Source organism: Vibrio sp. R10-SG3-ISO10, assembly GCF_059834185.1.
The window spans coordinates 1-230686 of record NZ_JCBDHG010000012.1 but is presented as its reverse complement, the minus strand read 5'-3'; the positions used below and the strand labels follow the sequence as shown (position 1 = coordinate 230686).

The window sequence follows — 230686 nt, the reverse complement described above, 5'->3', positions numbered from 1 at the left end:
GCTTAATTCTTGTAGCGAGATTTTTAATAGGATGTTGCGATTTTGGTGTTTAAAACTTCACCAAAACCGGACACTAGTGTCGTGTCTAAAAGTTACGCAAACAAAGAATCTTTTTCCCGATAAAAGTAGTGCAAGTGCGTATGATTACAATAAAGAAGGGTTTGGACCTTCCTGTTGCAGGAACTCCTACCCAGGTGATTAATGATGGTAAGACCATCAAAAAAGTCGCCTTGCTTGGCGAAGAGTACGTCGGCATGCGTCCTACTATGCATGTCCGCGTAGGCGATGAAGTAAAGAAAGCTCAAGTTCTTTTTGAAGATAAGAAGAACCCAGGTGTGAAATTTACTTCACCAGCAGCTGGTAAAGTGATCGAGATTAACCGTGGTGCTAAGCGTGTACTTCAATCTGTAGTGATTGAAGTGGCAGGTGAAGAGCAGGTGACATTCGATAAGTTTGAAGCTGATAAACTAGCAGGTCTTGACCGTGAAGCGGTGAAAACTCAACTAGTTGAATCAGGCCTTTGGACCGCTTTACGTACTCGTCCGTTCAGCAAGGTTCCAGCAATCGAATCTTCTACTAAGGCTATTTTCGTTACTGCTATGGATACCAATCCATTGGCGGCTCAGCCTGAGTTGATCATCAATGAGCAACAAGAAGCGTTCGTTGCAGGTTTAGATCTGCTTTCAACTCTGACTGATGGCAAGGTTTACGTATGTAAATCTGGCACAAGTCTTCCTCGTTCTTCTCAATCAAATGTTGAAGAGCATGTATTTGATGGCCCTCACCCAGCAGGTCTTGCTGGCACCCACATGCATTTCCTATACCCAGTGAATGCAGAAAATGTGGCGTGGAGTATCAACTACCAAGACGTTATCGCCTTCGGTAAGTTGTTCCTAACTGGTGAACTTTACACTGACCGTGTTATTTCTCTGGCTGGCCCAGTAGTGAATAACCCTCGTCTAGTTCGTACATCTCTAGGTGCATGCCTTGATGACGTAACGGACAGCGAGCTAATGCCTGGTGAAGTTCGTGTGATTTCTGGTTCAGTACTAACTGGTACTCATGCAATTGGTCCTCACGCATACCTAGGTCGTTACCACGTACAGGTTTCTGTATTACGTGAAGGCCGTGAAAAAGAACTGTTTGGCTGGGCGATGCCTGGTAAGAACAAGTTCTCTGTGACTCGCTCATTCCTTGGTCATATCTTTAAAGGTCAGTTGTTCAACATGACAACTACCACTAACGGTAGTGATCGTTCAATGGTTCCAATCGGCAACTACGAACGTGTTATGCCATTAGATATGGAACCGACTCTGCTACTTCGTGATCTATGTGCAGGCGATACTGACAGTGCAGCAGCACTGGGTGCGCTAGAGCTAGACGAAGAAGACGTAGCACTGTGTACCTTTGTGTGTCCTGGTAAGTACGAGTACGGTGAACTCCTTCGTGAATGCCTAGATACCATCGAGAAGGAAGGGTAATTTTCATGGCTCTTAAAAAGTTTATTGAAGACATCGAGCATCATTTTGAGCCAGGTGGTAAACATGAGAAGTGGTTCGCTTTATATGAAGCAGCAGCAACACTTTTCTACACGCCAGGCTTAGTAACGAAAAAAAGCTCGCACGTTCGTGATAGCGTTGACCTAAAACGTATCATGATCATGGTTTGGTTCGCTGTATTCCCAGCAATGTTCTGGGGTATGTACAACGCGGGTGGCCAAGCTATCGCAGCACTTAATCACATGTATGCTGGTGATCAGCTAGCAGCTGTAGTTGCTGGCAACTGGCACTACTGGCTAACGGAAATGCTTGGGGGCACTTTAGCCGCCGATGCAGGCGTTGGCAGTAAGATGATCCTAGGTGCAACTTACTTCCTACCTATCTACGCAACGGTCTTTATCGTTGGTGGTTTCTGGGAAGTACTGTTCTGTATGGTGCGTAAGCACGAAGTTAACGAAGGCTTCTTTGTTACTTCTATCCTATTTGCACTTATCGTTCCACCAACACTTCCTCTATGGCAAGCGGCGCTAGGTATTACCTTCGGTGTTGTTGTTGCTAAAGAGATCTTTGGTGGTACGGGTCGTAACTTCCTTAACCCAGCACTTGCTGGCCGTGCATTCCTATTCTTCGCTTACCCTGCGCAAATCTCAGGTGATGTAGTTTGGACTGCAGCTGATGGCTTCTCTGGTGCAACGGCGCTTAGCCAATGGGCACAAGGTGGTAACGGTGCACTAGTGAATACAGTGACAGGCGCTCCAATCACTTGGATGGACGCTTTCATCGGTAACATTCCTGGTTCTATTGGTGAAGTTTCTACACTGGCTCTAATGATCGGTGCAGCAATGATCGTATACATGCGAATTGCATCATGGCGCATTATTGCAGGTGTGATGATCGGTATGATTGCAACAGCAACTCTGTTCAATGTGATCGGTTCTGACACTAACCCAATGTTCAACATGCCATGGCACTGGCACCTAGTTCTAGGTGGTTTTGCATTCGGTATGTTCTTTATGGCAACGGACCCAGTATCCGCTTCATTTACTAACAAAGGTAAATGGTGGTACGGCGCGCTAATCGGCGTGATGTGTGTACTAATCCGTGTAGTAAACCCAGCTTACCCAGAAGGTATGATGCTGGCGATTCTATTCGCGAACCTGTTTGCACCTCTGTTCGACCATGTAGTTATCGAGAAGAACATCAAGCGGAGACTAGCACGCTATGGCAAGTAATAACGACAGCATTAAAAAGACGCTGGGTGTTGTTATCGGGTTGAGCCTTGTTTGTTCAATCATCGTATCAACAGCAGCTGTAGGTCTACGTGACAAACAAAAAGCTAACGCTGTACTAGATAAGCAAACTAAGATCGTTGAAGTTGCAGGTATCGACGCTACAGGCAAGAAAGTACCAGAGCTATTCGCTGAGTACATCGAGCCTCGTCTAGTTGATTTCGATACCGGTGCTTTCGTTGAAGGTGACGCTGCGTCGTACGACCAACGTAAAGCTGCAAAAGATCCTGCTGAGTCTATCAAGCTAACCGCTGACCAAGACAAAGCGAAGATCCTACGTCGCGCAAACACGGGTGTTATTTACCTAGTGAAAGATGGCGACGCAGTATCTAAGATCATCCTACCTGTTCACGGTACAGGTCTATGGTCAATGATGTACGCTTTTGTTGCAGTAGAAACTGACGGTAACACTGTCTCTGCAATCACATACTACGAACAGGGTGAAACTCCTGGACTTGGTGGTGAAATTGAGAACCCTTCTTGGCGTGCTCAGTTTGAAGGCAAGAAACTGTTTGATGAGAACCACAAACCAGCAATCAAGATTGTTAAAGGTGGCGCTCCAGCAGGTTCTGAACACGGTGTTGATGGCCTATCAGGTGCGACACTAACAGGTAACGGTGTTCAAGGTACATTTGATTTCTGGTTAGGCGACATGGGCTTTGGTCCATTCCTAGCAAAAGTTCGTGACGGAGGTCTGAACTAATGTCTAGCGCACAAAACGTTAAGAAGAGCCTATTAGCGCCAGTATTGGATAACAACCCAATCGCGCTGCAGGTTCTTGGTGTTTGTTCTGCATTGGCAGTAACAACTAAACTAGAAACGGCTTTTGTAATGACACTAGCGGTTATCTTTGTAACTGCACTGTCTAACTTCTTCGTTTCAGTCATCCGTAACCACATTCCTAACAGTGTGCGTATCATCGTTCAAATGGCGATCATCGCATCTCTAGTAATCGTGGTAGACCAAGTGCTTAAAGCTTACCTATACGATATCTCTAAACAGCTATCGGTATTCGTAGGTCTAATCATCACGAACTGTATCGTTATGGGTCGTGCTGAAGCATTCGCAATGAAGTCTGAGCCTCTTCCATCACTTATTGATGGTATTGGTAACGGTCTTGGTTACGGTTTCGTTCTTATCACTGTTGGTTTCTTCCGTGAGCTATTTGGCTCAGGCAAATTATTTGGCATGGAAGTTCTACCTCTAGTGAGCAATGGTGGTTGGTACCAGCCAAACGGTCTGATGCTATTAGCACCATCTGCATTCTTCCTAATCGGTTTCCTTATCTGGGCAATCCGTATTCTGAAACCAGAGCAAGTAGAAGCGAAGGAGTAAGGACGTCATGGAACACTACATTAGCTTGCTAGTTAAATCGATTTTCATCGAAAACTTAGCACTATCGTTCTTCTTAGGTATGTGTACATTCCTTGCTGTATCTAAGAAAGTTAAGACCTCTTTCGGTCTTGGCGTTGCCGTTGTTTTCGTACTGACTGTTGCAGTACCTGTGAACAACCTACTTTACAACCTAGTTCTTAAAGAGAATGCGTTACTTGAAGGTGTGGATCTTAGCTTCCTAAACTTCATTACCTTTATCGGTGTAATCGCGGCTCTAGTACAGATTCTAGAAATGATCTTAGACCGTTTCTTCCCACCTCTGTACAACGCGCTAGGCATCTTCCTACCGTTGATCACAGTAAACTGTGCGATCTTCGGTGGTGTATCTTTCATGGTACAACGTGACTACAACTTCGCAGAGTCAGTAGTATACGGCTTCGGCTCAGGTGTGGGTTGGATGCTAGCTATCGTTGCTCTTGCAGGTATTCGTGAGAAGATGAAGTACTCTGATGTACCTCCAGGTCTACGTGGTCTTGGTATCACGTTCATCACAGTTGGTCTAATGGCGTTAGGCTTTATGTCTTTCTCTGGTGTTCAACTGTAAGTCGGGTAAACGGCAGCAATTAAAGGAATAGTCATGAATACTATTATTTTTGGTGTAGTGATGTTTACCCTGATTATCTTGGCGCTAGTTTTAGTGATTCTATTCGCTAAATCTAAACTAGTACCATCAGGTGACATTACAATCTCTGTGAATAACGACCCAAATCTGGCGATCGTTACACAACCAGGCAGTAAGCTTCTGGGTGCTCTAGCTGGTGCTGGTGTATTCGTATCTTCTGCTTGTGGTGGCGGTGGCTCATGTGGCCAGTGTCGCGTAAAAGTTAAATCAGGTGGTGGTGACATTCTACCAACCGAGCTTGACCACATTACTAAAGGTGAAGCGCGTGAAGGTGAGCGTCTAGCGTGTCAGGTTGCAATGAAAACTGACATGGACATCGAACTTCCTGAAGAGATCTTCGGCGTTAAGAAGTGGGAATGTTCAGTTATCTCTAACGATAACAAAGCAACATTCATCAAAGAGCTTAAGCTACAAATTCCAGATGGCGAATCAGTACCTTTCCGTGCTGGTGGTTACATCCAGATTGAAGCTCCTGCTCACCACGTGAAATACGCTGACTTCGATGTACCAGAAGAGTACCGCGAAGATTGGGACAAGTTTAACCTGTTCCGCTACGAGTCTAAGGTTAACGAAGAAACAATCCGCGCTTACTCTATGGCTAACTACCCAGAAGAAGAAGGTATTATTATGCTGAACGTGCGTATCGCTACGCCGCCGCCTAATAATCCTGAAGTACCGCCAGGTATCATGTCTTCGTTCATCTGGTCTCTTAAAGAAGGCGACAAGTGTACTATTTCTGGTCCATTTGGTGAGTTCTTCGCGAAAGACACAGACAACGAGATGGTCTTCGTTGGTGGTGGTGCTGGTATGGCTCCAATGCGTTCGCACATCTTCGATCAGCTTAAGCGTCTAAACTCTACTCGTAAGATGTCTTTCTGGTACGGTGCGCGTTCTAAGCGTGAAATGTTCTACGTAGAAGATTTCGACGGCCTACAAGCTGAAAACGAGAACTTCGTGTGGCACTGTGCACTGTCTGACCCTATGCCAGAAGATAACTGGGATGGTTACACAGGCTTCATCCACAACGTACTGTACGAAAACTATCTGAAGGATCATGAAGCGCCTGAAGATTGTGAGTACTACATGTGTGGTCCACCGATGATGAACGCAGCTGTTATCGGCATGCTGAAAGATCTCGGTGTTGAAGACGAAAATATCCTACTGGATGACTTCGGTGGTTAAATTTCGGTAAGTTGGGGCTGTAGTTTGATGAGTTAATCTTCCGAGCTACAACTCCAACTACTTGAAATTACGTCTCTAAGATGGCTGACTGCTTTAAGTCAGCCATTATTTTTTAAAGAGTGGTAATAGTCGATGCGTTCTATATAAAACGTATGTGCTATTCCCGTTTCGAATTTAAGGAGTCTAACAAGTGAAAAAATGGCTTGTTGCATTTGCTTCTCTACTCGTTTTAGCTGGCTGTGAAAAGCCCGCGGAGCAGGTTCATCTAAGTGGCCCAACAATGGGGACAACTTATAACATTAAATACATCTCAGCGGAGGGTATCCCTTCACCAGAGGTGCTTCAGCAAGAAGTCGATCGACTGCTTGAAGAGGTCAATGACCAGATGTCGACTTACCGCAAAGATTCAGAGTTGAGTCGTTTTAACCAATTGCAAACTTCGGAGTCGTTCGAAGTGTCTCCACAAACAGTCACTGTGGTGAAAGAAGCAATCCGTTTAAACGGTCTTACTCAAGGTGCATTAGATGTGACGGTAGGTCCATTGGTTAACCTGTGGGGCTTTGGTCCAGAAGCTCGACCTGAAGTCGTCCCTACCGATGATGAGCTGGCAGCGCGCAAAGCGATGACGGGTATTGAACACCTTTCTGTTGAAGGTAATACACTTAAAAAAGATATTCCTAACCTTTATGTCGACCTATCGACAATTGCAAAGGGGTGGGGTGTGGATGTGGTTGCGGACTACATTCAATCTCAAGGTGTTGAGAATTTCATGGTTGAAGTCGGCGGTGAAATGCGCCTGAAAGGATTAAATCGTGAAGGCGTGAAATGGCGTATCGCAATTGAAAAACCATCAACTGACGAACGTGCTATTCAGGAGATTATTGAGCCAGGTGATATGGCGGTGGCGACATCGGGTGATTACCGTATTTATTTCGAGCGAGATGGCGTACGATACTCACATATCATCAACCCACAAACGGGTAAGCCTATTCGCCATAAAGTGGTCTCAGTGACTGTATTGGATAAGTCATCCATGACGGCAGATGGCTTGGCGACTGGCCTTATGGTTCTTGGTGAAGAGCTAGGTATGCAGGTGGCCAACGAAAACAACATTCCTGCGTTTATGATTGTTAAAACCCAAGATGGCTTCAAAGAGTTAGCTTCTGAAGCTTACAAGCCATTTATGAATCAATAATAAAACTACGAGCATGTCATTATGAGTACATTTCTAATTACCTTTGGTGTGTTTATGGCTGTGATTGCTGCTATGTCAATCGGCTATATCATCCAAAAGAAAGTCGTAAAAGGCAGCTGTGGCGGTCTTGGTGCAGTTGGTATCGACAAAGTATGTAATTGCCCTGAACCATGTGATGCACGTAAAAAGCGTGAAGCGCGTGAAGCGGCTAGAGCTGAAAAGCTGGCAGCATGGGAAAAAGATCGTATCGCCTAATGTTAGCGCAATATTTCAAGTTAAACACCGACATAACGTCGGTGTTTTTGTTTCTACAAGAATGATCTTATGGTTAGCTGTAAACAGTACAATTCCTTCCCGCTGCTTTTGCTTCGTATAGTCTGTCATCTGCCAGCTTTATCTGGTCATTTAAACTTTCTCGGTTACTACAAACGCCAATACTGACAGAGACTTGTATGGTATTAGAGTTATGCTTAATCAAAGTTTTTTCTATCCGTAACCGTACGTTTTCAATCCGGGTAATAAAGTCATCAAAAGGGATGTGAGACTGAATACAAAACTCCTCGCCACCGAATCTCGCCACTACGTCATCAGGGAAATAGATTTTTAAGATATTGGCAATGACCTTTAGTGCAGCATCTCCCCCGTCATGGCCGTAGGTATCATTAACTGCCTTGAAGTGGTCAATATCGAGCATAGCGATACTACGAGCCGTACACGTGGAGCAAGCTTGTGCAAACAGAAAGCGTCGGTTCCATAACCCCGTAAGCGCGTCTTGGTTAGCGAGCTGATACAGCTCTTCAGTCGCTTCTTTCATGTTTAGCAGTTGATGTACCCGGCAATAAAACTCTTCTTGATTAAAAGGTTTAGTTAAAAAGTCATTGGCACCTGCTTTTAGAAACTGAGCTGTGAGGGTTTTAGAGTTGCTGCCCGATAAGCCTATGATGCCCAAACTATTGTTGTCATAAGATTGACGTATTTCTTGGATCATCTTGATGCCATCTTTTTCAGGCATATCATGATCTGTAATCACAAAGGTAATGGTAGGATCTTGCTTTAACCTTTCTAGTGCGATTTGGCCATTTTCCGCTTGAGTCGTTTTTATGTACTGGTGCTCTAATAGCTGGGTAACATGTGCACGAACGGTGGGAGAATCATCAACGATCAAAGCGTGATGCTTATCGTTGTTGAGTAGTCGTTTAGCGAGAGGAATTAGGTAAGCAACTGAAGCCATACTATTTTTCAGCAGGTAGTCGACAACGCCTTTTGCGAGAAAACGCTCTCTGGCATCTTCATTGAACGTAGCCGTAAGGACGATGGCTTTATGCTTGTGCTCCAGTACGAGGTCGATGACTTCTCCATCTTGAGCATCAGGTAAGCAATAGTCTAAAACGGCAAAGCGGAACTCTCGGTGTTGCTGCAGGATATGCTTGGCTTCAGCTAGGGTTTCGGCGCTATAAACCTGACAACCAATAGCGGTTAACTGCTGTGTCAGGTAGTTTTGGTACGCACGGCTATCTTCCACAACCAATACTTTATTGTTCAAAGTCGTGCCTCTTATTTGTCGCTATAGTTTTAATAATAAACCCATCTATCGATCTTGCACGGGTAATTGATCGACAATTTTCCCTATGAGAACTCAATAATATAAATTAAACTGTATCTATACACAGTTGTTTGTGAGTTTATTTGTCGGTGACGATGAGCGAAAAAGTGAGAAAAATCATCCATGTCGATATGGACTGTTTTTATGCTGCGGTAGAAATGAGGGACAACCCCTCTTATCGTGGACGACCACTTGCCGTAGGTGGTCATGAAAAACAGCGTGGTGTTCTAAGTACCTGCAACTATGAGGCAAGGAAATATGGTATTCGTAGCGCCATGCCAACCGCTCGCGCATTGCAATTATGCCCAAAGTTACTTGTCGTTCCTGGTAGGATGCCAGTCTACAAAGAGGTATCAAAACAGATCCGAGACATCTTTTCTCGTTACACGTTATTGATTGAACCTTTATCTCTGGATGAAGCCTACCTAGATGTTACAGACTGTACACAGTGCCAAGGCTCTGCCACTTTGATAGCCGAAGCAATACGTCGTGACATCTGGCATGAACTTTCGCTAACCGCGTCGGCTGGAATTGCTCCAGTTAAGTTTTTAGCTAAAGTTGCTTCTGATATGAACAAACCCAATGGACAATTTGTGATTCCGCCTGAGAGGGTTCAAGAGGTGGTTGATAAACTCCCTCTAGAGAAAATACCAGGCGTTGGCAAAGTAAGTTTGGAAAAATTGCACCAAGCGGGTTTCTATACAGGCGAAGACATAAAAAAGAGTAACTATCGCGATTTGCTGCTTAAGTTTGGTCGCTTGGGCGCTTCACTATGGAATAAGAGCCACGGTATCGACAACCGTGAAGTCGTGGTAGAGCGAGAGCGCAAATCGGTTGGCGTTGAGCGAACCTTTAGCCAAAACATTTCTACCTATCAGGAGTGCTGGCAGGTCATTGAAGAAAAGCTATTCCCTGAACTCGAAAAACGTTTAGAAAAAGCGTCTTCTGAAAAAGCTATCATTAAGCAAGGAATCAAGCTGAAGTTCGCTGATTTCCAATTAACCACTATTGAACATATTCACCCGCAGCTTGAACTGGAATATTTTAAACAGTTATTGAGTGATATTTTGAAGCGCCAACAGGGCAGAGAGATCCGCCTGTTGGGGTTAAATGTAATGCTTAAACCGGAAGAACAGGCGAAACAACTTAGCTTCTTTTAGTCTTAACTGTCTCTAGCTTTCTATGTGCATGATTTGCGCTAGAACATCAGCGAATGGCGTCGATTCCAGTTTGGCAAATCCAGGCAAAGAGCGAGCTTTGATCTTAGTGAACAGTGGCGTGGTGATACCGCAAAGAAACTTAGTTTGAAGGTGAGGTGAGAGTTTTCCTTTGGCTTTATCTTCGAGCGCCTTTAACCACGTTGATACCTGCTCAGGGTTGTACTCTTCTACGATAGGCTGAGGCAGAGTCGCGATGGCGCCACGACAAACACTACAATGACCGCATTCAGTAGGGGAGTTGTAGTCTGCGAAATAGTGCGCGAGCCCTGCACTTAAACATTGCTCAGATTGAAAGTAGCTAAGCAGATTGTGGATTCGTTCTACATCGCTACGTTCTTTATCTTTAAACAGTGACCACAAGCTTTGGCACAGCGTTTCTAGACTTTGCTCGGGTTTGTTTACTGTATAGACCTCGGTCATCAGCTTGCTTTCGAGCTCTATCCAACCTTTTTCATTAAAGTAATCGAGGGCGGCAACTGCGCGGTGTCGTTCACCTTGAAAGTTATTCCATAAAGCATCAAAGTCGACCTGGCACCAGATCTTTGCTTGGCTTGAGCAATCAAACAGAGCGGATACAAATTGCTGACGAGCTGGGTCAAACTGATTGATGATAAATTGCTTGTCTTTGATAAATTTGAATCGATAATCGGCAAAGTAACTAAACTTGGCTTGTATAACACCAGCCATCTCCATATAAACCAACAGCGTTTTTAATGGCAGTTGACGAATATTGGTTTCCGCAGACAATCTTGAAAGGACCACTTCCCACTGTGGACTGTTGCTTAATGCTTGTTCGAGTACAGAGTGAATATCGCCTAATTCAGGAGTATCGCCATAGACAAAGTTTTCTAACGTGCTGAGTCCGTTTTGATTGGCGAGCAAAATACACTGAGACTGCTTGCCATCTCGACCAGCTCGACCAATTTCTTGAGCATAGTTCTCGATGGATTTTGGCAGGTCAAAGTGGATGACACGGCGAATATCCGATTTATCAACGCCCATGCCAAATGCAATAGTGGCAACAATGCAATCAATCTCACCGCGCATAAATTGGTCTTGGATCGATTCACGGATATCGGGTTTCATCCCTGCGTGATACGCGTGAGCATTGACGCCGCCTTTGAGCAGCTGTTTAGCAACCGTTTCTGCGGTCTGTTGCAAAGTCACATAAACCACCGTTGGTGCGGTGGGTTCAGGGCCAATAAGGTTGAGCAACTGCTCTGCTTTGTCGTCCTCTTCACAAGGAACAACGCTAATATCTAAGTTTGCTCGGTAGAAGCCAGTCACAACCAGATCTTGCTCAGCGATCGAAAACTTATCGCGCATATCTTCAATAACCGACTGAGTCGCTGTTGCCGTTAACAGCAATGCTTGAGGAATTTGAAATTCTTTTAGGTACTGAGGTAGCTTTAGGTAGTCTGGACGAAAGTTATGTCCCCACTCTGAAATACAGTGTGCTTCATCGACAACCAACAGTGATATCGCCACTTGAGAGATAAACTGACGAAAACGTTCATTCTTCAGTCTCTCAACAGAGATCATTAGGATTTTAATCTCACCACGCCTAACTTGCTCCATCACTTGCAGCGTCTCTTCGCGGCTTTGGCTCGAATCGATTGAAGCGGCGGGTATTTGCTTGCTGTGTAAAAAAGCGAGTTGGTCTTTCATTAGCGCAAGAAGAGGGGAGACGACCAAAGTCAGGTTTGGCAGCAGGGTAGCAGGTAATTGATAGCACAAAGACTTGCCTGAACCGGTAGGAAAAATCGCTGCGCACGAGCGTCCGTCTAAAATGGTCTCAATCGCTTGTTGCTGTCCACCCCTTAGGCTATCGAAGCCAAATGTGTGTTTAAGCATATGTGCTATGGCTGTCTGGTGAGGTGAACTATCCATCAGGCGATTCCTACTATTCTCTTCTGCTTTGGTCACAGGTATTCTAAAGGCTATCAGAGCAATGGAACACGATTTTAGTATGAATAAATTAGAGCTGCGGCAAGTAATTCTCTCGCAACTGCAACGTAAATTGGAAGTTGCAGTGAGCTCTGCACAAAGAGCGATCGAGTCAGCCACTGATGAAGAGACGGTTCCAGAACACAAATATGATACGTTAGCTCTTGAAGCTTCTTATTTGGCTCATGGTCAAGCGATGCGGGTGCAGGAGTGTGAGCAGGAAATTCGGGCTATGACTAACTTGCTGCTACCTCAGGAGCCGAATACCGTTGGATTAGGCTGTTTGGTTTCATTGATTGATCTGGATGACTATCGTCACTGGTTCTTTCTCGCTCCATGTGCTGGTGGCATGAAAGTCCAATTTCAACAACATATGATAGTACTAGTTACGTTTGAATCTCCGCTTGGTCAGGCTTTAAAAGCGAAACAAGTGGAAGATGAGATCAGTTATAAGATTGGTGAAATTGAGCATTGCTATGAGATAGAAACTATCAGCTGACATACTTTGAGCCATTTTTGATAAGCTCGAAATTAATGAATTAAGTGGAATGACAATGAAGAAAGTAATACTAGCCTTACCGATACTGCTTTCAAGCCAAGTTTACGCTGCGCAGTGTAAAGTAGATTTAAAAAATGAAATTCACCTCAATGGTGAGCGGATTGAAATCGTGCAGACCGGTGGTGACAAAGCGGTAGTTGACGCTAACAATAACCTACTTATTCACGGTGAAAAGATAGAGCTAGACAATGAGCAGCAGCAAGCGATTGCTCAGTATCGTGAAAATCTCAATGATTACTTACCTCGAGCGAAAAAGATTGCCCAGGATGGATTAGCGCTAGCCAATGATATTGTTGATGACGTGGCGGTGAGCTTTGATGCACCAGAAGCGTTCGAAGGTGTTAAGCAATCCATGAAGCAGTTTTATGCTGATATTGAAGCGCGCTACTACAACAATGGTGATCTTGTTCTGCCAGCAGACAGTTTTGGCTCATTAAGTGAAACATGGGCTGAAGATTTTGAAAAAGCGAAAGCATTGTTTAACGAAGAATTTATTGCTAGCGCATTCAATGCGATGTCTGAAAAGATGAAAGCTGAGGGTGGTTTAAACTTAACCGAAATGGCGAACTCGATGAGTGAGCTAAAAGAGCGCATCGCTGAACGCTTAAAGCAACATGCGGTTGAGGTTGAGCAGCAAAGCGAAGAGTTTTGTGACTCGCTAGATCAGATGGCGGAACAAGAACAACAACTGCATAAGAAGATACCTGAGCTTAAGGATTATCAGATTTTCACAATCTAAGGTAACGATTGCTCGAGGTATGCGATCACATAACAGGGTGCCTATGGCACTCTTGTTATAGACAACTTGGTGAATAATGTGTTTAATTCGGGCTCTTGCTTTTAGGGTATGACGTTTAGATGCAGATATCCCATCTATCTCTCAAACATTTAACGATTATTGCTTCGCTGATGATGGCGAGTGTTTTTGTTTTTTGTTATCTCTCTTTCCGCTATATCTGGACCTATGATGAGGCGGTTGAGCGTTTTGAGTTTCTGCAATCCGAGGAAGTGAATCGAGTTAAAACTGTCATCGATCTACAGAAATCTGAACTTGCCCGTTCGTTAATCAACTATGCGGCATGGGAAAGTATCACTGACTTTATTCATTCGCCTAATCAAACGTTTACCGATCGCAGCATTAGCCCTCATACCTTTACCTCTCAGCAACTGAGTGGTGTATTCATTTTTGATCCCAATGTTAGTTTAATCTGGGGTCGTCATTACGACGTAAAGGCTCAGCAGGATCGTTCCTACGAAGAAATTCGCTATAAATTTGGTGCATTGTTAGCCGATAGTTTGAAATCCAGAACCGACAAGATCACTCCGTTTGTTAAGTTTCTTGTTTTTGATGATCAGCCCGCTCTCCTCGCAACGTCAAGGATCTGTGATAGTGATGGTGCGGACTGTGACCGTGGTTATATGATGTTTATAAAGCCGATTGGCGGTAGCTTTGTACGAATGCTAAAGCAAGCAACGGGCATCAATGTCGAAATTTACACCAAGCAACAAGCAGAAGCTGCGGAGGTTGCTAATCGAGAGAATATAACCATTCTCGAACGGTTGGATTATCAGAACAATTCAACGGTGTGTATTGTGATAAATCATAGTGTCACCATGCCTTCGTTTATCACATGGGGTGAGCTGTCAGCTGTGCTCGCTTTTGCTGTATTTATGTTTGGTTTTAATTTGTGTGTTGTGCATGTGATGATTAAACCGATCAAGCAAGCGAGATTTGCGTTGTGTAATCTCAATAAAGATAGCCAAACTATCACCGAAGAAGATCAGTTTATTTCCCATGAAATGCGTGATTTCGCTAGCCGTATTAATGAGGTTTTTGGTGAGTTAGAACAGAGTAGAAGTGAGCTGGAATGGTTATCGACTCATGATGCGTTAACTAAAGTAGGTAACCGACGCAAACTTCAAGCTTATTGGCAGCAACTCAAGTCATGTTCACAAAGTCAGCATGTGAGTGTTGTCTTGATCGATATCGACCACTTTAAATCTTTCAATGATAACTATGGTCACCTTGAAGGGGATTTTATTTTAAGTGAAGTGGCAACCCATTTATCTAACGTCAAATCGAGTTGTGACAAGTTTATTGCTAGGTACGGCGGAGAAGAATTTTGTATCCTCCTTTCCTCCGAGCAACCAATCAACAATAAGCGGGAAGCGGATGCGTTGCTCTCGGCGATAAATAGCCTCGCCATTACCCATGAACACTCGCCTACTGCGCAATATGTCACAATATCTGTGGGGGTTGCGGATTGTGCGAGTCAACCTCTCGACAATCAGCACGATATTTTCCTTGTGGCCGACAGTGCGCTCTATGAAGCTAAACACAGTGGAAGAAATAGAGCGAAGATCAAGCCTTACTTAGTAGAGTCAACGCGTAAACTGAACGTTACGAGTTAAATCGGCTATAACTTAACCTTATCTACCTAACGATTTGCTATTTTAATTGTGAATATTGGCGTTTTGTATTAATGTACTAGTCAGCTAGTTCATTGGTGCAATTTAAGTGGTATGGCACAAGTAGACAATTCTCAATCTCGCGAACATTTTGGTTCGCGTCTCGGATTTATTCTTGCCGCAGCAGGTGCCGCGGTTGGTTTAGGCAATATATGGGGTTTCCCAACTCAAGCAGCAAGCAACGGTGGCGGTGCCTTCTTACTGGTTTATCTAGTGATGATCCTAGTGGTCGCTTTTCCTATGTTGGTCGTTGAAATGGCGATTGGTCGTCATGGTCAGGCTAACCCTGTTGACAGTATGCGCTCTTTAACGGCGAATCCAGCAGGAAAAAGAGTAGGCGCAGCTGTTGGTTGGATTGGACTAAGTGTGCCAAGTGCCGTGCTTGCTTTTTATAGTATCGTCGGTGGTTGGTTGATTTGCTTCTTACTTGGTGCCATTACAGATGTTTTAGGTATGGAAGCTGCGACCGCTTGGTTTAAAGGCTTTAGTGTCGAGCGCAATCTTTTCGGTACGATTACTTTTTACGTTCTCACTGTGCTCATTGTTCAAGGTGGCGTTAAGCAGGGGATCGAAAAGTGGTCAACTCGACTGATGCCCGCGCTATTTGTTTTGTTTGCTCTGCTATTCATTTACATCATGACGCAAAACGGTGCGATGGAAGGCTTGAAGCACTACTTGATTCCAGATTTTGAAAAAGTGATGGATCGTAAACTGATCTTAGCGGCGATGGGGCAGGGCTTCTTCTCGCTAACTATCGGTGGTTGTTCGATGCTGATCTACGGTTCTTATCTGAGCAAAAAAGAGAACCTGCCTAAGATGGCAATGAACGTTACCTTAGTAGATACCGCAGTCGCCTTTATTGCTGGTCTTGTGGTTATGCCTGCTATGTTTGTTGCGATGCAAAAAGGGGTACAGATATACGCTGAAGATGGCTCATTGCTTAGCTCAGATACTCTAGTGTTTACCGTGTTACCACTCATGTTCGATAGCTTAGGCTTGCTCGGCCAGTTGTTTGCGATTGTATTTTTCTTACTACTAACCATTGCCGCACTAACATCATCCATCTCTATGCTGGAGTGTCCGGTTGCTTTAGTGAGTGAGCGTTTTAACACCAAGAGAACACCAACAAGCTGGGTGTTAGGTGGCTTGATTGCACTGTTCAGTGTGGTGATTGTCTACAACTTTGCGGCCATGTTTGGCTTGGTGGCGATGGTCGCAACCCAATACCTTCAGCCAGCAGCAGCGCTCTTGTTCTGCCTATTTGGCGGTTGGGTATGGAATCGTCACTCTAAGATTAAAGAGCTAGAGCAAGGCTGTCCTGAGTTTACTCAAGGTTGGTTTGGTAAGTTATGGCCTGCCTACGTGAAGTTTGTTTGTCCGATTCTAGTCGCGACGGTTATCTGGGCTTCATTTGGCTAACAGGAAAGCGATAGACAATAAAAAGCCCGCATAGTGATATGCGGGCTTTTTGTTTTTAACAGCTTCAGTTTACTGAGCAGGGGCGTTGATTTGGCCAGTTGTTAAAGGATCAACGTCAAGGTCAGTAACCTCTTCAATGAACTCTTCAACCACTTGTTCCACTTCTTCGTCATCTTGCTCAAAGTAAGCTAAGTGGAAGATTGCATCGCCTTCGTTGACCAAAGGTAGTGTCTGTTGACCGATAACAATACCGCCTTTGCGAGCGGTGAGCTCAATCTCACTGTGGCCTAATGGCGCACTGATGTAAGCCAGCACCTGACCTTTTTCTACTTTTTCGCCTAACGTCACTACAGTTCGTAGAATGCCGTCACTTTCAGCACGTAGCCAGCTAGTGGACTTGGCAATCACTGGTGTTGGCAGCTTTTTACGGCTTGAGCGCAGCATGCCAATCGCCTGCATCACACGTTGTACACCGATGAAACCCGCACTGATACAAATTGGCTCAAAGCGTAATGCTTCGCCCGCTTCGTAAGTCAGAACCGGAATGCTCAGGCGTTCAGCCTCGCTACGCAGAGAACCATCACGTAGTGGAGCATCAACGATCACTGGCGTAGCGAACGCCTGAGCAATACGAAGTGTTTCTGGATTACTTAAATCTGCGCGAATTTGTGGCAGGTTAGTGCGGTGAATCGCACCCGTGTGTAAGTCCAGAATGTAATCACAGCGCTTAGCGACCTGAGAGAAGAAAGTATTCGCCATACGTGACGCTAACGAGCCTTTCTCACTGCCCGGGAAGCAGCGGTTTAGATCGCGTCGATCCGGTAGATAACGCGATTTATGAATAAAGCCAAATACGTTGACAATTGGCACAGCAATCACGGTACCTTTGAGCTTGCTAGCATCAATGGTGTTGATCAACTGGCGTACAATCTCAACGCCGTTAAGCTCATCACCATGGATAGCTGCATTGACCATTAAGACTGGTCCTGCTTGCTTACCATTGATGATCTCAACAGGGATCGATAAAGGCGAATGGGTATAAAGCTTCGCAGCTTCTAACTCAACAACCTTACGCTCTCCCGGCGAGATAGACTCGCCGAGAAATTCAAATGCGCTATTCTTTTTAGCCTTTGCCACGAGTTTTAGTCCTTTTGCTTGCCGCATTTTTCTCAATAAATTCGACAATCATTCCAGCAATGTCTTTACCAGTTGCGGCCTCAATACCTTCAAGACCTGGAGATGAGTTTACTTCCATGACTAATGGACCACGGTCTGATCTTAGTAGATCCACCCCAGCCACATTTAGACCCATTATTTTCGCTGCCGCGACCGCAGTACGGCGCTCTTCTGGAGTAATCTTAATTAACGATGCGCTGCCACCACGGTGGAGGTTAGAGCGAAACTCGCCTTCTGCACCTTGACGCTTCATCGCAGCGATCACTTTGTCGCCAATCACAAAGCAACGAATATCAGCACCGCCCGCTTCTTTAATGTACTCTTGCACCATGATGTTTGCTTTTAGGCCCATGAATGCTTCAACCACGCTTTCTGCTGCTTTACGAGTTTCAGCCAGAACTACACCGATACCTTGAGTACCTTCTAGTAGCTTAATAACAACTGGCGCACCGCCAACCATTTCAAGCAGGTCTTTTACGTCATCAGGTTTGCTTGCAAAGCCAGTGATAGGCATGCCGATACCTTTACGTGACAGTAGCTGCATAGAGCGAAGCTTGTCGCGTGAGCGAGTAATAGCCACCGACTCGTTAACTGGGTAAACGCCCATCATTTCAAATTGACGCAGTACCGCTGTGCCATAGAAAGTGACAGAAGCGCCAATACGAGGAATGATGGCATCGAAACCAGATAGCTCTTCACCTTTAAAGTGAATTTCAGGTTTGTCTGAATTGATGTTCATGTAGCAACGAAGTGCATCGATGACTTTTACCTCATGGCCACGGTTTTTTGCCGCTTCAATCAAACGCTTGGTTGAGTACAAGCTAGCGTTACGAGATAAAATACCAATTTTCATTATTTGCTTTCCTCGAAAGGGACTAAAAACGATTCAACAGGGTCAACAACGATGCGGTTGTGCATTGCTGTACGGCCTAACAACATACGAAAAGCCATGTTTTCGCGATTAGTTAAGGTAATTTCAATTGGCCAAGTTTCGCCACCAATGCTCAAACTAGAGCTGATCACATAACGCGATTCTTCATGGCCACCTGAGTCGCGAACAATACGCTCATCAATGACTTCAGACTCACACATAATTTCTACGTCCGTATTATGCTGAATTGGGTGGATCCAGAAGCGAACCCATTGAGCTTCGTCCTTCTTAAAGCTCTCTACTTTGAATGCGTGTAAACACGAGGTCTTGGCTCCGGTATCGATTTTTGCATTAATTTTGTCAATACCAAGGCTCGGTAAGCTGAGGGTCTCTCGCCAACCAACAAGTAGTTTTTCTTTCATCGCAGTAATAATAATTTAGAGAGTATTTAAGATGCTCGATTGAAGTGAGCATCCCCAACTTAACACGGTCGTTTTATGCCGAGTGTAGTGCCTGAAGAGGGCAGAGAATTTACCCTTAGGTGCTTCAAGGAGGGCGACTGTAGCAACCATGATTCGTGCTGACTAACGAAAAGAAATCACCGTGACGACAAAAAATATTTATGGTTTAGTGAGGGACAGAAATAGAAAAGCCAGCTTATGCAAGCTGGCTTTTAGGATTAGATTTAGTAATGGAAATTACGCTTTTTCAGGAATCGCTTCCAATAGGGCAACCATTTGATCCCAGAATAGGGCAACAGTATCAATCTTCACTTTCTCATCTGGTGAGTGTGGGAACTTGATGGTTGGGCCAAATGATACCATGTCCATGTTCGGGTAAGGTTCTTTGAACAGGCCACACTCAAGACCAGCGTGAATAACCATGATGTTTGGCTTATGGCCGTAGATGCCTTCGTACATGTCACGGAAGATAGCCATGATCTCTGAGTCTGCGTCTGGTTTCCAACCTGGGTAAGCACCTGAGAACTCAATTTGAGCACCTGCCAGTTCAGCAACAGAAGTCAGCATGCCTTCTACTTGTTGACGGCCAGAGTCAATCAAAGAACGAACTAAGCACAACACTTGGATTTGGTTTGCTTCAGTGGTCACTACACCGACGTTTAAAGACGTTTCAACTACGCCTTCAATTTCATCGCTCATGCGAATCACGCCGTTAGGGCATGCATTTAATGCGTCGATGAAACGCTGCTGGTCGGCAACCGCTAGTACTTGTGTCTCTGTGTCGATCGCTTGGTTGAATGAAACGATGTCTGTTTCCACTTTACCTAGCTCTGTACGAAGTAGGTTAGTGTAGAACTCGAACAACTCAGCAAGCTTTGCTTCATTTTCCGCTGGTACTGCTACCGTTACGAACGCTTCACGAGGAATAGCGTTGCGCAGGCTACCACCACGGAACTCGACAAGACGAAGGTCAAGTTCTTGCGCGTGACCTGCTAGGAAGCGAGCAAGTAGTTTATTGGCATTGCCACGACCAGTATGAATGTCACAGCCTGAGTGACCACCTTTTAAACCTTTTAGAATCAGCTGGCGAGTTGTAAAGCCTGCTGGAAGCGCTTCGCGTTTGATATCGAAAGACATTTCACCATCAATACCGCCAGCACAGCCCATGTAGACTTCGCCTTCTTGCTCTGAATCGGTGTTAAGAAGAATATCACCTTCTAACCAACCGGCTTCAAGACCGAATGCGCCTGTCATGCCTGCTTCTTCGTCTACCGTTAGCAGCACTTCAATTGGACCGTGCTTGATTTCTGTTGAAGCCAGTACCGCAAGACAAGATGCCATACCCATACCATTGTCAGCGCCTAGTGTGGTTCCTTTCGCTGTTACCCACTCACCATCAATGTATGGTTGAATCGGATCTTTTGTGAAGTCATGATCTGTGTCTTCATTCTTCTGTGGCACCATATCGATGTGTGCTTGCAGTACGACACCTTTCTTATTTTCCATGCCCGCTGTAGCAGGCTTTTTAATGAAAACGTTGCCCGTAGGATCGCGGCGAACATCTAAGCCTTGCTCTTTAGCCCAATCAACGATGTATTGTGCTAGGGCTTCTTCGTGTTTTGAAGGGTGAGGGATAGAACAGATCTTATCGAAAAATTGCCAAAGTGGAGCAGGTGATAAGCTGCTGATTTCAGAATGGAATTCAGACACGGATGACTCCTTAAAAAGAATAATGCCAGATTATGTGTTTGATTTTTGCTATTCATCTGGCACAAAAACCTAAATCTGACCTATTGGGTAGAGGAGCACAGAATAGCACTCCCTGACTAAAGGGTGTAGTAAAAGCGGCAAGCAAATGTTTCGATGTAATCACAAATTGTAGATTCTAATTGACACGGGGTGTGTTAATGATGAGGTGACGTTTGTACTAAACCCAAACAATAAATTGATACATCTGTAATTAAATTACAAATTTCATTTGATCTAAGTCAGTTTTTGAACTTTTTGTGACTCTTATCACTTTTATGCTTGTAATTAAATTTCTTTGGGGTATATTTATAACCAACTTCGAAAGCGAAGAGAAAATGCTCAAAGGATGAGTCCGATTTGTCGCCTCCAAGGAACCGAGAAATCAATATTTGTAATCTGTTTTAATTGATTTAGAAGGTGATAGTTATGAAAGGTTTACCAAGTGCAGCATTCTGGCTAAACAACTCTGTTTACACAGGCAGCTTTACTTACCCAACAAGCTTCGGTTACTAAACCCTAGCTTGTGACTCTCGAACAGTTTGTTCACCCCTATTATTGGAATTTTTTTACAGCTTTTATCGCTGACATGATTCAACCGCCACTCAAATTGAGTGGCGTTTTTTTATCTAAGCAAAAGTGCGCTCAAAATTTGCCCACAAACTCTATGGTTTCCCACCGCTAATTCATATCTCTCTGTTTTATTCGCATAAACACATATTGTGATAAGCATAAATATCCTAAATGCCGTTGAAAGTTTATGACATGGTATAAAAAAACACCTTTTTGAAATTTAATTCATAAAGGAAATTAATGTATGAAATATAAAGTTTTTTCCTTTGTTTCATCACTTGTGTTTTGTTTGAAATCGGTAATGAACAGTACAAATATTGATTAGAGTCTTAATTCTATCTGGAATTTACTATTTGATGACTTTATAATTCGTGCCAATCGATTACGCAACCGTTTACTTTTTACCCTTTTAGGATTCGATTATGTTCGAAAAACTGTTCAAGCTCAGTGAAAACGGCACAAACGTTAAAACTGAGATCATTGCAGGTGTGACCACCTTCTTGACGATGGCTTACATCATCTTTGTCAACCCTGCGATGCTTGCAGACGCTGGTATGGATAAAGGCGCTGTATTTGTTGCAACCTGTCTTGCGGCGGCAATTGGCTGTTTCATCATGGGTTTCGTTGCCAACTACCCAATTGCACTTGCACCTGGTATGGGACTTAACGCCTTCTTTACCTATGGCGTTGTTCTCGGTATGGGCCACTCATGGCAAGTCGCTTTAGGTGCTGTTTTTGTTTCCGGTATCATCTTCATGGCTTTGAGTATTTTCAAGGTTCGTGAGTGGATCATTAACTCGATTCCTATGTCACTGCGTACGGGTATCTCAGCAGGTATCGGTTTGTTCCTTGCGTTTATTGGCCTACAAAACTCAGGTATTGTGGTTGATAACCCTGCCACATTAGTTGGTCTTGGTCATATCACAGGCCTGCAACCTGCATTAGCGGCATTAGGTTTCTTCCTAACTATTGGCTTGGTTTACCGTGGTGTACGTGGTGCGGTAATGATTGCGATTCTCGCGATTACGGCATTGGGTTTGATCGTCGGTGACGTTCAATGGGGCGGAATTATGTCAACGCCGCCAAGTGTTGCTCCGACCTTTATGCAAATGAACATTGCTGACGTCTTCGAAGTCGGAATGATCTCGGTTGTGTTCGCTTTCCTATTTGTCGATCTGTTTGATACTGCAGGTACTTTGGTGGGTGTTGCGACAAAAGCGAACCTGATTAAAGAAGATGGCAAACTTCCTCGTCTAAGCAAAGCGCTACTTGCTGACTCGACTGCGACATCTGTTGGCGCAATGATTGGTACGTCAAGCACCACTTCTTATGTTGAGTCCACGGCTGGTGTTGCAGCGGGTGGGCGTACAGGTCTGACTGCTGTTGTCGTTGGTGTACTATTCCTTCTGGCTCTGTTTTTCTCGCCACTTGCTGGAATGATTCCAGCGTACGCAACGGCAGGTGCACTTTTCTATGTTGCTATTCTGATGATGTCTGGGCTGGTTAGTGTTGATTGGCGCGACTTAACAGAAGCGGCACCTGTTGTCGTGACCTGTTTACTCATGCCGCTGACTTACTCAATTGCAGAAGGTATTGCGCTTGGCTTTATCTCTTACGCTGCAATCAAACTACTGAGTGGCCGTGGTCGCGAAGTGTCAATCAGTGTATGGGTACTATCAGCAGTATTCATCATTAAGTATTTAGTGGCTTAGTTTTCGCTTTAGCGATTTCGTTCGCTAAATGTCGGCAGTACACTATTTTTCGCCATAATGGAGTCTCTGTTATGGCGATTATTTTTGCCGTAGGGACAAATTCCCCATTGGTATTGTATAGCGCCTGCGTTAAAATAAACGTTTGCGTAGCTTTTCCCCAGACTTGCCTGTTGCAATCGTCCAAACTTCATTGACGTGTTGAGGGGATGCAGATTTTAAAACTATTAGGTTATTACAATGAGTAAAAAATTCATTATCACTTGGGACCAAATGCACACACTTTGTCGTGAGTTGGCGGAAAAACAAATGCCAGCAGAGCAATGGAAAGGAATTTGGGCGGTAAGCCGTGGTGGTCTAGTGCCGGGTGCAATCTTGGCTCGTGAGCTAGGTATTCGTCACGTAGATACTATCTGTATCTCAAGCTACGACCATGACCACCAACGTGATATGACTGTTGTAAAAGCACCAGAGGGTGACGGTGAAGGTTTCCTAATCGTTGAAGACCTAGTAGATAGCGGTGATACGGCGCGTAAACTGCGTGAAATGTACCCGAAAGCAAAATTGATCGCAGTATGTGCTAAGCCAGCTGGTGTTGAGTTACTTGACGACTACGTGGTTGATATTGCTCAAGACACATGGATCGAGCAGCCATGGGATATGTCAATTCAGTACATTGAGCCAATCAATCGCAAGCAAAAGTAACTGATTGAGCAACATAGCGACACTTTCTTGATAAATGACCCTTTCTTGGGTCATTTTTTTTATTACTATTTAATAAACGTAATTATTTAGGTCATCGCCCATGTCTGAGGAAGTCAGTAAGAACCTCTCGGAGTCTCTGTTTGCTAACCATAAACAAGCCAAAGAGACTTCGGCGCTCACGCAATATATGCCAACCAGTGAAACCTTCTTAGATCAAAAACGAGAAGAGGATGGCTTTAAGTGGTATCGCAACTTGCGTCGTATGCAATGGGCTTGGCAAGGCCTTGATCCGATCGAAATTGAAGCTGTGCTAGCTAAAATTGCCGCTTCCAAGCACTCTCGTACTCATGATGAGTGGCTCGATACCGTCATGGGCTACCACAGCGGTAATTGGACTTATGAGTGGATAAAACTGGGCATGCTACACCAGAAGCGATCTGCTCAACTAAAAGGCGAAGAGGCCGCTGATGAAATGTTTAATGCTTCTTTGTGCTTTAGCATTGCTGGTTACCCACACTTAAAAAATGATAACTTGGCGATTCAGGCTCAAGTGTTGGCGAGCAGCGCTTACACCGAAGCGACAAATAAAACCAAGTACATCGTTAAACGCATTGAAATCCCGTATCAGCGTAAAACCATCGTCGCTCACTTGCACTTGACCAGTACAGATAAGCCTCAGCCTGTCGTAATGGTCAGTGCGGGCTTAGATAGCTTGCAAACGGATCTTTGGAACCTGTTTAAAAACTATCTTTCTGAAAAGAATATCGCGATGTTGACTGTTGATATGCCGTCGATAGGTCATAACACTCATTGGAATATGACTGAAGACACCTCATGTCTTCATCAAGTGGTATTAAACGAGTTGTACAATATTCCATGGGTTGATCACCATCGTGTAGGTTTGATTGGCTTTCGCTTTGGTGGTAATGCCATGGTGCGCCTATCGTTTATCGAGCAAGACAAAATTAAAGCGTGTGTCTCGCTTGGCGCGCCTATTCATGACGTACTCTCTTCACCAGAAAAGCTCAAAAAAATGCCCAAGATGTATTTGGACATGTTGGCATCACGCATTGGTAAGAATGCGGTCGATATTCATAGCTTGGCCGGCCAGCTGATGGCTTGGTCACTTAAGGTGCAAGGTATTCTCGGCAGCCGTAAGACGCGGGTGCCTATCTTAGCGATGAGCCTAGAGCACGACCCTGTTTCGCCACACAGCGATAACCAAATGGTGGCGCTGTTTAGTGACTACGGTAAAGCAAAGAAAATTAGTGCCAAGACAATTACACAAGGATATGAGCAATCCCTCGATTTAGCGATCAAGTGGTTGGAGGAGGAGCTAATTAGATGACATTTCGACTAATTTAGACAACACTTAAGTATACGAGCTACCCAGACTTTCTAGTCCTGAGTCGCTCTGTATAAAAATAAGGAAATGAATATGGAGATTCATTATGTCTGAACAGACGAAAAGTCCGACCCATTACCGCTTATTGTCGACACTGAGAGCTATTGGTCCTTACTTACGAGAGTCACAGAGTAAGGAAGATGCGTATTTATTTGACTGCTTATCTGTATGCGTCAATGACAAGAAATCACCAGAGCAGCGTGAATTTTGGGGCTGGTGGTTAGAGCTGGAGCGCAATGGTGAAGCGTTTGAAGCGCGTTATCGCTCTGGCCTTTATGATACAACCGGTGACTGGCAAGAGAAGTCGCTGCCTAAGAAAGCCATTGAAGATGTGACTCGAACTCAGGAGGTGTTTCATCAGAAACTGGTTGATACACTAAACAGCGAGTTTGAAATCGCCGTCAATATGCACGAAGAATCTGTCGAATTCGTCTAAATTTCTTTGCTTATCATTCTTCTTGACCAAAAAGGCGCTTTTTAGCGCCTTTTCTGCTTGTGAATTTATCAGTAGATTGCTAAAACATCAGGTCTAATCAATCTTTCTCGCCAATGAATGCGATTCTTGATTGTGACGATTTTTATTTTTTTCATAGTAGAAAGGCAATGACTAAACAAAGCGGAAAAGCCTCTCAGTCTCAGACTGTGGTGGTTAAACTAGGTACTAGTGTTTTAACTGGTGGCACATTGGAGTTGGATCGCGCTCATATGGTTGAGTTGGTTCGTCAATGTGCTGAGCTGAAAAAACAAGGCCACTCAGTGGTTATGGTTTCGTCTGGTGCAATTGCAGCCGGACGTGAGCACCTAGGATACCCCGCACTGCCCAACTCTATGGCAAGCAAACAGTTGTTGGCGGCGGTTGGCCAGAGCCAGTTGATTCAAACTTGGGAATCACTGTTTGCTATTTATGGCCTAAAAATCGGCCAAATGTTGCTAACTCGCGCCGATCTTGAAGATCGTGAGCGCTTTTTGAATGCGCGCGATACGATCAATGCACTGGTAGAAAATGACATTATTCCAGTGGTTAATGAAAATGATGCGGTCGCCACCAGTGAAATCAAAGTAGGTGACAACGACAACCTTTCAGCATTGGTTGGCATCTTATGCGGCGCAGACAAGCTTTTGCTGTTAACTGACCAGAAAGGGTTATTCACCGCAGATCCACGCAAAGACCCAAATGCAGAGTTGATCAAGGAAGTCAAAACCATCGACGACACCTTACGCAAAATTGCTGGTGGCAGTGGTACTACGCTAGGTACGGGTGGTATGGCGACGAAACTGCAGGCGGCAGACATTGCGCGTCGTGCTGGGATTGAAGTGATTATCGCTGCGGGTAGTGCACCAAATGTGGTGTTTGACTCACTGGGTGACAATCCACAAGGCACGCGTTTCTTACCTTGTGCTGAAGCATTAGAAAACCGTAAACGCTGGATTCTTGCAGGCCCTGCGGCTTCAGGCGACATCGTGATTGATGATGGTGCGGTTAATGCTGTGGTGGGCAAAGGAAGTAGCTTACTTGCCAAAGGTCTAACCAAAGTCAGTGGACAGTTTGCTCGCGGTGATGTTGTACGCGTGACCGATAACAAAGGCACCTTGATCGCTCGCGGTATTGCAAGCTACTCAAGCCAAGATATGGCGAAGATAGTGGGTAAGCATAGTAAAGATATTATTGGAATTTTAGGCTACGACTACGGCAATGAAGTGCTTCACCGTGATGATATGGTCGTAATCCAAGAGTAAGGAAAGAGAAAGTGGAACTGATTTCAATGGGTAAAGCGGCTAAAGAAGCGGCTTTCCAACTAGCTACAGCGTCAACAGCGCAAAAGAACCAAGCTCTGGCAATTATTGCCGATGAACTAGAAGCGAATGCTGAGACTATCTTAGCCGCTAACGCAAAAGATATTGAGAAAGGCCGCGAAGCAGGGCTGACGGAAGCGCTACTTGATCGCTTATTGTTAAATACAGAGCGTTTAACAGGCATCGCGAATGATGTGCGCAATGTAATTAGCTTAAATGACCCTGTAGGCAGTGAACTAGACAGTAAAGTGCTTGAAAATGGCATGTCCTTGTCTCGCCGCCGCGTGCCACTTGGCGTGGTAGGTGTTATCTACGAAGCGCGCCCAAATGTCACAATTGATATCGCGGCTCTGTGTTTGAAAACCGGTAATGCCAGTATTCTTCGTGGCGGCAAAGAGACCTTCTTCTCCAACATGGAGTTGGTTAAGGTTATTCAATCTGCTTTGGCGAAAGCGGAATTGCCAGCGGCTTCGGTTCAGTACATCGAAAAACCAGACCGTGAATTGGTGTCTCAGCTACTAAAACTGGATGACTATGTGGATATGATTATTCCGCGTGGCGGAGCTGGCCTGCACAAGATGTGTAAGGAAAACAGCACGATTCCGGTGATTATTGGTGGTTTTGGTATTAGTCATATCTTCGTTGATGAAAGTGCTGATCTAGCTAAATCTTTAGAAGTGGTCGAGAACGCGAAAGTACAGCGTCCTTCAGCATGTAATGCACTCGATACCTTACTTGTTCACGAGCAAGTTGCGGCAGAGTTTTTACCTATGTTAGCGGCACGCTTAAATGACAAGGTGGCATTGGTCGCAGAGCCGAAAGCTAAGGCCCTACTTGGTGATGCTAAAGAGTTGCGTGATGTGGCTGAAGGTGATTTCGATACAGAATGGTTAAGTTTCACTTTGGGCGTGAAGGTTGTTTCTGGCGTTGAGGAAGCGATTGACCATATGCGTGTACACAATGCTAGCCACTCTGATGCGATCATGACTAACAGCTTAGAAAACTCAGAGCTGTTTATTAACTCGGTTGGCTCTGCTGCCGTTTATGTCAATGCATCAACGCGTTTTACTGATGGTGCTCAGTTCGGTTTAGGTGCCGAAGTGGCGGTCTCTACTCAGAAGCTTCATGCTCGTGGTCCTATGGGTTTAGAAGAGTTAACCAGCTACAAGTGGGTAGGCAAAGCGAACTACTTGCCGCGCAGTTAACAAATCTTGCTACACATTGGTTGAAAAAGGGGCTATCTAGCCCCTTTTGCTTTTGCTAGCTTTGTTTAATCCGGTAAACTGTCTATCACTTATATGGAGGTGATATGCATTGTCCTTTTTGTTCCGAGAATGATACTAAGGTGATCGATTCTCGTTTGGTGGCTGATGGCCATCAGGTTCGTCGTCGTCGTCAGTGCTTAGCGTGTAGTGAACGCTTTACGACTTTTGAAACGGCTGAATTAGTGATGCCAAGAGTGATCAAGTCTAATGGCAATCGCGAGCCATTTAACGAAGATAAAATGGTCGGTGGTTTGCAGCGTGCTTTGGAAAAACGCCCAGTGAGTGCTGATGCCGTAGATGTTGCTATTAGCCTGATTAAATCTCAGCTACGTGCAACAGGTGAGCGTGAAGTGCCGAGTGAAATGATTGGCAATCTAGTGATGGATCAGCTTAAAGAGCTCGATAAAGTTGCCTATATTCGTTTTGCATCGGTATATCGTAGCTTTGAAGATATCCGCGAATTTGGTGAAGAAATCGCTCGACTCGAAGATTAAAAACAGACTCCTATGGCACAATTTACTCCCCAAGATATTCAAATGATGTCGCGCGCTATTGACCTTGCGAAAGGCGGCATTTATACCACTGCACCTAACCCTAATGTGGGCTGTGTGATCGTCAATAATGATCAGATTGTCGGTGAGGGCTTCCACTTCCGAGCGGGTGAACCTCACGCTGAAGTCCATGCAATGCGAATGGCAGGTGACAAAACGGTCGGTGCGACTGCCTACGTGACTTTAGAGCCTTGTTCTCACTATGGACGCACTCCTCCATGTGCTGAAGGTTTGATTAAGGCGCAAGTAGCAAAAGTTATTTGTGCAATGCAAGACCCTAACCCTGTTGTGGCGGGGCGTGGGATCAAAATGTTGCGCGATGCCGGTATCGAGGTTGAGGTTGGGCTATTAGAGCAAGATGCACTGGCGCTTAACCCTGCTTTCATTAAGAAGATGAAAACAGGTATGCCATTTGTGCAGCTAAAAATGGCTGCCAGCTTAGATGGTCAAACGGCTTTACAAAATGGCCAAAGTCAGTGGATAACATCACCTCAAGCGCGTCAAGATGTGCAGAAATTTCGTGCTCAAAGTGGCGCTATCTTATCGACGAGTAAAACAGTGATTGAAGATAATGCTTCACTCAATGTTCGTTGGGACGATTTACCACCTTCTCTCCAGTCTCATTACGACCTAGCAAACCTACGTCAACCTGTTCGTGTTATCTTGGATCGACAGCAAACCCTGACTCCAGATCTTAAACTGTTTAAGGTGGATGGAGAGATCATCACAGTCGCACCAAATGGAGAGCTCACACCTGAGCTTGACGCGAATCAGCAGTTGGATTTGAGCGCGACGTTTAAAGCACTTTCTCAGCAGCATAATATCAACCACTTATGGGTTGAAGCTGGGGCAACACTAGCAAGCAGCTTGATTAAACAGAACCTTGTTGATGAGCTAGTCATTTATCTCGCGCCTAAAATAATGGGAAGTGATGGTCGTGGTCTATTTGGTGCTCTAGGCTTAGAATCTATGGCGCATGTCCTTGACCTAAATATTCAAGATGTAAGGCAGGTGGGGAAAGATATCCGCATCATTGCCACGTTAAACAACAAAGAATCGTAATCATGTTTACAGGTATTGTAGAAGCAGTAGGTACTCTTACTGCGATAACGCCAAAAGGCGAAGACATCAGTGTGACGGTTGAAGTCGGCAAACTAGATATGTCAGATGTAAAATTGGGTGACAGTATCGCAACCAACGGTGTTTGTTTGACGGTTGTTGACTTCACACAGACCAGTTACACCGCTGACTTGTCATTAGAGACACTCCAGAAGACAGGGTTTACCGATTATCAAGCCGGCGACAAAGTGAATCTTGAAAAAGCCATGTTGCCAACCACACGATTTGGTGGACACATTGTCTCTGGTCACGTTGATGGTGTTGGTGAAATTGTTGAACGTAATATGGTTGGCCGCGCGATTGAGTTTTGGGTTGCGATGCCAGCGGACATTGCTAAATACGTTGCCGAGAAGGGCTCAATCACTGTTGATGGTATCAGCCTGACGGTCAACGATTTACGTAAAAACGCATTTAAGCTGACCATTGTTCCACACACTGGCGAAGAGACAACTATTGCGGACTTCCATGTTGGGCGTAAAGTTAATCTAGAAGTAGATGTACTTGCACGCTATATGGAGCGCCTGCTAACAAGCCAACAAGAACAACCTGAGTCCCGTATTACCATGGACTTCTTACAACAGAACGGTTTTGCGTAACAAGTCATGTAAGCGTCGCCGACAATAAAACATATTCGCTCAAGCTATAACAATAGGAATACCAAAATGCCAATTAGTACGCCTCAAGAAATTATCGAAGATATCCGCTTAGGAAAAATGGTCATCCTAATGGATGATGAAGATCGTGAAAACGAAGGCGATCTGATCATGGCTGCCGAGCATGTTACCCCTGAAGCGATTAACTTCATGGCGACCTATGGTCGTGGTTTGATTTGTTTAACCATGACTAAAGAGCGTTGTGAGCGTTTGGGCTTGCCGCCAATGGTGCAAGACAACAATGCTCAGTACACAACCAACTTTACGGTATCTATTGAAGCAGCTGAAGGTGTTACTACGGGTATTTCTGCTGCCGATCGCGCGCGTACTGTGCAAGCGGCTGTCGCGAAAGATGCGAAGGCTTCCGATCTTGTACAGCCGGGACATATCTTCCCGCTAGCAGCGCAAGAAGGTGGCGTGCTAACTCGCGCAGGTCACACAGAAGCAGGCTGTGATCTGGCAAAACTTGCTGGTTTGGAGCCATCAGGGGTGATTGTTGAAATCCTAAATGATGACGGCACTATGGCGCGTCGCCCTGACTTAGAAATCTTTGCTGAAAAGCATGACATTAAGCTCGGCACAATTGCTGACCTTATCGAGTACCGCAACAATACTGAGACAACCATTGAACGCGTAGCAGAGTGTAAACTGCCAACGGAATATGGTGAGTTTGATCTTGTGACTTACCGTGACACTATTGATAACCAAGTTCACTATGCACTGCGCAAAGGTGATGTGGAAAATGAAACACCACTAGTCCGTGTGCACCTGCAAGACACCTTTACAGACTTACTACGTAGTGACCGTAATGCTGAGCGTAGCTGGACGCTAGATAAAGCGATGACTCGTATTGGCAAAGAGGGTGGGGTACTGGTCATTCTTGGTAATGAAGAGTCAACCGATCTACTGATTCATCGCGTTAAGATGTTTGAAGCTCAAGATAAAGGCGAAGCGCCAACACTGGCTAAGAAACAAGGCACGTCACGTCGTGTCGGTGTCGGCTCGCAGATTTTGCAAGACCTTGGTGTACACGATATGCGCTTACTTTCGTCAACCAATAAGAAGTATCACGCATTGGGTGGCTTTGGTCTCAACGTTGTTGAGTACGTTTGCGAATAACAATTTACTTAAGAGAGCTTCGCGGAATCAAAACTTTAGCCGAAGCTCTTATTTTGTTGCTTCATTGTCAGGCAATGAAGCGAAATTTAATCTCTCGCTTGGAATTATTCAGCAAACCCATTTGTGCTAATTTCTATTAGATATTGCTCACAGATTTGTGCTAGAATCCGGCGATTCTCACTTGATGAACATAGTTAAAGGAAGGCTTATGAAAGTGATCGAGGGTGGCTTCCCAGCGCCAAACGCAAAAATTGCTATCGTTATTTCTCGTTTCAACAGTTTTATTAACGAAAGTCTATTGTCTGGTGCAATCGATACTTTAAAACGTCATGGCCAAGTTAGCGAAGACAACATCACTGTTGTTCGCTGCCCAGGTGCAGTAGAACTTCCACTTGTTGCTCAACGCGTAGCTAAAACAGGCAAATTTGATGCAATCGTATCTCTTGGCACTGTTATTCGTGGCGGCACTCCACATTTCGACTATGTTTGTAGTGAATGTAACAAAGGTCTTGCGCAAGTTTCACTGGAATACTCTCTTCCAGTTGCTTTCGGCGTACTGACTGTTGATACAATTGACCAAGCAATTGAGCGCGCAGGAACCAAGGCTGGTAATAAAGGTGCAGAGGCTGCACTAAGCGCACTTGAGATGATTAACGTTCTTTCAGAAATCGATTCCTAATGGGGGCCAGTGTGAAACCAGCCGCACGTCGTAATGCACGTCGATTCGCTTTACAAGCGATCTACTCTTGGCAAATTACTAAAGAAAATGTTGCTACTATCGAGGAGCAATTTTTGTCAGGTGGTAAGTATGATGAAGAAGAACATCATGCTTCAGAGCCGGCACTTTCTACTCCAGACACAGACGTTGCATACTTCCGTGACCTGTTAACAGGTGTTGTGCTAAGTCACACAGAGCTAGATTGTAAGATTCGTCCATACACAGCGCGTCCAATGCAAGACTTGGACATGATGGAGCTAGCACTGCTTCGTCTTGCTATGTACGAAATGACTCGTCGTGAAGATGTACCTTACAAAGTGGTTATCAACGAAGCGATTGAACTTGCAAAAGTATTCGCTGCTGAAGAGAGCCATAAATTCGTCAATGGTGTGCTAGATAAAGCTGCACCACACGTACGTAAGAAATAGTCGATTCAGATTATGAAAAGGTCAGCATTTGCTGACCTTTTTTATATGTAAAACTAATTCAGAAAAAGAAAGATATGTCAGGTGAGTTTAATTTAATCGGCAAGTACTTTGTCGGCCGCCAGAGTCAGCGTAAAGATGTCTTGCTGGCCGCAGGTGATGACTGCGCTTTGGTTAAAGTGCCGCACAATCTTTCTGTCGCTATTAGTACCGATACTTTGGTGGCAGGAACTCATTTTCTTGCCAATGCTAACCCTGCATGGGTAGCGCACAAGGCACTGGCTTCGAATATTAGCGATTTGGCTGCGATGGGAGCAACTCCTGCTTGGGTTTCATTTGCCCTGACAATGCCTGAACCCGACGAAGCTTGGCTAGCACCATTTTGTGACGCCTTCTTTGCGTTGGCTGATTATTTCGGTATTCAGCTGATAGGCGGGGATACAACCAAAGGTCCATTGAGTTTAACTTTAACTGTACAAGGTTTGGTTGATGCTGATAAAGCACTGCGTCGGGATGGAGCGCAAGTTGGCGACTGGGTTTATGTAACAGGAGATTTAGGGGATAGCCAAGCTGGGCTAGATGTTATTCTGGATTCCGACCTGCGCAGCAAGCCCTTTGCGCAAGAGCTAGAACAGCGTCATTACCTGTCAGAGCCAAGAGTGCTCGTCGGTCAGGCTCTGCTTGATCTTGCAAGTTCGGCGATAGACATTTCTGACGGTGTTATCTCAGACATAAAACACATTTTGCAACGCTCTCAGGTTGGCGTTAGTCTTGACGTTTCAAGCTTGCCTATTTCTAATGAACTTGTTCAATTCTTAGGTTCGGACTCTCAAGCTCAGCAATATGCGCTGTCGAGCGGTGAAGAGTATGAGCTGTGTTTTACCGTACCAGAGCAGAACAAGGGTTCAATTGAGAGTGCTTTGGCCCACTGTGGCGCTAAGGTTACCTGTATTGGGCAAATTCGCCCACAAGGAACATTTGAACTCCATAACAGCGGCCAACCGATTGATTGGGATCTGAGTGGCTATGATCACTTCAAGTAAACAGTATTAACTATGACTAACCCTTTAACTCTTATTTCTCTAAAGAATCCGTGGCACTTATTGGCAACCGGATTTGGTAGCGGATTATCGCCTGTTGTTCCCGGCACGATGGGTACCTTAGCAGCTATCCCTTTTTATTTATTACTTGTTCAGCTACCACTGCCACTGTATGTGATTGCCGTCATCGCCTCGTGCTTTATTGGTATCAAGATTTGTCAAATTACCTCTGATGATATGGGCGTGCATGACCATGGCTCGATTGTCTGGGATGAATTCGCAGGTTTTTGGATTACTATGCTGGTGGTGCCACTGTTTAACCTTTCTGCGACAGATTGGAAGTGGTTACTGACAGGTTTTGTTCTATTTCGTTTCTTCGATATGGTAAAACCTTGGCCTATTGGCTGGTTAGACAAGCGAGTCCACGGCGGTTTAGGTATTATGCTTGATGATATCGTCGCAGGCGTGATGGCAGGTGTGGCCCTTTATCTGGTCGGTAAATACGCGGGGTGGTTGATGTAAGGGAACAGGCGTTGCCCTATGGAACACTTCGTTTCTGGAAAACGGGATCGGGCTTCGCCCTGCTGGAAACTAGAGTTGATTCCTTAACAACATCGGAGCAACTTTAGTTATCCAGTTATCCAGTTATCCAGTTATCCAGTTATCCATAGCGAAGCGTTCGCAAACAAAAAAGGTTGATGCTCTCACATCAACCCTCTGAAATAACTAGATTTCTCGAAGCGAAGCGCTCTCGAATCTCGGAGCGCAGCGTTCCTTTACTTCAGCTTATCTAAATCCGCTTCAATCTCTGCAATCTTACTTGAAACGACTTTCTCTAGATGACGTAGGTCAGACAGTATCTTCTCTTTAACATCAACTTCGACCGCTTTTTCAGGTTTCGTCAGTTTGTTTAGCTCATCGATAACGAGAGTGAGGTTACGGTTAATTTCCGTGACTTCTTTGTACTTGTGACTGCCGCTGTCGACAAGGACATTTTTCACCTGTCGCGGGTACTTGAACTTGACGCTTTTCGCAAACAGCTCACCTTTTTGCTTACGAAAATAGATTTTTAACACATCCTTGTGCGCTTCTTGACGAAGGGAATAGCGCTCAATTTGTTTAGGATCGTGAATACCTAAACCAGTGAGGTGTGGATACATAGGCTACCTCTATTGTGTTGCAGTAATTATCCCTACCCCAAAAATGAGCAGGGAATGAACAATTCACTATTAATGTAGCAGCCTATGATCGTGGTAGACAGCGCTTTTTGAAACAAGTTAGCAACTTGTGGTCGAGATCGCTTAAGGTGCTAGTTCTGCGACGTTTTTTATGAGCTTATCTCTAAGCTCTTGCTGTTGCTCTTCACTCAGCTTACCGCCACTTTCACTGGTGATGATGAATAAGTCTTCTGCGCGTTCACCTATGGTGGTGATTTTCGCGGCATGCAGATGAACACCCGAGTCGGCAAACGTCGCACCCACAGTGGCCAGTAAGCCCGGTGTATCTAGGGCAACAAACTCAAGTAAAGTACGTTTCTTACTTTTAGTCGGTAAGAAATCGACTTTAGTTTTGACCTTAAAGTGCTGTAGGTTTCGAGGGACACGACGCGTCTTGATTTTGGTTGGTCGACCATCTTCAAGCACATGAGCAAGATGTTTGATAACCGCTTTATGTCGGCTTTCCTCCACCACATCACCATTTTGGTCGAGTACCATGAAAGTATCGAGGACATAACCATCTTTACTGGTCATAACTTGCGCGTCATGAACGTTAAAGTTTCTCCGGTCAAGCTCGGCGACCACTGAGGCAAACAGCGCGTGCTGATCTTTGCTATAGACAAAAACTTCCGTACCGCCGCGCGTCGCTTTCTTTGAAATTAAGATCAGAGGTTGTGAGTGATCGTCGTGACGCAGCAGATGAGAACAGTGCCAAGCGATTTGCTTATGGGTATGGCGTAGGAAGTAGTCAGCCTTGAATCTTTGCCACAGCACTTCAATTTCGCGCGCATTAAAACCTTCTTTGCGTAATAGCGCTGAGGCTAAGTGTTGGTTGTGGCGAATACGCTCTCTAACATCAACAGGGTTTTCTAAGCCGCGGCGCAGCGCACGTTGGGTTGAATAGAAGAGCTCAGCAAGCAGGGTTCGCTTCCAACTGTTCCACAGTTCAGGGTTAGTTGCGCAGATATCGGCAACAGTTAGACAGACCAGATACTCTAAGTATTCTTCATCGCGAACTTTCTTAGCGAACTCAGTAATTACCTCAGGATCATAGATATCACGGCGTTGAGCGGTCACTGACATCAACAGGTGGTGCCTAACCAACCAAGCGACTAGCTTAGCTTCCGGTTTAGATAACCCATGCTCGATACAGAAATCGTAGGCTTCACCTTCACCTATCACCGAGTGATCGCCGCCGCGGCCTTTACCAATATCATGGAAAATCGCCGCGATGATTAGCAGTTCTTTTTTCTGTATGCGTGGGTAGACTTCGCAACAGATAGGGTGCTTACCATGATTGTTCGGGTCGCTAAAAGTATTGATGTGTTTGAGCAGTCGAACACTGTGTTCATCAACGGTGTACACGTGGAATAGGTCGAACTGCATTTGACCGACGATTTGGCTCCATTGGGGCAGATAAGCAGCTAGCACGCCTAGCTTGTGCATCAAGCTAAAGGCTTTATGCAGCGCATTAGGGTGACGACATAAGTCGAGAAATTTCTCTCTCGCTTCAGGAATGGTATGCAGGAACTTATTCAGTCTTCGCCTTGCAGTACGGAGCTGGCGCATAGTAGGAGGTGCGACCCCTTCTATGGTGGAATCGTTGGCAATATGTAGGAACATATCCAAAATTGTTTCCGGGCGAGCTTGGAATAAGGCAGGTTTGCGCGCTTCAATCAAATGGCCGCGGCGCTGAAAATCTTCGCTGAGAACTACTGGTTCAGCCTCGACGCCATTTTCTAAGATCGCTTGGTCAAACAGCTTGAGCAGCATTTTGTTGAGTTCTGCCACGCGGCGCAACGTGCGATAGAACTCTTTCATCATCATCTCAACGCCACGGTTGCCTTCGCCAGCAAAGCCTAAGCTTTCGGCGACTTGTGCTTGGTGAGCGAAGGTGAGGCGATTATCGTAACGTTTAAGCTCAATATGCAGTGCAAAGCGGACTCGCCATAGGAAGTCCTGACACTCAACGAGCTCACGATATTCTGCATCGGTGAGAAAGCCGTATTGGCTCATCTCAAGTAATGAAGTAGCCCCGAAATGGCGGCGTGCAACCCAGCTTAGCGTGTGGATATCGCGCAAACCTCCCGGGGTAGACTTGATGTCAGGTTCAAGGTTGTAGGTGGTGTCATGGTATCGTGCGTGACGGTCACGCTGCTCTTTGACCTTTGCTTTGTAAAACACCTCACTTGGCCAAAACGACTCTGAGTGAATAACCATCCTTAGCTGATGGAAGGTATCCTCGCAGCCACAGAGTAGGCGCGCTTCCTGTAAGTTAGTCGCTACGGTTAAGTCGTCTTTACCAATCTCGGCACACTCTTCAACGCTACGAACGGCGTGACCAACTTCTAGTCGTAAATCCCACAGCAAGGTGATGAACTCACTGACCTTGCCTTTTAGTGAGTCAGGAAGTGCTTTACGAGAGACGACAAGAATGTCGATGTCAGAAAGAGGGTGTAACTCACCTCGACCATAGCCACCTACAGCAACAAGACTGATATTCGGTAGGTTAGAAAAACCAAAGTGATCCCACAGGCGGTTGAGCAGTAAATCAATATATTCGGCCCGACCGAGTACTAAATTGGTCACAGGGTGGTGAGCGAGAAACTCTTGCTTCTGATAGTTGGCAAAGTTTTCGAGTTGGTTTTTTAGCTCACTAATTGAAATTTGTTGTTCTTCGAGTGTGAGCGGCGATTGAAAGGGCATACAGCGAATCCATGCAAAATAGTCCTAGTGAGAACTAATCTAACAAAATGGCATCAATAAAAAAATATCCCCGACGATGCGGGGATATTGAAAGGAGATTAGGCGTTGTTCATCATTCGTGGGATTGTGTCATCGCTACGCAGTGTTAGCACTTCACAACCTGTCTTAGTGACGAGAATGGTGTGCTCATACTGAGCCGATTTCTTTCCGTCTCCAGTGTAGACTGTCCAGTCATCTTCAGCATCTACGCTAACACCGAACTTACCTGCGTTAATCATTGGTTCAATGGTAAAACACATGCCCTCTTTTAGAACACGGCGGTCGTTGTTCTTGTAGTGAACGATTTGTGGCTCTTCATGGAATTCATTGCCAATGCCATGACCACAGAAGTCTTTAACAATAGAGAACTTATTACGTGGGTTCTTTTTGTTGTTTTCTTTGATGTACTTTTCAATCGCAGTGCCGATATCACCCACTGTTGCGCCAGGTTTTACTTTACGCATACCCACATACAGTGCTTCTTGAGTCACCATACATAGGCGTTTGTCTGCTGGAGAGACATCACCAACAAAGAACATCTTTGACGTGTCACCGTGGTAACCTTGTGGGCGAACGCTGAGGTCTGCGCCTTCTTCATTTGGAATGATAACCGTAATGTCGACGTTGATGATGTCGCCATTCTTAAGTACCGCAGGCTTTAGTTGACCGTTGCTCCCTACTTCGTCCGCAGAGGCAGGAATGCCATGGCAAACGATATGATTGATTGAAGTACAGATTGATTTTGGAAATCCGTGGTAATCAAGTGGGGCAGAGTAGGCACCTTTTTCAATCCCGTAATCGTGACAAATTTGGTTCAATTCATCTGTAGTCACACCCTCTTTGATATGAGGTTCGATCATCTCTAGGATCTCAGCGGCCAAAGCGCCCGCTACTCGCATACGTTCGATTTCTTCAGCTGTTTTAATCTTGATTGACATTGGCTTTCTCTACTTAATTTTATTGCACACTGGTGGCGCGAATGGGCGCATTCTAGCAGGAACACTTCATAATGAGAATGATTCTTCTAATACGTGCCATATTAGGAATAGTGCAGTCGTTGGGCGTGGAAAAGTTTTTTTACTAGCCAGCACGGGTGAAAATATGGTATAAAGCGCGCCGGAAATGTGGTCAGTTCTCTCTGTTAAGTTCATCTTAGTGGCGAAGCTGGTTACTTCCAACTAACTTATATCTTTAAATCACACACATTCCGTCACATATTCCGGGGTGCTGGGCAGAAGCCTAGTCGGAGTTATGGGGGATGTGGAGGCCTAACCCCATAGAGGATTTTAAAATGGCAACTGTATCAATGCGCGATATGCTAAAAGCTGGTGTTCACTTCGGTCACCAGACTCGTTACTGGAACCCAAAAATGAAGCCATTCATCTTTGGTGCTCGTAACAAGGTTCATATCATCAACCTAGAAAAAACTGTACCAATGTTCAACGACGCTCTAGCTGAACTAGCTAAAGTTGGCGAGAAGAAAGGTAAAGTTCTATTCGTTGGTACTAAGCGCGCTGCCTCTGAAGCTGTTAAAGAAGCTGCAATCGCAAGCAACCAGTTCTACGTAAACAACCGCTGGTTAGGCGGTATGCTTACAAACTACAAAACTGTTCGTCAGTCAATCAAGCGTCTAAAAGATCTTGAAGCTCAAGCTCAAGACGGTACTTTTGATAAGCTAACTAAGAAAGAAGCTCTAATGCGTACTCGTGAAATGGAGAAGCTAGAGAAGTCTCTTGGTGGTATCAAAGACATGGGCGGCCTACCAGACGCTCTATTCGTAATCGACGCTGATCACGAGCACATTGCGATTAAAGAAGCGAACAACCTAGGTATTCCAGTTTACGCTGTAGTAGATACTAACTCTAACCCAGACGGCGTTGACTACATCATCCCAGGTAACGACGATGCGATCCGTGCAGTTCAGCTTTACCTAAACGCTGCTGCAACTTCAGTAACTGAAGGTCGTAACAAAGACGTAGCTGTTGCTGCTGAAAAAGATGGTTTCGTAGAAGCTGAATAATAGCGGCTCCGAGTCACACTTAGATTATGTGCAACCCAGTTGTAGCATAAACTGAGTTATAGTTATCAGCAGGGGCCGAAAATGTAGGCCCCTGTTTTTTACCAAATACAGAATCAACTGAGGAATAGAGAATGGCTGTTACTGCTGCTCTAGTTAAAGAACTGCGCGAACGTACTGGCGCAGGCATGATGGAATGTAAGAAAGCGCTTGTTGAAGCAAACGCTGACATCGAACTAGCAATCGAAAACATGCGTAAATCAGGTGCTGCTAAAGCTGCTAAGAAAGCAGGTAACGTTGCTGCTGAAGGCGCAATCATCATCAAAGAAGAAAACGGTGTTGCTGTTCTTCTTGAAGTTAACTGCCAAACTGACTTCGTTGCTAAAGATGGTAACTTCACTGCATTTGCAGAGAAAGTTGCAGCTGACGCTCTAGCATCTAAAGCTTCTGTTGAAGAACTAGTAGCTAAATTCGAAGAAGAGCGTGTTGCTCTAGTTGCTAAGATCGGTGAAAACATCAACATCCGTCGCGTTCAATACGTAGAAGGTTCTGCTATCGCTTCTTACCGTCACGGCGAGAAGATCGGTGTAGTTGTTGCTGGTGAAGGCGACGCTGAAACTCTTAAGCACGTTGCAATGCACGTTGCTGCTTCTAAGCCAGAGTACGTTAACCCAGAAGACGTACCAGCTGACGTAGTTGCTAAAGAGAAAGAAGTTCAAGTTGAAATCGCTATGAACGAAGGCAAGCCTGCTGAGATCGCAGAGAAGATGGTTGTTGGCCGCATGAAGAAATTCACTGGCGAAATCTCTCTAACTGGTCAAGCGTTCATCATGGAGCCTAAGAAATCTGTTGGCGAAATGCTGAAAGAAAAAGGCGCTTCTGTTGCTACATTCGTTCGCCTAGAAGTAGGTGAAGGTATCGAGAAAGCAGAAGAAATGAGCTTCGCTGAAGAAGTAGCTGCTGCTCAAAAAGGTTAATCCTTAGAGATACGCACAAAGTTTAGACCGTAGCCAAGGCTGCGGTCTTTTTACGACTAAAGGCATAACCTTTAGCTGTGATGGATGCGGACTTTTGATAAGTCTTTATCCATGACTGTTAATCAACAACTCTCTTTTGGAAGGTAAACTCCATGACTACGAACCCTAAACCAGCATATCAACGTATTCTGTTAAAACTAAGTGGTGAAGCACTTCAAGGCGAAGAAGGTTTTGGCATCGATCCAGCAATCCTTGATCGTATGGCCCAAGAAGTAAAAGAGTTGGTTGAGCTTGGTGTTCAAGTTGGTGTCGTTATCGGTGGTGGTAACTTGTTCCGTGGTGCTGGTCTAGCTGAAGCGGGTATGAACCGTGTTGTTGGTGACCACATGGGTATGCTAGCGACGGTAATGAACGGTCTTGCGATGCGTGATGCGCTGCACCGTGCATACGTGAACGCTCGTGTAATGTCAGCAATCCCTCTAAAAGGTGTCTGTGACGACTACAACTGGGCAGATGCGATTCGTGAGCTACGTCAAGGCCGCGTTGTTATCTTCTCAGCAGGTACAGGCAACCCATTCTTTACCACAGATTCTGCTGCATGTTTGCGCGGAATCGAGATCGAAGCGGACGTAGTTCTAAAAGCGACAAAAGTCGATGGCGTATTTACTGCTGACCCAGTAGCAAACCCAGACGCAGAGCTGTATGATAAGCTTTCGTTCAATGCTGTTCTTGAAAAAGAACTGAAAGTAATGGATTTGGCAGCATTTACACTAGCACGTGACCACAAAATGCCAATCCGTGTATTCAATATGAATAAGCCAGGCGCACTACGTCGCGTGGTTATGGGTGAAGCAGAAGGCACGCTAATCAGCGACGCTGAGTAATTCTAATCGCCGCAGCATAAATCAATTGTGCTGCGGTATTGCCTTTTGAAGACTCCCTATTAAGCTTTCTTGAAGAAAGATTTACACATTAAGGTGATATTGTGATTAACGAAATCAAACAAGACGCTCAAGAGCGCATGGATAAGAGTGTTGAAGCTCTAAAAAACAACCTTTCTAAAGTTCGCACAGGCCGTGCACATCCAAGCCTACTTTCTGGCATTTCAGTAGAGTACTACGGTGCACCAACGCCTCTAAATCAGGTAGCAAACGTCGTTGCTGAAGATGCTCGTACGCTAGCAATCACAGTATTTGATAAAGAGCTAACGCCAAAAGTTGAAAAAGCGATCATGATGTCTGACCTAGGTCTAAACCCTATGTCTGCAGGTACTATCATTCGTGTTCCACTTCCACCGCTAACGGAAGAGCGTCGTAAAGACCTAGTTAAAATCGTTCGTGGCGAAGCTGAAGGTGGTCGTGTTGCTATCCGTAACATCCGTCGTGATGCTAACGGTGAACTGAAAGCGCTACTAAAAGACAAAGAAATTTCTGAAGACGAAGATCGTAAAGGTCAAGACGAAATCCAGAAAATCACTGACGCAGCTGTAAAACAAGTTGATGAAGTGTTAGCAGCAAAAGAAAAAGAGTTGATGGAAGTCTAATTCTCCATAATCTTTATCTATATAGAGCGCTGTGCTCGCTGCACAGCGCTTTTTTATGCTACTCTCTGTCCCCTGCTGATTAATAATCAACGTTTTATGCAAAACTCACAACTCTCTCCTGATTTACTCCCGAAACATATCGCAATCATCATGGATGGCAATGGCCGTTGGGCTAAAGCTCAAGGTAAGCCACGAGTCTTTGGTCACAAGAATGGTGTTGCTGCGGTACGTAAAGCGATTTCGACTTCTGCAAAACTTGGTATCAAAGCGATCACACTGTTTGCATTTAGTAGTGAAAACTGGAGACGACCAGAAGAGGAAGTGGGTGTCTTGATGGAGCTGTTTATTACAGTTCTCTCTACAGAAGTTAAAAAACTGCACAAGAACAACTTACGTTTACGCATTATTGGTGACACTTCGCGCTTTAACGAGCGCTTGCAAAAGAAGATTGCTCAAGCCGAGGCTTTGACCGAAGGCAATACAGGCATGGTGATCAATATTGCGGCCAACTATGGTGGTAAGTGGGATATTATGCAGGCGACGAAAGCAATTTCAGCTAAGGTTGCCGCTGGTGAGCTCAGTCAAGATGAGATTAGTGAAGAACTCATCACGCAGCACCTCACAATGGCAGATTTACCTGAAGTTGATTTAATGATTCGAACCAGTGGTGAATGCCGCATCAGTAATTTTATGCTGTGGCAGATGGCTTACGCGGAAATGTATTTTACACCGATTTACTGGCCAGAGTTCGATGAAAATAGCTTGATAGAAGCTGTGACTTGGTTTGTTAACCGTGAACGCCGTTTTGGCTGCACCGGTGAGCAAGTTAAAGCTCTAATGGAAGGCGAATAAAGGATCAAAGTTTGAAACAAAGAATTATAACGGCACTTATTCTGGCGCCATTGGTAATATTAGGGATATTCAAACTTTCTCTACCTCTATTTATGATTGCCATAGCGGCAGTGACTTTAATTGGATTTTGGGAATGGACTCAGTTTGTTGAAGCGCCTTCTCGAATGGCTGCACTGATACCTACCGTATTAGTGAGTGCTGCGACGGTTTGGTTAGTGCCATCTGATGCATTAAGCCTCAACCTCGTTACCCAACCTCATTACATCATCTTGGCCATCGGATGTATCTGGTGGTTGGCTGCCAGTGCGCTTGCCATCACTTATCCTAAATCGTCGAGCCTCTGGCAAAACTCCAACTTGTTTCGCTATAGCTTTGGCATTTTGACTTTACTCCCTTTCTTCTGGAGCGTACTCATGTTACGCGCAGAAGCAATAGAGGCTGATCCTTATCACGGTGCTAGACTGGTTTTATATGTCTGCTTTATTGTTTGGGCAGCGGACAGCGGTGCTTACTTTGCTGGTAAAAGCTTGGGCAAGAATAAGATGGCACCACATGTTAGTCCAAATAAAACCATTGAAGGGTTAATCGGCGGGATTATTACTGCAATTCTCGTTGGTTGGGGAACGGCTTATTGGTTTGATATTCAATTCGCCAATGCGTGGGTCATGGTCGGTATTACTCTTGTTACTGTCGTGATTTCAGTGCTTGGAGACTTGGTTGAGAGCATGTTCAAGCGAGTGGCTGGTATTAAAGATAGCAGCAACATTATCCCAGGACATGGTGGCGTCCTTGATCGTATAGACAGTTTAACCGCCGCTTTCCCTGTGTTTGCATTCCTCTACTTCACATTTTAAGGCAAGCTTCGGCTTGCCCTATTCATTAACGGTTTCTTGCTATGCGTAAGTTAACGATTTTAGGTGCGACAGGCTCAATTGGAGCAAGCACATTCAAAGTCATCGAGCAAAATCCTGAAAAGTTCTCTGTTGTAGCGCTTGCTGCTGGGCAGAATGTCGATAAAATGCGTCAGTTGTGTCAGAAGTGGCAACCTAAGTATGCAGTCATGGCTGATGAACAAGCTGCATTGAAACTGAAAACTCAACTAATCGAACTGAAAATTAGTACTGAAGTGAGATCGGGTATCGATGCCATGTGCGAGATTTCATCTTGTGATGAGGTTGATACTGTTATGGCAGCGATTGTTGGCGCGGCTGGTTTATTACCAACTATGGCGGCAGTCAAAGCGGGTAAACGCGTAATGCTTGCCAACAAAGAAGCACTCGTCATGTCTGGTCAACTGTTTATCGATGCGGTTGAAAAGCATGGCGCTGAGCTTCTCCCTGTAGATAGCGAACACAATGCTATTTTTCAGTGCTTACCTAGTGATATTCAAACCAATCTTGGCCGCTGTGATCTAAATGCACATGGTATCTCGCATATTTTGCTGACTGGCTCTGGTGGGCCATTCCGTTATAGCGATATTGATTCGCTAGCCAGTGTGACTCCAGAGCAGGCGATTGCTCACCCTAACTGGTCGATGGGGCCAAAGATCTCAGTGGATTCAGCGACCATGATGAACAAAGGTCTCGAGTATATTGAAGCCAAGTGGCTATTCAATACTGCTCGCGAGCAACTTAAAGTCTTAATTCACCCTCAATCAGTGATTCACTCTATGGTGCAGTATCGAGATGGCTCGGTACTCGCTCAAATGGGTGAGCCAGATATGGCGACACCTATTGCATTAACACTCTCATATCCAGAGCGTGTCAATGCGGGTGTAGCGCCGCTCGATTTCACTAAAGTCGGTGAACTGACCTTCCTTGAACCTGATTTTGCGCGTTATCCTTGCCTTAAACTTGCGATTGATGCTTGTTACGAAGGGCAACATGCGACCACACTGCTCAATGCGGCGAATGAGGTTTCTGTTGATGCCTTTTTAAAGCGTCGACTTAGATTTACTGATATTGCATTGGTTAACGAACAAGTGTTAGCCAAGCTGACCGCATCTGTTAGCTCGTCACATTGTCGTGACTTGGAAAGCATTGTGGAGCTAGATAGAATGGCAAGAGAGTTAGCGATCAATACCATAAGCGAGCGTAAGCAATGACGGGTATCATCTGGAATTTTGTTTCTTTTATCATTGCGCTTGGCATTTTAGTTGCCGTGCATGAGTTTGGTCACTTTTGGGTAGCACGCCGCTGCGGAGTCAAAGTCGAAAAGTTCTCGATTGGTTTTGGCAAATCTATCTGGAGCAAGGTCGGTAAAGATGGTACCGAGTATAGCGTTTCAGTTATTCCGCTTGGCGGCTATGTAAAAATGCTCGATGGTCGTGTGGATGAATTGGCTGAAGGTGAGCATGAGTTTGCGTTCGACCGCAAGCCACTTTGGAAACGTACGGCCATTGTCGCAGCAGGTCCCGTATTTAACTTCTTGTTTGCGATCTTTGCATACTGGTTAGTTTTCTTGATTGGTGTGCCTGCGGTTAAGCCGGTTGTGGGCCAAGTGACGCCTTACTCGATCGCAGCTGAAGCGGGTTTAGAGCCTGGGATGGAACTAAAAGCGGTTTCTGGCGTCAAAACTGCGGATTGGGAATCAGTCAATATGGGGCTGATTTCTCATATTGGTGATCAGCGGCTAACTATGACGGTTGCTCCAGCGGATGGTATTGGAGTCGAGCAGACTAAGGTTTTTGACTTAACCAATTGGAACTTTGACCCAGAGAAAGAGTCTGCTATGGCAGCGCTGGGTTTTGTGCCATTTACACCACCTGTAAAGGCTAAACTCACGAATGTTTCGCCTGGCGGTGCTGGTGAGCGGGCAGGTTTACAAACTGGCGACCTGCTGACCAAAATTGGGGATTTAAACATTACCCAATGGCAGCAAGTAGTAGAAAGTATTCACAACAGCCCAAACCAGCCTTTGCAGCTGGAAGTAGAGCGTGATGGGAAGCTTCTATCTTTAGTCATTACACCAGATCGCCGTGAGTTATCGAATGAGCGCGTGATTGGGTTTGCTGGAATCACCCCCGAGGTCGCAGAATGGCCAGAAAACTATCGCTTCGATCTTCAATTTGGTGTAATTGAATCAATCGGAAAGGCAGTTGAAAAAACGGGTCAGGTCATCGACTTAACCATAAGTATGCTGAAAAAGCTTATTGTTGGTGACGTTGGGCTGAATAATTTAAGTGGGCCTATTTCGATCGCGAAAGGAGCCGGAACAACAGCCGATTATGGCTTAGTTTACTTCCTAGGGTTCCTGGCATTAATCAGTGTGAACTTAGGGATTATTAACCTTGTACCGTTGCCAATGTTGGACGGCGGACATCTATTGTTTTTTGCTATTGAGGCTGTAATAAGACGTCCAGTTCCAGAAAAAATTCAGGAAATGGGTTACCGTGTAGGCGGTGCAATTATCTTCTCTCTTATGGCAGTGGCAATTTTCAATGATTTTGCCCGTCTGTAATCGGGTAAAGGTTGAAGAAAGGAATAACTAGAACAAAATGGCGATGAAAAATATTCTGTTTGCGACCCTGTTAGCGACAAGCGTGAGCGCAAACGGTGCCGAAAACTTTGTAATTCAAGATATTAAAATTGAAGGCTTACAGCGTGTAGCACTTGGTGCTGCGTTGTTGAAAATGCCAGTACGTATTGGTGATTCTGTTGATAGCCAAGATGTCTCAGAGGTGATTAGAGCCTTATATGCGACAGGTAACTTTGAAGATATAAAAGTACTGCGTGATAATGACGTGCTTGTTATACAAGTCAAAGAGCGTCCTACCATTGCCAGTATTTCTTTTTCGGGCAATAAAGCGATCAAAGAAGAGCAGTTACAACAGAACCTCGACGCTTCCGGTATTCGCGTTGGTGAAGCCCTCGACCGCACAACGCTGTCGACGATTGAAAAAGGCCTTGAAGATTTCTACTACAGCGTAGGTAAGTACAACGCGACCGTTAAAGCAGTTGTAACGCCACTGCCTCGTAACCGTAGTGACCTTAAGTTTGTCTTTACCGAAGGCGTATCAGCCAAAATTAAGCAAATAAACTTTATCGGCAATGAAAAATTTGCTGACGAAGAGCTGTTAAGTCGGTTTGAGCTGAACGTCGATGTGGCGTGGTGGAACTTCCTTGCAGACGATAAATACCAGAAGCAAGTCCTTGCGGGTGATATTGAAGCGCTGAAATCTTATTACCTAGATCGAGGCTATCTGAAGTTTCAAATTGACTCAACTCAGGTTGCAATCTCGCCTGACAAGAAAGGTGTTTATATCACTCTTGGCTTGAATGAAGGGCTACCTTATACCGTTAAGGACGTAAAATTCCGTGGTGAGTTACTGGGTAAAGAAGCTGAGTTTGAACAATTAGTGACCTTTGAACCCGGTGAGACCTATAACGGCTCAGCGGTGACTAGCCTAGAAGAGAACGTTAAGCGCCTACTGGGTGAAGCCGGTTACGCATACCCTCAAGTTCGTACTATTCCTGAGTTTGATGATGAAAATCAATCAGTATCTCTGGTCGTTAATGTTGAGGCGGGTAAACGTATTTATGTGCGTGATATTCGTTTTGTGGGTAACAATGCAACCAAAGATGAAGTTCTGCGCCGTGAAATGCGTCAGATGGAAGGCAGCTGGTTAAACTCGAAATCGATCGAAACCGGTAAAAACCGCCTTAATCGTCTAGGTTACTTCGAAACCGTAGACGTACAAACCGTTCGTGTTCCTGGTAGTGAAGACCAAGTTGATTTGGTTTACAACGTTAAAGAAGCCAACTCGGGTAGTATCAACTTTGGTATTGGTTATGGTACTGAATCAGGTATCAGCTTCCAAGTTGGCCTACAGCAAGATAACTTTGCCGGTAGTGGTAACCGCGTAGGTATTAACGCGATGATGAACGACTACCAGAAAAACATCAGCTTAGACTACCGTGACCCATACTGGAACCTAGATGGTGTCAGTCTTGGTGGTAAGGTTTTCTACAACCAGTTTGAAGCAAAAGAAGCAAACATTGTTGACTATACCAACGAAAGTTATGGTGCTAGCTTAACGTGGGGTTTCCCATTTGATGAGCTGAACCGCTTTGAATTTGGTGTGGGATTGACCCATAACAAGATCGGCAACGTGCCAACTTATGACCAAGCGCAGCTGTTTGCACAAAGCATCGGTCAACCGAATGGCGATATTATTACCAATGACTTCGATGTGAACGTCTCCTGGACGCGTAACAATCTAAACCGTGGCTACTTCCCGACAGCAGGTAACTACCAGCGTGCTTTCGCGAAAGCGACCGTACCTAGCTCAGATGCGCAGTACTTCAAACTGCAATATGATGTTAGACAATACGTGCCATTAACTAAGAAGCATGAGTTTACCTTACTGATGCGTGGTCGTTTAGGTTACGGAAACGGTTATGGTAAGACGGATGGCAACGATAACTTGTTCCCATTCTACGAAAACTACTACGCAGGTGGCTTTACTACGCTACGTGGTTTCCGCTCCAATAGTGCAGGCCCTAAAGCGGTGTACACGGTTAACGGTAACCCAAGTACTTGTAATACAGACTCTTGCTTGACCGCGACTGATGATTCAGTCGGTGGTAACGCGATTGCATTAGCGAGTATGGAACTGATTGTCCCAACGCCATTTGTTTCGGATGACTTTAGAAGTCAGATTCGTACCAGTATGTTCGTTGATGCAGCAAGTGTTTGGGATACTGAGTTTGTTTATGATCCTAAATACGCTGGCGATCGCTACTACAACGATTACTCAGATCCAATGAACTACCGCGCATCATATGGTGCTGCGTTGCAGTGGATGTCTCCAATGGGGCCGCTAGTCTTCTCGATTGCGAAACCAATTAAATCTTACGAAGGTGATGATGAAGAGTTCTTCACTTTCACCATCGGTAGAACCTTCTAAATTTAAAGGAAAATACAGTGAATAAAACAATTAAAGCGGCTGGTCTTGGCCTTCTAGTAATGACGTCTTCTTTCTTTGCTAATGCTGCTGAAGCTGCGCAGAAAATTGGTTATGTAAACACTGCTCAAGTATTCCAAGCGCTTCCACAACGTGAAGTGGTAGCACAAAAGCTTCAAGATGAGTTTAAAGACAAGTCAGCAGAGCTTCAGGCGATTCAAGCTAAAGGTAAAAGCAAAGTTGAAAAGCTAAAGCGTGATGGCGAACTAATGAGCCAAGATGATATCGACAAGCTACGTCTAGAAATTGGCCAACTAGAGAATGAACTTAAGCTAAAAGCACAGTCTTTCGAAAAGCTAAGACAGCGTCGCCAAGCAGAAGAAGAGCAAAAACTGTTTAAAACAATTCAAGATGCAATTAACAAGGTTGCTGAGAAAAAAGGCTTTGATATGGTTCTAGAGCAACAAGCAGTGCGCTTCTCTAAGCCAGAAAACGATATTTCTAAAGCTGTAATTGACTCACTAAAATAAACGATTTATGACGACTCTTTCTTTGGCCGAATTGGCTACGATTACTGGGGGCGAGCTACATGGTGACGCGACAGCCGTTGTCACTATGGTAGCGCCGATGGACGCTGCGCAGGAAGGTCATGTAACTTTCCTGTCCAATCCAAAATACGCCAAACATCTTGCTGAATGTAAAGCGACACTTGTGATGGTTAAAGAAGCACAACGTGAACTTTGTTCAGGTAATGTGCTTGTGGTTGATGACCCTTACGTTGCTTTTGCTAAAGTAGCGCAAGCTCTTGACACCACACCAGCGCCAGCCCAGGAAATTGCTCCTTCAGCGGTCATCGCTGCTGATGCTAAACTGGGTGACAATGTTTCAATCGGTGCCAATGCCGTTATTGAATCAGGTGTCGAGCTAGGTGATAACGTTGTTATTGGTGCGGGCTGCTTTATTGGCAAGAATGCTAAGGTAGGAAGTAACACCAAGCTGTGGTCAAACGTTTCTGTTTACCATGAAGTGTCACTTGGTTCAGACTGTCTGGTTCAAGCGAATACAGTAATTGGTGCGGACGGTTTTGGTTACGCCAATGAAAAAGGCGAGTGGGTTAAGATCCCTCAGCTTGGTTCTGTGCGTATTGGTAATCGCGTAGAAATTGGTTCATGTACGACGATAGATCGCGGTGCGTTAGACGATACCGTAATTGAAGATAACGTTATTCTTGATAACCAACTGCAAATCGCTCACAACGTACACATCGGATATGGTACAGCTATGGCGGGTGGTACGATTGTCGCGGGCAGTACTAAGATTGGTAAGTACTGTATTATTGGTGGTGGTACCGTGATTAATGGTCACATCGAAATTGCCGATGGCGTGACAATTACCGGTATGGGTATGGTGATGCGTGGCATTGAAGAGAAAGGTATGTACTCTTCCGGTATCCCACTACAGCCAAACAAAGAGTGGCGCAAAACGGCTGCACGTGTTCATCGTATTGATGACATGAATAAACGCCTTAAGGCGGTTGAAAAGCAGCTTGAGAGCGATAAAGACGCTTAAGCTCTAGGTTGGATCAAAAAGGCTCGCGTATTGCGGGTCTTTTTCATCTATAATGCCCGCCAGATACAAAATTAGCTTTCAATATAGGAATATGACTTTGACTACTGAAAACAAAACGATGAACATCACTGAAATTCAGGAATTGTTGCCGCATCGCTACCCATTCTTACTAATTGATCGCGTGATTGATTTCCAAGAAGAGAAATACCTAACGGCGATTAAGAATGTTTCAGTGAATGAGCCTCAGTTTACAGGTCATTTCCCTCAACTACCTGTATTCCCAGGTGTACTGATCCTTGAAGCAATGGCACAGGCAACTGGTCTATTGGCATTCAAATCATTCGGTGCCCCTTCAGACAACGAGCTATACTATTTCGCAAGTGTAGACGGTGCTAAATTCCGCAAGCCAGTGGTTCCTGGTGACCAGTTGGTAATTGAAGTAGAGTTCTTAAAAGAGCGCCGTGGCATTGCTGCATTCAAAGGCACAGCAAAAGTTGACGGCGAAGTAGTATGTTCTGCTGAACTAAAATGTGCTCGTCGAGAGTTTTAATATGATTCATGAAACGGCTCAAATTCACCCTTCTGCTGTCATTGAAGGTGATGTAAAAATCGCAGCGAATGTGACTGTAGGTCCATTCACCTATATCTCGGGAACGATCGAGATTGGTGAAGGTACTGAAGTGATGTCACATGTTGTGATCAAAGGTCATACAACCATCGGTAAAGAGAACCGTATTTTCCCCCATGCTGTGATTGGTGAAGAGAACCAGGACAAGAAGTATGGTGGAGAAGAGACAACGGTAGTGATCGGTGATCGCAACGTAATCCGCGAAGCGGTACAAATCCACCGTGGTACTACTCAAGATAAAGCAACCACCGTGATTGGTAATGATAACTTGCTGTGTGTTAACGCGCACATCGCCCATGACGTTATTGTTGGTAACCATACTCACGTTGGCAACAATGCTATCCTTGGTGGTCACGTTACCCTTGGTGACTATGCCGGTGTTATGGCTCTTTCAGCGATTCATCCATTCTGTAATATTGGTGCTTACTCATACACAGGCGGCTGCTCTGCTGTTGTTCAAGACGTACTTCCTTACGTACTTGCGCAAGGTAACCACGCAACACCGTTTGGCCTAAACCTAGTAGGCCTTAAGCGTAACGGTTTTGAGAAGCCAGAAATCCGTGCATTGCAGAAAGCGTACAAAGAAATTTACCGTTCGGGTAAAACGCTTGAAGACGCAAAAGCAAGCCTAGTTGAAATGGCAAAAGAGTTTGAATCAATCAAACCTATGCTAGAGATGCTAGAGATTTCTGAGCGCGGTATTATTCGTTAATAACACTTGTGAAGCTGCATAAAAGATCGCAATCTTACGGTTGCGGTCTTTTTTACTTTTTAAAGCAACAAATTAGGTAGGTCATTCAGCAATGGAAAAACCACTACGTATTGGCATTATCGCCGGCGAACTGTCAGGGGACACTTTGGGTGAAGGCTTTATCAAAGCGATCAAAGCCCAATATCCGGATGCAGAGTTTGTTGGCATTGGTGGTCCGAAGATGATCGCTCAAGGCTGTGAGTCTCTGTTCGATATGGAAGAGCTCGCGGTTATGGGCTTGGTTGAAGTGTTGGGACGACTACCAAGGTTGTTAAAAGTTAAAGCTCAGTTGGTAAAGTATTTTAGCGATAATCCACCGGATGTCTTTGTCGGTATTGATGCGCCAGATTTTAACTTACGCCTTGAGCTTGATCTGAAGAAAAAAGGCATTAAAACAGTACATTATGTCAGTCCTTCTGTCTGGGCGTGGCGTCCAAAGCGTATCTTCAAAATTGATGCGGCGACCGACCTTGTGCTGGCCTTTTTACCGTTTGAAAAAGCCTTCTACGATAAGTATCAAGTGGCTTGTGAGTTTGTTGGTCATACCTTAGCAGACGCTATCCCGCTTGTACCGGATCAACAACAAGCGAGAGCCTTGCTTGGCCTAGAGCAAAACAAGCAGTGGTTAGCGGTGCTACCTGGCAGTCGTGGCGGTGAAGTCGGGCTGATTGCGGAACCCTTCATTCAAACTTGTCGTGAAATCAAGCAAAAGCATCCGGATATTGGCTTTGTCGTGGCTGCAGTGAATGATAAACGTCGCCAGCAGTTTGAAGAGATATGGCGATCTGTGGCGCCAGAGCTCGATTTCGTCATCGTTCAAGATACGGCACGTAACGTTATCACTGCCTCAGATGCTGTATTACTCGCTTCAGGTACCGTGGCACTAGAATGTATGTTGCTCAAGCGACCGATGGTGGTGGGTTATAAAGTTAATCGACTTACAGGTTGGTTGGTACAGAAACTGGCTATTACCAAATACGTATCTTTGCCTAACATCTTGGCAGGAGAAGAGTTGGTGAAGGAATTTATTCTTGATGAATGTGATCCTGAATACTTAGTTCCTGCCGTCGATAAGATGCTAACTAGTGATAACCAAGAACTTATCGACCGCTTTACTGATATGCACAAACTGATTCGCAAAGATGCCGATGTGCAAGCCGCTAAAGCCGTACTTAAGCTCATCGGCCGAGATAAACAAGATGACTAAACAAAGCAAAGAATTACCGCCTTTTGAATATCCTGAGGGATACCTTCGTATCGCTGGTGTTGATGAAGTAGGGCGCGGTCCCTTGGTCGGTGATGTTGTGACCGCTGCGGTCATTCTAGATCCAAGTAATCCGATTGAAGGATTAAACGACTCGAAAAAACTGTCTGAGAAGAAACGTCTGGCGTTACTGCCTGAAATTAAGCAGAAAGCCTTAGCTTGGTCGGTAGGTCGTTGTTCTCCAGAGGAAATTGACGAACTGAACATTCTTCAAGCCACTATGGTCGCAATGCAAAGAGCTGTCGCAGGTTTAGAAGTTCAACCTGATTTCGTATTGATTGATGGCAACCGCTGTCCCCAATTACCTATGCAATCGCAAGCCGTGGTTAAGGGAGACTTGCGTGTTGCGGAGATCAGTGCTGCTTCGATTATTGCTAAAGTGGTTCGCGATCAAGAGATGGAGGAGCTGGATAAGCTTCACCCTGAGTTTGGTTTCGCTAAGCACAAAGGCTACCCAACTAAGGCGCACTTTGAAGCGATTGAGCAACACGGTGTCATTGAGCAGCATCGTAAGAGTTTCAAACCCGTTAAGCGTGCGCTTGGCATTGAGTAGCAATACTGTTTCAGGGGTATATAAGTCGAAGTTTTTCACTTAAAATACCCCAAATATCTCCATCAATTATAACCGTTCCGGACTCTATCCATGTCAGACCCTAAGTTTATCCACCTTCGAGTTCATAGTGACTTTTCCATGGTCGATGGCCTTTCAAAAGTGCCACCCTTGGTTAAGAAAGTGGCTGAGTTGGGCATGCCTGCGATGGCGCTGACTGACTTTACTAACTTATGTGGTCTAGTGAAGTTTTATGGCACGGCCCACGGTTGTGGTATCAAACCGATCATTGGTGCTGACTTCGTGATGCAGTCACCTGAGTTTGGTGATGAGCTGACTAAGCTGACCGTGATTGCTGCGGATAACGTCGGTTATAAGAACCTGACTTTACTGATCTCAAAAGCCTACCTACGAGGCCACGTTCAGCATCAACCTGTGATTGATAAAGCGTGGCTGGCTGAGCTCTCAGAAGGGGTAATTATACTTTCCGGAGCTAAGAGTGGTGAAATAGGCAAAGCGCTGTTGAAAGGCAACCAGAATGTTGTCGAGCAGTGCGTCGAGTTCTACCAAACCCATTTTCCAGACCGTTTCTATCTAGAACTGGTTCGTACTGGCAGAGCCGATGAAGAAACCTATCTTCACTTTGCGTTAGAGCTGGCAGAGCAACATGACCTGCCGGTTGTTGCTACTAATGATGTAGTGATTCTTGATGAGACACTGTTTGATGCGCACGAGATTCGTGTTGCGATTCATGATGGTTATACGCTGGAAGATCCACGTCGACCAAAAAACTACAGCGCTCAGCAATATCTTCGTACTGAAGAGGAGATGTGTGAGCTATTCTCAGACATCCCTGAAGCATTAGAAAATAGTGTAGAGATTGCTAAGCGTTGTAACGTGACAGTCCGCTTGGGTGAATACTTCCTGCCCGCGTTCCCAACCGAAGGGATGGAAGAAACCGAGTTTTTGGTTAAAAAATCTGAAGAAGGTCTGGAAGAACGACTGGAATTCTTATTCCCCGATCCGGCGGTGCGTGCAGAAAGACGACCTGAATACGATGATCGTCTTAAAATTGAACTGGAAGTAATCAATAACATGGGATTCCCAGGTTACTTCTTGATCGTAATGGAGTTCATCCAGTGGTCAAAAGATAACGCCATCCCTGTAGGTCCTGGCCGTGGTTCAGGTGCCGGTTCTTTGGTGGCATATGCGTTAAAAATCACCGATCTCGACCCGCTAGAATACGATCTTCTGTTTGAGCGATTCCTCAACCCAGAACGTGTTTCCATGCCCGATTTCGATGTCGATTTTTGTATGGATAAACGTGACCAAGTAATTGATCACGTTGCAGAAATGTATGGTCGTGATGCGGTATCGCAGATCATCACTTTCGGTACGATGGCAGCGAAGGCGGTAATTCGTGACGTAGGCCGTGTACTTGGTCATGGTTTCGGTTTTGTTGATCGCATTTCGAAACTGGTTCCGCCAGATCCGGGTATGACGCTAGAAAAAGCATTCAAAGCAGAACCTGCACTGCCTGAGCTGTACGAAAACGACGAAGAAATTAAAGAGCTGATCGATATGTGTCGCATCCTTGAAGGGTGTACACGTAACGCAGGTAAGCACGCTGGTGGTGTTGTAATATCGCCAACCACTATCACTGACTTTGCGCCGATTTATGCTGATGCGGAAGGTCACTTCCCGGTAACTCAGTTCGATAAAAACGACGTTGAAACCGCGGGTCTAGTTAAGTTTGACTTCTTGGGCTTACGTACGCTGACCATTATTGACTGGGCGTTGGGCTTGATTAACCCACGTTTAGAGAAGGAAGGCAAAGACCCAGTCGCCATTGAGTCTATCCCATTGGAAGACCAAGCTTCCTTCAATCTGCTGCAAAATTCAGAAACCACTGCGGTGTTCCAGCTTGAATCGCGTGGTATGAAAGAGCTAATAAAACGCCTTCAGCCAGACTGTTTTGAAGATATTATCGCACTGGTTGCTCTGTTCCGTCCGGGGCCGCTTCAGTCGGGCATGGTAGATAACTTCATCGACCGTAAACATGGACGCGAGGCGGTTTCTTACCCAGATGAGCAGTGGCAGCACGAGTCGCTAAAAGAGATTCTCGAGCCAACCTACGGCATTATCCTCTATCAGGAGCAGGTAATGCAGATCGCTCAGGTTCTTTCTGGCTATACGCTTGGTGGTGCAGATATGCTTCGTCGTGCGATGGGTAAGAAAAAGCCAGAAGAGATGGCCAAGCAGCGTGCGACGTTCGAAGAAGGCGCGGTCGCCAACGGCGTAGACGGCGAATTGGCGATGAAGATCTTCGACTTGGTAGAAAAGTTCGCAGGTTACGGCTTCAACAAATCGCACTCGGCTGCATATGCTCTGGTTTCTTACCAAACTCTGTGGCTCAAAACTCATTTCCCAGCGGAATTTATGGCTGCGGTAATGACCGCCGATATGGATAACACTGAGAAAGTCGTCGGTCTGGTCGATGAGTGTTTCCGCATGAAACTCAAAGTGCTGCCGCCAGATATCAACGCAGGTTTGTATCGCTTTAATGTCGATGACGATGGGGCGATTGTTTACGGCATCGGTGCTATCAAAGGGGTGGGTGAAGGTCCAATTGATGCCATTCTCGAAGCGCGTAACAAAGACGGCCACTTTAAAGACCTATTCGATTTCTGTGCTCGTATCGACCTGAAAAAGGTTAATAAGCGAGTCATTGAGAAACTCATTTGCGCCGGCGCATTGGATCGCCTTGGTCCGCACCGCGCAGCAATGATGGCTTCACTGAACGATGCTGTTAAAGCGGCGAGCCAACATCACCAAGCAGAAGCCTTTGGTCAAACCGATTTGTTTGGCGTGTTGACCGAAGCACCTGAAGAAGTGGAGCACAAATACACCAAAGTTGAACCTTGGCCGGAAAAAGTGTGGCTCGAAGGTGAACGCGATACTTTAGGCCTTTATTTGACCGGGCACCCAATAAATGCCTACATAAAGGAACTTGGTAAGTACACCAGTTGTCGACTAAAAGACGCAACACCAACCAGACGGGATCAAAGTGTCACTGTCGCGGGTCTGGTAATTGCGGCTCGTGTGATGACCACCAAGCGTGGAACACGTATTGGTATTATGACACTGGATGATCGAAGCGGACGTATGGAGGTGATGTTATTCTCCGATGCGTTAGATCGATATGCAGAATTGTTAGAAAAAGATAAAATTTTGGTTGTTTCTGGACAGGTCAGCTTTGATGATTTCAATGGTGGTCTTAAAATGTCCGCGCGCGAGGTTATGGATCTCGGGACTGCTCGTGAAAAATATGCACGGGGATTATCAGTTTCCATCGATCAATCGCAAATCAATGACCGATTTTTTGAGCGTTTTAGTCAAATACTAGAACCTCATCGGGCGGGGAGCGTTCCTGTCCATGTATACTACCAACGCTCTGATGCACGAGCGCGTTTGACGTTGGGTACAGAATGGCGAGTGACGCCAAGTGACGCATTATTAGATGATTTAAAACAACTACTTGGGAAAGGCCAGGTAGAACTCGAATTTAACTAAGTTCGGTAAAACGCCACCGAATCATAAAGGATCTATAGATGAGCCTGAATTTTTTAGAATTTGAAAAGCCAATCGCAGAGCTAGAAGCAAAAATTGAAGCACTTCGTGACGTATCTCGTCATGGCGGTGAGTCTGGTGTTGATCTTGAAAAAGAGATTGAACAGCTAGAGAAGAAAAGCCTAGAGCTTAAAAAGAAAACATTCAGCGATCTTGGTGCTTGGGAAACTGCCCAGCTTGCTCGTCACCCACAGCGTCCTTACACGCTTGATTACATTGAGCATGTGTTTACAGAGTTTGATGAGATGGCGGGTGACCGTCACTACGCAGATGACAAAGCGATTGTAGGTGGTATGGCACGTCTTAATGGCCGTCCAGTAATGATCATTGGTCACCAAAAAGGTCGTGAGACTAAAGAGAAAGTAAAACGTAACTTTGGCATGCCTAAGCCAGAAGGTTACCGCAAAGCGCTACGTTTGATGCAAACGGCAGAGCGTTTTAACATGCCAATCATTACTTTCATCGATACAGCGGGTGCCTACCCAGGTGTTGGTGCAGAAGAGCGTGGTCAATCAGAAGCTATCGCGACTAACCTAAAAGTGATGGCGGGTCTTAAAGTGCCAGTTATCTGTAACGTTGTCGGTGAAGGCGGTTCTGGTGGTGCACTTGCTATCGGTGTTGGTGACTACGTCAACATGCTGCAATACTCAACCTATTCTGTTATCTCTCCAGAAGGCTGTGCTTCAATCCTATGGCGTGATTCAGATAAAGCGCCACAGGCAGCAGAAGCGATGGGTCTGATTGCTCCACGTCTTAAAGAGCTAGAGCTGATTGATGAGATCATCGATGAGCCTCTAGGTGGTGCACACCGTGATCACCTGCAGATGGCGCAGAACATGAAAGCGACCCTAGTTCGTCAGCTTGAAGAGCTAGAAGCGTTTGATAACGACACCTTGCTAGAGCGTCGATACCAGCGTCTAATGAGCTACGGTTACTGTTAATCGGCACAAATGTTAGAAAAAGGCTGAACTTAGGTTCAGCCTTTTTTATTGCCAGTGATAAACTAGCGTTAATAACTCCAAATGTTACTCGCTATGAAGCTCGAATCTATTTTTCAACACACTCTCGACCAATACTATCAAACCGGTAGCCGAATCGTCCTTGCCCTAAGTGGTGGGCTTGATTCTCGGGTCATGCTTGAACTGATGGCAAGCTACTGTAAATCGCGCAAGCTCGAATGCCTGGCGGTCCATGTTCACCATGGTTTAAGCGAGAATGCAGACAGTTGGGCTGAGCAATGTAAACATTGGTGTCAGGAGCTTGGTATCCCATTTGTGTTAGAAAAGGTTCAACTGGCAACTCAAGGCCGAAGCATTGAAGAGAGTGCTCGTGAAGCCAGATATACAGCACTTAATAAGCATCTTCAGCAGAATGATTTACTACTCACCGGTCAGCATGCTGATGATCAGCTCGAAACCTTTTTCCTTGCTCTCAAGCGTGGTAGCGGCCCAAAAGGTTTGTCCTCAATGGCGCAGAGTATGTCATTAGGTCAGGCGAATTTGCTCCGTCCGTTGTTGGCTATCGCACGGCATGAAATTGAAGAGTTTGCTCACGCTCAGCAATTGACTTGGGTAGAAGACGAAAGCAATCAAGACCAAAGATTTGAGCGTAATTTTGTTCGTCACTCATTAACGCCATCTTTAGTGGAGCGTTGGCCTCATATTAGGCAAGCAGTGCAGCGTACAGCCGAACTCTGCTCTGAGCAGGAGCAACTGCTTGATGAACTGTTAGCTGAGAAATATCTGCAATGTTTATGTGAAGATGGCAGCCTGTCTATTGCGATGTTGGACAATGCGTCAACTCTGATTCGCAGCCGATTAATTCGCATGTGGCTTGAGCAAAATCACCTGCGTATGCCCACTCGTGAGCAATTGAGTAAGGTGTGGTTAGAGGTCGCGATGGCAAAAGCGGATGCCAATCCGCAGCTGCAGCTTCCTGAGGTGCAAGTACGCCGCTATTTAAACAAGCTCTACATCGTTAGAGATTGGCAATCACTTGCCGAGTGGCAGCAACCGCTCGGTATTGATAAGCCTTGTCCTTTGCCTGATGAATTAGGAAGCTTAGCGCTCGTCCCTTCGAGTGAGGGGAGATTGTCTCGACAGGCATTAGCCCTAAGTCCGTTGCGTGTCACTTTTAACCCAGAGGGATTAAGTGCACACCCAGCAGAGCGTGGGCATAGCCGCAAACTGAAAAAGCTGTTCCAAGAGTATGGTGTGCCAAGTTGGTTACGACGCAGAACCCCTATCTTGATGTGTGGTGATAGGGTCGTTGCCGTGGGGGATTTGTTTATTGATCGCCACTTTATAGGTCAGGATTGTGAACTTGTCTGGGACAAGGGATCACGCTTTATGTAAAATTGTATACATAAAAACGTACAACTATCATGGAATTATAAGGAAGAGCAATGAAGAAATTCGCTATAGGATTGGTACTTGGAATGGGCCTACTTAGTGGTAATGCGCTGGCTGCAGGTGATGTTGCGGCAGGTCAAGCAAAAGCGGCCATCTGCGCTGCTTGTCATGGTGCAGATGGTATTGCAGTGATCCCTGGCTATCCAAACCTTAAAGGTCAAAATGAGCAGTATCTTGTGACGTCTATAAACGCTTACAAAAACAAAGAGCGAAATGGTGGACTCGCAGCAGTCATGCAAGCGCAAGCAGCAATGCTAAGTGATGCTGATGTCGCTAACCTAGCGGCTTATTACGCTAGTTTGAAATAGTCGATAGGATAGATTGCGAGCCCGAGCTACAAAGCTCGGGCTTTTTATTAGCCATTGAACATGGGATAATGACGCTAGTTACAATAGTTTAAGGGAAGAACATGAAAAAGATTGAAGCCATCATTAAGCCGTTTAAGTTAGACGACGTGCGTGAAGCACTCGCTGAAGTGGGCATTACAGGTATGACAGTGTCTGAGGTTAAAGGCTTTGGTCGTCAGAAAGGTCATACTGAGCTATACCGTGGTGCAGAGTACATGGTTGATTTTCTACCTAAGGTTAAGCTTGAAATCGTAGTTACGGATGACGTGGCTGATCAATGTGTTGATACCATCATCGAAACGGCACAAACTGGAAAAATCGGTGACGGTAAGATCTTTATCACTGATGTGGAGCGTATTGTCCGAATTCGTACTGGCGAAGAAGACGAAGACGCCATCTAACCCATAAGTATTGTTTAAAAAGAGCCGTAAGGCTCTTTTTTGTTTAGGTAATGCAATGAAGAAAAGCGCTTACTTTATCATCTTGCCTCTGGTCTTATCCTTAGTGGTTGTTGTCGGCTATCAATCAATCTTTAGCTTTACTCAGCAAGCTCAGATCGCGTCTATTTCAGGCAATAATGTCGCATTATCTTTGCAATGCTATCGTAATGAACAAGCGCCTGTTTTGGATAATCGTGGTGAGGTCAAGCTACTGGTCTGGAACATCTACAAGCAAAATAGAGAAAACTGGCAGCAAAGCTTAACTGAACTGTCGGATGGAAAGCAGTTGGTCTTGTTGCAAGAAGCCAGTATGACACCTGAACTCATCGATTGGGTGGCGAAACAGGGGTGGTTTGGTAGTCAGGTAGATGCGTTTAAAGCGTTTGATACATCCGCAGGGGTATTGAATTTGTCTTTGAATACGCCAAGCAAAGCTTGTGCTTACACTGAACTAGAGCCATGGCTACGTTTGCCTAAATCGGCCCTATACGCGCTATACCCACTCTCTTCAGGGGAGCAGTTAGCTGTGGTAAATATTCATGCGGTTAACTTCACCTACGGTACCAAAGAGTACCATCGTCAGTTAACGGCGTTGACTAAAGAGCTGAGTCAGCATCACGGCCCGATAGTTGTTGCCGGAGACTTCAATAGTTGGAGCGAAGAGCGCTTTGCGGTGATGTCAAAAGCGCTAACGTCACTAGGGTTAGAAGAAGTCGATTATCAACCAGATAATCGCACTCAGTTTGTGACTGGCTTGCCACTCGATCATGTCTTTTATCGTGGCTTAACACTGGAAACAGCAGAGGCGCCAATCTCTGACGCCTCTGATCATAATCCAATTTTAGTTAGTTTTCGCTTAGCACTCTAGAATATCAGGATGTAAAGCGCCCAAATTAGGTAGTAAGCAAGCCAAGGCAGCGCGGAAATAACCAATGCTTGACCGCGTTCAAATTCAGTCCAAGTTCCTACCGCGGCGTAGCCTAAGGCAATGTACCAAGGCAGTAATAGTGGGAATGAGCTAGCAAACTGTGACCACTCGTTAGTTAGTGGTAGCTTTAACAGCCCGTTGAGGCTATTCAAATCGGCGGCATACACCATAACTTGGCCATGTTTTAGTAGCGCACTCACGTAGCTTGCCAAGTCACCGATAATCGCAGGGAAAGTGATCACCGCGCTGGCTGCGAACCATTTCCAGAAACCATGCTGATGCTGGCTTGGTTTTGTCGCGAGATTGAACCAGAAAGCAAGCATCAGAATGGTCAGCGTTCTACCAGCAATATCACTAATGATTTCACTCGCCATCAAGGTATTGGCGTCAAGTAGTTCTAGCTGTTTTGGGTTGGTTTCTGCCAGTTGCGCTGCAAGCCCTTGCCTTAGCCACTCGAAATCAACCATGTCGAAGTAAGCGCCCCAGAAAAGAAACGGGGAAAGTACCAAGAAAATGTACGGCTGCCAGCCCCAAGCACCACGTTGGTAGAGGGCTAAGAAACAGGCGCTAGGCGAACGGAAAATGTCGACTAGCATGATTAACGGGTTACTTGACGGGTTCATACACTTACCTTAGTTACGTCTACATACAGCTTAAGTTTCTGACCTGGCTTAAGGTACTTCTGTCTGCTGAGATCGTTCCATTTAACGATGTCGTTTGATTTGACTTTAAATTTGCTCGCAATACCACTGATGGTGTCACCTGTGCGGACGTTGTAGAACACAGTGCGGATGATCGCGCCGTCAGAGCTGTTTTTCCAAATCACCAGTTTTTGACCAACGCGCAAGGTGTCTCTTGGTCCCATGCCATTCCACTTCGCTAATGATTGGTGTGACACCTTGTTGGCGCGAGCAATCGACCATAAGCTATCGCCAGAGCGAACTGTGTGAGTGAGCTTAAATTGACCACGAGACTTAGCCTGTGTTTTCGCTAATCGGTTCGACGCGCTAAGAGCATAGGCTTTGTCGTCTCGTGTCGAAGTTGGGATCATCAAGTGTTGGCCGACTCGAATGTTGTTGCCACTGAGGTTATTCGCCGTGCGAATCACGTTGGCAGTGGTATTATACTTTTGCGCTAAGACACTCAGGCTATCCCCAGACTTCACCTTATAGCGAACGACTTTCATTCCTTTACCACGGTTTTCTGCTACCGCTTTATTGAACTTAGCGACGCTATCTTTTGGAAGAAGCAATTGGTGAGGCCCGTCCGGTGCTGTCGCCCATTGGTTGTATGCAGGGTTGAGGCCTTGTAGCTCTTTAACACTGATACCCGCGTAGTTAGCGGCTATGGCGAGGTCAAGTTGCTCTTTAGGGTCAACGAGTTCAACGACAGGCTTGTTAGCAATCGTTGGAATACTGATACCATACTTTTCTTGGTTAGCGACAACGTCTGCTAGAGCAAGCAGCTTTGGTACGTAACCACTGGTTTCTTTAGGCAAATCAAGCGAGAAGAAATCTGTAGGCTTGCCGAGTTTGGTGTTTTTGCGAATTGCACTAGATACTCGTCCGCCGCCACTGTTGTAGGCAGCAATGGCGTGAGTCCATTCGCCATCAAAACGTTTGTTGAGATAGGTAAGGTAATCTAGGGCGGCATCGGTTGAAGCGGCGACATCACGACGTCCGTCGTACCAAAAGTTTTGCTTAAGGCCTTGTTGCTTACCCGTTCCCGGAACGAATTGCCATAAACCCGCAGCACTACCATGAGAGTAGGCAAAAGCATCAAAAGAGCTCTCTACCACTGGTAATAGCGCTAACTCTAACGGCATATTGCGTTGCTCTATCTTCTCTGTAATTAGATACAAGAACGGCTCTGCACGTTGTGAGACAGTTTTTAGGTGGTTAGGGTGTTTTAGATACCATGTACGGTAGTAGTCAACGAGCTTGTGGTCAGGGATTGGCATCTCTAACTGCATAGCGATGCGCTTCCAGACATCTTGTTGTGTCTGTGGAGTCACCACTGGCTCGGATTTTACGATAGGTTTTGCTGGTTGAGCGCTTGGCTCAGTTTGCTTAACTGTTGGATTGTTTGTTTCTGGAGAGACGGCTTCTCCAGAATCAGTCGGCTGGGTAAGCTGACAACCTGATAATAATAGCGCTAATACCCAGCTGTGTTTAACTCGCATTGCACAGCCCTTTTTTTACTTGGCTGCTGATAATACTTGTCCCAATTAGTAGGTGACAAGCGGCAAAACGTTAAAATTCGTTCTTCCACTCACGTAATGCGCTAAAAATTGCGAGTGAGTCGCTTTGAGTAGTACGATTTGCGACAGAACGGATGACAGTTTGTTGATCGGTACGCAGAAAAGGGTTGATCCATTTCTCACGCCGAATCGTGGTCGGTAAGGTTGGCTTGTTCTGTGCTCTTAGTCGGTTAACCTCGTCACGATATTGCTGAAGCTGCTGGTTATCTGGCTCTACAGCAAGAGCGAAAGCGATATTACTTGCGGTATATTCGTGCGCGCAGTAGACCTCGGTTTCTTCTGGTAGCGCGGCAATTTTGGTGAGAGAAGTGTGCATCTGCTTCATCGTACCTTCAAAGACGCGTCCGCAACCCGCCGAAAACAGCACGTCACCACAGAAAAGTTTACCATCACCCACATAACCAATATGACCGCGAGTATGGCCTTCTAAGCCGAGCACAAAGAAGATTTCATCAAACAGTTCTATCTGATCACCAGCATCAACAGCATGCGTCAAGGTAGGCACTGGCTCATTGGTTGGGCCGACAACATCGACGTCTGGAAACTGTCTCACTAGTTCCGGGACGCCGCCGATATGGTCATTGTGATGGTGGGTAATGAGAATCGCTTCTAAACTCAAGTCATGCTCTTTGAGATACGCCAAAACTGGCGCAGAGTCACCTGGGTCGACAACGGCACAACGGCGATCGCTATTTTCGATCAGCCAGATGTAATTATCATTAAATGCAGGTATGCTTTTGATATTCAACATGGTTGTGTCTCCAGTATATCGGTCAACAGACGCTTGGGTGAAGCAGGTAACTATGAAGCCAGCACGTAGTAGTAAAAAGCTTGAAAAGCCTCATTCATGGTCTCAGCTAAAAAATGGTCAGTGGGTGAATGAATCCATTCAAACCCGCGTTGACGAATGGTGCCCTAAGCTGTTCGGTTATCATTTACTAAAGCTGGGAGGCCTGAGCTGCGAGTTAACCAGTTTCAATTGTAATATTCAACATCAAGTTCATCTAGATATCCAGAACCCGTTGCATAATGTCATTGCAGATGGCTACGATTTGCCCTTTTTAGAGAAAAGCTTCGATGCGGTATTGATGGCGCACCAGTTAGATTACTGTAATGATCCGCATCGTATGTTACGTGAAGTGGATAGGGTGATGATTGATGATGGCTATTTGATTATCACTGGATTCAACCCTATCAGCTTTACCGGATTGGCGAGCTTGATGCCGTGGAGAAAGAACAACCTTCCGTGGAGTGGTAGGATGTTTACACCAAATCGCATTAGAGATTGGCTAGGGTTACTCAATTATCAAGTGATTGAATGTGATAGCTACGCGCTGTTCCCGATGCAGAAATATCGTACTATGTGGACATGGCTTGAGAACAGTTTAGGTGAATGGGCTTCGCCGCTGGGCAGTTTGTATTTTATTGTTGCTCGTAAACGAACCTACCCACTTAAGCCGATTAAGCCACACTGGAAGTTAAAAAGAAAATTGACGCCAGTTGGCGTCAATTACAAAGTGTCGAATAAGCAAAGTCATTAGCTAGGCTTGTAGCCGCTGTCTTCTTCGGTCGGGTTTTCTGCAGCCGCTCGGGCTAGTTCGTCACACATTTCGTTTTCGCGATGGCCTGCGTGACCTTTAACCCAACGCCAGTCAACGCTGTGACGTTCAGTTTCTTTGTCGAGTGCTTGCCAAAGATCGGCGTTCTTAACTGGTTTTTTATCTGCGGTTTTCCAACCGCGTTTTTTCCAGTTGTGAATCCACTGGGTAATGCCTTGGCGTACATACTGGCTATCTGTGGTGAGAATTACATCACATGGCTCTTTAAGGGCTTGCAGTGCAACAATGGTCGCCAGCATCTCCATACGATTATTGGTTGTCAGTGTATAACCTTTGGCTAATGTCTTTTCGGTTTGTTTGTAGCGAAGAACCACACCGTAGCCACCAGGGCCAGGATTGCCTAAGCAGGAACCATCAGTGAAAATTTCCACCTGTTTCGTCATGATTTGATACTATTGGGTTAAGCACATTATTGGCATAGTCTGACACACATTTTGTTATGAATACCAGCAACAATTCTAAGCAACACCGTATCGTGGTACTCGATACCGAAACAACCGGTATGAACCGCGAAGGCGGGCCTCACTATCAAGGCCATCGCATTATCGAGATCGGTGCGGTCGAGATCATCAATCGTAAACTAACAGGGCGTCACTTCCACTGTTACATCAAGCCAGATCGAGAAATACAGCCTGATGCAGTCGAAGTCCACGGTATTACCGATGAATTCTTGGTTGATAAGCCAGAGTACCAAGATGTTCACGTAGAGTTTCTCGATTTCATCAAAGATGCTGAGCTGGTGGCGCACAACGCGCCCTTCGATACCGGCTTTATGGATTACGAGTTTTCTATGCTCGATCCGCAGATTGGTAAGACGAGCGATTTCTGTAAGGTGACCGATACGCTTGCGATGGCGAAGAAGATCTTCCCAGGCAAGCGAAACAACCTTGATGTGTTATGTGATCGATACGGAATCGATAACTCGCACCGTACGCTCCACGGGGCTTTGCTCGATGCGGAGATTCTGGCCGACGTATACCTGTTAATGACAGGTGGGCAGACTTCTTTGCAGTTTAATGCCGGAAATGGCAACGAAGAGGGCGGCGAAGCGATAAAACGTGCAGCAAGTGGACGAAAAGCGCTAAAGGTTTTGCGTGCAAGCGCCGATGAAATAGAAGCCCATCAAAGTAGATTAGATATCGTCGAGAAAAGCGGAAGCTGCCTCTGGCGTCAATAGGAGAAAGGATGTTGAGGATTTGGATTGCCATAGTTGCTATGTTGTTTAGCGCTTTCAGTTATAGCGCTGAAGAGTCCTCAATATCTTTATTGGACAACCGTTTTAGAGTTGACCCCTCCATCAAACAGATCACCTTTGTAATCTATCGTGCAAAACGTTCTCAGCCAGTGGTTCTTGTTAGACCTGATGGTAAAAAGTATTACGCGTGGCGTAGCCCAGACAATGTTCGTTGGTATCAAGAGTCCTCAATGGACATCGTGTCGATTGATAATCCAATGCCAGGGCCGTGGCAAGCTATCGGTCGAGTCACACCGAAGAATAAAATTAAGCTTATCTCTCACCTTGAACTGACAACCGACCAACTCCCGAATCGCCTTTTCCAAGGGGAGTCGATTAAGTTTAACGCCAGATTGACGTCGGATGACCAACCTTTGGTACTACGAGATTTTCTTGACCGGGTCAAACTCAAAGTCACTTTCACTAAATACATTGAAAATGAAGATGAGTTGATCAAAGAGGCCAAGCCAGTTCCAGAAGTGATAGGTGAGTTTTCCGATGATGGGCAAGGGCTTGATGAAGTGGCAGGGGATGGCATATTCACCGTCTCTCTACCCATTACTAGCGCACCGGGTAAGTATCGGGTAAGAATCACTTCGGGTAATGGTGTGTTCTTGCGTGCTCAAGAGCAAGAAGTGCTGGTTTACCCAACGCCTCTGCAAACGACCTTTATCCAGTCACGTGATGCAATGAGTCCAAATAAGGTTGTGATTGCGGGTGAGCAGGGAATGATCTTACCTGGGTCAATTGCAGGGCATATAGAACATACCTCTCCAAGCGGTGAGCTGACGTCAGTTCAAGGTTCGGCTGATGCCGAAAGCAATAAGCTTGAACTGGAGATTCCGTATAGTGAGGCGATTGGCCTTTACTCGTGGACCGGAGAGGCATTTGCTACTGAAATGGGCTCTCAGAGGCCACTAATCTTCTCAATGACAGATCATACTTACAGTGTTGTCGCGGAAGTCGACATGGCGGAGACTCGTCGATTGCAGGAAGAGGAGCGCCTAAAACAGCAGAAGCTGTTAGAGGAGATGGAGCTGATACAAATGCGCGAAGAAAAGCGTACTCGCACCATGATTGTTATCGGAGTTGGTAACGTTGTGGTGGTTATTCTCGGCTTGGTGGTCTGGTTTGTTAGGCGTAAGCTTAAGGCGAGCAAGCAAGCGATACCTGAGATGCAATTGGAAATGCCGAAGAAGTAATATTTTTCGCGTACGGATCGTCGTATTCAACGAATAAAAACGCTGATGATGTTAGTTGCAACTAATACTCGTAGTAGAAACTAACATTAGGGTTGATAATAAAAAGGGCTGCAAACGCAGCCCTTGTTGGTTTTGGTAAGTTCTATTCTAGATAAGGTTTACGCGACTTCATCCATTGCTGAAGAAAGCTGCGGTTGAGGCTTTGCTGCTAATTCCTCAGGACTGAAATCATCAACGTTTATCACGTAGAGTCGCTGCTCTTCAGCTTCACGCAACAGCTTCGCTTGGTTGGTGTCAATAATACCTTTCTCTAGTCCCATCGCCGCAACCTCGTCTAGGCGTAAGAATGGGCGGCGTTTACCTGTCTCTTTACAGATCTTATCAAAAATAGGCTCTGCCTTAAGGATGACTTCAAGCGCTTGCTCGATACGGCCAACGGCATTAAATTCACTGGCTTCAAAGTATTGGTAACGACCAATGCGTGAACGCGTTTCACTTGGCGTTTGTAGGATCTGAGCTACTTGGCTATCTAGCTTGTCGCTCGGCGCTTTGCGCACACGGCCAAATGGCATGATTAAAACGCGCAGTGCCTTGCCCAACCATTTGTTAGGGAAGTTAGCCAAAAATTCATCGACAGCCAGTTCAGTCTGCTTCAGGCTATCTTGTAGACCCCAATGTACGAGCGGAAGATCTTCGATAATGCGACCATCACTTTCATAACGCTTTAGCGTCGCTGAGCTTAAGTAAAGTTGGCTTAGAATGTCACCTAAGCGGGCAGACAGGCGCTCTTTACGTTTCAATGAACCGCCAAGAACAGCCATTGAAATATCAGATAGGAAAGCGATGTTAGCGCTATAGCGGTTCAATTGTTGGTAATAACGAGTGGTTGAGTCTTTCACTGGTGCATCAGAGAAACGACCATCCGTTAAACCTAACCATAGGCTGCGGACGAGATTACTCATCGTGAAGCTTACGTGGCCTGCTAGTGCGTTATCAAACTTGTCTAGAGCATCAGAGGAATCTGAGTAAGCGGCGTTCATTTCTTCTAGAACATATGGGTGGCAGCGAATCGCTCCCTGACCATAGATAATCATAGAGCGGGTTAAGATGTTCGCGCCTTCAACAGTGACGGCAATTGGCGCACCTTGGTAGCCACGAGCAAGGAAGTTTGATGGCCCCATACAGATACCTTTACCACCAACAATGTCCATAGCATCAATAACGCTACGCTGCATTCTGTGGGTACAGTGATATTTGACGATTGCTGAGATAACCGATGGTTTCTCGCCAAGGTCTATACCCGCCACGGTCAAGGCGCTGGCTGCATCCATAACGTAGGCATTACCACCTAAACGCGCTAATGGCTCTTCAACCCCTTCCATATGACCAATAGGTTGTTTGAACTGACGACGAATTCGTGCGTAAGCTCCTGTTGCTAATGCGGCTGTTTTAATACCACCGGTAGAGTTTGACGGTAACGTAATACCTCGACCTACTGACAGACACTCAACTAGCATACGCCAGCCTTGTCCGGCCATTTTCGGGCCACCAATGATAAAGTCGAGTGGCACAAATAGATCTTCACCGCGTGTTGGACCGTTTTGGAATGGAACATTAAGTGGGAAATGACGGTTGCCGATTTCTACACCTTTTAGGTGAGTCGGGATCAAAGCACAGGTGATACCAAGATCTTGTTGCTCACCCAGTAGACCTTCTGGATCGCGTAACTTAAAGGCTAGGCCTAGAACAGTCGCGACGGGCGCTAAGGTAATGTAACGCTTGTTCCAAGTCAGGCGCATACCCAATACTTCTTTGCCTTCCCATTGTCCTTTACACACAACGCCAAAATCAGGAATGGAGCCTGCGTCTGATCCAGCTTCAGGGCTAGTTAAAGCAAAACATGGAATCTCTTTACCCTCTGCAAGGCGGGGTAGGTAGTAATCTTTTTGTTCTGTTGTACCGTAGTGTTGCAGCAGTTCGCCAGGGCCTAATGAGTTAGGTACACCCACTGTCGAAGAAAGTACGCTAGAGACACCTGTTAGCTTTTGCAGTACCAGAGACTGGGCGTAAGCAGAAAACTCAAGGCCACCGTATTTCTTCTTAATGATCATGGCAAAGAACTTATTGTCTTTGAGGTATTGCCAAACTTCAGGTGGTAGGTCAGCTAGCTCGTGAGTCACTTTGTAGTCATTGACCATAGCGCAGACTTCGTTCACTGGCCCATCTAAGAAGGCTTGCTCTTCGGCGCTTAGCTGAGGCTTTTGAATGTCGTGCAGCTTTTTCCAGTCCGGCTTACCTTTGAACAGTTCCGCTTCCCACCAAACTGTACCGGCATCAAGCGCTTCTTTTTCTGTCTGCGACATGGCAGGAAGCACCTTTTTAAATAGAGCGAGCGCTTTTTTACTGATTAGCGATTGTCTGATTGATGGTACAGCGAGGGTCGCAATGGCAGCGATGAATAAGATCCAGCTAAGAGAGCCAGCACTACCAAAGATAGAGAGCACAACCATTGTGGCAGTTAATGCAGCGATGGAGAGCAGCAGTGAACTGCGGTGATACAAGCAGATCGCGAGAACTGCGGTAAAGCCAAGTAGAGAGAGCAAGATGTCCATATTTATGTTCCTTATTACGGCGGAATTTAATCTGTTTTATGCCGATAACATGTAAGAGGTCTAACCAGTTAAGTGTAATCAAAATATTAATAAAATGTAAAACCGGTATTTGCTTAAAAAGTGATCTAAGTAGAGTGAAAAGTCTAAAAATGATGGACTATGCGGTTTTTGTGAACCAAGATTTGCAACAAAGCGGGAATTGTTATCAGCAAGCTATCGACAGTGAGAATTGTTTGAGTAAACTCTGTAGGTAACGTTTTCTGTATTTCACGCAGAACTATTTATTACAAAAATTAGAGATAAACCTATGTACCAGGACTTAATTAAAAACGAGTTGACCGAAGCTGCTGACGTTCTGAATAAGTTTTTAAGCGATGAAAACAACATTGCGCAAATTGAAGCGGCAGCGAAGATGCTGGCTGATTCATTTAAGCAAGGTGGTAAAGTGCTTTCTTGCGGTAACGGTGGTTCACACTGTGATGCTATGCATTTTGCAGAAGAGCTAACGGGTCGCTATCGCGAAAACCGTCCGGGCTTACCTGGTATCGCTATTTCTGATCCTAGCCACCTATCGTGTGTAAGTAATGACTTTGGTTATGATTACGTTTTTTCTCGCTACGTTGAAGCTGTGGGTGCAAAAGGTGATGTGCTATTTGGTCTGTCAACCTCGGGTAACTCAGGTAACATCTTAAAAGCGATTGATGCAGCTAAAGCTAAAGGTATGAAAACTATTGCCCTAACAGGTAAAGATGGCGGCAAAATGGCAGGCCTAGCGGACATCGAAATCCGTGTTCCTCATTTTGGTTACGCAGATCGAATTCAAGAGATTCACATTAAGATCATTCACATTGTGATTCAACTTATCGAAAAAGAGATGGAAAACGCTTAATTGTCGTTACTGTTTTTATCTTATAACTATAAGCGCTAGCGAATTCGCTGGCGCTTATGCTATTAAAGAAGAAACCGCACGCAAGGATTAAGGGAGTTTAGTAAACCATGTGTGAACTGCTCGGAATGAGCGCCAATGTGCCAACCGATATCTGTTTTAGTTTTACCGGGCTGATGCAGCGCGGCGGTAATACTGGTCCGCACCGTGATGGTTGGGGAATCACTTTCTACGAGGGCAAAGGCTTTCGTAATTTCAAAGATCCGAACCCAAGTTGCGATTCAAAGATCGCTGAGCTGGTACAGAACTATCCGATTAAAAGCTGTGCGGTGATAAGCCATATTCGTCAGGCGAATCGCGGTGCAGTGAATCTTGAAAATACCCACCCCTTTACCCGTGAACTGTGGGGACGTTATTGGACCTTTGCTCACAATGGTCAATTGAGCGATTACCAAGATTTAGTAACGGGTAGACACCGCCCCGTTGGGCAGACAGATAGTGAGCTCTCATTTTGCTGGTTGCTTAAGCAGATGGAGGATGAGTACCCAGAACCACCGCAAGATATGGTGGGGGTGTTTCGTTTTGTTGCTGAGTGCTGCGACAAGCTGAGAGAGAAGGGCGTGTTTAACATGCTGCTTTCAGACGGTGAGTACGTCATGACTTACTGTACTAACCACCTTTATTGGATTACCCGTCGTGCACCTTTTGGTAAAGCTGCGTTACTTGATGAAGATGTGGAAATCAACTTCCAAGAAGAAACAACGCCTAATGACATCGTGTCTGTCATTGCGACTCAACCGCTGACGGGTAATGAAACTTGGCATCGCATGAAGCCGGGCGAGTTTGGTATTTTCCATTTTGGTGAGCTGATCGATGGTAATGCCGATGAACTGACTGATGTCGCTTATGCGCCCAAAAAAGTGGCCAGTCAGGCACCAACTGAGCCGCTAGAGTAACGGAACGGATGCGAGAACGGACTTCGTCCTATGGAAAACGGGAGCGGGTTTCGCCCTGCTAGATAGAAGACAAATACTTCGCTCAGTCATTCCATAGACTGACGAAGGAAGGAGTAGGGAATCTCAATTAGTTATCTAGTCGTTTTAAGAGTTCCCCAACTCGCTCTTTCCTCGCTCTTGAGCGATGACATGATAAATTATTGAAACAAAAGATCTGATGAAAACGCCAACTCTATAAAATCTCCCGATTCCCGTTTCCCACAAAAAAGGCCGATGTCTCCATCGGCCTTCTGTATTTCTAGGGGCTAACTTACGCTAGCTGAGCTTTAACATGCTCAACGATATCAGCCATTGCGACAGCGGTTTTCTCACCAGAGCGGCGGTTCTTGTACTCGAAGTTACCTTCTTTCATTGAACGGTCGCCAATGACGATAGTGTGAGGAACGCCGATTAGCTCCATATCAGAGAACATTACGCCAGGGCGCTCTTTACGGTCGTCGAATAGCACTTCGATGCCCATTGCCGTCAGTTCAGCGTACAGCTTCTCAGCAGCTTCTTTCACTTCTTCTGACTTGTGCATGTTCATTGGTACGATCGCGACTTGGAAAGGTGCAAGTGCGTCTGGCCAGATGATGCCGTACTTGTCGTGGTTCTGCTCAATTGCAGACGCAACAACACGAGAAACACCGATACCGTAACAACCCATCTCTAGGATAACGTTTTTACCGTCTGGACCAAGAACGCCACAGTTCATTGCTTGAGAGTAAACATTACCTAGTTGGAAGATGTGGCCTACTTCGATACCACGTTTCAGTGCGATGGTACCTTTACCACAAGGGCTTGGGTCACCTTCAACTACATTACGTAAGTCTTCAACTTGGCCAAGCTCAACATCACGACCCCAGTTGATACCGAAGTAGTGCTTGTCGTCTACGTTAGCGCCTGCGCCAAAGTCACTCATTACAGCAACAGTGCGGTCAACGATGAATGGCAGTTTAAGACCTACAGGGCCTAGTGAGCCAGGGCCAGCGCCGATTAGGGCACGGATCTCTTCTTCTGTTGCCATCTCTAGAGGAGCTGCAACTTGAGGAAGGTTTTCTGCTTTCACTTCGTTCAGTTCGTGGTCGCCACGGATGATAAGGGCGATTAGGTCAGCGTCAACTTCATCAGATGCTTTAACAAATAGCGTCTTAACCGTCTTCTCGATTGGCAACTCAAACTGTTCAACAAGCTCAGCAATTGTCTTTGCCTTTGGTGTGTCAACTAATGTCATCTCTTGAGTTGGAGCCGCAGCTTCGTCAGCCAGAGCGAGTGCTTCGGCTTTTTCGATGTTCGCTGCGTAGTCAGATTCAGTAGAGAAGGCAATTAGGTCTTCACCACTTTCCGCAAGTACGTGGAACTCTTGAGAACCACTACCACCGATAGCACCTGAGTCAGCCAGTACTGGGCGGTACTCAAGGCCCATACGGTCGAAGGCTTTACAGTAAGCATCGTGCATTGCGTCATAAGACTTCTGTAGACCTTCTTTATCAATATCAAAGCTGTACGCATCCATCATGCAGAATTCGCGTGCACGCATTACGCCAAAACGTGGGCGACGCTCATCACGGAACTTAGTTTGGATTTGGTACAGGTTTAGCGGTAGCTGCTTGTAAGAGCTCACTTCATTGCGCACTAGGCTAGTGATTACTTCTTCAGCTGTTGGGCTAAGAACAAACGGACGAGTGTGTCGGTCAGTAAAGCGAAGTAGCTCAGGACCCATCTTCTCGCTGCGGCCTGTCTCTTCCCATAGTTCAAACGGCTGAACAACGGGCATCAATGTTTCGACTGCGCCTGCATTGTCGATCTCTTGACGAACGATGTTTTCGACTTTACGCAGTACACGTAGACCAGTAGGTAGCCAGGTGTAGAGACCTGAAGCCAGCTTACGGATCATACCTGCACGTAGCATGAGCTGGTGGCTCACTACTTCTGCGTCGTTTGGAGTCTCCTTCAGAGTAGAAAGAAGATAATTACTGGTACGCATTTAACTTATCCGTTTATTAAAGTTAGATACTCAAGCCAGAATGGACAGGAGTATGGAAGTCCCACGAGGGGAAAATTGTTAGCCGCTTATAATATCAGCCAAATGCCATTGTCAAAAGCTTTCAATCGCAGTAACCGTTATTAAGTTATCGTTAACGGTGAACTTCACATTCATATCGAACAAATTTACCGCATATTCTTTACTATCAGGCTTGTTCTTTTTGTAAGCAGGGCGAGGGTCTTGTGCTAAAACCTGCTCAATTACCGTCTTTTGATAGTCAAGATATCCGCGGGTTTCTAACTGCTCTGTGGCTAATGACGAAAATAGGACTTGAGACTTTTCTGGTTCCGCTTCTGCGTAGCTTCCTAGCGCTTGAGGAATAGAGTCTGAATAAGGGATATATGGCTTGATGTCGATGATGGGAGTGCCATCGACTAAATCGACATTACCAAGATCGAGATAGATCTGATCACCATGTTTTGTGATCCCTTTAATTTCAACCGCTGACATACCAATCCCATTGGGTCTAAACGTCGAACGAGAAGCAAATACACCTACACGCTCATTGCCACCCAGTCGAGGTGGTCTGACAGTAGGCTTCCATCCTGCCGCTAAATTCTGGTCAAACAGAAACAATAACCAAGCATGGGAGAATTGCTCCAACCCGCGTAACGCTTCGGGACTATTCGCCTCTCCAACTAGCTTTACTCGCGAGCGAGCAGCAGGCACTAAGCTCGGCTGTCGAGGAACGGCGAACTTCTCTTTATATGGGCTTTCAATAAAACCGATCGGCTCTATGGAATACATCTCTTTTCTCTCAATTTGGTGATGAGGAAAAAGTATCACAAAAAAGAGTAGTAAAACTTGTTGATAATGATTATTATTTAAAATGTTATAACATAACAGTTTTTATTGAGGTAATTATGCAACCCAACATTCACCCTGAATACCGAACCGTGGTTTTCCATGATACAAGCATTGATGAGTACTTCCTTATCGGTTCAACATTGCAAACTGACCGCACTATTGAGTGGAAAGATGGCAAAACCTACCCGTACTTTACGATTGAAGTCTCTTCTAAATCCCACCCTTTTTACACAGGTAAGCAGCGTGTCATTCATCAGGAAGGTCGTGTCGCTAACTTTAAGCGTCGATTTGGTCAATTTTCTAAAGGGGACAAGTAAATGAAGGTCGTAAAATCTCTTAAGAGTGCTAAGAATCGCCATCCTGATTGTCAAATCGTCAAAAGAAGAGGGCGTTTGTACGTTATCTGCAAAACCAATCCAAGATTTAAAGCGGTGCAAAAGTAGCCTCCATTCTCAATCGGATAAAGCTCTCATTTTTGACTATCCCAGTTTGAGGCTTTTCCCCCTCTCTTAAACCACCAGAGTGCTTGGTTATAGATAAGCGTAATTTATGCCTCTCTTTGGTGGTTGAGTTTCCTCCTTATACCAATCAACGACTTAAAGGCCATTAAATAAACAGAATGAATGTATTTATATAAATTATAATTCTGTTATTTGGTTTTGTTTTGGTGATATTTGCTAATTATTTGTGCAAAATGCGTTAAATAATATGATTTGTTACACACTTTGTAACATTTTGCATTTCTAATTGAGTATTTTGTCGAGTACCCTGCGCTGGCATTTGGAACATTTTTGTCACATTTGCGCAGGAATAACTACAAGGAGGGAACAGATGAGTTCATCTGCTTCAATTAAACAAAATTCACCTAAGAAGCCGCTATTTACGCGTTTCTTAGACGCTGTTGAATATTTGGGGAACCTATTACCCCATCCTATCACTCTATTCGCCATCTTCTGTTTAGCTATCTTAGTGCTATCTGGTATTGCAGGTTACTTTGAAGTATCTGTTATGGACCCGCGCCCTGAAGGTGCGAAAGGTCGTGCAGCAGACGGCATGATCCACGTTGTCAGCCTTTTAAATGCTGATGGTTTGGAGCTAATCGTTACTAACCTAGTGAAAAACTTTGTTGGTTTTGCACCGCTAGGTACAGTGTTAGTCGCTATGCTAGGTGTCGCTATTGCTGAACACTCTGGTCTATTGTCGGCAGCAATGCGCGGTATGGTAATGGGCGCATCTAAGCGCATGGTTACAGTAACGGTTGTATTCGCAGGTATCATTTCTAATACGGCATCTGAGCTAGGTTATGTGGTACTTATCCCGCTAGCTGCAATGCTATTCCACTCTTTAGGTCGTCACCCTCTAGCCGGTCTTGCTGCGGCATTCGCTGGTGTTTCTGGTGGCTACTCTGCAAACCTGCTAATCGGTACTGTTGACCCACTGCTATCTGGTATTACAGAAACTGCAGCGCAAATGATTGACCCAACCTACACAGTTGGACCTGAAGTTAACTGGTACTTCATGTTTGTGTCGACTTTCTTTATTGCAATCACTGGTGCTTTTGTTACTGAAAAAATCGTTGAGCCTAAACTAGGCAAATACAATGATGAAGAAGCGTCAGAAGACCTATCTCAAGATAAAATGGGTGGTCTAACTGCTGTAGAGAAAAAAGGTCTTAAGCTTGCAGGTCTTGCGGTATTAGTTGTTTCAGCGCTTCTTGCTTGGACTGTCGTTCCAGCAGATGGCATCCTTCGCTCTGACGCAGGTACTATTGCTGGCTCACCATTCTTGAAGAGCATCGTAGCCTTTATCTTTGTATTCTTTGCTGTACCTGGCTTTGTTTACGGTAAAGTTGTTGGCACGATGAAGACAGATCGCGATGTTATCGATGCAATGTCTAAGTCTATGTCTTCAATGGGCATGTACATCGTACTGGTATTCTTCGCAGCTCAATTTGTGGCATTCTTCAAGTGGACTAACTTTGGTCAAGTCTTCGCTGTTGCAGGGGCAAGCTTCCTACAAGAGATTGGCCTAACTGGCCCAATGCTGTTCTTCGCCTTCATTCTTATGTGTGGTTTCATCAACCTAATGATCGGTTCAGCATCTGCACAATGGGCAGTAACAGCACCAATCTTTGTTCCTATGTTGATGCTGGTTGGCTACGCGCCAGAAACTATTCAGGCGGCTTACCGTATCGGTGATTCTACTACTAACATCATCACGCCTATGATGAGCTACTTCGGCCTTATCCTTGCTGTAGCAACGCGATACATGAAGAACCTAGGTATCGGTACGCTGATTGCGACAATGCTACCTTATTCAATCGTGTTTATCGTGGGTTGGAGTTTGCTGTTCTACGTTTGGGTGTTTATCTTGGGTCTACCTGTAGGTCCTGGTGCGGCGACGTACTACACGCCTTAATCACACGTACTTTATTGAACGATTTAGCCGGAGCTCATTGCTCCGGCTTTTTTGTGCCTATAGATTTTCTGTACAGCCTGATGAGTTGACAAGTGATAGTGGTGAACTTTACTTATCGGTAGAGCGCCATGCCTTGGAGGTAAAATGATTCAGCAAATTCAGCTCTTTCCAATCCCGAGCTTTCTTCTGGCTCATATCATTCCGTAATTCAAGCCAACGAGCATGGGTAAGCTTTGGGCTTTGTCGCTATTGATATGGTTGTGCTCTCTTCCCGCAGTCAGTTCAACCACAGTGCAGTTAGTCACGCTTGACTATCCCCCCTATATCGTCCATCGCGAAGGGGAGTTATCCGGTGTGGCCGTCGAGCTTGTTGAAGCTGTATTTGAAGAACTCGATGTCCCGATATCAATAGAAGTTTTACCTTGGGCAAGAGCCTTGAGTAATGTTCAGTTTGGTCGTGCTGACGCTATCTTTACCGCATTTAAAAATCCAACGCGTGAAAAGTTTGCCGATTACTCTAATGAGATTTTGTTTACGCAGAATATCAGCCTAGTAGTAAAAAGAAGCAGTAAAATAAGTAGCTACGATTTTTTATCCCGCGATGTTTCGGCGGTCGCTATCTGCGCTGTCAATCGAGTCAGTTATGGTAAGCAGATGGACGCTTTATTGGCGGATGGACGCTTTAGGCTAGTCTTTTGGCGCAACCGAACTGAAGATTGTGCTCGCTTGGTCAGGACGGGGCGGGCTGATGTGTGGGTAAATAATGATTTTGGTGCGCGAAGCATTCTGGCTAGTGAACAAATGGAACAAGCACTGGAAATACTCTCGCCGCCAATCGAGGCCACGCCCAGCTATATCGCGTTTTCTAAGCTGAAAGAGCATCAGTGGCTTAGAGACAGATTCGACCAAGTGCTAAGAGAAATGAAGGATGATGGACGCTATGAAGCCATCATTGATGACTACTTCGATAGTCTAAAAACAGTGCCCCCAAAAGAAAAGGGCTGACATTACGTCAACCCTTGATAGCTTATGTTAGCAAAAGTAAGTGATTACCAACCTTTAACTACGCCACCTTGGAAGATGTCAGAAGCTGCTGTGTAAACTTCTTCAGTCTGGTAAGACTTAACAAAGTTTTGTACGTTTTCCGCTTGTGCGTTGTCTTCACGCGACACGATTAGGTTTACGTATGGAGACTCTTTGTCTTCAACAAATACACCGTCTTTTTGTGGTGTTAGGTTGATAGAGCTTGCGTAAGTTGTGTTGATAACAGAAAGCGCAACGTCATCTAGAGAGCGTGGTAGCTGTGCTGCATCTAGCTCTACGATAGTGATGTTTTTCGGGTTTTCAACGATGTCACGTACAGTTGCTAGCAGGCCAACGTTCTCACGCAGTTTCAGCAGTCCTTGTTGCTCAAGTAGAATCAGTGAACGACCTAGGTTTGTTGGATCGTTAGGTACAGCGATACGAGCACCTTCTTGAATTTCGTCGACCGCTTTCACTTGCTTAGAGTAACCCGCGATTGGGTAAACAAACGTGTTACCCGCGATAGTCAGTTTGTAACCACGATCGGCAACTTGCTGATCTAGGTATGGCTTGTGTTGGAACGCGTTGATGTCGATAGAGCCATCGTCTAGTGCTGCGTTTGGTGTTACGTAATCAGTAAAAGTAACCAGCTCTACATCTAGGCCGTATTTTTCTTTAGCGACTTTAGCTGCAACTTCAGCAACTTGTGCTTCTGCACCAGCCATAACACCAACTTTGATCTTGCTAGTATCTGCTTCTTTTTCACCACAACCTGCTAGTACCAATGCTGATGCAGCAGCTGCGATAGTTAATAGACCTTTAAGACTGAATTTCATCACTATCTCCTTATAAATTAAATCTGTGAGTATTCTTTATTGTATTCTTAGCGGTGATCGACACGACGGACAATCGCATCTCCAATGGACTGAATGATTTGAACGAGCACGATAAGCATTACCACAGTCACGGCCATAATGACCACGTCATAGCGGTGGAAACCGTATCGAATGGCGACGTCACCTAGACCGCCTCCGCCAACTGTTCCTGCCATTGCTGAGTAACTGACAAGCGTGACGAGTGTAATGGTTACCGAGTTAACGATGGTTGGCATTGCTTCAGGAAGCAGTACCTTAGAAATAATTTGAATTGGGGTTGCGCCCATCGATTGCGCTGCTTCAACTAATCCTGTTGGGACTTCAAGTAGAGCACCTTCTATAAGACGAGCAACAAATGGGATCGCGCCGATTGTAAGAGGTACGATGGCTGCTGTTGTACCGATAAATGTACCGACTAACAGTTTGGTAACTGGAATAATAGCCACCATCAGTACTAGGAAAGGAACGGAACGACCCACGTTAACAATAGCGCCGAGTACACTGTTTAGTTTCGTGTTCTCAAGTAAGCCACCTTTCTTGGTGATATGCAGAATGACACCGAGTGGAATACCAACGGCAAAGCCAACAATGCCCGCCACAGCAACCATGTAGATAGTATCCCAAGTCGCGCCGATAAGTAGATTGCTGTTTAAGCTCAGCCACTGTGAAATTTCATTAAAGGACATAGCCTAGCACCTCTACTTTTACCTTGTGCTCACGCAGGAACTCAATCGCTGCATTGTCATCTTGTTCATTACCAAATAGTTCTGCGACCATCATGCCGAATTTGACGCCACCTGCGTAATCGAGGTCTGAACTGAGAATGCTGACATCAATGTTGAATTTACGGGCAATTTGCGTCATCAAAGGAGCATCAACCGTTGCGCCAGTGAACTCTAGACGGACAAGTGGGTAACTGCCATCAACACGCGTTGCTTGCAAGCGAACTTGGTAATCTTCTGGAATCGACAAGTCGAGTGTAGAACGAATGAATTGATGCGCCAGTTCTGTTTTAGGATGAGCGAAAATTTCACCGACAGTCCCTTTTTCGACCAGCTCGCCATCACCAATGATCGCTACTTCGTGACAGATGCTTTTTACAACGTCCATTTCGTGAGTAATCAAAAGCATAGTGATGTTAAGCTTTCGGTTGATCTCTTTTAGCAGCTCTAGAATCGACTGAGTGGTTGCTGGATCCAATGCGCTAGTCGCTTCATCACACAGCAGAACCTTTGGATCAGACGCAAGAGCACGTGCGATCGCGACACGCTGCTTTTGACCACCACTTAGGTTTGAAGGGTAGCTTTCATGCTTATCTTCAAGGCCGACCAGTTTCAGCAGCTCGGTCACTTTAGTGGTGATGTGTGCTTTATCTTTGCCTGCCAACTCAAGTGGCAGAGCAACGTTGTCAAAAACCGTACGTGATGACAGTAGGTTGAAATGTTGGAAGATCATGCCGATGTTACGGCGAGCTTCACTAAGCTGAGATTTACTCAGTGTGGTCAGGTCTACACCATCAACCACAATTGAGCCTGTTGTTGGCGCTTCTAGCATATTTACGCAACGAATAAGCGTACTTTTCCCTGCTCCCGATGAGCCAATAACACCAAAGATGGTTCCTTGTGGAATATGAAGGTTAATCTCCTTTAAGGCATGTATTTCCTTACTGCCCTGGTAGAACACCTTATTTACTTGATTAATTTCAATCATCGAGAGACCCGCTATCAGATTAGATGAAGAGTAGCAGATAATGTTGAGCTACATCTCATTTAGTAGATGATGCTATGGTCTCACGTGTTTTCTGTCAATAGATATTTTTACGTCTAGACGTCTAAACGTATTTTTTGCTCAATCGATTGGTAATTAGATAGTGATGAAAGAAATAAAGCGTGCAATAATTCTTATAAAGCACAGTACATAGAGAAGCATATTTTGGCAAAACCAGCAGTCTTTTTAGACCGAGATGGCGTGATTAACATCGATCACGGCTATGTTCACGATGAGCATGATTTTGAGTTTGTTGATGGTGTATTTGAAGCGACCAAGAAATTGAAAGAAATGGGCTATCAATTGGTCTTAGTAACAAACCAGTCGGGTATTGCTCGTGGTAAATTTAGTGAAGATCGCTTCCTATCTTTGACTCAATGGATGGACTGGAATTTTGTCGACAATGGCGTTGAATTTGATGGTATCTATTACTGTCCGCATCACGCTGAACATGGTCACGGTAAATATAAGCAAGATTGTGATTGCCGTAAGCCAAAACCTGGGATGTTTATCTCAGCACGTGACTTCTTGAAGATTGATATGGCGAATTCTGTCATGGTCGGTGACAAAGCTGAAGACATGATGGCAGCTGAAGCAGCCGGTGTTGGCACTAGAATTCTTGTTCGTACAGGCAAACCTGTCACAGAGAAAGGCGAAGCTATCGCGTCTGTGGTACTCGACAGTATTAAAGAAGTCCCAGCGTATTTAGCAAAATAAACTGAAAAAGGCTGCCAAGGGCGGCCTTTGTTTTGTTTGGAGGGAATCATGAGATATCGGTTGTTATTTGCAGTCGCATTAGGGTTGAGCGTGTCAGCGTGCTCTTTTACTTCGATGGAACGTGAAAACCACTATCAAGGTGATTTTCTATTCTATCAATGTAGTGGTGGTGAAACCTTCAAACTAGCCATAATGCCCAATGATTATACGGCACTATTAAGGCTACCTAAGAAAGATTATCGCATGGTCCAGGTTCCCTCAGGCTCTGGCACTAAATATATTCTCCATGATGGCACAGCAGAAATACAAAACCCAGTGACCCTCTATACCAAAGGTAAAGAAGCGCGTTTAGAGCTCGACCACTTGGTGTATAAAAATTGCATTACCCAATAGATCTTTTACGATAGCGTGTCTGGAGGCGTGTCGCCTCCTTTGAACGTTCAACTACTAGACCCACGACTTTATGAGCAAAAAACTAACCATTCTTGATATTGCCCGGTTATCCGGTGTTGGAAAATCGACCGTCTCTCGTGTTCTGACCAACGATCCTAAAGTTAAGCCAGAAACACGTGCCAAGGTTGAACAGGTGATTCAAGAGTCAGGTTATGTTCCCTCTAAGTCTGCGCAGGCGATGCGTGGAGGAAGTCAAAAAGTGGTGGGGGTCATTATCTCTCGTCTCGACTCGCCATCAGAAAACAAAGCTGTAGGGAGTATGCTCAACACACTTTATGGTCAAGGGTATGATGTTGTCATCATGGAAAGTCAATTTGATCGAGCAAAGACCAATGAGCATTTGGATGTGCTGAAAAAGCGCAATGTTGATGGCGTCATTGTGTTCGGCTTTAGTGACTTTGATATTGCTAAGCTGGCGAGCTGGCATAATCGCACTGTGGTTATCGCGATGGACACAGATAAGGTCTCTTCAATTAATTACGATAATAGGCAAGTCATTGTTAAGGCGTTGCAATTCTTAGAACAAAAGAGCCTCAATAATGTTGCATTTATCGGTGTCGACCCTAGTGATAAAACTACGGGTAAGTTGCGTTTAGACGCTTATCTCGATTGGTGCCAATCTCACTCTATTTCACCGAACTATCAGACAGGTCAGCTAAACCACGAAAGCGCTTATTTGCTGGTGGACGATGTCTTGAACCAAGGCGTTCAAGCGATAGTTTGTGCCAGTGACACCTTAGCTTTAGGGGTCATTAAGCGTTTGCAAGAGCTTAATCGTGAAGATGTGGTTGTCACTGGCGTGGGTGGAAATGAACTGCTTTCCTTCCTATTTCCCAAAGTATTTAGTATTGACCCTGGTTACTCTTTAGCCGGTGAAAGGGCTGCTAAGTTACTGATTTCTCAAATTAATGGTGAGCTTGAGCAAGTTCATATCACTCAAGAACCTATCTCAATCTAAGCCATTATTTTCAAAGTGATTTAAAATTATACTGTGATCTCTTTCAATTAATGGGACTGTTCCCATTTTTATCTGTAAATAGATCTGACAATATAATAAGTACATTTGGGAATGTTCCCATAAATAGAAAAACAACAAGCTTAGTCAGTTTGAATCGTCAACATTGTTGACAACAGATGAATGAGAATCCAATTAGGGTGGACATGGATATGAGTAAGATTGCGAAACAAGAAGTTGAGCGTCTGATTGAATTAGTTGGTGGTCGCGAAAACATCGCGAGTGTAAGCCACTGTCTAACTCGCCTTCGCTTTGTACTGAATGATACCGATAAAGCAGACGAGAAAGCGCTAGAGGCGTTGCCAATCGTAAAAGGTTGTTTTACCAATGCGGGTCAGTTTCAGGTAGTGATCGGAACTGAAGTTGATGAAGTGTATAAAGTGCTGATTGAGCTATCAGGTAAGAGCGAAGCGTCAAAAGACGAAGCGAAACTTGCTGCTCGCCAAAACATGAACGTATTGGAACGTGGTATTTCCCATCTTGCTGAAATCTTTGTACCACTACTTCCTGCAATCATCACTGGTGGTTTGATCTTAGGTTTCCGTAATGTGATTGGTGACATCAAGATGTTTGATGGCCAGTCGCTAACTGAAATTAGTCAGTTCTGGGCGACGGTTCATAGCTTCTTATGGTTAATCGGTGAAGCGATCTTCTTCTTCCTGCCTGTTGGGGTATGTTGGTCAACAGTGAAGAAGCTAGGAGGCACACCAATTCTAGGTATAACTTTAGGTGTGACTCTGGTCTCTCCGCAGTTGATGAATGCCTATCTTATCGGTAAGCAAGCCCCGGAAGTGTGGGACTTTGGTCTATTCGTGATTGAAAAAGTTGGTTACCAAGCTCAGGTGATTCCTGCGATGTTAGCGGGTATGGCGCTGGCGTTTATCGAAACTAACCTTAAACGTATTGTTCCTTCGTACCTTTACTTAGTTGTCGTTCCTTTCGTATCAATTATTGTTTCTGTGGTATTGGCTCACTCTCTAATTGGTCCATTTGGCCGTGTCTTAGGCGATGGTGTGGCATTTGCGGCTAAAGCGGCGATGACCGGAGACTTTGCTGTTATAGGTTCAATGGTATTTGGTTTCCTATATGCACCACTTGTTATCACAGGTATTCACCACACGACTAACGCTGTAGATCTACAACTAATGCAAGATCTAGGTGGCACGCCAATTTGGCCATTAATCGCACTATCAAACATTGCTCAAGCTTCAGCGGTTGTCGGCATTATCATCATCAGTAAAAAACATGGTGAGCGTGACATTTCAGTTCCAGCGGCGATTTCTGCTTACTTAGGTGTAACTGAGCCTGCGATGTACGGTATTAACTTGAAGTACAAGTTCCCAATGCTAAGCGCAATGATTGGTAGTGCAATTGCAGCAGCGATCTGTGGTAGTGCGGGCGTTATGGCGAACGGTATTGGTGTGGGTGGTCTACCGGGTATCTTATCTATCCAACCACAATTCTGGGGCATCTTTGCAATCGCAATGTTAGTGGCAATTGCCATACCTGCCGCATTGACCCTGTTCTTCTACAAACGTGCGCAAATGAAAGGCGAGTTAGAGCCTGCAAACGCGTAACCCATCATTTTTTTGGAGCGGCATTTCGTCGCTCCTTTTTCAAAGTTTATTATTTTTTGGTAAGTGAGTTTAGCAATGACAACAATCGCTAATGATGCAAATTGGTGGAAAACCGCCTCGATCTATCAAATTTACCCTAAGAGCTTTTGCGACAGTGGCAGTAAAGGAACTGGGGATATTCAAGGCATTATTTCTAAGCTTGATTACTTGAAACTACTGGGTGTTGATGCGATTTGGTTAACACCTGTTTATCAGTCACCAATGATTGATAATGGTTACGATATCTCTGACTACTACGCGATTAATCCAGACTTTGGCACCATGGATGATTTTGACCAACTACTTGCTGAAGCTCATCTGCGTGGTATCCGTATTATTATGGACATCGTAGTCAACCACACTTCGACTGAGCATGAGTGGTTCCAGTCTGCTCTTGGTGACAGAAACAGTCCTTACCGTGATTACTACATCTGGAAAGATCCTGTCGATGGTGGAATCCCTAACAACTGGCAGTCAAAATTTGGTGGTAGTGCTTGGGAACTTGATGAAAAAACCGACCAGTACTTTTTGCATCTATTCGCCAAAGAGCAGGCCGACCTCAACTGGGAAAACCCGAAAGTTCGCGGCGAAGTCAAAGAAGTCATCAGCTTCTGGGCTGAAAAAGGTGTAGATGGCTTCCGTCTGGATGTAATCAACCTAATTTCTAAACAGCAGGACTTCCCCAATGATCACCTCGGCGATGGTCGACGCTTTTATACTGATGGACCTCGCGTACACGAATATCTGCAAGAGATTAGCGAGGCGGTATTCCAGAAATATGGCAGTGTGACGGTGGGTGAAATGTCTTCGACGACCCTAGAGCATTGTCAGCAATATTCATCGCTTGATAACAAAGAGTTGTCGATGGTGTTTAATTTCCACCATTTAAAGGTCGATTATCCAAATGGTGAAAAGTGGACCAAAGCGCCGTTCGATTTCTCTCAGTTGAAGCAGATCTTTAATCATTGGCAGACAGGTTTAAATGGCAAAGGGTGGGGAGCACTATTCTGGTGTAACCATGACCAGCCACGTGTCGTGAGCCGATTGGGTGACGACAAACATTATCGTTTGGAATCGGCCAAAATGCTCGCTGCTTCTGTGCATATGATGCAAGGGACGCCTTATATCTACCAAGGTGAAGAAATTGGTATGACCAACCCAGGTTACACCTCTATCGAGCAATATCGTGACGTAGAAAGCACCAATATGTATGACATCATGGTGAATGAGCAAGGCGTTGAACATCAAGAAATGATGGCGATTCTGGCACAAAAATCTCGTGATAACTCTCGTACGCCGATGCAGTGGAATGGGGATCAGTATGCTGGCTTCTCAAAAGCGCAGCCTTGGCTTGAAGTGGCAAGTAACTATGCGGAAATTAACGCAGATAAAGCAGTAGCAGATAAAAACTCGGTATTCTATTTTTATCAGCAGCTAATTCAGTTACGTAAAGAGATTGAAGTGATCACTACAGGTAGCTATATCGATCTCTATCCTGAGCATAAAGCAGTATTTGGTTATCAGCGTAAGTCACAAAGTCAGACCCTAATTTGTTTGAATAACTATTACGCAGCCGAAACAGAGTGTGTCTTGCCTGAAGAGTTTGATTGCGATAAAGCACAATACGTTTTGGGTAACTATGAGCTTTCTGGTGACAAGGTATCTAAGCTTCAAGTACTTCGCCCTTATGAAACACGCATTATTCTTTTAAACAACTAACTTCCCCCTATAGATGTTAGTTATCGCCTCGGCTATTCGTCGGGGCTTTTTTATACTTGCGAGAATAGAAGTGCGCTTAGATTTTCGATAGGTACAAAAAAACCAGCTCAATGAGCTGGTTTTCTGTATATGGTGGAGGGGGACGGATTCGAACCATCGAAGGCAGTGCCAGCAGATTTACAGTCTGATCCCTTTGGCCACTCGGGAACCCCTCCAGGGTATTTTATACTTGGTAATGTTTTCCCAACACATTATTCAAGTGTTTCTCACAACTTATTGAACGGGTTATCCACTCAGAGCAGTCATAAGAAGAAATATGGTGGAGGGGGACGGATTCGAACCATCGAAGGCAGTGCCAGCAGATTTACAGTCTGATCCCTTTGGCCACTCGGGAACCCCTCCAGGGTGTTTTATACTTGGTAGTGTTTTCCCAACACACTATTCAAGTGTTTCTCACAACATATCTAACGGCTTATCCACCGAACAGACTATTATAAGAAAATATGGTGGAGGGGGACGGATTCGAACCATCGAAGGCAGTGCCAGCAGATTTACAGTCTGATCCCTTTGGCCACTCGGGAACCCCTCCAGGGTATTTTATACTTGGTAATGTTTTCCCAACACATTATTCAAGTGTTTCTCACAACTTATTGAATGGGTTATCCACTCAGAGCAGTCATAAGAAGAAATATGGTGGAGGGGGACGGATTCGAACCATCGAAGGCAGTGCCAGCAGATTTACAGTCTGATCCCTTTGGCCACTCGGGAACCCCTCCAGGGTGTTTTCCTATTCTCAATCAAGGAATAGGCTTAAGTGATGTTTTCCCAACACATCTCTCAAGTGCGGAGCGCATCATAGCAAACTCGTAAAAGCTGTAAAGCGTTTTCTTATAATTTTGAATTGAATGATGCCTTTTTGGGCAAAGATGGCAGGAATTAATCATAAAGCTCAAACAATCAACGGCTTTACTTACATAATATTTCTCGCTCTTTACATTAGTTGACGTTCAGAATGCGAATTACCGGATACAATATGTCTAGTTTATCTATGCAGAATCTAACCATGAAAAATAAAATTGTTCTGAGTTTATTGTCTCTGTCTATTTTGGCTGCCGCTCCTGCATCGTATGCCAAGAGACAAGGCCCATCGAAGGTAACTGTTGTCACTGAGCAAGTACAAACCCATCAAGTATCCCAGTCTCTTGTACTCGTCGGTAAATTGGATGCAGAGCAGTCCGTTATCATTTCTCCTGAAGTGGCTGGCAAAGTTGACGTGATTGCCGTTAAAGCCAATCAAGTTGTTCGAGAAGGGCAACTGTTGATTCAACTTGACGATGACAGAGCTAAGGCTTCAGTGGCTGAAGCGAAAGCGTATCTCAAAGATGAGCAACGTAAACTTAAAGAATTTGAGCGTTTGGTTAAGCGTAATGCGATTACTCAAACAGAGATCGATGCGCAAGAGACAAGTGTCGACATCGCCAAAGCGCGTTTAGATGCTGCTAATGCTGATCTTAATGATTTACACATCAGCGCGCCGTTTTCAGGAACGGTGGGCTTTATTGATTTTAGCCGCGGTAAGATGGTGAGCGCGGGCACAGAGCTATTGAGTTTAGATGATTTATCGGTCATGCGCTTAGATCTGCAGGTGCCAGAGCGTTATTTGTCGCAACTTTCTAATGGTATGCAAGTCACCGCAACGACGGCAGCGTGGCAAGGTCAATCCTTTAGTGGTGAAGTAGTCGGTATAGACTCTCGCATTAACCAGGAAACCCTGAACCTGCGAGTTCGTATTCAGTTTTCTAACCCAGAGCAGCAGTTAAAACCGGGGATGTTAGTTTCGGCTGCAATGGACTTTCCTGCCATTGAAGCGCCCATTATTCCGGTTCAAGCTCTCGAGTATTCAGGAACCAAGCGCTTCGTCTATGTCGTAAATGAAGAGGGTACGGCAATACGTACAGAAGTCATTTTGGGTGCGCGCGTCGATAACCAAGTGGTGATTGAAGAAGGGCTTTCTATCGGCGATAAGATCGTTGTGCAAGGTATCGTCAATATGCGTGATGGTGTCGCTGTTTCTGAGTTAGGCAGCGATGGTCGTCCTAAAAACGCGCAAAAGAGCCAAGAAGGGTCTAACTAATGCTGTTATCTGATGTTTCAGTAAAGAGACCTGTTGCTGCGGTTGTACTCAGCCTCCTACTGTGTGTGTTTGGTATCGTCTCATTTAGCAAGCTTGCGGTGCGCGAGATGCCAGACATCGAAAGCCCTGTGGTCTCGATCAACACCCGTTACGATGGTGCTTCGGCAACCATCATAGAAAGTCAGATAACGTCGGTGCTTGAAGATCAGCTTTCGGGCATCAGTGGTATAGATGAAATTTCCTCTACAACGCGTAATAGTAGCTCGAGAATAACTATCACGTTTGAGCTGGGCTACGATCTGAATACGGGCGTCAGTGACGTTCGAGATGCGGTAGCAAGGGCTCAGCGCGCATTGCCTGATGAAGCCGATGACCCAGTTGTTTTTAAGAACAATGGCTCAGGTGAAGCCTCTCTTTATATCAACCTAAGTTCATCTGAGATGGATCGGACTCAGCTAACCGATTACGTTGACCGAGTGCTACTTGACCGTTTTAGCCTTATCTCTGGGGTGAGCTCGGTTGATGTTTCCGGCGGCTTGTACAAGGTGATGTACGTTAAGCTCAAACCAGACCAAATGGCAGGGCGTGGCGTGACGGCATCGGATATTACAACTGCCTTACGCAGTGAAAACGTTGAAAATCCGGGTGGTGAAGTGCGTAATGATCAAATCGTTATGTCTGTTCGTACTGCTCGCAGCTATAACCAAGCTGAAGACTTTGAATATTTGGTTGTCAAGCGTGCTTCAGATAACTCGCCAATCTACCTGAAAGATGTGGCGGATGTTTTCATTGGTGCAGAGAACGAAAACTCGACCTTTAAAAGTGATGGTGTCGTTAACGTTAGTATGGGGATCGTACCTCAATCGGATGCCAACCCGCTTGAAGTTGCGACAAGAGTGCACAAAGAGGTCGAGAATATTCAACAGTTCTTGCCTGAAGGAACGCGCTTAGCCATCGACTACGATTCAACGGTGTTTATCGAGCGTTCAATTGCGGAAGTCTACAGCACGCTGTTTATTACCGGTGGCTTAGTTATCTTGGTGCTGTATATCTTTATCGGCCAAGCAAGAGCGACGTTAATCCCAGCGGTAACTGTACCTGTTTCTTTGATTTCATCGTTTATCGCCGCTTACTATTTTGGTTTTTCAATCAACCTGATCACTTTAATGGCCTTGATCCTATCGATTGGTCTGGTTGTGGATGATGCGATTGTGGTTGTGGAGAACATCTTCCACCATATTGAGCGTGGTGAGAAACCCCTGCTCGCAGCTTACAAAGGGACACGTGAAGTGGGTTTCGCGGTTGTAGCGACGACCTTGGTGCTAGTCATGGTCTTCCTGCCAATTTCCTTTATGGATGGCATGGTCGGCTTACTGTTCACGGAGTTCTCGGTATTGTTGGCGATGTCGGTGATCTTCTCTTCGTTGATCGCGTTAACCTTGACGCCAGTTTTAGGCAGCAAGCTCCTAAAAGCCAATGTTAAACCAAACCGCTTTAATCTGTTTATCGACAATATGTTTAGCCACCTTGAATCAGGCTATCGTAAGGTTCTGAAAGGGGCTCTGAGTTGGAAATGGGCCGCACCACTCGTCATCATGGCGTGTGTCGGCGGTAGTTGGGGCTTAATGCAGCAAGTTCCAGCTCAATTAGCACCTTCAGAAGACCGCGGCGTTATCTTTGCTTTCGCTCGCGGTGCTGATGCTACCAGTTACAACCGTATGGCTGCGAACATGGATATCATTGAAGACCGCTTGATGCCTCTGCTTGGGCAAGGTTTCCTGAAATCTTTCAGTATTCAATCACCAGCTTTTGGTGGTAATGCAGGTGACCAAACGGGCTTTGTTATCATGATCCTTGAAGATTGGAATGATCGTGATGTCACGGCACAGCAAGCTCTGGGCGAAGTGCGCAAAGCGCTAGCGGGTATTGCGGATGTTAGAGTATTCCCATTTATGCCTGGTTTCCGTGGTGGCTCTAGCGAACCCGTTCAGTTTGTTCTCGGTGGCTCTGATTATGCTGAACTAAAGACGTGGGCGGAAAAACTAGAACAACTTGCTGAAGATTCGCCGTTTATGGAAGGCGCAGACATCAACTACTCAGAAAGAACGCCAGAGCTAGTTGTGTCAGTAGATAAACAGCGCGCCGCCGAGCTTGGGATTAGCGTGGAAGCGATCTCTGAAACACTTGAAATCATGTTGGGTGGTAAGAGTGAAACGACCTTCGTTGAGCGCGGTGAAGAGTATGATGTTTATTTGCGTGGTGATGAGAATAGTTTTAACAATGCCGCGGATCTGAGCCAAATTTATATGCGTACGGCTTCTGGTGAATTGGTCACTCTTGATGCGCTCACTATGATTGAAGAGGTTGCCTCCTCGATTCGTCTATCGCACTACAACAAGCAGAAGGCAGTGACGATTACTGCTAACCTTTCTGACGGCTACACCTTAGGGGATGCGCTCGATTTCTTAGACCAACAAGCAATAGAGCAGTTACCTAGTGATATTTCCGTGAGCTACTCTGGTGAGTCAAAAGACTATAAAGAGAACCAGTCGAGTATCTTAGTGGTGTTTGGTTTAGCGCTGTTGGTGGCTTATCTCGTTCTCGCTGCGCAGTTTGAAAGCTTTATCAACCCGCTAGTGGTTATGTTTACCGTCCCTATGGGAGTGTTTGGCGGCTTCCTTGGACTGTTTGTGATGGGACAAGGCCTCAACATCTATAGCCAGATTGGTATGATTATGTTGATCGGTATGGTGACTAAGAACGGTATCTTGATTGTCGAGTTTGCTAACCAACTTCGCGATCGCGGCATTGAGTTTGAGAAAGCTATTGTTGATGCGTCTGCGCGTCGCTTGCGCCCAATCATGATGACAGCATTTACCACTCTTGCTGGTGCTATACCGCTGATTATGTCGACGGGGGCGGGCTATGAAAGCCGTGTGGCTGTAGGTACGGTGATCTTCTTTGGTATGGGCTTTGCGACTTTGGTAACTCTGTTCGTTATCCCTGCCATGTACCGCTTGATTTCAGCAACGACTCAGTCGCCGGGCCATGTGGAAGCTGAGCTAAACAAAGAGCTAAGCCACGATGTGAAAGCACGTGTTTCGCACGGAGAGTTGGATTAAAAGCGGACTGCGTCCTTGGAACGCTCCGCTCCGAGATTGGGCTTCGCCCTGCGAGAATTTTGAACGGGCTTCGCCCTTTGAGAAGAGCGTCATTCCTTAGAGTGACGAAGGAGTGAGTAAGGAATCTCTAACAAGGTTGCCCATCCGCTTGAAGAGATCCCCAACTCGTTCGTATCTCACTCTTGAGGATGACGAGATTAAAAAAAGCAAAGGGTAGACACATAGTGTCAACCCTTCAAACTTTTGTCGCTTCTCGCTTCTCGCTTCTCGCTTCTCGCTTCTCGCTTCTCGCTTCTCGCTTCTCGCTTCTCGCTTCTCGCTTCTCGCTTCTCGCTTCTCGCTTCTCGCTAACCGTAATTAACACTATAACGCGTTGGTTTGTGGTTCATAGCCAACACAAGGTTTAGCGCAATGGCACCAATGATTGAAAGTACGATAACTTGCGGTGACACGAAGAAAAACGATGCGACTAAAATAGTAAAGTCGATAGCTAATTGAGATTTCCCAACCGAAATGCCGAATTTATCTTGGATAAATAGACATAGAACATTGAAGCCGCCCAAACTAGAGCGATGGCGGAAGAGAATCAACATACCTAGTCCCATCAATAAACCACCTGCGACTGCACAGTAGACTTCGTTAATGGTATCTAAGCTAATCACTAAATAGAGGTGATCGGCAAATATAGAGACCAAGGCGCCAGAAATTGCACTATTAAAAGCAAAACGAGAACCGAACCGCTTCCATGCCAAAAGGTAAAAAGGGCAATTTGCAATAAAGTAGAGTGTACCAAAAGAGAACGAAACAAATTGGCTGGCTAACAGTGCCAGACCGGTTGTGCCGCCTGTGAGCAATGATGCTGATTGTAAAAAGAAAACCCCTTGGGCAACCAGAAAAGTCCCAGTCAAAATTGCGATCCAGTCTTCTCTTCTTGAGTGTTTTTCCATCAATTTTAAATTTAACCGCTGAATATTGGCGTGCATACTATTTAAAAATTGAGGATTTCGGTAGCTTGAGAGGGAAAATTAGGGTAAACCTATGTAATTATCGTTTTACGGAGTGTAAAGGATAAAATTGACACGTTTCTCAATCTTCATTTCGAGAAATGTTCAATATGACATTCCTTGTAAAGCATTATGAAAAAACTGCATGAGAAAAATTTAAATTTTCTCTTTATGACCTAGATCAAATTATGTAGAATGCGCGTCATTAGCTTAATGCAAACGTTTGCGTCAGGTAAAAACGTCGGTATTGAGGTCATAAATCAGTTTTTTAAAACTTTAAGTCTTAATCTGAGTCAGGAGATACAGATGCTAAAGCGTGATATGAACATCGCAGATTACGATGCGGAACTGTTCGCAGCAATCCAAGAAGAAACTCTTCGCCAGGAAGAACACATCGAACTAATCGCTTCTGAAAACTACACAAGTCCACGTGTAATGGAAGCTCAAGGTTCTCAGCTAACTAACAAATACGCTGAAGGTTACCCAGGCAAGCGTTACTACGGTGGTTGTGAGTACGTAGATAAAGCAGAAGCTCTTGCTATCGACCGTGCATGTGAGCTTTTCGGTTGTGAGTATGCGAACGTACAGCCACACTCTGGCTCTCAAGCAAACAGTGCTGTTTACATGGCACTTCTAAACCCTGGTGATACTGTTCTAGGTATGAGCCTAGCGCACGGTGGTCACCTGACTCACGGTTCTCCAGTCAACTTCTCTGGTAAGCACTACAACGTTATTCCTTACGGTATCGACGAAGCGGGCCAAATCAATTACGACGAAATGGAGCAACTGGCTCTTGAGCACAAACCTAAGATGATTATCGGTGGTTTCTCAGCTTACTCTCAAATCGTGGATTGGGCTCGTATGCGTGAAATTGCCGACAAAGCCGGTGCTTGGTTGTTTGTCGATATGGCTCACGTAGCAGGTCTAATTGCCGCAGGTGTATACCCAACGCCAGTGCCACACGCTCACGTTGTGACAACAACGACACACAAAACGCTAGCAGGTCCACGTGGTGGTCTAATTCTGTCTAATGCTGGCGAAGAGATGTACAAAAAACTGAACTCTGCTGTATTCCCTGGTGGTCAAGGTGGCCCTCTAATGCACGTTATCGCGGGCAAAGCGGTTGCATTTAAAGAAGCAATGGAGCCTGAGTTCAAAGAGTACCAAGCACGCGTTGTTAAGAATGCAAAAGCTATGGTTGCTCAGTTCCAAGAGCGCGGTTACAAAATCGTTTCTAACGGTACAGAGAACCACCTGTTCTTAGTTGATCTGATCGACAAGGACATCACAGGTAAAGATGCAGATGCAGCACTAGGTGCAGCAAACATCACAGTAAACAAAAACTCAGTACCAAACGACCCACGTAGCCCATTCGTTACTTCTGGTATCCGCGTAGGTTCTCCAGCAATCACTCGCCGTGGTTTCACTGAAGACGATGCAAAAGATCTAGCGAACTGGATGTGTGATGTTCTAGATAACATCGGCAACGAAGAAGTTATCGAAGCGACTAAAGCTAAGGTTCTTGAAATTTGTAAGCGTCTACCAGTTTATGCTTAATCAGGTTTCAGCTTAATCAAAAACACCTCCAGCTTGGAGGTGTTTTTTTATGTCTACAATGCTAACCAGAATCAATGTCTTAGCACTTGTTTTAGATAGGTAGAAAACAAAAACGGCAGCCTTTGGGCTGCCGTTTCAAATCTTAGTTCAGCCTATTTGTTTACGCTGATTGTCTCACCAGATTTACAACGGAACTGGTAGTACTTAGTGCTTTCGTTGAACTTAGATAGACCTTCACCACTACAGTAGTCAGCGTTGATATCACGCATGGTGTCTAGGGTTGCTTCAGTGCGAAGAGCAAACTTAGAGCCATCAGCACATACAATGCGTACTCGACCATCATCACTGACTGAATAAGTTTTCACTTCAGTGTTACAAAGTTCGAAAGAAGCGTCCATGTAGTTGTCTTGCTGAGTGGGTTCAGATGCACAACCTGCAAGAGTAATAGCCACAACAGCGGCAGCAAAAATGTTTTTCATGCGTCTATCCAATATTTCGAGTATTTAAAGCCAATCCCATCATTTATCTGAACATAACGTTACTGGCATGAATAAAGTTTGATTTAGGTATTATATCAAACCTAGAGTTTCGTTCTAGTATCAAAGTTGTTTCAATACTTGATATGGTAGTGGATTGTGGCGGGTGAGTAAAATCGCTACAAATAAAATATGCCTCACGTTCAAAAACGAGAGGCATAGATAAGTGATTGTCTTACTGTAATTTAGCTTACTTCTACGCCTTGAGCTTGTAGGTCAGCATGGTACGAAGAGCGTACAAATGGACCACATGCTGCGTGAGTAAAGCCGAGCTCAAGTGCGATTTCTTTTAGCTCATCAAACTCTGACGGCGGAACATAGCGTTCAACAGGTAGGTGATGGCGGCTCGGTGCTAGGTACTGGCCTAACGTCAGCATAGTGACACCGTGAGCGCGAAGATCTTTCAATACTTCGACGATCTCTTCTTTTGTTTCACCCAATCCCATCATAATGCCTGACTTAGTTGGAATGTTTGGGTGTTGCTCTTTGAACTTCTGTAGCAGTTGTAATGACCACTTGTAGTTCGCACCAGGACGCGCTTTACGATACAGGCGAGGTGCGGTCTCCAAGTTGTGGTTGAAAACATCCGGCGGATTGTCTTTTAGCAACTCAAGAGCCACGTCCATACGACCACGGAAGTCTGGTACAAGCGTTTCAATCTTAATGTTCGGATTTAGTTCGCGGATCTCTCGGTTACAGTCGGCAAAATGTTGAGCACCACCATCACGGAGATCGTCACGGTCAACGGAAGTAATCACGACATACTTCAGTTTCATGTCTTGAATGGTTTTAGCCAGTTTCTTAGGTTCGTCTGCTTCTGGAGTCAGTGGACGTCCATGAGCAACGTCGCAGAATGGGCAACGACGGGTACAAATCGCACCCAAAATCATAAAGGTTGCAGTACCGTGGTTAAAACATTCTGCAAGGTTAGGGCATGAAGCTTCTTCACAAACGGAGTGTAAGTTGTTTTTACGCATTGCCGATTTGATATCTTGAATGCGCTGGCTGTCCGCAGGTAGCTTGATCTTCATCCAGTCTGGTTTACGAAGAACTTCTTTTTGCTCTGTAGGCATGTTCTTTACTGGAATCAGTGCCATTTTATCAGCGTCGCGGTACTTAACGCCTTTTTCCATTTGGATTGGTTTACTCATGCTTCTCTTACTTCTCGTTATTGTTGGTCTTGTGGCCTGCTTGTGTGTCGACATCAACCTGTTCATAGTTAAGTAAATCAACCAGTTCTTCGACTAGTTTTGTCTCTACTTGAGTTATGTCATCAGGTCCGCCAAGTTGGCTGACTTGAACCATTTCCATTCCAGCATAACCACAAGGGTTGATACGTAGAAATGGCGTAAGATCCATATTCACATTTAGCGCTAAGCCGTGGAACGAACAACCTTTACGGATTCGTAATCCTAAGGAACAGATTTTCTTCCCATCTACATAGACACCTGGTGCATCAGGGCGTGCAGTTGAGTCGATATTGTATGCTTTTAGGGTATTAATTACGAGATTCTCAATATGAGTAACAAGATCTCGTACTCCCATTTTTTTACGACGAAGGTTAATCAGAAAGTACGCAACAAGCTGACCAGGCCCGTGGTAGGTGACTTGACCACCACGATCGCTCTGAACAACAGGGATATCACCAGTATTAAGTAGGTGCTCCGCCTTACCTGCTTGCCCTTGTGTGAAGACTGGATTGTGTTCAACAAGCCACACCTCGTCAGCGGTGTCTTCTGTCCGGTTATCTGTGAAGTCATGCATTGCTTGCCAAATTGGCTCGTAATCTTGTCTTCCTAGATGTTTCACAACAAGCTGGTTTTGCATTCCGCTTTCCATCGTCGGTTAATAAAGTTAACGGATTATAAACTGCTTCTGGTCAAGGGACTATATACCAGTAACACATTTTTAACCCTAGACTTTTTGCAGGATAATTATCTGTTTGATATCTAAAAAGAAAGCAGCTTGCGCTGCCTTCAAAAAAAATTGAATTAACTCAAATTTTTTATAGCACCATGCGTACAATGTCAATCTCACCGAGCTCTTTGTAAAGCGTTTCAACTTGCTCGATAGAAGTTGCGGTAATATTGACTGACACTGAGTGGTAATTGCCCTTAGCACTTGGCTTTACGGTTGGGCTGTAATCACCTGGAGCATGGCGTTGGATGACTTCAAGAACCTTTTCAGGAAGCTCTGGCTTAGCATAGCCCATTACCTTGAAGGTAAACGAACAAGGGAACTCAAGCAGGTCTTTCAGTTTTGCATCTGAATTAATGTTCAGCATTTTGAAACTCCAAGTTGGGAAGTCGTTGTTAGCAGCGCGGAATAGTACTGTCTATCGAGGATGAACTCAAGATACCCTCTGCGCTATGTCGAAAGCGTGAAAAACAAAAAAGCCGCACTAGGCGGCTTTTAAAAGCTAAGTACTCGAATTACAAGAAGCTTTTGAACAGCATTACAATGTAATCCCATAGGCGGCTGAATAGGCTGCCTTCTTCCACATCTTCTAGCGCAAGAAGTGGGTACTCTGCAATATCTTCACCTTCTAGTTGGTAGTATAGCTTACCAACTACGTCACCTTTCATAATTGGGGCTTCTAGCTCTTTTTCAAGGATGAAGCTTGCCTTAAGGTTTTTCGCTTGGCCGCGAGGTAGGGTTACATAGGTATTTTGGTCAAGACCTAGCGCAACCGTATCTTTGTTACCCATCCAGATCTTTTCTTCAACGAAGGTTTCACCGGCTTTATGAGGGGCAACAGTTTCGAAGAAACGGAAACCGTAGCTGAGAAGCTTTTTGCTTTCAGATTTACGTGCATTCGCATTTTTAGTCCCCATGACTACCGCAACTAGACGCATTTTGCCTTCTGTTGCGGAGCTTACTAGGCTGTAACCTGCGTTGCTCGTATGTCCAGTTTTGATACCGTCAACGTTCATGCTCTTATCCCAAAGCAGACCGTTACGGTTGTATTGGGTGATGCCGTTGTAAGTGAACTTTTTATCTGAATAGATTCGATACTCGTCTGGCACGTCACGGATCAGCGCGCTACCTAGTAAAGCCATATCGTAAGGAGTTGAGTATAGGTTCGGGTTATCTAGACCATGCACGTTAGCAAAGTGCGTGTCTTTCATACCGATAGTGTCAGCCCAGGCGTTCATAAGATCGACAAACGCGTCTTCTGAACCTGCAATGTGCTCTGCCATTGCAACACAGGCATCGTTACCAGACTGAACAATGATACCGCGGTTTAAATCTTCAACTTTTACCGTAGTACCGACTTCGATAAACATTTTTGAAGAATCAGGGAAGTTTTTCGCCCAAGCGTTTTTACTGATAGTGACGTCATCTTGAAGTGAGATGTTACCACGCTCTAATTCCTGACCGATGACATAACTGGTCATCATCTTAGTCAAACTTGCTGGAGATAACTTGGTGTTCATCTCTTTTTCAGCAAGAACTTTACCTGAATGGTAATCCATCAATACGTAGCCTTTGGCTGCGATTTGAGGTGCGTCAGGAACCACAATTGGTGATGCGAATGCAGAAGATGCGAAAGTTGCAGAAAGCGCAATAGAAGACGCAAAAGCTGATTTAATTAGCGTTGTTTTTTTCATATTGACTACAGAATTATCGTTTACTGTCCATATCTTAACAGAATCAATCTCTCAAGCCAGTGTAGGTGTTTGGATACACTGGATTGAGGACTAGTGGGATTTTATGAAAGCACTGGTGTAACCCAAATCTTTCACTTGCTCAAGAGCTTTTTGGCTATGCATATAGTCGCTAAATGGGCCTAAAAACACTCGGTGAAGCTTGTCGCCAGAACTAACATAACTCTTAACCGAAAGTTTTTGACTCAAATCTTGCGCTAAAGTTTCAACTCGGTCTTGATGTTGTGATGAAGCCACCTGAACGACAAACTTTGGCAAGGCCTCTTGTTTGTGTGCTTGGGTTGGTCTGTCAACCGTGATGACCTCAATGGCAACGTTGGCGGTGCCGGTGCGAATCACGTCGAGTTTTAACGCCGCTGCGTAGCTGAGATCAATTATTCGCCCTTCATGAAAAGGGCCGCGGTCATTGACTCGGACAATAGCTGTTTTACCGTTATCCTTGTTAGTGACTTTGACGTAGCTCGGAATCGGCAATTCTTTATGCGCAGCCGACATTGAGTACATATCATAGATTTCGCCGTTAGAAGTTAAGTGGCCGTGGAATTTCTTCCCATACCAAGAGGCGATACCTTGTTGCTTAAACCCTTTTGGCTCTTTTATGATGGTGTAATCTTCACCCCTTAGGGTGTAATTGCTATTCCCACCAAGGCTGTACGATTCATACATAGGTGTAGCATCTTCAATATGCTCAACACTGATTGGCGCATCAGGGGCAATATCGTCGTCAATGGTGTAACGCTTTGACGGTGCTGAAGAGCAGCCAGCCAAGATCAGGCTGGTGGCTGCTGCAGTGAGCAATAATTGCTTGTTTATCATTTATATTGCCTTAGAGAATGCTTTTCTATGAGTATGGATCGACATCAAGATGCCAAAGCCAGCCATGAGGGTCACCATTGAGGTACCACCATAGCTAATAAGAGGTAGTGGGACACCTACGACGGGTAAGATGCCACTTACCATGCCGATGTTTACAAAAACATAGACGAAGAAGCTGAGAACGATACTACCCGCCATCATACGACCAAAAGCCGTTTGGGCTTTACTTGCGAGCACAAGCCCACGTCCAATGATAAATAGGTAGAGACTAAGGAGAATAAGGATGCCGATCAGCCCCCATTCTTCTGCTATCACTGCAAAAATAAAGTCGGTGTGGCGTTCAGGTAGAAACTCTAACTGTGATTGCGTCCCTTGAAGCCAACCTTTCCCAGAAATACCGCCTGAACCTATGGCGATTTTACTCTGGATAATATGGTAACCCGCACCAAGGGGATCGGATTCTGGGTTAAACAGAGTCCTGACGCGCACTTTCTGATACTCACGCATCAAGAAGAACCACAGAATAGGGAGGAAAGCGCCTAATCCACAAGCCGCAGCAAAGATGATTTTCCAGCTAATCCCCGCTAAGAAGATAACGAAGATGCCCGATGCAGCAATAAGGATTGAAGTGCCTAAATCTGGTTGTTTCGCGATCAAGATGGTAGGTACAAATACCATCACCAACGACATGACCAGAGTCTGGAAAGTCGGGGGCAGAGGGCGTTTACCAATGTAGCGAGCGATCATTAGTGGCACCGCGAGCTTTAATAGTTCGGAGGGCTGAAAGCGAACAAAACCCAAGTTCAGCCAACGCTGTGCTCCTTTGGAGGCTTCACCGAAGAACAGCACCCCAAGTAGCAAAATAACGCCACCGACAAACATCAGAGGCGCAAGAGCCTCATAGGTTCTCGGCGGGATCTGAGCAAGGATTAGCATGACACCAAGTGAAAGTGCCATACGCATCGCTTGTCTGTCCATCATGGCTAAACTTTGTCCGCTCGCACTGTACATTACGACGAGTCCAAAGCCCATTAGGACTAATATTCCCAATAATAGAGGGAGATCGAGGTGGAAGCGTTCAAACAGAGCGCGGTTTTGACCAGTTGCTGGGTTCAAATCCATGGTTATTTCGCCTCTTCATTATCTACGAGAACATGATCAAATATTCTTCTTACTACAGGGGCCGCCTGAGAAGAACCACCGCCGGCATTTTCTAAAACGATAGTGACGATTAGCTCTGGATCTTCAATAGGAGCAAAGCCGGTAAATAGAGCGTGATCGCGTAGGTGTTCAGCAATTTCATCGGCGTTGTATTCCTCGTCTTCGCCGAGACCAAAGACCTGAGCGGTACCTGACTTTCCTCCACTCATATAAGGTGTTTTATAAAACGCCCGACGTGCCGTTCCTTTTTTGCCATGGTTTGCTAAGCGCATTCCTTCAATGGATAGGTTCCAAAAGCGATCTTTCACGCCCTCAATCGGAGGATAGGTGTATGTTTCTAGTGTAGACAGTTCGTGCTTATCGAACTTATCACCATTAACGATTGTCGCTCTTAGAAGGTGCGGTGCAACGCGCGTTCCTCGGTTAACCAAAACAGACGTTGCTTTGGCTATCTGCATCGGTGTCGCCGTCCAATAGCCTTGCCCTATACCGACAGGAATCGTGTCACCTTGATACCATGGCACACGGTGGCGAGCCATTTTCCATTCACGGGTTGGCATATTGGCTTTGCTCTCTTCGTGGATATCAATGCCCGTATAGTCTCCAAAACCAAACATCATCATCCAACGAGATATACGGTCAATGCCCATGTCATAAGCGATTTGATAGTAGAAGGTATCGACAGACTCCTCGATCGATTTAACGATATCAACTTTGCCATGTCCCCAACGTAACCAGTCTCGGAAAGGCCTTGTTTTTGAGTTTGGAATTCTCCAATAACCGGGGTCATTACGTGTTGTGTAAGGCGTGATAACACCCTCTTCTAGTGCCGCGACCGCCATAAACGGTTTGATAGTTGAGGCAGGAGGATAAATACCAAGCGTCGCACGGTTAACCAGCGGTCGGTTTTTATCATTCAAGAGTGCACTATAGGCCTTGCCCGAAATACCATGTACAAACGCATTGGGATCGTAGCTTGGGCTCGATACCATTGCTAAAACGCCATTGTCTTTAGGATCTAAAACAATTGCGCTGCCACGACGATCGGCAAGCAGTTCATGAATATAAAGCTGTAAATCAATATCGAGGTTGAGAACGATATCTTTGCCAGGAACAGGGGGCACATATTTAAGGGTGCGAATCACTCGGCCACGGCTATTAACTTCAACTTCTTGGTAGCCGGCTGTTCCATGCAGTAAGTCTTCGTAGAAGCGTTCAATACCTAGCTTACCGATGTCGCGTGTTGCTTGATAGTTTGCTTCTTTTTCTTCACGGATCAGGCGTTGTATATCGCGGTCATTGATTCGAGAGACATAGCCAATCACATGAGTAAGCACTTCACCATAAGGGTAGTGACGCTTAAGGGCGGCATTTATCGATACCCCAGGGAAGTTGTGCTGATTGACCGAGAACTTTGCCGCTTGCTCTTGGGTTAACTGGGTTAGGAGCGGCACGGATTTAAAGCGACGTGTTTGACGACGTTCACGCTTAAAACGTTCTATCTGCTCGGGGGTAATGGTTAGGATCTCTTGTAGACGACGGATTGTGTCGTCCATATCCTTAACTTTCTCTGGGGTGATCTCAAGACTAAACACTGGGCGGTTTTCTGCCAGTAGCTTTCCGTTGCGATCATAGATCAGCCCGCGGTTAGGGGCGATAGGCACAACCTTAATGCGGTTGTCATTAGAGCGAGTTTTATAGTCTTGGTATTGGTTGATCTGGATGTTGTATAGGTTAGTAATCAACACGCCTACTAATGCCACAATACCAATGAAAGCGACGATAGCACGACTTGTAAAAAGTCGTGCTTCTTCATGGTAATCCCTTATCCGGGTACGCTTCCTTAACATTAATCGTTATTCTCGATGGTAAGGGTGGTTAGCAGTGATGCTCCACGCTCTATATAAACTCTCAGCCATGACAATGCGTACTAATGGGTGAGGCAAAGTTAATGCTGATAAAGACCAGCTTTGATCGGCTGCTGCTTTACATGCCGGGGCGAGACCTTCAGGACCACCGATTAGAATCGACACATCTCTTCCGTCTAGCTTCCAGTTCTCTAGTTGCTGCGCTAATTGTGGGGTATCCCACTTTTTGCCAGGGATGTCGAGAGTAACAATTCGATTGCCTTTTGGCACGGCTACCAGCATGGCTTCGCCTTCTTTTTGCAGAATTCTTGCAATATCGGCATTTTTTCCGCGTTTTCCGGCGCTTATTTCCACAAGTTCAAGTGGCATATCATGAGGAAAGCGGCGGCGATACTCTTGGAAGCCTTCTTCGACCCACTTGGGCATCTTAGTTCCAACGGCAACAAGCTGTATTTTCATCGCTTAGCCCCAAAGCTTTTCCAGTTGGTAAAGCTCACGATGTTCTTCTTGCATCACATGAACAATAGTACTGCCCATATCCAATACGACCCATTCGCCTTCGGCCTCACCGTCGATACCCAGCGGCTCCATACCTGCTAGTTTAGACTCTTTAGCAACATGCTCTGCGATAGAAACAACGTGGCGCTTTGATGTACCAGTACAAACGATCATGAAGTCTGTAATACTTGATTTACCCTGAACATCGATAGTTTTGATGTCTTGAGCTTTCATGTCGTCAGCTTTGTCAGCAAGGAAGTTGTTTAACTCTTCAAATTGCAAGGTGTTGTCCTCGTTGGTGTTGTGCATTTACACAGGGTTGATTGTTTGCGGCGGCGAAGTATATCACGCTTTTTAAAGCTTCACTTGTGGCAAGCAAATCTCAGTACTCAACTGGTGTAATAGTGGCCAGCTAGACTGGTCGTATTGTGTTTTTACCAATAGCTCGATCTTTGCGAGCAACTGGAGAAGCTGCATGATTTTTTCGGGCTGCAAGCGGTTTAAAGCTGACGAGTACAGTGGGCGTTTTGATTGCCAAATACGGTAGCTTTCAAAAACTTGGCCTATTGGCTTAGTTTTAATTTGGGTCGCCATGTTAAGAAGCTGAGTGAGCTCTTTTTGTATCGTACGCGCGAGTATCACGCTCTCAATTCCTTCCGCCTCAAGTTGGCGTAAAATACGTTGTGAACGCTTGGCCTTACCCGCTAATAAGGCATCAACCCAATGAAAAGCGGTAAAGTGGTTGTGGCGACTTAGAGATTCCTCCAAACGCACCAAATTCAACACGCCATCAGGGTAGAGTAATGCAAGCTTTTCGAGGCTCTGAGTCAAAGCAAACAGGTTGCCTTCATGCCATTGGGCGAGCATCTGTACCGCTTCTTGATCTGGCTTAAGGTTGAGTGCTCGGCAACGCGCTTGTACGAATTGCGGCAATCTTTGAATATCAGGTGTTAAGCAATTCACCCAGCATCCTTGAGCAGACAGCGCTTTAAACCATTTTGCGTTTTCTTGAGCTTTGGTCAGTTTGCTACCAATGACGACTAACAACACATCGCTATGAAGTAGTTCAGCAACAGCAATTAGCTCTTTAGCAATCGCGACATTGACTCCTGACTCAGGTAGCTCCAGCTCAATGACTTGTCTGGCTGAAAACAAGCTCATGGCCTGACAGCTGTCATAAACAAGATTCCAGTCAAATGAACTATCGATAGCAAAGCGGTGTCTTTCTTCGAATCCTTGTGCAAAGGCGGCTTTTTGAATCGATTGGCGAGACTCTTGAATGAGGAGTGGTTCGTTGCCAAAAATCAGGTAAGTAGGGTGGAGCTGCTTGCTAAGCTGCTCCACTAAACGGTCGGCGAAGATTCGCATAATGGTAATTAGTTAGCAGGGGCTTCAGATGTGACGTTACCCTGAGCATCTTCAGCGTAATATGTTTTCACGCGGTACTGCTCTTCTTCCACCTTAAGTAAAGCTTCCTGTTCTTCGTCAGAAAGCATTGTACCAGCTTCTATATTGGCTTTCAGTCGAGCCATTTGACGAATGATCTGTGAAGCGGCTAGCTTACGCATTTCATCTTCAATCATGTCTCGTTCGACCGACTTAGCAAGCGCGGTCAACGGGTTATCTAGGTAGCTCCGCGTTACACTGGTAGAGAAGGTCTTTGAGCCTAGCTCTGGAACCGTCACGCGGTAAGAGGCACGGAAAGTAAGCTCGATTTCCGCTGCGCGAGTGTTTTGGTAAAGCGATAGTGTACGCTCACCCACACCTTCTCCAAGAAGATGTAAGTTAGGAATGTTAGCGGCTGGCGGGACGACATCAATTTCGCTCATACGCAGTTGCCCTTTCATCATACGTGTAAAGCTGCTGTATTGGTCGTAGCTGGTTAGAGACATGGTTTCTAACTCTTCAGGAACCGAGTAGTCACCACGTAGATGGAAACCACAAGCAGACAATAAACTTGCCATTAGAACAACACTGGTGAGTTTTACAGAAGTAAATGAAATAAGGCGCGACGCACTACGAAACATGGATTTAGGGCTCTCGATTATTGGAATACTTATCTTAGGGTTCTAATACCTAGAATAGCTGATAAAACACTAAGATAAGTAAAGCAGGGTAACAATATACCCTGCTTATGACTTAAGAAGCGACGATTAGTTCGCAACTATTCTTTAATTTGCAACAATGTTTAGAAGTTTACCCGGTACGTAAATCACTTTACGAATCGTTTTATCTTCTGTGAACTTAGTAACGTTTTCATCGTTTAGACCTAGAGCTTCAATATCTTCTTTAGAGATATCCGCTGGTACAGTCAGTTTCGCACGTAGCTTGCCGTTTACTTGAACGATGATGAGCTTCTCGTCTTCAACCAGAGCTTTCTCATCGTGAGTTGGCCATGCTGCGTTGTCGATGTCTTCTTGACCCAACGCTGTCCACATTTCGAATGAGATGTGCGGGGTGATTGGGTAAAGCATTGCAACAACCGCTTTCAGTGCTTCATCAAGGATTGCACGATCTTGTACAGATTCTTGAGGTGCCTTCGCTAGCTTGTTCATCAGTTCCATGATTGCTGCGATTGCTGTGTTGAACGTTTGACGACGAGCAATATCGTCAGTCACTTTGGCGATTGTCTTGTGAACGTCACGACGAAGTGCTTTTTGGTCGCCAGACAGTGCAGATGCATCAACAGTTTCTGCTGCGCCTTTCGATGCGTGTTCGTTAACAAGTTTCCAAACACGTTTTAGGAAGCGGTTAGCTCCTTCTACGCCAGACTCTTGCCACTCAAGCGTCATGTCTGCAGGTGATGCAAACATCATAAATAGACGTACTGTGTCAGCACCGTACTTGTCTACCATCTCTTGTGGGTCGATACCGTTGTTCTTCGACTTAGACATCTTGATCATGCCTGAGTGTGTTACATCGCGGCCTTCGTTGTCTTTAGCAGAAGTGATGCGGCCTTTACCGTCTCGCTCTACAGCAACGTCAGTTGGAGCAACCCATTCTTTACCGCCTTTGTCGTTCTCATGGTAGAACGCATCTGCTAGTACCATGCCTTGACAAAGTAGTTGCTTGAACGGCTCGTCAGATGTTACGTAACCTGCGTCACGTAGCAGTTTGTGGAAGAAGCGCGAGTACAGTAGGTGCATACAAGCGTGCTCAATACCACCGATGTATTGGTCTACTGGTAGCCAGTAGTTCGCTTTTTCTGGTTCTAGAATGTCGTCAGCTTGTGGCGAGCAGTAACGTGCGTAGTACCAAGAAGACTCCATGAAGGTATCGAACGTATCAGTTTCACGTAGAGCAGGTTCGCCGTTAAAGGTAGTCTTTGCCCACTCTTTATCAGCTTTGATTGGGCTTGTTACGCCATCCATTACCACGTCTTCTGGAAGAATCACTGGTAGTTGGTCAGCTGGTACTGGGTGAACTTCACCATCTTCAGTGGTTACCATTGGGATTGGTGCGCCCCAGTAACGTTGACGAGATACGCCCCAGTCACGTAGACGGAAGTTAACTGTCTTAGTGCCTTTGCCTTCAGCTTCTAGCTTGGCTGCGATTGCATCGAATGCTGCTTGGAATTCAAGGCCGTCGAACTCACCTGAATCGAATAGTACGCCTTTTTCTGTGTAGGCTTCTTCAGAGATGTTCAGCTCGCTGCTGTCAGCGGGCTTGATCACAGGTACGATATCTAGGGCGTACTTAGTTGCGAATTCGTAATCACGTTGGTCGTGTGCAGGTACTGCCATTACAGCGCCTGTACCGTAGTCCATCAGTACGAAGTTAGCCACGTAAACTGGAACTTCACGACCGTTCAATGGGTGAATAGCAGTAAGGCCAGTCGCCATACCTTTCTTCTCCATTGTCGCAAGCTCAGCCTCTGCTACTTTGTTGTTCTTACACTCTTCGATGAACGCTGCAAGCTCAGGGTTGTTCTCAGCTGCGATTGCCGCTAGAGGGTGACCTGCTGCGATACCAACGTAAGTCACACCCATTAGTGTGTCTGGACGTGTTGTGTAAACTTCTAGGTCTTGTTGACCCTTAACTTCAAACTTAAGCTCAACACCTTCAGAGCGACCGATCCAGTTGCGCTGCATGGTCTTAACCATTTCAGGCCAGCCATCAAGGTTGTCTAGATCGTCCAGAAGCTCTTGAGCGTACTCAGTGATTTTGATGAACCACTGTGGGATCTCTTTTTGCTCTACTGGAGTATCACAGCGCCAGCAGCAGCCATCTTCAACCTGCTCGTTTGCAAGAACAGTTTGGTCGTTTGGACACCAGTTAACTGAAGAAGTCTTCTTGTAAACTAAGCCTTTGTTGTAAAGCTTAGTGAAGAATTCTTGCTCCCAACGGTAGTACTCAGGCGTACAAGTAGCGAACTCACGGTTCCAGTCGTAACCAAAGCCTAGAAGCTTAAGCTGGTTTTTCATGTACTCGATGTTTTCGTAAGTCCACGGTGCTGGTGCCGTGTTGTTTTTCACAGCTGCGTTTTCTGCAGGTAGACCAAATGCATCCCAACCGATTGGTTGCATTACGTTTTTACCTTGTAGGCGTTGGAAACGAGAGACTACATCACCGATAGTGTAGTTACGCACGTGACCCATGTGCAGTCGGCCACTTGGGTAAGGGAACATGGATAGACAGTAGAATTTTTCTTTATTTGGGTCTTCACTTACAACAAAGGTCTTGTTGTTGTCCCAGTGCTGTTGAACTTTTTGTTCAATATCTTGCGGGTTGTATTGTTCTTGCATCGATGATGTCCGGTTATCTTGGAATTTGTGAGTTCGGTTAGAACAGACTTAAATAGATCGTCATAGAATACCTAAAGGAAAGGTGCACAACAATAGCCAATCCATACTCTCCTTAGCTTTAAATGGTTAGGGGGCGACCTTGAGTCGACATATCGAGTTTGTTTGTGAGATTCATTACGGAGGTCAGCGATGCCAAAAAGAAAAGCAGGTTATGAAGAGATGCTTGAAGACGTTGTGGAAACGCTCAAGCATAGCCCAGATGAAGTTAATCATGTTATTGAAACTTCAGGGAAAGTAGCACAAGCCGCCAATGATCTCACCAAAGATGAGTTGGCTTTGGTCTCGGCGTATGTGAAGTCGGATTTGAAAGAGTTCGCTGATAACTACGAAGAATCCAAGGGGGGACCATTCTATTTGATGGTCGCTGACTCGATTTGGCAGGGTCTGTTAGATATTACTGACCGGACTAAAGTGGAGTGGGTAGAGTTGTTCCAAGATCTCGAACATCAAGGGCTTTATCAGGCTGGCGAAGTGATTGGATTAGGGGTATTGGTCTGTGATGAATGTGGACACAAAACCCAATACAACCACCCAACGGTGATTATTCCATGTACCAATTGCGGACATAAAGGGTTTAGCCGTCAGGCGCTCAAACCATAGGCGGAGCCGGGAACGGAATTCGTCCTACGGGATGCAGGAACGCTGCGCTCGAGAGTCGAGACCGGGCTTCGCCCTTCGAGAGTTTCTCGTTCCCGCATCCCGAATCCATAGCGAAGCGTTCCTAAATAAAAGGGTTGATACCATGTACCAACCCTCAAAAACTTTCCAGTTATCCAGTTATCCAGTTATCCAGTTATCCAGTTATCCAGTTATCCAGTTATCCAGTTATATATAGGACGAAGTCCGTTCCCTTATCTCTAAGCGCAGCGTTCCCTACTTCTCCACCCAACAACCAAACTCAACACAACCCAAAAATACATCGGCCAGGTGCCAAACTGACGGTAAGGGGTTTCGCCGGATGTCGATGGGATCTCGGCGCGTAAAACAGCGGTTTCGAATTGCGGAACTTGGGCTGTGATATGACCTTTATAGTCTGTCACTGCTGTCACACCGTTATTGGTGGCGCGAATAACAGGCTTACCAAGCTCAAGTGCTCGCATACGGGCGATTTCCATATGTTGCAGCGGGCCAATTGAGTGCCCGAACCAAGCGTCGTTAGACAGAGTGAGGATAAAATCCGTATCTTGATTGACGTTTTGTCTTACCTGCTCATTAAAGATGATTTCATAACAAAGAGCTGGGGCCATTTGTTTGCCATTGGCGTCAATGTTGGGTTGGACAAAATCACCACGGCTAAATGAAGACATCGGCAGATTAAAAAACGGCGCGATCGGTCGCAGCACTTCTTCAAATGGGACAAACTCACCAAACGGCAGTAGGTGATGTTTATGGTAACGAAGGTTCATGTCGTAGCTGTAATCCCCATTCGGATTTTTACCCAGTGTGAGAATGCTGTTGTAGAACTTCTTATCTTCGCCTTGATTGACGATTCCGGTTATTACCGCACTATTATTCATACGTGCTGCAGAATCGAGATTGCTCAGGAAAGAGGAAATCTCGTACTCAAGCGCTGGTATCGCCGCTTCCGGCCAAATGATGATGTCCGCATCCCAGTTCTCACGAGTAAGGTCGGTGTACTTCATAATGGTCGGCCAGCGTTGGCTTGGTTGCCACTTTAACTCTTGTGCGATGTTACCTTGAATGAGTGCAACTTTGGTCGTTTGCTCTGGGTTTGGCGTTACCCACGCAGCAGACTGCAAACCAAAACCTGTCATAAAGATCACTGATGGGATGAGCAGCAGTAACCATTGGCGATGTAAGCTTGCATAAGAAATCGCTCCTGCACTGACAACCATTAGTAAAGTTATAAACTCTACGCCGCCAAGTGGAGCGAAATTACCCAATGGGCTGTCTATTTGGCTGTAACCTAGCCATAACCACGGGAAACCCGTCATGACCCAACCACGGAGCCAGTCACAGATAAGCCAGAGAGCAGGTGCGACTAACATGTATCGAGTGCGTGTTGACGCAGGGAAAAAGCGATTAAGACTCCAAGTGAACAGGGCTGAGTAGATGGCTAAATAACCGACAAGCAGCGCCATGAGAAAGACGCTGGCAATTTTCGGCATACCGCCAAAATTATCGATGCTGACGTGAACCCAGCTGATGCCGGTGGCAAATTGACCAAGTCCCCATGCGTAACCAATCCATAGTGCACGTTTCGCTGATTGCTGGTGGATAAGGAGCAGAAGAATGGCAGGGCTAACAATCGCTAGCGGCCATAATTGATAAGGTGCAAATGCAAGTGTGGTTAATGCGCCAACAAAAACGGCCGCAAGCGGCCGTTTTAGGCGATGAAAAAGGGAATTTATCATCGTATATATTATCTCTTCCCCTAGGGGAGGTTAGCGTTACTCTTCAGTAGAGTCTGCAATGAGCTCTTCGTCAGGAATGGTAACTTGTAGCTGCACAACACGACGGTTATCTGCTGAAGTCACTTTGAAGTTATATCCTTCAATTTCTACCACCTCGCCACGAGAAGGTAGATGACCAAATGCTGTCATAACCATACCACCTACAGTGTCGACTTCTTCGTCGCTGAAAGAGGTCCCAAACGTATCGTTAAATTCTTCGATAGTGGTTAGAGCCTTCACTGCAAAAGTGTGTTTGCTTAGCTTGCGAATATCCAGTTCTTCTTCATCGTCGAATTCATCTTCGATTTCACCAACGATTTCTTCAAGGATGTCCTCGATGGTCACAAGGCCAGATACGCCGCCAAATTCATCAACAACGATAGACATATGATAACGTTCCTCGCGGAACTCTTTGAGTAGGCGATCGACACGCTTACTCTCAGGAACAACGACCGCTGGGCGGATAACTTGCTCGATATCAAATGGCTCGCTGCCAGAACCTAAGTATTTAAGTAAGTCCTTCGCTAACAGAATACCTTCAACATGGTCTTTATCTTCACTAATTACTGGGTAGCGAGAGTGCTGAGCATCAGTGATAAGGTTGATTAGTGCGTCTAAATCGTCACTGCGGTCAACCGTAACCATTTGCGAACGCGGTAACATGATGTCACGCACACGCATTTCAGAGATCTCCATAACACCTTCAAGCATGTCTCGGGTGTCGTGGTCGATCAGGTCATTTTCTTCAGAGTCACGGATAACATCCACAAGCTCTTGGCGATCTTTTGGTTCACCTTGAAAAAGTTGACCTAGGCGTCCGAAGAAGGACTTTCTACTCGGACCTTCAGATTTTTCTTTCTTACCTTCTAGAGAAGAGGGCGAATTGTCTTCGTTCATTGTTTCTCATTTAAGTAACGCTATCAGATGTGTGATAGCTCACGTTGGTAAAACCGAGTTGAAAACAGTCTCGACTTTACGCTTTCTCATCAATGTAGGGGTCTTCGAAACCCATACCTTGCATGATTTCTGTTTCGAGTGACTCCATCTCTTCAGCTTCGTCATCATCGATATGATCATAACCTAGCAGATGCAGGCTACCATGTACAACCATATGCGCCCAGTGAGCCATTAGAGGTTTGTTTTGCTCTACCGCTTCACGTTCTACAACTTGTCGGCAGATGATCAGATCGCCGAGCAAATCCATCTCAATACCAGGAGGCGCTTCAAATGGAAAAGAGAGCACATTGGTCGGCTTATCTTTACCACGATAGTCATGATTTAGTTGGTGACTTTCTTGTTCATCAACCAGACGCACGGTAATTTCTGCTTGCGGTTGGAATTTTGTCACCGCTGAGCTTAACCAGAGATGAATATCATCAAAACTTGGTAAGCCTTTTTCATCTTCGACCGCTAATTGTAGATCTAGTTCGATACTCATGACTTACCTTCAGCGGTTTCTGCTTGTACTTTTTTTGAAAGTTCAGCTTTAGCTGTTTCGATCAATTGTGCTTCGCGCTCTTCACGACGTTTCTTTTCGAACTCTTTGCGTTCTTTTTGATCTTTCGCTTCCCATTTCTCATACGCATTGACGATACGTGCGACAACTGGGTGACGAACAACGTCGTCAGACTGGAAGAAGTTGAAGCTGATGTCATCGACTTCACTCAGCACCTCAATGGCATGGCGTAGCCCTGACTTAGCCCCGCGAGGTAAGTCGATCTGGGTGATATCACCTGTGATCACAGCACGCGAGTTAAAACCAATACGAGTTAGGAACATTTTCATCTGTTCCACTGTGGTGTTTTGGCTCTCGTCCAAAATGATGAAAGCATCATTGAGCGTACGACCACGCATATAAGCCAGCGGCGCAACTTCAATCACGTTGCGTTCAATTAGTTTTTCAACCTTCTCGAAGCCGAGCATTTCGAATAGGGCATCATATAGCGGACGAAGGTACGGGTCGACTTTCTGGCTCAAATCACCCGGTAAGAAGCCGAGTTTCTCACCCGCTTCAACCGCAGGGCGAGTCAGTAAGATGCGACGAATTTCTTGACGCTCTAAAGCATCTACCGCTGCCGCAACCGCAAGGTAGGTTTTACCTGTACCCGCAGGACCGATACCGAAAGAGATGTCATGAGTCACCATGTTCATCAGGTACTGACCTTGGTTAGGTGTACGAGGTTTGATGACACCTTTTTTGGTCTTGATGAACACTTCTTTACCGTGCTCGAAGCTTGACTCAAGGTCTTGCTCTAAAACACCTGTCTCTTTGATCGCAAGGTGAATTTCATCGGGTTCTACGTCTGGAATATTGCCACGAACAGGAGCGGTATTGACGTAAAGTGTTTTGATGATTTCAAGTGCCGCAGCGCTAGTATGTGGTTTACCAACGATAGTAAAGAAGTTGCCACGGTAGCTGATTTCGACGCCTAAACGACGCTCTAAGTGCTTGATATTGTCATCGAAAGGACCGCACAAACTGGCTAAGCGGCGGTTATCAGAAGGTTCTAGATTGATTTCTAGAGTTACAATTTTATTGCTCAAAGTTGCCTCTCAAAATATGCCATTCGAAAGAAGCCCGATTTAGACCGGGCTTCTAATGGCGATCGTTACCTATCTCTAAGATGGTAACTTATACAGCTATTTTCAAGCTTAAGGCGTAAAAGTCGCTACACCTAGCTCATCTTCACGTTTGGTGCGAGCCATCATTTGCGTTGGTGAAATGATAGATCGTAGGTCCATATCTTTTTCAGTACGAACCAATTCGCCACGTAGTGAGTTAGCGAAAACGTCAGTGATCTTCACATCAACAAACTGACCGATTAGATCTGCGCTGCCTTCGAAGTTAACCACGCGGTTGTTCTCTGTACGTGCGCGAAGTTCCATTAGATTCTTTTTCGATGGACCTTCAACAAGAACGCGTTGTTCAGTATCGAGCATCAAGCGTGAGTAACGCATAGCTTGCGCGTTTACGGTTTGCTGCAGTTCGTACAGACGTTCTTTCTTTTCTTGCTCTGGTACATCACATGGGTAGTCCGCCGCTGGCGTTCCCGGACGAGGAGAGAAGATAAAGCTAAAGCTCATATCAAAATCAACGTCTTTGATTAGCTTCATCGTATCTTGGTGGTCTTTCGCCGTTTCACCAGGGAAGCCAACAATGAAGTCAGAACTGATCTGAATATCAGGACGCGCTTTACGCAGCTTACGAATGATCGACTTGTATTCAATCGCAGTGTGTGGACGCTTCATCATAGTTAGAATACGGTCACTACCACTTTGTACAGGTAGGTGCAGGAAGCTCACAAGCTCTGGCGTATCTTCGTAGACTGCGATGATGTCGTCAGTAAATTCTAGTGGGTGGCTAGTCGTGAAACGAATACGGTCAATGCCATCAATAGAAGCAACAAGGCGTAGCAACTCTGCGAAAGAGCAAATATCGCCTTCATGGGTTGGACCACGGTACGCGTTTACGTTCTGGCCTAATAGGTTTACTTCACGTACGCCTTGATCAGCAAGCTGCGCGATTTCGAATAGTACGTCATCCATAGGACGGCTAACTTCTTCACCGCGAGTGTAAGGTACTACGCAGTAAGTACAGTACTTAGAACAACCTTCCATAATTGAAACGAACGCTGTTGCTCCTTCAGCACGAGGCTCTGGTAGACGGTCAAACTTCTCGATCTCAGGGAAAGAGATATCCATAACAGGCGCTTCATTTGACTGTGACTGTTTGATCATCTCAGGCAAACGGTGCAGCGTTTGTGGGCCAAAGATAACGTCAACAAATGGCGCACGCTCGCGGATGTGGTCACCTTCTTGAGTAGCAACACAGCCACCAACACCAATAACCACACCTTCTTTTTTATCTTTTAGCGTTTTCCAACGACCAAGCTGGTGGAATACTTTTTCTTGCGCTTTTTCGCGAATTGAACAGGTATTAAGAAGTAGTACATCTGCCTCTTCTGGTTCTTCCGTCAGCTCATAGCCGTTAGCCGCGTTCAGTAGATCCGCCATTTTTGATGAATCGTATTCGTTCATCTGGCAGCCCCAGGTTTTAATTAGCAGTTTCTTACTCATTTTGTTCGCTCGATCGTTAGTTTAAATTAAGGGAGCAAATCGCCCAATGTTTCCAGTAAGCCATTCATTTGAGTTTAATGTATGACTAAATTTTGTGCCTATAGATTGGCAAGCGGCGTATTGTACTGGTTTAAAAACCTACTGACTAGTGTTGCTGTAAAATCTATTCAAAGCGTTATCAATCAAGGGATTTGCCCATAGTACGCCTGAGGTTTTTCGTTACATTTTAGTAATGAAAACGTACAATAAAAAATAGTCAAATAATCAATATGATGAAGTATAAATTATGACCAAGTTTGATGTTGCAGTGATTGGTGGTGGCATGGTTGGAGCGGCTACTGCTATCGGGTTTGCCAAGCAGGGTAGGAAAGTCGCGCTTGTCGAAGGTTACGCGCCAAAAGCTTTTTCTCCAGAGCAGCCAATGGATATTCGTGTTTCTGCTATCTCTGAGCATTCTGTTTCCATACTAGATGAACTTGGCGCTTGGCAAAAGATTGAGCAAATGCGCGTCTGCCCATATCGCCGCTTAGAAACGTGGGAACACCCTGAATGCCGCACTCGTTTTCACTCTGATGCTCTAAACATGCAACAACTTGGTTATATCGTTGAAAATCGACTGATTCAGCTCGGCTTATGGCAACAACTAGAGCAGTTCGAAAATCTTTCGCTGTATTGTCCAGACACGTTAGAAAGCATCAATTTTGATGAGGTCAATCGAGTCGAACTAACGTCTGGAGAGTGCTTTGACGCCGAATTGATCGTTGGCGCTGATGGCGCTAATTCTAAAGTACGTCAATTGGCAGGAATCGGCATTACCGCTTGGGATTACAGGCAGCATTGTATGTTGATTAATGTTGAAACTGAGCTTGCTCAGCAGGACATTACTTGGCAGCAATTTACCCCGCATGGGCCTCGCTCCTTTTTGCCTTTAGCAACATTAGTTTCTCAATCACAGGAGACAGGACAAGGTTCATTAGTCTGGTATGACAGCCCGAAGCGCATAAAGCAGCTCTGTTCGCTGACGCCTGAACAATTGAGGGAAGAAGTCTTAACCCATTTTCCTACTGAACTCGGCGATATCAAAGTGCTTCAGTTTGGTTCTTTTCCTTTAACTCGTCGTCATGCGCAAACCTATTCCAATAATAATTGTGTGCTGGTGGGTGACTCTGCACATACCATTAATCCATTGGCAGGGCAGGGCGTCAATCTTGGATTTAAAGATGTCGCAATCTTACTGGCGGAGTGTGAAACCTCAATTGATGGCTCCGTACTGAAACAGTATGAGCGCAAACGCCGACCAGATAATCTGTTAATGCAATCAGGAATGGATTTGTTCTACAAAGGGTTTAGTAACGATATTGGCCCACTAAAACTGGTTCGTAATGCGGCACTTAAAATCGCTGAGAATACTGGACCTCTTAAAACACAGGTTCTCAAATATGCCTTGGGTTTGAAGTGAATGAATGTGAGAGAGATAGAAAACAAAAACGCAGCCAATTGGCTGCGTTTTTTGTGCGTTGCTAAGTAGGAATTACTTAGTTACACGTAGTACTGGAGTTTCACCAACAGTTACAGAACCAGAAAGCTTGTTCAGCTCTTTGATTTCGTCCATGTTAGAGATAACAACAGGAGTTAGAGTAGACTTTGCCTTCTCTTCTAGTAGCGCTAGATCAAACTCGATGATAGTGTCGCCAGCTTTAACTGATTGACCTTCTTCAGCGATACGCTTGAAGCCTTCGCCTTTTAGCTCAACTGTATCGATACCGAAGTGAACGAATAGTTCAACGCCATCGTCAGACTCGATAGAGAATGCGTGGTTAGTTTCGAAGATCTTACCGATAGTACCGTTTACAGGAGCTACCATCTTGTTGCCAGCAGGCTTGATCGCGATACCGTCACCAACAATTTTCTCAGCGAAAACAACATCTGGCACATCTTCGATATTTACGATTTCACCAGATAGAGGTGCGATAATTTCGATTGCACCTGCTTCTGCGCTGTCGTCAGATACTAGCTTCTTAAGTTTGTCAAACAGACCCATTGTGTCATGCTCCTAACGTTTTATTTAATTCTGTCGAATTATAGTATACCAATCTCAGAAGATAGACGACAATTTTTGCCGCCTATCTTATTGGAATTAGCTGATTATTGAGTTTTCTCTGCGATGAATTTTTCTACAACCGCTTCAATCTCTGCTGCTGTTGGTAATGAAAGTGCTTCTTCAGCCATTGCTTTCACTTCAGCAAAGTTAGAGTTACGGATGACTTTCTTCACTTTAGGAATAGAGATGCCGCTCATTGAGAACTCGTCTAGACCCATACCTAGTAGAAGAAGTGTTGCACGCTCATCACCTGCAAGCTCACCACACATACCAGTCCATTTACCTTCGGCGTGAGACGCGTCGATAACTTGCTTGATCACAGTTAATACTGCTGGTGATAGTGGGTTGTAAAGGTGAGAGATCATCTCGTTACCACGGTCTACCGCTAGCGTGTACTGAGTTAGGTCGTTAGTACCGATAGAGAAGAATGCTACTTCTTTTGCTAGGTGGTGAGCGATAGCCGCTGCTGCTGGAGTTTCAACCATTACACCGATTTCGATTTCTTCATCGAATGCGTGGCCTTCAGCGCGAAGCTCTGCTTTGTACTCTTCGATTGCTTTCTTAAGCTCACGGATTTCTTCTACAGAGATAATCATTGGGAACATGATACGCAGTTTACCGTGTGCAGAAGCACGTAGGATGCCGCGTAGCTGGTCACGAAGGATTTCACGACGGTCTAAGCTGATACGTACTGCACGCCAGCCTAGGAATGGGTTCATCTCTTGTGGAAGATCCATGTATGGAAGATCTTTATCACCACCGATGTCCATTGTACGGATGATTACGGATTCACCGTTCATTGCTTCCGCAACTTCTTTGTACGCTTGGTACTGCTCTTCTTCAGTTGGTAGAGCATCACGGTCCATAAATAGGAACTCAGTACGGTACAGACCAACACCTTCACCACCGTTACGGATGATACCGTCACAGTCTTTAACTGTACCGATGTTACCGCAAACTTCTACGCGGTGACCGTCAGTTGTTTCAGCGTGTAGGTCTTTCAGCTTCGCTAGCTCTTCTTTTTCAGCGATAAAGGCAGCTTTTACTGCTTTCGCTTCTGCTAGTTCGCCTTCAGAAGGGTTGATAACGATCTTGTTGTTCATCGCGTCAAGAATCAGCATGTCGCCGTTCTTAACTTGTTTAGTGATGTCGTTAGTACCCACAATCGCTGGAAGCTCAAGAGAGCGCGCCATGATAGAAGTGTGAGAAGTACGACCGCCGATGTCACAAGCAAAACCAAGAACGTAGTCTAGGTTGATTTGTGCTGTTTCAGATGGCGTTAGGTCGTAAGCGACTAGGATAACTTCTTCGTTAATATCGCTTAGAGAAACGATATTGATACCTAGTGCGTTTTTAACAAAGCGCGTGCCGATATCACGGATATCTGTTGCACGTTCTTTTAGGTATTCGTCGTCTAGAGATTCTAGAGCAGATGCTTGCTCTTCGATAACCGTGTGGATAGCGTTATCAGCGTGCATCTTGTCATTTTTGATTAGCGCTAGGATTTCTTCCTCTAGCTCTTCGTCTTCAAGAAGCATGATGTGACCTTCAAAGATCGCTTCTTTTTCTTCACCGAAGGTTTCAAGTGCTTTCTGCTTGATAGTTTCAAGCTGAGCAGATGATTTGTTACGCGCGTCGAAGAAACGGGCAACTTCTGCTTCTACTTGATCATCAGAAATAGTGTTTGTGTTTAGGACAATTTCATCTTCTTGAAGTAGTAGTGCTTTACCGATAGCAATACCTGGAGATGCTAGGATGCCTGAAATCATAGCCTTACCTTAAATTGGTCAACTTTAAAACGGGAGAATAATGAGTGCGCTAACGAATATATGTAGCTTATATTTGGGCCTATTTCCAACAAAGCCATTTTGCTTTCACAAAATGGCTTTGAAAATAGGAGACCGGATTAGTGTAGTTGATCCATTAGAGCAACTAGGTGGTCAACAGCTTGTTGAGCTTGTGGGCCCTCAGCTGAGATAGAAACTACTGTACCTTTAACTAGGCCAAGAGTTTGTAGCTTGAAAAGGCTCTTCGCGCTAGCGCTTTTACCGTTAGAAGTCACAGTGATGTCCGCGTCGAATGCTTTAGCTTCTTTAACGAACTGTGCAGCTGGACGAGTGTGAAGACCATTTTCTGCAGTGATTTCTACTTGCTTCTCGTACATGTTATATACCCCAATTGATTTATATTTTGATAGTTTCTTAACCAGATTTAGCTTAACTGTAAATGTACTATTCTGCTAGGCGCATAACGTTCATTTCGTGTCAGAACTGATACTGGTTGTAAATTTAACAATCGCGTCGCCAGTCTATGCTGTTGTTCGCCATTGAGAGAAATTCTCATCTAGCTCTTTATTTTGAAGCTAGAAATAAAACAGTCCTGATATTACCAAAGGTGAGGCAGGGATCAACAAAAAAGCCCCTGAATGGGGCTTTTTTAGACGAAAAATTGATTTGAACACATATTACTGTTCGTTCTCTTTCTCGGTAAAGATGCCCGCAAATAGGGCTGTACTTAGGTAACGTTCACCTGAGCTTGGGAGAACTGTAACAATTGTTTTCCCAGCAAATTCAGGGAGTTCTGCTAAGCGATTAGCTGCAACAACGGCGGCACCTGATGAGATACCGGCTAGGATACCTTCTTCTTCCATAAGGCGACGAGCCATCGCAATCGCTTCTTCCGATGTAACAGCCTCAACACGGTCTACAAGCTCTAAATCTAGGTTGCCAGGAATGAATCCAGCACCAATACCTTGGATTTTGTGCGGAGCAGGTTGAATTTCGTCACCTGCAAGCGCTTGAGCAATCACTGGAGATTCTGCTGGTTCTACGGCAACAGAAACAATGTTTTTGCCTTTCTCGCCTTTAATGTATCGGCTTGTACCTGTAATAGTGCCGCCAGTACCAACACCCGCAACGAATACGTCAACTTCGCCGTCAGTTGCATCCCAGATTTCAGGACCAGTCGTCTTCTCATGAATTTGTGGGTTTGCAGGGTTGTTGAACTGTTGTAGAAGTAGGTACTTGTCAGGGTTGCTAGCAACAATCTCTTCTGCTTTTGCAATCGCCCCTTTCATACCTTTCGCTGCTTCTGTTAGCTCAAGATTTGCACCTAGCGCTTTAAGTAGCTTACGACGCTCAAGGCTCATTGATTCAGGCATTGTTAGCGTTAGCTTATAACCACGCGCAGCAGCAACGAAAGCCAGTGCCACACCAGTGTTACCACTTGTAGGTTCAACAAGCTCTACGCCAGGCTTAAGTGTGCCAGCCTTTTCCGCTTCCCAAATCATGTTGGCACCGATACGACATTTAACGCTGAAGCTTGGGTTACGTGCTTCTACTTTTGCTAGCACTTTGCCGTTACTAACTTTGTTTAGGCGTACAAGAGGTGTGTTACCAATAGTTTGAGAATTGTCTTCGTAGATTTTACTCATGGTGTGATCCTTCATCTCTGTTCTGTTTCAAGTCTATTTCAAAGCAAACGCTTCAAATAGATGCAGTTCTAGTGAATTGATTTGTAGGATAGAGATTAGGCTAGGTTAAAAAACGAGAAAAGGATTAAATAGTTATATGATATGAAAGGGTGGTGACTGGGAACGGGCGTTGCCCTATGGAACACTTCGCTTCTGGAGAACGGGCTCGGGCTTCGCCCTGCTGGAAAACTAGAGTTGACTCCTCTACCATCGCGGAGCAACTTTAGTTATCCAGTTATCCAGTTATCCAGTTATCCAGTTATCCAGTTATCCAGTTATCCAGTTATCCAGTTATCCAGTTATCCAGTTATCCAGTTATCCAGTTATCCAGTTATCCAGTTATCCAGCTCTTACTTCTTAAACTCCGCGACCCACATTGAGGTAGCACCGCAGACGGCAATTGGCATCACAAACAAGTTCAAAATTGGAATTGTGGTGAAAACTGAGACCAAAGCGCCAAAGCTATAGGCTTTGCCTTGTTTTTGTTTCAAATTGTTTCGCATGTCATTAAATGGCACTTTGTGATTATCAAATGGGTAGTCACAGTATTGAATCGCCAAAATCCAAGCCGTGAAGATAAACCATAAAAACGGTCCTACGGTTTGACCCAGAGCTGGGATTAGCAGCAATAGGAATAGACCAATGGCTTTAGGTAGAACGTACACCAGTTTGCGCCATTCACGAGCCATGATTCTTGGCGTGTCTTTAATGACGGCCATCATGCCATCTTCATTGACCTTCTGCTGGGTTAGATGTTCTTCAACTTTTTCAGCCAGTAATCCATTGAATGGAGCAGCAATAAAGTTGGCCAAGGTACTAAAGAAGTATGAAAACGTTGCGAGTATCGTCAGGACCAAGAGTGGCCAGAGTAGGTAACCAAGCCAAGACAAAAACTCGGGTAACTGTCCCATCAGCTGTCCGATCCAAGCATCTAGGTTGGAGAACAGGTAGTAGAGAGCTCCGCCAACTAAGATGATATTGGCCAGTAGAGGCAATATAACAAATTGGCGAATGCCCGGAGTGCGTGCCAGTTCTAAACCGTGGAAGAAGTAGCCAAAGCCAGAACGCTGTCTAATCTGTGTATTCATATTTTGCTTTTGTGGTGTAAAAACGAACGTTTTCTATCTTAACAAGAAAAAAGCGTGTTCAAAATCACAACATTTCAGGAACTTCTCACATTAAGTTGTTCTAAAACAGGGGCGAGTTTTGGTAGAGTAACTCAAAGTTAGGTTTAAACAGATTCGATGTAACTCGCTTACTATCGAACAAATGAGAGCTAAAAATGCAGGAACTGCGATTTGTACTCATAATTGTTGGAGCTTTGGCGATTGCCGCTTTGCTGTTCCACGGTTTATGGACGAGTAAAAAAGAAGGGAAAGCCAAGTTTGGTAGCAAACCGATTGGCAAGCTGGATGTCGACAATGAAGACTCGGACCTAGTCCCTGAGCGCGCTTTTGCTCCAGAAGATGATTTTGAAATCATCAAGAAAGAGCGTAAAGAGCCCGGCTTTATAGACCGAGATGAAGTCATCGCAGATCCGCTCATCGATACTTATCAAGAAGCATCACCAGAAGTTAATCCATCTACTACTGATAAAGATGACGTAGATTTGGATGTGCCTTCTTTCTCAAGTAAGTCATTGGATGAAGTTGAAGAGGTCGTCGAAGCCGCACACGAAGAAGTGCTTGAACCTATTGTCGAACCATCACCAATTCAAGAGCCTGAAACGCAACAAGCGGAAGAAGAAGCGCCGTTAGAAGTTATTGTCCTCAATGTACATTGCTCCGGTGAAGAGCCTTTTGTTGGCACTAAACTGTTTGACAGTATGCAGCAAAACGGCCTGATTTACGGTGAAATGGATATCTTCCATCGCCACGCTGATCTATCAGGTACAGGCAAAGTCCTGTTTAGTGTTGCCAACATGATGCAGCCGGGCACGTTAAAGCATGATGACCCTGCTGAGTTCTCTACTAAGGGGATCTCTTTCTTTATGACGATGCCTTGTTTCGGTGATGCAGAACAAAACTTCAAGCTGATGCTTAAGACTGCTCAGCAAATTGCTGATGACTTAGGTGCCAATGTTTTAGATGATGCGCGTAACTTGATGACGCCCAATCGACTAGACAGCTACCGAGCTCAGATTCAAGAGTTTAAAGCGGCACAACAAGCCTAAACATTCCTATTCGTTAGAAAGGCTCCGTATGGAGCCTTTTTTCTTTCATTCTCAGTTGCGAACGTTGCAAGGCGTGTTCATACTGCCTGCATTGGCCGCTAAGAACGAGCCGTTCTTAGCACCGTGAGAAGTAATAATTATAGAGTTAGCTATGTCTACAGAGATTCAAGAGAAGCTTAATCAATTGCGTCAAACGCTCCACTATCATGGAGTGAAGTACTACGTCGAGGATAATCCAGAAATACCGGATGCTGAATATGACAGGCTTATGCGTGAGCTTATGGAGCTTGAGTCTCAAAATCCAGAACTTGTCACCATAGACTCACCAAGCCAACGAGTCGGCGGCGCGCCATTAGACGGTTTTGACTCAGTCACGCACGAGATTCCAATGCTGTCATTAGATAATGCTTTTGATGATGGTGAGCTAGAAAGCTTCCATAAGCGGATGGGCGATCGTATTCCAACTGCCATGTTTGATGTTTTCTGCTGTGAACCAAAGCTAGATGGCCTTGCGGTTAGCCTGCTGTATGAAAATGGGGTTCTGGTCCAAGCTGCCACTCGTGGCGATGGTGCAACAGGTGAAAATATCACCGAGAACGTTCGTACTATCAAAGCTATTCCATTGAAGCTTCAAGGTGAAGGTTGGCCAGCGCGCATTGAAGTGCGTGGTGAAGTATTTATGCCTAAAGCGGGTTTTGACAAACTTAACGAGCAAGCACTAAAGAAAGGCGAAAAAGTTTTCGTTAACCCGCGTAACGCAGCGGCGGGTAGTTTGCGTCAATTGGATTCACGTATAACAGCAACTCGCCCATTGAGCTTCTATGCCTACAGTGTCGGTGTGGTTGAAGGTGTTGAGCTCTCTTCGAGTCACTATCAACGATTCATCCAGCTGAAAGGCTGGGGATTGCCAATGTGCCCTGAGACGAAGCGTGTAAACAATCTCGGTGAAGTGAAAGATTACTATCAAGATATCCTAGAACGCCGTGAGTCCTTAGCGTACGAAATCGATGGGGTAGTGATTAAAGTTGATGAGGTCGTGCTTCAAGAACAACTAGGTTTTGTCGCTAGAGCACCACGTTGGGCGATTGCTTACAAGTTCCCTGCTCAAGAAGAGATCACCACGCTAAATGATGTCGAGTTCCAAGTTGGCCGTACAGGCGCTATCACGCCTGTTGCTAAGCTGGAACCTGTCTTTGTGGGCGGTGTTACCGTCAGTAATGCCACTCTTCATAATGCTGATGAGATAGAGCGCTTGGGCGTTATGGTTGGCGATACGGTTGTGATACGAAGAGCGGGTGACGTTATCCCTCAGATTGTTTCTGTGGTGACTGATCGTCGTCCAGAGAGCGCCCGTGAGATTGTATTCCCGGAAAACTGTCCTGTGTGTAAATCACAAGTGGAACGAGTTGAAGGTGAAGCGGTTGCTCGTTGTAGTGGTGGTCTCGTTTGTCAGGCGCAACGTAAAGAAGCATTGAAGCATTTTGTATCACGTAAAGCGCTAGATGTTGATGGGCTAGGTGAGAAAGTGATTGAGCAACTTGTTGATCGCGAAATGGTAGAAACACCTGCAGACCTGTTTAAACTATCTGCTGGTGTGATTACTGTGCTTGACCGAATGGGGCCAAAATCTGCGCAAAATGTGGTTGATGCTCTGAACAAAGCTAAACAAACAACCTTAGCTCGGTTCTTATATTCGTTAGGCATTCGTGAAGTAGGCGAAGCAACGGCGGCAAACCTTGCGCAACATTTTAAAACTTTAGACTTAGTTAAAGCTGCAAGCCATGAAAAGCTTATCGAAGTTCAAGATATTGGCGATATAGTTGCGAGTCATATCACAGCATTTTTTGCTCAAGATAAAAACCAAAGTGTGATTGATGAACTGATTGAGCAAGGGGTGAGCTGGCCTGATATAGAAGAGAAAGATGAAGACGCTCCTCAGCCACTTGAAGGTAAAACAGTGGTCTTAACTGGCTCACTATCTCAGCTTACTCGTTCAGATGCAAAAGCTGCTCTGCAAGCACTAGGGGCAAAAGTAACCGGTAGTGTTTCTAAGAAAACGGACATTCTTTTTGCTGGTGAAAATGCGGGATCTAAGCTCGCTAAAGCGCAAGAGTTAGGTATTGAAATTCGTACCGAAGAAGACCTTGTTTCGTTAATGTAACCGCCTAAATCCTATTTTAAGCCACCATTTTGGTGGCTTTTTTTTGTCATAAATAAAGTCCCTTTTTTGAACCTCATAATATGCTCAGATCTTCTGTGATGAGGATCTTGTTAGATGTAATTATGTGAATCTCAAATAAAATTATGCGACGCACTTCAATATGGTTTAGGAGTTTTTTATATTTAAGCCTTTGTTTTTATTGTTTTAAATATTTTCTGAACTTGCAAGGAGAGTGATTGTCGATCTGGATCACTGGAATTATAAAAATTTGTAGCCGGTCATATTTTTTTATATAGAAATTAAGTTCTGGTTGATGTTTTTCGCTGCGAAGTTAGTCTGGGAAACATGGATACACAGTGTGTATGCAGGAAATAGAAAACTAAGAATTAATGATTAATCCAAGGTTTTCACATAGGAAATGATTTCTCCCTTCGGCGGCCAACTTAAGGTGAGAAAAAGAATAAGACAGCTATATCCATTTTTAGGAGTTTTTCCATGGACAAAATGTTTAAACGTACACTTTTAGGTGCAGCAGTGGCAGTAGCGTCAACTGGTGTAATGGCTAAGCAAGTTGGTGTGAACAGTGACTTCCAAGTCGAAGCTTACGGTGTTGCGGCAATCTCTGTTGTTAACTATGACTCAGATAAAACTAACCTTTCAGATAATACTGTAAAGGATACTAGTACTGGTTACGATTATGAAAATGAATCTCGTATTGGTTTCCGTGCGAGCAAAGATATGTTTGATAACGTAAATGTGTTTGTGCAGATTGAATCGGGTTATGTTGGTGAAAACGGCGACGGCGCAACACTTGGAAATCGTGATACATTCTTAGGCTTGCAAGGTGACTGGGGTAAGGTTCGTTTTGGTCGTATGCTGACGCCAATGTACGAAATCATTGACTGGCCATACTCTAACCCAGGTCTAGGTGCAGCCTTCGATTGGGGTGGTGATGTGAAGTATAACCGTGACCGCCACGGTGATATGGCTCGTTTTGACTCTAAAGATTACAATGGCTTTAGCTTCGCACTAGCGACCGGTCGTGGTGATAAAGATGTAAAAGATAATTACTTCTACGGTGCTAATGCTCACTATAAATTGGCTGATAGCTTTACAATTCATGCTGCGGTAGAGTCAGAGCAAGATCGTAAAGTATCTGATGCTGTTGCTGCTGGCACAGCAACCTGTCTTGATGCTGGCGGTTGTACGATTGATGGCGCTTCATACACGTTTGGTCAAGCATATGCTACTGCAGCATCTCCTTATGAAAGCACAGATACTTTAGGCTATATTGTGGGTTTTGAGGCTTCACTCCCAGCTGGTTTCGGTTTAGCTGCCGCATATAAAGCGGGTGAGTCTAAAACATCTGCAGGTGTGACTTCAGAGCAGGCTTCATACTCAATCATTGGTCAATACTGGAACGGTCCATGGGGCTTCAAGCTAGGCTACGCTGCTAATATGGAGTCTGAAAAAGCTGGTATTAAACAAAACGATGAAGATAGCGTCATTTCTGGTCAGCTAATGTACGTTCACAATGGCTTTGTACCGTATGTACGTATCGCTCAACGTGATATCAAGGCATATGATACAGATGACAAAGTAACATATGACACCGACACATTCGTTGTTCGTGTAGGTCTCGAGTACGGTTTCTAATAGAGAATCAGATACTTACTGTCTTTACGCTGGCCCCAGAGGCCAGCGTTTTAGTCTCTAATATGTGGAGTTACTCTCTGTCGAAATTAGTTAAATGTTTGTAATATAAAAAGAAGTTTTCAAATAGGGAATTAATATGAAAAAATGCGTAATCGCGTCTTTAGTCGCATTGATGGTTGGTTGCACCACACTGGATTCAGACAGTAGCTTCACTGATGTTGTAGCCCAAGTTGAAACTAAGCAAAACTATTATTTGGTAGAGGGCAAGAGCTTTTTGCCAGGTGTGGAAGTTAGTAAAGGTGCACAGCTTACGCAATCTAACTTAGCATTAAACTATGTCGCACCTCATGGTCAGGCAGCCGTTCCTAGCTCGTTTATCGTCATGGAAGTAAAGTATTTTAAGAATTACAGTGAATACAGATATGTTGAAATTGACGGTAAGAAAACCCCTCTGAAGTCTTTAGCTCCTACAGCTGAAACATGCAGTGATATTTGTACACAAAGACAGTTATTTAGGTTTGATGTCTCAGAAGAGTCTTTAGCTAAGGGCGAGCAGCAAGGGCTGAGATTTGCTTTAGCTTCATCTGAACAAAATAAAGTCTTCTTTGACGTAGCCGCTGGCTACATCAAAGCAATTAGAAATAGTGTAGATAATAAGTCAGTGCCTAGTGCAACGACTATCGTAGCGCCAGTTGCTGCAACAACAGCAATTGCCCAAGACTTAACAGAGAAGTCTAAGTCACAAGAGATGGCAATGTATTGGTTCGAACAGCTTGACGATAAGCAGAAAGAAAGCGTAACTAACTGGGCGGTTTCCAATCGTAAAAACGCAGCGGCTAAACTAGACACCACCGATCAGGCTGAGCAAATGTTCTCTTATTGGTTTAACAAGGCCAATGAATCTGAAAAGAAAACGATACTGGTTGAACTCATCAATAAATAAGATTAACTGATATAAAAAGGAACCAATATGGTTCCTTTTTATATTTAGGTGAAGCGTGAGTATTCTATTTAAATGGGATGAGGATTAGTCTATAAAACCTTCCCACCCTCGGCTTTGCAAATCATGATAGGAATATAACGAACCTTTCCATCTTTTAATTCACACTCTACATTTGGCCCTGTTTGACCACTTCCATTTCCTGCCAAAACAGCAGCGCTAAACAATAAACCGACAAATATTGAAGCTAGTTTTCTCATAACATTTCTCCTTGTGTCTTAAAATCTCCTAGTCAGAGATATTGACTAGTATGGCAATAGACCACGAAGGATCAAAAATAATTGCAAGAAATCAAATTTTTTAAAATTTATTAAGTTGGAGGGGGAAATAGGGGGCTATTTTTAAATGTATGAAAGCTTTGGTTATTATTTTTAGGGCTTGATGGTTCTAGTAAGTGTATTTGTGTATTTTGGCAACTAGTTAAATACTTAATTTCTCGAATTAAACTTAAAAAATAGAGTTCCTTTAACTAGTTACCGACTTAATTTTAATTAAAAACGAATAAAACGCGTCAATTGAAGTGATTAGTCTAATTATCACATGGCTTTATGGTTAAAATAATTCCGCTCACTTTGGTAATTTCAACTTGTTGACCTGCGCTAATCGCGCTTTCTGATTGTGCACTCCATGTGGTGTCACCCACCTTTAAGCGTCCTTTCCCTGCTGGAAAATCCTCATCAAGACGAATGATCTGACCGACTAACTGCTTACTTTTCTGATTAAGTTCACGGTTAGCATCGGACTTTTTGTCCGATTTAAATTGTCTACGCCACCACAGCCAAGTGGTTACTAAAGCAAATGCTGCGAAAGCGACCCATTGTAGTTGCCAACTCATTGGAATAAATGTGAGCAAAATACCCACGATTAAGGCTGATAGCCCAAGCCATAAAAAATAGCCTGCGGTGCCAAGCAGTTCGATGGCAAGTAAAGCTAGCCCGAAGGCTAGCCAATGCCAATGGTTGATACTGTCTAGTAATTCAAACACATTAGCCTCTACTTAGCTGACTCTTTCGAGTGCTTAAACATTTCAGCGATACCCGCGACAGAGCCCATTAGGCCAGAAGCTTCAAGTGGAAGCATGATGATCTTGCCATTCTCAGCTTGGCCGATTGACTTAAGTGCGTCGGTATAGCCTTGCGCAATAAAGTAATTAACGGCTTGCATGTCACCCTTAGCGATCGCTTCTGACACCATAGTTGTTGCACGGGCCTCGGCTTCAGCCGCACGTTCCCGAGCTTCTGCTTGGAGAATTGCTGCTTGCTTGTCGCCTTCCGCTTTAAGGATCTCTGATTGCTTGTGGCCTTCTGCTCTTAAAATTTCAGCCTGACGAATACCTTCTGCTTCGAGTACTTCTGCACGCTTGTTTCGTTCCGCTTTCATTTGAGCGTTCATTGCTGCGGTGAGGTCTGACGGCGGCTGTACATCTTTGATTTCGATACGCGTAACTTTTACGCCCCAAGGGTTAGTCGCTTCATCAACAATAGAGAGCAGTTTAGTGTTGATCATGTCACGCTGACTGAGCATTTCATCGAGTTCCATGGAACCCAGAACAGTACGAATGTTCGTCAGTGTTAAGTTACGAATTGCATGCTCTAAATCGTTAACCTCGTAAGCCGCTTGGGCTGCATCAATCACTTGAACAAAGCAGACCGCGTCGATAGTGACATTGGCGTTATCCTTAGAAATAACTTCTTGAGCGGGGATATCAAGTACTCGCTCCATCATATTGATCTTGTGACCAATACCGTCAATAAATGGAATGATGATATTTAAGCCTGGCTTCAGGGTGTGGGTATAGCGACCAAATCGTTCAACGGTCCAGTTGTTGCCTTGAGGGACGGTTTTTACACCAGCGATAATCAGTGCAATCACAACAACGAGAAATACGCCGATAGTAATCAATGAGTCAATAGCCATATCTGAGTTCCTTATGAGAATAGTCTATTGATTGTTGCCTATAGAGTCGCTTGTGACAATGGCAGAAATGAGAACTTTAGCGAAAATCGGACAAAATAAAAGCCGGTTACTACCGGCTTTAAGTCTATGATTTAGAATGAACTAATAAAGAATGGAGTAAAGTTGACGGCGGTATTTACCTGCGATTGGATTACCTTGCCCAAGCGCGGCAAGTATATCCATAAATGACTTTTTCATTTCGCCATCTAGCGCATTCAAGTCGGTACGTAAGACGTTCCAAAGTATCTCAAGTGCTTCTTCGTCGCGATTCACTTGGTGGTAGTTAAGCGCCAGTTCGTTAGCCAGTTTTAGGTCACGTGGGTTTTGTGCCAAGGCTTCTTCTAAAGATTGAATCTCAGGGCTGTTTGCTGCTTGTGCATGAAGCTCTAATTTAGCGACTAAGCCTTTGTAGTAATTATCTTGGTACTCAAGAGGAATATTTTCTAGCAGCAATTTAGCTTGGTCAAAATTCTGTGTTTCTAAATAGCAATCTGCCAGAGCAAGTTTTACATCGCCTTTTTGTTTCAATTCCTCGGCGATAGCTTCTAGAAGCGGGAGAGCTTGGGCATGTTGACCTGCTTGGATGAGCTCAAGTGCTTGCTTTAAGTTTAGTTCGTCTTGGCTAGGGAGATGTTTCGCTAGCATTTGTTGAATAGCGGCAATTGTCTGCGGACCACCAAGACCATCGACAGGCTGGCCATTTACGAATAGGGCTATGGTAGGCAAGGCTTGAACACCAAACTGGCTTGCAATCGCTTGTTCCTGCTCGCAGTTCAAAAGAGCTAATGTGAAGGCTCCGTTATATTGCTGCGCTAGCATTTGCAGATCAGGAATCACTTGCGCACTTTCTTCGCTCATTGGCGCCCAAAAGTGGATTAATACAGGGGTCTGCATTGACCCTTCTAAAACTTGGCGGAAGTTTTGTTCGTTTAGCTCAACAATAAATGGAGATTGCATCTATGAGTTCCTTGCAACATATTCTATGAATCAAAGATATGGGCTAGGGCGGGAGAGTTCAAGGTAAGAGATTGAAATTGAGATCATATTGTTGGCGGAAACAAAAACACCGCCTGCGACGGCGGTGTTAATGTTCTCCCGAAAGGGTAAGCGAAGGTGTCTATAAAACGATAAACAACGTTAGCGCAACACCCACACTCAGCCAGTTTAACTGGTTTAAAGTCATATTATTATACCGAATGTAGCGCTTGAATTTTATAACTAGGGCTTGCCCTGAGTATTAATCTAACGTCTTATTGTTACGGAATAATTACAAAGTTGCAGAAAATATCATGCAGCTTGTCGCAATATTTTGTCTAGTGTTCGGGTTGGCAGTAGGCGCTTTAAGATAGCAAACACCTTAGTTGGCGTAGTAATACGGTAACGAATCTTAGGCTTCTTCGCTTCTAGCGCATGAACAAGGGGAGCTATACACGACTCTGCCGGTAAAACAAACGCGTTGCTTGAGGTGTCGTTGTTCAGCCTTTCCATTTGCTGACGGTACTGCTTTTCGTGAGCGCTGCCTTCAACAGTGATCCATTTCTTAAAGGCGATAAGGGCATTAGAACGAAACTCGGTTTCAATTGGCCCTGGCTCTATCAGGCTTATGTGGATATCGGTATCCATCAGTTCGAGTCTTAACGTATCACTCCAACCTTCTATCGCAAACTTAGAAGCATTGTAGGCACCGCGATATTTCATCGCCGCAAAGCCGAGCACGGAACTGTTTTGGACAATTCGACCATAACCCTGTTTACGCATGGTTGGAAGGAGTTCGCATACCAATTGATGCCAGCCAAAAAAGTTGGTTTCGAACTGTTCTCTTAAACCATCAGTAGGCAGGTCTTCTAACGCTCCAGGTTGGCCATAAGCTCCATTATTAAACAAAGCATCAAGCTTGCCATTGGTGAGAGCTAATGTTTGCTCTACTCCTTTGGTAATGCTCTGGCTGTCAGTGAGATCAATCTGGATGCAGGTGAGCCCTTCTGCTTGTAGCCTTTCAACGTCTTGTTGTTGGCGACAAGATGCAACGACTTGATAGCCTCGCTGATGAAGAGCGTGGGCACAGACATAGCCAATTCCGGTTGAACAGCCAGTAATTAATATCGATTTATCCATAGCAAGCTAACCCGTTGATTCTTTTAGTTGTAGTTAGGTTACTGGATTATTCGTGGTGTTGTAACAAGTTTTTCAGTGCAGGCTCAAGGCGTGAGTAGCTGAAGCGAAACCCGAGTTCAGTTAACTTCTTGGGTTTTGCTCTAATACTATCAAACAGTAGTACCGAGCTTTCCCCCATTGCTACTGACATCACCCATTTAGGTGTAAAAAAAAGGTGTGGACGCTTGAGTGTTTTAGCCAATGTTTGGCTGAACTGCTTATTCGAGACAGGGTGTGGAGCACAGAGGTTAAACTCTCCGTGAGCATGAGGTGTTTCGAGCAAGTAGATAATGCCACGGACCATATCTAACATATGGATCCACGGCATGTATTGGCGACCATGGCCCAATGGTCCACCTAAACCCAAACGGTAAGGAGGAAGCATTTTCAGCAGAGCTCCTCCTTGAGGAGCGAGTACCACACCAGTACGTAAAATGCAGACACGCGTCATCTCAGAGCGGGCACGGTTAGCAATTTGCTCCCATTTGCTGCACACATAGTGTGGAAAGCCTTGGCAATTCACATGAAGGCTTTCGTCGAACGGATGTTCTTGTTGATCTCCGTAGTAGCCTACCGCAGAGCCACTGATAAAGACTTCAGGTGGGGTAGTACTGGCATGAATAAGTTCGACCAAGGTTTCGGTCAGTTTCCAGCGGCTATCACAGATGGTTTGCTTCTGCTTTTTAGTCCAACGCTTATTGGCTATTGGCTCGCCTGCGAGGTTGATGACGGCGTCAAAATCATTGAGGTGATGAAAATCATCCAGTGAAGAAATGTAAGTGACGTTGCCCATGTCGGTATGGCTTAGGAGCATTTTGGCATGCCTTGGCTCACGAGTAAGCAAGACTACTTCATGAGTAGTTAAATGCTTAAGCAACTCTCGGCCGATAAAGCCGGTTCCTCCAGTGAGCAGTACCTTCATTTCTAATCCTCTTATTTATGCAGAGCAGACAAGTCCAATTTTAACCATAGTGAACTATTGTTACTAATTATAGTTACTTAGCTGCAAATGTGATCACTCGTGGCAATATCACAAAATTCACATTTTGTTACGTTTATCCTTATCGACGTTGCGAGTATCACATCCGAAAACGAAATTGTTTGCCATGCTAGATAAAAGATTAGCGATTAACTGACTTGCAAGGAGGTTCAGTGGAAGCAGCGACGGCGTTATTTAAAGCGCTACTAGGAAGTTTGCGGGATCTTTTACCCATTATTGTTGTCATTGCTTTTTTTCAGCTTGTTGTTTTACAAGAGCCTCTCCCAAATTTACTGTCTATTTTGTTTGGTCTTGTATTAGTTGTCTTTGGCTTAACGTTTTTTATCTTTGGTTTAGAGATGGGCTTGTTCCCCATCGGTGAAACCATGGCTCAAGCTTTTGCTCGCAAGGGAAGCGTGTTTTGGCTGCTCATCTTTGCATTTTGTTTAGGCTTTGGTACCACCGTCGCAGAGCCTGCATTAACTGCTGTTGCCGATGAAGCGGCAGAAGTGGCTGCAGAAGGAGGAATGATTGCTCACAATGAAGAGTCAATGGAGGACTACGCTAATGGACTGCGCTACACCGTCGCTTTATCCGTTGGGATAGCGATATTGCTGGGTGTGTTGCGTATTCTTAAAGGGTGGCCCATTCAATATATGATCATTGGCGGCTATATCGGTGTGGTGGTTCTTACTATGTTTGCGCCACAGAGCATTATTGGTGTGGCTTATGATTCTGGTGGAGTGACGACCTCAACCATTACTGTACCATTGGTGACAGCACTCGGTGTCGGCCTTGCTTCAGCGATTAAGGGGCGTAATCCAATGATAGATGGATTCGGTCTGATTGCTTTTGCCTCACTGTTACCCATGATGTTTGTAATGGTCTATGGAATGGTGGTGGCATGATCGAGTGGACTCATTTCTTAGATACCTTTGTTGGTACGATTACCGATGTTTTGCCGATAGCTACCATCATTTTTGGTTTTCAGTTTGCCGTTCTTAGACGCCCTGTAACCAACCTGCCGAAAGTGATTCTCGGTTTTTTCTATGTCATTCTTGGCTTATCGCTTTTTTTAATCGGCCTCGATTTGGCGTTGTTTCCTCTTGGCGAGACGATGGCTGAGCAGCTTACCGCTCCAAGCTTTATTCAGCAGTTCAAGCTCTCTGCTGGAACTGTGTTTGAATGGATGGATTACTACTGGGTTTATCTGTTTGCCTTCTTCATTGGCTTTAGCACCACGATTGCAGAACCCTCTCTGATAGCTGTGGCGATTAAAGCCAATCAGGTTTCTGGTGGGAGTATCAGTGTCAACGGATTAAGGATTGCGGTGGCGATTGGTGTTGCGGTAGGTATTTCTTTAGGCAGTTACCGAATTGTCGTTGGTGACCCCATTCATTACTACATTATTGTTGGCTATATCGTAGTAGTAATCCAAACCTTTTATGCGCCAAAGCTCATTATACCCCTTGCTTACGATTCTGGGGGGGTGACAACGTCTACGGTTACAGTTCCGTTAGTCGCGGCGTTAGGTTTAGGTTTGGCCTCAACGGTTCCGGGGCGTAATCCAATGATAGATGGTTTTGGACTGATAGCATTCGCTAGTTTATTTCCCATGATTTCCGTTATGGGGTATGCACAAATCACTCAGCGGCTAAACAAAGGTGCTGAGCGGGAGGATGAAGAAAATGCGCTTTAAATTGTTATTGGCTTTCGTTGAAGACAGTAAAACAGACGTGGTGCTTGATGCTGCTCGCAAGGCTGGAGCAACAGGGGCAACAGTGATCAATAACGCAAGAGGGGAGGGGCTGAATCAAAAGAAAACCTTTTTTGGCCTCACTTTAGATGTGCAAAAAGACGTTTTACTGTTTGTGGTTGAAGAACATTTATCCCGACATATCTTAGAGACGATTGGCGAAGTAGGTGAATTTGATCAAGAGTCTGGCCAAGGGATTGCGGTTCAGATTGATATTGAAGACGCCGTTGGAGTCGCGCATCAAGTCGAGAAATTAACTAAAGTGGTAGAGGATGAGTTATGAGCACACACAAAAAGGTTCGAGTTCGTGACGTGATGACCAATAATTATGTAGTCATCGACGGCTTAACAACGGTAAAAGAAGGCATTCAGTTAGCCCGTAGTCATGAAGTTAAAGCGCTGGTGGTTAATAAGCGTAATGAAGATGATGAGTATGGTGTGGTGTTGATGAATGACATCGCTAAAAAAGTGCTTGCGCAAAACCGCTCGCCAGACCGTACGAATATCTATGAGATCATGACTAAGCCTGCGTTATCGGTCGAGCCTGATATGAATGTAAAATACTGCGCCCGTTTGTTCGAACGCTTTGGTATTAGCCGAGCGCCAGTGATTGAAGCGGGTAAAATCATCGGAATGGTCAGTTACAATAACATTGTCATAAACGGCATGGTACATGATGACTAATGGCAGGAGAGTGCGTAGAATCTCCTCATTAATTTTGAGGAGATGATGTCGTGAAACTCTTTTTTGCCTCTGACTTGCATGGCAGCTTGCCTGCAACCCAGCAAGTTCTTGCTGAATATGAAAAATCTGGTGCTGAGACGTTAGTACTACTTGGTGACATATTAAACCATGGCCCACGTAATCCTGTCCCTGAAGGTTACAATCCTCCAGCGGTGAGTGAGCTGCTCAACCAATATGATGATCAAATCATTGCGGTGCGTGGTAACTGTGACAGCGAAGTTGATCAGATGCTGCTCTCGTTCCCAATGATGATGGATTACGCTTGGGTACTATTGGAATCAGGTCAGAGATTATTTCTAACTCACGGTCATCTGTACAATTCGAATAAGCGCCCAGCGTTAAAGCAGGGAGATGTGTTGGCTCATGGGCATACCCATATTCCTGTTGCTCAGCGAGAGGGGGAGCAGTTTATATTTAACCCGGGCTCAATCACCTTTCCGCGCAATGGATTTTCCGCAAGTTACGGCTTGTTAGAAGGTAATGAACTCAAAGTCGTGACCTTCTCTGGTGAAGTACTAGCCTCGGCACATATCAACTAAGTAATCAGCCTAAATGAAACAAAGGCAGCTCAGTGAGCTGCCTTTGTATTTAACTTCGCGCTATTTCGAATCTGAATGACCTAAGTCCCTTTCTGGGTCGATGACATCGCGCACTTGTTGCTTTAGTACTTTCGCTTCAGGGAAGCCACCATCGCGTTTGCGCTCCCAAATAAGCTGACCATTACAATGAATCTCAAAACGACCCCCTGTGTCTGGGTGGAGTGAAACTGTCTCTATCTCTTCACTAAAAGTGTGCAGTAGCTCTTGAGATAGCCACGTTGAACGCAGCATCCAATTACATTGGCGGCAGTAGTAAATATCAATGATGGCTTTATCCATGAAAATTCCTTTAAAACAAAAGCTTGATACCAACGGCGAAGGTTAGTATTTCAAAGCATACCTTGATGAATTGGTTGCTGTAACGAGTGGTTAGGTAAGCCCCTAAGCTGCCGCCAATGAATGAGCCTAGCAGCAGAGCCGGTAACCAAGGCCAATATACGGGAGCGCCTGCCTGAACTATTGCAATACCGCCAATGCCATTCCAGAATAGGCCGACACACAGCATGGTGAGCGCAACAGCCTGCTTATAGCTGTAACCGAACCAGCGTACTAGAAATAGTGTAACCAATAAGCCAGAGCCTGCCGTCAGTGATCCATTAATCACCCCGATTAGCATTAGGCCTAGTCCGCCAATCACCCAGCCTTTAGTGTCGCGATTTAACGGCAGCTCTTGTTGTCCAAGCTGCTTTTTAAAACGTGAATAGATACCAAGGCACAATATCATTCCACCAAGCAATTTCTCTGCAATATCACCGGGAATAAGCAAGACAATGTTAGCACCAATGATGACCCCGAAGCTTCCCACACCAATAAGATACAAAGCTACTTGGTAGCTGAAGCTTTTCTGTTTGATGTGGGTGTAGGCAGCCCCGAGACCAAGGGCGACACTGGCGATTTTATGGGTGGCCAAAGCGATCGAGAAAGGTAGGCCAAAGAAAATCAGTAGTGGGAATTGCAGTAACCCGGCACCACCACCAGAGAGTGAGGCGAGCGTATTCGCAATAAGTGAGCCCAACAACAGGCCGAGGGTGTTAATCCAATCCATATGAAAAAAGAAAAGGGGCATCATGCCCCTTTATTGAATTTAGTTAGAAAATAGAACGGTAGAGCCGTGACTTAGGCTCGTCAGGAGCAGTGTCTTCTCGTTAACAATATCGATACGACGGCTTTGCTGAGCGTCCATCTTAAAGATCTGAGTAATCAAGTCTAACTGCTCTGCGGTAAAGTCTTTACTTTGCGCAGAAGAAACATCTTTAAACTCTGTCGGAGAGACTAGCAGGTAGTTATCACTGATGTCCCACTCGCCAGTTTCAGAGATATTTATCACGCTCTCTGTCTTAGCATTGAAAGGATACAAACGTACTGTCGCAACGCGAATGTAAGTGTTGTTTGGCAAGTACTTAACGTTTGACACCACGTCGACTTTACGAAGTGAGCCAACAGACTCTTCTTGAAGTGGTTCGGTAATGACAGTCACCATTTTAGACTGCCATTCTTTTGAAGTAAGAACCTGTTCAACTTTAAGATCGCTGCCCCAGTATAACCAAGCGCTAAATACAGCGGAGATAACAAGTAGGCTAGCTGCAATTTTTTGATTCATCGGTGTACTTCCTACTGGCAAACTTTACTGAGATCTTGCTGCTCTGCGAATATTCGCAAAGTAATATTTTCACCTGAATTATCCAAAGAGTGGATGTAGTTCAGGATAAGTTGATTGTTCTGACCACCTGTTGCGATCACCTCTACAGGAGCAAGAGCTTCAATATGTGTTTCATTGTACTTCTTCACACATTGTTCGATAGAAGGGTACCACTTGCTTAGATCAGGGTGATTCATGGGCGCTTTCACGACCGTGTTATCGAAGACAGCTAACTGTCTAAACTTAGATTCAGCAGGGTTGGTGAATAATATGACACACAAAGGAATCAGTATCGCGACCACAATCAGAAGTTTAGAAAGCAATGAGCTTGGTTTACGTACCGGAGCTTGCACTTCAGCGGTATCATTGATAGCACTAACTGTCTTTGGCGGTACAGGTGTTTCAACCGATTCTTCAACTTTGATTTGCTCGGTCACTTCAACAGCTTCCAGTTCTGAGCTATCTTCGTCAAGGGACTCACCACTCATTAGTGTGGTTGCGCGCTCTACAGAACAAATTAACTGATAACCACGTTTTGGCACCGTTTTAACGAACATCGGCGACTTTGTTGAGTCTTTGAGTAGTTTTCGCAGCGTAGAGATTGCTTGAGTCAAGCTCGAATCATCAACTTCGAAGCCTTGTTTACGCCAAACAAAGTCGTGCAGATCGTTACGAGATACAATCTCGCTTGGCTTCTCACACAACAGCAGCAGGATACGGCTTTCGTTACTACCTAAGCGAATTAGCTCGTTGTTATTCTCTTTGTCGACGAGAGAGTTGGTGTTTGGGTCAAAGGTAAATCTATTATCAAGATTAAACTTAGTACCTATGTTACTCATTAATTGCGGCCACTATATTAGAGGTTTCAGACAGTTAAGTTGTTAAAGCGCTCAATACAACCGATTCTAGTGAATTCAGTTTATATTTTTTGATTTTTTTGGCGTGGCAAAGGATAGTCAAAATAAAACAAAAAAAACACTGTTTTTATGATTCTTGACCTTGAATTTACATTTGTCACCCTCATGTTAATTGGCAGATTTAGGCCAAATAGACATCATCATTATGAATGTATTGGCTTGATAAGTATAGAACTTATGGAGTTATCATGAGCGATACAGCAACTCAAAACAAAGAAACTCGTGGCTTTCAGTCTGAAGTAAAACAATTACTTCACCTTATGATTCATTCTCTTTACTCAAACAAAGAGATTTTCCTTCGTGAGCTAATTTCTAATGCGTCTGACGCTTCTGACAAGCTACGCTTTCAGGCACTTTCAAATCCAGAACTGTACCAAGGCGATGCTGATCTTGGTGTGAAGCTTTCTTTCGATGATGCTGCGAATACACTGACTCTCTCTGACAACGGTATTGGCATGAGCCGTGATGATGTGATTGAGCATTTAGGCACTATCGCTAAATCAGGTACGGCTGAATTCTTCTCAAAGCTATCTGAAGACCAATCGAAAGACTCGCAGCTAATTGGTCAATTTGGTGTTGGTTTCTACTCTGCATTCATTGTGGCAGATGCAGTCACCGTTCGAACCCGTGCAGCAGGTTTAGATGCTCAAGAGGGCGTTCAATGGCATTCTGCGGGTGAAGGTGAGTACACGATTGAAACTATCTCTAAAGAGACCCGTGGTACAGACATCATTCTTCACATGCGTGAAGAGGGCAAAGAGTTCTTAAACGAGTGGCGTCTGCGTGAAGTGATCAGCAAGTATTCTGATCACATCGGTATTCCTGTGGCTATTCAGACCGCTGAGCGTGATGAAGAGGGCAAAGAAACTGGTGAGAAAAAGTGGGAGCAGATTAACAAAGCTCAGGCACTTTGGACGCGTAATAAATCGGATATCTCTGAAGAAGAATACCAAGAGTTTTACAAGCATGTTTCTCATGACTTCGCTGATCCATTGGTATGGAGCCATAACCGCGTAGAAGGTAAAAACGACTACACAAGCTTGCTGTACATCCCAGCGAAAGCACCTTGGGACATGATGAACCGCGACCACAAGTCTGGTCTTAAACTGTATGTGCAACGCGTATTCATTATGGATGATGCTGAGCAGTTTATGCCTTCATACTTACGCTTTGTTCGCGGTCTAATCGATTCAAACGATCTGCCACTCAACGTATCGCGCGAAATTCTGCAAGACAACAAAGTCACCCAATCGCTACGTAATGCTTGTACTAAGCGTGTTCTTACTATGCTTGAGCGCATGGCGAAAAACGATGAAGAGAAATACCAATCGTTTTGGAAAGAGTTTGGTCTGGTGCTAAAAGAAGGCCCAGCAGAAGACATGAGCAACAAAGAGAAAGTCGCAGCATTACTTCGTTTTGCGTCTACTGAAGTTGACTCTGCTGAGCAAACTGTTGGTCTAGCGTCTTATGTAGAACGCATGAAAGAAGATCAAGACAAGATTTACTACTTGACTGCAGACAGCTACGCAGCGGCTAAGAACAGCCCGCACCTAGAGCAGTTCAAAGCCAAAGGCATCGAAGTCATTCTGATGTTTGACCGCATTGATGAGTGGCTGATGAACTACCTGACTGAGTTTGATGGCAAGCAGTTCCAATCAATCACTAAAGCGGGTCTTGATCTGAGCAAGTTTGAAGACGAAGCAGAGAAAGAAAAGCAGAAAGAGACGGAAGAAGAGTTTAAGTCTGTCGTTGAGCGTACCAAAGAGTACTTAGGTGAGCGCGTGAAAGAGGTTCGCACGACCTTTAAGCTAGCCAATACTCCAGCGGTTGTGGTAACGGATGACTTCGAGATGGGCACACAAATGGCTAAGCTACTTGAAGCAGCAGGTCAGGCAGCACCAGAAGTGAAATACATCTTTGAAATTAACCCTGAGCATGCTCTAGTCAAGCGCATGGCCGACGAAGCAGATCAAGAAGCGTTTGGTCGCTGGGTAGAACTACTGTTAGGTCAAGCGATGTTGGCTGAACGCGGTTCGATGGAAGACCCATCGCAGTTCTTAGGTGCAATCAACACGCTTTTGACTAAGGGCTAATAGTTAAAAAACACCAAAAAGCTCGCATCTTGCGGGCTTTTTGATTTATTTGCGTTAATCATGAATAAAACCGCGTGAAGTTGCAGACTTGTGTGAGTGTTTAAGCATTCTTTAGTCGTAATCCGCGCCTTGGTTTGAATTTGTATGATAGAATGCAATCTTGAAACCCAATGAGCAGGCGTGTAATGTGCACGCCTGCTTTATTGTTAACTGTAGAACAGTTATACCGAAACTTACCGTGAGCGCTAGATGTGTTTATTTGGTAACGTCATAGTGAGCTTCGGTATAAATCATTATTATCTTAAGAGGATTCAACATGCGCATCATTCTTCTAGGTGCTCCAGGTGCAGGTAAAGGCACACAAGCTAATTTCATCATGGAAAAATACGGTGTTCCGCAAATCTCTACTGGTGACATGCTACGTGCTGCTATCAAAGCAGGTACAGAGCTTGGTAAACAAGCTAAAGCTGTTATTGACGCTGGTCAGCTAGTTTCTGATGAAATCATCCTTGGTCTAATCAAAGAGCGTATTGCTCAAGATGACTGCGAAAAAGGTTTCCTACTAGATGGTTTCCCTCGCACTATTCCTCAGGCAGATGGTCTGAAAGAAATGGGTGTAGACGTAGACTACGTAATCGAATTTGATGTTGCTGACGATGTAATCGTTGAGCGTATGGCTGGCCGTCGTGCTCACCTACCTTCTGGTCGTACTTACCACGTTGTTTACAACCCACCTAAAGTTGAAGGCAAAGACGACGTAACTGGCGAAGATCTTGTTGTTCGTGATGATGACAAAGAAGAGACAGTACGCGCTCGTCTAGGTGTATACCATGAGCAAACTGCACCGCTTATCTCTTACTACGGTAAAGAAGCGGAAGCAGGTAATACTAAGTACCTTAAGTTCGACGGTACTAAGCAAGTTGCTGAAGTTAGTGCAGATATCGAGAAAGCACTAGCATAAATAGCTAACCGCGAATTTTGAAAATTTGCTATAGTGAAGCGATCCTCTTTAGGGTCGCTTTTTTTATGCTCTTAGTTTGATCCATTTCTGAGACAGGTACGTAGAGAGCCTTTTTAGTGTCGATAGGAAGCTATGCAAAATAACAAAAAACAAGGTGTACTCCTGGTTAACTTAGGTACGCCCGATGAGGCCACCGCTCCTGCGGTTAAGCGCTTTTTAAGTCAGTTTCTGCATGACAAGCGTGTCGTCGATATGACGCGTTGGTTATGGTGTCCAATCTTGCATGGTGTGATTTTGCCTATTCGCGCGCCAAAAGTAGCGAAGCTATATCAAACCGTATGGATGGAAGAGGGCTCTCCACTTCTTGTTTACTCCAAGAAGCAAGCAGAAAAACTTCGCAAGCAGGTTAGTGTCCCGGTTGAGTTAGGCATGACTTATGGTAATCCTAGCCTGAAAGTTGGTGTAGAGGCCTTGTTAGACCAAGGTGTCGAAGACATTATCGTCTTGCCGCTATACCCTCAGTATTCAGGAACCACGTCGGCTGCGGTATCTGATGGATTAACTAAAGCATTCAAGCAAATTCCAGTTATGCCTAGTTTTCAGTTTATTCGTGATTACCACGAGCACCCGCTATATATCAAAGCATTGGCTGAGAGTGTTAAGCGTTCTTGGCAAGAGAACGGTCAAGGTGATTATCTACTTTGTTCATACCACGGCATTCCTAAGCGCTTTGCCGATAATGGAGATATTTACCCGCAGCATTGTGAGCGAACGACTGCGCTTCTTGGCGAGGAACTCGGTTTGTCACCTGACAAAATTGGCATGACCTATCAATCGCGCTTCGGTCGCGAGGAATGGTTGCAGCCCTACACAGACAAAACGTTAGAAACCCTACCAGCCAAAGGGATCAAAAAACTCGATATTATGGCGCCAGCCTTCTCAGCAGACTGTCTTGAAACATTAGAAGAGATTTCAGAACAGTGTTGTGAGTTGTTTATGGAGCATGGTGGTGAGCAGTTTACTTATATCCCGTGTCTCAACGATGATGAGCTGCATATTCAAATGATGGTTGACTTGATATCGAGCCGTTAAAGGCATGACTGGTCATCGCTAAAGGTCGCAAAAGCGGCCTTTTTTATTGCCTGCAGCTTGATAGTCGACGTCAAACACACGTAGCTTCCCGTTAAAACTCTCTAATTAAGTCATTCGTCTGATCGATATTTTGGTGATCAGGATCAGATTATTATTATCGAAAATTAATGAAAAACTAAAACCAGTGTGATCTCGATATTGTTAATGTCGTTAATAGGAGGGCTCTAGGTGATAGGGATCACCAATAACTGTTTTATTATTTTTTTTGTTTTTATAACTATATGAATAATAAGAATTAAATTACTTTTCTCTTTTTTACGTTGAAGTCCGTCGCACAAAAAATGGATTAATTTTTTATCGTGAATTAAATCCGACATTATGACTGCCAAGCCAGGGAGGCAAACCAATTTAGCGGTAAGTGGTGAAGAATTACCCGAGTGAAAACCGCAGCAAATTTTAGTATTTAAAGGCAGAATACAATGAAAAAACTACTAACTCTTAGCGCAATCACACTTGCTTTCGCATCAACTGCATATGCGGGTTCTTCTTACGTAACAGGTAACGTTCAGTTCCACAGTGAAAACAAAAACCCTAACGCGACTTCTACACTAGAAGCGGGCCACACATTTGATACTGGTACAACACTACTGACTGAGTTTGATGGTATTTCTCTCGGTAGCTACGAAGATAACTATACAGGTGCTAAGGCAACACCATACATTACACTAGGTATCGAGCAGAGCTACTCAATCAATGACAACTTATGGGTTGCTGCGGGTTACCACCACCTTTTAAATGATGGCAAAACTGTTCAACATCGTCCGCTAGTTAAAATTGGTTACAACTTCGATAACGGTATTGCGATCAGCAACCGAACTCGTTACCACGATATGAAAGAAGGCGACAATGACCAACTGCGTTTTGACAACCGTATCGGTTATGCAGTAGCAGATATGCCTCTAACTCTCGCATACAACAACGTTTATGTTCGTAACGATGAAACAGCAAACACTATGGACCACGAGTTCCGTGCAACTTGGACTCGTGAAGGCGTTCAGCCGTACTTCGAGCTACGTAGCCAAGGCCACGGTGCGAAAAACGATGATGGTTCAGATAAGAAAGAGAACACTGCATTTGTATTCGGTGCTTCTTACGGCTTCTAAGCTAGCCTAAACCTACTGTCCTATCAATAAGGCCCAGTTTTTACTGGGCCTTTGTCGTATCATGATGTTTTTATTGGAGCGCAGAAGCGTTCTACACCTTGCCAAAGTATACTATCCGGCATTTGCATGTATTCGATGTTTGATAGCGCGTCCTCCCATAAACCTAAGCAGGCAGCTTGCTTGTTATCACTCGTGTAGTGCGCTAATACTTGCTTAGCCGAAATGCTACTCGTGAGCGCTGCTGTTGCTTTTAGGTAGTTACTTAGATACTGCTCTATATTGCGTTTTTTGCGGCTAATATTGGCTTGCAGCATTAATATAAGCGCGTTATTGGGAATTTCTGCTACATACTCGCGCTGCAACATCTGTAAGCTTTTCTCTACCTCTCCTGAGCGATAGGTGAGTAGGGCTAACAACATATGCAGCTCTGGAGATGGTGTTGGCGTACTTTGCTTAACCTTATCAATCCAATGGCGAAGCACATCAGAAGGCTGATCACTAAATAGTAGCTCTCGGGTATAGAAGCTGATCTCTGCACCACTCATATTTTGTTCAATTAACTTATCAAACTCGGTTTCAGACAGTTGGGTTAGACTGGTTTTCAGCTCTTGATTAATGCGCAAAATAGGCGTTGGCAGTTTGAAGTACTCTGTTAAATCAGAGTTTAACTCGTTGACGGTGGCAACCAACTTGCTTTTTTGAAGTGAATATAAGTTTCTCCAAGCCACACGATCGGACGCCGAATGGTACAGAATGACCTCTAGCGTATCTGCTTCACCTTTATCCTTTAACAGGTTGAATGTCAGTTTGTAATCCGAATCATTGATCGCATCTGAACCTGGGAAGTGATGGTGCTCGCTTAAGCTCATCAAGTAGTAACTCGGTGAGCGCATATTGGCTAAGTGGATATAAGGAGAGTGGCTGTATGCGTGGAGCAACAGTACCTTGAGCTTTAAAGCATCTTCTTGCATTGATTGTCGTGATGAGGAAATTTGATCGAGCAGCAAGCGAACCTGAGGTACATACAGGGCCTGATCTTTTGCTTCAACTTTTACCTCAAAGAATGTATTGACTAAAGTCACTGTCGCCAAAAGAGCTGCAATAGCAAAAGCCGAACTACAAAATGCCAACTTCGATGGTTTGAGCTTCTGTTTATGACTTGCAGAGGCTTGTTTACCAGAGTCTACTTTTGAGTGAGATGAACTGACTAATTGAACATGACTGTTTGGTATGTAGTAGCCTCGTTTAGGGTAGGTCACGATCAGCTTGGTAGAATCAATATCTGGGACGTTTTCTCTTAAGAGGTTGCGCAGCAAACTAATGCGGTTTGTGACCACATTTTTTGAGATGTACTGGTTCTCCCAAACTTGTTCAATGAATTGCTCGATGGAAGTTGGTTCACCTACATTGGACAGCAAGACTTCTAACAAGGCGACATTACGCGGCTCTAGTGCAATTTCGCTGTTGCCATTAGTCAGCGTTTTATGTTCAGGATCATAGAGTAAGTGAGCAATAGCGATGAGTTGGCCGCTTTGCTTGGCTTGAGCGAGTATATTCATACGAGTCACAGGAGAGCGAAAAGACGCCGCGCATTTTACAAAAATATTCTTCCGACTTATAGATCCCTTCATAAGTAAGCTTGGTTGTATCACTTTTGAGAAACTCGGCGTGTTAGGGGAACACACGCCGAGTTAATCTCAATAATTAGAACTTGTAAGTTGCGTTGATATAGCCTTGGTTTGAAGACTTAAATTTACCAAGAGCTTCGTCACCAACCTTATGCTCGTTGCCAGCAAAGTAGTTGAATCGGTAGCCTGCTTCCATACCAAAGTGCTCTGTAAACATGTAACCCAAACCTGCATTCAGACCGTAAGTTAAACCCGAATTTTTGCTTGTTACTGAAGCGCTCATACCACCAATAGGTGTTACTTTAGTTTCCAATTCACTGTGGTAGTAACCTAATGAGCCACCAGCTAATACATAGAAACTTTTGTCAATGTGATATACGTAGTCAGAACCTGCGCCAAATTGGTATCCATCTAACTGAAACTTAAGCTGATCACCATCTTCTGGGTCTGTGATGGTTAGTTCGGACTCTCCGTTGTATTGCAGGTAACCATAAACACGTACATTCTCTGTTAGGTAAGAGCCGCCTTTAATTGCAAAAGAGCCTGCGTTATCAAGTTTGTCAACGATGGTTTTGCTTTCGGTATCTGCCTCTGAAGTGTTGTATTTACCGCCTGCAAGCTCAACTGCAACGTAAGGTGAGTTAGCGAAAGTTGGCAGTGAAACCACAGCAGCCGTTGCTGCAATCAGTAGATGTTTACGCATAGTGTTTCTCAATATTTTGTTGGGTAACGAGTACTCATTGCAGCCTTCCGATGAAAGTAGACGGGTGGCAACTAGAGTTGATTGAACGCCATTTACTGGGCGTCGCTAAGTTGGCGAGAAAGTTATCTGAGAGAGGGGAATAATGCGAAAAACAAAAGTAAACGTAGTTACACTTGATGTTAATTTAGATCTATATCTATGATTTTTAGGGAAGTCTATTGCACCTTAACTCTCCGTGGAGAGCCAAAGTGCAACACAAACTGAGTCAACAGAATCCGTTATTTATTACCTTCGTAGTGTCGGTAAGTGAACACTTGACCCTTTTCATTGAATGCGTACACGGAATACTCGTCTTTTTCATTGCCATATTCCATACCTGGAGAACCCATCGGCATACCTGGAACCGCAAGCCCTTTTGCATTACGTGGCGGGTTTTCTAAGAAGGCTTTGATGTCTTCGGCAGGAATATGTCCTTCAAATACATAGCCGTTGATCTCAGCAGTATGGCAAGAAGCAAGCTCTGGTGTGATTCCGAGTTTCTGTTTAATTGGGTTCATGTTTTCATGTAGCTTTTCATCGACATTGAACCCAGCATCTTGCATGTGTTTGGTCCACTCAGTACAGCAACCACAGTAAGGGGATTTATGGTTGATAACATCAGCAGCTAACGCTTGACCAGACAAGAGCGCAAGGGCAGCCAAAGTTAGAGTTTTTCTATTCATAGTGACCTCTCGGAAGTGTTAAATAGTCTTAGACGGTTGGCGTTACTTACCACCGTTATAGATGAAAGGGCCATTGCAGCGCCAGCGATAACAGGGCTGAGCAAAAAGCCAAACGTTGGGTAAAGCACTCCAGCAGCGACTGGGATGCCTAGTGAGTTATAGATGAACGCACCAAACAGGTTTTGTTTCATATTACGTAGAGTCGCCTTAGACAATTCAATGGCCTTGATAATAGAGACTGGCGATGAATTGAGTAAGGTAATTTGCGCGCTTTCAATTGCGACGTCGCTGCCACTGCCCATGGCTATACCGATATTAGCTAACGCAAGAGCGGGAGCATCGTTGACGCCATCACCAATCATGGCAACGTTACAGCCTTCACTTTGAAGCTGTTCAATATGGCTCGCTTTCTGATCTGGCAACACTTGAGCGATGACGCGTTCAATACCTAGTTGCGTCGCGATTGCTTGTGCGACGGATTGGTTGTCTCCAGTGAGCATGACGGGAGTAATTCCCATCGCTTTTAACATCGAAACTGCTTGCTTAGCGTCTTCTTTAATCGGATCGGCAATGGCGATCGTGCCGATGACTTCAGAGTTAACCGCGATAACAACCGGGGTCCAAGCATTGGCTAAGTATTGATGGATTTCTGAATCTATTGAGGACATCTCCCACGGCTGCGCCTGAGCATAGTTAAGTGAGACAATCGCAATCTCTCCCTGTTGAGACTGGGCAAACACACCTTGCCCACGGCGGTTCTCAAAGTTCTCTACATCAACGAGAGTGAGCTGTTTCTCTTTGGCTTGATTAACGATGGCTTTAGCCAATGGATGTTCTGAGTGTTTTTCAACAGAAGCGGCCAAGGCAAGTAGGCGGTCAACGTCATTGGAGACTGAATGAACGGATTGAACTTGCGGTTTCCCTTTGGTCAAGGTTCCGGTCTTATCAAATACCACCGTATCTATTTTGCTTGCGGACTGAAGCACGTCGGCATCTTTGATTAAAATGCCCATCTCGGCGGCTTTACCTATTCCAACTGTAACTGACAATGGCGTGGCGAGCCCTAGTGCGCAAGGGCAAGCGATGATCAGCACAGTGGTAGTGACCACTAACATATAACTGGCCTTGGGCTCTGGACCAAACATAAACCACACAAGTGCAGAGACAATCGCGATGGCAACCACAACCGGTACGAATATCGATGAAATTTGATCAGCGAGCTTGGCAATAGCGGGTTTACTGCTCTGAGCTTCTCGGACCATAGTGATGATTCTCGACAGCATGGTATCGCTACCGATGCCAGAAGCGGTTATCACTAAGCTGCCATCTTGATTCATTGTGCCTGCTGATACACTTTCACCTAATGCTTTGTAGACAGGAATCGGTTCGCCGGTGAGCATAGATTCATCCAGATAAGACTCGCCACTCTCGACTACACCATCGACGGGCACCTTCTCGCCGGGTTTGACTCTTAGTTTCATACCTAACGTGACTTGCTCAAGCGGTATCTCACGTTCACCATCCCCTGTGACTAGGGTGGCATTTTGCGGTTGAAGATTCACTAAGGCTTGTAGTGAGCGGGTCGTTTTGGCTTTGGCTTTAGCTTCTATATAGTGACCGAGCGAGATTAATCCGACGATCATCGCGCTGGCTTCAAAGTACACATGTCTTGAAGCAAGCGGAAACCATTCGGGGATAGTAACCACTAATATGGAAAACAGCCAAGCAGCACCAGTGCCTAGCGCGACTAACGTATCCATCGTCGCTCGTTTGTGAGTAAGTGCTTGCCATGCATTGGTAAAAAAGTTTCGCCCAGCTGTAGCTAATAGCCAAAAGCAGATGACTCCAATGACTCCCCAAACCAGCTGGTCTTGGCTGTTGCGAATCATCATATTGCCGCCAAACACCCCCCACAGCATCAATGGAGCGCCGACTATAATACCGGCTAACGCACTTTTTCTATGCTGTGCTTGAGCCTGTTCTTGTTGCTCAATCTGTTTTTGTTGCTGCGTTGCTGGGTCATCAATAAATTGAGCTTGATAACCTGCATCTTTTACCGTGTTAACAAGCTCAGCTTCAATTTGCTCTTTTGGTTGTGCACTGAATACTAGCGCGCTTTGTTCCGCCAGATTGACCTGAGCTTTTTGAACGCCTTTAACAGAAGCGAGAGCCTTCTCCACAGACGAGACACAGCTCGCACAGGTCATACCGGATATAAGTAAGTGGAAGGAGTGAGCCGCCCCTTCTTCTATTGGGCTGGCAGGGGGAGCTGCCTCAGTGTTAGAAGTCTCAATTTCTTCAAAATCAACTGTATCTTGGTTAGCTTGATAACCAAGCGATGCAACTAACTGTGTAATTTCTTCAGCGGTTCGCAGGGTAGTTATGGTTAATTCTGTTTTCGATGCTGTGAATGTGCCATTGAGTGGATCCTGCGCCAATGCTTGCTCAAGCTTGTCAACGCATTTACCACAATTTAGCCCAGTTAAGAAAAAATGATGCTGATTGCCCGCTGAGTAGCCGAGTTTCTCCACTACATTTGCAATCGATGAGAATGAGCTGTCAGTTTCCAACGAGATGAAGGTTGGCGACAGTTGGTGAATCTGTACTTGGTGTTCTGCGGTAAGGGCTCGCTCTACATTACGTGCGCATCCCATGCAGTTTAATCCTGACAATGGAATATCAAACTTAGACATATCAACACCTCGAAAAATGGAACTGTTACTTAGCCTAAACCTTACCTCAAGGGTAAGGTCAAGACTTTAAACCAAAACGTCAAAATTAGAATTATTTGAAAATAGTTAGGTCGGATGATTGCGAGAGATTTCAAACTTTTACTGGGAAACTTGTTAATACCTGTAAAGGAATAAAAATTTACGGTGATCTGCGCCGAAAATTTCCTTGAATTAACTAGCTGATTTGATTGTAACTGAGTGTTTTGACGTTTTTGTTTATTGATTTGTGTTTTTAAGTTGTTGTTTTCAATCTCTTTATGCTGTTTGTGTTTTTTTTGATTTGAACGTAGTCAGATTATTTTTTGCTTCATTTTTTGAAGCGAAAAAAGTTTGCAACCATGCCCCTGTCCATAAATGGTCCCCCTTCTCAACATCCATTAAGCGTGTAGGAAGGGGAACTAAGAAAAACGACCAAAATAAATTATTACTAGGGGTTAATACTATGTCTATGTTCAAAAAGACACTTCTTGGCGCAGCGGTTTCGACCGTTGTATTAGGTTTCTCTGGCATGGCCGCCGCAGATACAAGCCTAAACCCAGCAGAAGCTAAATATGAGCAAGGTATCTATGGTTTGATTGCTATGCAGGTAGCAAACCGCGATTACGACAACTCACCACAAAACGATGGTGTTCAGTTCAACAACGAGTCTCGCCTAGGTTGGCGTGGTACAGCGAAGTTCGATAGCTGGGACAACTGGACTTTCTTATGGCAAATCGAGTCTGGCTATGTGGATGAATCTTTTGCTGGTGAAAATGGTGGCAGCGGCTACCTAGGTAAGCGAGATACGTTTGTTGGTTTTGAGCATGACACGATTGGTAAAGTTCGCTTAGGGCGTGTGTTAACTCCGATCTATGAGCTTGTTGACTGGCCTGCAACCAACCCAGGTATGGGTAACGTTTGGGATTGGGGTGGCAATATTGGTGGCAACAAGTTTAATGACCGTCAATCCGATACCATTCGCTGGGACACAAATGAACTGTGGAAAGGCTTCACCATGGATATCGCAGCAGGTGCAGGTCAAGATCGTGCGGGCGGTACAGACAGCACAAAAGCGGGTAGCAACTACTGGCACGGTATGGCGGCTCACCAGCAGTTCAACGGTGACTGGGGCTGGGTTCAGTTCGACTTAGCGTATGAAATGAACTACGACACAATGGAAGGTGACAACGAAAAGTACTGGGATAACCAAACTTACCTATTGGGCTCTCAAGGTGGTTTCTCGAACGGTTTAGGTTACTTCGCTTACTACCGTATTGCTGAAGCGCAAGATACCAAAGGCAGCGATGAAACTGAACACTCATACTCTGTCGGTCTAACCTATAACTTTGGTGAGGGGAACAAGTGGCAGGCGAAGATCGCTCGTGCTGAGAACCTCGGCCTAGAAGTTGACGGTAAAGACCTAGAAGGCACCAAAGACAATGTGACTTCGATTCAGCTAATGTACTCGGTTGATACTAATGCAGTTGTGTATGCTCGCTACGCAATGAATGACCTAGAAAACACAGGCACCACGGGTAAAGGCTACGATGGACGTGGTAAATCAGACAGCTTTGATGAAGCTTCTGTCGGTATCGAATACTGGTTCTAATATTAATGAAAATTATATGGGCGGCTATGTGCCGCCCTTCGTTGTTTACTATTCGCTTTGACGTCGAGGAATCTATGAAAAAACTTACAACCGCATTTTTATTTGGTGCGATGGCACTGCCTTTAGGAGCTACCGAACTTACCATTATTGATGAAATTGAACCTTTAGTCCTAAACGGAAAAAATCTGACTCGCAACGATTATAAAAGCGCTCAAGTAATTAACCTAAAAGAGGGGCAAAACCAGCTCTTGTTCGCCCTTGACCAACTGGTGGTAGAAGATGGCCGTCGCAACAAACTGGTATTTCCGACAGTCGTGATTAAGTTTGATTCAGTCTCTGCTCCGGCCACGCTTAGCTATCCGGTTTTCCGTCATGTTGATCAAGCGAAAACGTTTCGCACTGCATTGGATTTCTCACTACTAGATGCTCAGGGTAAGGCTGTGGAGTACCAAGTTGATCTTCTGAATATAAATGGTTTTTCACAGTTCAACGATTATGAAGCAGCAGTGATGGAGTACAACCAAGTTGGAGGGGTTGCCTCTATCTCCCACACAGATGCTGTAACATCTCAGATAGGTAGTAACGAGGAAATCAAGGGTACAAGTGCTCAAGAAGAGATGAAGGCGGCTATTGCTAGTTCAAGCGGTTCCATTAAAAGCGACTTTTTGTCTATGACACCAACTCAGCGCCAAGAGTTTATCTCTTGGGCAGTCAAACATATCAATGAATAAACAAAACATGGTGTAGATGGATTGTAGATTTGCATATCGGTGCTAAAATAACGCGCAATTTTGGCACCATGCTCATTAAGAGCTAAATGGTGCAGTCATTTAGACAATCAAGGTATTTTACATGACGGTTAAAACTCGTTTTGCTCCTAGCCCAACAGGCTACCTACACGTTGGTGGTGCTCGTACTGCACTTTACTCTTGGCTTTACGCTAAAAACCAAGGTGGCGAATTTGTTCTACGTATCGAAGATACAGACCTAGAACGTAACTCTCAGGAAGCGGTAGATGCGATCCTAGAAGGTATGCAATGGATGGGTTTAGAGTGGAATGAAGGTCCTTACTTCCAATCTAAGCGTTTTGACCGTTACAACGAAATGGTTGATAAGCTGCTAGCTGAAGACAAAGCATACAAATGTTACGCATCTAAAGAACTATTAGATGAGATCCGTGCTGAGCAAGAAGCGGCGAAAGAGATGCCACGCTACGATGCAAACCATCCAAAAATCGTAGCTGCAAACGCAGAAGCGAAAGAGGGTGATGCATTTGTTATCCGTTTCCGTAACCCTAAAGAAGGCAGCGTGGTATTTGATGACCAAATTCGTGGCCGCATTGAAATTGCTAACAGTCAGTTAGATGATCTGATTATTCGTCGTACAGACGGAGCTCCGACATACAACTTTGTTGTAGTGGTGGATGACTGGGATATGGGCATTACTCATGTTGTTCGCGGTGAAGACCACATCAACAACACGCCTCGTCAAATCAACATTTATGAAGCACTAGGTGCACCTGTACCAACATTTGCACACTGTGCGATGATTCTTGGTGATGATGGTGCCAAGCTGTCTAAGCGTCACGGTGCGGTCTCTGTAATGCAGTACCGTGATGAAGGTTACCTACCAAATGCACTGAACAACTACCTAGTACGTCTAGGCTGGTCTCATGGTGACCAAGAGATCTTCTCAGAGCAAGAGATGATCGATCTATTTAGCTTGAACGCGATTTCGAAGTCAGCATCTGCCTTCAATACTGAAAAGCTACTTTGGTTGAACAACCATTACATCAAGACTTCAGCTCCTGAATACGTAGCTGAGCATCTGCAATGGCACCTAGATAACCAAAACCTAAACGTTGAAAACGGCCCAGCAATCACGGAAGTGATCACCTTAGTAGGTGAGCGCTGCAATACGCTTGTGGAGTTAGCTGAGCAAATCCGTTACTTCTACGAAGATTTCTCTGAGTTCGAAGCGGGTGCAGCGAAGAAGCATCTTCGTGGTGTGGCGAAAGAGCCTCTAGCATTGGCTCTCGCTAAAGTGGAAGCACTAGAAGAGTGGACAACGGACAACATCAAGCAAGGCGTGATCGCAGCGGTTTGTGAAGAACTCGAGATTGGCATGGGCAAAATTGGTATGCCACTTCGTGTTGCGGTAACTGGCGGTGGTCAATCTCCATCAGTTGATGCGGTAATGGAGCTAGTAGGCAAAGAACGCGTCATCGCTCGTATCAAGATGGCGTTAGAGTTTATTGCAGAGCGCGAAGCTAACGCATAACAGGCTCAACGTTATTATCATAAAAGCCGCAGCAATCGCTGCGGCTTTTTTATTTCCTAAACAGTGCGTGCTCAGAAATAGCCTATACGTGACTGTCTCAATATCGAGATTTATAAGGTTGCTTGGTTAATTAACTGATTATTAACAGTAAATTTTCATGGCTTGTCAGCCCTTGTGCCACAAAGGCGGAGCGAACTAGTTTATTTTTCTCTGATTTTTAGCTCACTCAATGCTGACAATTCGCCTCTTTTCTCGCGGTAAAAAATCCCTATAGTGCTTTCGCTGGTTACAGCGAGTTACGTTTTGTAACAGTAGGAACAATTGCACATTAGGAAGTGGTTTAGCGTTTTGATTGGAGACTTGTCCTATCTAGAAAGTCGTTCTAAACGCACTGGAGTTAACTAGAAAAGCTTAAAAACTAAGGATTTAATTATGAATAAACTAGCAGCGGTCATTTCAGCATCACTTCTTATAGCATCTGCCCCGACGATGGCAGAAGTTTACCTAGGTGGTAAAGTTGGTAAGTCATGGTTAGATGACGCCTGTACATCTGCGACTGCCAATTGTGATGATGAAGCTTCAGCGGTAGGTGTCTTCGCGGGTTATCAAATGTGGGACTTCTTGTCGATTGAGGGAGGATACGATTATTTGGGTGAGTTTACCGCGGATGGACTTAACGACGATAAAGTGGAAGCCTTTACACTTGCTCCCAAAGTAAACCTTCCAATCACCGACGGAATTTCTTTGTACGGTAAACTAGGTGGTGCGTATGTAAAATACGGTAACCAAGATGATTACTCGTACTTAGGTGCAGCAGGTATCGAATTTGACTCACATGAAAACGTAGCTGTGAGAGTCGAATACCAAACGTTGACAGATATTAACAATAATCAAGTACGCGCTATGGGTAACACTGCAACGCTCGGTTTTGTCTACAAATTTGGCGGCAGCGAACAAACGGCGGAGCCAGTTACCGTCGTACAAGAAGAAATGATTGAAGCGGTGGTAGAGGAACAGCCAGCTCAACCAGTCATCGTTACGAAGATTTATGAATCACAAGTGATAGGTACAGAGAGCTTTACGCTTAATAGTACAGAGCTTAACCAAGAGAGCGTTGCTAAATTAGATGAGCTGGTGGGTTTTTTAAACGATTACCCCCAAGCTCGCGTTGAGGTTACGGGGTATACAGATACGTCAGGCCGAGCCGAATACAACCAGAAGGTGTCAGAAAAACGTGCGGCCGCAGTGGAAAGCGCTTTAGTTGATAAGGGTATTGATGACACTCGTATCACTGTAGAAGGGAAAGGGGAAAGTAATCCTATTGCATCAAATGAAACACGTGAAGGTCGTGCGCAGAACCGTCGTGTAGAAATTGTAGTCCCTGCTTTCGAATATCAAATTGAACAATAACTCTAACGAGAAATAACAGCGTCAGTTAAGCCTCAACCCATGGTTGGGGCTTTGTCTTATTTGTAAGACGGTCAGGCCACTTATAATTGATATCGCTATATTCAATAGATTGATTTTGTGTGCTATATGCAACAGTAATAAAGGTGTCTAAATACTAAGCTAGGCTAAGGTAGTTAGTCGGCTATTGGCATAGACAACATAAACATAATGAAAAATGGGGAAGGACTCATGAAAAAGTTAGCAGTGGTAATTTCTTGTACGCTTGCACTTGCATCAATGAATGCAAATGCTGATTTTTATTTAGGTGGTAAAGTCGGTAAGTCATGGTTGGATGATGCTTGCACTTCGATTACCGCCAATTGTGATGATGACTCAATTACGGCAGGTGTTTTAGCCGGTTATCAGTTCATGGATTATCTATCACTTGAGGCGGGTTATGACTATCTGGGCGAGTTCACTGCGGATGGTCTAGCAGATGAGAAAGTAAAAGCCTTTACTATTGCACCTAAGCTCAACTTGTCTCTGACGGAAGATTTTTCGCTTTACGGTAAGTTTGGTGGCGCCCGTGTAGATTATGGTAGCAAGAATGATAACTCTTTCCTTGGGGCCGTTGGTCTTGAACTGGATTCGCACAAAAACGTGACAGTTCGTCTTGAATACCAACGTCTGACAGATGTGAATAATGATTATGTGAGAGCGGCAGTGAATTCAGCCACTCTTGGGTTTGTTTATAAGTTTGGTGCTAGTGAGCAGCCAGTTTCTGAACCGTATGTGGCAGAAGAGAAAGTGGTTGAGGAAGTCGTAGAAGAGGTTGTGGTTGTTACACCTGTGATTAAGACTTTTGAAACTAAGGTCGTTGATTCTGGTGCATTTGCTTTAAATAGTTCTGAACTAAAGCCCGAAAGCTTACCAATGCTAGAGGAATTGGTTCAGTTTATGAAGCAGTATCCTCAGTCCAATGTTGAAATTACTGGGTACACAGACTCAAGTGGTGCGGCTGCTTACAACCAAAAACTCTCCGAAAAACGAGCTAAATCGATTGAAAATGCCTTGCTAGAAGAAGGAATCGACAGCTCTCGTATTACAGCGACCGGTGAAGGTGAGAATAACCCTATCGCTTCGAACGAAACGGTAGAGGGGCGCGCTCAAAACCGACGTGTGGAAATCGTCGTTCCAGCATTTGAATACGAAGCAGAGTAAACTCTACAAAATCGAAAAAGCCTTGGCGTTGTGCCAAGGCTTTTTGTTTCAATCAAGTCGGATATCACTTCAAATCAATACTATTTAAACGCCCCATAAACTCGAGGATTTCTAGGTTCTCTTTGTTGGCTTCCAATAAGGCTTTCTTAGTTTTTGAGTAAGCTGCCAATCGACCATGTTTTTTGATTGAGCAGACGACACTTTTGTATATTAACTTACCGTTTTCGTCGTAGTTGCGCCAAGCCGCTATGTAGCACTCATCTTTTGCAGTTGGGTTATCTTTAGTTGGCCTAGGCTTGAAGATAATTTTAGGCTCCAGTGAATGCGGTAAGCGAGTCATCAAATAAGGATCTTTGAGTAATTTACGCCAAAACTTGCCCCACATTTCTGAACCAAGCTCATTGCGAAGTTTTATCGCTTTCTTCAGTCCCTTTTTCTCGCCAATACGCACATACCCCACCGAACGATGAAGAACTTTGTCGTCAGGTGTGTGGATATGAATCTTAAATGCTGTCTTGGCTTTTGAAATAAAGCGGTGACCAGTGTTAGTGGTCAAGTTACTTTTGGTCATTCATTTTTATAAATAGTTTTGTTAATAGCTATTTTAGTTGAATGTCCACAAATGTAGAAGGTTTGATTTTTAATAGAAGCTGTTTTGTACGGGCGAAACGACAAACTTGTTTATTAAGTTGTCGTTGCACACTCTGACATAAAGCAAAAGGGGCTAAATAATGATTACTTAGCCCCTTAAAAAGTCTGGCGCTCCCGACAGGATTCGAACCTGTGACCTATCCCTTAGGAGTATATTTTTCAATTGTTTAAGTATATACAGCGATGTACAAGGGTGATCTGTAACACCTTGAAATTTATAAATTAACTTTAATAATCTTGTTCTTCATTGTTCATCTTTGTCGATGGAACTACGCTTCATTTGCTACATGGAATCGCGTAATGCCAGTCACAAAGAAGATAACAGTTTCGACGATTAAGGGTCTTCGTATCGAGGATAGGAGAATTAATGATACAGAAATTCACGGCTTCCATGCTCGCATTTCATTGCAGGGGAAAGTGAAGTATTACTTCTACTACCGTGTCGATGGCAAACAACGAAACTACCTTATTGGCTCTGGTTCTGTACTCTCGCCGAATCAAGCAAGAGACAGGGCAAAAGAAGTCGCTGGGCTTGTGGCTAGTGGTGTTGATGTTCATATCGACAAGCGAGAGCTGAAAACCGCAAAGACAATCAAACTAACACTTGGTACTTACCTTGAAGAAACGTATTTACCCTATCTTGAATCTTTAAACCCCAAAACATCTCGCCATGCTTATCGAGTTATCACGTCTAGTTTCAAATCAATCCTCAAGAAACCGCTGGCTGAGGTTAATGCTTGGGATATACAGAAATGGGTAACCGAGCGGCGTAAACTTGGTCGCTCTCCCGCTACTATCAGTTACGCCGTTAATCGATTAAAAGACGCATTCAACCGTGCTGTTGAATGGGAATGGATTGAATCTCATAACTTGAACAAAGTTAAGTTAGTAAGAGAAGAAAACACACGTGTTCGGTATTTGTCAGAGATGGAGGAAGGAACACTAATGCGAGCTCTTAGAAATAGAGACGAGCAAATTAGAGCTCAGAGACGTTCTGGAAATCGACACCGACAAGAGAGAAATCAACACCTTTACCCAACTTTTGATAACGTTAGATTTGTCGATTACCTAGAGCCCCTTGTAATCACGGCAATAAACACCGGTTTACGCAGAGGAGAATTACTGGCTTTGAAGTGGGACGATGTTGATTTTGAGCAGCAATATCTTTCCGTGAGAGCCCAGAACGCAAAAGCTAAAAAAAGTCGCAATATCCCTCTCAATGATACCGTCTTAGAAGTTTTGGAGTCTTGGCAGCTTCAAAATAAGAGGCGCGACTATGTGTTTGCATCTAGGTCTGATGTTCCTATCAAAGATATTAAAAAGCCATGGTTAAGGGTTCTTCGGGAAGCAAAAATAACCGACTTTCGATTTCATGATCTCCGTCACCACTTCGCTAGCAAATTAGTCATGGTTGGAGTGGATTTAAACACGGTACGTGAGCTATTGGGACACTCTGATCTGAAAATGACCTTGAGGTATGCCCACTTAGCACCGGAGCACAAAGCCGCAGCCGTTAGTCTTATAGGCTAATCGATTATGTTGGAATCAATCATGGAAGATAAGCGCGAGTTTATAAGGTTATCCGAGCTAGAAAAAATAACTCCGGTCAACCGTGAGCAAGTGATGGATGCGATTGAGTACGACAGATTCTGCTTGAACGCACTAGTAAATTTACAGGGTGCAGGTGGAGTTTCTAGCGACAACACGTTACTAGCGATTTTTGATTTTAGAGGAATTGTAAAACTTACCAATAAGCAGTCTCTCTCTTTAATCAATGACGGCAGCTTGAAGCTGACAAAGTTGGAAGTCGTTAAATTTTTGAGTTGTTCAAAACACAGATTAGTTAGCGATGTTTTTCCCAAATGTGCAGAGGGTTGTTTTAATCGTATTGCTACTTCCTTAGATGAGCTTGAAGGCCTTGAATACATTGTTTCACGTGTGGTGCTCGGGATTCCTGAACAATCGAGCCTCAAGCATTTCTTTGAGAAAGAAATGGGGTGTAGATTGGATGAAAAGCCAAATGAAGTGGGCTTTGCGGCAGCGCTGAAGATCTTTGACTCAGGGGTCAGTGCTTTTTCTAAGAGTACTCGTAATTTAATGCTGCAACCTATTAGTTTAAAAACAGAGTCTATTAGGTTGAGCCGTCAAGCTCTCTATCAGCATTTCGGTTTAGGTAACCAGTTAGGTAACCATTTAGATTCGGTTGCAGTAACCGAAGTAAACCAAGTGAATACTGGCGCTGTAGGAAGTTATCAATCTCCAGACTCTATGCGGTTAGCTAACCGACACGACAACCCAAACCTAACCGACTTTAACCAATCGGTAGAGACTCATCCTATAAAAGAAATTCAGAAACGAGTTTTAGAGAAGTATCCAGATGCTCAGTCTAGAGAAGTCTGGAATCGCATTCGTCAGGATATCCGGACTGAAGCCTATGAATTCGATATTGATATGGTCGTAGATGAGATCAGTGATGAAAGGTTGATATACAAAAGTACTGGAGAAGAAGGGCTGTCTTACCGACGTTTTCAAAACATTTTGAGTGAGGTTAGGAAAAACATGCACGGCTAAATGCACGGTTTTATGCACGTGAAGATAATCCATTTTCTTATTGTTCCGTCACGAACAACGAAGGAGATGAGTGTTATGTCAGTCTACTTAAACAAACGAGCATATACAGAGCAGGAAACCGCCGAGTACATTGGAATGAGTCGTTCTTTTCTGAGACAGGCGAGAATGGAAGGACTGAGAGGCAATCGAACTGCAGCACCACCATTTATCAAGATTGGCCGTTCTGTCCGCTATCTAAAAGAGGATCTAGATAGCTGGTTAGATAACCATTCTAAACTGGAGCATGTTCTTCAGGGGGGGCTGAGCAATGTCTAATGATGGGGAAACACTTCAATTTCCCCATGTGAAGTATACGGATTCAGGAAAGCTAATCGTACTCAATACAGCCAGCAACCTGAAGGCGTTACTCGAATATGCGGGATACGAAGCAAAACACAACAAAATGACATTGGAGCAGGATATCTATAGTGGTCAGGAGTGCATAGGCACTCCTGAAGTCATCAGAAGTGAATTGATATCCCTAGCCTCGATTCACTCTCTACCGAGAGCCTCAATTGATGACCACTTTGCAGCAGTGGCACTGGAAAATAGTTACCACCCTATAGAGGAATGGTTGAATGACTCATGGGATGGAAAAAAGCGAGTAGATAAAGTTATCAGTTGTTTGAGAGCCAAAAACAACGGACTTGCTTCCGTTGTTATGAAACGATGGTTAGTGGGGTGCGTTGCATCTCTATACGTCCCTAACTTTAAGTCGAAGTTAGTGCCAGTTCTGCAAGGGGAACAGTCGTTTCGAAAAACAGCGTTTGTAGAGCGTATTGCCACTGTGATGCATGGTGCCTTTTTAGAAGGTTCGGAGCTTAACCCTGACAATAAAGATAACGTTCTTTCGGTAATTCGTTCATGGATTGTTGAACTCGGAGAGTTAGAGCGTTCGACGCGAAACTGTCAGGGAGCGTTGAAGGCATTTATTACGCGATCATGCGACACGATAAGACCACCGTATGCGAGAACGGACATTAAAAAGCCCAGACAGACGAACTTAATAGCCACCGTAAATGGTACCGACTTCCTTAAAGATGAAACGGGAAACTCAAGATATGCGGTGATTGAGTTAGTGAAAGAGACAGACATGTCATTACTCAATGAAGTTTTAGGGTGGCGCTTTTCTCGCTCTGGAGAGTTGGTGTTAATCAATCCTGAACGGTTGAAGCAGTTTTGGCTTGAGGTAAAGCATCTACTTTTAAACGAAGGCTATGCTTGGACGTTGACTAGAGATGAGCAAAGGCTTATTGCAGAAGACTCCGAAAAGTATGTTGATAAAGGGGTTTGGTACAACATGCTTTCCGAACATATCAATGTTTGTGAAGACAAAGCGCGAGAGTGGATGACGACCAAGCAGATCTGTGAATTTATAGGCATAAATGTCTCTAGAGGTAATGCAGTGGGTAAAGCACTATCCCTGTTAAGTAAGGAAGGAAAAATAGAAAGGAAATTGCTCAATGGAACGAATAGATATTGCTTTCCCACCGTGACGCCATTGGAGTCTTTATGAAGGTTAGAACTTCAATCCACTTACCCCACTTGTCAGCTGTGGAGTGGGGTAAGTGGGGGAGGTTCAAAGGGAGTTTAGGTGAGAAAAACTGCCTGTCTGAGCAAGTTTTTACCCTGAATATTCGTAGTGTATGCTACGCCAAAAAGTTAGTTGAACTGGTATTAAAATCATGTCGTTAGAAGAAGAATTCTTTGGCAAGAAATTAAAGAATACAGACTTATATCGTGATATAGGAACACCTATGGGTTTCGGCCCTCGTGAACTTGCCCCTAAAGAAGAAGTAAAACCAAAACTAAGCACTAAAGAGCGTTTAGACCAGCAGCGAAGAGAGAATCACGCTGCGAGTGAAAATAACTGGAATCAAATTCAAGCTAACAATACGGAACAGGAAAAAGCTGTCGCATTTGCGTTAGGTTGGATGCAGTGCGAGGCTACCCAATCTCAGGATGAGCTTTGGGCTAGTTTGTTTACTTCTGAAACGACGCCAGAACAAAAGCAACTGGTTAAAAAGGCTAATGCCCATCTTAATAACCCTGTACGCCAAGGTGAGATTGTAGTGGTTGTTTCAGGAGAACCTGTTACAGAGTCAGACAAGAATAGACTGACCTACTTAATAGAAGACGCTAGGGCTGCGAGTAATGCATTAATAAGGCTCACTGAAGAGGAGGTTGCTACTGCATATCGATATTTTGAGCTATTGGATTATAAGCTCTCAGAAGCTGGGGAGTATTTTGTCGATGAGGTCTTTCCAAAAACCAGCAAGTACATTATTGATAATGCGAAGCTAACGGATGATTTTGCTATAGCGAGCTTAGGTGTTGGTGCGGCAGCCGCTGCGGTAGAGTCAAGATTGACGCATATAAACTCAATTTTGGAAGAGCTAAATCATCTGTATGTTAGAGACGTTGCTGTAGCGAATAAAACCGGAGTGATGAACTATGGTCCATTCATTGCCGAGAGAGCTAAGCTATTAGGTAAACTAGATGATGGTTTAACATCCCTAAGCAAGAGAAGTGTCAATATCCCTGCATTTAAGCAAATTAAGAGAAACCTAAGATTATCTACTAAATCGGTAATTCACAATGCGGATGAGATCATCTCAAAAGGTGTAGTTCCGCACCTTGGACGACGCATTGCGAGAGTTGCACTTGCAATAATGGGATCAAAAGCTGTTGGGTGGCTAGGTGTGCTACTTGGAGTAGGGAGTGCTGCAACCAATATTCATAAGGCTTGTGTGATTGAAGAAAATGGCGAGTGCGCTAAGACTTCATTTAAAGAGGTAGCAGGTCTTTATGGTGGTTACTACGGTGGAATTAAAGGTGGAGCCATGGGTGTTACTATTGCTTTAGCAGTTGTGGGGTCAGCTGCATCAGCTCCAGTCGTTGCAATTGCGGTTATAGTTGGTGGTGGTGTGGGAGCGGCCGTCGGTGGCGTTTCTTTCTCGACTGCTGCGAAAATAGCAGCAGAGGGCACTTACGAGGTCGGTGAATTTATTTACGAGACCGCTATTGATGTGATAGAGGAATTTTAGTGGAACAGTGGGTTATTACTTTGTTGGGTGTACCGTTTTTCTTGATGGTTGCTTTATGGGTCATTTGGGTGCTCCCATATACTTTTCAAATGATTCGTTCTGGGTTGGGAGATTCACATCATATCTATAAACTAGATGAGGTGTTTGGGTTTGAAGAGACTAAAATGCAAGATTCGCTGTCGTTTGGTCGAGGTTCACGGTTTATTTCATATTCACGAAAGTATTTATTTAGAAAGACGGAACGCAGACTAGCAAATCCTATTGAGCATCGTGTCATGCTTATGAACTCTTTGTTTTCTTACACATCTATCGCGTTATTTTTGATTGGTTTCACCTTTAAACTGATTAACGGGTTTGGATAGTGCTACATAGTTTCTGTAAGGAAGTATCTGCTTTGCCTTCACGTTAGTATCTGATTTGGGTTCATTAGATTTGGCGTTAAAAATAATTGCAGTGGTTCTCTGGGGGTATGTGATCATCTGGACTTTACCTTTTGTGTTTATTTCAGCTAGAACAATACTTGGTGATTCAGAGAGAATGAAGTTCGTGGACAAACAGCTAGCATTAGAACCCCGTAAACTAGAAGCCAGTTGGTTAAGTAGGTCACTTGTATCTGTCGGTGGGCGATATCATCGTTATTGCATCGCTTACCCTTTTATAAAGCATAGGGTCAAGACTGACTCGACGAAATTTAAAGTAATAATGTTCCTTAACTCTTTGTGGTGTTGGAGCTTTTTTGCTTGTATAGCCTTAACTTTAGCTATCTCACTATAAGCTGGCACCATATACGTAATGGTTATCCTAATCGTATTAGTAGCATCTCGAAATACAAGTCAAATATCAGACGAACGATAAATGGTAACTCAATGAAAAGGTTTATATTAGGTCTTCTTATGTCTTGTTCTGGGCTTTCGATGGCAAGCGGACAAGCGCCAGAAATGACCGATAAAAATGGTTATATAGAACCATTCAAGATGTTCGATAATGTGTATTATGTTGGTGACAAGTGGGTTTCTTCTTACGCGGTAGAAACCAATGATGGGTTAGTGGTCATTGATTCTCTTGATTTCCCTTATTCTAAATGGATTCCTATAAACCTCAGAAAGCTAGGACTTGAAGATAGGGGAGTCACACATGTTCTAGTGACTCATGGACACTCAGATCACGTTGGTGGAGCTCAGTACTTACAAGAAATGTATGATGCGAAGGTAGTGATGACAAAGAGTGCCTACGAACTATCTATACAGCAATCGAAGGAAGCAAAGGAACTAAACAAGTTTATACCCCCAAAGTTAGATATTGAGATCAAAGACGATGTATCAATGGAACTTGGCGGTAAAGAGTTCAAGTTTTACCTTACTCCTGGTCATACTCTTGGCGACTACTCATTGGATTTCACTGTCGAGGATAGCGACAAAGAGTATAGAGCCTTCATTGTTGGTGGTCATAGCTATAGTGGTAAAGACCCAGAGATGATTGGAATGTTTTTGAACAGTATGGATAAGATAAGAAAAATAGCGCTTCAGTCACCAATTGTTAGCGTGAACCTTTCCAATCATCCACACAAAAACTATCTGTTTGAGAACAGAGATAAACTTGGCAATAACGGAAATCCATTCATTAGTGAAACCAATTTTTTCAAATTCATTAAGCAACAAGAAAACTTAGCTAAAGGAAAGGTAACTAAGCTCAATTAAGCACTAAACCATTCCTATCCTACTTCGAGTCAATAGGATCTCTGTTGGCTCATCTTTGCCCCAAAGTTTGTTACGCTTTCTTGCGAAGAGCAGATCCATATACCTCTTCCAATACTAAAAATGGAGAATAGAAACAAGTTGACTATAATGAGAGGCGGCGTAGGTGTCATCACTAGAACCCCTAGTAACTTATCGACATTGTTGTCCTACACCTTCTAAGTGAATTATTTGTTCAAGACATAACTTAATAATGGAAGGATTACTAACAATGAAAGCTCAAATCTTGTTTATCTCAGGGGAATGGAAAAGGATAAATGTAGAAAAACAACTTGGAGGTATTGAGTTTAGTACCGGCAATTCAGCACTTGCTATTGAATGCTATATCAATGGAGGTTGGACACCTGTTATCCACAACCAACTCATAAATGCTCCAATATTAGCTACACGTATTAAATCAGAGTCAGGCGGTGAATCCAAGCTAACTGTCAAATACTATCATCCAAACGGGCAGTTAGAAAAAGAACATATATCAGATTTATTTGTCTTTAAGCTGCAATTGCAGACTGACAGCACTCGAAACGGCCAGCTTGATTACCAAGACAATGCTGCTGATGTGTGGGTGTGGGGGCAAGAGCAACGCGGTGCCATCGTTATGGTCAACAATGACAAAGATATCAATGATGCGCATCCTACTTTAGGCGGCTTTTCCGAATGGGCACCATTCCACTTGTTAGACATGGGTTTTAATCAGTTACCGTTCGGAATTACTGCAAAGCTGTTTACTACAGAATCAGCAGCACGACGCTTTTCTATTTATAAAGAAAACGCATCCGGACAGTTTGAAGTAATATTGGGAAGATCCAATAAGAATCTTCTCGTAACTTCTCCAGATTTAAGTTCACGAGGCGAAACGCTTTTCATTGAAGCGCACGAGTACCCTTCTTCAGATTTTGAGGGGCTAATCACAATTGAAGCTGGACTCGTTCAAAATAAAGTTGTCACACTTTCTACTAGCGCAGTTTTTAGAGTCGCCCCTTGGATCATGACTCCAAACACTTTACCTCCCAAGCAAGTGTACACGTGTAGGGTTGGCCCAACAGAACACAACCCAAATCAATTATTTTTGAAAGAGCTCAAACAGGCACTAGACACAATATCGGTGCCACTCACAATCATTGAACCACAAGACAATCTAGGTGATAGATGGATTCAGGATGAAATTGAGTTTGGTTACCAACAAAGCCCTACTCATGTTCTTCCTGTCGTCATGGATAGCCCAAGAGATAGAGGACTTGATGATTTTCCAGAAAAGGCCTTATTAGGAGAAGATTTTGGCCATTTTCAGATAGGTGGAAGCGATGCCAATAGCCTCGACTCATTCGGAAACTTAGAGGTAAGCCCCCCTGTAACAGTCAATGGAACCAATTATCCGTTTGGCCGCATAGTGTTTGGTGGAAAAAAGTATGGGGAGTACAATGATGGCGATAGACAAATGATGCCTCAACTACGTAAATTTCTCTATGGACAAAAAGTACAACATCCTTTTGAGATAAATACTGACTGGTTAGCTGTTGGACATGTTGACGAAATAATATGTTTTATTCCAGCACCAAATGAAATCGGCTTTGTTGTCGGGGTAGCCTCTATAGATAAAGCTAGGGACATACTGAATGACCTTGAGCACCGTGGCTATGGTAGTGAGATTATGTTTCAAGGTAGAATGCGCGGTACTCCAGCCAGCGGCGATTCAGCGGAAATAAGTATTAGTTCACTGTTGGCGAACAACCAATTCTGGCAGTTCAATGACAACTGTCAGGCACACATGGACGGCAATGTGTTAACTCTAAAAAAAGAATTGGGGATTGACGACTCACATATTGTGAACATACCTGTATTATTCCATCCATCAGATGGGCGCACGCTTGCTTATTTCCCAGACATGGTAAACCATTTAGTTTTGGGTAACACTAGCATCGTGCCCAAACCATATGGTCCAGTAATAAATGGTGTTTGTGCTTTTGAAAAGGCTTTCTCGGAATCTCTCTATTGGCGAGACATTCACTTTATCCAAGATTGGTATGCTTACCATGAAATGTCAGGTGAAGTCCATTGTGGGACAAACACACTACGCGAACCATTCCCATCAAAAACATGGTGGTCATACAAGCCCGTAGGTGGATACGATATTTAAAAACTTCCGTTCATCGCCAATCACAGATTTATCTATGCTTGGCGATTTCTTTCGATGGCAGAGGTCAATGAAGCAAGTTACAAAAATAAATTTAGAGATACTGCCAGAGAATCATCTGATATTTGTTTTCCGCTAACAAATGCCATTCTTATAACTATTATTGGTGAACTAATGATGCATTAATTCTGATTCATGCATACGTTCGCCAATCCTAAGCGTCTTCAAATAACTGAATGCTCCAACCACTTTCTACAGAGGTTTGTTGAAGGGGCACAGAACTAATCTTTGTTCAGAAACTTGGCAGTTGGTACTTCTTAACTCAGAAGTGTCCAAATTCATGCTAGGTTATTTCTATCAAGTACATTTATTTGCTACACAGAAATAAATATACCAAAAAGGCCTGACAGCAAAATCTGCTCTCAGGCCTTTATTTATCTGGCGCTCCCGACAGGATTCGAACCTGTGACCTATCCCTTAGGAGGGGATCGCGCTATCCAGCTGTGCCACGGGAGCATTAATCTTATGATACTGATTTCAAATCATAAGTTAAGTACGAAGTGGTGTTTTTAAAGAATCTTGTGCATGACATCGCCGATTTGAATGCTCCCGGCAAGTTCGGCTTGGTCAACAGTAAGCTCCGCTTCATTCTCATACACGCGTGATACAGTTAGAGTAATATCGGTTTCAGTGACTTTGTTTCGTGGTAGCCCACGTTGATCAATAAATGAGCCTGTGTGCCATAGTTGCAACTTATCACCTTCCATTACACCGTGAATGCGCCCAAGATCGATTGTGATGGTGTTATCCCATTTGGCAACCACTTCTGGCAAGGTGATTTTACAAGAGACCTCTGACTCTAGATCCAACATAATGTTACGGCTAACGCGCAGCATCATGTCGCCATAGGTCGAAGCCCAAAAGCGCGCACTACGTGTATCGACTTGGCTGGTCTTAGCAAACGGCCAACTTGCTACTTCTCGATAGTTACGGTTATAGACTTCGTTCCCCGTCTTTCCGTCAAAGACTTGCATCTCTAAAGCAAACTGGCGGTTTATTACGTCGTCGCTGAGCAAGCCTCCGGCTTCGATGGTCGCTGTTAAGTCAGTAATCACGCCCCCGATGATGTATTGAGCACCGGTATCTTCAGCGATCATTTTTAGCCGCTCTGGATAACGTTTGTTAATTTCAAAATCAGTGGTACCAACAGAAACGAAGTTGGCAGACTGTTGATCTAGCTGACGATTGATAACATTGGCGAAGTCATCCCCAACGCTGTAGATTTGCCCCATTACCGCTTGTTGAGGGGAGGCAATATCTATATTGCCGACCAGAAAAGTCTTTTTATACTGGCTAACGTGGCAACCCGTTGCCGATGGGTAAATATCAATGCGAGCTTTAACAAACATTACGCCACTGCGAGTTTTCTGCTCATCAACCAAGATATAGCGTACTTCGCTGTTGGTAAATTGATATTCCTTTCTATCGCTTTCTAACAGTGGGCGTAGATTAGAGATACTGCCAATATCTGCGCCAGAGAAGCTCACTGCTTTGAATAGAGCGTCCTCTAAGGCATGTATACGGGCGACTTCTTCCGAAGAGACGACAGTAGCCGTCCCAGTCACTTCAAACCACGCCGCAGTTGCCGTGTTGGCAAGTACGCTTAGGTAAAGTGTGGAGAAGAAGAGAAGAAGCGATTTTTTCATATCTAGTTACCAAGTTGGTTCATTTCTTGCTTGTTAAATCGTAGCTGATTTAGGCATTGCCTTTCTAAGTCGTTGCAAACATAGAAAAGCAAGGAATGTTCCACTTTTAGAAGAGAGCTAAAAGATCTGACATTTTAAGCCTTAATGTATCGGAGATTTGAGAATGAAAAAATGGCTATCGCTAGTCCCTGTGGTGTTTCTCACCGCTTGTGCCTATGCTCCAATATATAACGGTAAAGAACCGTACCCAGGCTCGCAGTTTATGCTGATGGAGAGCCCGCGTCATACTCTTGACTTCTTTGTAGAGAGTATGACGGAAGACTTAATGATTTCGAACACCAGTGTGTCTGCACGTACACCGATAGCTGTGACCTCGTTTGTTGACCTACAAAATATGGATGCAACCAACTGGTTGGGTAACTCGGTGTCTGAAGGCTTTATCCACCAGTTCCAACGTCGTGGATTTAAAGTAGTAGACTTCAAAACAACGGGTTCTATTCAGGTGACGCATCAAGGTGATTTTGCCTTTAGTCGTGATTGGAAAGACTTGGCGCAAGAGCAAGATATTCAATACGTCCTAACGGGTACTATGTTGCGTCAAGAAGGCGGGGTATTGGTGAACGCTCGAGTCGTCGGTATGCAGTCGCGAGTCGTGGTTGCTACGGCTCAAGGATTCTTACCAGCGGATCGCATTGGTCGAGATCTTGATACCCTTAATAGTATTCGTACCCAAGATGGTGTATTAATCCGTTCTGACCCCACGATGACTCAGCCTTACACGGTTATATTGCGTCCATAGGAGACAAGATGAAAAAGCTACTACTCCTGATTGTTGCTTTAGTTATGGTCGGTTGCCAGCCTCTAACCGATATGCGTAAAGATGACTGGTTAACAGCCGTCGGTTACGCAAGCATCAGCGAGCAAAAAGGCCGCAATGAAGAAGAAAAGCAAGTTCGCGCTATGCGCGCTTCTAAAATCGATGCGTATCGCGAGCTAGCGGAGCAAGTCTACGGAATGCGTGTCAGTGGCCGTGCTGACCTGCAAGATCAACGTCTGGGCACTGAACTGACGTCTGGTGCTGTTGATGGTGTAATACGTGGTGCTGAAGTGGTACGCAGTTACAAAGTAGGCGACAGCTATGTCACAGAGCTAAGATTGGATATTCAGAAAATGAATAAGCTACGTGATTATGGCGAGGTACAAACGGTTCCTGAAAAACGTCAACAGACACTATTTTAAAACTTTAATCTCCGAACAAACAAAAAGCGGCAACCAATGGTTGCCGCTTTTTTTTGATTTCTATTCCTAAGCTTTGATATTAGTGCCTAACGTCGTGACATTTTTGGTTTGACCTTCAGCAGTATAGGTCATACCTAACTTGCCTTGAGATTGCTGCATTAGGTTATTGAGTTTGTTAAAGCTAAGTTGCGCACGTTGCAGTGCCTGACCATTAACTTCGTTGGCTTGCTGGCAATCACTGATTAAAGAGCGAATCTGCTCAACCAGAGGGCTCAACTCTGGATCGTGCGATAAGCTTTCTACTTCAGGATGCCGACGAAGACGTTCGTCAGTAGTCTGTAACTGTTCAATTAAGACAATCTTGTTTTTGGCGATAGCTTCGATATCTTTTGATACTCGATTTGCAATCGCAACTCTTTCTTGCTCAAGAACATCGGTAAGCTCTTGGGCATTTTTCAATTGAAACTCGATCAAACTTAATATCGCAGCCATGGTCAACAATCCCGCAGATTATAGTCCGCCAAGCTCTTTTTCGAACTTAATCATATTGTCGGCAAGTTTTTGAGGATCGACATTGTATGAGCCGTTAGCAATCGCTTCTTTGATTGCGGCTACTTTAGCTTTGTCAAAGCTAGGTTGGCTGACCATTTGATTATGCATTTCTCCCACCGCCTTGCCTTGTGAGCTGAGTGAAACTGCATCCTGAGCGACATCAGACTTTTTTGCCGAGTCTGAGTTGCTTGTTGGACTGCTTTCGTTACGAACAGAACTGCGCGTCGAAGTTGATAGCGTTTGCCCTGAACGTATGTTGTCGATACCTGCCATAATTGTTGAGCCTTTTGAAGATTTATCTATATGTACTGTCAATATCGACGCGTACGGTTAAAACTTTAGCTTTTTTTAAAAGTTCTAAAAAATCACCGTCACTTCTGAAATTCCAGTTACACGTCCTTCAATTATACGGTTGGATTTACTATTTTTCACCCTTATCTGTTCACCATGTGAACCATCTGCGAGCGCAACACCTTTTGTGGTAATCGTCATACCAGACTTGACGGCTTTAATTGTGACGGTTTCATTGCGACATACGACGCAAATATCTCTAGCTTCTATAATGTCACCAGAGCGAAGGTTTTTCTTTGCTTTTGCGCCTATTACTGCATCAATTGTGGAAAAGCCTTGCCGCCTAAAGCGTTGTAAGTCTACCATATTAATAGTGATATCTTGAGCAGCAATGATTTGTCCACGTGATAGAGGTGTAGTCAATACAACTTGTGGTCCGGTACGAGTTAAACGCACTGGGACGTAGACTCGCCAATCATCATCAGGGCATTCTACCAATACGGTGATGTTACTGGCGTTGGGGTTGGTCGATGAAGAAGAACTATTGAGCCTAGTAGGGCAGTCTGTCGCGAAAATTCGGCTATCTAAATTAGCCGCTTTGGCCTCAAGTGTGCCACCTGAAGGCCACTCAATAGTTGCAAGAATGTACTCCTCTGCAGCTTGTTGAATAAGTTGGATTTGGTTTTCTGTTGCAGATGTCGCTGAAAAACTAAAGAAAAACAACAAAAAGCCGATAGACTTATAAAACTTTTTATAGAAAGCTCTACAATTAGTTATGGAAAATGAGCATAAGTGTGATTTAAAGTATGTCATTCTGTTTCTCTAAAGTTTTACATGGCCGTTAGTAGACTACCATTTTTTTTAGCATTAAAGTTTGAGATGGAGATGAGCTTATGTCGGGTATTCTTGATTCTGTGAATCAGCGTACGCAACTCGTCGGACAAAACCGATTAGAACTCCTAACTTTTCGCCTGATGGGGCGTCAACGTTATGGAATTAACGTATTTAAAGTAAAAGAGGTACTTCAGTGCCCTAAGCTTACTTCAATGCCAAACTTACACCGACTCGTCAAAGGTGTGGCTCATATTCGTGGCCATACCGTTTCTGTTATTGATTTAAGTCTGGCGGTGGGGGGCAGACCTACTACTGACGTCGAAAAAGCTTTTGTAGTTATTGCTGAATTTAACCGCACTATTCAGGCCTTTTTGGTTACTTCTGTCGAGCGTATTATTAATATGCACTGGGAAGCAATTTTGCCACCACCTGAAGGGGCTGGTAAATCCAATTACTTAACGGCTGTCACCAACATTGATAACGAGCTAGTTGAAATTCTCGATGTAGAGAAAATTCTTGCAGAAATCGCGCCAGTTGACGAGACAATGGATGCATCAATAGGCGAAGAGATTGCTCAGGTTGAGGCAGAAAAAGAGATTGTACGTCGTATTCTCATTGCGGATGACTCGACGGTTGCACGTAAGCAGGTTGAGCGCGCAATTACATCATTAGGATTTGAAGCCGTTGCTGTTATTGATGGTAAGCAAGCTTATGAGAAGCTAGTAGAAATGGCAGCTGAGGGCAGTATCTATGACCAGATTTCTTTGGTTATCTCAGATATCGAGATGCCGGAAATGGATGGCTATACACTAACAGCCGAAATAAGGCGTAACCCTGATCTTAAAGATCTTTATGTTATTCTTCACTCATCACTTAGTGGTGTATTTAACCAAGCGATGGTTGAGCGGGTAGGAGCTAACTCCTTTATTGCGAAATTCAACCCTGATGAGCTTGGTAATGCAGTAAAAGCTGCACTTACAGAATAAAAAGAGAAGTTAATGACAGCGATAACTATAAGCGATCAAGAGTATCGTGATTTCAGCCGATTCTTAGAGTCACAATGTGGTATTGTGCTTGGTGATAGTAAGCAGTACCTAGTCAGAAGCCGACTAAGCCCGCTCGTCACTAAGTTTAAGTTAGCGACTCTGTCTGACTTGCTTAGAGATGTGGTGACTGGGCGTAATCGTGAACTGCGTGTTGCCGCTGTTGATGCCATGACCACCAACGAGACACTGTGGTTTCGTGATACCTATCCATTTGAAGTGCTTGCTAACAAGTTGTTGCCAGAAGCGGCAGCCAATAAGCGTCCAATTAAGATTTGGTCTGCGGCAAGTTCTTCAGGTCAAGAGCCTTATTCTATGGCGATGACGATACTTGAGACCCAGCAACGCAAACCTGGCATGCTGCCTAGCGTGTCTATTACCGCTACTGATATCTCAGCGAGCATGCTTGATATGTGTCGTGCTGGTGTTTATGACAATTTGGCGTTAGGTCGAGGTCTCTCACCTGAACGACGACGCAATTTCTTCGAAGATGCTGGTGATGGCCGCATGAAGGTCAAAGATAACGTGAAGCGTTTGGTTAACTTCCGCCCACAGAACTTAATGGATAGCTACGCGCTGCTCGGTAAGTTTGACATCATCTTCTGCCGTAATGTGCTTATCTACTTCTCGCCGGACATGAAGTCTCAAGTATTGAACCAAATGGCGAATAGCTTAAACCCTGGCGGGTATCTGCTGTTGGGGGCTTCCGAATCTTTAACTGGGCTTACTGACCGATTTGAGATGGTTAGATGTAATCCGGGTATTATCTACAAACTCAAATAATCGAGCCTTAATCCTTCAAATGCCCAGCCTTAATGCTGGGCATTTTTGTATCTATTCCCTAGTTAACTTGTATACTTTCTACGAGTCATTCCAAACTTTTTAGCATGATGTCGCCATATGAGTTGGCGTACTTATTGCAAATTATCCAATTGAAAGTAATAGTGGAACAAACTTTATTAAAGTTGGTACGCTAATTGCTTTTACATTTAATAGTAACGGTCAGTTCTTGAGTAGAGGTTAACATGGCTATTTCTTTCGACAACGCATTAGGTATCCACCAATACACGGTGGGCGTACGTGAGCGCAATGCAGAGGTGATTTCCACCAACATTGCACAAGCGAACACTCCAGGCTACAAATCGAAAGGGATGGACTTCCAAAAGGCACTGCAGGCGGCAACATCAGAGGCAAGCATCGGGCTTAGTCGAACTGATAGTCGGCATATTCCTGCCTCTACTAGGGTGACAGGGGAAGTAATGTATCGTCTTCCTACACAACCTGACACAGGTGATGGCAATACGGTTGATGTGGATTTGGAGCGTAACTTGTTTATGCAAAATCAAATCAGACACCAAGCCTCACTTGACTTCTTAGGAAGTAAATTCAAGAACTTAACTAAAGCATTAAAAGGGAGTAACTAGATGAGCTTATTTAACGTTTTCAATGTAACTGGTTCTGCCATGAGCGCTGAATCTGTTCGTCTAAATACGACCTCAAGTAACTTAGCCAATGCGGACAGTATCTCTAGCTCTGCGAAAGATACCTATAAAGCCCGCCACGCTGTGTTCGGTGCGGAGTTAAGTAAGGCAAAGTATGGCCGCGACCATACGGTGCCAGTGAAAGTGATGGGTATTGTCGAAAGTGATAAGCCGCTTGATGCGGAGTACAACCCTGACCATCCACTCGCTAATGACGAAGGGTATATCTACAAGCCTAACGTTAATGTGATGGAAGAGATGGCTAACATGATTTCTGCTTCACGTTCTTACCAAACGAACGTTCAAGTAGCAGATGCAAGCAAACAAATGCTGCTGCGTACGCTGCAGATGGGTCAATAAGGATAGGAGGTAACTATGGCCGATGGCATTAATAATGTTGGTCAAAGCGGCTTGTCCTATGTAGACCAGCTTAAACAGCTTCAGGACAAGAACAAGCCCAACGAGACAACAGGTAAGCAGGATCTTAAACAAGAAGACTTCTTATCTCTGCTCACTAAGCAACTTGCCCAGCAAGACCCATTTAAGCCGGTTAGCAATGACCAGATGATTGCACAGATGGCGTCGTTTGCGACGGTAGACGGAATCGGCAAAATGAACAATCAGTTTGAAACACTGAATGCGTCGATGACTTCTAACCAAGCACTTCAAGCCTCTTCTCTTGTCGGCCGAGACGTTCTCGTCCCAGGCGCAGCAGGGGTTAAGGCTGATGACGGCTCAATGGCTGCCATGGTGAAACTCCCTCAATCTGTCGATAACTTGATGGTGAGAGTGGAAGACCAAATGGGTCAGCTAATCCGTACCTTTGATGTAGGCTCTAAACCTCCGGGTGACAGCCGAATTGAATGGGATGGTAAAGATCAAAACGGTAATCCATTGCCGGCAGGTAAATACAATGTGAAAGCATCGGGTTTACTAGATGGCAAGGCCAAAGAGTTTGAGGTTTCGACCTACGCTAATGTAAACAGTGTTCTCTTAGGTAAAGGCGATGGTAACGTACTACTCAATCTGGCTGGCTTTGAGTCGCCAGTTCGACTTGCTGAAGTACTAGAAGTTGGCAAAGCGTAACTCTTAAGTAGATATGCTAGCTAGATAGGAGATTTTGGAATGTCATATGTTGCACTAAGCGGTCTTTCCGCAGCTCAGTTAGATCTGAACACAACCAGTAACAACATTGCGAATGCGAACACGTACGGCTTTAAGGAGTCTCGTGCTGAATTTGGCGATGTTTACTCAAATTCACTTTTTACTCATGCGAAAACAACACCCGGACAAGGTGTACAAGCGGCTAAGGTTGCTCAGCAGTTCCACGAAGGCTCTAGTATTTATACTAACAACCCAATGGACTTGCGTATCAGCGGCACTGGCTTTTTCGCGGTAGCAAAAGATCGCCTAACACCAACCACCAATGAGTTAACGCGTAATGGTGCATTCCACCTGAACAAAGATAACTACATGGTGACGGCTAACGATGAGTTTTTGCTAGGTTATCAAGTAAATAAAGATACTGGTGACGTTCTCTCTTACGAGCCTTCGCCAATCAACATTCCAAAAGAGTTCGGTAAGCCAAAGCAGACATCAAACATTGATGTGGGTGTCAACCTCCCTGCTGGTGGTGACCTGAAGGATCCGGCGTTGTTTGATTTCTCAGACCCAGAAACGTACAACCGTTCGACTTCATCGACCATTTATGACTCTATGGGGCAGTCGTACAAGCTAACGACTTACTATCTAAAAGATCAAACTCAACCAAACACTTGGCAGACTTATTACACGGTCACTGACAGTGCGGGTGAGAAGCCGATCAATATTGTGGGTGGTGATGCGACATCACCAACAGGTCAAGTTGGTCATACCATGAAGTTTAACAATGATGGTACCTTAGCGAGTCTGAATAATGGTCAGAACATAGTCTCTGAGCCTCTAGGCGCAGGTGCGAATCCTGTTGAACTCAATGGTGCTGATGTTAACCAGGTTCTGTCATTTGGATTACAAGATGCGACTCAGTTTGCTGCTCCATTTGAACTAACGAAGTTTGATGAAGATGGCGCAACAACGGGTTTCTTGACTAAGGTTGACTTCGATGAGAATGGTAGCGTTTTGGGTACATACTCTAACGGTGAAAACATTATTCTAGGTCGTGTTTCATTGGTTCGTGTAGCGAATGAGCAAGGGCTAGATAAGAAGGGTGGTACTCAATGGGATTCTACTCAGTTCTCTGGGGACAAGATTTGGGGTGAGTCCAATAAAGGTTCATTCGGTACCATCAGTAGCGGTACTCTAGAGCAGTCGAATATCGACATGACGCAAGAGCTAGTTGACTTGATTTCTGCGCAACGTAACTTCCAAGCTAACTCTCGTTCGCTAGAAGTGCACAACCAAACGCAACAGAACATCCTACAAATTCGTTAATCTTTGTAAGGTATTCCTAGCGCGATGTCGCAATCATCTGAATAGCAAGCTGGTGGCAATGATCAGCTTGCTATTGTTGCCACTACGGCAAATCCCTCCGAAAATTCTCTGAAAATCTTGCCGTTTTTTAATTAAAACCTTGATATTAAAAATAAAATAAATTTGGCACGACAATTGCTTTTATTGATCTGAATTGTGATTTTTGGAGCAAATTATGGATCGTGCACTGTTTCTCGCTATGAGCGGCGCCAAGCAAAATATGCAGGCTTTGCAGCTTAGAGCAAACAACTTGGCGAACGTCAGTACCACGGGCTTCCGTGCTGATTTGGCGCAAGCTCGCTCAATGCAAGCGTATGGCGATGGTCTACCAAGCCGTGTGTTTAGCATGACAGAACGTCCGGGACATAATTTCCAACAAGGCAGCGTGATTACCACTGGGCGGGATTTAGACGTCACCATCCAAGGTGATGGCTGGATCTCTGTACTGGATAAAACGGGTAAAGAAGGTCTTACGCGCAACGGTAACCTGAAGATTGATGTCAATGGCTTGCTAGTCAGCGGCAACGGTAATCTTGTTCTAGGTGAAACGGGTGCACCAATCACATTGCCTATCCCAATCAGTAAAGTTGAGATTGGTAACGACGGTACGATTTCTGTTGTTCCTCAAGGTGCTCCAGCCGATGCAATTGAAGTGGTTGACCGTATCAAACTCACTCGCACCAACAATCAATCACTATTCAAAGATATTAACGGCTTGTTCCGTGCAAAAGATCCTAATGCGGCATACGAAGCGGATGCCAGTGTAAAACTGCTCACAGGCGCAATTGAAGGTAGTAATGTCAATGCTATTGGCGAGATGACCAATTTAATTGACTTGCAACGTCAGTTTGAAATGCAAGTAAAAATGATGAGCACAGCAGAAGACATGGACAAAGCGTCTGATTCTCTGCTTCGTATGAGCTAACAGATTCTAGGAGAGAGTTATGCATCCGGCACTATGGGTAAGTAAAACGGGCTTAGACGCTCAACAAACCAACATTTCAACCATTTCAAACAACTTGGCGAACGCTTCAACCGTTGGTTATAAAAAGAGCCGTGCGGTTTTTGAAGATTTGTTCTATCAGAACATCAATCAGCCAGGTGGTCAGTCTTCTCAGAATACTGAATTGCCAAGCGGCTTGATGCTAGGCGCGGGTTCTAAAGTTGTCGCGACACAAAAAGTCCATACTCAAGGCAACACTCAAACAACCAACAATAGCCTGGATATGATGATCGAAGGTGACGGTTTCTTCCAGATTCTGATGCCAGACGGCAACATTGGTTATTCTCGTAACGGTCAATTTACTGTTAACGACGAAGGGGTCATTGTGACTTCAGGCGCAGGTTATGCCCTTGAGCCTGAAATTGCTATCCCAGAAGACGCCATCAGTATTACGGTTGGTACGGATGGTGAGGTATCTGTTCGCGTTCGTGGTCAGCAAGACAACCAAGTGGTTGGTCAGATTGCAACGGTCGATTTCATTAACCCAGGTGGTTTAGAGCCAATTGGTCAAAACCTTTACCTACCAACAGGCGCGAGTGGTGATCCACAAGAGGGCGTACCGGGTTTTGACGGTTTTGGTGAAGTCAGACAATCGATGCTAGAAACCTCCAACGTTAACGTGACTGAAGAGCTAGTGAATATGATCGAAGCTCAGCGTGTGTATGAAATGAATTCTAAGGTCATCTCTGCCGTCGATAAGATGATGAGCTTCGTGAATCAGCAGCTGTAATCACTGCTTAGGGTGGAGATAAGAAATGAAACGTATAATCGCACTTTTTACAGTGGCAGTGGTGTCTGGGTGCTCGATGTTAGAGCCGCCAATTGAAACTCCGGATGTAACCCAAGGCACAACAACCGTTGATGCAGTCGAAGGGGATAAGTCTGCACAAGAGAGCTCGGGAATTATAGATACTCTTCGTGGCCGAGCAGACCCAGTTTCAGGCGACCCAGCTTGGGCACCAATTCACCCTAAACACAAGCCAGAGCATTACGCTGCGGAAACAGGTTCACTGTTCAACACGGCAAGCACTAATAGCTTATATGATGACTCAAAACCACGTGGCATCGGAGACATCATTACCGTAACGCTTGATGAGAGCACCAAGGCGGCTAAAAGCTCTGATGCAGATCTATCAAAAAACAATGATGCGTCAATGGATCCGCTAGAGGTCGGCGGTCAGCAACTGAATATTGGTGACTATAATTTCTCGTATAACTTAAGCAACGATAACAAGTTCAAGGGCAGTGCGGCGGCTAATCAGAGCAACAGTATTTCTGGCTCAATTACGGTTGAGGTTATCGAAGTGCTGGCCAACGGCAACTTGATTATTCGCGGTGAAAAGTGGCTTACACTTAATACTGGCGATGAGTACATTCGCTTAAGTGGCACTATCCGTCCAGATGACATCAAGTACGATAATACGATTGCATCGAACCGAATTTCTAATGCTCGTATTCAGTACTCAGGAACTGGAACGCAACAAGATATGCAAGAACCGGGATTCTTGGCACGATTCTTTAATGTCTCCCTATAAATCCATCTGATGCCGCTTTTTTGGCAGCGTGTTAAGTGGGCATAGAGATTAGAACAAGGGTATGATCATGAAAAAGTTGTTTCTCCTTTTTACCAGTATGATGTTTATCGCGACGTCGGCTCAGGCGGCGCGTATCAAAGATGTCTCGCAAGTCGCTGGTGTTCGTAGCAACCAATTGGTTGGCTATGGTTTGGTTACAGGCTTGCCTGGAACCGGAGAATCAACCCCCTTTACTGATCAAAGCTTTAATGCAATGTTGCAGAATTTTGGTATTCAAATGCCGCCAGGCACAAAGCCAAAAAGTAAGAACGTTGCTGCTGTTATTGTAACTGCTGAGCTGCCTGCGTTTTCAAAGCAAGGTCAAACCATTGATGTGACCGTCTCTTCGATTGGTTCGGCTAAAAGCCTACGAGGCGGGACGCTTATGCAAACCATGCTTAAAGGTCTCGATGGGCAAATCTATGCCGTAGCACAGGGCAACCTTGTCGTCAGTGGCTTTAGCGCAACAGGTGCGGATGGTTCAAAAATCGTCGGTAATAACCCGACAGCGGGTATGATTTCTAATGGCGCTATGGTTGAACGTGAGATACCCACTCCGTTTAGTCGTGGTGACTACATTACCTTTAACCTTCTAGAATCTGATTTTACTACTGCGCAGCGCATGGCTGATGCGGTAAACAATTTCCTTGGTCCGCAAATGGCCTCTGCGGTTGATGCGACATCTGTGAAAGTACGTGCACCGCGCGACATTACTCAACGCGTGGCTTTCTTATCTGCAATTGAAAACATCGAATTTAATCCTGCTGAAGGTTCGGCAAAAATCATTGTTAACTCACGTACTGGTACGATAGTGGTGGGCAAGCATGTTCGTTTGAAGCCCGCTGCAGTAACTCATGGTGGTATGACGGTGGCGATCAAAGAAAACCTCAATGTTAGTCAGCCTAACGCGTTTGGTGGTGGAGAGACTGTTGTCGTGCCAGATACGGATATCGAGGTAACGGAAGAGCAAGGTAAAATGTTTAAGTTTGAGCCGGGTCTGACTTTGGATGATCTGGTTCGAGCGGTAAATGAGGTTGGCGCAGCGCCTTCTGATTTAATGGCGATTCTGCAAGCGCTTAAGCAAGCAGGGGCGATTGAAGGTCAACTGATCGTTATCTAAGGAGTAGAGCATGATTAACAATGGCAATGACATCGGCTTTATTCACGATATTGCAGGCTTAGATAAATTACGTAAGCAAGCAGTGGAAGGTGACGAAGGTAGTGAAAAAGCAGCGCTAACCGCGGCAGCGAAGCAATTTGAAGCGATTTTTACCTCGATGCTGTTCAAATCCATGCGTGATGCCAACTCGACTTTTGAATCGGGTTTGATGGACAGTCAAAATCAGCAGTTTTATCGACAAATGATGGACGAGCAAATGTCCAGTGAGCTAAGCGCTTCTGGCTCGCTCGGCCTGGCTGATATGATTGTTGCTCAACTTTCTACAGGTAGCGTCGAAAACCAGAGTGCTAAAGCGCGCAATGAAGATTTTAAAGCTATGATGGAGAAAATTGATCGTATTCGCCATGAACGCGCTGATGCAACCAGCGTTGAATTACCTTCACAGCCTCACCCATCTCGCTTTGAGTCGCCGGAAACCTTTGTGACTTCAATGAAGCCTTATGCTGAAAAGGCGGCAAGAGCGCTTGGTATCGACTCATCGCTTCTATTAGCGCAGGCCGCGTTAGAAACAGGTTGGGGGCAGAAAGTGGTGAATAACTCTCGTGGCAGCAGTAATAACCTATTCAATATTAAGGCAGATCGAAGCTGGTCAGGTGATAAAGTCTCTACTCAAACTTTAGAGTATCATCAAGGTGTGCCGGTTAAAGAGAATGCCGCTTTTCGCTCTTACGCTAACTATGAAGAGAGCTTTAACGACTACGTACGTTTTCTTAATGAAAACCCTCGCTATACCACAGCCTTACGTCATGGCGGCAACAACGAAGAGTTTATTCGTGGTATCCATCAAGCAGGCTATGCGACCGATCCTAGATACGCAGATAAAGTTCTTAGCGTAAAAGCGCGTATTGATCAGATGTAAAGTGAAGGACGGACTTCGTCCTGAGATACTGGAGCGGGCTTCGCCCTGTAGATCGCTTCGCTGCTGGAAAACTAGATTGGCGAGCACAAACAAAGCAATGTTAATTTTCTAGTTTTCCTAGGGGATATACCCAGTTCAGCATCAAAAAAAGGGTTGATGTTCTATCGTTAACCTTCAAAATTCTCCAGCTCTCCAGCTCTCCAGCTCTCCAGCTCTCCAGCTCTCCAGCTCTCCAGCTCTCCAGCTCTCCAGCTCTCCAGCTCTCCAGCTCTCCAGCTCTCCAGCTCTCCAGTTTGGCACACATATTGCAAAATCTAACTCAGATGTTCAGTTAACGCTGATTTTAAAAGGTTTCTTGGGGGCAATATGTCGTCTGATCTTCTGAATCTTGGTTCGCAAAGCGTTCTCACAGCTCAGAGACAACTAAACACCACCGGTCATAATATCTCTAATGTGAATACAGAGGGTTATAGCCGTCAGTCGGTGATACAAGGCACAAATATGCCACGCCAATATGGCGGGGAAACCTATGGTATGGGCGTTCATGTGGAAAAAGTTCGCCGCTCTTGGGATCAGTTTGCCGTTAATGAACTGAATGTCTCAACAACCAATTACGCGCATAAAGTCGATGACGAAGCCAATTTGGAAATGCTTTCAAATATGCTGTCATCGGTCGCCTCGAAAAAAATTCCAGAAAACCTTAACGAGTGGTTTGATGCCGTGAAATCACTCGCTGATAGTCCAAATGACGTGGGTGCACGTAAAGTGGTGCTTGAAAAAGCAAACTTGATTACTCAGAACCTAAACGACTTCCATGAAACGATTCGTCGTCAGTCGGATGTGACTAACAAGAAGCTTGATTTAGGTATCGAGCGTGTAAACCAGCTTGCCTTAGAGATTAGAGACTTACATCGTCTTATGATGCGTACGCCTGGTCCACATAATGATTTGATGGATACGCATGAGAAGCTTATCGCTGAACTCTCTGAGTACACAAAAGTTACCGTCACACCGCGCAAAAATGCAGAAGGTTTTAATGTTCATATTGGTAACGGGCATACCTTGGTGTCAGGTACCGAAGCCAGTGAACTAAAAATGATTGATGGATACCCAGATGTTCATCAACGTCGCTTAGCCATGATTGAAGGTAAGGGTATCAAAGCGATTACCACCAAAGATATTGATGGAAAGATCGGTGCCATGCTAACAATGCGTGACGAGAAAATTCCTCAGTTAATGGATGAGCTGGGTAAGCTCGCCACTTCCTTCTCTTATGAAGTGAACAGCTTACAGTCCCAAGGTCTAGATTTACGCGGAAACATTGGTGGGTTGATGTTTACTGATGTGAACTCCGATTTTATTGCAGAATCTCGTGTTGTCACTTCTTCTAACTCAAAAGCGGACTTGGCGGTTTACATCGAGGACACTAGCCAGCTCGTTGGTGGGCAATATTCTTTGCAATATGTAGCTGGTGATTATTACGTCACACGTCCATCAGGAGAGCAGTTCATAGTTCCGGTTGTAGACAATGCTATTACCCTAGATGGCTTACGAATTGATATTCGTAATGACTTAGAAGCAGGTGAAAGAGTACTGATTCGCCCGACCCGAAGCGGAGCCGCCCAGATGCAAATGGCGACTAATGATCCTAGTGATATTGCCGCGCAAAGTTATGAAGCTTCGACAACTTTTGCTCAAGGCAGTGCGGAATTTAGCATTGCTCAAGCAGGTAATTTGCGAGAGTTTGAAGTGATCATCTCACCTGACGGTCAGCAGTTTGCTGTAACTGATACTAAAGGGAACATTCTACTTCAACCACAAGCTTATCCGCCTAGTGGTGCTGTAACTGTGCAGGGTACCTCATTTGAGTTAACTGGTGGTGCTCTGCCGAATGATAAATTTACGGCAAACCTTGTCCCTTCTGAAGGTGATAACGGCAACCTACTAAAAATGCAAAACATCCAAACGGATAAAAAACTTAATGATGGTGAGTCGACCATTCTCGACATTTACCACAACCTCAATACCGATGTCGGTCTTCAAATGTCTACGGCTTCGCGCTTAACCGATGTTTCGCGTTTGGAGAAAGAAGCCGCACAAGAAAGAGTTGCATCGATTGCAGGTGTTAACTTGGATGAAGAAGCTGCCAACATGATGAAGTTTCAGCAAGCTTATATGGCGTCGTCTCGTATCATGCAGGCGGCTAACGACACTTTTAACACCATCCTTGCGCTGAGATAAGGAGGCATAAATGATGAATCGTATTTCTAGCTTCCATAATTATCAGTCGGTACAGAACGATTTACGTCGCTCGGAAGCCAAAGTGCATCACAACCAAGCACAATTAGCGTCAGGTAAAAAATTAATGAAAGCGAGTGACGATCCACTCGCAACGCATTACATACAGAACATCGGTCAACAGAAAGAGCAACTGCGTCAGTTTACCGATGCAATTACTCTTTCTCGTAATCGCCTTGAACACCATGAAGTCATTATCTCCAATGCGGAAGACTTTGCTGATGAAGCAAAACGAACGGTAATGGAAATGATCAATGGTTCATTATCACCGGAAGACCGTTTGGCTAAACGTCGTGAAATGCAGGAAATCGCCAACAACTTTCTTAACTTAGTCAATGTCCAGGATGAGTCTGGTAACTATATATTTGCCGGAACTAAGCCGAAGAATCAGCCTTTCTTTCGTGATAAAGATGGCGATGTGGTTTATGCAGGCGATGACTATCAGCGCAAGATGAAAATCTCTAACAGTTTAGAAATGCCAATCAATGACCCTGGCAGCAAATTGTTTATGGAGATCGATAACCCATTTGGTGATTTTGAGCCTAAATACAATCTAAATGAGACTTCAGATCTTTTACTTGAACGAGCGATCAATATCAATCCAGATGACAACTCGAGCTATAGAGTGACATTTGTTGATATGCCCGATGGGAAGTACGGTTATCAACTTGAGCGCGATGGTTCAGTGGTGAAGGCCGATACTTTTGATCCTGCCGTGGGTATTAAGTTTGAAGATGTGTCTATTCAGGTTAAAGGGCAAATTACTAAAGGTGACCAAATTACTTTAGAGCCCAAACGTACCTATAGCATTTTTGAAACCTTTAAAGATGCGATGGCGCTGTCACAAGGCTCAGTGTCGGATGTATCTAATACAGCTCAACTACACCGAGTTGTGGAAGAATTTCATTCTGCCTTTATTCACTTGACTAAAGCGCGTACGGATGTCGGCGCTCGATTAAGTACGCTAGATATTCAAGAAGAGCAGCATGACGATTTCAATATGACTTTAGCCAAATCTAAAAGTAATTTTGAAGATCTTGATTACGCAGAAGCAATCATTGAGTTCAATGAAAACTCACGCGCGCTTCAGGCGTCTCAACAGGCATTTGGCAAGACCAAAGACCTCACTCTATTTAACTATATCTAAGCTCATTGCCTTATGTGCTATGCCGTAAGTGCGAGATAGATACTGCTATTGGATAAAGTGGCCAGGATACATAGTGGCAATCTAGTGGCAAAAAGGGCGGCAATCATTTTGCCGGTTTAAGTGGGCAATATTTGTTCGATACGAGCAAATAACAAGCTTGCTTCTTAAGTTGCTAATAAATAAAGGGAAAAATATTTGTTTGGTAACTATTTTAAAATTGGCACATAACTTGAATTGTTTAGTGCAGAGTTAAACAAATTAGTTTTAAGTAGGCAATAGATCTACTTAGCAAGTCATTTACGGTCAGTGCTTCCAAATGAGACAAAGCTGGCCGCTTCGCAAGCACTTGCGAACTCAATAGGAGAGCAAAGTATGACCATTACAGTTAATACTAACGTGTCGGCGATGACCGCCCAACGTTACTTGAATAAGGCGACAGGGGAGCTAAACACTTCCATGGAACGTCTGTCATCAGGTCAAAAAATTAATAGCGCTAAAGATGATGCGGCTGGCCTACAGATCTCGAACCGACTAACGGCACAGTCCCGTGGTTTAGATGTGGCAATGCGTAACGCGAACGATGGTATCTCTATCGCTCAAACAGCAGAAGGTGCGATGAATGAGTCAACTTCGATTCTTCAACGTATTCGTGACTTGTCACTGCAATCGGCAAACGGCACAAACTCAGCATCTGAGCGCCAAGCTTTGCATGAAGAAGTTTCTGCTCTGCAAGATGAGCTTAACCGAATCGCTGAAACCACTTCATTTGGTGGTCGAAAACTGTTGAACGGTTCATTTGGTGAAGCGTCATTCCAAATCGGTGCGAGTTCTGGTGAAGCAATCATCATGGGCTTAACAAGCGTCCGTGCGGATGATTTTCGAATGGGTGGTCAGTCATTTATCTCAGACTTGGAAAAAGCTAAAGATAAAGACTGGGGAGTGCCTGCTGCGGCGAAAGATCTTAAGTTTGAATTTACCACTAAAGATGGTGAAGCAATTACCTTAGATGTCATAGCTAAAGAGGGTGATGATATTGAGGAATTAGCAACTTACATCAATGGTCAGACAGACAAGTTTAAAGCGTCTGTAGACCAAGATGGTAGACTGCAAATCTTTGCCGCCGAACCAAACCTTCAAGGTAATTTGAACATTTCGGGTGGATTAGCTGGAGAGCTTGGACTTAATGGTGGGCCGGGTGTTCAAACCACGGTGCAAAACATTGATGTTCGCTCTGTAGGTGGTGCGCAAAATGCGGTAGGCATTATTGATGCGGCTCTTAAGTATGTTGACTCACAACGTGCGGATTTAGGTGCGAAACAAAACCGTCTAAGCCACAGCATCAACAACTTAGCGAATATTCAAGAAAACGTTGAAGCATCGAACAGTCGAATCCGCGATACAGACTTCGCGAAAGAGACCACGGCGATGACGAAAGCACAAATTCTGCAACAAGCGGGTACATCAATACTTGCTCAAGCAAAACAGTTGCCTAACTCTGCAATGTCACTATTGCAGTAATAGTCAAACTTTGCACCGACATTAACCTAGACGTAGGGTCAGTGTGATTTTGACGGCAAACATAGGTGATTAGGTAATGGAGCTCTCTCTCACACCTGCTCCATAGCTGGAGTCACTTATGTAGCACGGCAGCCAGGCTGTGATCATTTCTCTCGATCTCCATATTGGCATTGGCTACCAAATAGCCCCGGTTCTCTCAAAGGAAAGGGGCTTTTCTTTTGCCCAAAGAAAATTCTAGCTCCTTTTTTCGTACTCCCATCTATTTCAAAATCGCGCCTTATCGGCTGAAAGCAAAAAATCTTTAGCAATTGATTTCATATCTGTCGGTTGTGTCAATATCTCTTTCTAATCGTTAGGTTTTTAAAATATTTGCCTATTTAGCTCTAAAGTTAATCAATTTTACGTCGTTAATAAGGTTACTTTGAGAGAACTAATTGGTTTACCGAGACGTCGGAAACCCTTTACCTCCGGTGTACGGAAATCAATAGGAGAAACCACTATGGCGGTTAATGTAAATACAAACGTTTCGGCAATGACAGCACAACGTTATTTAAACAGTGCGACTACTGCCCAACAGACGTCGATGGAAAGACTTTCATCTGGCTTTAAGATTAACAGCGCAAAAGACGATGCGGCAGGTCTTCAGATCTCTAACCGTTTGAATGTGCAAAGCCGTGGCTTAGATGTCGCTGTACGTAACGCGAATGATGGTATTTCGATGGCACAAACCGCTGAAGGTGCTATGAACGAAACGACTAACATTCTGCAACGTATGCGTGACTTGTCACTTCAATCTGCTAACGGTTCAAACTCTAAGTCTGAGCGCGTTGCTATCCAAGAGGAAGTAACGGCTCTAAACGATGAGCTAAATCGTATTGCTGAAACCACTTCATTTGGTGGTAACAAGCTACTAAACGGCACATTTGCTACCAAATCATTCCAGATTGGTGCTGATAATGGTGAGGCAGTAATGCTAACCATGAACAACATGCGTAGTGACAACTCAATGATGGGTGGTAATAGTTATATTGCCGCAAACGGTCAAGACAAAGACTGGAGCGTACAAGCGGGCGCGAATGATCTGACCATTGCACTGACTGACAAGTTTGGCCAGGCTCAAAACGTTACCATTAATGCCAAAGAAGGTGATGATATCGAAGAGCTAGCCACTTATATCAACGGTCAAACAGACTTAGTAACAGCGTCTGTTGACGAAGATGGTAAGCTTCAGTTATTTACCGATAACAACCAAGTCGAAGGTGCTGCAACATTTGGTGGTGCACTTGCTGGTGAGCTAAGTATTGGTGCCGCGCAGGCAGTGACAGTCGACACGATGGACGTGACTACTGTTGGTGGTTCGCAACAAGCCGTAGCGATTGTCGACTCTGCACTTAAGTTTGTTGATAGCCATCGTGCTGAGCTTGGTGCATTCCAAAACCGTTTCAACCATGCGATTAACAACTTAGATAACATCAACGAAAACGTGAATGCGTCTAAGAGCCGTATCAAGGATACAGACTTTGCGAAAGAGACAACGGCACTTACTAAGTCTCAGATCCTATCGCAAGCATCAAGTTCTGTTCTTGCTCAAGCAAAGCAAGCGCCCAACTCAGCGTTGGGGCTTTTAGGCTAAAGAGTTAGTCTCTTAGCACAATTAAAGTCATGACTTAATTAAAATCCAGCTTCGGCTGGATTTTTTATGTTTGTAACGCTTCAAAATGCAATTTGAGGTAACCCGCTATTCGCGAAATACTAGTGAAATGTAGAGGAGAGCATATTGCAGATAAAAGAAAACCCAGCTAAATAGCCGGGTTTCTTTAAATAATGGTGCGGAAGGAGAGACTTGAACTCTCACACCTTGCGGCGCCAGAACCTAAATCTGGTGCGTCTACCAATTCCGCCACTTCCGCAAAAAATCTGTATTCATATCGCTAATTGGTAAAAGCAATACGAAGTTGTAAATGGTGGCTACGACGGGATTCGAACCTGTGACCCCATCATTATGAGTGATGTGCTCTAACCAGCTGAGCTACGTAGCCAATGGTGCGGAAGGAGAGACTTGAACTCTCACACCTTGCGGCGCCAGAACCTAAATCTGGTGCGTCTACCAATTCCGCCACTTCCGCATAAATATGGCTGTAGTCTTCAAGATGGTGCGGAAGGAGAGACTTGAACTCTCACACCTTGCGGCGCCAGAACCTAAATCTGGTGCGTCTACCAATTCCGCCACTTCCGCATCTTGAAACTACGTGATCATGTGTATAACTACAAATGATCGAAATTAATGGTGGCTACGACGGGATTCGAACCTGTGACCCCATCATTATGAGTGATGTGCTCTAACCAGCTGAGCTACGTAGCCAAATGGTGCGGAAGGAGAGACTTGAACTCTCACACCTTGCGGCGCCAGAACCTAAATCTGGTGCGTCTACCAATTCCGCCACTTCCGCATCAATTTTGTGTTCATCCCGCTAATTGGTAAAAGCGTAATGAAGTTGTATGGCAGGCTACTTATAGCCGAACCAGGGACAATAGACGAGGCATCAAAAGATGTTATCCACTGAACCTATAAATAGTGGCAGGTCTACCTGGATTCGAACCAGGGAATGGCGGCATCAAAAGCCGCTGCCTTACCGCTTGGCGATAGACCTGCAGTGCTCTAATTAAAGAGACTTCAAAGAATGGTGCGGAAGGAGAGACTTGAACTCTCACACCTTGCGGCGCCAGAACCTAAATCTGGTGCGTCTACCAATTCCGCCACTTCCGCATCAATTTTGTGTTCATCCCGCTAATTGGTAAAAGCGTAATGAAGTTATATGGCAGGTCTACCTGGATTCGAACCAGGGAATGGCGGCATCAAAAGCCGCTGCCTTACCGCTTGGCGATAGACCTGCAGTGCTCTAATTAAAGAGGCTTCAAAGAATGGTGCGGAAGGAGAGACTTGAACTCTCACACCTTGCGGCGCCAGAACCTAAATCTGGTGCGTCTACCAATTCCGCCACTTCCGCATCAATTTTGTGTTCATCCCGCTAATTGGTGAAAGCGTAATGAAGTTATATGGCAGGTCTACCTGGATTCGAACCAGGGAATGGCGGCATCAAAAGCCGCTGCCTTACCGCTTGGCGATAGACCTGCAGTGCTCTAATTAAAGAGACTTCAAATGATGGTGCGGAAGGAGAGACTTGAACTCTCACACCTTGCGGCGCCAGAACCTAAATCTGGTGCGTCTACCAATTCCGCCACTTCCGCATCAATTTTTTAGTCTTAGCTGATAATTGGAGAATCAACTAGACGTTGTAATGGCAGGTCTACCTGGATTCGAACCAGGGAATGGCGGCATCAAAAGCCGCTGCCTTACCGCTTGGCGATAGACCTGCAGTGCTCTAATTAAAGAGACTTCAAATGATGGTGCGGAAGGAGAGACTTGAACTCTCACACCTTGCGGCGCCAGAACCTAAATCTGGTGCGTCTACCAATTCCGCCACTTCCGCATCAATTTTTAGTCTTAGCTGATAATTGGAGAATCAACTAGACGTTAGAATGGCAGGTCTACCTGGATTCGAACCAGGGAATGGCGGCATCAAAAGCCGCTGCCTTACCGCTTGGCGATAGACCTGCAGTGCTCTAATTAAAGAGACTTCAAATAATGGTGCGGAAGGAGAGACTTGAACTCTCACACCTTGCGGCGCCAGAACCTAAATCTGGTGCGTCTACCAATTCCGCCACTTCCGCATCAATTTTGTATTCATACCGCTAATTGGTAAAAGCCATATGAAATTGTAAATGGTGGCTACGACGGGATTCGAACCTGTGACCCCATCATTATGAGTGATGTGCTCTAACCAGCTGAGCTACGTAGCCACTCGTGAGCGAGACAATATAAACTCTCTAGCTCTTAGTGACAAGCCCTTTTTTAATTAGGCTCAGCACTTTAAATAGTGGCAGGTCTACCTGGATTCGAACCAGGGAATGGCGGCATCAAAAGCCGCTGCCTTACCGCTTGGCGATAGACCTGCAGGCATAGCTAAAAAAGCTATAAAATATGGTGCGGAAGGAGAGACTTGAACTCTCACACCTTGCGGCGCCAGAACCTAAATCTGGTGCGTCTACCAATTCCGCCACTTCCGCATCAATTCCTAACGACTTTAAAAGAAAAGTGTTTAGGAATGGTGGCTACGACGGGATTCGAACCTGTGACCCCATCATTATGAGTGATGTGCTCTAACCAGCTGAGCTACGTAGCCATACCATATTTTTGTTCTCTCCGATTCGTTGCCTTATCGTTGGGAACGGCGCGCATTATGCGAAGTTGAGGCAAAGCCGTCAATAGTTTTTTTGAATAAATCCTCAGAAATCAACCGTTCGGTTTCTTTTTAAACAAAGAGGCGTGTTAATGATCGAAAACTGATAACAAATTGACATCACTTGGAAGAGTTAATTTGTTTCTTTGTTAAAGGGCAATAAAAAAGCCAGCGTAAGTGCTGGCTTTTAAAGTCAATGACTTGGGCGTAAATTAAACGTTGAAACGGAAGTGAACAACATCGCCATCTTTTACGATGTAATCTTTACCTTCTAAACGCCATTTACCTGCATCTTTCGCACCGCTTTCGCCATTAAACTGGATAAAGTCATCGTAACCAACAACTTCAGCTCGAATGAAGCCTTTCTCGAAGTCAGTATGGATCTTACCTGCAGCTTGCGGAGCTGTTGCACCTACAGGGATCGTCCATGCGCGAACTTCTTTAACGCCAGCAGTAAAGTAAGTGTGCAGAGTTAATAGCTCGTAGCCTGAACGGATCACGCGGTTAAGGCCCGGTTCTTCGATGCCCATATCTGCAAGGAACTCTTCACGATCTTCATCGTCAAGCTCAGAAAGTTCAGATTCGATTGCTGCACACACTGCAACAACGACGTTGTTCTCTTTCTCTGCGTATTCACGTACAGCGTCTAGGTACGGGTTGTTCTCGAAACCATCTTCGTTAACGTTAGCGATGTACATAGTCGGCTTAAGCGTTAGGAAGTTTAGGTAACCCACTGCTGCTAGTTCTTCTTTAGATAGCTCAACGGTACGCGCCATGCCACCTTCAGTTAGAACTGGAAGTAGCTTTTCAAGAACGGTCAGTTCAAACTTCGCGTCTTTGTCGCCACCTTTAGCTTTCTTAGCATTGCGCTGAATCGCGCGCTCACAAGAATCTAGGTCAGCCATTGCAAGCTCTAGGTTGATCACCTCGATGTCTTCGATTGGTGATACTTTACCTGCAACGTGAACGATGTTTTCATTTTCAAAACAGCGTACAACGTGGCCGATCGCGTCAGTTTCACGGATGTTTGCTAGGAATTTGTTACCTAAACCTTCGCCACGTGAAGCACCAGCAACGAGGCCCGCGATATCAACGAATTCCATTGTGGTTGGTAGTACTTTTTGTGGGTTAACAATCTTTGCTAGTGCGTCTAAGCGCAGATCTGGCACAGGTACTACGCCTGTGTTTGGCTCGATAGTACAAAACGGGAAGTTTGCCGCTTCGATACCTGCTTTAGTGAGTGCATTAAACAGAGTTGACTTACCTACGTTTGGTAGACCAACGATGCCACATTTAAAACCCATGATAGTAACCTTATTCAGCTTTGAACGTGTGTAAACGATTTTGCGCTTTTGATAGACCATCTTTAATCAGGATGTCTAGACAACGGACAGATTCATCTGCCGCTGCATCAAGAAGCTCTTGTTCTTTTGCTGGAGCTTTGCCTAATACAAATCCAGCAACTTTGTCTTTGTGCCCAGGATGGCCAATGCCGATCCTAAGGCGATAGAAATCTTTGCAATTACCAAGCTTACTAATGGTATCGCGTAAGCCGTTATGCCCACCGTGGCCACCGCCTTTCTTAAACTTAGCGACACCTGGTGGTAAATCTAGCTCATCGTGCGCAACCATGATCTCTTCTGGTTTAATTTGATAAAACTTTGCCAAAGCAGCAATAGATTTACCTGAGAGGTTCATAAAAGTGGTTGGGATAAGCAAACGGAGATCCTGACCGTTAACCATAATTCGTCCTGTCATTCCAAAGTACTTGGCTTCGTTCTTTAGAGTGACGTTGTGAATACGTGCGAGTTCTTCTACTACCCATGCCCCCGCATTGTGTCGAGTTCTGGCATATTCAGGCCCAGGATTAGCAAGACCGACAAGAAGTTTAATTTGTTGACTCAAGGTTAGGATCTCTCTTGGAATCTCAAAAAGCGCGGTATGATAGCATACAATTCTTGTCTCGGGCGAGACGAGCAATAAGCACAAATAAAAAAACACCCCGAGAAGGGGTGTTTTCAATTCGATTTAACCGCAGAGGCGATTAGTTGAACATCGCTGAGATTGACTCTTCATTGCTGATGCGACGGATTGCTTCAGCAAGCATGCGAGATAGGCTTAGACAAGTAACTTTACCTGTTGCTTCCATCTCTTTAGGTAGCGTGATTGAGTCAGTCACGATAACTTGGTCTAGCACTGAGTTACCGATGTTTTGAGCTGCGTTGCCTGAGAATACTGCGTGAGTTGCGTAAGCGAATACACGCTTAGCACCGCGCTCTTTTAGCGCTTCAGCTGCTTTACATAGCGTACCGCCTGTGTCGATCATGTCATCAACGATCACACAGTCGCGACCTTCAACATCACCGATTAGGTTCATCACTTCAGAAACGTTAGCACGTGGACGGCGCTTATCAACGATAGCAATATCGATGTCACCTAGTGCTTTTGCAGTTGCGCGAGCACGAACAACGCCACCTAGGTCTGGAGATACCACTACTGGGTTCTCTAGGCCGCGAGCTTCCATGTCTTCTAGCAGTACAGGTGTACCGAAGATGTTATCAACTGGAACATCGAAGAAGCCTTGGATTTGTTCTGCGTGAAGGTCGATGGTTAGAACGCGGTCAACGCCAACGTTAGAAAGGAAATCTGCAACAACTTTAGCAGTGATTGGCACACGAGCAGAACGTACACGACGGTCTTGGCGAGCGTAACCAAAGTAAGGGATAACTGCTGTAATACGGCCCGCTGAAGCGCGGCGCATTGCGTCAATCATCACTACAAGTTCCATTAGGTTGTCGTTAGTTGGTGCACAAGTAGATTGGATGATGAAAACATCACTACCACGTACGTTTTCGTTGATTTGAACAGCGACTTCGCCATCAGAAAAACGAGAAACAGTAGCATCACCAAGAGAGATGTATAGACGATCAGCAATACGTTGGGCTAGTTCAGGTGTAGCGTTACCAGCAAATAGCTTCATATCAGGCACGGTGGAAACCTCAGGGTTGCGTCCAGTTTTTAAATAGATTGTGAGTGGGCTAAGCGATACTTAGCCAGTGTCTCGTATAAAGGTGAAATATTCTTGCCTTTAGCGACAAATGCGGAGACAGTGTCTGGCAGTTTCCCGAGGGTAGTTTCAGCTTCATTTTTGCTCGAAAACTCGGCAAAAACGCATGATCCCGTCCCGGTCAACCGCGACGGCGCGTATTGTAGCAGCCAAGAAAGTTGCTTATCAACCTCTTGGTACAGCATTCTAACAATTTTTTCGCAATCGTTTCCGTAATCTCTGTCAAGAAGGGTTGCCAGTGTTCGTTTTGGCGTGTTTCGCGTTAAATCGGGGTGAGTGAAAATATCAACAGTGGCAATCGAGACATTAGGTCTGACGACTAAGTACCATTTTTCATCGGGCTTTGCAGGAGTCAGCTCTTCACCGACACCTTCCGCAAACGCTGAAAATCCGCGAGTAAAGACAGGGACATCCGCCCCAAGTTTTAGTCCGATCTCTGCCAGTTCATCTTCAGAGAGGTCTGCTTGCCAAAGGTGATTAAGGGCGACAAGCGTCGTTGCAGCGTTTGATGACCCTCCACCGATACCACCTCCCATAGGAAGAACCTTATTAAGTTCAATATGAGCGCCGAAAGGACAACCAGACTTTTGCTTCAGAGCGGTTGCGGCTTTCCAGATCAAATTATCTTCAAGGGCAACACCTGGGATCTGTGGTGATAGGGTAATTTCGCCGGTATTGTTGGCGGTGATGGTGAGATCGTCACCATGATCAAGGAACTGAAATAAGGTTTGCAGCTCGTGATAGCCGTTGTCACGGCGTCCGGTGATGTAAAGAAACAGATTAAGTTTTGCTGGAGAAGGCCAGTGAGTGGTTTCCGAGATCATTGGTTTGTATTCCACTTCGAAATAATGATGTTTATAGAGATATCGCCTTGTATGAGCTTCATTTTTTTGGGTAATGGGAGAGCAATACCGTCGATTAGCACATCTTGATAACTGGCGTAACTGAGCTGCCATACTTGGGCGCCCACTTGCTTGGTTAAAGATGCAAGGGTGTTGGTTTCATTCAATTGGTAGTCATCGGCTTGAGTTGGTCGACCTAACATCCAATCATTGAGTTGCTCGACAGGAATGTTTAGCCCCGTCAGCTGCTTAATCAAGGCTTCTGGGCTTGAAGCGTAAAAGGTTTGATCATCATAAGTTTCGACGCTAGCCCCATCCGGAGTGGATTTTAGGTTAAGCGCAGTTTGACCGAGAAAGGTGGTCATTCTTAAATGGGTTAATGTCGGCGAGTGAGCCCATTGGAAGTTAAGTGACTGTCTTTGCTCGGGTGCAATGTAGCCGAGTTTGCCATTGGCTCGGTAATCTTGAATGGTGGCTAAACGTTGTTGATGAGTTTGCCACTCGACATTGGTGGTGCTGTCAATAGTCGCACAGCCATGCAAAAATAGTGTGCCGACGAGCAAGAGAAAAATAGATCGAAAATGTTTCACCATTGCTGATTATTTATCCAGTTTTAGCCAAAGTATCTGCTCACTATATCATTGAAATCACGAACTCAAGAAAACATATCCTGATTCCCCTTTCAATAAACGGGGGCATCAAGTAAAATTCCGACCTTATTTGTCCATTGTCTGATTCAGAGAACCAACGATACATGTCTTTGCTTGCTATAGGTATCAACCATAATACGGCCTCAGTCGAACTTCGTGAAAAAGTCGCGTTTGGCCCGGAAAAGTTACCTGAAGCGTTAGACCAGCTCGGCCAAAACCAAAACGTAAATGGAAGTGTGATTGTGTCTACATGTAATCGCACCGAAATCTATTGTGATGTGAAAAGTGGCGGCAAGAGCAAAATCATTGATTGGTTAAGTCAGTTTCATCAAGTTAGTCCTGAAGATCTTAAACCCAGTCTTTATATCCATGAGGAACAAGCTGCGATTCGTCATTTAATGCGAGTCTCGTGTGGCTTGGACTCTTTGGTGCTGGGTGAGCCTCAAATCTTAGGACAGGTGAAACAAGCCTATTCTGACTCAAGAGAAAGTAAGGCAGTGGACGCGGCAATGGAGAAGCTGTTTCAAAAAGCTTTCTCGGTTGCTAAGCGAGTGCGTACTGAGACAGACATTGGCGGCAACGCCGTATCTGTTGCATATGCGGCATGTACTCTCGCAAAGCATATTTTTGAATCGCTAGAGAAGTCGACGGTGTTACTGGTTGGCGCGGGTGAAACCATTGAATTGGTGGCCAAGCACTTAGCAGGCAATGGTTGTAGCAAGATGATCGTTGCAAACCGTACTAAGGAGCGCGCGCTTCCTTTGGCCGAGCAGTTTGGCGCTGAAATTATTGGTTTACCTGAAATTCCCGATCATCTCCCTCGTGCAGATATCGTGATCAGTTCAACCGCCAGCCCACTACCAATTATTGGTAAAGGGATGGTCGAAACAGCATTAAAAGCGCGTCGTTTCCAACCTATGCTGTTGGTCGACATTGCTGTTCCTCGTGATATTGAATCGCAAGTGGGTGAGCTAAATGACGCATACCTTTACTCTGTTGATGACCTGCAAACTATTGTTGATAGCAACATGGAGCAGAGAAAAATCGAAGCGATTCAAGCGGAAGCGATCGTCAGTGAAGAAAGTGCGGCATTTATGTCGTGGATGCGTTCTCTGCAAGCTGTCGACAGTATTCGAGAGTACCGTCAGTCAGCGAACGACATTCGAGAAGAGCTTCTCAATAAAAGTTTACAGTCTCTCGCAGCGGGTGCGGATGCAGAAAAAGTTCTGCTAGAGCTGAGTAATAAATTAACCAACAAGTTGATTCATGCGCCAACCCGTGCACTGCAAAGTGCCGCCGAGAAAGGTGAGCCTGCAAGGCTTGCTACTATTAGACAAAGTTTAGGTCTTGATCATTCTTAGGTATAAGAGTGACAGACTTCATTAGACCCCTGAGTTAAAGAAAACTATGAAAGCCTCTATTTTAACTAAGCTAGAAACCCTGGTTGAGCGTTACGAAGAAGTTCAACATCTACTTGGCGATCCTGATGTGATCGGTGACCAAGACAAATTCCGTGCGTTATCAAAAGAGTATTCTCAGCTAGAGGAAGTCACTAAGTGTTTCCAAGCTTATCAGCAAGCGCAAGAAGATCTGGTTGCTGCTGAAGAGATGGCAAAAGAAGATGACGAAGAAATGCGCGAAATGGCTCAGGAAGAGATCAAAGAAGCGAAAGAGACGATTGAACGTCTAAATGACGAACTACAAATCTTACTGCTACCTAAAGATCCTAATGATGACCGCAACTGTTTCCTAGAAATCCGCGCGGGTGCGGGTGGTGACGAAGCGGGTATCTTCGCTGGCGACTTGTTCCGCATGTACAGCAAGTTTGCTGAAAAGAAAGGCTGGCGCGTAGAAGTGATGTCTTCAAATGAAGCAGAGCATGGCGGATACAAAGAGATGATCGCAAAAGTCTCTGGTGATGGCGCATATGGCGTATTGAAGTTTGAGTCGGGCGGTCACCGTGTACAACGTGTTCCAGCAACAGAATCGCAAGGTCGTGTTCATACTTCTGCGTGTACCGTAGCTGTTATGGCAGAGATTCCAGAAGCGGAAATTCCAGAAATCAAAGCGGCAGACCTTAAGATCGATACATTCCGTGCATCAGGCGCGGGTGGTCAGCACGTTAACACCACTGACTCGGCGATTCGTATTACTCACTTGCCAACAGGTACAGTTGTAGAGTGTCAGGACGAACGTTCACAGCATAAGAACAAAGCGAAGGCGATGGCTGTTCTCGCGGCTCGTATTATTCAAGCAGAAGAAGCGAAGCGTGCGGCGGAAGAGTCAGATACACGTCGTAACCTTCTAGGTTCTGGTGATCGTAGTGACCGTATTCGTACCTATAACTACCCTCAAGGCCGTGTTTCAGACCACCGTATCAACCTAACCATCTATCGTCTAAACGAAGTGATGGAAGGTGAGGTTTCAAGCTTGATTGATCCGGTTATTCAGGAGCACCAAGCAGATCAGTTAGCTGCGCTAGCAGAGAACAACTAAACCCATGTCGGCTGACAGCAGTGTTGAAAGCACACTAAAAAAGGCCGTACAGCAACTTCAGGAGAGTGGCAGTGATTCGCCCTCTCTTGATGCCGCGGTGCTTCTTTGCCACGCCTTAGATAAACCCCGTTCGTTTCTGTTGACTTGGCCAGACAAAATTCTTGAGGCTGAGCAGCTTAGTGACTTTCAAAATCTATTGCAGCGTAGATTAAACGGTGAGCCGATTGCCTACATCACGGGTGAACGTGAGTTTTGGTCATTGCCGCTGAAAGTTTCGCCGACGACTCTGATTCCAAGACCAGATACAGAGCGCTTGGTTGAGGTTGCTTTGGACAAAGCGTTATTAAATCAAGGAGATATCCTCGATTTAGGGACGGGGACAGGTGCGATCGCTTTGGCGTTAGCCTCTGAACTTCCAAGCCGGAATGTTTGGGGGGTAGACCTTAAAACAGATGCCCAGCAACTCGCTCAATCTAATGCAACAGCCCTCAACTTAACCAATACCCAATTCTTAGCCGGTAGTTGGTTTGAGCCTCTACCCAGTGGCATAGAGTTTGCTCTTATTGTATCCAACCCTCCTTATATTGAGAAAGAAGATCCACATCTGACTCAAGGAGATGTGCGCTTTGAACCGTTAAGTGCTTTGGTGGCTGAAGAGAAAGGTCTCGCAGACATCAGACACATCGCAACACAAGCGAGATCCTATCTCATCAATGAGGGGTGGCTGATGTTCGAGCATGGATTTGAACAGGGTGAGGCGGTAAGGAACTTATTATTATCACTTGGCTACGATCGAGTGGAAACCTACAAGGACTATGGTGACAACGACCGAGTAACTATCGGCCAATACCACCACTGAAGTAAGAGAGACTATCAATGTACGAAGGTTTAAAACATTTTCACCTGCTCACTATCGCCATCAGCGCTACATTATTATCGGTACGATTTGCCATGATGATGGCGAATTCACAACTGTTAGAAAAGAAGTTCTTCAAAGTATTCCCGCACATTAATGATACGTGCTTACTGTTATCAGGTATTGGATTGATCTTCATTACTGGTTTTATTCCATTTACCCCAGCTGCACCTTGGCTGACGGAAAAGATTACTTGTGTCTTGGCTTATATTGCACTTGGTTTCTTCGCCCTAAAACTTGGCAAGAATAAGCTGCTAAGAACCTTCTCATTCTTTGGTGCATTAGGATGGCTAGCGATGGCAGGTAAAGTTGCTGTCACTAAGACGCCGATGTTCTTTGGATAATATTTTTTGGTTAACGAGGTTATGACAACCCATATGCTTGAGTTATTTGATGAAGACTTTGACGCCATGGAGCTTGCTGAAGGTGCACTGGCGTTAAATAAAGCGATCAATCCTCAAACCCAAGTCCATTGGGCAGAAGCAGAGTTAAGTCGGCTGGTACAAGAAGCTGAACTTGCTCTGGTTCATGAAGTGAACGACAAGCAGCGCTTTGAATCCCTATTGCGTCTCTTCTACTACGAGTGGGGGTTCCAAGGTGATAGAGAAAGCTATTTCCATTCAGAAAATGGTTTTGTCGATAAAGTGCTTGAAACCCGTAAAGGCATTCCTGTCAGCTTAGGGGCAATTTTACTCTATATTGCCCGTAAACTCGGCTTTCCTCTAGTAGGGGTAACTTTTCCAACTCAGTTTCTTGTTAAGCTTGAGTGGTATGGTGAGAAGCCGCTGTACATTAATCCATTCAATGGGGAGTATGTGACGGAGCATACGCTTGGTGCTTGGTTAATCGGTCACAAAGGCCCGCTTGCTAAGCTAGAATCGAAGCACCTATTAGAGACGGATAACCCAACGGTCATTGGTCGATGGTTAGCCTTACTGAAAAGTGCTCTGCTTAGAGAAGAGCGCTATACTTTGGCGTTAAAGTGTACCGATCTTGCGTTGACCTTTGTCCCTGATGACCCATATGAAATTCGCGATCGTGGATTTATTTATCAGCAGCTTGATTGTCATCAAATTGCATTGAGTGATTATCAGTATTTTATCGACCAGTGCCCTGATGACCCAGCGGCAGAGCTGCTCAAGAATCAAGTCAACGCCATGAGTGAAACTCAGGTGACCTTACATTAAGTCCATCTCTTCGGAGCTGGCACGACATCGAAATAGAGAGAAGAACATGGAACAGAAAATTGTTCACGTTGGTGATATTCCAGTAGCGAACGACAAGCCATTCACGCTGTTTGCAGGCATGAACGTTCTAGAATCGCGCGATCTTGCAATGCAGATTTGTGAGCACTACGTAAAAGTCACAGAAAAGCTAGGTATTCCTTACGTATTCAAAGCGTCATTTGATAAAGCAAACCGTAGCTCTGTGCACTCTTATCGTGGTCCTGGCTTAGAGGAAGGGATGAAAATCTTCCAAGAGCTGAAAGACACCTTTGGCGTTAAGATCATCACTGATGTTCACACTGAAGAACAAGCGCAGCCAGTGGCTGATGTGGTTGATGTTATTCAACTTCCTGCGTTCTTAGCTCGTCAAACTGACCTTGTTGAAGCAATGGCAAAAACAGGTGCAGTGATCAATGTTAAGAAGCCTCAGTTTATGAGCCCAGGACAGGTTGGTAACATCGTCGACAAGTTCAGCGAGTGTGGTAATGAGAACATCATTCTATGTGAACGTGGCTCTTGCCATGGTTACGACAACCTAGTCGTTGATATGCTTGGCTTTGGCGTCATGAAGAAAGCGTCCAACGGTAGCCCAATCATCTTTGATGTAACACACTCACTTCAGATGCGTGACCCTTCTGGTGCTGCTTCTGGTGGCCGCCGTGAGCAAACTGTTGAGCTAGCAAAAGCGGGATTAGCGACAGGTATTGCAGGTCTGTTTATCGAAGCACACCCGAACCCAGATCAAGCCCGTTGTGATGGTCCATCTGCTTTGCCGCTGGATAAACTAGAGCCGTTCCTAGCGCAAATGAAAGCACTTGATGATCTGATCAAAGGTTTTGACCATATCGATATTAAGTAGTGCTCAATATTGAATTTAAACAAGCCAGCTAATTTGCTGGCTTTTTTGTTCTTGGTTCTTCATCAATTAATAGCCCTTAATCACCTGTCTACAATCAAATAAATTAAAGTTGTTATAATATAACAATTGTGCACTCGTTTAGCTCCTGATTATCCGATGAAAATTCTAATCCTGTTGCCCTTGCTAAATTAATTTCTCGACATTTGTTTTGTTATAACATAACGAAAAGTGGTTGTGTTTGGTTGTTAACATTCACGAAGTTCGCCTTTTATGTTGATTAAATAACCTAAGTCACAATAGCGCTTAAAACGTTATTTCTCTCAGACAAACGTTTGCTTGTGATCTTATATTTGCGCCTGTGTAATTCTGGGCATTTATTACATGATTAATGGTTATTAAGAGTGATCCAGTCATCATAAATATGAAATTCAAGTGTCACTTTCGTCACCTTAATTTAAACTAGTTCAAGTTTTACTGCTCTATCAGCCTGTTATTTTCCAAGTCTGTCTATTCACAGAGAGCAGTATAAAAAAGCAGTGGAAACCCCTAAAAGTTCAAAAGGTATGACAATGAAGCAAGGCCTGATCGTAAAAAGCGCTATTAGCGCAGCTATCCTGGCAACTCTAGCTGGTTGTGCAACGGCACCACAACACGAGTGGGAAGCAGACAAAACTTATAAGTTGACTGTTCTACATACTAACGACCACCACGGTCGCTTCTGGCAGAACAAATACGGCGAGTACGGCATGGCTGCTCGTAAAACACTGATTGATGAGCTTCGTGCAGAGATCGCTGCAGAAGGTGGTAGCTCGCTACTGCTATCTGGTGGTGACATCAACACTGGTGTTCCAGAGTCAGATCTACAAGATGCTGAGCCAGATTTCAAAGGCATGAGCAAAATTGGTTACGATGCAATGGCACTTGGTAACCACGAGTTTGATAACCCTCTTGAAGTTCTAATGAAACAGAAAGAGTGGGCTAACTTCCCAATGCTTTCTGCAAACATCTACGACAAAGAGACTGGCGAGCGTATGTTCCAGGCTTACGAGATGTTTGACCTACAGGGTATTAAAGTTGCCGTTATCGGTCTAACGACAGAAGATACGCAGAAAATCGGTAACCCAGAATTTATCGGTGGCATCGATTTCCGTGACCCTAAAGAAGAAGCGAAGCAGCTAATCGCTGAGCTTGAGAAAACTGAAAAACCAGATCTTATCTTCGCGGTTACTCACATGGGCCACTACGAAGATGGTAAGCGTGGCGTAAACGCGCCAGGTGATGTAGCACTAGCTCGTTACCTAGATGAAGGTTCTCTAGATATGATCGTTGGTGGTCACTCGCAAGAACCTGTATGTATGGAAGCGCCAAACGTTGTTAAGAAAAACTTCAAGCCTTCTGATGAGTGTAAGCCAGACCTACAAAACGGCACTTACATCGTTCAGGCGCACGAGTGGGGTAAATATGTAGGCCGTGCTGATTACGAATTCCGTAACGGCGAGCTACAAATGGTGAGCTACGACCTAATCCCAGTTAACCTGAAGAAAAAGGTTAAAATTGATGGTAAGAAACAGCGTGTTCTTATCGAAGATGAGATCGCAGAAGATACTGAACTGCTAGAGTTCTTACGCCCTTACCAAGAAAAAGGTAAAGCGCAGCTAGACGTTAAGATTGCTGAAACTAACGGGAAGCTGGAAGGTGACCGTAACGTAGTTCGTTTCCAACAGACTAACCTAGGTCGTCTAATCGCAACGGCTCATATGGAGCGCGCGAAAGCTGACTTTGCTGTAATGAACTCTGGTGGTGTGCGTGATTCTATCGCTGCGGGTGAAGTGACATACAAAGACGTGCTGACGGTACAACCATTTGGCAATATCCTGACTTACACAGACATGTCTGGTCAAGAAGTGATGGATTACCTAAACGTTGTTGCAACTAAGCCAGTAGACTCTGGTGCGTACGCTCAGTTCGCAGGTATCTCGATGACAGTTGCTGATGGTAAAGTTTCAAACGTGTTCATCGGTGGTAAACAGCTTCGCCTAGATGAAACGTACCGCTTTACAGTGCCTAGCTTCAACGCATCAGGCGGTGACGGCTACCCTAAACTAATGGGTCACCCAGGTTTTGTTAACACTGGTTTCGTTGATGCCGAAGTACTAAAAGAGTACCTAGAGTCAAACAGCCCAATCGACGTGAACAAATACGCACCATCAGGTGAGATTGTTTACAAGTAAGTTGACACCAACTTATAACGGTCTTTAAGCTAAAGCGCTGCTCAAATGAGCAGCGCTTTTTTGTTTGTCTAAAGTTGGAGGGAGTATGACTCCTGCAATAAATCTCGCTAAGAAGAAAAAAATTGCTCACACCATTCACCAGTACCATCATGACCCTAGAGCCGAAAGCTATGGTTTAGAAGCGGTAGAGGCACTTGGGCAAAACCCTGAACAGGTCTTCAAAACCTTGCTATTTTGCTTAAATGGAGAGCCGAAAAACCTCGCGGTTGCGGTGATCCCCGTTGACCAGAAGCTCAACCTAAAGCAGGCAGCCAAAGCGGCAAAAGGCAAAAAGGCAGAGATGGCTAATCCGGACATAGCGCAGAAAACCACAGGGTATGTCGTGGGCGGCATCAGCCCACTTGGACAGAAAAAGTCTCTACCAACGTTTATTCATCAAAGTGCCATTGGACAAGAAACGATTTGTGTCAGTGCGGGTAAGCGAGGTTTGGAAATTGAGTTATCACCGCAAGATTTAGCAAGCCTAACCCGCGGTCAGTTTGCTGAGTTGTGTGGGTAGGGGGTTAGGGAACGGACTTCGTCCTTCGGGATTCTGGAACGGACTTCGTCCTCGGGAACGCTTCGCTATAGAAAGCGAGATCGGGCTTCGCCCTGCGAGAAAATAGGTGTTTACTCTTTAAGTAAAGATGAGCAACGATAGTTTTCTAGTTTTCTAGTTTTCTAGTTTTCTAGTTTTCTAGTTTTCTAGTTTTCTAGTTTTCTAGTTTTCCAAAAAAGGGTTGACGCAAAACGCCAACCCTCAAAACACTTCGATTCTCGATTCTCGATTCTCGATTCTCGATTCTCGATTCTCGATTCTCGATTCTCGATTCTCGATTCTACTTCGTTTCTTCTTCCATCTGTGCATTATCGACGACGTGGTTCTCGCCCAAATCTTTTGGTAGAACTAGGTTAAGTAGAATCGCCACGATACCACACAGGCTGACACCTTGTAGGCTGAACTCACCGATACCGAAAGCCATACCACCGATACCAAACACTAGGGTAATAGCAACGATGACTAGGTTGCGAGACTTGTGAAGGTCAACATTGTTCTTAATCAGCGTGTTTAAACCTACCGTCGCAATCGAACCGAACAATAGGATCATGATGCCACCCATAACAGGCATAGGGATGGTTTGTAGCACAGCACCGAGTTTACCGACTAATGCGAGAACAATGGCACTTACTGCAGCCCATGTCATGATGACTGGGTTAAACGCTTTGGTCAGCATGACTGCGCCAGTTACCTCAGAGTAGGTGGTATTTGGCGGAGCACCAACCATTGACGCAGCGATAGTCGCCACCCCGTCACCGGTAATCGTGCGATGTAAACCTGGTTTTTTAATGTAGTTTTTGCCTGTCACGTTCGAAATTGCCAGCATATCGCCAACGTGTTCTACAGCCGGAGCAATCGCGACCGGAATCATAAATAGGATCGCGTTGATGTTAAATTCAGGCGTTGTAAAGTTTGGTAGAGCAAACCAAGCCGCTTCATGTACTGGTGTAAAATCGACAATGCCGTAGCCAAGACTCAGTGCGTAGCCAACAACAATGCCGCCTAGAATAGGGGTTAGTTTTAGGAAACCTTTGGCGAACACACTTAAAACAATCGTGGTAAGCAGCGAAGCCACTGAAATAACCAGTGAAGCGTCTGCGTCGATGACTTGAGATCCGTCTACCTTACCCAGCGCCATGTTGACTGCGACTGGAGCCAGACCCAAACCGATAACCATGATTACAGGGCCAACCACAACCGGAGGAAGTAGTTTATGAATGATTTCAACGCCACGTACTTTGATCAGTGCACCCATCGCAACGTAAACAAAACCTGCTGCCATTAGGCCACCCATGGTCGCAGGGACGCCCCAAGTTTGAACGCCGTAAAGGATAGGAGCGATAAAAGCGAAAGAAGAGGCAAGGAAGATAGGGACAGAGCGGCGGGTAACAAGTTGAAATAGAAGGGTTCCGACACCTGCACCAAATAGAGCAACACTAGGATCTAATCCTGTCAGCAATGGAACTAATACAAGAGCACCAAATGCGACAAACAACATCTGCGCACCTTGAATGGCGTTTTTCATGGGTTATTCCTTTATGTGGCAAAGCTAAAAGCAGTATGAAACTACTCAACAAAAATAAAATTCGCGGGATTTTATCATTATGCCAATCGTTTGCAATCTGAACTGGATCAAATAATTCACTATTTATCTATTCGTCAATGTGATGACACTGTGAGGGGAAATTTAGAATCAAGCCAAGTTTCTTGACCTTTAGTTGCTCCAGTCTCGATAGTTGCTTATCATCAACGTTTAACGTGTAAGAAACTGATCTTAGGAAGTGTATGCGTCATCTAGCTTTGTTCATTTTGGGACTGGTCGCTCTACCTGCATTGGCTTTAACCAATGTCGATCTGTACCAAACGGAAGTTGTATTAGACCAAGCGGCTGACAATGCCGATGCCAAAGCGCGAGCTGAAGGCATGAAAGAAGTGATAGTGCGTGCTTCAGGGGACCGTAATGCAGTGTCCAATGAAGTGGTGCAAAAGGCGCTAAAACAGAGTTCTCAATACGTAGCTCAACTTAGCTACGGTCAAGTCAATGAACAGCAATCATTACGCATGGTGTTTAGTGCGCCTCATATTCGTTCATTACTGAGTCAAGCTCAGTTGCCGATTTGGCCTGCCGCTCGCGCGAATTTATTGGTTTGGTTAGTCGAAGAAGGGCAAGCGGATCGCAACATCATTTGGGAACATTCACCCTCATTGGTGTTAGACCAAATGAAGCAGCAAGCGGTAAAACGCGGCCTGCCACTCACAGTACCTGTCGGTGACTTTGATGATATCACTGGTGTTGCCGTCTCTGATTTGTGGGGTGGTTTCATTCAACCTGTAGGCCAAGCGAGTCAGCGTTATCCAGTTGATGGTGTGCTGGTGGTGAAAGCGCAAGGCAATAGCTTAAGATGGACCTTATATGATCAGCGTCCTGCTTCAATTGGTGTTACTCGTCAGGCTCCTTTAGCTGGTTCTAACAATGGTATTGATGCTGCGGATAAAATGATTAACCAGATCAGTGATTACTATGCCAAGAAGAGCGCGGTTGTGGTTGCAAGTGAGTCTTCAGAAGCGGTAAAAGTTCGATTTACTGAGCTCAATGATGCAGTGAGCTTTTTTACTTTAGAGAACCAACTGAAGAAGCTAAGTTCAGTGGCATCGATTGATATCCTTAAAATTCAAGGCAATCAAGTGACATTCAACGTGCACCTACTGTCTACTCAACAAGAGTTTGAACAAGAAGTGCGCCGTATGCGTGATGTGACTCAGCTTGAAAGTGTCACGGATGAGCCGCAAGTTATCGCTCCTGAAGTGATTGAACCTTCTATTGAGGCATTACCTGTCGAGGGTGATAACTTAGCTCAAGCTAATGAGGTGACAACTTTTGAGCCGGTACAGGCTATTGAAGCTGCACCAGAAGTGATTCCGACAGAGATGATCTTGCTGTTTGAGTGGCAAGGTAAGCCGTATGTTGCTCCGACTGCTGAAGAGGTTCAAACAGACGCCTCAACGGACAGCGAGATTACTGAGCAAGAAGTTATCAGCGAGCAGTAACAAATAGAGAAAGGGTCTGGAATTCCAGACCCTTTTTATCTCAACCAGAATAAAAATCTGGCTATCCATTTATTCCGACTCGAAGCGTGCTTTTTCTTCTTTCTCGACTTTAGACAATCGTTTCAATTTCATTCCTAGCTCTTTACCTCTCTCTCTGGCGTAAAGAATATTGCCAAAGAAAGCCAGCGTAGTAAGAACAAGCTCAACAACCGCTAGCCAACGTTCACCGTCATCGACGTACAAAATCGTAAATCCATGCAGGAAGTAGAGCATTAAAACAAAGTTTGCCCATGCGTGAGTGTAAGGCTTTCCGGCTAAAATGCCCGGTAATGGAAGCAATAGAGGAACTGCCCAAGCAATCGCTAGCGTGGTACTACTGATATGTGGATGCGGAGAAAGCGATAGCTGCCAAATCATGATCCAAGCGAGTAGAGCAAGATTACCAAACAGAGCCAATAGACGATAAAGCTTAGTTGTTGATTGCATCTCTTGCATGATTATTGGTCCTTCAATTTTAAAGCAGTTCGGGCTAAGCGTTTACCCAGTTGCTGCGATAGTTCAATCTCATCTTGACTGAGTGTCGAACCGTTCGCACTCACTGATGTCGCTCCGTATGGCGTACCACCACTTTGCGTGGTATGAAGTTTAGGCTGCGAGTATGGGATACCCATAATCATCATGCCATGGTGCAACAAGGGAAGCATCATGCTTTGCAGCGTGGTCTCTTGACCGCCATGCAGGCTTGATGAGGAGGTAAACACACACGCAGGCTTGTCGATCAGGTCTCCAGATACCCAAGCAGAGGTGGTTTTATCCCAGAAATGCTTAAGCGGAGCCGCCATATTGCCGAACCAAACTGGGCTACCCATTGCTAGGCCATGGCATCGCTTTAATTCGCTGAGCGTGATGATCGGATCATCCGCGGAGCTTTCGCCCTCAATTTCATCAACCGTACGCAAAATCGCTTCACACTGAGGGATGGATTCCACCCCTCTTGCTATCTGCCGGGCAATAGCTTGTGTCGAACCATGCCGACTGTAATACAAGACGACGATTTGGCAACTCATAGAATGTCTAGTACTTGCTCCGGTGGTCGACCGTGCTTCGCCTTACCATTCGCAACAACAATAGGGCGCTCAATCAGTTTTGGGTTTTCAACCATGGCTTTAAACAAGGTCTCATCATCCGCAGACTTGAGTTCCAGTTCTTTGTAGATATCTTCTTTGGTGCGCATCATATCGCGGACTTCTGAAACACCCAGTTGAACCATCAGTGTTTTCAGTTCATCGATACTCGGTGGCGTATCTAGGTATTTAACGATTTCTGGTTGAATGTTTTTTTCTTCTAACAGAGCCAGTGTTTGACGGCTTTTAGAGCATCGAGGGTTGTGATAAATCACGACTGACATAGAGTTTTCTCCATTTATTATTGTAAAGCTAAGAAACGATCCCTTTGAACCATCAGTTGGTCAATTCGGGCATCATATCTTGCTTGCTTCAAGCTTCCCAGCTCAGCGATTTGGCTAGCCTGGGTGTAATACTGAATTGCCTTGTTCCAATTTGCTTTTAGCGCGAGAATTTCAGCGCGTGCGGCTAAGTCTTCGTCACTGACACCTAGGTGAATATTGGCTTCAGACAGCAAGTGCCAGCCATTCACATCTTTTGGATTATCATGGGTATAACGCTGCAGCACTTTTATCGCTTCTTCGTTTTTATCTTGCTCCATCAAAACGTTAGCGTAATTGATCGTCAGTACCGCATTGTTAGGTGCCGATTTTAAAGAGCGCTTCAGCATCTGCTCGGCTTTTTCGGGTTGTTTCATTGCGATATAGAGATCAGACATCGCATCCAGATAAAAACGGTTATAAGCATCAAGCTTTAATAGGCTTTGTAAAATGGTGTGCGCTTCTTCAAGTTGATTAGTGTCTAAGTAAACTAAGGCTTTGCCATATTGAAGAGAAGGTTTGATGTTCTCTGGCGCTCTTTTCTCTTTTCGATTCATCCAATCTAGAGCAGCTTTGCCTTCGATACCCGTATAGCGAGCAACCACACGAGCGCGAGCAAGGTGGTAGTTTAACGAAGGGTCAACTCGACGAGCGGGGTAGTTTTGCGCGCGGGCACGGCTGTCGGTAATACGATCTTCAGGTAGCGGGTGAGTCAGCAGCATTGGCGGTGGCTTACTCGCGTAGCGGAACTCATCGGCTAGGCGGCCAAAAAATCTCGGCATTGCGTTTACATCAAAGCCTGCTTTCGCCATGGTGCTAATACCAAATCGGTCAGCTTCTTTTTCGTTGCTGCGAGTATAGTTAATTTGACCTTGCATATTACCCGCAGTGGTTGCGGTTATTGCTGCCATACCTGCTTGCGGTGAAGCAATCGCGAGTAACAAAGAACCTGCTAAAGCGGCCAATGTCGCTGGTGAACGCCTCGCTTGTTCTTCCATGCTTCGTGCTAAGTGGCGCTGGGTAACGTGCGCGATTTCGTGCGCAACAACAGAAGCAAGTTCACTTTCACTTTGGGCATAAAGAAACAGGCCAGAATGAAGCGCGACATAACCACCGAAAAACGCAAATGCGTTGATATTTCGGTCGCGAATCATAAAGAAGGTAAACGGAGTTTTCACATCAGACGCATTGGCGACAAGGCGATGACCTAAACTATCAATATATTCATTCAGTACCGGGTCATTAATGATCGGTGAACTGTTACGAAGCATACGCATATAAGCATCACCGTACTGCAACTCTTGAGCGATAGTCAAAGTGCCGCTAGCTGCCGTGCCGATATCGGGAAGATTGAGGTTGTCTGCAAGTGCTGGAGCCGGAGTGCTTAATGCGGTGGCGAGACAAAGACAAACGAGTGATCGCGTATGTTTAAACATATTGGACAGGTAATACTCCGTTGATTTTTTCATCCTTGCTAAGCTTATCTTAACAAGACGGGTATACGCTTGGACACCATATCGCAGAGATGGTTTCCAATTCGATAAGTGATTCATTCGGTGAATGTGAAAACATTCATTCACCATTAGGTAACAGTCGTGAGCTTGACGCAACTATTTGCACTGACGCCTGCAAAAAAACACTATACAATACCTACCCGTAATAATAAGCATCGAGCGAAAGAATGGAACCGAATATTTTGGATTTACGCCAAGAACGTTGCCCTATGGCACTGTTACTTGCTAAGCGTCACACAAAAGATTTGGTTGCCGGAGAGCAAATTCTATTGTTGGTTTCTGATTCCAGTTCTTTCGCAGATATTACTCAGTATCTTCAAAAACACTTATTTGAACTAATCTGTGAAGAGAAGGATGGTTATTATCGAATGCAAGTCAGTCGAGCTACAAAACCAAAGGAAGTATGTTGAATGTTTGAAATGGTAAGTCGCTGGTATAAGCGACGTTTTTCTGATCCACACGCCGTAAGTCTTGTTGCGATTCTTCTTTTCGGCTTTATTACGATCTACTTCTTCGGCAATTTGATTGCACCGTTGCTGGTGGCAATCGTGCTTGCTTATCTGCTTGAGTGGCCTGTGGTGCAGCTTTCTCGCTTAGGTATTCCAAGAACACTGGCGGTTATTCTTGTTATCCTCGGCTTTAGTAGCCTAATGCTAGTCGCCATTTTCGGTTTGGTGCCGACGATCTGGGAGCAGGTTGGTAACTTAATCAATGATATCCCAACCATGTACGGCGGGTTGCAAGCCTTTATCGCCGAGTTGCCACACCGTTACCCAGAACTAGAAAACTTTCAAATCGTAGAGTCACTTGTCACAAACGCCAAAAACCAAGTGATTGTGATGGGCGAGACTGTTGTGAAGGGCTCACTTGCGTCACTGGTAAGCTTGGCCACCTTGGCGGTTTATTTGATTTTAGTGCCACTTTTAGTCTTTTTCTTGCTCAAAGATAAAGACGAAATGCTGGATATGACCAGTGGTGTTTTACCGCGCAACCGTCGTTTGGCAACTAAAGTTTGGGATGAAATGAACGAGCAAATCTCCAACTATATTCGTGGTAAGGTGATGGAGATTCTCATTGTCGGTGGTGTCAGTTATGTCACCTTTGCCATCCTTGACCTTCGTTATTCAGTGCTACTGGCTGTGGCGGTCGGCTTCTCTGTATTGATCCCTTATATTGGTGCTGCGGCGGTAACGGTACCTGTAGCAATTGTTGGCCTGTTCCAATGGGGCTTAACGCCACAGTTTTATTGGCTGCTGATTGCTTACGGCATCATTCAGGCTCTTGATGGCAACGTTCTGGTTCCGGTTTTATTCTCCGAAGCGGTAAACCTACACCCTGTCGCGATTATTGTGGCGGTTCTTGTATTCGGTGGTTTATGGGGTTTCTGGGGGGTGTTCTTCGCGATTCCACTCGCCACTTTGGTTAAAGCAGTATGGAATGCTTTGCCAAGTCATGATGATGAAGTCCCGACATAGATAGTCTCGGCAAGTGCAAACGATTACATAAAAAGCCCTAAAGTTTCTGCTTTAGGGCTTTTTATTTGTGCTCTAGTTGGCATTTTGAGCAGTAATAGAATTTACTTAAGCAGTGAATTGTAAGAAATTTCTTAAGTAAACGTTATCCGGGACGATAACTATACTAATTACAATAACAAAAAGCTTGCTGACTAATTGAGGGAAAATATGAAATTTAGCCAAAAAATCGTTGCGGCTTCATCAGCGCTATTGCTGGTAACCGTAACCCTGTTGTCGATTCAACAGCTAAGCACGGTAAAGCAGGAAGTCGAAGCGCTCGTCGATACTAGTCTCACAGAGATGGTTAAAGGGGTGAAAAATACAGTCGTATCAGAGATGGAGAGTAAAAAATCTCTCGCTCAATCTACGACAGAAGTTCTTGAGCTCGATCCTCAGAATCGACAGCTTGTGAAACAGATTCTTGAAAAACCAGAGCTAAAGGGAAGTTTCCTCGCAGTGGGCTATGGTTACGAGGCAGATGGCTTCGTTGTCGAAAATGATGATGGTTGGGAAGCTGGTCCTGACTATGATCCTCGTGTACGCCCTTGGTTTAAAGATGCGAAAGCACAGGGTAAGTTAGTTGTTACTGACCCATATGTGGATGTCTCTTCGAAGAAAGTGATCATTTCTATTGGTACGCCAGTGAAAGAGAATGGTCAGTTTATGGCAGGTATGTTCTACGATATGGAATTAGGTGGTTTGGCTGATCTTGTCAACAGCGTGAATCTCCTTGATGCCGGTTACCTATTCATTGTAACGGCAGACGGTACGACGATTGCTCACCCACAAGCGGAAAACAATGGTGAAAACCTAACCAAATACTTGCCGCAAGCGAAAGTTCAGGAAGGCAACCAGAAGTTTGAACAAGATGGTCAGCGCTTACTTGTTCACTTTACCAAAGTTCCTTCAGAAAACTGGTACATCGGTGCCGTTGTTGACGAAGACATCGCTTTTGCTGCCGTTGCTGATATGCGCAACAGCTCAATCCTATACGTAGTAATTGGTGTGATACTCAGCGTGGTCGTCCTTAGCTTCCTAATCAAAGCACTGATGAAGCCCCTAGCGACTCTAAACGATGCGATTCAGGATGTGGCATCAGGTCAAGGCGATCTAACTAAGCGTTTGGATACCAATACTGATCAAGAGTTCGCCCAGTTAGCGGAAGGATTCAATACCTTTACTGAAACCTTGCAGAAGCAGATTCAGCAATCGAAAGCGATTGGTGCAGAAATCCTACGTGGCACTGAGATGACCGTTGTCGGCGCGCAGCATTCTGCAGGCGCAATGCGTAGTCAACTTGAAGAGCTAGAGCAGTTAGCGACCGCGATGAACGAGATGGCGGTAACGGCGACCGAAGTAGCAAATAATGCGCAAGGAGCAGCTGCAGCGGCGAAAGAGGCGGATGATGCGACTCAAGATGGCTCATCGGTAGTGAGTGATACGACTAACTCGATAGATATGCTCTCTTCACGTATTGATCAAGCTGTCGAAGAGGTTCAAGGCCTTGAATCGGCAACAGCCAACATTGAGACTATCTTAAAAGTTATCAATGATATCGCTGACCAGACTAACCTATTGGCACTGAATGCGGCGATTGAGGCTGCGCGTGCCGGCGAATCAGGACGCGGATTTGCGGTAGTAGCAGATGAAGTCCGTACTCTGGCGCAGCGTACTCAAGAATCAACGACAGAAATTCGTAGCATGATCGAACAGCTTCAAGCAGGTGCTAGCTCGGTATCAGCAGCGATGAATGAAAGTAAAAACACTGCGGTTGATGCGGTAGACAAAGCACAAGCGGCCGATGGTGCATTGCAGCGCATTCGCGAAGCGATTCAACGTATCAGTGATATGAACATGCAGATCGCATCTGCAGCTGAAGAGCAGAGCTTGGTAGCTGAAGAGATCAACAGCAATACAGTGAAGATTAAAGATCTGTCTACTCAAGTCGCGGATTCAGCAGAAGAAGCAAACATGGCTATGCAGGTTCAAACTGAAAATGTTCGTGAGCAAGATGCCATCCTAAACAAGTTTATTGTTTAGTAAGCCTGTTGCTCCCAATAAATAAAAACGCCAGCGATAATGCTGGCGTTTTTATTAGGGAAAGCTAGTTACTTATTGTCGTTCAAGTAATCTAGTACTACTTCATGGTGTGTTTTTGTCTTGAACTTATTGAAGACGTGCTCAATCACGCCTTCTTCGTTGATCAGGAAGCTAATACGGTGTAGGCCATCGTAAACCTTACCCATAAACTTCTTTTCGCCCCAAACGCCAAACTGGTCAGCAACCGCATGGTCTTCATCAGACAAAAGAGTGAAGTTAAGTTCATCGCGCTCAATAAACTTACCCAAGCGTTTAACTGGGTCGATACTAACACCTAAAACGACAACATTGTGAGCATCAAGCTCTGCTTTCACATCGCGTAGGCCCTGCGCTTGAACGGCACACCCAGGCGTCATGGCTTTAGGGTAAAAGTAAAACAGTACTTTTTTACCTTTGAAATCACCTAGAGAGACGGTTTCGCCATTTTGGTCAAGTAAAGAGAAGGCTGGCGCTGGTGCACCGGCTGTGAGCGTGTTCATTGAGATTCCTTTTTATTGGCTGTTTTTTAAGAAATTTAGTGAGCCTTGTACGCTTAGCTTTTGACAAAGAGTATCGAAATCCTCTTGCAGTTGCATAAGATTACAACCAGAGTCTACTGTCGCAGTAATCGCGATATGGAACTGATCGTTTTCAGAGTTGATTTTTTCTTTATCAATGGTTTGCGCACTGAGTGACGAAAGCCCAATGTTCTTCTCGGCGAAAAAATTGGTGAACTTTTCGGTCAGCCCCGGCTTGTCATCTGACTCGACAAACACCTCTAAGGTGTAGGTATTATCAAGATGAGCGTGAGTAGAAGTACGCTTCATAATGGTGATCAGATCATGCTCTTGACCAAGCAGTGGCAAAGTGGTTTCAACGCGAGTCACTGCCGCGTTGTTGCCCGTGAGTAACATGATAAGGGTAAATTCATTGCCAAATAGGGCGATACGACTGTCAACAATATTGCATCCAGACTGAGTGACCAGGTGTACAACTTGATTGCATACGCCTGGGCGATCTGTTCCTACCGCAGTAATCACCAGATGTTGAGTCATAGGGTCACTTCTATCAAAGTTAGGTTTATTAATGAGATAGCTTAGCACAGTTGTTTGGCAGAAAAATGGCCTCTGTGCGCTTTTCTATCTAGCTTTGAACGTATTTTAGTCTAACTCGTCGCACTCGGTTAATTCCTAACTTGATACTGACACGGGCTGAAATGAAAGGAGTAAGTTGCCAAAGTTCTAACATCTGATAAATATTCATTCATTTAGGTGATTTAAGCGGCTTTAAGTGCTTGTCTTCATCAATCGCCTTACAGTACCATGCGATTAGTATCTAAATTAGGGAGAAAGACATGTTTTCAGGAAGTATAGTAGCGTTAATTACACCGTTTAATCATGATGGCGAAGTAGACTACGTGAGCCTGAAGAAACTGGTGGAGTACCATGTAGCAGCGGGCAGTGATGGCATCGTTGCAGTGGGTACCACTGGTGAATCGGCGACGCTGACGATTGAAGAGCATGTCAAGGTGGTAATGAAGACGGTTGAGTTTGCAGAAGGCCGTATTCCTGTTATTGCAGGAACAGGAGCAAATGCGACTCATGAGTCGGTGACTTTCAGCCGCCTATTAAACAACTCTGGCATCGCAGGTTGTTTAAGCGTGACTCCTTACTACAACAAACCGACTCAAGAAGGTTTGTTCCAGCATTACAAAGCGATCGCAGAAGAGAGCGATGTACCACAAATTCTGTACAACGTACCAGGTCGAACTGCGGTAGACTTACTGCCAGAAACGGTTGCGCGTCTTGCTGAGATTGAAAGCATTGTTGCACTTAAAGATGCGACGGGTGATTTAAGCAGAATTGCAATTCATCGTGAACTTTGTGGCGAAGATTTTATCTTACTAAGTGGCGATGATTCTTCAGGCCTAGAATTTGTTAAGCAAGGTGGTAATGGTGTTATCTCTGTTACCAACAATATTGCCGCTGAAGATATGGCGAAAATGTTCAGACTTGCGAGTGAAGGCAAGTATGAAGAAGCAGAAATCATCAACCAACGTTTAATGCCGCTGCATAAAAACCTATTCGTAGAGTCAAGCCCAATTCCAGTGAAGTGGGCCGCGCATAAACTAGGTCTAATTGAACACGGTGGTCTGCGTTTACCGCTGACAGAGCTGTCTGAAAATGCCCGCCCAATTGTGGCACAAGCAATGACGGAAGCTTGCATTTACTAAATTTAAAGATGGATTGCCGGAGTGAAACCACTCCGGCATGTATGTATCAGGAGTTTCAATGAAATTGTCTCACCAGCTAGTCGTCAGTTCACTAGCTGTTTTTGTTTTAAGTGCTTGCTCAGGCAGCGCAGCGCAGCGTCGTCAGGCAAAGGATGACTTCGAATATTTGAACACGCCACCTTTAAAAGAGTGGCAGCTAGCCGATGGTGCTACGCCTCAGTTCTACACCAACTACGATATTCCTCAAGGTAACTTCACGGGAGGAATTGGTAAAGAGGTTGATATTCGTTCTCCTCAGCAAATTCTAGAGCTAATCCCAGGCGCGCGTGCTGAACGCAAACAAGGTGAAACAACGCTTTGGCTACTTCGTGAAGATGAGCTTAATAAAGTTTGGCAAACTGCCTTGAAGATGCTTCAAGAGCAGGGCATAGCAGTTCGTGAGCAGACAGACACGCGGCTAGAAACCGATTGGGTGACATGGACTGAAGAAGACGAAGAGGTTGAAGTAGGTTCACGTTATGCAATCGAACGTATCTTGGTTGGTGGCCGTCATGGTTTCAAGATTTCCCTGATCGATTGGCGTGAAGGTGGTAAACAGGTGCCTGTTACCGCGACCAACAAAGAGCGTTATAACGCGTTGATGACGAACTTAGTGACTGCACGCTATGACCAAGATCTTCGTGAAGAAGCGGCGCGTAAAGCGCAAGAGTTAGTGAAGCAGATCCCTATCTCTATGGGCTCTGACCGCAGTGGCTTCCCAGTTATTATTGCTCGTACACCATACAATGTACTTTGGTTACGTCTGCCAACGCTACTTCCAGAGATGGGCTTTACTATTGAAGAGCGTAATCAGTCTCAAGGTACTGTGAAAGCGAAGTATGCGACGCCTGATGACGAGTTTTGGACTGAAATTGGCGTGAAACCAATGGGACTAGCATCGGGAACTTATACTTTCCTACTTGGTGACCTTGGTAACCGTACTTCAATTAACGTCACTGACTCGGCGGGTAAGCCGGTAGAAGAGGCGTTACTACAAGATATGGTGCCTGTTATTGCAGCAGTTGCTGAACAAGCAGAGTAGTAACGAGCTGATAGAACCTACAAAAAAAAGCTGACATGATGTCAGCTTTTTTTATATTTATGTGCCATAAGGTGGCAAAGATTAGCTACAGCACCATAGCGGCAATCCAGCCAAATACGATCAATGGGATATTGTAGTGGATAAAGGTCGGTACTACCGTTTCCCAAATATGTTCGTGTTGGCCATCAGCGTTTAGACCTGATGTCGGACCTAACGTTGAATCTGAAGCCGGAGAGCCAGCATCACCAAGCGCCGCCGCTGTGCCGACTAACGCGATAGTTGCCATTGGTGAGAAGCCAAATGCAGCCGCTAAAGGCACATAGATGGTCGCTAGGATTGGAATGGTTGAAAATGATGATCCAATACCCATAGTCACTAATAAGCCAACTACCAGCATTAACAGGGCAGCTAACGGTTTGTTATCACCAATGCTTGTTGATAGCGCTTCAACTAGCGACTCAACGCCACCCGTCTGCTTCATTACCGCGGCAAAACCTGCTGCTGCGATCATAATGAAGCCAATCATCGCCATCATGTGAACACCTTTAGTGAAGACGTCGTGCGTTTCTTTCCATGCAATAACACCACCAAAAGTAAATACCATAAAGCCAGCTAGACCACCGATGATCATAGAGCCAGTAGAAAGCTGTACGCTCAATGCAGCGACGATACCTGCCGCAGCTACAAGAATGTTTTTCTTGTTGATTGATTTAGGGTTCTCTTCAACATGAGTCAATTCTGTTTCTTGGTACTGTCGAGGCTTACGGTAGCTAAAGAAAATCGCCGTAAGCAGACCAAAAATCATTCCAGCCGCAGGAAGTAGCATTGCGACTGGCACTTGGCTAGCGACAACATTTTCCAGACCGTTCTCGTGCAGGTTTTTTAGCAGAATGTTGTTTAAGAAAATACCACCGAAACCAATAGGTAGAACCATATAAGGTGTCACCAAACCGAAGGTAAGCACACAGGCGATCATACGTCGGTCTAGGTTAAGCTTGGCAAACACGCCTAACAGAGGCGGAATGAGGATCGGGATAAAGGCAATGTGGACAGGAATTACGTTTTGCGATGACATAGTGACTAACACTAAAGCAATCAGCACAGCGTATTTTAGGCCAGTTGAAGCTGACGCATTCTCTTTGCCGTGGATACGTTTGATAACGCTATTTGCTAAAAGGTCGGTAATTCCAGAACGGGAGATAGCAACAGCGAAAGTACCAAGCATGGCGTAGCTAAGTGCGATAGTCGCACCGCCTCCAAGCCCGCTTTCGAAGGCAGCAACCGCTTCATTAAGTTCCATGCCAGAAACCAAACCACCTACAATGGCGCTAAATGTCAGTGCAACGACGACATTAACGCGCATCAGTGCTAAGGCAAGCATGACACATACAGAAATGACAACAGGGTTCATAATTTACTCGTGTGTTGTGTTTACATTAATTCTTTTATTTCTTCTTCAGTAGCATCAATCAACGGCCAACCACCTAGGGCTTTCCATTTGTTGACGATACCGCAGAAGAGCTCTGCCGTTTTTTGGGTATCATATAGAGCAGAGTGGGCTTCTTTATTGTCAAACTCCATCCCAGCGGTCTTGCATGCTTTAGCCAGTACTGTTTGACCATAGGCCAAACCACTTAACGTTGCAGTATCAAACGTTGCGAAGGGATGAAAAGGGACGCGTTTAAGCTTGCTACGCTCGCTCGCTTCCATCACGAAGCTGTGATCGAAATTTGCATTGTGAGCTACCATAATTGCACGGCTACAATCTGCGGCTTTTTGCTCTTTGCGCACCAACTTATAAATCTCTTTGAGAGCTTCAGATTCTGTCACTGCGCCACGAAGTGGGCTAAACGGGTCTCGAATGCCGTTAAATTCGAGAGCTTCTTTTTCTAAGTTAGCGCCTTCAAATGGCTCGACATGAAAGTGAATGGTTGAGGCAGGGACAAGATCGCCGTTTTCGTCCATTTTTAAAGTAACGGCGCAGATTTCGAGTAGCGCATCGGTCTTAGCGTTGAACCCGGCAGTTTCTACGTCAATAACGACAGGAAAGTAGCCGCGAAATCGTTTTTTTAGCGTCAATGCTTCGTTTTCAATAGTCATGTGTGCTTAAAATTATGTGACAGGGCAGGCATTATTGCAGATTCTTTAAGCGAGAAAAACCGTTAATGCTGATTGAAAATGAATCATTGGTAATTTGTCCTATACAAATCAGTTGGCGGGATTTTTGCATTGATATTTGTGAAGGTAATCGGGTGGCAAAAATAGCGGCCCAAATAGAGTTAAGAGATGAAGTATTCTATGAAGAAGTGGTTGGCTCCTAGTATTGCAATGGCAATAACAGCGTTTACTCCCAATGCGTTAGCGTTGGAGAAACACTATGTGGCCAAACCTCAGCAGTCCATGTGGCAAATGGTTGCCAATACGCCACTAGAATGCCGTCTTGTTCATCCTATTCCGAATTATGGCGATGCGGTTTTTTCGTCGTATGCGAGCAAAAAAATCAACCTCGATTTTGAGCTTAAGATGAAGCGCCCAATGGGACAGACTCGCGATGTAAGCTTGATCTCCATGCCACCCGCTTGGAGACCTGGCGACAGTGCTGATAGATTGACCACCATCCGCTTCTTCCAACAGTTTGATGGCTATGTCGGTGGTCAAACCGCTTGGAACATTTTGGGTGAGTTGGAGAAAGGTCGTTATCCAACGTTCAGCTATCAAGAGTGGCGAAGTCGTGATCAACGTGTAGAAGTCGCCCTTTCTTCAGTGCTGTTCCAACAATCGTATAATGTGTTTAGCGACTGTGTTGCCAACCTGCTTCCATACAGCTTTGAAGACATTGCCTTTACAATTCTGCACTACGATCGTACTAGTGTCGAACTCAATAAACAGTCACAGAAACGATTGGCACAAATTGCCGAGTACATTAAGCATAATCAAGACATCGATTTGGTATTGGTGTCGACCTATACCGATGCGGAAGATGGTAAAAGTGTCAGTCAAAGTCTTTCTGAGCGCCGCGCTGACGTCCTAGAAGAGTACTTTAAATCTCTTGGTCTACCTGACGACCGAATTCAGGTCCAAGGCTATGGTCGTCGACGTCCTATCGATGACAATGCTTCACCAATTGGCAGAGATAAAAACCGACGAGTGGTTATTTCGCTCGGTAGAACGCAAATTTAATTTCTATTGGATATGAGAAAGGCCAGATAGTATCTGGCCTTTTTTATTCCGATTGGTGTGCATATACCAACCCAAATAAATATCTGTTCATTCTTGCTGGTGAAAATCGCTGATAGCGTCGTTATAGATTTTGAAGGTAGATTTACTAGCTAGCTGCAATCTATGCCTTGCTCTAAGCGATTTTTCCTGCGCAATTATCTGAACACCTATTTATCCCGATTGGTATTAGTTCAAACGGAATTTAGCAATGAGGTTACAGTTGGTTGCGGTATCGATATCTTGTACCAACTGGGCAATCTTGGGATTGGGATGTCTTTTCATAAACTCAATCAGAGCCTTCTTACAGCAGCCCATAGAGTCGATAAACGCGTCGCAGTCTGTATTCGGACATTGTGGTACTAGAGTTAAGACTTTCTCAGAAGCGAGTTGGAGATATTTTAGCTCATACTTTACATCACCGACGTTACGCCAAAACATCGCCATATTGTGGCAAGAAATTACAGAAATCATTAGACGATCTTCGACATCGATCTCTTCGGTGTCTCCAATACGTTCACTTAGCGTAAGCGCTTGCTGATAATGAAGGATACCTCTTAGGTGATCTTCATCGTTCATTGCCATGTCTGCTAGTAAGGTATGTTTCTCCCACTCTTGGATGCCCATTGTTCTAATCTCCTAACCGCGAATAGGCTTGAGATTAAATGATAATTATTATCAAGTAAAGCTAAAAAAATAGGACAGTGTGATACTGTCCCATTTTCAACATCACTTGAAATGATAATTAGGGTCAACAGACCCTAGCCTTCTAAGCCTGCTGATGCTTGCTTGTTTTGGATGAGTTCTAGCATGTAGCCATCAGGGTCTTTGACGAACGCAATATGAGTTGTGCCGCCTTTAACTGGGCCTGGCTCACGAGTCACATTACCACCCGCCGCTTTGATTGCGTCGCATGTTGTGTAGATATCATCAACACCAATAGCGATATGACCAAAGGCACTGCCTAAGTCATACTCTTTTGTACCCCAGTTGTACGTTAGCTCAATGACTGCACCTTGAGACTCATCGCCATAACCAAGAAAAGCCAGAGTGTATTCATACTCTTTATTTTCGTTGGTACGAAGTAGCTGCATGCCCATTACATCAGTATAGAATTGAATTGATTTGTTTAGATCACCGACGCGAAGCATGGTGTGCAGGATACGTCCATTTGACATTGTCGTGCTCTCCTAATTTTCTGGATAAACTTTTTCTTTGTATTCGCAAAGGTCTTCAATGATGCAGCTACCACAGCGCGGTTTACGCGCAACACACGTATAGCGACCATGTAGGATTAGCCAGTGGTGTACATCTAACTTAAACTCTTTAGGTACGACCTTAAGCAGTTTCTCTTCTACTTGGTCGACATTCTTACCCATTGCAAACTTAGTACGATTTGAAACGCGGTAGATGTGCGTGTCCACAGCGATAGTTGGCCAGCCAAAAGCGGTATTCAACACTACGTTTGCTGTTTTACGTCCAACACCGGGTAACGCTTCGAGAGCTTCACGGTTTTCAGGGACTTCGCCGTTATGCTGTTCGAGTATGATCTTACAGGTTTTAATGACGTTCTCAGCTTTTGAGTTAAACAGACCGATAGTTTTAATATACTCTTTTACGCCATCAACTCCTAAGTCAAAAAGACCTTGTGGGGTGTTAGCGACAGGGTATAGCTTGTCTGTCGCTTTGTTCACGCTTACGTCAGTGGCTTGAGCTGAGAGAAGTACCGCAATCAGTAATTCGAAAGGTGTACTCCAATTTAACTCGGTTTGAGGGTTAGGGTTGTTTTCCCTCAGTCGCTCCAGTATTAATCGTCGTTTATCTTTGTTCATTTGAGGCTGCTTTCCAGTGCTTCGTTTGATGCGATACGCTCAAACTGTTGTTATTGATTGGTCACCCGAGCTCGCTCAATGGCTTGTTTTTGTTGTTTCGGTTGGCGAGCTTCTAACTGTTTATCTATGACATTTTTCGCGGCAATGAGCAATCCGACGCCGATGAAAGCACCTGGTGGAAGCAGGGCGAGCAGGAAGCTATTGTCGAACTGAAACACCTCGATTCGTAATGAGGTTGCCCATTCACCGAGTAGCAGGTCTGCACCGTCAAATAACGTTCCGTTACCAATAACTTCACGCATTGCCCCTAAGACGACCAGTACGCTGGTCATTCCGAGCCCCATCCAAAAGCCGTCTTGTGCAGCAGGAAGTAGGTCGTTCTTTGACGCAAAGGCTTCGGCGCGACCAATGATGATACAGTTAGTTACGATCAAAGGAATAAAAATACCCAGAGAAAGGTACAGGCCGTACGCGTAGGCATTCATCAACAATTGAACGCAAGTTACTAGGGCTGCGATGATCATTACGAATACAGGGATACGTACTTCTTTCGGTACATAGTCTCGCACCAATGAAACGGTCACATTTGAACCGACAAGAACGAGTAGGGTAGCAATTCCCAACCCAAGAGCATTGGTCACGGTCGATGAAACAGCAAGTAATGGACACAAGCCTAGCAATTGAACTAGAGCAGGGTTGTTGTCCCACATGCCGTTCTTTATTAAGGTCTTATGCTCACTCATGGTTGCCTCCACAGTTTAGTGGCTGTGCCAATATTTTTTCGCGATGGGTATTAACGTACTCAACAGTATTTTTTACCGCTTTCACCACAGCGCGAGGAGTAATCGTCGCCCCAGTGAATTGATCAAACTGACCACCATCTTTACGCACTTTCCAATCGGATAGATTGTCTTCGCTGACAGTTTTACCTGCAAAACCGAGGATCCAGTCGGTAATACGTAAATCTATCTTATCACCTAACCCAGGTGTTTCTTGATGGCTTAAGACCCGCGTACCGGTAATGGTTCCGTCTTGTTGGATACCGACAATAATTTTGATAGCACCATTATAGCCGTCCGGTGCAATGGCTTCGATGGCTAAAGCTGATGGTTCATTATTGATGGTTGCCATATAGACAGGCATCGGTGAGTCTGCGCCAAGAGCCGGGTTACTGACTAAGGTACAAGCTTGATAAAGATCGTTATCGTGCATTTCGTGAGGAATCACTTGATTGAGCACCGAAAGCAGCTGCTTTTGTTCCTGCAGCTGAATCTGATCTTTAGTTAAATAGTTGGTCAGCGCTACGACACCTGTCGAAGCACAGGCAAACACCGCTAGAACCACACCATTTTTTCTAATCGCATTTAACATGATGAAACCTTAGTGACCGTACGTTCTTGGTTTGGTGTAGTAATCGATGAGAGGTACACACATATTACCCAGCAATACCGCAAAGGCCACACCATCAGGGAAGCCGCCCCAACTGCGGATGATAAATACCATCGCCCCGATAAATGCACCAAACACCAATCGCCCTTTAACTGTCGTTGAAGCAGAGACAGGATCAGTGGCAATAAAGAAGGCACCAAGCATGGTTGCACCAGACAGAAGGTGAATAAGTGGTGACGCCGTCGTTCCCGGAGTTAAAATCATGAATAGACTGCTGATTAGCGTCAGGCTTAGCAAAAAGCTCACTGGAATATGCCAATTGATCACTCGTACCTTGATCAAAATGAGACCACCAACAAGATAAGCAAGGTTGACCCACTCCCAGCCGATACCGGCTAGGCTACCAAATTGTGGTTGGGTTAAAGCTTCACTAGCTGTGTTGCCCGTCGTCAAGGCTGTTTTAAAGGCATCCAGAGGTGTTGCCATGGTGATGCCATCAATACCAGTACGGATTTGCTGGAGAGAAAGCCCTTCTAGGTTAAATCCGGTAAAGATCAGCGAAAAAGCATCTCCACTCGAAATCGCCGTTGCTTGCAGTTCATTTGGAGAGATCCAGCTTGTCATCTGTACTGGGAAAGAGATCAGCAGTACCACATAAGCGACCATCGCTGGGTTAAATAGGTTTTGACCAATACCACCATAGAGATGCTTGGCAATCACAATCGCGAAAATAAGCCCGATGGCAATGATCCACCAAGGTGACAGCGGAGGAATCGCAATAGCAAGCAGCCAAGCAGTGACTAAGGCGCTGTTATCACGTAGTGCTGACATTGGGTGACGTTTTCTGGCAAGCATGACCAAGGCTTCTAAACCCAGACCGATCACAATCGCAAGAATAAGCTGGATTATTGTGCCCCAGCCAAAGAAATAGGTTTGTGCTGCCAATCCTGGCAAAGCGCAAAGCGCCACCCACTTCATTAGATCAGGAGTGCTTCTGCGACTATGCGCATGGGGTGAGCTGGCAATAAAGAAGGCCACTACTCTTTCTCCTCAAATTGTTTTTGTTGTTCTTTTTCAGCTTTGCGTGCTTTTGCTCGTGCAATAGCGGCGGCAACGGCAGCTTTCTTCGGATCTTCCTCAGCTACTTCTTGAGTAGGTGCTTGCTCAACGGGCTCAGATTGAGCTTGCTGCTCAGCTTTACGCGCTTTTGCTCGTGCAATAGCAGCGGCAACGGCAGCTTTCTTCGGATCTTCTTCAGTTGCTTCTGATGCAGGCGCTTGTTCAGCAGTTTCAGATTGAGCTTGTTGCTCTGCTTTGCGCGCTTTCGCTCGTGCAATAGCGGCGGCGACTGCGGCTTTCTTAGGATCTTCCTCAGTTGCTTCTGATGCAGGCGCTTGTTCAGCAGTTTCAGATTGAGCTTGCTGCTCGGCTTTGCGTGCTTTTGCTCGTGCAATAGCGGCGGCAACGGCAGCTTTCTTAGGATCTTCTTCTGTTACTTCTGCAGTAGGCGCTTGCTCAGCAGGCTCAGATTGCTCTTGCTGCTTGGCTTTACGTGCTTTTGCTCGTGCAACTGCGGCAGCAACGGCAGCTTTCTTCGGATCTTCGTCAGTTGCTTCTGCAGCAGGCGCAGGCTCAACAGGCTCAGATTGAGTTTGTTGCTCGGCTTTACGTGCTTTAGCTCGCGCAATAGCGGCAGCAACGGCGGCTTTCTTAGGATCTTCGCCAGTTGCTTCTGATGCAGGCGCTTGCTCAATAGGCTCAGATTGAGTTTGCTGCTCAGCTTTACGTGCTTTCGCTCGCGCAATAGCGGCAGCAACAGCAGCTTTCTTATCTTCAGCTGGTGGCACTTGGTCAGTTTCTTCTGTTTGCGCTTTCTTCGCTTTAGCTCGGGCTATTGCTGCAGCGACCGCAGCTTTTTTATCTGTAGCGGGTGCTTGAGCGCCGTCAGAGCCAGCTTGCTGCGCTTTTTTCGCTTTAGCTCGCGCTATCGCAGCAGCGACGGCATCTTTTTTGTCGTCTGTTGACGTGTGTTCAGATTGTTGTGCTTTCTCTGCTTTACGCTCTCTCGCTTGACGTTTACGTTCTTCACGCAGCTTGGCCATTTCACTGTTATCAGGCTCAGCCTGACCGCTTTGCATCGCTTCTGCTTGTTTAGCTTTTGCTTTTGCAATCGCTGCAGCAACAGCAGGTTTAACGGCCTTCTCTTCTGTGGCTGGTTGGGCTTTTTGTGCCTTAACTCGCGCAATGGCGGCTGCAATTGCATCATCGCCACCAGAAGATTTCATCTCTTTACGGCGGTCATCTGCGGCTTTTTTGAAGCGATTTTCGCGAGCGGCTTTATCTCGTTCAAGACGTGCTTTCTTCTCTTCAAAACGAATCTTCGCGCGCTCTGCCGCTTCTGCTTCTTCTTTACGAGTACGGATCTCAGCTTTTGCTTGGCGGTAGTATTGAACCAGTGGGATTTCACTCGGACAAACGAAGGCACAAGCACCACACTCGATACAATCTTTAATGTTCAGCTCTTCACATTTATCAAGCTCTTCTGCTTTGGCATGCCAAACCAGTTGCTGAGGGAGAAGAGAGGCAGGGCAGGCTTCGGCACACTGACCGCAGCGGATACACGCCATTTCATATTGATTCGGTAAAATCTCTTTGCGAGTGGGAGCCAGAATACAGTTGGACGTTTTGGTTATTGGCACCTGTGCATGAGGCAGGGTAAAGCCCATCATAGGACCGCCCATAATTAGGCGCGGTAATTTCTTATCTGCTTTGTAACTAAACTCATCCAACAGAGCCTGCACTGGCGTGCCAAGTAGCGCCCAAACGTTTCTTGGCTGTTTAAAGGTATCACCGGTTAATGTCACGATACGTTCTATCAGTGGTTCGCCATCGCAAACCGCTCGTTTAATCGCATGCAGTGAGCCAACGTTTTGCACTAATATCCCGATATCTGCAGGAATACCGCCATTTGGCACTTCTTTGTTAGTCAGGATTTTGATCAGCTGCTTTTCACCACCTGAAGGGTACTTAGTCGGGATAACGCGGATGACGATGTCTTTGTGCTCTGCGGCTTGTTGTAGCGCTTTGACTGCTTCAGGTTTGTTATCTTCAATGCCAATAACCGTTATTTTCGGCTTGAGGATATGCTCAACGATCTCAATTCCTTGGATGATCTCTTGGGCATGTTCACGCATCAACATATCGTCGGCAGTAATGTAGGGTTCACATTCTGCAGCGTTGATGATCAGAATCTCTGTTCTTGCCAGACCGGATTGAATTTTCTTCGCCGTTGGGAAACCTGCGCCACCCATACCGGATACACCAGCTTGGCGAATTTTTTCAATCAGTTCGTCAGGAGTGCGCTCAGCATAATTAGACCAGCCATCACGTTCGATCCAGCTGTCAGCCATATCAGGCTTAATAACAATACAGATTTCACTTAAACCAGAAGGGTGAGCAGTGGTTCTTGGTTCAATAGCAACCACAGTGCCTGAAGTTGGCGCATGCACAGGCAGCATAAAGCTAGTGTCGTACTTAGTCAGTGACTGACCCTTAAGTACCTGCTCGCCAACTTCAACCGTAATAGTGCCAGGTTTACCAATGTGTTGTTTGACCGGCAGGACAATTTCTTCGGCAATAGCCGCGCGCGAAAGTGCATGACTGACCGACTGAGATTTGTTTTCAACTGGGTGAACACCACCCGGGAAAGTCCACAAGGCGCCAGTTTTGATTTGTTCGATTAATGACAGCATACCAGTCCTTAACTCCCGCTGTTCTGCTTGGCCGCAGAATCGGTAATATCAACAACAGGAATGGCGTCCATCTGCCACTTCCAGCTCGCTGTAGTGGTTTCTACAGGAATCATTTCAATACAGTCTGTTGGGCAAGGAGCAACACATAAATCACACCCAGTACATTCGTCCTTAATCACGGTATGAAGTGCTTTTGTCCCACCCACAATGGCGTCTACTGGACAGGCTTGAATACACTTAGTACAGCCAATACACATATCTTCGTGGATAAATGCAACGGTTTTTACTGCGTTTTCAAGGTCGTGCGCCGAGTCGGTTGCTTCGACTCCCATTAGGTCCGCAAGCTTTTCTATTGTTGCCTGACCACCTGGAGGACATTTGTTGATTTCATCACCATTGGCGATAGCCTCAGCGTATGGTCGGCATCCTGGATAACCACACTGACCACATTGGGTTTGTGGCAGAATGCTGTCTATTTGATCAACAATAGGATCCGCTTCAACTTTAAAGCGAATTGAAGCGAAACCAAGGATCGCACCGAAAATAGCGGCGAGAACCGCGATGGCGATTATTGCGATTAGTATTGAGCTCATTACAGTTTCACCAAACCAGTAAAGCCCATGAATGCTAGAGACATTAATCCAGCGGTAATCATCGCAATTGATGCGCCTTTGAATGGCATAGGGACGTCAGCAGCGGCAAGGCGTTCACGCATAGAGGCAAACAACACTAGTACCAATGAAAAGCCAACAGCCGCACCGAAACCATAGATGATCGATTCGATAAAGTTATGGTTTTCGTTAATGTTAAGTAGCGCAACACCTAAAACAGCACAGTTAGTGGTGATCAGGGGAAGGAAAATACCCAATAGGCGATACAGAGTCGGGCTAGTTTTATGTACTACCATCTCTGTAAATTGAACCACTACCGCGATCACCAGAATAAAACTCATGGTGCGCAAATATTGCAGGTTGAGCGGATCTAAAATGTAGTTCTCTACGAGATACGCGCACACGGAGGCTAAGGTCAAAACGAACGTTGTCGCTAACCCCATTCCGATAGCGGTTTCTAGTTTTTTAGACACACCCATAAATGGACATAAGCCCAGAAACTTCACCAGTACAAAGTTGTTGACCAGCACAGTGCCGACCAACAACAAAAGATATTCGGTCATAGTTATATAATTTAGAAATTCCGATCCTGACATTATCCTGCTTTGCTTGTTCAATAACAACCAAGGAAAGATAAGGTTTTATATTGTTGAATAAAAATTATACGAGATTGTGCTAAAAAAGTTGAATAAATACGACTTAGTAAAGGAAAACTGGCATTTAGATTTTGCCTAGTGAATGTTTGGGGTAGGAGAGAGAAAAGAGCAACACTAGGTTGCTCTTTGGATTTGGGTTATTCCATTGTGATGTGTTCAAGCAAAACCTTGGCGTTAACCCCAATTAAGTATGGTCCAATTTGGTTGGTTCGCGTGTGCTTTCAAACGAGGGCATGGATTGACCAAATACGCGTAATCAGCGTATTGGCACAGTGGTAAGTCATTGATTGAGTCAGTGAAAAAATGCAGTTCAGAATACGACTCTGAACGTTCTTTTAACCACTGCTTTAAGCGAGTGACTTTGCCTTCACGATAACTTGGTACACCTTGTATCTTGGCGGTGTAATGATCGGCCTCTGAAACGAGATCGATACCAAGTGCGGAGTTAATGCCTAGGTGACGGCCCACCGCTTCAACTAAGAAAGTCACACTGGCAGAGATAATCAGCATATCAATACCATCACGAGATAGTTGCTCGATTAAGGTTTTAGACTGAGGAAACTGTTTATCTAGAATACGAGTTTTTACACATTCTTCTACCAACAGATTCACCTGTTCAACAGGCATGTCAGCTAACGGTGCCATAGAGAAGGTTAAGTAGTCTTGCATATCTAACTTACCTTCGGCATACAAACTCATTAAACGTTGGTCTTCTTCGATGAAGTCCGGCTCAGTTGCGACACCCTTGTCAACCATAAACTCATTCCAAATCATCGCACAATCGGCATTGATTAAGGTCTCGTCTAGATCGAATACGTACAAAGGTTTGGACATGGTTAGGTTCCCTTATTCTGATACGGCAATTTCTCGCGACACTAGCAGCAAACAATGTCGAAAATGTGACAGCTACTAGGGTCTGTTGACCTTTTGAGCTGATTTTTGCAGCAGTTTGTGGGTTCTTAATGCAAGGCAGAGGCTTTGAATTGTAGTTGTTCTACCTGATAAGCCGATAACGCAGCAGAAAGGAGCCACAAACGCTGCCCGAAGGGTTCGGCTAAAAGCGTTTTACTCTTTGTTGAGAGGTGTTTTGCTTAGAATGACTAGGCTATAAACCTCTCGCCGCGATTAAAACGCTTTTGTCTCGAACAAAATTTAACCGCAAAAGGTCAACAGACCCTAATAACCTTTGAAGAACCCGCCATCCAATAGAATATTCTGTCCGGTCATATGGTTGCTTAGTGGGCCAAGTAAAGCGCTAACAGCGTCTACGACGTCTTGAACCGATGCGTATTTTTTTAGCGGAATATTGCTGACTTCTTCTGCTATTTGTTGGTCAAAGCTGACACCGTTTTGTTGCGCTTTGTTGTGCATCTTATTGGTATAGCTTTCAGTCATAACTCCGCCTAGTGACAGCGTATTGACTGATATTCCTTTTTCTCCGAGGACGAGCGCCATGGTTTTAGCTTGCCCTAGCCAAGCGGAGCGAAGACAGTTATTGGTACTATAGTTTGTAAGTGCGTTTTTGCTACTTAACCCCGATATCAGTACGATCTTAGCACCATGATTAAGGCGATCATTTTCCATCAGATATTTTATTAAACTTAATGGGCGGATAAAGAAGTTTTGGTATAGGGTTTGCCAAGTCTCGTTGTCAGGAAATAGCTCTGAAGAGGGAGGGATTCTGGGGATGATAAACACGATCTGGTCGAGCTTCTCATGAGTTGAGATTGCGAAAGCCGCTTGCTCAATGCTTTCGTCACAAGTGAAATCCAGAGACACCTCTTCACAAGGGGTCTTTAGACCAGAACATAGTGCGCTTAGTTTTTCATGATTTCTTCCAGTAAGAATGAGCTTTCCAGACATTGATTGAGCAATAGCGCTGCCCATTCCACTCGTCGCGCAAGTAATTAAGGTTGTTTTCAAGTTTAGGTTCCTCTTGAAATTAAATGCATTAAGTTGTCTTGATAGTGACTACTTACTTTAAGTTCATGTTCCTTACCTTTGATCCAGATGCTCACAGTGTGGCCATCTTTATTGGTTTTGATATCGATATTTTCATCGCTCTCAAAAAGCTCTTTCTTGACCAGAGTCGAGCGGTTTAGCCGAACCAAAGGAATTGGAAACGACTGCTCAAGATCGGTGAGTGAACATTTAATTTTGGTTGATAGACCCGATTTGTAGATCACCTCAGAGTAAGGGTGCTTGTAGTTAACTAACGTAATGTCTTCGTTAATAGCGAAAGCCCGTTTGTTACTGTTAATTATCTTCAGTATGTTGCTTAGATTCTGCTTTTCACTCGGTGTGTCTAGGGGAGGAGCAGTTTCTGTTTGACGGTTGTTGTTACCTTGACTGAGCAAACATTTTGCCACCCAAACCAATGAACCAATTAGCAGCATTTCAGCAAATACTATGGATGTGATAACCGAGCTGCTGACTCCGCTGTACGTCAAATCTTTACCTTGACTCAAGTAGTAGCTAACGGCAGCAAGCTGTTTGCTCGCGACAGTGATCGGAACAGAGCCTGAGTGAAGGGTTATCTGAGAGGCGTTCGAAGTAAGCTCAGCGATTGAGGTGCCTTTGGTACAGTGCTCAGAAACGTCCCGGTCATCAACAGAAAAGCTACTCACAGCGACCTGTATACACATCTTTGCATTGATGTTTGATTTCTCATAAGCGGTTAGGAAGTTTTCGAGGCTGGATTTAATACCAGGAATATTGAATGTATAAACATCATCTAAAAATGAATCTGTTTTTGTCCAAGCAACGATTAATGCGCCGGCTAAATCGTGATTAGGTGCTTGCTTTTTTGCTAGTTGTAAACTGCTGATTATCAGCCACAGTTGGCTGACTAAAATCAGAGTTCCAACGACTGCCAGCAATTGAGAAGCCGTGAATCGTCTATTTATCATCTGAGCTCTCATTGACGTAAAGTGTGGTTACTTTTTGATTGCCTTGGCTAGTAACCTGATAAAGGTACATTGGCTTTTTATTGTGGCCTGTGTTGCTAATATCAATGGATTTACCATCCATCGCGGTTTTGTATTTCGAACTTTTAAGCACACTTATTGCCTGTTTTTTATCTTGCAGTGTCGAGAGCTGGTCAATTTGGCTCTCGATGAGTTGGATTAGATCAAAAGAGTAGGCACTGAGAAATGACGTATATTCGAATGGGCAGTAAGTATTGGCATAGGAATTAAACAGTTTTTCGTTGGGGCCTTTAACTTCTCCATCCCAGTTTTTTAGGAACTTTACGCTTATGTTCGGTGAAACTTGCTCAATGATGTCGTAAAACTCTTTCCTTCCGCCAATGGAGTCGGGCCCTAAAATAGTTAGGCTTTCTTTGTCGGTCACCGCCAGTTCATGATAGAAAGAGGCAATGTGTGGATTAAAGAGTGGAGCGAAAATAACATCTCCAGAGTCTATTTTCTGAGCAATCTCTTTCTGAGACTCAAAGGTAAACTGATGAACTTGTACATCTATTTCGGGATTTTGTGTCAGCACTAAGCGTAAGAACTCTTTTGATACCTCTGTTGAATATCGGTTCGCCTGAGCATTGACGATATGCAGAGTATTCATGTTGTTCTGAGCCAAGTAATAAGATGCCAGAACTTCTGCCTGATATAAGTTTGATGGCATTATAGACAGACCTAGACTCGTGTCTTTAATGACCTCCATTGCTGTTGCGGAAGTGATATATGGAATCTTGGCTTCAGTCAGAAAGGCGGAAGCCGCTTCTGCTTCTTTTGACAGCAGTGGAAGAACGGCTATATCCACATCTTTTTCTATCAACTCTAAGGCAGCTTGCGCACTACCACTTGCCGAACGGTTGTTTTCTACAAATATTACAGAAACATCCTTAGACGTATTGGTTAACGTATCTGTTGTACTTTTAAGGATGCATATCTTCTCTGTGTTGGACTTGGAGCTGTTTTTTGAGGTATGTCCTACCATGACTCCAATTTTATATATGTCGTGTTGACTCGCGTGTGTATGAAAAGCAAGCAAAAAGAAACACATCAAACCCATAGCGTTGCATATTAGCCTGATGTGTTTAGGGGAGAATTTAATAAAATTCATCCAAGTGTCCCTGTATTTAGTTAAACTAAAACTTATGTGGTTTTAAGCTTATGTTTTTGTTTTAAAAAGAAATTGTTTTAGTTTTGATATTTTTTTATTTTTTTAATTAATATCGAGGATGATTATAATTGAACTTATTGCTGACTGAAATATTATTAGTGCACGCAATGAGACTGACTGATTAGTAATTAGTCAGGTTTACAGGTCATATTTAGAATGCATTTTTACTGGTGATGTTTATACAAACACAAAAATGAACGACTTTTGCACCAAGATAATAAAAACACGTCTGGCTAGGCGTTAGACTGGGAAATTATTCTCAGCAAACAGATAAAGCCCGAACATATGTTCGGGCTTTAT

At 44.9% G+C, this 230686-nt stretch carries 216 protein-coding genes and 25 tRNA genes; 126 read left to right on the top strand and 115 right to left on the bottom strand.

Going from position 1 to position 230686, the window contains the following annotated elements; genetic code table 11:
* Positions 1-140 precede the first annotated feature (140 nt).
* The 8 genes from AC6R16_RS06585 to nqrM all read left to right on the top strand — a co-directional run bounded on the left by AC6R16_RS06585 (position 141) and on the right by nqrM (position 7437).
* A complete protein-coding gene (locus tag AC6R16_RS06585; protein ID WP_500641556.1) occupies positions 141-1481 on the top strand; it encodes a Na(+)-translocating NADH-quinone reductase subunit A in 1341 nt (446 codons plus the stop codon).
* A 5-nt stretch (positions 1482-1486) separates the two neighbouring features.
* The gene (locus AC6R16_RS06580) at positions 1487-2731 is read left to right on the top strand and encodes an NADH:ubiquinone reductase (Na(+)-transporting) subunit B (protein ID WP_500641557.1); all 1245 of its coding nucleotides are present in this window, start codon (positions 1487-1489) and stop codon (positions 2729-2731) included.
* Positions 2721-3491 (top strand): Na(+)-translocating NADH-quinone reductase subunit C, encoded by a 771-nt coding sequence (locus tag AC6R16_RS06575; RefSeq protein WP_004744904.1) that lies wholly within the window; start codon positions 2721-2723, stop codon positions 3489-3491. The genes AC6R16_RS06580 and AC6R16_RS06575 overlap by 11 nt, the downstream gene beginning before the upstream one ends.
* A complete protein-coding gene (locus AC6R16_RS06570) occupies positions 3491-4123 on the top strand; it encodes an NADH:ubiquinone reductase (Na(+)-transporting) subunit D (RefSeq protein ID WP_004415330.1) in 633 nt (210 codons plus the stop codon). The genes AC6R16_RS06575 and AC6R16_RS06570 overlap by 1 nt, the downstream gene beginning before the upstream one ends.
* Before the next feature lie 7 nt (positions 4124-4130).
* The gene (nqrE, locus tag AC6R16_RS06565; protein ID WP_004744903.1) at positions 4131-4727 is read left to right on the top strand and encodes an NADH:ubiquinone reductase (Na(+)-transporting) subunit E; all 597 of its coding nucleotides are present in this window, start codon (positions 4131-4133) and stop codon (positions 4725-4727) included.
* Between the two features lie 33 nt (positions 4728-4760).
* Complete coding sequence (gene nqrF, locus AC6R16_RS06560) at positions 4761-5987, top strand: NADH:ubiquinone reductase (Na(+)-transporting) subunit F (RefSeq protein WP_500641558.1); 1227 nt, start codon at positions 4761-4763, stop codon at positions 5985-5987.
* A 190-nt stretch (positions 5988-6177) separates the two neighbouring features.
* Positions 6178-7182: an FAD:protein FMN transferase gene (locus AC6R16_RS06555; RefSeq protein WP_500641559.1), complete on the top strand. Its 1005-nt coding sequence runs from the start codon at positions 6178-6180 to the stop codon at positions 7180-7182.
* Between the two features lie 21 nt (positions 7183-7203).
* A complete protein-coding gene (gene nqrM / locus AC6R16_RS06550; protein ID WP_004744900.1) occupies positions 7204-7437 on the top strand; it encodes a (Na+)-NQR maturation NqrM in 234 nt (77 codons plus the stop codon).
* A 73-nt stretch (positions 7438-7510) separates the two neighbouring features.
* Here nqrM and AC6R16_RS06545 read toward each other — a convergent pair whose 3' ends face one another.
* Positions 7511-8725, bottom strand: coding sequence for a GGDEF domain-containing response regulator (locus tag AC6R16_RS06545; RefSeq protein WP_500673931.1), 1215 nt, complete (start codon positions 8723-8725; stop codon positions 7511-7513).
* Between the two features lie 155 nt (positions 8726-8880).
* Between AC6R16_RS06545 and dinB the strand changes: the two genes are divergently transcribed.
* Positions 8881-9945: a DNA polymerase IV gene (gene dinB, locus AC6R16_RS06540; RefSeq protein WP_500673930.1), complete on the top strand. Its 1065-nt coding sequence runs from the start codon at positions 8881-8883 to the stop codon at positions 9943-9945.
* A 12-nt stretch (positions 9946-9957) separates the two neighbouring features.
* Here the strand turns inward: dinB and AC6R16_RS06535 are convergent, their stop codons facing one another.
* The gene (locus AC6R16_RS06535) at positions 9958-11895 is read right to left on the bottom strand and encodes a RecQ family ATP-dependent DNA helicase (RefSeq protein ID WP_500673929.1); all 1938 of its coding nucleotides are present in this window, start codon (positions 11893-11895) and stop codon (positions 9958-9960) included.
* A gap of 79 nt (positions 11896-11974) precedes the next feature.
* Here AC6R16_RS06535 and AC6R16_RS06530 point away from each other — a divergent pair, with 79 nt between their 5' ends.
* The 4 genes from AC6R16_RS06530 to AC6R16_RS06515 all read left to right on the top strand — a co-directional run bounded on the left by AC6R16_RS06530 (position 11975) and on the right by AC6R16_RS06515 (position 16399).
* Entirely contained in the window at positions 11975-12451 is a 477-nt protein-coding gene (locus tag AC6R16_RS06530; protein WP_500673928.1) for a transcription elongation factor, read from the top strand.
* A 55-nt stretch (positions 12452-12506) separates the two neighbouring features.
* Positions 12507-13250: a YggN family protein gene (locus AC6R16_RS06525; RefSeq protein ID WP_500673927.1), complete on the top strand. Its 744-nt coding sequence runs from the start codon at positions 12507-12509 to the stop codon at positions 13248-13250.
* A 119-nt stretch (positions 13251-13369) separates the two neighbouring features.
* Entirely contained in the window at positions 13370-14923 is a 1554-nt protein-coding gene (locus AC6R16_RS06520) for a sensor domain-containing diguanylate cyclase (protein WP_500673926.1), read from the top strand.
* A gap of 111 nt (positions 14924-15034) precedes the next feature.
* Positions 15035-16399, top strand: a complete 1365-nt coding sequence (locus AC6R16_RS06515; RefSeq protein ID WP_272785583.1) for a sodium-dependent transporter — start codon at positions 15035-15037, stop codon at positions 16397-16399.
* Between the two features lie 69 nt (positions 16400-16468).
* On the opposite strand, the gene AC6R16_RS06510 is transcribed toward AC6R16_RS06515, so the two are convergent.
* From AC6R16_RS06510 to AC6R16_RS06495, 4 genes are all read right to left on the bottom strand, one after another.
* Positions 16469-17563: a succinylglutamate desuccinylase/aspartoacylase family protein gene (locus AC6R16_RS06510; protein WP_500673925.1), complete on the bottom strand. Its 1095-nt coding sequence runs from the start codon at positions 17561-17563 to the stop codon at positions 16469-16471.
* On the bottom strand, positions 17523-18428 hold the full coding sequence (gene rimK, locus AC6R16_RS06505) for a 30S ribosomal protein S6--L-glutamate ligase (RefSeq protein WP_272785581.1): 906 nt from the start codon (positions 18426-18428) through the stop codon (positions 17523-17525). The genes AC6R16_RS06510 and rimK overlap by 41 nt, the downstream gene beginning before the upstream one ends.
* Positions 18428-18868: an ATP-dependent zinc protease family protein gene (locus tag AC6R16_RS06500; RefSeq protein ID WP_500641568.1), complete on the bottom strand. Its 441-nt coding sequence runs from the start codon at positions 18866-18868 to the stop codon at positions 18428-18430. Before AC6R16_RS06500 ends, rimK begins: the two co-directional genes overlap by 1 nt.
* A 276-nt stretch (positions 18869-19144) precedes the next feature.
* The gene (locus tag AC6R16_RS06495; protein WP_500673924.1) at positions 19145-20617 is read right to left on the bottom strand and encodes an aminoacyl-histidine dipeptidase; all 1473 of its coding nucleotides are present in this window, start codon (positions 20615-20617) and stop codon (positions 19145-19147) included.
* Between the two features lie 465 nt (positions 20618-21082).
* On the opposite strand from AC6R16_RS06495, the gene vcdP reads away from it, so the two are divergent.
* The 15 genes from vcdP to pgpA all read left to right on the top strand — a co-directional run bounded on the left by vcdP (position 21083) and on the right by pgpA (position 34251).
* Positions 21083-21169 (top strand): small protein VcdP, encoded by an 87-nt coding sequence (vcdP, locus tag AC6R16_RS06490; protein WP_500642210.1) that lies wholly within the window; start codon positions 21083-21085, stop codon positions 21167-21169.
* A 479-nt stretch (positions 21170-21648) separates the two neighbouring features.
* Positions 21649-22938, top strand: coding sequence for an NCS2 family permease (locus AC6R16_RS06485; protein WP_500673923.1), 1290 nt, complete (start codon positions 21649-21651; stop codon positions 22936-22938).
* A 237-nt stretch (positions 22939-23175) separates the two neighbouring features.
* Positions 23176-23640 (top strand): xanthine phosphoribosyltransferase, encoded by a 465-nt coding sequence (gpt, locus tag AC6R16_RS06480; RefSeq protein WP_004744887.1) that lies wholly within the window; start codon positions 23176-23178, stop codon positions 23638-23640.
* 100 nt (positions 23641-23740) lie between these two features.
* The gene (gene frsA / locus AC6R16_RS06475) at positions 23741-24988 is read left to right on the top strand and encodes an esterase FrsA (RefSeq protein ID WP_500673922.1); all 1248 of its coding nucleotides are present in this window, start codon (positions 23741-23743) and stop codon (positions 24986-24988) included.
* Between the two features lie 103 nt (positions 24989-25091).
* Entirely contained in the window at positions 25092-25481 is a 390-nt protein-coding gene (gene crl, locus AC6R16_RS06470; RefSeq protein WP_500673921.1) for a sigma factor-binding protein Crl, read from the top strand.
* Positions 25482-25648: 167 nt separating this feature from the next.
* Positions 25649-26782: a glutamate 5-kinase gene (proB, locus tag AC6R16_RS06465; protein WP_004744884.1), complete on the top strand. Its 1134-nt coding sequence runs from the start codon at positions 25649-25651 to the stop codon at positions 26780-26782.
* An 11-nt stretch (positions 26783-26793) separates the two neighbouring features.
* Positions 26794-28044 carry a glutamate-5-semialdehyde dehydrogenase gene (locus AC6R16_RS06460; RefSeq protein ID WP_500673920.1) on the top strand — a complete coding sequence of 417 codons (1251 nt, stop codon included), beginning with the start codon at positions 26794-26796 and terminating at the stop codon, positions 28042-28044.
* A 104-nt stretch (positions 28045-28148) separates the two neighbouring features.
* Entirely contained in the window at positions 28149-28598 is a 450-nt protein-coding gene (gene nrdR, locus AC6R16_RS06455; protein WP_004744882.1) for a transcriptional regulator NrdR, read from the top strand.
* Between the two features lie 12 nt (positions 28599-28610).
* The gene (gene ribD, locus AC6R16_RS06450) at positions 28611-29717 is read left to right on the top strand and encodes a bifunctional diaminohydroxyphosphoribosylaminopyrimidine deaminase/5-amino-6-(5-phosphoribosylamino)uracil reductase RibD (RefSeq protein ID WP_500673919.1); all 1107 of its coding nucleotides are present in this window, start codon (positions 28611-28613) and stop codon (positions 29715-29717) included.
* A 2-nt stretch (positions 29718-29719) separates the two neighbouring features.
* Positions 29720-30370, top strand: coding sequence for a riboflavin synthase (locus AC6R16_RS06445; protein WP_500673918.1), 651 nt, complete (start codon positions 29720-29722; stop codon positions 30368-30370).
* A gap of 66 nt (positions 30371-30436) precedes the next feature.
* Positions 30437-31546 (top strand): bifunctional 3,4-dihydroxy-2-butanone-4-phosphate synthase/GTP cyclohydrolase II, encoded by a 1110-nt coding sequence (gene ribBA, locus AC6R16_RS06440; RefSeq protein WP_500673917.1) that lies wholly within the window; start codon positions 30437-30439, stop codon positions 31544-31546.
* Between the two features lie 208 nt (positions 31547-31754).
* Positions 31755-32225 carry a 6,7-dimethyl-8-ribityllumazine synthase gene (gene ribH / locus AC6R16_RS06435; protein ID WP_004415274.1) on the top strand — a complete coding sequence of 157 codons (471 nt, stop codon included), beginning with the start codon at positions 31755-31757 and terminating at the stop codon, positions 32223-32225.
* Positions 32225-32692, top strand: a complete 468-nt coding sequence (nusB, locus tag AC6R16_RS06430) for a transcription antitermination factor NusB (protein WP_004744878.1) — start codon at positions 32225-32227, stop codon at positions 32690-32692. Before ribH ends, nusB begins: the two co-directional genes overlap by 1 nt.
* A 74-nt stretch (positions 32693-32766) precedes the next feature.
* Entirely contained in the window at positions 32767-33732 is a 966-nt protein-coding gene (gene thiL, locus AC6R16_RS06425) for a thiamine-phosphate kinase (protein WP_500673916.1), read from the top strand.
* 12 nt (positions 33733-33744) lie between these two features.
* On the top strand, positions 33745-34251 hold the full coding sequence (gene pgpA, locus AC6R16_RS06420; RefSeq protein WP_500673915.1) for a phosphatidylglycerophosphatase A: 507 nt from the start codon (positions 33745-33747) through the stop codon (positions 34249-34251).
* A 254-nt stretch (positions 34252-34505) separates the two neighbouring features.
* Here pgpA and AC6R16_RS06415 read toward each other — a convergent pair whose 3' ends face one another.
* The 3 genes from AC6R16_RS06415 to map all read right to left on the bottom strand — a co-directional run bounded on the left by AC6R16_RS06415 (position 34506) and on the right by map (position 38629).
* The gene (locus tag AC6R16_RS06415) at positions 34506-34889 is read right to left on the bottom strand and encodes a DUF3461 family protein (RefSeq protein ID WP_004744783.1); all 384 of its coding nucleotides are present in this window, start codon (positions 34887-34889) and stop codon (positions 34506-34508) included.
* A 141-nt stretch (positions 34890-35030) separates the two neighbouring features.
* On the bottom strand, positions 35031-37652 hold the full coding sequence (glnD, locus tag AC6R16_RS06410) for a bifunctional uridylyltransferase/uridylyl-removing protein GlnD (RefSeq protein ID WP_500673914.1): 2622 nt from the start codon (positions 37650-37652) through the stop codon (positions 35031-35033).
* Between the two features lie 98 nt (positions 37653-37750).
* Positions 37751-38629, bottom strand: coding sequence for a type I methionyl aminopeptidase (gene map / locus AC6R16_RS06405; RefSeq protein ID WP_500673913.1), 879 nt, complete (start codon positions 38627-38629; stop codon positions 37751-37753).
* Between the two features lie 353 nt (positions 38630-38982).
* Here map and rpsB point away from each other — a divergent pair, with 353 nt between their 5' ends.
* The 21 genes from rpsB (at position 38983) to AC6R16_RS06300 (ending at position 61443) form a co-directional block, all read left to right on the top strand.
* Positions 38983-39711, top strand: coding sequence for a 30S ribosomal protein S2 (rpsB, locus tag AC6R16_RS06400; RefSeq protein ID WP_004744786.1), 729 nt, complete (start codon positions 38983-38985; stop codon positions 39709-39711).
* Positions 39712-39842: 131 nt separating this feature from the next.
* Entirely contained in the window at positions 39843-40685 is an 843-nt protein-coding gene (tsf, locus tag AC6R16_RS06395; protein WP_004744787.1) for a translation elongation factor Ts, read from the top strand.
* A gap of 152 nt (positions 40686-40837) precedes the next feature.
* Positions 40838-41569, top strand: a complete 732-nt coding sequence (gene pyrH / locus AC6R16_RS06390; RefSeq protein WP_004744788.1) for a UMP kinase — start codon at positions 40838-40840, stop codon at positions 41567-41569.
* Positions 41570-41670: 101 nt separating this feature from the next.
* Positions 41671-42228: a ribosome recycling factor gene (gene frr / locus AC6R16_RS06385; protein ID WP_004744789.1), complete on the top strand. Its 558-nt coding sequence runs from the start codon at positions 41671-41673 to the stop codon at positions 42226-42228.
* Between the two features lie 78 nt (positions 42229-42306).
* Positions 42307-43080, top strand: a complete 774-nt coding sequence (gene uppS, locus AC6R16_RS06380) for an undecaprenyl pyrophosphate synthase (RefSeq protein WP_500673949.1) — start codon at positions 42307-42309, stop codon at positions 43078-43080.
* Between the two features lie 11 nt (positions 43081-43091).
* Entirely contained in the window at positions 43092-43934 is an 843-nt protein-coding gene (locus tag AC6R16_RS06375) for a phosphatidate cytidylyltransferase (RefSeq protein WP_500641581.1), read from the top strand.
* 41 nt (positions 43935-43975) lie between these two features.
* Entirely contained in the window at positions 43976-45184 is a 1209-nt protein-coding gene (ispC, locus tag AC6R16_RS06370; RefSeq protein ID WP_500673912.1) for a 1-deoxy-D-xylulose-5-phosphate reductoisomerase, read from the top strand.
* Positions 45181-46539 carry a sigma E protease regulator RseP gene (gene rseP, locus AC6R16_RS06365; RefSeq protein WP_500673911.1) on the top strand — a complete coding sequence of 453 codons (1359 nt, stop codon included), beginning with the start codon at positions 45181-45183 and terminating at the stop codon, positions 46537-46539. The genes ispC and rseP overlap by 4 nt, the downstream gene beginning before the upstream one ends.
* A gap of 37 nt (positions 46540-46576) precedes the next feature.
* Positions 46577-48988, top strand: a complete 2412-nt coding sequence (bamA, locus tag AC6R16_RS06360) for an outer membrane protein assembly factor BamA (protein ID WP_500673910.1) — start codon at positions 46577-46579, stop codon at positions 48986-48988.
* A 17-nt stretch (positions 48989-49005) separates the two neighbouring features.
* On the top strand, positions 49006-49515 hold the full coding sequence (locus AC6R16_RS06355) for an OmpH/Skp family outer membrane protein (protein WP_272785567.1): 510 nt from the start codon (positions 49006-49008) through the stop codon (positions 49513-49515).
* A gap of 7 nt (positions 49516-49522) precedes the next feature.
* Positions 49523-50554: a UDP-3-O-(3-hydroxymyristoyl)glucosamine N-acyltransferase gene (gene lpxD / locus AC6R16_RS06350; protein ID WP_500673909.1), complete on the top strand. Its 1032-nt coding sequence runs from the start codon at positions 49523-49525 to the stop codon at positions 50552-50554.
* 97 nt (positions 50555-50651) lie between these two features.
* Entirely contained in the window at positions 50652-51104 is a 453-nt protein-coding gene (gene fabZ, locus AC6R16_RS06345) for a 3-hydroxyacyl-ACP dehydratase FabZ (RefSeq protein WP_139152290.1), read from the top strand.
* Between the two features lies 1 nt (position 51105).
* Positions 51106-51894 carry an acyl-ACP--UDP-N-acetylglucosamine O-acyltransferase gene (gene lpxA, locus AC6R16_RS06340; RefSeq protein ID WP_239853844.1) on the top strand — a complete coding sequence of 263 codons (789 nt, stop codon included), beginning with the start codon at positions 51106-51108 and terminating at the stop codon, positions 51892-51894.
* Positions 51895-51985: 91 nt separating this feature from the next.
* Entirely contained in the window at positions 51986-53140 is a 1155-nt protein-coding gene (gene lpxB, locus AC6R16_RS06335) for a lipid-A-disaccharide synthase (RefSeq protein ID WP_500673908.1), read from the top strand.
* Positions 53133-53750: a ribonuclease HII gene (gene rnhB, locus AC6R16_RS06330; protein ID WP_500673907.1), complete on the top strand. Its 618-nt coding sequence runs from the start codon at positions 53133-53135 to the stop codon at positions 53748-53750. The genes lpxB and rnhB overlap by 8 nt, the downstream gene beginning before the upstream one ends.
* A 90-nt stretch (positions 53751-53840) precedes the next feature.
* Positions 53841-57320 carry a DNA polymerase III subunit alpha gene (dnaE, locus tag AC6R16_RS06325; protein ID WP_500673906.1) on the top strand — a complete coding sequence of 1160 codons (3480 nt, stop codon included), beginning with the start codon at positions 53841-53843 and terminating at the stop codon, positions 57318-57320.
* A 38-nt stretch (positions 57321-57358) separates the two neighbouring features.
* Positions 57359-58318 carry an acetyl-CoA carboxylase carboxyl transferase subunit alpha gene (gene accA / locus AC6R16_RS06320; RefSeq protein ID WP_004744802.1) on the top strand — a complete coding sequence of 320 codons (960 nt, stop codon included), beginning with the start codon at positions 57359-57361 and terminating at the stop codon, positions 58316-58318.
* Between the two features lie 93 nt (positions 58319-58411).
* Positions 58412-59731 carry a tRNA lysidine(34) synthetase TilS gene (gene tilS / locus AC6R16_RS06315; protein ID WP_500673905.1) on the top strand — a complete coding sequence of 440 codons (1320 nt, stop codon included), beginning with the start codon at positions 58412-58414 and terminating at the stop codon, positions 59729-59731.
* Positions 59732-59781: 50 nt separating this feature from the next.
* On the top strand, positions 59782-60096 hold the full coding sequence (locus AC6R16_RS06310; RefSeq protein WP_500641591.1) for a c-type cytochrome: 315 nt from the start codon (positions 59782-59784) through the stop codon (positions 60094-60096).
* A 101-nt stretch (positions 60097-60197) separates the two neighbouring features.
* Entirely contained in the window at positions 60198-60536 is a 339-nt protein-coding gene (gene glnB, locus AC6R16_RS06305; RefSeq protein WP_004744805.1) for a nitrogen regulatory protein P-II, read from the top strand.
* A gap of 55 nt (positions 60537-60591) precedes the next feature.
* Complete coding sequence (locus tag AC6R16_RS06300; protein ID WP_500673904.1) at positions 60592-61443, top strand: endonuclease/exonuclease/phosphatase family protein; 852 nt, start codon at positions 60592-60594, stop codon at positions 61441-61443.
* Here AC6R16_RS06300 and AC6R16_RS06295 read toward each other — a convergent pair.
* The 3 genes from AC6R16_RS06295 to gloB all read right to left on the bottom strand — a co-directional run bounded on the left by AC6R16_RS06295 (position 61440) and on the right by gloB (position 64514).
* Positions 61440-62126 (bottom strand): YIP1 family protein, encoded by a 687-nt coding sequence (locus AC6R16_RS06295; protein WP_069667046.1) that lies wholly within the window; start codon positions 62124-62126, stop codon positions 61440-61442. The genes AC6R16_RS06300 and AC6R16_RS06295 overlap by 4 nt on opposite strands.
* Positions 62123-63685, bottom strand: a complete 1563-nt coding sequence (locus AC6R16_RS06290; protein ID WP_500641593.1) for a LysM peptidoglycan-binding domain-containing protein — start codon at positions 63683-63685, stop codon at positions 62123-62125. Before AC6R16_RS06290 ends, AC6R16_RS06295 begins: the two co-directional genes overlap by 4 nt.
* A gap of 70 nt (positions 63686-63755) precedes the next feature.
* Positions 63756-64514, bottom strand: coding sequence for a hydroxyacylglutathione hydrolase (gene gloB / locus AC6R16_RS06285; RefSeq protein WP_500641594.1), 759 nt, complete (start codon positions 64512-64514; stop codon positions 63756-63758).
* A 52-nt stretch (positions 64515-64566) separates the two neighbouring features.
* On the opposite strand from gloB, the gene AC6R16_RS06280 reads away from it, so the two are divergent.
* Positions 64567-65304, top strand: a complete 738-nt coding sequence (locus AC6R16_RS06280) for a class I SAM-dependent methyltransferase (RefSeq protein ID WP_500641595.1) — start codon at positions 64567-64569, stop codon at positions 65302-65304.
* On the opposite strand, the gene rnhA is transcribed toward AC6R16_RS06280, so the two are convergent.
* Positions 65301-65765 carry a ribonuclease HI gene (rnhA, locus tag AC6R16_RS06275; RefSeq protein ID WP_171322916.1) on the bottom strand — a complete coding sequence of 155 codons (465 nt, stop codon included), beginning with the start codon at positions 65763-65765 and terminating at the stop codon, positions 65301-65303. The genes AC6R16_RS06280 and rnhA overlap by 4 nt on opposite strands.
* 56 nt (positions 65766-65821) lie before the next feature.
* Here rnhA and dnaQ point away from each other — a divergent pair, with 56 nt between their 5' ends.
* Entirely contained in the window at positions 65822-66559 is a 738-nt protein-coding gene (dnaQ, locus tag AC6R16_RS06270) for a DNA polymerase III subunit epsilon (protein ID WP_500673903.1), read from the top strand.
* A gap of 8 nt (positions 66560-66567) precedes the next feature.
* Complete coding sequence (locus AC6R16_RS06265; RefSeq protein ID WP_500673902.1) at positions 66568-67818, top strand: TIGR03503 family protein; 1251 nt, start codon at positions 66568-66570, stop codon at positions 67816-67818.
* A gap of 158 nt (positions 67819-67976) precedes the next feature.
* Here AC6R16_RS06265 and fadE read toward each other — a convergent pair whose 3' ends face one another.
* Positions 67977-70430: an acyl-CoA dehydrogenase FadE gene (gene fadE / locus AC6R16_RS06260; RefSeq protein ID WP_500673901.1), complete on the bottom strand. Its 2454-nt coding sequence runs from the start codon at positions 70428-70430 to the stop codon at positions 67977-67979.
* Positions 70431-70737: 307 nt separating this feature from the next.
* On the opposite strand from fadE, the gene lpcA reads away from it, so the two are divergent.
* The gene (gene lpcA / locus AC6R16_RS06255) at positions 70738-71319 is read left to right on the top strand and encodes a D-sedoheptulose 7-phosphate isomerase (RefSeq protein ID WP_069667039.1); all 582 of its coding nucleotides are present in this window, start codon (positions 70738-70740) and stop codon (positions 71317-71319) included.
* A 107-nt stretch (positions 71320-71426) separates the two neighbouring features.
* Positions 71427-72272, top strand: a complete 846-nt coding sequence (locus tag AC6R16_RS06250; protein WP_500673900.1) for a class II glutamine amidotransferase — start codon at positions 71427-71429, stop codon at positions 72270-72272.
* A gap of 310 nt (positions 72273-72582) precedes the next feature.
* Here the strand turns inward: AC6R16_RS06250 and AC6R16_RS06245 are convergent, their stop codons facing one another.
* Positions 72583-74298, bottom strand: a complete 1716-nt coding sequence (locus AC6R16_RS06245; protein ID WP_500673899.1) for a proline--tRNA ligase — start codon at positions 74296-74298, stop codon at positions 72583-72585.
* Positions 74299-74409: 111 nt separating this feature from the next.
* Positions 74410-75105 carry a tRNA (N6-threonylcarbamoyladenosine(37)-N6)-methyltransferase TrmO gene (tsaA, locus tag AC6R16_RS06240; RefSeq protein WP_500673898.1) on the bottom strand — a complete coding sequence of 232 codons (696 nt, stop codon included), beginning with the start codon at positions 75103-75105 and terminating at the stop codon, positions 74410-74412.
* 116 nt (positions 75106-75221) lie between these two features.
* Here tsaA and AC6R16_RS06235 point away from each other — a divergent pair, with 116 nt between their 5' ends.
* The 4 genes from AC6R16_RS06235 (at position 75222) to AC6R16_RS06220 (ending at position 78588) form a co-directional block, all read left to right on the top strand.
* On the top strand, positions 75222-75482 hold the full coding sequence (locus tag AC6R16_RS06235) for a type B 50S ribosomal protein L31 (RefSeq protein WP_004744820.1): 261 nt from the start codon (positions 75222-75224) through the stop codon (positions 75480-75482).
* Entirely contained in the window at positions 75483-75608 is a 126-nt protein-coding gene (gene ykgO, locus AC6R16_RS06230) for a type B 50S ribosomal protein L36 (RefSeq protein ID WP_004744821.1), read from the top strand. It abuts the gene before it with no gap.
* A 388-nt stretch (positions 75609-75996) separates the two neighbouring features.
* A complete protein-coding gene (locus AC6R16_RS06225; RefSeq protein ID WP_500673897.1) occupies positions 75997-77583 on the top strand; it encodes an AbgT family transporter in 1587 nt (528 codons plus the stop codon).
* Between the two features lie 222 nt (positions 77584-77805).
* Complete coding sequence (locus AC6R16_RS06220) at positions 77806-78588, top strand: substrate-binding periplasmic protein (protein ID WP_500673896.1); 783 nt, start codon at positions 77806-77808, stop codon at positions 78586-78588.
* 44 nt (positions 78589-78632) lie between these two features.
* Here AC6R16_RS06220 and AC6R16_RS06215 read toward each other — a convergent pair whose 3' ends face one another.
* The 3 genes from AC6R16_RS06215 to metN are packed head-to-tail and all read right to left on the bottom strand — an operon-like array spanning position 78633 to position 81191.
* Positions 78633-79442, bottom strand: coding sequence for a MetQ/NlpA family lipoprotein (locus AC6R16_RS06215; protein ID WP_239853806.1), 810 nt, complete (start codon positions 79440-79442; stop codon positions 78633-78635).
* A gap of 47 nt (positions 79443-79489) precedes the next feature.
* Positions 79490-80167 carry a methionine ABC transporter permease gene (locus tag AC6R16_RS06210; protein WP_004744825.1) on the bottom strand — a complete coding sequence of 226 codons (678 nt, stop codon included), beginning with the start codon at positions 80165-80167 and terminating at the stop codon, positions 79490-79492.
* Entirely contained in the window at positions 80157-81191 is a 1035-nt protein-coding gene (gene metN, locus AC6R16_RS06205) for a methionine ABC transporter ATP-binding protein MetN (RefSeq protein WP_500673895.1), read from the bottom strand. Before metN ends, AC6R16_RS06210 begins: the two co-directional genes overlap by 11 nt.
* A gap of 222 nt (positions 81192-81413) precedes the next feature.
* Here metN and gmhB point away from each other — a divergent pair, with 222 nt between their 5' ends.
* From gmhB to treC, 5 genes are all read left to right on the top strand, one after another.
* A complete protein-coding gene (gene gmhB / locus AC6R16_RS06200) occupies positions 81414-81965 on the top strand; it encodes a D-glycero-beta-D-manno-heptose 1,7-bisphosphate 7-phosphatase (protein ID WP_500673894.1) in 552 nt (183 codons plus the stop codon).
* Positions 81966-82013: 48 nt separating this feature from the next.
* On the top strand, positions 82014-82358 hold the full coding sequence (locus AC6R16_RS06195; RefSeq protein WP_500673893.1) for an MliC family protein: 345 nt from the start codon (positions 82014-82016) through the stop codon (positions 82356-82358).
* A 70-nt stretch (positions 82359-82428) separates the two neighbouring features.
* Positions 82429-83376 carry a trehalose operon repressor TreR gene (treR, locus tag AC6R16_RS06190; protein WP_500673892.1) on the top strand — a complete coding sequence of 316 codons (948 nt, stop codon included), beginning with the start codon at positions 82429-82431 and terminating at the stop codon, positions 83374-83376.
* Positions 83377-83585: 209 nt separating this feature from the next.
* Positions 83586-85010: a PTS trehalose transporter subunit IIBC gene (gene treB / locus AC6R16_RS06185; protein WP_500673891.1), complete on the top strand. Its 1425-nt coding sequence runs from the start codon at positions 83586-83588 to the stop codon at positions 85008-85010.
* 75 nt (positions 85011-85085) lie between these two features.
* Complete coding sequence (gene treC / locus AC6R16_RS06180) at positions 85086-86768, top strand: alpha,alpha-phosphotrehalase (protein WP_500673890.1); 1683 nt, start codon at positions 85086-85088, stop codon at positions 86766-86768.
* Positions 86769-86898: 130 nt separating this feature from the next.
* Here the strand turns inward: treC and AC6R16_RS06175 are convergent.
* The 4 genes from AC6R16_RS06175 to AC6R16_RS06160 form a co-directional block, all read right to left on the bottom strand.
* Positions 86899-86983, bottom strand: a tRNA-Tyr gene (locus AC6R16_RS06175).
* Positions 86984-87085: 102 nt separating this feature from the next.
* Positions 87086-87170: transfer RNA gene (locus AC6R16_RS06170), tRNA-Tyr, on the bottom strand.
* Positions 87171-87272: 102 nt separating this feature from the next.
* Positions 87273-87357: transfer RNA gene (locus tag AC6R16_RS06165), tRNA-Tyr, on the bottom strand.
* 102 nt (positions 87358-87459) lie between these two features.
* A tRNA-Tyr gene (locus tag AC6R16_RS06160) sits at positions 87460-87544 on the bottom strand.
* Positions 87545-87831: 287 nt separating this feature from the next.
* Here AC6R16_RS06160 and AC6R16_RS06155 point away from each other — a divergent pair.
* Together AC6R16_RS06155 and vexH are read left to right on the top strand one after the other, a co-directional pair.
* Complete coding sequence (locus AC6R16_RS06155; RefSeq protein WP_500673889.1) at positions 87832-88902, top strand: efflux RND transporter periplasmic adaptor subunit; 1071 nt, start codon at positions 87832-87834, stop codon at positions 88900-88902.
* The gene (gene vexH / locus AC6R16_RS06150) at positions 88902-92024 is read left to right on the top strand and encodes a vibriobactin export RND transporter permease subunit VexH (RefSeq protein WP_500673888.1); all 3123 of its coding nucleotides are present in this window, start codon (positions 88902-88904) and stop codon (positions 92022-92024) included. The genes AC6R16_RS06155 and vexH overlap by 1 nt, the downstream gene beginning before the upstream one ends.
* A gap of 347 nt (positions 92025-92371) precedes the next feature.
* On the opposite strand, the gene AC6R16_RS06145 is transcribed toward vexH, so the two are convergent.
* Positions 92372-92971 (bottom strand): YitT family protein, encoded by a 600-nt coding sequence (locus AC6R16_RS06145; protein ID WP_500641612.1) that lies wholly within the window; start codon positions 92969-92971, stop codon positions 92372-92374.
* Positions 92972-93334: 363 nt separating this feature from the next.
* On the opposite strand from AC6R16_RS06145, the gene glyA reads away from it, so the two are divergent.
* Positions 93335-94585, top strand: a complete 1251-nt coding sequence (gene glyA, locus AC6R16_RS06140; RefSeq protein WP_004746252.1) for a serine hydroxymethyltransferase — start codon at positions 93335-93337, stop codon at positions 94583-94585.
* Positions 94586-94737: 152 nt separating this feature from the next.
* On the opposite strand, the gene AC6R16_RS06135 is transcribed toward glyA, so the two are convergent.
* The 13 genes from AC6R16_RS06135 to leuS all read right to left on the bottom strand — a co-directional run bounded on the left by AC6R16_RS06135 (position 94738) and on the right by leuS (position 107877).
* Positions 94738-95064, bottom strand: a complete 327-nt coding sequence (locus AC6R16_RS06135) for a hypothetical protein (protein WP_171325355.1) — start codon at positions 95062-95064, stop codon at positions 94738-94740.
* Positions 95065-95306: 242 nt separating this feature from the next.
* A complete protein-coding gene (lipA, locus tag AC6R16_RS06130; RefSeq protein ID WP_004746250.1) occupies positions 95307-96272 on the bottom strand; it encodes a lipoyl synthase in 966 nt (321 codons plus the stop codon).
* A 7-nt stretch (positions 96273-96279) separates the two neighbouring features.
* A complete protein-coding gene (gene lipB / locus AC6R16_RS06125; protein ID WP_500673887.1) occupies positions 96280-96948 on the bottom strand; it encodes a lipoyl(octanoyl) transferase LipB in 669 nt (222 codons plus the stop codon).
* A gap of 178 nt (positions 96949-97126) precedes the next feature.
* On the bottom strand, positions 97127-97405 hold the full coding sequence (gene ybeD / locus AC6R16_RS06120; protein ID WP_069667021.1) for a DUF493 family protein YbeD: 279 nt from the start codon (positions 97403-97405) through the stop codon (positions 97127-97129).
* Positions 97406-97553: 148 nt separating this feature from the next.
* On the bottom strand, positions 97554-98732 hold the full coding sequence (locus AC6R16_RS06115) for a serine hydrolase (RefSeq protein WP_500673886.1): 1179 nt from the start codon (positions 98730-98732) through the stop codon (positions 97554-97556).
* A gap of 90 nt (positions 98733-98822) precedes the next feature.
* Positions 98823-99605: a septal ring lytic transglycosylase RlpA family protein gene (locus AC6R16_RS06110; RefSeq protein ID WP_500673885.1), complete on the bottom strand. Its 783-nt coding sequence runs from the start codon at positions 99603-99605 to the stop codon at positions 98823-98825.
* Positions 99606-100727 carry a rod shape-determining protein RodA gene (gene rodA / locus AC6R16_RS06105; protein WP_004746246.1) on the bottom strand — a complete coding sequence of 374 codons (1122 nt, stop codon included), beginning with the start codon at positions 100725-100727 and terminating at the stop codon, positions 99606-99608.
* Positions 100728-100729: 2 nt separating this feature from the next.
* Positions 100730-102616 (bottom strand): penicillin-binding protein 2, encoded by a 1887-nt coding sequence (gene mrdA / locus AC6R16_RS06100; protein WP_500673884.1) that lies wholly within the window; start codon positions 102614-102616, stop codon positions 100730-100732.
* Between the two features lie 6 nt (positions 102617-102622).
* Entirely contained in the window at positions 102623-103093 is a 471-nt protein-coding gene (gene rlmH, locus AC6R16_RS06095) for a 23S rRNA (pseudouridine(1915)-N(3))-methyltransferase RlmH (protein WP_500673883.1), read from the bottom strand.
* A gap of 3 nt (positions 103094-103096) precedes the next feature.
* On the bottom strand, positions 103097-103441 hold the full coding sequence (gene rsfS, locus AC6R16_RS06090; RefSeq protein ID WP_500673882.1) for a ribosome silencing factor: 345 nt from the start codon (positions 103439-103441) through the stop codon (positions 103097-103099).
* Positions 103442-103486: 45 nt separating this feature from the next.
* Positions 103487-104500, bottom strand: a complete 1014-nt coding sequence (gene holA, locus AC6R16_RS06085; protein ID WP_500673881.1) for a DNA polymerase III subunit delta — start codon at positions 104498-104500, stop codon at positions 103487-103489.
* Between the two features lie 8 nt (positions 104501-104508).
* A complete protein-coding gene (locus AC6R16_RS06080; protein ID WP_500673880.1) occupies positions 104509-105159 on the bottom strand; it encodes an LPS-assembly lipoprotein LptE in 651 nt (216 codons plus the stop codon).
* 144 nt (positions 105160-105303) lie between these two features.
* Positions 105304-107877 carry a leucine--tRNA ligase gene (leuS, locus tag AC6R16_RS06075; protein ID WP_500673879.1) on the bottom strand — a complete coding sequence of 858 codons (2574 nt, stop codon included), beginning with the start codon at positions 107875-107877 and terminating at the stop codon, positions 105304-105306.
* A 189-nt stretch (positions 107878-108066) separates the two neighbouring features.
* Here leuS and AC6R16_RS06070 point away from each other — a divergent pair, with 189 nt between their 5' ends.
* A complete protein-coding gene (locus tag AC6R16_RS06070) occupies positions 108067-108537 on the top strand; it encodes a zinc ribbon-containing protein (RefSeq protein WP_004746239.1) in 471 nt (156 codons plus the stop codon).
* A gap of 257 nt (positions 108538-108794) precedes the next feature.
* Here the strand turns inward: AC6R16_RS06070 and lnt are convergent, their stop codons facing one another.
* The 5 genes from lnt to miaB all read right to left on the bottom strand — a co-directional run bounded on the left by lnt (position 108795) and on the right by miaB (position 114428).
* The gene (lnt, locus tag AC6R16_RS06065; RefSeq protein ID WP_500673878.1) at positions 108795-110312 is read right to left on the bottom strand and encodes an apolipoprotein N-acyltransferase; all 1518 of its coding nucleotides are present in this window, start codon (positions 110310-110312) and stop codon (positions 108795-108797) included.
* A gap of 36 nt (positions 110313-110348) precedes the next feature.
* Complete coding sequence (corC, locus tag AC6R16_RS06060; protein WP_004746237.1) at positions 110349-111248, bottom strand: CNNM family magnesium/cobalt transport protein CorC; 900 nt, start codon at positions 111246-111248, stop codon at positions 110349-110351.
* Positions 111249-111324: 76 nt separating this feature from the next.
* Positions 111325-111789: an rRNA maturation RNase YbeY gene (ybeY, locus tag AC6R16_RS06055; protein WP_500673877.1), complete on the bottom strand. Its 465-nt coding sequence runs from the start codon at positions 111787-111789 to the stop codon at positions 111325-111327.
* Positions 111786-112895 (bottom strand): PhoH family protein, encoded by a 1110-nt coding sequence (locus AC6R16_RS06050; RefSeq protein ID WP_004746235.1) that lies wholly within the window; start codon positions 112893-112895, stop codon positions 111786-111788. Before AC6R16_RS06050 ends, ybeY begins: the two co-directional genes overlap by 4 nt.
* A 108-nt stretch (positions 112896-113003) precedes the next feature.
* Complete coding sequence (miaB, locus tag AC6R16_RS06045) at positions 113004-114428, bottom strand: tRNA (N6-isopentenyl adenosine(37)-C2)-methylthiotransferase MiaB (protein ID WP_004746234.1); 1425 nt, start codon at positions 114426-114428, stop codon at positions 113004-113006.
* A 286-nt stretch (positions 114429-114714) separates the two neighbouring features.
* Between miaB and AC6R16_RS06040 the strand changes: the two genes are divergently transcribed.
* The gene (locus tag AC6R16_RS06040) at positions 114715-115887 is read left to right on the top strand and encodes a 2-octaprenyl-3-methyl-6-methoxy-1,4-benzoquinol hydroxylase (protein ID WP_500673876.1); all 1173 of its coding nucleotides are present in this window, start codon (positions 114715-114717) and stop codon (positions 115885-115887) included.
* Positions 115888-115959: 72 nt separating this feature from the next.
* Here the strand turns inward: AC6R16_RS06040 and crr are convergent, their stop codons facing one another.
* From crr to cysZ, 5 genes are all read right to left on the bottom strand, one after another.
* Complete coding sequence (gene crr / locus AC6R16_RS06035; protein WP_004746232.1) at positions 115960-116469, bottom strand: PTS glucose transporter subunit IIA; 510 nt, start codon at positions 116467-116469, stop codon at positions 115960-115962.
* 104 nt (positions 116470-116573) lie between these two features.
* Positions 116574-118298, bottom strand: a complete 1725-nt coding sequence (gene ptsI / locus AC6R16_RS06030; protein ID WP_171325316.1) for a phosphoenolpyruvate-protein phosphotransferase PtsI — start codon at positions 118296-118298, stop codon at positions 116574-116576.
* A 137-nt stretch (positions 118299-118435) separates the two neighbouring features.
* The gene (locus AC6R16_RS06025) at positions 118436-118693 is read right to left on the bottom strand and encodes an HPr family phosphocarrier protein (protein WP_004415108.1); all 258 of its coding nucleotides are present in this window, start codon (positions 118691-118693) and stop codon (positions 118436-118438) included.
* Positions 118694-118993: 300 nt separating this feature from the next.
* The gene (gene cysK / locus AC6R16_RS06020; RefSeq protein WP_500673875.1) at positions 118994-119962 is read right to left on the bottom strand and encodes a cysteine synthase A; all 969 of its coding nucleotides are present in this window, start codon (positions 119960-119962) and stop codon (positions 118994-118996) included.
* A gap of 389 nt (positions 119963-120351) precedes the next feature.
* Positions 120352-121089: a sulfate transporter CysZ gene (gene cysZ / locus AC6R16_RS06015; protein ID WP_500673874.1), complete on the bottom strand. Its 738-nt coding sequence runs from the start codon at positions 121087-121089 to the stop codon at positions 120352-120354.
* A 194-nt stretch (positions 121090-121283) separates the two neighbouring features.
* On the opposite strand from cysZ, the gene zipA reads away from it, so the two are divergent.
* The 4 genes from zipA (at position 121284) to AC6R16_RS05995 (ending at position 126934) form a co-directional block, all read left to right on the top strand.
* Positions 121284-122174, top strand: coding sequence for a cell division protein ZipA (zipA, locus tag AC6R16_RS06010; protein ID WP_500673873.1), 891 nt, complete (start codon positions 121284-121286; stop codon positions 122172-122174).
* 151 nt (positions 122175-122325) lie between these two features.
* Positions 122326-124335, top strand: a complete 2010-nt coding sequence (gene ligA, locus AC6R16_RS06005) for an NAD-dependent DNA ligase LigA (RefSeq protein ID WP_500673872.1) — start codon at positions 122326-122328, stop codon at positions 124333-124335.
* Positions 124336-124830: 495 nt separating this feature from the next.
* Positions 124831-125991, top strand: a complete 1161-nt coding sequence (locus AC6R16_RS06000) for a porin (protein ID WP_500673871.1) — start codon at positions 124831-124833, stop codon at positions 125989-125991.
* A 136-nt stretch (positions 125992-126127) separates the two neighbouring features.
* Positions 126128-126934, top strand: coding sequence for a DUF2057 domain-containing protein (locus AC6R16_RS05995; RefSeq protein WP_500673870.1), 807 nt, complete (start codon positions 126128-126130; stop codon positions 126932-126934).
* An 89-nt stretch (positions 126935-127023) separates the two neighbouring features.
* Here the strand turns inward: AC6R16_RS05995 and AC6R16_RS05990 are convergent, their stop codons facing one another.
* The 6 genes from AC6R16_RS05990 to AC6R16_RS05965 form a co-directional block, all read right to left on the bottom strand.
* On the bottom strand, positions 127024-127191 hold the full coding sequence (locus AC6R16_RS05990) for a hypothetical protein (RefSeq protein ID WP_239853765.1): 168 nt from the start codon (positions 127189-127191) through the stop codon (positions 127024-127026).
* 329 nt (positions 127192-127520) lie between these two features.
* Positions 127521-127976 carry an NfeD family protein gene (locus AC6R16_RS05985; protein ID WP_500673869.1) on the bottom strand — a complete coding sequence of 152 codons (456 nt, stop codon included), beginning with the start codon at positions 127974-127976 and terminating at the stop codon, positions 127521-127523.
* Between the two features lie 8 nt (positions 127977-127984).
* Entirely contained in the window at positions 127985-128908 is a 924-nt protein-coding gene (locus AC6R16_RS05980) for an SPFH domain-containing protein (protein ID WP_500673868.1), read from the bottom strand.
* Positions 128909-129049: 141 nt separating this feature from the next.
* Positions 129050-129904: a co-chaperone YbbN gene (locus tag AC6R16_RS05975; RefSeq protein WP_500673867.1), complete on the bottom strand. Its 855-nt coding sequence runs from the start codon at positions 129902-129904 to the stop codon at positions 129050-129052.
* Between the two features lie 330 nt (positions 129905-130234).
* Positions 130235-131062: an SDR family oxidoreductase gene (locus AC6R16_RS05970; RefSeq protein WP_500673866.1), complete on the bottom strand. Its 828-nt coding sequence runs from the start codon at positions 131060-131062 to the stop codon at positions 130235-130237.
* Between the two features lie 46 nt (positions 131063-131108).
* Positions 131109-132023, bottom strand: a complete 915-nt coding sequence (locus AC6R16_RS05965) for a TIGR01777 family oxidoreductase (protein ID WP_500673865.1) — start codon at positions 132021-132023, stop codon at positions 131109-131111.
* A gap of 230 nt (positions 132024-132253) precedes the next feature.
* On the opposite strand from AC6R16_RS05965, the gene AC6R16_RS05960 reads away from it, so the two are divergent.
* From AC6R16_RS05960 to yfcE, 5 genes are read left to right on the top strand one after another with little or no spacing between them, the layout of a single operon-like run.
* A complete protein-coding gene (locus tag AC6R16_RS05960) occupies positions 132254-132988 on the top strand; it encodes a DUF1538 domain-containing protein (protein ID WP_004748987.1) in 735 nt (244 codons plus the stop codon).
* Positions 132985-133779 carry a DUF1538 domain-containing protein gene (locus AC6R16_RS05955; protein ID WP_004748986.1) on the top strand — a complete coding sequence of 265 codons (795 nt, stop codon included), beginning with the start codon at positions 132985-132987 and terminating at the stop codon, positions 133777-133779. The genes AC6R16_RS05960 and AC6R16_RS05955 overlap by 4 nt, the downstream gene beginning before the upstream one ends.
* A complete protein-coding gene (locus AC6R16_RS05950) occupies positions 133769-134119 on the top strand; it encodes a P-II family nitrogen regulator (protein WP_004748985.1) in 351 nt (116 codons plus the stop codon). The genes AC6R16_RS05955 and AC6R16_RS05950 overlap by 11 nt, the downstream gene beginning before the upstream one ends.
* A complete protein-coding gene (locus AC6R16_RS05945; protein WP_500673864.1) occupies positions 134116-134520 on the top strand; it encodes a CBS domain-containing protein in 405 nt (134 codons plus the stop codon). Before AC6R16_RS05950 ends, AC6R16_RS05945 begins: the two co-directional genes overlap by 4 nt.
* Before the next feature lie 50 nt (positions 134521-134570).
* A complete protein-coding gene (gene yfcE, locus AC6R16_RS05940) occupies positions 134571-135119 on the top strand; it encodes a phosphodiesterase (RefSeq protein WP_500673863.1) in 549 nt (182 codons plus the stop codon).
* Between the two features lie 60 nt (positions 135120-135179).
* Here yfcE and AC6R16_RS05935 read toward each other — a convergent pair whose 3' ends face one another.
* From AC6R16_RS05935 to AC6R16_RS05920, 4 genes are read right to left on the bottom strand one after another with little or no spacing between them, the layout of a single operon-like run.
* Positions 135180-135458: an Rdx family protein gene (locus AC6R16_RS05935; RefSeq protein WP_500673862.1), complete on the bottom strand. Its 279-nt coding sequence runs from the start codon at positions 135456-135458 to the stop codon at positions 135180-135182.
* Positions 135459-135468: 10 nt separating this feature from the next.
* The gene (locus AC6R16_RS05930) at positions 135469-136224 is read right to left on the bottom strand and encodes a sulfite exporter TauE/SafE family protein (protein WP_500642212.1); all 756 of its coding nucleotides are present in this window, start codon (positions 136222-136224) and stop codon (positions 135469-135471) included.
* A 39-nt stretch (positions 136225-136263) separates the two neighbouring features.
* Positions 136264-136779 (bottom strand): regulatory protein ToxS, encoded by a 516-nt coding sequence (locus AC6R16_RS05925; RefSeq protein WP_069666989.1) that lies wholly within the window; start codon positions 136777-136779, stop codon positions 136264-136266.
* A gap of 11 nt (positions 136780-136790) precedes the next feature.
* Positions 136791-137657: a winged helix-turn-helix domain-containing protein gene (locus AC6R16_RS05920; protein WP_500673861.1), complete on the bottom strand. Its 867-nt coding sequence runs from the start codon at positions 137655-137657 to the stop codon at positions 136791-136793.
* 266 nt (positions 137658-137923) lie between these two features.
* Between AC6R16_RS05920 and htpG the strand changes: the two genes are divergently transcribed.
* The 4 genes from htpG (at position 137924) to AC6R16_RS05900 (ending at position 143044) form a co-directional block, all read left to right on the top strand.
* Positions 137924-139828: a molecular chaperone HtpG gene (gene htpG / locus AC6R16_RS05915; RefSeq protein WP_500673860.1), complete on the top strand. Its 1905-nt coding sequence runs from the start codon at positions 137924-137926 to the stop codon at positions 139826-139828.
* A gap of 316 nt (positions 139829-140144) precedes the next feature.
* Positions 140145-140789: an adenylate kinase gene (adk, locus tag AC6R16_RS05910; RefSeq protein WP_004748977.1), complete on the top strand. Its 645-nt coding sequence runs from the start codon at positions 140145-140147 to the stop codon at positions 140787-140789.
* Between the two features lie 132 nt (positions 140790-140921).
* The gene (gene hemH, locus AC6R16_RS05905; RefSeq protein ID WP_500673859.1) at positions 140922-141881 is read left to right on the top strand and encodes a ferrochelatase; all 960 of its coding nucleotides are present in this window, start codon (positions 140922-140924) and stop codon (positions 141879-141881) included.
* A 479-nt stretch (positions 141882-142360) separates the two neighbouring features.
* Positions 142361-143044, top strand: a complete 684-nt coding sequence (locus AC6R16_RS05900; protein ID WP_500641641.1) for an oligogalacturonate-specific porin KdgM family protein — start codon at positions 142361-142363, stop codon at positions 143042-143044.
* Between the two features lie 59 nt (positions 143045-143103).
* Here the strand turns inward: AC6R16_RS05900 and AC6R16_RS05895 are convergent, their stop codons facing one another.
* From AC6R16_RS05895 to AC6R16_RS05880, 4 genes are all read right to left on the bottom strand, one after another.
* Complete coding sequence (locus AC6R16_RS05895; RefSeq protein ID WP_500673858.1) at positions 143104-144603, bottom strand: winged helix-turn-helix domain-containing protein; 1500 nt, start codon at positions 144601-144603, stop codon at positions 143104-143106.
* A gap of 145 nt (positions 144604-144748) precedes the next feature.
* Positions 144749-145375: an outer membrane beta-barrel protein gene (locus AC6R16_RS05890; RefSeq protein WP_500673857.1), complete on the bottom strand. Its 627-nt coding sequence runs from the start codon at positions 145373-145375 to the stop codon at positions 144749-144751.
* A gap of 278 nt (positions 145376-145653) precedes the next feature.
* Positions 145654-146097 carry a DUF411 domain-containing protein gene (locus tag AC6R16_RS05885; protein ID WP_500673856.1) on the bottom strand — a complete coding sequence of 148 codons (444 nt, stop codon included), beginning with the start codon at positions 146095-146097 and terminating at the stop codon, positions 145654-145656.
* Positions 146094-148790 carry a heavy metal translocating P-type ATPase gene (locus AC6R16_RS05880; RefSeq protein ID WP_500673855.1) on the bottom strand — a complete coding sequence of 899 codons (2697 nt, stop codon included), beginning with the start codon at positions 148788-148790 and terminating at the stop codon, positions 146094-146096. The genes AC6R16_RS05885 and AC6R16_RS05880 overlap by 4 nt, the downstream gene beginning before the upstream one ends.
* 481 nt (positions 148791-149271) lie before the next feature.
* On the opposite strand from AC6R16_RS05880, the gene AC6R16_RS05875 reads away from it, so the two are divergent.
* The 5 genes from AC6R16_RS05875 (at position 149272) to AC6R16_RS05855 (ending at position 155307) form a co-directional block, all read left to right on the top strand.
* On the top strand, positions 149272-150417 hold the full coding sequence (locus AC6R16_RS05875; RefSeq protein ID WP_500673854.1) for a porin: 1146 nt from the start codon (positions 149272-149274) through the stop codon (positions 150415-150417).
* 74 nt (positions 150418-150491) lie between these two features.
* Positions 150492-151148, top strand: coding sequence for a DUF2057 family protein (locus AC6R16_RS05870; protein ID WP_500641647.1), 657 nt, complete (start codon positions 150492-150494; stop codon positions 151146-151148).
* Positions 151149-151269: 121 nt separating this feature from the next.
* A complete protein-coding gene (gltX, locus tag AC6R16_RS05865) occupies positions 151270-152697 on the top strand; it encodes a glutamate--tRNA ligase (protein WP_494506212.1) in 1428 nt (475 codons plus the stop codon).
* A gap of 432 nt (positions 152698-153129) precedes the next feature.
* The gene (locus AC6R16_RS05860; protein WP_500673853.1) at positions 153130-154107 is read left to right on the top strand and encodes an OmpA family protein; all 978 of its coding nucleotides are present in this window, start codon (positions 153130-153132) and stop codon (positions 154105-154107) included.
* A gap of 228 nt (positions 154108-154335) precedes the next feature.
* Positions 154336-155307: an OmpA family protein gene (locus AC6R16_RS05855; protein WP_500673852.1), complete on the top strand. Its 972-nt coding sequence runs from the start codon at positions 154336-154338 to the stop codon at positions 155305-155307.
* A 64-nt stretch (positions 155308-155371) separates the two neighbouring features.
* Here the strand turns inward: AC6R16_RS05855 and AC6R16_RS05850 are convergent, their stop codons facing one another.
* Positions 155372-155878 (bottom strand): Fe3+-citrate ABC transporter substrate-binding protein, encoded by a 507-nt coding sequence (locus AC6R16_RS05850; protein WP_500641650.1) that lies wholly within the window; start codon positions 155876-155878, stop codon positions 155372-155374.
* A gap of 380 nt (positions 155879-156258) precedes the next feature.
* On the opposite strand from AC6R16_RS05850, the gene AC6R16_RS05845 reads away from it, so the two are divergent.
* The 8 genes from AC6R16_RS05845 (at position 156259) to AC6R16_RS05810 (ending at position 165503) form a co-directional block, all read left to right on the top strand.
* Positions 156259-157488, top strand: a complete 1230-nt coding sequence (locus tag AC6R16_RS05845) for a site-specific integrase (RefSeq protein ID WP_500673851.1) — start codon at positions 156259-156261, stop codon at positions 157486-157488.
* Between the two features lie 21 nt (positions 157489-157509).
* Positions 157510-158529, top strand: a complete 1020-nt coding sequence (locus AC6R16_RS05840; protein WP_500673850.1) for a hypothetical protein — start codon at positions 157510-157512, stop codon at positions 158527-158529.
* 75 nt (positions 158530-158604) lie between these two features.
* Entirely contained in the window at positions 158605-158844 is a 240-nt protein-coding gene (locus tag AC6R16_RS05835; protein ID WP_500673849.1) for a helix-turn-helix transcriptional regulator, read from the top strand.
* Complete coding sequence (locus AC6R16_RS05830; protein ID WP_272275825.1) at positions 158837-160084, top strand: VapE domain-containing protein; 1248 nt, start codon at positions 158837-158839, stop codon at positions 160082-160084. The genes AC6R16_RS05835 and AC6R16_RS05830 overlap by 8 nt, the downstream gene beginning before the upstream one ends.
* A gap of 169 nt (positions 160085-160253) precedes the next feature.
* Complete coding sequence (locus AC6R16_RS05825) at positions 160254-161615, top strand: hypothetical protein (RefSeq protein ID WP_500673848.1); 1362 nt, start codon at positions 160254-160256, stop codon at positions 161613-161615.
* The gene (locus AC6R16_RS05820) at positions 161615-161977 is read left to right on the top strand and encodes a hypothetical protein (protein ID WP_500673847.1); all 363 of its coding nucleotides are present in this window, start codon (positions 161615-161617) and stop codon (positions 161975-161977) included. Before AC6R16_RS05825 ends, AC6R16_RS05820 begins: the two co-directional genes overlap by 1 nt.
* Before the next feature lie 504 nt (positions 161978-162481).
* On the top strand, positions 162482-163312 hold the full coding sequence (locus tag AC6R16_RS05815; protein ID WP_500673846.1) for an MBL fold metallo-hydrolase: 831 nt from the start codon (positions 162482-162484) through the stop codon (positions 163310-163312).
* A gap of 268 nt (positions 163313-163580) precedes the next feature.
* Positions 163581-165503: a protein-arginine deiminase family protein gene (locus tag AC6R16_RS05810; protein WP_500673845.1), complete on the top strand. Its 1923-nt coding sequence runs from the start codon at positions 163581-163583 to the stop codon at positions 165501-165503.
* Between the two features lie 436 nt (positions 165504-165939).
* Here AC6R16_RS05810 and AC6R16_RS05805 read toward each other — a convergent pair.
* Both AC6R16_RS05805 and AC6R16_RS05800 read right to left on the bottom strand, forming a co-directional pair.
* Positions 165940-166016: transfer RNA gene (locus AC6R16_RS05805), tRNA-Arg, on the bottom strand.
* A 53-nt stretch (positions 166017-166069) separates the two neighbouring features.
* On the bottom strand, positions 166070-167206 hold the full coding sequence (locus tag AC6R16_RS05800; RefSeq protein ID WP_500641659.1) for a flagellar assembly protein FlgT: 1137 nt from the start codon (positions 167204-167206) through the stop codon (positions 166070-166072).
* 163 nt (positions 167207-167369) lie between these two features.
* Here AC6R16_RS05800 and AC6R16_RS05795 point away from each other — a divergent pair, with 163 nt between their 5' ends.
* Both AC6R16_RS05795 and flgP read left to right on the top strand, forming a co-directional pair.
* The gene (locus AC6R16_RS05795; protein ID WP_331425247.1) at positions 167370-168005 is read left to right on the top strand and encodes a FlgO family outer membrane protein; all 636 of its coding nucleotides are present in this window, start codon (positions 167370-167372) and stop codon (positions 168003-168005) included.
* An 8-nt stretch (positions 168006-168013) separates the two neighbouring features.
* Positions 168014-168445, top strand: coding sequence for a flagellar assembly lipoprotein FlgP (gene flgP / locus AC6R16_RS05790; RefSeq protein WP_004746782.1), 432 nt, complete (start codon positions 168014-168016; stop codon positions 168443-168445).
* A 66-nt stretch (positions 168446-168511) separates the two neighbouring features.
* Here flgP and AC6R16_RS05785 read toward each other — a convergent pair whose 3' ends face one another.
* The 3 genes from AC6R16_RS05785 to flgA all read right to left on the bottom strand — a co-directional run bounded on the left by AC6R16_RS05785 (position 168512) and on the right by flgA (position 170101).
* Entirely contained in the window at positions 168512-168937 is a 426-nt protein-coding gene (locus AC6R16_RS05785) for a flagella synthesis protein FlgN (protein ID WP_500673844.1), read from the bottom strand.
* An 18-nt stretch (positions 168938-168955) separates the two neighbouring features.
* Entirely contained in the window at positions 168956-169270 is a 315-nt protein-coding gene (gene flgM, locus AC6R16_RS05780; protein ID WP_500641661.1) for a flagellar biosynthesis anti-sigma factor FlgM, read from the bottom strand.
* An 84-nt stretch (positions 169271-169354) separates the two neighbouring features.
* A complete protein-coding gene (flgA, locus tag AC6R16_RS05775) occupies positions 169355-170101 on the bottom strand; it encodes a flagellar basal body P-ring formation chaperone FlgA (protein WP_500673843.1) in 747 nt (248 codons plus the stop codon).
* 80 nt (positions 170102-170181) lie between these two features.
* On the opposite strand from flgA, the gene AC6R16_RS05770 reads away from it, so the two are divergent.
* From AC6R16_RS05770 to flgJ, 11 genes are all read left to right on the top strand, one after another.
* Positions 170182-171108 carry a chemotaxis protein CheV gene (locus AC6R16_RS05770; protein ID WP_004746774.1) on the top strand — a complete coding sequence of 309 codons (927 nt, stop codon included), beginning with the start codon at positions 170182-170184 and terminating at the stop codon, positions 171106-171108.
* Between the two features lie 12 nt (positions 171109-171120).
* Positions 171121-171948, top strand: coding sequence for a protein-glutamate O-methyltransferase (locus tag AC6R16_RS05765; RefSeq protein WP_004746773.1), 828 nt, complete (start codon positions 171121-171123; stop codon positions 171946-171948).
* Positions 171949-172190: 242 nt separating this feature from the next.
* A complete protein-coding gene (flgB, locus tag AC6R16_RS05760) occupies positions 172191-172589 on the top strand; it encodes a flagellar basal body rod protein FlgB (protein WP_100753759.1) in 399 nt (132 codons plus the stop codon).
* Entirely contained in the window at positions 172590-173006 is a 417-nt protein-coding gene (gene flgC / locus AC6R16_RS05755; RefSeq protein WP_171383551.1) for a flagellar basal body rod protein FlgC, read from the top strand. It begins immediately after the preceding gene.
* A 15-nt stretch (positions 173007-173021) separates the two neighbouring features.
* On the top strand, positions 173022-173732 hold the full coding sequence (gene flgD, locus AC6R16_RS05750) for a flagellar hook assembly protein FlgD (RefSeq protein ID WP_004746769.1): 711 nt from the start codon (positions 173022-173024) through the stop codon (positions 173730-173732).
* Between the two features lie 39 nt (positions 173733-173771).
* Positions 173772-175076 carry a flagellar hook protein FlgE gene (gene flgE / locus AC6R16_RS05745; RefSeq protein ID WP_500673842.1) on the top strand — a complete coding sequence of 435 codons (1305 nt, stop codon included), beginning with the start codon at positions 173772-173774 and terminating at the stop codon, positions 175074-175076.
* Positions 175077-175290: 214 nt separating this feature from the next.
* Positions 175291-176040: a flagellar basal-body rod protein FlgF gene (flgF, locus tag AC6R16_RS05740; RefSeq protein ID WP_069666949.1), complete on the top strand. Its 750-nt coding sequence runs from the start codon at positions 175291-175293 to the stop codon at positions 176038-176040.
* A gap of 19 nt (positions 176041-176059) precedes the next feature.
* Positions 176060-176848, top strand: a complete 789-nt coding sequence (flgG, locus tag AC6R16_RS05735) for a flagellar basal-body rod protein FlgG (protein ID WP_004746763.1) — start codon at positions 176060-176062, stop codon at positions 176846-176848.
* A 25-nt stretch (positions 176849-176873) separates the two neighbouring features.
* Complete coding sequence (gene flgH / locus AC6R16_RS05730) at positions 176874-177653, top strand: flagellar basal body L-ring protein FlgH (protein WP_500673841.1); 780 nt, start codon at positions 176874-176876, stop codon at positions 177651-177653.
* 67 nt (positions 177654-177720) lie between these two features.
* Positions 177721-178812 (top strand): flagellar basal body P-ring protein FlgI, encoded by a 1092-nt coding sequence (locus AC6R16_RS05725; RefSeq protein WP_500673840.1) that lies wholly within the window; start codon positions 177721-177723, stop codon positions 178810-178812.
* Positions 178813-178822: 10 nt separating this feature from the next.
* A complete protein-coding gene (flgJ, locus tag AC6R16_RS05720; protein WP_500673839.1) occupies positions 178823-179731 on the top strand; it encodes a flagellar assembly peptidoglycan hydrolase FlgJ in 909 nt (302 codons plus the stop codon).
* A gap of 100 nt (positions 179732-179831) precedes the next feature.
* Here flgJ and AC6R16_RS05715 read toward each other — a convergent pair whose 3' ends face one another.
* The gene (locus AC6R16_RS05715; RefSeq protein ID WP_500673838.1) at positions 179832-180035 is read right to left on the bottom strand and encodes a hypothetical protein; all 204 of its coding nucleotides are present in this window, start codon (positions 180033-180035) and stop codon (positions 179832-179834) included.
* Positions 180036-180097: 62 nt separating this feature from the next.
* Between AC6R16_RS05715 and flgK the strand changes: the two genes are divergently transcribed.
* From flgK to AC6R16_RS05695, 4 genes are all read left to right on the top strand, one after another.
* Entirely contained in the window at positions 180098-181972 is a 1875-nt protein-coding gene (gene flgK / locus AC6R16_RS05710; protein WP_500673837.1) for a flagellar hook-associated protein FlgK, read from the top strand.
* A gap of 10 nt (positions 181973-181982) precedes the next feature.
* Positions 181983-183176, top strand: coding sequence for a flagellar hook-associated protein FlgL (gene flgL / locus AC6R16_RS05705; RefSeq protein ID WP_500673836.1), 1194 nt, complete (start codon positions 181983-181985; stop codon positions 183174-183176).
* A gap of 372 nt (positions 183177-183548) precedes the next feature.
* On the top strand, positions 183549-184694 hold the full coding sequence (locus AC6R16_RS05700; RefSeq protein WP_500641669.1) for a flagellin: 1146 nt from the start codon (positions 183549-183551) through the stop codon (positions 184692-184694).
* A 499-nt stretch (positions 184695-185193) separates the two neighbouring features.
* Positions 185194-186327, top strand: a complete 1134-nt coding sequence (locus AC6R16_RS05695; RefSeq protein ID WP_500641670.1) for a flagellin — start codon at positions 185194-185196, stop codon at positions 186325-186327.
* Between the two features lie 192 nt (positions 186328-186519).
* Here AC6R16_RS05695 and AC6R16_RS05690 read toward each other — a convergent pair.
* The 25 genes from AC6R16_RS05690 to lolB all read right to left on the bottom strand — a co-directional run bounded on the left by AC6R16_RS05690 (position 186520) and on the right by lolB (position 193497).
* A tRNA-Leu gene (locus AC6R16_RS05690) sits at positions 186520-186604 on the bottom strand.
* Between the two features lie 52 nt (positions 186605-186656).
* Positions 186657-186733 (bottom strand) — tRNA-Met (locus tag AC6R16_RS05685).
* A 2-nt stretch (positions 186734-186735) separates the two neighbouring features.
* Positions 186736-186820 (bottom strand) — tRNA-Leu (locus AC6R16_RS05680).
* A gap of 25 nt (positions 186821-186845) precedes the next feature.
* Positions 186846-186930, bottom strand: a tRNA-Leu gene (locus AC6R16_RS05675).
* Positions 186931-186979: 49 nt separating this feature from the next.
* A tRNA-Met gene (locus AC6R16_RS05670) sits at positions 186980-187056 on the bottom strand.
* 3 nt (positions 187057-187059) lie between these two features.
* Positions 187060-187144 (bottom strand) — tRNA-Leu (locus AC6R16_RS05665).
* A gap of 126 nt (positions 187145-187270) precedes the next feature.
* A tRNA-Gln gene (locus tag AC6R16_RS05660) sits at positions 187271-187345 on the bottom strand.
* Between the two features lie 31 nt (positions 187346-187376).
* Positions 187377-187461 (bottom strand) — tRNA-Leu (locus tag AC6R16_RS05655).
* A 50-nt stretch (positions 187462-187511) separates the two neighbouring features.
* Positions 187512-187586, bottom strand: a tRNA-Gln gene (locus tag AC6R16_RS05650).
* 31 nt (positions 187587-187617) lie between these two features.
* Positions 187618-187702, bottom strand: a tRNA-Leu gene (locus AC6R16_RS05645).
* Positions 187703-187752: 50 nt separating this feature from the next.
* Positions 187753-187827: transfer RNA gene (locus AC6R16_RS05640), tRNA-Gln, on the bottom strand.
* Positions 187828-187858: 31 nt separating this feature from the next.
* A tRNA-Leu gene (locus AC6R16_RS05635) sits at positions 187859-187943 on the bottom strand.
* Positions 187944-187994: 51 nt separating this feature from the next.
* A tRNA-Gln gene (locus AC6R16_RS05630) sits at positions 187995-188069 on the bottom strand.
* A 31-nt stretch (positions 188070-188100) separates the two neighbouring features.
* Positions 188101-188185 (bottom strand) — tRNA-Leu (locus AC6R16_RS05625).
* Positions 188186-188235: 50 nt separating this feature from the next.
* Positions 188236-188310, bottom strand: a tRNA-Gln gene (locus tag AC6R16_RS05620).
* Between the two features lie 31 nt (positions 188311-188341).
* Positions 188342-188426 (bottom strand) — tRNA-Leu (locus AC6R16_RS05615).
* A gap of 52 nt (positions 188427-188478) precedes the next feature.
* Positions 188479-188555, bottom strand: a tRNA-Met gene (locus AC6R16_RS05610).
* A gap of 78 nt (positions 188556-188633) precedes the next feature.
* Positions 188634-188708 (bottom strand) — tRNA-Gln (locus AC6R16_RS05605).
* Positions 188709-188737: 29 nt separating this feature from the next.
* Positions 188738-188822: transfer RNA gene (locus AC6R16_RS05600), tRNA-Leu, on the bottom strand.
* Positions 188823-188861: 39 nt separating this feature from the next.
* Positions 188862-188938 (bottom strand) — tRNA-Met (locus AC6R16_RS05595).
* A 269-nt stretch (positions 188939-189207) separates the two neighbouring features.
* On the bottom strand, positions 189208-190299 hold the full coding sequence (ychF, locus tag AC6R16_RS05590; protein WP_004747089.1) for a redox-regulated ATPase YchF: 1092 nt from the start codon (positions 190297-190299) through the stop codon (positions 189208-189210).
* A 10-nt stretch (positions 190300-190309) separates the two neighbouring features.
* Positions 190310-190900 (bottom strand): aminoacyl-tRNA hydrolase, encoded by a 591-nt coding sequence (pth, locus tag AC6R16_RS05585; protein WP_004747087.1) that lies wholly within the window; start codon positions 190898-190900, stop codon positions 190310-190312.
* Between the two features lie 139 nt (positions 190901-191039).
* Positions 191040-191984, bottom strand: a complete 945-nt coding sequence (locus AC6R16_RS05580; RefSeq protein ID WP_004747085.1) for a ribose-phosphate pyrophosphokinase — start codon at positions 191982-191984, stop codon at positions 191040-191042.
* A 29-nt stretch (positions 191985-192013) separates the two neighbouring features.
* Positions 192014-192886 carry a 4-(cytidine 5'-diphospho)-2-C-methyl-D-erythritol kinase gene (gene ispE / locus AC6R16_RS05575; protein ID WP_500673835.1) on the bottom strand — a complete coding sequence of 291 codons (873 nt, stop codon included), beginning with the start codon at positions 192884-192886 and terminating at the stop codon, positions 192014-192016.
* A complete protein-coding gene (gene lolB, locus AC6R16_RS05570; protein ID WP_500673834.1) occupies positions 192883-193497 on the bottom strand; it encodes a lipoprotein insertase outer membrane protein LolB in 615 nt (204 codons plus the stop codon). The genes ispE and lolB overlap by 4 nt, the downstream gene beginning before the upstream one ends.
* Positions 193498-193658: 161 nt before the next feature.
* Here lolB and hemA point away from each other — a divergent pair, with 161 nt between their 5' ends.
* The 8 genes from hemA to ybaK all read left to right on the top strand — a co-directional run bounded on the left by hemA (position 193659) and on the right by ybaK (position 201841).
* Positions 193659-194915: a glutamyl-tRNA reductase gene (gene hemA / locus AC6R16_RS05565; RefSeq protein WP_239854697.1), complete on the top strand. Its 1257-nt coding sequence runs from the start codon at positions 193659-193661 to the stop codon at positions 194913-194915.
* Positions 194916-194961: 46 nt separating this feature from the next.
* Positions 194962-196050: a peptide chain release factor 1 gene (gene prfA, locus AC6R16_RS05560; protein WP_500673833.1), complete on the top strand. Its 1089-nt coding sequence runs from the start codon at positions 194962-194964 to the stop codon at positions 196048-196050.
* Between the two features lie 4 nt (positions 196051-196054).
* Positions 196055-196909, top strand: a complete 855-nt coding sequence (gene prmC / locus AC6R16_RS05555; protein ID WP_500673832.1) for a peptide chain release factor N(5)-glutamine methyltransferase — start codon at positions 196055-196057, stop codon at positions 196907-196909.
* A gap of 17 nt (positions 196910-196926) precedes the next feature.
* Complete coding sequence (locus AC6R16_RS05550; protein ID WP_004747076.1) at positions 196927-197310, top strand: SirB2 family protein; 384 nt, start codon at positions 196927-196929, stop codon at positions 197308-197310.
* 33 nt (positions 197311-197343) lie between these two features.
* Entirely contained in the window at positions 197344-198153 is an 810-nt protein-coding gene (locus tag AC6R16_RS05545) for a SirB1 family protein (protein ID WP_004747075.1), read from the top strand.
* Between the two features lie 46 nt (positions 198154-198199).
* The gene (gene kdsA / locus AC6R16_RS05540; protein ID WP_004747073.1) at positions 198200-199051 is read left to right on the top strand and encodes a 3-deoxy-8-phosphooctulonate synthase; all 852 of its coding nucleotides are present in this window, start codon (positions 198200-198202) and stop codon (positions 199049-199051) included.
* A gap of 569 nt (positions 199052-199620) precedes the next feature.
* Complete coding sequence (gene ushA, locus AC6R16_RS05535) at positions 199621-201282, top strand: bifunctional UDP-sugar hydrolase/5'-nucleotidase UshA (protein WP_004747071.1); 1662 nt, start codon at positions 199621-199623, stop codon at positions 201280-201282.
* 85 nt (positions 201283-201367) lie between these two features.
* On the top strand, positions 201368-201841 hold the full coding sequence (ybaK, locus tag AC6R16_RS05530; protein WP_500673831.1) for a Cys-tRNA(Pro) deacylase: 474 nt from the start codon (positions 201368-201370) through the stop codon (positions 201839-201841).
* 319 nt (positions 201842-202160) lie between these two features.
* Here ybaK and AC6R16_RS05525 read toward each other — a convergent pair whose 3' ends face one another.
* Complete coding sequence (locus AC6R16_RS05525; protein WP_239854691.1) at positions 202161-203405, bottom strand: uracil-xanthine permease family protein; 1245 nt, start codon at positions 203403-203405, stop codon at positions 202161-202163.
* Positions 203406-203665: 260 nt separating this feature from the next.
* Between AC6R16_RS05525 and AC6R16_RS05520 the strand changes: the two genes are divergently transcribed.
* The gene (locus tag AC6R16_RS05520) at positions 203666-204928 is read left to right on the top strand and encodes a DUF2066 domain-containing protein (RefSeq protein WP_500673830.1); all 1263 of its coding nucleotides are present in this window, start codon (positions 203666-203668) and stop codon (positions 204926-204928) included.
* A gap of 69 nt (positions 204929-204997) precedes the next feature.
* Here AC6R16_RS05520 and AC6R16_RS05515 read toward each other — a convergent pair whose 3' ends face one another.
* From AC6R16_RS05515 to bepA, 4 genes are read right to left on the bottom strand one after another with little or no spacing between them, the layout of a single operon-like run.
* Positions 204998-205423 (bottom strand): DUF2069 domain-containing protein, encoded by a 426-nt coding sequence (locus tag AC6R16_RS05515; protein WP_069666930.1) that lies wholly within the window; start codon positions 205421-205423, stop codon positions 204998-205000.
* A gap of 2 nt (positions 205424-205425) precedes the next feature.
* Positions 205426-205995: an NAD(P)H:quinone oxidoreductase gene (gene wrbA, locus AC6R16_RS05510; protein ID WP_500673829.1), complete on the bottom strand. Its 570-nt coding sequence runs from the start codon at positions 205993-205995 to the stop codon at positions 205426-205428.
* The gene (gene arsC / locus AC6R16_RS05505) at positions 205992-206336 is read right to left on the bottom strand and encodes an arsenate reductase (glutaredoxin) (protein ID WP_494504603.1); all 345 of its coding nucleotides are present in this window, start codon (positions 206334-206336) and stop codon (positions 205992-205994) included. The genes wrbA and arsC overlap by 4 nt, the downstream gene beginning before the upstream one ends.
* A gap of 17 nt (positions 206337-206353) precedes the next feature.
* On the bottom strand, positions 206354-207808 hold the full coding sequence (gene bepA, locus AC6R16_RS05500; RefSeq protein WP_500673948.1) for a beta-barrel assembly-enhancing protease: 1455 nt from the start codon (positions 207806-207808) through the stop codon (positions 206354-206356).
* 245 nt (positions 207809-208053) lie between these two features.
* On the opposite strand from bepA, the gene AC6R16_RS05495 reads away from it, so the two are divergent.
* The 3 genes from AC6R16_RS05495 (at position 208054) to AC6R16_RS05485 (ending at position 211440) form a co-directional block, all read left to right on the top strand.
* The gene (locus tag AC6R16_RS05495; RefSeq protein WP_425665995.1) at positions 208054-208296 is read left to right on the top strand and encodes a sulfurtransferase TusA family protein; all 243 of its coding nucleotides are present in this window, start codon (positions 208054-208056) and stop codon (positions 208294-208296) included.
* Positions 208297-209361: an AI-2E family transporter gene (locus AC6R16_RS05490; protein ID WP_004747045.1), complete on the top strand. Its 1065-nt coding sequence runs from the start codon at positions 208297-208299 to the stop codon at positions 209359-209361.
* Positions 209362-209568: 207 nt separating this feature from the next.
* Positions 209569-211440, top strand: coding sequence for a methyl-accepting chemotaxis protein (locus AC6R16_RS05485; protein WP_500673828.1), 1872 nt, complete (start codon positions 209569-209571; stop codon positions 211438-211440).
* A 68-nt stretch (positions 211441-211508) separates the two neighbouring features.
* Here AC6R16_RS05485 and bcp read toward each other — a convergent pair whose 3' ends face one another.
* Positions 211509-211979 (bottom strand): thioredoxin-dependent thiol peroxidase, encoded by a 471-nt coding sequence (gene bcp, locus AC6R16_RS05480; RefSeq protein ID WP_500673827.1) that lies wholly within the window; start codon positions 211977-211979, stop codon positions 211509-211511.
* Positions 211980-211991: 12 nt separating this feature from the next.
* The gene (locus tag AC6R16_RS05475) at positions 211992-212534 is read right to left on the bottom strand and encodes an ACT domain-containing protein (protein WP_494504606.1); all 543 of its coding nucleotides are present in this window, start codon (positions 212532-212534) and stop codon (positions 211992-211994) included.
* 299 nt (positions 212535-212833) lie between these two features.
* On the opposite strand from AC6R16_RS05475, the gene dapA reads away from it, so the two are divergent.
* Both dapA and bamC read left to right on the top strand, forming a co-directional pair.
* The gene (dapA, locus tag AC6R16_RS05470; protein ID WP_494504607.1) at positions 212834-213712 is read left to right on the top strand and encodes a 4-hydroxy-tetrahydrodipicolinate synthase; all 879 of its coding nucleotides are present in this window, start codon (positions 212834-212836) and stop codon (positions 213710-213712) included.
* Between the two features lie 58 nt (positions 213713-213770).
* Positions 213771-214793, top strand: coding sequence for an outer membrane protein assembly factor BamC (gene bamC / locus AC6R16_RS05465; protein WP_500641679.1), 1023 nt, complete (start codon positions 213771-213773; stop codon positions 214791-214793).
* An 85-nt stretch (positions 214794-214878) separates the two neighbouring features.
* Here bamC and AC6R16_RS05460 read toward each other — a convergent pair whose 3' ends face one another.
* Together AC6R16_RS05460 and rnt are read right to left on the bottom strand one after the other, a co-directional pair.
* On the bottom strand, positions 214879-216204 hold the full coding sequence (locus AC6R16_RS05460; protein WP_494504609.1) for a Na+/H+ antiporter NhaC family protein: 1326 nt from the start codon (positions 216202-216204) through the stop codon (positions 214879-214881).
* A 20-nt stretch (positions 216205-216224) separates the two neighbouring features.
* Positions 216225-216893: a ribonuclease T gene (gene rnt, locus AC6R16_RS05455; protein ID WP_500673826.1), complete on the bottom strand. Its 669-nt coding sequence runs from the start codon at positions 216891-216893 to the stop codon at positions 216225-216227.
* A 228-nt stretch (positions 216894-217121) separates the two neighbouring features.
* Here rnt and motY point away from each other — a divergent pair, with 228 nt between their 5' ends.
* Positions 217122-217973, top strand: a complete 852-nt coding sequence (gene motY, locus AC6R16_RS05450) for a flagellar protein MotY (RefSeq protein WP_483051708.1) — start codon at positions 217122-217124, stop codon at positions 217971-217973.
* 225 nt (positions 217974-218198) lie between these two features.
* Here motY and AC6R16_RS05445 read toward each other — a convergent pair whose 3' ends face one another.
* The 13 genes from AC6R16_RS05445 to AC6R16_RS05385 form a co-directional block, all read right to left on the bottom strand.
* The gene (locus tag AC6R16_RS05445) at positions 218199-218636 is read right to left on the bottom strand and encodes a DUF2753 domain-containing protein (protein ID WP_004743385.1); all 438 of its coding nucleotides are present in this window, start codon (positions 218634-218636) and stop codon (positions 218199-218201) included.
* A 134-nt stretch (positions 218637-218770) separates the two neighbouring features.
* Entirely contained in the window at positions 218771-219187 is a 417-nt protein-coding gene (gene gloA, locus AC6R16_RS05440) for a lactoylglutathione lyase (RefSeq protein WP_500673825.1), read from the bottom strand.
* A 12-nt stretch (positions 219188-219199) separates the two neighbouring features.
* A complete protein-coding gene (nth, locus tag AC6R16_RS05435) occupies positions 219200-219841 on the bottom strand; it encodes an endonuclease III (protein ID WP_004743383.1) in 642 nt (213 codons plus the stop codon).
* Between the two features lie 50 nt (positions 219842-219891).
* A complete protein-coding gene (locus AC6R16_RS05430; RefSeq protein ID WP_004743382.1) occupies positions 219892-220584 on the bottom strand; it encodes an electron transport complex subunit E in 693 nt (230 codons plus the stop codon).
* Positions 220577-221212: an electron transport complex subunit RsxG gene (gene rsxG / locus AC6R16_RS05425; RefSeq protein WP_500673824.1), complete on the bottom strand. Its 636-nt coding sequence runs from the start codon at positions 221210-221212 to the stop codon at positions 220577-220579. The genes AC6R16_RS05430 and rsxG overlap by 8 nt, the downstream gene beginning before the upstream one ends.
* 9 nt (positions 221213-221221) lie before the next feature.
* On the bottom strand, positions 221222-222268 hold the full coding sequence (gene rsxD / locus AC6R16_RS05420; protein ID WP_004743380.1) for an electron transport complex subunit RsxD: 1047 nt from the start codon (positions 222266-222268) through the stop codon (positions 221222-221224).
* On the bottom strand, positions 222268-224982 hold the full coding sequence (gene rsxC / locus AC6R16_RS05415; RefSeq protein ID WP_500673823.1) for an electron transport complex subunit RsxC: 2715 nt from the start codon (positions 224980-224982) through the stop codon (positions 222268-222270). Before rsxC ends, rsxD begins: the two co-directional genes overlap by 1 nt.
* 8 nt (positions 224983-224990) lie before the next feature.
* On the bottom strand, positions 224991-225575 hold the full coding sequence (gene rsxB, locus AC6R16_RS05410) for an electron transport complex subunit RsxB (protein ID WP_494504612.1): 585 nt from the start codon (positions 225573-225575) through the stop codon (positions 224991-224993).
* Entirely contained in the window at positions 225575-226156 is a 582-nt protein-coding gene (gene rsxA, locus AC6R16_RS05405; protein WP_004748403.1) for an electron transport complex subunit RsxA, read from the bottom strand. Before rsxA ends, rsxB begins: the two co-directional genes overlap by 1 nt.
* Positions 226157-226423: 267 nt before the next feature.
* On the bottom strand, positions 226424-227083 hold the full coding sequence (locus tag AC6R16_RS05400) for an HAD family hydrolase (protein WP_500673822.1): 660 nt from the start codon (positions 227081-227083) through the stop codon (positions 226424-226426).
* 342 nt (positions 227084-227425) lie between these two features.
* Positions 227426-228172, bottom strand: a complete 747-nt coding sequence (locus tag AC6R16_RS05395) for an SDR family oxidoreductase (protein WP_500673821.1) — start codon at positions 228170-228172, stop codon at positions 227426-227428.
* Positions 228173-228174: 2 nt separating this feature from the next.
* Positions 228175-229158: a hypothetical protein gene (locus tag AC6R16_RS05390; protein ID WP_500673820.1), complete on the bottom strand. Its 984-nt coding sequence runs from the start codon at positions 229156-229158 to the stop codon at positions 228175-228177.
* Positions 229148-230200: an ABC transporter substrate-binding protein gene (locus tag AC6R16_RS05385; protein WP_500673819.1), complete on the bottom strand. Its 1053-nt coding sequence runs from the start codon at positions 230198-230200 to the stop codon at positions 229148-229150. The genes AC6R16_RS05390 and AC6R16_RS05385 overlap by 11 nt, the downstream gene beginning before the upstream one ends.
* Between the last annotated feature and the right edge of the window lie 486 nt (positions 230201-230686).

Coding starts and splice junctions, on each gene's coding strand:
- AC6R16_RS05860 (WP_500673853.1), top strand. CDS start 153,130: ATGAATAAACTAGCAGCGGTCATTTCAGCATCACTTCTTATAGCATCT.
- ushA (WP_004747071.1), top strand. CDS start 199,621: ATGAAGCAAGGCCTGATCGTAAAAAGCGCTATTAGCGCAGCTATCCTG.
- AC6R16_RS05715 (WP_500673838.1), bottom strand. CDS start 180,035: ATGTGTGCCAAACTGGAGAGCTGGAGAGCTGGAGAGCTGGAGAGCTGG.
- corC (WP_004746237.1), bottom strand. CDS start 111,248: ATGAACGAAGACAATTCGCCCTCTTCTCTAGAAGGTAAGAAAGAAAAA.
- AC6R16_RS06575 (WP_004744904.1), top strand. CDS start 2,721: ATGGCAAGTAATAACGACAGCATTAAAAAGACGCTGGGTGTTGTTATC.
- rnhA (WP_171322916.1), bottom strand. CDS start 65,765: ATGACGAAACAGGTGGAAATTTTCACTGATGGTTCCTGCTTAGGCAAT.
- AC6R16_RS06515 (WP_272785583.1), top strand. CDS start 15,035: ATGGCACAAGTAGACAATTCTCAATCTCGCGAACATTTTGGTTCGCGT.
- ychF (WP_004747089.1), bottom strand. CDS start 190,299: ATGGGTTTTAAATGTGGCATCGTTGGTCTACCAAACGTAGGTAAGTCA.
- AC6R16_RS05725 (WP_500673840.1), top strand. CDS start 177,721: ATGAAAAAGTTGTTTCTCCTTTTTACCAGTATGATGTTTATCGCGACG.
- rlmH (WP_500673883.1), bottom strand. CDS start 103,093: ATGAAAATACAGCTTGTTGCCGTTGGAACTAAGATGCCCAAGTGGGTC.
- lpxB (WP_500673908.1), top strand. CDS start 51,986: ATGGAAAAACCACTACGTATTGGCATTATCGCCGGCGAACTGTCAGGG.
- vexH (WP_500673888.1), top strand. CDS start 88,902: ATGCTGTTATCTGATGTTTCAGTAAAGAGACCTGTTGCTGCGGTTGTA.
- ligA (WP_500673872.1), top strand. CDS start 122,326: ATGTCTACAGAGATTCAAGAGAAGCTTAATCAATTGCGTCAAACGCTC.
- AC6R16_RS05850 (WP_500641650.1), bottom strand. CDS start 155,878: ATGACCAAAAGTAACTTGACCACTAACACTGGTCACCGCTTTATTTCA.
- AC6R16_RS06195 (WP_500673893.1), top strand. CDS start 82,014: ATGAGATATCGGTTGTTATTTGCAGTCGCATTAGGGTTGAGCGTGTCA.
- AC6R16_RS05695 (WP_500641670.1), top strand. CDS start 185,194: ATGGCGGTTAATGTAAATACAAACGTTTCGGCAATGACAGCACAACGT.
- crl (WP_500673921.1), top strand. CDS start 25,092: ATGTCTGAACAGACGAAAAGTCCGACCCATTACCGCTTATTGTCGACA.
- ribBA (WP_500673917.1), top strand. CDS start 30,437: ATGCCAATTAGTACGCCTCAAGAAATTATCGAAGATATCCGCTTAGGA.
- AC6R16_RS06235 (WP_004744820.1), top strand. CDS start 75,222: ATGCAACCCAACATTCACCCTGAATACCGAACCGTGGTTTTCCATGAT.
- nrdR (WP_004744882.1), top strand. CDS start 28,149: ATGCATTGTCCTTTTTGTTCCGAGAATGATACTAAGGTGATCGATTCT.
- miaB (WP_004746234.1), bottom strand. CDS start 114,428: ATGAGTAAGAAACTGCTAATTAAAACCTGGGGCTGCCAGATGAACGAA.
- metN (WP_500673895.1), bottom strand. CDS start 81,191: ATGATTGAAATTAATCAAGTAAATAAGGTGTTCTACCAGGGCAGTAAG.
- AC6R16_RS06530 (WP_500673928.1), top strand. CDS start 11,975: ATGAATAAATTAGAGCTGCGGCAAGTAATTCTCTCGCAACTGCAACGT.
- AC6R16_RS05785 (WP_500673844.1), bottom strand. CDS start 168,937: ATGGCTGCGATATTAAGTTTGATCGAGTTTCAATTGAAAAATGCCCAA.
- AC6R16_RS05485 (WP_500673828.1), top strand. CDS start 209,569: ATGAAATTTAGCCAAAAAATCGTTGCGGCTTCATCAGCGCTATTGCTG.
- flgK (WP_500673837.1), top strand. CDS start 180,098: ATGTCGTCTGATCTTCTGAATCTTGGTTCGCAAAGCGTTCTCACAGCT.
- AC6R16_RS05945 (WP_500673864.1), top strand. CDS start 134,116: ATGAGCACACACAAAAAGGTTCGAGTTCGTGACGTGATGACCAATAAT.
- hemA (WP_239854697.1), top strand. CDS start 193,659: ATGTCTTTGCTTGCTATAGGTATCAACCATAATACGGCCTCAGTCGAA.
- rodA (WP_004746246.1), bottom strand. CDS start 100,727: ATGGATTTGAACCCAGCAACTGGTCAAAACCGCGCTCTGTTTGAACGC.
- AC6R16_RS06580 (WP_500641557.1), top strand. CDS start 1,487: ATGGCTCTTAAAAAGTTTATTGAAGACATCGAGCATCATTTTGAGCCA.
- flgE (WP_500673842.1), top strand. CDS start 173,772: ATGTCATATGTTGCACTAAGCGGTCTTTCCGCAGCTCAGTTAGATCTG.
- AC6R16_RS05515 (WP_069666930.1), bottom strand. CDS start 205,423: ATGCAAGAGATGCAATCAACAACTAAGCTTTATCGTCTATTGGCTCTG.
- AC6R16_RS06535 (WP_500673929.1), bottom strand. CDS start 11,895: ATGGATAGTTCACCTCACCAGACAGCCATAGCACATATGCTTAAACAC.
- AC6R16_RS05840 (WP_500673850.1), top strand. CDS start 157,510: ATGGAAGATAAGCGCGAGTTTATAAGGTTATCCGAGCTAGAAAAAATA.
- AC6R16_RS05390 (WP_500673820.1), bottom strand. CDS start 229,158: ATGATAAATAGACGATTCACGGCTTCTCAATTGCTGGCAGTCGTTGGA.
- glyA (WP_004746252.1), top strand. CDS start 93,335: ATGCTAAAGCGTGATATGAACATCGCAGATTACGATGCGGAACTGTTC.
- mrdA (WP_500673884.1), bottom strand. CDS start 102,616: ATGTTAAGGAAGCGTACCCGGATAAGGGATTACCATGAAGAAGCACGA.
- crr (WP_004746232.1), bottom strand. CDS start 116,469: ATGGGTCTGTTTGACAAACTTAAGAAGCTAGTATCTGACGACAGCGCA.
- AC6R16_RS06220 (WP_500673896.1), top strand. CDS start 77,806: ATGGGTAAGCTTTGGGCTTTGTCGCTATTGATATGGTTGTGCTCTCTT.
- AC6R16_RS05700 (WP_500641669.1), top strand. CDS start 183,549: ATGACCATTACAGTTAATACTAACGTGTCGGCGATGACCGCCCAACGT.
- proB (WP_004744884.1), top strand. CDS start 25,649: ATGACTAAACAAAGCGGAAAAGCCTCTCAGTCTCAGACTGTGGTGGTT.
- AC6R16_RS05925 (WP_069666989.1), bottom strand. CDS start 136,779: ATGAATCAAAAAATTGCAGCTAGCCTACTTGTTATCTCCGCTGTATTT.
- fadE (WP_500673901.1), bottom strand. CDS start 70,430: ATGGACATCTTGCTCTCTCTACTTGGCTTTACCGCAGTTCTCGCGATC.
- AC6R16_RS06485 (WP_500673923.1), top strand. CDS start 21,649: ATGTTCGAAAAACTGTTCAAGCTCAGTGAAAACGGCACAAACGTTAAA.
- AC6R16_RS06110 (WP_500673885.1), bottom strand. CDS start 99,605: ATGATAAACAAGCAATTATTGCTCACTGCAGCAGCCACCAGCCTGATC.
- gloB (WP_500641594.1), bottom strand. CDS start 64,514: ATGTTGAATATCAAAAGCATACCTGCATTTAATGATAATTACATCTGG.
- AC6R16_RS05895 (WP_500673858.1), bottom strand. CDS start 144,603: ATGAATATACTCGCTCAAGCCAAGCAAAGCGGCCAACTCATCGCTATT.
- AC6R16_RS05965 (WP_500673865.1), bottom strand. CDS start 132,023: ATGAAGGTACTGCTCACTGGAGGAACCGGCTTTATCGGCCGAGAGTTG.
- AC6R16_RS06040 (WP_500673876.1), top strand. CDS start 114,715: ATGACCAAGTTTGATGTTGCAGTGATTGGTGGTGGCATGGTTGGAGCG.
- AC6R16_RS06500 (WP_500641568.1), bottom strand. CDS start 18,868: ATGAAAGAAAAACTACTTGTTGGTTGGCGAGAGACCCTCAGCTTACCG.
- frsA (WP_500673922.1), top strand. CDS start 23,741: ATGTCTGAGGAAGTCAGTAAGAACCTCTCGGAGTCTCTGTTTGCTAAC.
- zipA (WP_500673873.1), top strand. CDS start 121,284: ATGCAGGAACTGCGATTTGTACTCATAATTGTTGGAGCTTTGGCGATT.
- thiL (WP_500673916.1), top strand. CDS start 32,767: ATGTCAGGTGAGTTTAATTTAATCGGCAAGTACTTTGTCGGCCGCCAG.
- dnaQ (WP_500673903.1), top strand. CDS start 65,822: ATGAATACCAGCAACAATTCTAAGCAACACCGTATCGTGGTACTCGAT.
- htpG (WP_500673860.1), top strand. CDS start 137,924: ATGAGCGATACAGCAACTCAAAACAAAGAAACTCGTGGCTTTCAGTCT.
- rseP (WP_500673911.1), top strand. CDS start 45,181: ATGACGGGTATCATCTGGAATTTTGTTTCTTTTATCATTGCGCTTGGC.
- AC6R16_RS05975 (WP_500673867.1), bottom strand. CDS start 129,904: ATGCAATCTCCATTTATTGTTGAGCTAAACGAACAAAACTTCCGCCAA.
- AC6R16_RS06445 (WP_500673918.1), top strand. CDS start 29,720: ATGTTTACAGGTATTGTAGAAGCAGTAGGTACTCTTACTGCGATAACG.
- ykgO (WP_004744821.1), top strand. CDS start 75,483: ATGAAGGTCGTAAAATCTCTTAAGAGTGCTAAGAATCGCCATCCTGAT.
- treC (WP_500673890.1), top strand. CDS start 85,086: ATGACAACAATCGCTAATGATGCAAATTGGTGGAAAACCGCCTCGATC.
- tilS (WP_500673905.1), top strand. CDS start 58,412: ATGAAGCTCGAATCTATTTTTCAACACACTCTCGACCAATACTATCAA.
- ybaK (WP_500673831.1), top strand. CDS start 201,368: ATGACTCCTGCAATAAATCTCGCTAAGAAGAAAAAAATTGCTCACACC.
- AC6R16_RS05460 (WP_494504609.1), bottom strand. CDS start 216,204: ATGAACCCTGTTGTCATTTCTGTATGTGTCATGCTTGCCTTAGCACTG.
- ybeY (WP_500673877.1), bottom strand. CDS start 111,789: ATGAGTATCGAACTAGATCTACAATTAGCGGTCGAAGATGAAAAAGGC.
- nth (WP_004743383.1), bottom strand. CDS start 219,841: ATGAACAAAGATAAACGACGATTAATACTGGAGCGACTGAGGGAAAAC.
- rnhB (WP_500673907.1), top strand. CDS start 53,133: ATGACTAAACAAAGCAAAGAATTACCGCCTTTTGAATATCCTGAGGGA.
- AC6R16_RS06520 (WP_500673926.1), top strand. CDS start 13,370: ATGCAGATATCCCATCTATCTCTCAAACATTTAACGATTATTGCTTCG.
- AC6R16_RS06245 (WP_500673899.1), bottom strand. CDS start 74,298: ATGCGTACCAGTAATTATCTTCTTTCTACTCTGAAGGAGACTCCAAAC.
- nqrM (WP_004744900.1), top strand. CDS start 7,204: ATGAGTACATTTCTAATTACCTTTGGTGTGTTTATGGCTGTGATTGCT.
- nqrE (WP_004744903.1), top strand. CDS start 4,131: ATGGAACACTACATTAGCTTGCTAGTTAAATCGATTTTCATCGAAAAC.
- bamC (WP_500641679.1), top strand. CDS start 213,771: ATGAAATTGTCTCACCAGCTAGTCGTCAGTTCACTAGCTGTTTTTGTT.
- AC6R16_RS06250 (WP_500673900.1), top strand. CDS start 71,427: ATGTGTGAACTGCTCGGAATGAGCGCCAATGTGCCAACCGATATCTGT.
- flgB (WP_100753759.1), top strand. CDS start 172,191: ATGGCTATTTCTTTCGACAACGCATTAGGTATCCACCAATACACGGTG.
- AC6R16_RS06310 (WP_500641591.1), top strand. CDS start 59,782: ATGAAGAAATTCGCTATAGGATTGGTACTTGGAATGGGCCTACTTAGT.
- tsaA (WP_500673898.1), bottom strand. CDS start 75,105: ATGTATTCCATAGAGCCGATCGGTTTTATTGAAAGCCCATATAAAGAG.
- glnB (WP_004744805.1), top strand. CDS start 60,198: ATGAAAAAGATTGAAGCCATCATTAAGCCGTTTAAGTTAGACGACGTG.
- AC6R16_RS05920 (WP_500673861.1), bottom strand. CDS start 137,657: ATGAGTAACATAGGTACTAAGTTTAATCTTGATAATAGATTTACCTTT.
- AC6R16_RS06025 (WP_004415108.1), bottom strand. CDS start 118,693: ATGTACGAGAAGCAAGTAGAAATCACTGCAGAAAATGGTCTTCACACT.
- treB (WP_500673891.1), top strand. CDS start 83,586: ATGAGTAAGATTGCGAAACAAGAAGTTGAGCGTCTGATTGAATTAGTT.
- AC6R16_RS05490 (WP_004747045.1), top strand. CDS start 208,297: ATGTTTGAAATGGTAAGTCGCTGGTATAAGCGACGTTTTTCTGATCCA.
- lipA (WP_004746250.1), bottom strand. CDS start 96,272: ATGAGTAAACCAATCCAAATGGAAAAAGGCGTTAAGTACCGCGACGCT.
- AC6R16_RS05800 (WP_500641659.1), bottom strand. CDS start 167,206: ATGAAAAAATCGCTTCTTCTCTTCTTCTCCACACTTTACCTAAGCGTA.
- dapA (WP_494504607.1), top strand. CDS start 212,834: ATGTTTTCAGGAAGTATAGTAGCGTTAATTACACCGTTTAATCATGAT.
- bamA (WP_500673910.1), top strand. CDS start 46,577: ATGGCGATGAAAAATATTCTGTTTGCGACCCTGTTAGCGACAAGCGTG.
- ribH (WP_004415274.1), top strand. CDS start 31,755: ATGAAAGTGATCGAGGGTGGCTTCCCAGCGCCAAACGCAAAAATTGCT.
- ispE (WP_500673835.1), bottom strand. CDS start 192,886: ATGATCTCGGAAACCACTCACTGGCCTTCTCCAGCAAAACTTAATCTG.
- AC6R16_RS05430 (WP_004743382.1), bottom strand. CDS start 220,584: ATGAGTGAGCATAAGACCTTAATAAAGAACGGCATGTGGGACAACAAC.
- ribD (WP_500673919.1), top strand. CDS start 28,611: ATGGCACAATTTACTCCCCAAGATATTCAAATGATGTCGCGCGCTATT.
- bepA (WP_500673948.1), bottom strand. CDS start 207,808: ATGTTTAAACATACGCGATCACTCGTTTGTCTTTGTCTCGCCACCGCA.
- treR (WP_500673892.1), top strand. CDS start 82,429: ATGAGCAAAAAACTAACCATTCTTGATATTGCCCGGTTATCCGGTGTT.
- AC6R16_RS06300 (WP_500673904.1), top strand. CDS start 60,592: ATGAAGAAAAGCGCTTACTTTATCATCTTGCCTCTGGTCTTATCCTTA.
- AC6R16_RS05935 (WP_500673862.1), bottom strand. CDS start 135,458: ATGGATAAAGCCATCATTGATATTTACTACTGCCGCCAATGTAATTGG.
- AC6R16_RS06115 (WP_500673886.1), bottom strand. CDS start 98,732: ATGAAAAAAACAACGCTAATTAAATCAGCTTTTGCGTCTTCTATTGCG.
- AC6R16_RS05970 (WP_500673866.1), bottom strand. CDS start 131,062: ATGGATAAATCGATATTAATTACTGGCTGTTCAACCGGAATTGGCTAT.
- gloA (WP_500673825.1), bottom strand. CDS start 219,187: ATGTCAAATGGACGTATCCTGCACACCATGCTTCGCGTCGGTGATCTA.
- flgC (WP_171383551.1), top strand. CDS start 172,590: ATGAGCTTATTTAACGTTTTCAATGTAACTGGTTCTGCCATGAGCGCT.
- AC6R16_RS06570 (WP_004415330.1), top strand. CDS start 3,491: ATGTCTAGCGCACAAAACGTTAAGAAGAGCCTATTAGCGCCAGTATTG.
- AC6R16_RS05995 (WP_500673870.1), top strand. CDS start 126,128: ATGAAAAAATGCGTAATCGCGTCTTTAGTCGCATTGATGGTTGGTTGC.
- flgL (WP_500673836.1), top strand. CDS start 181,983: ATGATGAATCGTATTTCTAGCTTCCATAATTATCAGTCGGTACAGAAC.
- glnD (WP_500673914.1), bottom strand. CDS start 37,652: ATGCCCTTTCAATCGCCGCTCACACTCGAAGAACAACAAATTTCAATT.
- AC6R16_RS05445 (WP_004743385.1), bottom strand. CDS start 218,636: ATGGGCATCCAAGAGTGGGAGAAACATACCTTACTAGCAGACATGGCA.
- AC6R16_RS06280 (WP_500641595.1), top strand. CDS start 64,567: ATGAAGCCAGCACGTAGTAGTAAAAAGCTTGAAAAGCCTCATTCATGG.
- AC6R16_RS06265 (WP_500673902.1), top strand. CDS start 66,568: ATGTTGAGGATTTGGATTGCCATAGTTGCTATGTTGTTTAGCGCTTTC.
- flgJ (WP_500673839.1), top strand. CDS start 178,823: ATGATTAACAATGGCAATGACATCGGCTTTATTCACGATATTGCAGGC.
- ptsI (WP_171325316.1), bottom strand. CDS start 118,298: ATGATTTCAGGCATCCTAGCATCTCCAGGTATTGCTATCGGTAAAGCA.
- rsxC (WP_500673823.1), bottom strand. CDS start 224,982: ATGCTGTCATTAATCGAACAAATCAAAACTGGCGCCTTGTGGACTTTC.
- vcdP (WP_500642210.1), top strand. CDS start 21,083: ATGAAAGGTTTACCAAGTGCAGCATTCTGGCTAAACAACTCTGTTTAC.
- motY (WP_483051708.1), top strand. CDS start 217,122: ATGGCAATAACAGCGTTTACTCCCAATGCGTTAGCGTTGGAGAAACAC.
- cysZ (WP_500673874.1), bottom strand. CDS start 121,089: ATGAATACACAGATTAGACAGCGTTCTGGCTTTGGCTACTTCTTCCAC.
- AC6R16_RS06415 (WP_004744783.1), bottom strand. CDS start 34,889: ATGTATCCACACCTCACTGGTTTAGGTATTCACGATCCTAAACAAATT.
- kdsA (WP_004747073.1), top strand. CDS start 198,200: ATGGAACAGAAAATTGTTCACGTTGGTGATATTCCAGTAGCGAACGAC.
- AC6R16_RS06210 (WP_004744825.1), bottom strand. CDS start 80,167: ATGTCCTTTAATGAAATTTCACAGTGGCTGAGCTTAAACAGCAATCTA.
- AC6R16_RS05525 (WP_239854691.1), bottom strand. CDS start 203,405: ATGAAAAACGCCATTCAAGGTGCGCAGATGTTGTTTGTCGCATTTGGT.
- AC6R16_RS06000 (WP_500673871.1), top strand. CDS start 124,831: ATGGACAAAATGTTTAAACGTACACTTTTAGGTGCAGCAGTGGCAGTA.
- AC6R16_RS06215 (WP_239853806.1), bottom strand. CDS start 79,442: ATGAAATTCAGTCTTAAAGGTCTATTAACTATCGCAGCTGCTGCATCA.
- rsfS (WP_500673882.1), bottom strand. CDS start 103,441: ATGCACAACACCAACGAGGACAACACCTTGCAATTTGAAGAGTTAAAC.
- AC6R16_RS05875 (WP_500673854.1), top strand. CDS start 149,272: ATGTCTATGTTCAAAAAGACACTTCTTGGCGCAGCGGTTTCGACCGTT.
- AC6R16_RS05385 (WP_500673819.1), bottom strand. CDS start 230,200: ATGGTAGGACATACCTCAAAAAACAGCTCCAAGTCCAACACAGAGAAG.
- AC6R16_RS05495 (WP_425665995.1), top strand. CDS start 208,054: ATGGAACCGAATATTTTGGATTTACGCCAAGAACGTTGCCCTATGGCA.
- flgA (WP_500673843.1), bottom strand. CDS start 170,101: ATGACATACTTTAAATCACACTTATGCTCATTTTCCATAACTAATTGT.
- dnaE (WP_500673906.1), top strand. CDS start 53,841: ATGTCAGACCCTAAGTTTATCCACCTTCGAGTTCATAGTGACTTTTCC.
- ispC (WP_500673912.1), top strand. CDS start 43,976: ATGCGTAAGTTAACGATTTTAGGTGCGACAGGCTCAATTGGAGCAAGC.
- AC6R16_RS06225 (WP_500673897.1), top strand. CDS start 75,997: ATGAGTTCATCTGCTTCAATTAAACAAAATTCACCTAAGAAGCCGCTA.
- AC6R16_RS06585 (WP_500641556.1), top strand. CDS start 141: ATGATTACAATAAAGAAGGGTTTGGACCTTCCTGTTGCAGGAACTCCT.
- AC6R16_RS05930 (WP_500642212.1), bottom strand. CDS start 136,224: ATGGATTGGATTAACACCCTCGGCCTGTTGTTGGGCTCACTTATTGCG.
- AC6R16_RS05830 (WP_272275825.1), top strand. CDS start 158,837: ATGTCTAATGATGGGGAAACACTTCAATTTCCCCATGTGAAGTATACG.
- AC6R16_RS06510 (WP_500673925.1), bottom strand. CDS start 17,563: ATGCGGCAAGCAAAAGGACTAAAACTCGTGGCAAAGGCTAAAAAGAAT.
- AC6R16_RS05900 (WP_500641641.1), top strand. CDS start 142,361: ATGAAAAAACTACTAACTCTTAGCGCAATCACACTTGCTTTCGCATCA.
- bcp (WP_500673827.1), bottom strand. CDS start 211,979: ATGAACACGCTCACAGCCGGTGCACCAGCGCCAGCCTTCTCTTTACTT.
- rsxG (WP_500673824.1), bottom strand. CDS start 221,212: ATGTTAAATGCGATTAGAAAAAATGGTGTGGTTCTAGCGGTGTTTGCC.
- AC6R16_RS06155 (WP_500673889.1), top strand. CDS start 87,832: ATGAAAAATAAAATTGTTCTGAGTTTATTGTCTCTGTCTATTTTGGCT.
- AC6R16_RS05885 (WP_500673856.1), bottom strand. CDS start 146,097: ATGAATAGAAAAACTCTAACTTTGGCTGCCCTTGCGCTCTTGTCTGGT.
- rimK (WP_272785581.1), bottom strand. CDS start 18,428: ATGAAAATTGGTATTTTATCTCGTAACGCTAGCTTGTACTCAACCAAG.
- tsf (WP_004744787.1), top strand. CDS start 39,843: ATGGCTGTTACTGCTGCTCTAGTTAAAGAACTGCGCGAACGTACTGGC.
- AC6R16_RS05400 (WP_500673822.1), bottom strand. CDS start 227,083: ATGTCCAAACCTTTGTACGTATTCGATCTAGACGAGACCTTAATCAAT.
- nqrF (WP_500641558.1), top strand. CDS start 4,761: ATGAATACTATTATTTTTGGTGTAGTGATGTTTACCCTGATTATCTTG.
- dinB (WP_500673930.1), top strand. CDS start 8,881: ATGAGCGAAAAAGTGAGAAAAATCATCCATGTCGATATGGACTGTTTT.
- ybeD (WP_069667021.1), bottom strand. CDS start 97,405: ATGCTGAACATTAATTCAGATGCAAAACTGAAAGACCTGCTTGAGTTC.
- AC6R16_RS06145 (WP_500641612.1), bottom strand. CDS start 92,971: ATGGAAAAACACTCAAGAAGAGAAGACTGGATCGCAATTTTGACTGGG.
- map (WP_500673913.1), bottom strand. CDS start 38,629: ATGTCAATCAAGATTAAAACAGCTGAAGAAATCGAACGTATGCGAGTA.
- gpt (WP_004744887.1), top strand. CDS start 23,176: ATGAGTAAAAAATTCATTATCACTTGGGACCAAATGCACACACTTTGT.
- wrbA (WP_500673829.1), bottom strand. CDS start 205,995: ATGAGTTGCCAAATCGTCGTCTTGTATTACAGTCGGCATGGTTCGACA.
- lpxA (WP_239853844.1), top strand. CDS start 51,106: ATGATTCATGAAACGGCTCAAATTCACCCTTCTGCTGTCATTGAAGGT.
- AC6R16_RS05815 (WP_500673846.1), top strand. CDS start 162,482: ATGAAAAGGTTTATATTAGGTCTTCTTATGTCTTGTTCTGGGCTTTCG.
- flgH (WP_500673841.1), top strand. CDS start 176,874: ATGAAACGTATAATCGCACTTTTTACAGTGGCAGTGGTGTCTGGGTGC.
- AC6R16_RS05825 (WP_500673848.1), top strand. CDS start 160,254: ATGTCGTTAGAAGAAGAATTCTTTGGCAAGAAATTAAAGAATACAGAC.
- AC6R16_RS05845 (WP_500673851.1), top strand. CDS start 156,259: ATGCCAGTCACAAAGAAGATAACAGTTTCGACGATTAAGGGTCTTCGT.
- AC6R16_RS05835 (WP_500673849.1), top strand. CDS start 158,605: ATGTCAGTCTACTTAAACAAACGAGCATATACAGAGCAGGAAACCGCC.
- AC6R16_RS06290 (WP_500641593.1), bottom strand. CDS start 63,685: ATGCGAGTTAAACACAGCTGGGTATTAGCGCTATTATTATCAGGTTGT.
- AC6R16_RS05475 (WP_494504606.1), bottom strand. CDS start 212,534: ATGACTCAACATCTGGTGATTACTGCGGTAGGAACAGATCGCCCAGGC.
- rnt (WP_500673826.1), bottom strand. CDS start 216,893: ATGACTATTGAAAACGAAGCATTGACGCTAAAAAAACGATTTCGCGGC.
- cysK (WP_500673875.1), bottom strand. CDS start 119,962: ATGAGTAAAATCTACGAAGACAATTCTCAAACTATTGGTAACACACCT.
- hemH (WP_500673859.1), top strand. CDS start 140,922: ATGCAAAATAACAAAAAACAAGGTGTACTCCTGGTTAACTTAGGTACG.
- AC6R16_RS05890 (WP_500673857.1), bottom strand. CDS start 145,375: ATGCGTAAACATCTACTGATTGCAGCAACGGCTGCTGTGGTTTCACTG.
- AC6R16_RS06070 (WP_004746239.1), top strand. CDS start 108,067: ATGCCAAAAAGAAAAGCAGGTTATGAAGAGATGCTTGAAGACGTTGTG.
- prmC (WP_500673832.1), top strand. CDS start 196,055: ATGTCGGCTGACAGCAGTGTTGAAAGCACACTAAAAAAGGCCGTACAG.
- AC6R16_RS05545 (WP_004747075.1), top strand. CDS start 197,344: ATGCTTGAGTTATTTGATGAAGACTTTGACGCCATGGAGCTTGCTGAA.
- pyrH (WP_004744788.1), top strand. CDS start 40,838: ATGACTACGAACCCTAAACCAGCATATCAACGTATTCTGTTAAAACTA.
- AC6R16_RS05795 (WP_331425247.1), top strand. CDS start 167,370: ATGAAAAAATGGCTATCGCTAGTCCCTGTGGTGTTTCTCACCGCTTGT.
- lnt (WP_500673878.1), bottom strand. CDS start 110,312: ATGATAAATTCCCTTTTTCATCGCCTAAAACGGCCGCTTGCGGCCGTT.
- AC6R16_RS05550 (WP_004747076.1), top strand. CDS start 196,927: ATGTACGAAGGTTTAAAACATTTTCACCTGCTCACTATCGCCATCAGC.
- lpxD (WP_500673909.1), top strand. CDS start 49,523: ATGACGACTCTTTCTTTGGCCGAATTGGCTACGATTACTGGGGGCGAG.
- AC6R16_RS06080 (WP_500673880.1), bottom strand. CDS start 105,159: ATGTTTCGTAGTGCGTCGCGCCTTATTTCATTTACTTCTGTAAAACTC.
- AC6R16_RS05980 (WP_500673868.1), bottom strand. CDS start 128,908: ATGGCTATTGACTCATTGATTACTATCGGCGTATTTCTCGTTGTTGTG.
- accA (WP_004744802.1), top strand. CDS start 57,359: ATGAGCCTGAATTTTTTAGAATTTGAAAAGCCAATCGCAGAGCTAGAA.
- rpsB (WP_004744786.1), top strand. CDS start 38,983: ATGGCAACTGTATCAATGCGCGATATGCTAAAAGCTGGTGTTCACTTC.
- pgpA (WP_500673915.1), top strand. CDS start 33,745: ATGACTAACCCTTTAACTCTTATTTCTCTAAAGAATCCGTGGCACTTA.
- lolB (WP_500673834.1), bottom strand. CDS start 193,497: ATGGTGAAACATTTTCGATCTATTTTTCTCTTGCTCGTCGGCACACTA.
- AC6R16_RS05810 (WP_500673845.1), top strand. CDS start 163,581: ATGAAAGCTCAAATCTTGTTTATCTCAGGGGAATGGAAAAGGATAAAT.
- flgF (WP_069666949.1), top strand. CDS start 175,291: ATGGATCGTGCACTGTTTCTCGCTATGAGCGGCGCCAAGCAAAATATG.
- flgG (WP_004746763.1), top strand. CDS start 176,060: ATGCATCCGGCACTATGGGTAAGTAAAACGGGCTTAGACGCTCAACAA.
- AC6R16_RS05950 (WP_004748985.1), top strand. CDS start 133,769: ATGCGCTTTAAATTGTTATTGGCTTTCGTTGAAGACAGTAAAACAGAC.
- AC6R16_RS05855 (WP_500673852.1), top strand. CDS start 154,336: ATGAAAAAGTTAGCAGTGGTAATTTCTTGTACGCTTGCACTTGCATCA.
- arsC (WP_494504603.1), bottom strand. CDS start 206,336: ATGTCAGTCGTGATTTATCACAACCCTCGATGCTCTAAAAGCCGTCAA.
- AC6R16_RS05520 (WP_500673830.1), top strand. CDS start 203,666: ATGCGTCATCTAGCTTTGTTCATTTTGGGACTGGTCGCTCTACCTGCA.
- gltX (WP_494506212.1), top strand. CDS start 151,270: ATGACGGTTAAAACTCGTTTTGCTCCTAGCCCAACAGGCTACCTACAC.
- AC6R16_RS06295 (WP_069667046.1), bottom strand. CDS start 62,126: ATGAACCCGTCAAGTAACCCGTTAATCATGCTAGTCGACATTTTCCGT.
- lpcA (WP_069667039.1), top strand. CDS start 70,738: ATGTACCAGGACTTAATTAAAAACGAGTTGACCGAAGCTGCTGACGTT.
- holA (WP_500673881.1), bottom strand. CDS start 104,500: ATGCGAATCTTCGCCGACCGTTTAGTGGAGCAGCTTAGCAAGCAGCTC.
- flgP (WP_004746782.1), top strand. CDS start 168,014: ATGAAAAAGCTACTACTCCTGATTGTTGCTTTAGTTATGGTCGGTTGC.
- adk (WP_004748977.1), top strand. CDS start 140,145: ATGCGCATCATTCTTCTAGGTGCTCCAGGTGCAGGTAAAGGCACACAA.
- AC6R16_RS05765 (WP_004746773.1), top strand. CDS start 171,121: ATGACAGCGATAACTATAAGCGATCAAGAGTATCGTGATTTCAGCCGA.
- AC6R16_RS05770 (WP_004746774.1), top strand. CDS start 170,182: ATGTCGGGTATTCTTGATTCTGTGAATCAGCGTACGCAACTCGTCGGA.
- flgD (WP_004746769.1), top strand. CDS start 173,022: ATGGCCGATGGCATTAATAATGTTGGTCAAAGCGGCTTGTCCTATGTA.
- AC6R16_RS05955 (WP_004748986.1), top strand. CDS start 132,985: ATGATCGAGTGGACTCATTTCTTAGATACCTTTGTTGGTACGATTACC.
- prfA (WP_500673833.1), top strand. CDS start 194,962: ATGAAAGCCTCTATTTTAACTAAGCTAGAAACCCTGGTTGAGCGTTAC.
- AC6R16_RS05880 (WP_500673855.1), bottom strand. CDS start 148,790: ATGTCTAAGTTTGATATTCCATTGTCAGGATTAAACTGCATGGGATGC.
- AC6R16_RS06525 (WP_500673927.1), top strand. CDS start 12,507: ATGAAGAAAGTAATACTAGCCTTACCGATACTGCTTTCAAGCCAAGTT.
- AC6R16_RS05870 (WP_500641647.1), top strand. CDS start 150,492: ATGAAAAAACTTACAACCGCATTTTTATTTGGTGCGATGGCACTGCCT.
- flgM (WP_500641661.1), bottom strand. CDS start 169,270: ATGGCAGGTATCGACAACATACGTTCAGGGCAAACGCTATCAACTTCG.
- lipB (WP_500673887.1), bottom strand. CDS start 96,948: ATGCAAAACCAGCTTGTTGTGAAACATCTAGGAAGACAAGATTACGAG.
- rsxB (WP_494504612.1), bottom strand. CDS start 225,575: ATGAGCTCAATACTAATCGCAATAATCGCCATCGCGGTTCTCGCCGCT.
- rsxA (WP_004748403.1), bottom strand. CDS start 226,156: ATGACCGAATATCTTTTGTTGTTGGTCGGCACTGTGCTGGTCAACAAC.
- nusB (WP_004744878.1), top strand. CDS start 32,225: ATGGGGGCCAGTGTGAAACCAGCCGCACGTCGTAATGCACGTCGATTC.
- AC6R16_RS06135 (WP_171325355.1), bottom strand. CDS start 95,064: ATGAAAAACATTTTTGCTGCCGCTGTTGTGGCTATTACTCTTGCAGGT.
- AC6R16_RS05990 (WP_239853765.1), bottom strand. CDS start 127,191: ATGAGAAAACTAGCTTCAATATTTGTCGGTTTATTGTTTAGCGCTGCT.
- leuS (WP_500673879.1), bottom strand. CDS start 107,877: ATGCAAGAACAATACAACCCGCAAGATATTGAACAAAAAGTTCAACAG.